This window comes from Novosphingobium barchaimii LL02 (assembly GCF_001046635.1).
Classification (GTDB): Bacteria; Pseudomonadota; Alphaproteobacteria; order Sphingomonadales; family Sphingomonadaceae; genus Novosphingobium; species Novosphingobium barchaimii.
The window spans coordinates 122,844-347,669 of the sequence record NZ_KQ130454.1; the positions used below are offsets into that span (position 1 = coordinate 122,844).

The following is a 224,826-nucleotide window of genomic DNA, read 5'->3' on the forward strand; positions in this document are numbered from 1 at the left end:
GTAGGCGCAGAAGTGACACGCTTCCGGAAAGGCGATCGCGTGGTCGGCTTCAACTGGAGCGGTAGCCACGCCGCGCTGTTCGCCGTGCCAGAGACGTACGCCTATCCGGTGCCCGAGGGCATGGATCTCGATGTCGCCGCGGTGGTGCCTATCGCTTTCGGAACCGCCTACGACGCGCTTTTTACCTATGGCGGTTTGTCGTCGGGCGAGACAGTGCTGATACAGGGCGCGGCAGGCGGCGTCGGGCTGGCGGCCGTGCAACTGGCATCGCAGGCCGGCGCTACCGTGATCGGCACCGCATCCAGCCCCCAGCGCCTCGCACGGATCACACCGCTGGGACTGACCCACGGCATCGACTACCGGCAAGAGGATATCTCCGCGCACTGCAAGGAGATCACAGGCGGCAAGGGCGTCGATCTCGTGCTCGATCTTGCGGGCGGAAAGGGCAAGGATGCGCTGGTGGAAGCCCTGCGCGGTCATGGCCGCTATGCGGTGATCGGCGCGGCCGAGGGCACCTTGCCTACCTTCGGATTCTTCGAGATGATCCGCAAGGCCATGCAGGTGACCGGCATCTCCTTCGGCCGCGACATGCATACCCCGCGCGTGCATGAACTGTTGGCAGACTTGCTCGCCCGCGCCCATGCCGGCTCGCTGGTGATGCCGATCGAGCGGGAGTTCGCCCTGGCCGATGTAGTGGAGGCCCACCGCTTCGTTGCCGAGGAACATCCATTCGGGCGGGTGGTGATGCGGCCCTGAAGGTGGTTTCCCGAGGCGCCCACCCTTAGAGCGTATCGGGATAGACCGGGCGAATATCCACCGGCAATGCTGCCATCCCTGCGATCGCAGCGGCGGCCTCTGCATCCAGCTTCGCCCACTTCGCCATGAACGCCTTAGTGCCTTCATAGTCGCCGGTGGCCTGCAACATCAGCATGTCGTGGAGCAGCGCCTTCAGCCCCGCTTCCATCTTCACGTTGTCCACCACGTAACGCTTTGCCGCCGCATCATACGCGAAGGCCCCATGCGCGCGCAGGTAGGCATATTGCAGCGCCGCCCCCTTACCATGCGCCTCGACCGCGCCGAAGCGCACCGCACGGAAGATGCCGGTGAAGTAGGTCGCGAAAAGCTGCGGGCGCTCGGCTACAGGCAGTTCTCCCTTCTGCATCATCAGCAGGATGTTCCACACCCCGGCGACATCGGCCTTGGCCTCTTCCAACGCCGAGTTCTGTTCCTTCAGCGCCTTGTCCACCGTGGTCTTCTCGCCGTTGACGACGATCGAGCCCGGCCCGAGGCTGTGCGACAGTTCGTGGAACAGTGTCTCGTACTGCATGTAGTCCTTGGCGACGTAGCGCGCCTGGTCGGCCTTGAGCACCAGCGCCGCCATCGGCTGGAGGGTGCGGTCGAACTTGGCGCCGAGCACGTTGGAGAGGATCACCTTCTTGGCGCCCTTGGCCTCGCGCACGCGCTCGTCATTGGGCAGGTTGAAAGCAATGGTCTGCGGCCCGGGCACGTTGTCGCCCCCGCCGCGTACCTGCTCTGCCACTGCGATCGGGCTTTCGAAACCGCGCTGGAAGTTCTTGTACTTGTCCTCGATCGGGAGGTTCGCCTCCATGTCCTTGAGGTATTTCTTGTACTTCGCGAGCGCAGCGGACTGCTCCGGATCCTTGAGCGTGACGAAGCTCTCAAACGAGGTTTTCGCGCCCATCAGGCGATCGGTATAGACCTCGTAAGGCCCGATCGCGACTTCGATCGGCGTGCCCGTCAGGTCCATCCACGCCAGTTCGCTCTCATAGTAATCATCGGAAAGGAATGCCTTGGCCCGCAGGCCAAGGAACGTCTTTAGGCTGGGATTGCTCGTCCGCGCGGCGGCTTGTTCCAGCAGCCTGGACGCCGGTTCCAGCCATTGCCGGTACTCAACCGAATACGGTACCGCGATCAGCTTGGCGCCCTGCCGCCGCACGACGGTATAGGGGCTGAGCAGCGCGGCCTTCTGATCAGGATGAGCGGCGACATAGGCTTCCAGATCGGCGCGCGTCAGGTCCACCGGATAGAAGCCCGCGCCCTCGGGCATTGGCGCGGTACCCCAGAACGGGTGCAGATCGGCCAGTTCGTCCCACGGACCGAAGTTGCGCGCGAACATCTCTACCAGAAGGTCACGGTCGGCGCGGCGGTTCATCGAGACGGCGCGCTGCACCTGCGGGTTTTGCTCATAACGCTGGCGCAGGTAAATCTCGCTCATCAGGTCGGAGGCCTTGATGAGCAGGTTCACGACATCGCGCTCCTCGGCACTGAGGAAACCGCTGTCGACCTCCATCGGGATCGTCGCCAGTTTGTCCTTCTGCGCGGCGAGATCGTAGCCCCGCTGTGCGGCAGCGTCCTCTGCCACAGGCGCGGCGGGGACAGAGGCGACTGCGCCGGGAGCGTGCGTACAGGCCGCGCTCGCCATCAGCAGGACGGCAGGGGAAAGGCGCTTGAAGTTCATCATGGGGCAGTCCGTCGCATGTCTCGGGTCAAGAAGGGATGCACAGCCTAGTGCGATGCGTGCGCCGTGCAAGTGCGCCGCCAGTCTGGCGGACAGCGGCGCTCACCATGTTCCGCGGCCGAAGCGTATTTGCGGGAGGACCAGCCCATGCACCGCGTGTTAGGAGGCCGCAATGACTCCGATCACTCCTGCCCTGCCGCCTGCGCTCGACCTCTTTGGTATCGCCGTCTTCGCCCTGTCCGGCGCGCTGGCGGCGGCGCGGCTGCGGCAAACCTTCGTCACTGTGGCCTTCTTCGCGCTCATCACCGGCGTGGGCGGAGGCTCCCTGCGCGATCTGCTGATCGGCGCACCGGTTTTCTGGGTACACGACCCGTTCGTGGCGCCCGTGTGCATCATCGTCGCGCTCGTCGCGTGGTTCACGCCGGTGCGCTGGTGGAACGGGGTGCTGCTGGAATGGGCGGATGCGCTGGGGCTGGCGGTCTATTCGGTGTTCGGGACGATCAAGGCGCTGTCGTGGGGCGTGCCACTAGTGGCCGCGATCCTCATGGGAGTAGTCACCGGCTGCATCGGCGGGATCATCCGCGATGTGCTGGCCGGGCAGCCTTCGATCCTGATGCGCCCGGAACTTTATGTGACGGCGGCGGCGCTGGCGGCGTGCCTTGCCGGCGCGGGCATCGTGTTCGGGCTGTCGCCGGCGCTAACCTGGTCTCTTGCCGTGGCCGCCGGCTTTACCTTGCGCGGCGCTGCCATCCACTGGTCGCTGGGCCTGCCAGCGCACCGGGGGGACGACTGAGCCGCCCCGCCCACGCCGGTTCAGATCATCGCGTGGCCATCGACCGCGACGGAGCGTATATGGCCGGTATCGTCGACGCTGCAGGCATAAGGACTCCCGCCCTCGAGCCGGCCCTCGACGCTGTAGCGCTCACCCATGCGGCGCACGGTCTCGACCGAATCGACACGCTTGCCGCCCTGCTCAAGTTCGGCCGAGCAGGCGTCCACAGCGGCATCGAAATTGCTGGGCACCGGACGCTGTGCCGCGTCCGAATCCGCCGGATAATCACGCGAACCGTAGGCAGTGCTGGCCGGCTCGTTGTCGTCGTAGCCCGGATCGCCCGCAACGGGACCGCCAGGGTAGCGATAAGGCGCTGGCTCGTCACTGCGCGTGTCGGCGGACTTCTTGTTGCTCGCCGACGTGGCGATCGCGACCGCAGCGCCGCCTACCAGCAGACCGGCGAGCAGGCTACCGCCATCGACCCCGCCGCCACGGTGGTGACGGTGGCGGCCCCAGTCGTCGTAGCCGCGCGCGAAAGCCGGAGTCGCGGTCATCGAAACCATGGCAAGCGCGGCCAGCGTGGCAGCGGTACGCGAACGGAAAATCTGCATCGGTGAATGTCCAAGCCCCGGCGCGCACTATTCGCGCCGCCTATGTCAGGGAAATACCCGTCCCATGCTGTCGCGCGGCTGAACCGCCCTGCCGCTTATGGCGCGTTGCCGCCCTCCTCGGTTCCGGCATGGGCTATCGTGGCTTCGGGCGGCAGTCGCAGCCCGGTCCACTGAGCGACGAAGGCAAGGATGTCCGCGCCTTCTTCTATCGCCTTGTCGGTGGGCTTTCCCGATCCGTGCCCGGCGCGCGTTTCGATGCGGATAAGGCGCGGCTTGTCGCCAAGGTCGGCATGCTGCAGCGCCGCGGCATACTTGAAGGAATGCCCCGGTACCACGCGGTCGTCAGTATCGGCGGTTGTGACCAGGATCGCCGGATAAGCCTGCCCTTCACGAATGTTGTGGTAGGGAGAATAGGCGCGCAGCACCTTGAAATCGGCCTCGCGGTCGGGGTGGCCATAGTCGTCCACCCAATAGCGACCGGCCGTGAAGCGGTCGAAGCGCAGCATGTCCATGACGCCGACCTGCGCCACCGCGGCGGCGAACAGGTCCGATCGCTGGTTAACCACAGCGCCGACCAGAAGCCCGCCGTTGGACCCACCCTGGATCGCCAGCGCATCCTTCTTCGCGATGCCTTCCTTCACAAGGTATTCGCCTGCCGCGATGAAGTCGTCGAACACGTTCTGCTTGTTCGCGCCGCGTCCGCCATCGTGCCACTCCCGTCCGTACTCGCCGCCTCCGCGCAGGTTCGCCAGCGCGAAGGCCCCGCCCGCTTCCAGCCACGCCATGCGGGCAGAGGAGAAACCAGGCGTCAGCGAAACATCGAAGCCGCCGTAGCCGTAAAGCAGCGTTGGCACCGGCAATTTGGCCTTCGCCACGGCGCGGCTTCGCACGACGAACATCGGTACCCTCGTCCCGTCCTTCGAGGTGAAGAACCGTTGCTCTACCACGTAGGCACCCGGATCGTAGCACATCTTGGGCTGCGCGAAGGGCGCGGTGACACCAGTGGCCAGGTCCATGCGGTAGATCGAGGCCGGGCAGTTGAAGCTGGTGAAGGCGTAGAACGTCTCTGGATCGCCTGGACGCCCGCGGAAGCCCGATGCCGTACCGATGCCGTTGAGTGACAGCGTCCGCCCAGCGCTGCCGTCGAGCGCCAGGATCTCGGCGTGGCTGGCGGCGTCGCGCATATAATTGAGCACGAGCTGGTCGCCGACGATCCCTGCGCGTTCGAGAATATCCTCGCGCTCCGCGACGACCTGTGTCCACTCGGGCTTGGCCGCGTCAAGATCGATCGAAACGAGGCGGTAGCGCGGCGCGTTCCGGTTCGTCACATACCACAGCCGCCGCCCGGCGCCTTCGACCAGCTTCCAGTCGTCGGTAAAGCCGGTAACCAGCGCAGCCGCGTTCCAGCCATCGCGCTTGCGGTGAGCAAGGTCGATCACCCGCAATTCGTAGCGCGCATCGGTGCCGACGTGGCTGGTAATCAGCGCGAGACGTCCGTCCTGCGTCACATCCGCAACATGCCCGTACTGCGGATGCTCAGGCGTCCCATAGACCAGTTCGTCCCGCTCCTGCGGCGTGCCGAGACGGTGAAAATAGACGGCCTGCTCATAGTTCAGGCCCTGGAAGGCCGCGCCCTCTTGCGGCACCGGGAAGCGCGAATACAGAAACCCTTCCTCGCCCACCCAGGCGAGCCCGGTGAACTTGGCCCAGCGGACCTGATCGGTCAGCGGCTCGCCGGTCCTGACGTCAAGCACTCTCAGGATACGCCAGTCGCTGCCGCCGTCCTGCACGCTATAAAGGAGGTAGTTGCCCTTCTGCGACGGCTCCCAGGCATCCAGCGCGGTTGCCCCGTCAGCAGCCCAGGCATTCGGATCCAGCAGCAGGCGCGGTTCGCCGGACAGACCCTTACGGACGAACAACTGGGCCTGGTTCTGAAGCCCCGAATTGCGCGTATAGAAATAGCGCCCGCCTGCCTTCACCTGCAGCCCGAAGCGCTCGTAGTCCATAAAGCTGCGGATGCGCTTCGCGAAGCGCTCGCGCTGGGCCAGAGCGGCAAGGTAGCCTTCCGTCACTGCGTTCTCGCGCTCGACCCAGTCGGCCACCTCGGGGGCGCCGCGCACATCGGCCTCCAGCCAACGGTAGGGATCGGCGATGTCCTCGCCGAACAGGGTTTCGACGACCGGGTCGCGGCGGGTCTGCGGATAACTGATTTCTGGCATCGTTTCAGCACAGATGGGCACACCCGTGCAAAGCAGCAAGCCACCGATCAGCGCGCGCAGGCCATGCATCTTGCGTATCCTTCCCGGCCCATGTTTCTCGCTCTTTATTCTAGCATATGCGGGGGGATGGGAAAGGCGCCGCACCACAACGAAAAAGCGGCCACGAACCAAGGTTCGCAACCGCTTTTTGTTAACCCGTCAGGGCCGCTGGGGCTCAGGCCTCAGCGAATTCCTCGGTATCGGCGTTCACCGGGCCAGAATCCTGACCCTTGGCGGTGACGTCGCGGTCAACCAGTTCGATGATCGCCATCGGAGCAGCGTCCGAAGCGCGGATGCCGGCCTTGATGATGCGGGTATAGCCACCTTCACGGCCAGCGAAACGCGTCGCCAGAACTTCGAACAGCTTTGCTTCCTGCGTCTCGTCGAGGATGCGCGCGTGCGCCAGACGACGGTTCGAAAGACCGCCCTTCTTGGCAAGCGTGATCAGCTTCTCGAGGTAAGGACGCAGTTCCTTTGCCTTCGGAGTGGTGGTCTTGATCTGCTCGTGCTTGATCAGTGCAGCGGCCATGTTGCGCAGCAGGGCCGTGCGGTGGCCGGACTTGCGCTGCAGCTTGCGGCCGCCCATTTTATGACGCATTTTCAATACTCCGTTCGTAAGGGGCCCGTATCAGGTAGCCCGGTCCTGGCAGCCGCTTGAGGGGGACTGCCGATACCCTGAAAAACATGATCCCGACCAAGGCCGGGATCATGCTTGAAGACTTAACCCAGAAGCTCTTGTTCGAGCTTCTTGGCCATCTCTTCGATGTTCTCGGGCGGCCAGCCCGGGATGTCCATGCCGAGGCGCAGACCCATCGAGGAGAGAACTTCCTTGATCTCATTGAGCGACTTGCGGCCGAAGTTCGGCGTGCGCAGCATCTCGGCTTCGGTCTTCTGAACCAGATCGCCGATGTAGATGATGTTGTCGTTCTTGAGGCAGTTGGCCGAACGGACCGACAGTTCCAGCTCGTCCACCTTCTTGAGAAGGTAGCGGTTGAGCTGATTGGTGTCGCTCTCTTCCGAAGCCGAAGTACCACCAGCGGCCATGCCGATCATCGGCGACTGGCCGACGGGAGCAATGTCCTCGAAGTGGACGAACAGCGCCAGCTGGTCCTGAAGGATGCGCGCAGCGTAAGCCACGGCGTCTTCCGGAGTCACGGTGCCGTCGGTTTCGACCGTGAGGTTCAGCTTGTCGAAATCGAGTTCCTGCCCAATGCGCGCATTGTCGACCTTGTAGCTGACCTGACGCACCGGCGAGTAGAGCGAGTCGACCGGGATAAGACCGATCGGCGCGTCGACAGGACGGTTCGACACGGCGGGGACATAGCCCTTACCGGTGTCGGCGGTCAGTTCCATGTTCAGCGTCGCGCCCTCATCGAGGTGGCAGATCACGAGGTCCTTGTTCATGACCTCGATGTCACCCGAAACGGCGATATCGCCAGCCTTCACCGCGGCCGGGCCGGTGGCGGAAAGCTGGAGACGCTTGGGGCCTTCGCCCTGCATCTTGAGTGCGATCTGCTTGACGTTGAGGACGATGTCCGTGACGTCTTCGCGCACGCCGGCGAGCGACGAGAATTCGTGAAGCACGTTCTCGATCTTGATCGAGGTGATCGCGGCGCCCTGCAGCGAGGAGAGCAGCACGCGGCGCAGCGCGTTGCCGAGCGTCAGGCCGAAACCGCGCTCGAGAGGTTCGGCAACAAACGTCGCCTTCAGCTTGGGGTCTGGTCCCGGCTTGATCTCAAGGCTGTTCGGCTTCTTGAGTTCCTGCCAGTTCTTGATGTTGACAGTCATGGACTTCCCCTGGGAGTGATGGCGGTTACGTCCCGAAATGCCTGGTGGAGAGGCCCGGGACGTTCCGAAGACGGGCGACGACCGGTCGTCGCCCGCATTAGCTCGATCAGACGCGGCGGCGCTTGGAGGGACGCACGCCGTTATGCGGAATCGGCGTGACGTCACGGATCGAGGTAATGGTGAAGCCCACGGCAGCCAGAGCGCGCAGCGCGCTCTCACGGCCCGAACCCGGGCCCTTGACTTCGACTTCGAGGGTGCGGACGCCGTGCTCGGCGGCCTTCTTGCCTGCGTCGTCCGCAGCCACCTGAGCGGCGTACGGGGTCGACTTGCGGCTACCCTTGAAGCCCATCGCGCCGGCCGAGGACCACGAAATCGCGTTGCCCTGGGCGTCGGTGATGGTCACCATGGTGTTGTTGAAGCTTGCGTTCACGTGGGCAATGCCGCTCGTGATGTTCTTGCGCTCGCGGCGCTTAATGCGCTGGGGTTCGCGTGCCATGTTCGTAGTTCCTGTCGATATATCGCGTGGGGAAACCGGGGGCCGGAGTGCGGCCCGCCCAGCTTACTTCTTCTTGCCGGCGATAGCCTTGGCCTTACCCTTGCGGGTGCGCGCATTGGTATGCGTGCGCTGGCCACGGACCGGCAGGCCCTTGCGGTGACGCAGGCCACGATAGCAGGCGAGATCCATGAGACGCTTGATGTTCATCGCGGTTTCGCGACGAAGATCACCTTCGACCGTGTGGTCGGCATCCAGGGTTTCGCGGATCTGCAGGACTTCGGCGTCCGACAGGTCCTGCACGCGGCGGGTATGGTCGATGCCGAGCTTGTCGGCGATCTGAACGGCCTTGGTGCGGCCGATACCATGGATGTAGGTGAGCGCGATGATAACGCGCTTGTTGGTGGGGAGATTGACCCCGGCAATACGTGCCACTTAAAAACTCCTGCTCCACAGGGATCGAAGGCGACCCCTATCTCAACGCTGTGAACACCCGAGCAGAAATGGCAAAAGCCCGGTTGGCAAAACGCGCTGGTTCTAGGAACGCTGCGCTCTTGGCCTTGCCGGACTTGCCGTATGCTGTCGAATGAAGGGGGCGCTTAGAACGATTCGCTCAGGCTGTCAACGCCCGGAGCGCCGAGGGACGGCGACCGCCCGCCGAATGGCAGTAGGCCTGTCGCGCTTGTGGGTAGTGTTTACCGTAAATCAGAGGGCCAGTCAAAGCGCGTGATGCGCAGCCGCCTTCAGCGACCGACGATCGTCCCATCACCGGACAGAGGCTCTTGCGCCAGCGGCACAACACCACCCGCCGCAGACCCGGGATCGGCCGGCGCAGATTCAACCATAGGCGCCGCCGGTTCGGTAGCAGCCTCCGGTTGTCCCGGCGGAAACGCCGCCGCGAAGGCGCCGCCCAGCTTCTCACCAAGACGGCGGACTTGCTGGCCCACCATCGCATCGACGCCCGGCGCGAGCTTTTCAAAGGGCGTACGCGTAAAGCCGCCCACGACGTACTCTAGCAACACTTGAGTGCCGCCCTTCGCACCCGGCTTGAGCTGGATAGTCAAAGTGGCATTTGCCGCATCTGCTTGCATGGGGCCAAGCGCGCCCAACAGGCGCAGAGCACGCGGCCGCTCTATGTAGATCACCCTCATATGCTCGACACTGCCGCGCGGCGACGCATTGGCCGATGAGGCGTTGGGCAGGATTTCGCAGAAGCAGCCCCCTGCCCGCGCATCGAGCGACAGGTTGGCCGCTTCACCCGACCAGGTGTGATCCGAATCCCACCAGACCGAAGGCTTGATGAGGACCGCCCAGGCCTCTTCAGCAGAAGCCGACACGTCGATGACATGGCGCACTACGAAGCCGGCTTGCGATACCTGCGCAACGCTGGCCGCCGCCGGCAACGGCACTGCCGCGGCGCCGAAACCCATGACTGGAGCAAGCGCGATTGCAAGACGCTTCATCGGATACCAGCCCCTTGCACTAGGTACCGGCCATTCCGCCAGCAACCGGGCGATTGCGCTTACCTGGCGAGGATCGCCTCGATCGCTGCGGTCACGTCGTCCATGTCAGCCATGCCGTCGACCTTGCTGACGATACCGCGCGCCTCGTAGACGGGCAGGATCGGCGCCGTCTTGGCCCGGTACTCGGCCATGCGTGTACGCACGGTCTCCGCATTGTCGTCGGGCCGGCGCTTGAACTCATGGCCTCCGCACTTGTCGCAGGTGCCTTCCACGTGGGGCTTCTCGAACGTGTCGTGGTAGCCCTTGCCGCAGGTTGCGCATGTGAAACGGCCGGTAATGCGCTCGACAAGCGCATCCTCGTTCACGTCCAACTCGATTACATGATCGAGTTTGCGATCGCGGGCTTCAAGGATCGAGTCGAGCGATTCGGCCTGAGCCTCGGTGCGCGGGTAGCCATCGAAGATGGCGCCCGCTTCCGGGCCCATCGCATCGAGTTCATCGCCGATAAGCGCGGAGACGATTGCGTCCGAAACCAGTTCGCCGCGCTCCATCACAGCCTTGGCTTCAAGCCCGGTTGGCGTGCCCGCCTTGACCGCAGCGCGAAGCATGTCACCGGTCGACAGCTGCCGCATGCCGTGCTTCTCGACCAGGCGCTGGGCCTGTGTGCCCTTGCCTGCCCCCGGCGGTCCGAGAAGAATGATATTCACGCCTTTACCCCCTCAAGTTCCATGCGGTCTTCGCCCGCTTTATTCAGCCGCCCCTGTGGCTGCCATCAGCGCAGGCGGCCCTTCAGCTTCGCCTTCTTGATAAGGTCGCCATACTGGTGTGCCAGCAAGTGCGACTGAATCTGCGTAATCGTATCCACGGTCACGTTGACCACGATCAACAGACTGGTGCCACCCATGAACAGGAGCGGCAAGCCCGTCATCGACAGAAAGTACTCAGGCACCGTGCAGACGATGGTGAGATAGATCGCACCGATCACCGTGATCCGGGTGAGCACGTAGTCGAGATAAGTCGCGGTGTTCTTGCCCGGACGGATACCGGGGATGAACCCGCCGTTCTTCTTGAGGTTGTCCGAGGTCTCTTCCGGATTGAAGACGACCGCCGTGTAAAAGAACGAGAAGAACACGATTCCGGCCGCGTATAGCAGCATGTAGAGCGGCTTGCCGTGACCCAGGTACTGGTTCAACGTGACGACGACCTTACCCATCGTCGAATCCGGGCTCAGCGTATTGCCGGCAAACTGGGTGATGGTCAGCGGCAGCAGCAGCAGTGAACTGGCGAAGATCGGCGGGATCACGCCTGCGGTGTTGAGCTTGAGCGGCAGGTGGCTGCGGTCAGCCTGCATCATGCCGCGCTGCGTCGCACGCTTGGGATACTGGATCAGCAAGCGGCGGGTTGCGCGCTCGCAGAAGCAGATCATCAGGATCATCGCGATCAGCAGCGCGATCAGCGCCACGATCAGGAAGGTGCCGGTGTCGCCTGCGCTGTAGGCCTGACCGACGTTGCTGGCGAAGGTCGGCATCTGAGCGACGATGCCCGCCATGATGATGAGCGAAACTCCGTTGCCGATACCGCGCGAGGTGATCTGCTCACCCAGCCACAGCAGGAACATCGTGCCGCCCACAAGGCTGATGACCGCGCCGATGCGGAACATGATGCCCGGATCAACGACTGCCTCAAGACCGCTCGACGCGCCGTACGCTTCGAGGCTTACGGCAAGGAAGTAACCCTGCAGCGCGCAGAGGCCGACGGTGCCGTAGCGTGTGTACTGGTTCAGCTTCTTGCGTCCGGCCTCGCCTTCCTTCTTCAGCGCGACGAGCGCTGGATGCAGCGAAGCGGCCAACTGAACCACGATCGAGGCGGTGATGTAAGGCATCACGCCAAGAGCGATGAGGCTCATGCGCGAAAGCGAGCCACCCGAGAAGGTGTTGAACAGGTCGAGGATTCCGCCCTGTGTCTTGCTATAGAGCGATTCGAGGATCAGCGGGTTCACGCCCGGCAGCGGAACGAAGCTCAGGAAGCGGAACACGATCAGCGCACCAATGGTGAACAGGATACGCTTCTTAAGCTCAGTGGCCTTGGAGAAGTTGGCCAGGCTCAGCGTACTGGCAATATTGTCGGCGCGGGAAGCCATGACGTTCTGAAAGCCTCGAATGTTCTAATTGGATTCGCCCTTAGCGGCTGTGGCCTGCCTTGTCGAACCCTGGAAGGAAACTGGCCATATAGACATTCGGAAGATGTCTGAAAGCCCTTGACGCGCAAAATGCACGGCGCGCCGGAATGGCGCTCCATAGCAAAAGAGGGCGAAGCGCTTGGCGCCCGCCCTCTTCCGTTAGCTTTGGTGCGTTAGCAACAGCCTCAGGCCGCAGCTTCTTCCTTGGCAGGAAGGATCACCGAACCGCCGAGCTTCTCAACAGCAGCAACGGCACCGGCCGAGGCGCCCGCGACGTTGAAGGTGACCTTCGACGTCAGTTCGCCCTTGGCGAGGAGGCGCACGCCATCCTTGCCGCCGCGTGCCATGCCGGCAGCCTTCAGCACAGCGTGGTCAACCACGCCGGCAATGTCGAGCTGACCAGCGTCGATCGCCTTCTGGATCAGGCCGAGGTTCACTTCTGCGTAGTCCTTGGCAAACTTCCGGTTCGAGAAGCCACGCTTAGGGATACGCATGTGGAGCGGCATCTGGCCGCCCTCGAAGCCGTTGACCGAAACGCCCGAACGCGCCTTCGCGCCCTTCTGGCCGCGGCCCGCGGTCTTGCCCTTGCCCGAGCCGATACCACGGCCGACGCGGATGCGGCGGTGACGGGCGCCGGCGTTGTCGCGGATGTCATTCAATTTCATGGTCTGCACTCGCTTTCGCTTTGGTCGCGCTTGATGGAAGTCGGGCCCGTTAGAGGAAACGGGCGCGCGTGTCACGTATTGATTTGAAGTCGGGGGGCTGCCTTACCGCAGCGCGGTCCGCGCCCTCAGCTTCCTCCGCCGAAGCCCACCAGTAGCTTCGCACTTTCCGGCACGCGGGTTCCAAAGGCATCGCGGGCCGGCGTCCAGCGCACGATCTCCACCGCAAGGCCGCACAATTCCTTGTCGAAGCCCGGCGATACCGAGGCCGGATCCATCTTGCATTCCGTCGTGTTACCCTGCTCGTCCACCTGGAAATTGAGGTCGTGGCGTGCAAAGTCCTGGCGCTTCAGAATACGCTGATAGCGTTCCTTGAGTTCGGTCAGCGCATGATTGAATTCCGAAAGACTTGCATCATCCCAGCGCGGCTTCTGGCGCAAACTGGCGAATTCATCCTCTGTGACCAACGGACGCATGAGCCGAATCATCGCATACCAACGCATGAGCCGGGCGACCTGCAATGGTGATTCGCGGTCGATGACCGACTGGCAGACCGCGCCTGTCGGGCTCGCCTTCGCCTGCAACAGTGCCTCAGCCGCAGGCCATCGGTGATAGGCAACCGCCCAGGCCAAGGGCGTCAGGCCGAACATGTCGGGCGCATTCACATCCTGCTTGTCGCGCTCGACCAGCACCCCGATGTCGTAGACCGACCCTCGCCTCGCGGCAGCCCCCAGACCGTAGGCCATGCGCGCGGCGCCCAGTTCGGCGAAGCCATACGGCTGTACGATGCCCATGTCAGGATTGTCGGAAATCGTTTGAGCGGGGCCGGCCTTGTCGAGGGCCCGGCAAACATCGGCATAAGGGTAGCGCGGATCGGCGAGCATCGTCGCGTTATAACGCCGGCCAAATCCCGTCACCGTGTCGTCCGGCATCTGCTTGTCGCTCCTGGCAGTATCGTCAGCCACGAACGCCAATGCACGCACCGACCAAGGTGACAGGCCGCCAATCACCCGGCATTGCACCCCATAAGGCTCCGTGGTTATCCCCTTGGCAGTAGTTGCCGCTGCAAGTCGGTAGTCGCCCGCATCCAGTGCGTCATTCGCTTCAGCGACGGCATTCGCGGTCCCGTTGCCCAGCGCTTTGCGAACTGCGGCGTCGCTTTTTCGCAGGCGTTCCAAAAAATCTGTGTTGGAACGCACATCATTGCACTTGGCCAGCGCAGTGCCTCCGGCGATGACGTCATCCCCCGCGTCCTGCTGCGAACAGGCGGTGGCACCCAAGGCGCCCAGCCACAGAAACGAGACTGCCAGAAGCCGCTTGCCGATCAAGACTTGTCCCCGAATGGCCAATACAAAAACGAACGTCCGCGCAGCCCTCCAAAGGGTCGTCGCGATGGAGCGGAGGCGAATAGCACAGCGGGCGATAGTGGGAAGAGTGTTGTCATACTGCCCCTGCCCGCGCCTCTCATGCAGAAAGGCCCCGGTGTTTCCACCGAGGCCCTGTCTGTATCATCATCCGAACCCGAAGGTTCAGTCGACGATCTTCACCATGTGCGGCAGCTTGGCGATGGCGCCAAGAACCTCGGGAGTGTCTTCACGCTCCACGACACGGTTCATCTTGCCCAGGCCAAGACCGATGAGGATCTTCTTCTGGCTTTCAGGGCGACGGATCGGCGAACCGATCTGCTTGATCTTGATCTTCGCCATGATGATTACTCCACGATGGCTTCAGCGGCGGCCTCGGCCTCCACTTCGGAAACACCGCCGGCGCGGCCCAGAAGGTCAGCGACCTTCTTGCCACGACGCTGAGCAACCGACTTCGGCGAAGTCTGGTTGGACAGCGCGTCGAAAGTGGCGCGGATCATGTTGTACGGGTTCGAGGTGCCCACCGACTTGGTGACGACGTCATGGACGCCCAGGCTCTCGAACACGGCGCGCATCGGACCACCGGCGATGATACCCGTACCGGCAGGAGCCGAACGGACGTTCACGTTGCCGGCGCCGAAGTGGCCCTTGCCGTCGTGATGGAGGGTACGGCCCTCCTTCAGAGCGACGCGGATCATCTTCTTCTTTGCAGAAGCAGTCGCCTTGGTGATCGCCTCGGGGACTTCACGAGCCTTCGAGTGGCCAAAGCCAACCCGACCCTTGCCGTCACCGACCACAACCAGTGCCGCGAAGCCGAAGCGCTTACCGCCCTTGACCGTCTTCGACACGCGGTTGATGTGGACCAGCTTCTCGATCAGTTCTTCGCCCTGATCTTCATCACTGCGGCCACGGCCGTTGCGATCGTCACGACGACCGCCACGGTTGTTGCCACCACGATCGTTACCGCCGCGGTCGTTGCCGCCACGGCCACGACCGCCACGACCACGTCCACCCTCACGGGCTTCCTGCGGTGCAGCGCCCTGGGGCGCTTCAGCCGAAACCGGCTGTTCGTTGTTGTTTTCGTCTGCCATGTTCAGAACTCCAGCCCGCCTTCGCGGGCGGCATCGGCCAGCGCCTTGACGCGGCCGTGGTACAGGAAGCCACCGCGGTCGAACACGACCGAGGTAATGCCAGCCTTGACGGCCGCCTCGGCGAGTTCCTTGCCAATGCGGACAGCAGCGTCGATGTCAGTGCCCTTGGCGCCGAGCGTATTAGCTGCGGCGACAGTGTGACCCTGCGCATCGTCGATGATCTGCGCGTAGATGTGGCGGCCGGTGCGATGCACCGACAGACGGGGACGACCACCCGAACGCGCCTTGAGCGCGGTACGGACGCGGCGCGCACGGCGCGCGAAGAGAGACAGCTTTGCCATTACTTCTTCTTCCCTTCCTTGCGGAAGACGAACTCGCCGCGGTAACGGATGCCCTTGCCCTTGTAAGGCTCGGGCTTGCGCCAGCGACGAATCTCGGCCGCAAGCTGGCCGACCTTCTGCTTGTCGATACCAGAGATCTCGACCGTGGTGTTGTCCGGGGTCTTGACCTCGATGCCTTCCGGCACGTCGATGTCGACATCGTGCGAGTAGCCCAGCTGCAGCTTCAGGGTCTTGCCCTGCGAAGCGGCACGGTAGCCGACGCCCTTGATCTCGAGGACCTTGGTGAAGCCGTTGACAACGCCTTCGATCAGGTTCGAAACCAGGGTGCGCTGAAGGCCCCAGTGGCTGCGCGACGACTTCGAGTTGCCGATGGGCGTAACCGCGATGGTTTCGCCCTCGACCGAAGTCTCGACGAGGTTCGACAGGCCCATGTTCAGGGTACCCTTGGGCCCCTTCACCGAGAGGACGCCGTTGTCGATCTGGGCGGTTACACCACCCGGGATCGCAACCGGCTTTTTACCGATGCGGCTCATCAGAAGACCTCCGCAAGCACTTCGCCGCCGACGTTCGCGGTGCGAGCTTCGGCATCCGAAAGCACGCCGCGCGGCGTCGAGACGATGGTGATGCCAAGACCGTTGCGTACGATCGGAAGTTCCTTGGAACCCGAATAGACGCGGCGGCCAGGCTTGGAGACACGGGCAATGTGCTTGATGGCGGGTTCGCCTTCAAAGTACTTCAGCTCGATACGCAGCTGCGGGTGAGCGCCGGTCGCATCGTCGGAGAAGCCACGGATGTAGCCCTCGCGCTGAAGCACTTCCAGGACGCGCGCACGAAGCTTCGAAGCGGGCGAAAGGACGGTGTCCTTCTTCGCCTGCTGCCCGTTGCGGATGCGGGTGAGCATGTCACCCAGGGGATCGGTCAATGCCATTTTCTAACCCTTACCAGCTCGACTTCGTCACACCGGGGATCATGCCCTTGTTGGCAAGATCACGCAGCTCGATGCGGCAAAGGCCGAACTTGCGGTAGTAACCGCGCGGACGGCCGGTCGTTGCGCAACGGTTGCGAACCCGGGTGGGGTTTGCGTTACGCGGGATCTCGGCCAGCTTCAGGCGGGCGATCAGGCGCTCGGTTTCTTCGAGCGACTGGTCGTCGGCAACCGCCTTGAGGGCAGCATACTTGCCTGCATACTTCTTAACGAGCTTCTTGCGACGCTCATTCTTGTTCACGGAACTCAGTTTCGCCATGGACTTAAGCTCTCTTCTTCAGCGGCTCACGCCGCCTCCTTCTGTTCCGACTCTTCAGCCGGGAACGGGAAACCGAACAGACGCAGCAGCTCGCGCGCCTCGTCGTCGGTCTTCGCGGTGGTGGTGACGATGATGTCCATCCCACGCACCTTGTCGATCCGGTCGTAGCTGATCTCCGGGAAGATGATCTGCTCCTTCAGGCCCATGGCATAGTTGCCACGGCCGTCGAACGACTTCGGATTCAGACCACGAAAATCTCGGATGCGCGGCATCGCCACGGTCACCAGACGATCGAGGAATTCATACATACGCTCACGGCGCAGCGTCACCTTGCAGCCGATCGGCATGCCTTCGCGCAGCTTGAACTGTGCGATCGACTTACGGGCCTTGGTGATGACGGGCTTCTGGCCGGCGATGAGTTCCATCTCGGCGGCAGCAGTCTGGACCTTCTTCTTGTCCTGGCTGGCCTCACCGACGCCCATGTTGAGCGTGATCTTTTCGATCTTCGGGATTTCCATCACGTTCTTGTAACCGAACTTCTCGGTCATCGCCTTCGCGATTTCGGCGTCGAACTTGGTCCGCAGGCGCGGAATGTACTGCTCAGCCATCGATCGTCTCCCCGGACTTCACGGCCACGCGGACCTTCTTGCCGTCCTTGGTTTCAAAACGAACGCGGGTCGGCTTGCCGTCCTTGTCCGCAACGGCGACCTTGCAGATGTGCATCGGCGCAGGGATGCGATCGATGCCACCCTGAGGGTTCGCCTGGGTGGGCTTGCGGTGACGAGTGGCGACGTTGACGCCCTCGACAACGACCTTGCCGTCCTTGGGCTGAACCTGGAGCACCGTACCGGTACGACCCTTGTCCTTGCCCGAGAGAACGACGACCGAGTCGCCCTTCTTGATCTTAGCGGCAGCCATTACAGCACCTCCGGCGCGAGCGAGATGATCTTCATGAAGCCACGGCCACGAAGTTCGCGGACCACGGGGCCGAAGATACGAGTGCCGATCGGCTCCTCGTTCTTGTTGATCAGCACGGCAGCATTGCTGTCGAAGCGGATCACGCTTCCGTCGCCACGGCGCACATCCTTGCGGGTGCGCACGATGACGGCGCGGTGAACGTCGCCCTTCTTGACGCGAGCACGCGGCTGCGCCTCCTTGATCGACACCACGATGATGTCGCCGACGCCCGCGAAACGACGCTTGGAGCCACCCAGTACCTTGATGCACTGGACGCGCTTTGCGCCGCTGTTGTCCGCGACGTCGAGATTGGATTGCATCTGGATCATCGATCCGGGTCCTTCTCAACTGGCTTGCCGGAACCAGTCCGGCAGTTCCTAAAAATACAGGCCCCCGAAGAGGCCCGAGTCGCCCGCAACGGGCGAAGGCGGCCCTTTGCCGCATTCACCCGCTCAGGTCAACTCTCGTCAGGCAAGGCCAAAGCCGGAGCCGCTAAGCTCCGGCTTCGTGTCTCAGCCGAGGATCAAACCTCTGCTTCGAGTGCCGTACCCTTGCTCGCCTGAAGACGGTCAAGAACTTTCCAGGTCTTGGTCTTCGAGTAGGGCGACGTCTCCTCGATCCGGACTTTCTCGCCGGTCTTGAAGGCGTTGTCCTCGTCGTGGGCGTGGTACTTCTTCGAGCGGCGGATGATCTTCCCGTAAAGGGGGTGCTTCACCTTGCGCTCGACGAGCACGGTCACGGTCTTGTCCGTCTTGTCGGAGACGACGGTCCCGCTAAGAATACGCTTGGGCATCGTTGCTTCTCCTTACGCCTTCGCCGAACCAGAACGCTCGGCCTGGAGCGTCTTGATGCGGGCGATGTCGCGACGGACTTCCTTGATGCGTGCCGGACGCTCGAGCTGGCTCGTGGCGGCCTGGAAACGCAGGTTGAACTGCTCGCGCTTGAGGTCGACGAGGTCAGCGGTCAGCTGGTCGTCGCTCTTGGCGCGAAAGTCTTCGGTCTTGGCGGCCATCATTCGCCTCCCAGGTGGGTCGTGTCGCCGAGACGGGCAACGACCTTGGTCTTGATCGGCAGCTTCATCGCAGCACGTTCGAACGCTTCTGCAGCGAGCGGGCCGGCAACGCCGTCCAGTTCGAACAGAATGCGACCCGGCTTGACGCGGGCTGCCCAGTATTCGACCGCACCCTTGCCCTTACCCTGACGGACTTCGGCAGGCTTCTTGGAAACCGGCACATCCGGAAAGATGCGGATCCAGAGGCGACCCTGGCGCTTGATGTGACGCGTGATCGCGCGGCGAGCCGCTTCGATCTGGCGGGCGGTGATCCGCTCGGGCTCCATGGCCTTGAGGCCGTAGGAACCGAAGTTCAGGTCGGTGCCACCCTTGGCGTCGCCCTTGATCCGGCCCTTGAAGGCCTTGCGGAACTTGTGCTTTTTTGGTTGCAGCATGGTGCTAACTCTATCCTAGGATCAGCGGGCCGGACGGACGCCGGAAGTCTGAGCTTCCATCATCAGTCGGTCCTGCGCCATCGGGTCGTGACCAAGGATTTCGCCCTTGAAGACCCACACCTTGATGCCGATGATGCCGTAGGCGGTCAGCGCCTCGACGTCAGCATAATCGATGTTCGCACGCAGGGTGTGAAGCGGCACGCGGCCTTCGCGGTACTGCTCGACGCGGGCGATTTCGGCACCGCCAAGACGGCCGCCGCACATGATCTTGATGCCTTCGGCACCCAGACGCATGGCAGACTGCATCGCGCGCTTCATCGCCCGGCGGAACGCCACGCGGCGGATCAGCTGGTCGGCGATACCCTGAGCAACGAGCCTTGCATCGACTTCCGGCTTGCGGATTTCGACGATGTTCAGCTTCACTTCGCTCTTGGTCATCGAAGCAAGCTGCTTGCGCAGCTTTTCGATGTCAGCACCCTTCTTGCCGATGATGACACCGGGACGAGCCGCGAAGATCGAGATGCGGCACAGCTTGGCCGGACGCTCGATCACCACCTTGGAGATAGCTGCCTGGGGCAGCGTCGCCATGATGGACTTGCGGATCTTGATGTCTTCTTCAAGAAGCTGGCGGTAGTCCTGGCCTTCCGCATACCAGCGGCTGTCCCAGGTGCGGTTGATCTGCAGACGCAGACCGATCGGATTGCTCTTATGACCCATGGATCAGGCCTCCTCGACTTCGCGAACGACGATCCGGAGCCGTGAGAACGGCTTGAGGATGCGGGTGGACTTGCCGCGACCACGAGCGTGGAAACGCTTCATGGTGATCGACTTGCCGACCGACGCCTCGGCGACGACGAGAGCGTCGACGTCGAGGTTGTGGTTGTTTTCCGCATTGGCGATCGCAGAGGCCAGGACCTTGCGAGCGTCAACAGCCATCGCCTTCGTGGAGAAGGAGAGGATGTTCATCGCGTCTTCGACGCGCTGGCCACGGATAAGGGCAGCAACCAGGTTGAGCTTCTGGGCCGAACCACGAATGTTCGTGTTGACCGCAAGAGCTTCCTTGTCACCGACGCGGCGGGGTGCAGCTTGCTTGCTCACTTGCGCTTGCCCTTCTTGTCGGCGGCGTGGCCCGGGAACGTGCGGGTGGGAGCGAACTCACCCAGCTTGTGACCGACCATGTCCTCGTTGACCGAGACCGGGATGAACTTGTGCCCGTTGTAGACCGTGAAGGTCAGACCAACGAACTGCGGGAGAATGGTGGAGCGGCGCGACCAGGTCTTGATCGGGCCACCACGGCTGCCGGCATCCTGCGCGACTTCAGCCTTCTTGAGAAGGTAGAGGTCAACGAAGGGGCCTTTCCAGACGGAACGTGCCATCGTGACTTACCTCTTCTTCTTGGCGTGACGCGAACGGATGATAAGCTTATCCGTCTGCTTGTTGTTGCGAGTGCGAGCACCCTTGGTCGGCTTGCCCCAGGGCGTAACCGGGTGACGACCACCCGAAGTACGACCTTCACCACCACCGTGCGGGTGATCGACCGGGTTCTTTGCCACACCACGCGTAAGCGGACGACGGCCCATCCAGCGCTTGCGACCGGCCTTTGCGAGGGTCTGGTTGCCGTTGTCGGGGTTCGACACGGCGCCCACGGTGCCCATGCAATCGCCGCGCAGGTAGCGCTGCTCGCCGGAGTTGAGGCGCACGATCACCATGCCGCGGTCACGACCGACGACCTGAACGTACGTGCCTGCCGAACGGGCGATCTGGCCACCCTTGCCCGGCTTCATCTCGACGTTGTGGCAGATCGTGCCAACCGGCATCTGCGACAGGAGCATGGCGTTGCCAGGCTTCACGTCGGTCTTCTCGCCGGCGACGACAACGTCACCGACCGCAAGACGCTGCGGCGCGATGATATAGGTCTGCTCGCCGTCGGTGTACTTCACCAGAGCGATGAAGGCCGTGCGGTTGGGATCGTACTCGATACGCTCCACGGTCGCTTCCATATCGAACTTACGACGCTTGAAGTCGATGAAGCGATACTTCTGCTTGTGACCGCCGGCGATACCGCGCGAGGTCACGTGACCCTTGTTGTTGCGGCCGCCGGTCTTGCTCTTGCCTTCGGTCAGCGCCTTGAGGGGCTTGCCCTTCCAGAGCGACGACTTGTCGACGAGGACCAGGCCACGGCGTGCCGGGCTGGTCGGGTTATATTTCTTCAGTGCCATCTGATCAGCCCCGCACGCCTTCGGTGACGTCAATCGACTGGCCTTCGGCCAGCGTGACAATCGCCTTCTTCACGTCGCTGCGGCGGTATTCCCTACCGCGCCAGCGCTTGGTCTTGCCCTTGACGACCAGGGTGTTGACGCCAGTTACCTTGACATCGAACAGCGCCTCGACGGCAGCCTTGATCTGGGGCTTGGTCGCTGCATCAGCCACCTTGAAGACAACCGCGTTATGCTCGGAGAGCAGGGTCGACTTCTCAGTGATGTGCGGCGAGAGGATCACGTCAAAATGACGGATGTCCACGTTGCTCTTAGCCATTGAAACGGGCCTCCAGCTTTTCGACAGCGGCGCGGGTCAGCACCAGCGTGTCGTGCTTCAGGATGTCGTAGACATTGGCGCCGACAGCAGGAAGCACGTTGACACCGATGATGTTGCGGGCGGCGAGAGCGAAGCCCTCGTTGACCTGCTCACCGTCCATGACGAGGATCTTCTTGCCGAAGTTCGCCTTGGCGAGATCACCGACGAGAACCTTGGTCTTGCCATCGGCAACGTCGAGCGAGTCGACGATGACAAGGCCGTTCAGGGCCTTGGCCGACAGTGCCATCTTCAGGCCGAGCGCACGGATCTTCTTGTTAAGCGACGGGTTGAAATCGCGGCGACGTGCGCCGTGAGCCTTACCACCACCGATGAAGACGGGAGCTGCACGATCGCCGTGACGAGCGGTACCACCACCCTTCTGGCGGCCGAACTTCTTGCCGGTACGCGCAACATCCGAACGCTCGCGAGTGGCGCGGGCGGTGCCGCGACGGTTCTCGAGCTGCCAGGTGACCACGCGGTGCAGGATGTCCGCGCGCGGCTCGAGGCCGAACACGTCGTCCGAAAGCTCGATGTCGGCGTTAGCGGCCGAGCCATCGATATTGAGGACTTGAACCTTCATGATTAGCCCTCCTGGCCTTCGGTCGCTTCGGGAGCCGCCACGTCAGCGGGGGTCTCGGCAGCGGCCGTGTCGTTGATGTTGGAAGCCTGAAGCAGGCCGGCGGGGTACGGAGCCTCAGCGTGACGGTCGACCTTGACGGCGTCCGAAACGGTGAGCCAGCCATTCTTCGAACCAGGGACCGAGCCCTTGACGAAGATCAGACCACGCTCGTCATCCACGCGGACGACTTCGAGGTTCTGCTGCGTACGCTGACGGTCACCCATGTGGCCGGCCATCTTCTTGTTCTTGAAGACCTTGCCCGGATCCTGGCGCTGACCGGTCGAACCGTGTGCACGGTGCGAGATCGAAACGCCGTGGGTTGCGCGCATACCGCCGAAGCCCCAGCGCTTCATAGCGCCCTGGAAGCCCTTACCCTGCGTGTGACCGCCTACGTCGACCAGCTGGCCAGGCACGAAGTGCGAAGCTGCGATCGTCGAGCCAACCTCGAGGAGGGCGTCGTCGGCGACGCGGAATTCCGCGACGCGCATCTTGAGGGAAACTTCAGCCTTGGCGAAATGCTCGCGCTGCGGCTTGGCGACGTTCTTCTGCTTGGCTTCACCAGCACCGAGCTGAACCGCGACGTAACCGTCACGATCAGAGGTGCGGACCGAAACCACCTGGCAGCCTTCCAGGGCCAGGACGGTGACGGGCACATGGCGGCCATCCTCCTGGAACAGGCGGGTCATCCCGACTTTCTTGGCGATCACGCCGGTACGCATGACCTTCTCCTTACAGAGGCGTGCGCAGGACCATCCCCCGCACGCGTGTCCAACCCTATTTGTGATACGAACCCCGTCCGGGTCAGGTGTTCCCTGCTGACCCGGAAATGGGCAGCGGAAACGAGACGGGGGACGCATTCCCGACGCTTCCCGAAGGCGGCGCCAGAGGTATCCCTTGTGTCCCCTTCGGTTTCCCTCCGGGGCGCTGTCTATGCGGGTTTCTCCCCGCAGAGCCGGCCACTAGGGCCGACAAGGTATTCAGGATCCGAAGATCCGAAATTCGCCTCGATCGTTTAAAGTCCGATCGGAAAGGACTTATCGGGGCGACCCTTGAGGATCACCCCGTAAGCTGGCTTTAGGCCAGCTTGATTTCGACGTTCACGCCGGCCGCAAGGTCCAGCTTCATCAGCGCGTCGACAGTGGCAGCGTTCGGCTGCACGATGTCGAGGAGGCGCTTGTAGGTACGGACCTCGAACTGCTCGCGCGACTTCTTGTCGACGTGCGGGCCGCGGTTCACGGTGAACTTCTCGATATGGGTCGGAAGCGGAATGGGGCCCCGGATCAGCGCGCCGGTACGACGAGCCGTGTCAGCGATTTCGCCAGTTGCCTGGTCGAGCACGCGGTGGTCAAACGCCTTGAGGCGAATGCGAATGTTCTGAGCGTCCATTACCTACTACCGATGAGAAAGAGCCAAAGGGCCGAAGCCCCAATAAATTCGAGACGCGCCCCTACATGGTCGGACCGAGTCGATCAAGCCCTGATTTCTCGGGCCTCGAAAGGATTTCGGCAGCCGGCCGCGCGGTTCGTCGCATCCCCTCTTCCCTGCGCCGGATACCGCGCCTAGGCTCTTCCGGCGACGCCTAACAGAAGCCGCTGCCAATGTCCTCAACCACCACGACAATTTCCAGCGCGCTTGCCGCGCTCCTGCTTGTGTGCCTTGCGTCCGGCGCCTCTTCAGCCGCCGACGCTTCCTACGGCCCCGTCGGCAAGAACGACCCCGTCGACCTTTCCAACACCGACGTTCTCACCGGCCACGCCACTCTGCCCGACCCCACAGGCGGCCCAGTGGACGATGCCTGCCTCGCCGCGGCCCGCGCCAGCAATGGCGGCAATGACGGAACGATCGTCGTATGCTCGCACGGCGGTGACGGCGCCAGCGAACGGGTACCAGCGTCCAGGTCCGTCGACGAAAGCACCAATACCGGCGACCTGCACCCGCCTGACGTTTCGGGGCTGCCCGGCTGCCTTGGTCCGTGCATCACCATACCGTTCGGCCGTGTGCCGCCGCCGGTCTACTATATCGACCTCAGCACCATCCCCGAAGCCCCCAAGGGCTCGGATGCTTGGAAGATCGGGCAAGGAGAGATACGCGCACCCTAGCTTGCCCCGGACGCCGGGATGCGGTCAGTCGCCCTGGCTGCCAAAAACGCGAAATGCCCGGCCTTGCTTGCGCAAGGCCGGGCCAATCACTGTAGCCGTAGCTTCAGATCAGCGAATTACTTCGTGATCTTCGAAACGACGCCCGAACCAACGGTACGGCCGCCTTCGCGGATTGCGAAGCGCAGGCCATCGTCCATGGCGATCGGCGCGATGAGCTTGACGCTGATCGTGACGTTGTCGCCCGGCATGACCATCTCGGTGCCCTCGGGGAGGATCACTTCGCCGGTCACGTCGGTGGTGCGGAAGTAGAACTGCGGACGGTAGTTGGCGAAGAACGGCGTGTGACGGCCGCCTTCATCCTTCGACAGAACGTAGACTTCAGCCGAGAACTCGGTGTGCGGGGTCACGGTGCCCGGCTTGGCCAGAACCTGGCCGCGCTCAACGTCTTCACGCTTCAGGCCGCGAACCAGCGCGCCGATGTTGTCGCCTGCACGACCTTCATCGAGCAGCTTGCGGAACATTTCAACGCCGGTGACGACGGTCTTCTGGGTGTTGCGGATGCCGACAACTTCGACTTCCTCACCAACCTTGACGATGCCGGTCTCGACGCGGCCGGTAACAACCGTACCACGACCCGAGATCGAGAACACGTCTTCGACGGGCATCAGGAACGCCTTGTCGGTGGGACGCGGCGGCTGCGGGATGTAGCTGTCGACAGCAGCCATCAGCTCAAGGATCTTTTCCTTGCCGATGTTGTCGTCGCGGCCTTCGAGAGCAGCGAGAGCCGAACCCATGATGATGGGAATGTTGTCGCCGTCGAAGTCATACGACGAGAGCAGTTCGCGAACTTCGAGTTCGACGAGCTCGAGCAGCTCGGCGTCGTCGACCTGGTCGACCTTGTTCATGAACACGACGAGCTGCGGCACGCCAACCTGGCGAGCAAGCAGGATGTGCTCGCGGGTCTGCGGCATCGGGCCGTCAGCAGCGTTCACGACCAGGATAGCGCCGTCCATCTGGGCAGCACCGGTGATCATGTTCTTGACGTAGTCAGCGTGACCCGGGCAGTCGACGTGTGCGTAGTGACGCTCGGCGGTCTCGTACTCGACGTGTGCGGTCGAGATCGTGATGCCGCGCTCGCGCTCTTCGGGAGCCTTGTCGATGTTCGCGAAGTCAACGGCGGTGCCGCCGAAAGCTTCAGCCATCACCTTGGTGATTGCTGCGGTCAGCGTGGTCTTGCCATGGTCGACGTGACCGATGGTGCCGATGTTGCAGTGCGGCTTGTTCCGCTCAAATTTAGCCTTGGCCATGTTTCAAACCTTCTTTCGTCTTGATTTCGAATCTGCGGGTAATCGGAGCGGAGCCCGCGGACGCAGGCGCCGCCCCTAGAACCATTCGTATTGTCAGGCAAGCACTCTTGGCCGTCAGGCCAGCTTCTCCTTGACCTCAGCCGCGACGTTCGCCGGGACTTCGTCATAGTGAGAGAACTGCATCGAGTAGTTCGCGCGGCCCTGGGTGAAGGAACGCAGCGAGTTCACGTAGCCAAACATGTTCGCGAGAGGCGTGTTGGCGTCGACGACCTGGGCGTTGCCGCGGCTGTCAGTGCCCTGGATCTGCCCGCGACGCGAGTTGAGATCGCCGATGACGTCGCCCATGAATTCCTCAGGGGTGACGACTTCGACCTTCATGATCGGCTCGAGCAGCTTGATGCCTGCCTTCTGCGCCACTTCGCGCATCGCAGCACGGCCGGCGATTTCGAACGCCAGGGCGCTCGAGTCGACGTCGTGGTACGAACCGTCGTAAAGGACGATGTCGAAGTCGATGATCGGGAAGCCGACCAGCGAACCCGAGGCAGCGGTTTCGCGCATGCCCTTTTCAATCGCGGGAATATATTCCTTCGGAATATTGCCGCCCTTGATCTCGTCCTTGAAGGTGATGCCCGAACCGCGCTCGCCCGGCGTGACCTTGACCTTCACGCGGCCGAACTGACCGGTACCACCCGACTGCTTCTTGTGGGTGTAGTCAACATCGACCGGCTTGCCGAGGTATTCGCGGTAAGCCACCTGCGGCGCACCGACGTTGGCCTCGACCTTGAACTCGCGGCGCATACGATCGACGATGATGTCGAGGTGAAGCTCGCCCATGCCCTTGATGATCGTCTGCCCCGACTCGTGGTCGGTGGAAACGCGGAACGAGGGATCCTCGGCCGAGAGACGGTTGAGCGCGATGCCCATCTTCTCCTGGTCGGCCTTGGTCTTGGGCTCCACCGACAGCTCGATGACCGGCTCGGGGAATTCCATGCGCTCGAGGACGATCGGGAAACGCTCCGAGCAGAGCGTGTCGCCCGTCGTGGTTTCCTTCATGCCGGCGAGAGCGACGATGTCACCCGCGAACGACTCGTCGATGTCCTTACGGTCGTTGGCGTGCATTTCGAGAATGCGGCCGACCTTTTCCTTCTTGCCCTTCACCGAGTTCAGGTAGGTGCCCTTGGTGAGCGTACCCGAGTAGATGCGGATGAAGGTGAGCGAGCCCACGAACGGATCGTTCATGACCTTGAAGGCGAGCGCCGAGAACGGAGCGTCGTCCTTGGGAGGACGGCTGTCGGCTTCGTCGGAATCGACCTTGACGCCCTGGACGTCTTCGATGTCGAGCGGCGAAGGCAGGTAGTCGACGACGGCGTCGAGCAGGGGCTGAACGCCCTTGTTCTTGAACGCCGAACCGCAGACGACCGGAACGAACGCATGGCCCAGCGTGCCCTTGCGGATCAGCGCCTTGAGCGTGGCGACGTCAGGCTCGGTGCCTTCGAGGTACGCTTCCATCGCGGCATCGTCCTGGTCGACGACGAGTTCGATCAGCGCGGTGCGATATTCAGCGGCTTCCTCGGCCAGCTCGGCCGGGATCTCTTCGTAGAAGAATTCGGCGCCCAGCGCTTCGTCCTTCCAGATGATCGCGCGGTTGTGCACGAGATCTACGAGGCCCTTCAGGTCGGCTTCGAGACCGATCGGAATGTACAGGACAGCCGGGGTCGCACCGAGGCGGTCGATGATCGACTGCACGCAGTACTTGAAGTTGGCGCCGGTGCGGTCGAGTTTGTTGATGAAGCACATGCGCGGGACGCCGTACTTGTCGGCCTGGCGCCAGACGGTTTCCGACTGCGGTTCCACGCCGGCAACGCCGTCGAAGCAGGCCACGGCGCCGTCGAGCACGCGGAGCGAACGCTCGACTTCAATGGTGAAGTCGACGTGGCCCGGGGTGTCGATGATGTTGATGCGGTATTCTTTTTCCTCGGACGTCCAGAAGCAGGTGGTCGCCGCCGAGGTGATCGTGATCCCGCGCTCCTGCTCCTGCTCCATCCAGTCCATGGTCGCGGCGCCGTCGTGCACTTCGCCGATCTTGTAGGACTTGCCGGTGTAGTAGAGGATACGCTCGGTCGTCGTGGTCTTACCAGCGTCGATGTGCGCCATAATACCGATATTGCGGTACATATTGAGCGGATGGCTGCGTGCCATGGGAGAATCCTTAGCAGGAGTTTTTGGGAGCGAGAGCGGCCTTCAGATAAGACCTTGCCCCCTGAAATAATAGTGTGACGCCCGAATGACCATCCCATACGAGAGGCATCCGGGCGACACTGCGCAGTTACCAGCGGTAGTGCGAGAAGGCGCGGTTCGCGTCCGCCATGCGGTGCGTGTCTTCGCGCTTCTTCACGGCGTTGCCGCGGTTGTTCGAGGCATCCAGCAGCTCGCCCGAGAGGCGTGCGGCCATGGTGGTCTCGGGGCGGTTGCGTGCCGCGGTGATGAGCCAGCGGATCGCCAGAGCCTGTGCGCGCTCGGGACGGACCTCGACGGGGACCTGGTAGGTCGCACCACCGACGCGGCGCGAACGCACTTCGATCTGGGGCGAGACGTTGTTCAGGGCGTCATGGAACAGCTGGATCGGGTCCGACTTGGCGCGGGTTTCCATGGTTTCCATGGCACCGTAGACGATCGCTTCGGCGATCGACTTCTTGCCGTCGTACATGAGGTTGTTCATGAACTTGGACAGGATGAGATCCCCGAACTTGGGATCGGGAAGGATAATCCGCTTCTCGGGACGACGACGACGTGACATCGCATGTATTCCTTGTTTTTTCGGGCGGGAGCCTGAGGCCCCCCGCCCGGTCAATCTCTACAATCGTGCGGCGCGATGAAAGCGCCGCGACCGATCACTTCGGACGCTTGGCGCCGTACTTCGAACGGCTCTGCTTGCGATCCTTCACGCCCTGCGTGTCGAGCACGCCGCGCAGGATGTGGTAGCGAACGCCGGGAAGATCGCGGACGCGGCCGCCGCGGATGAGCACGACCGAGTGCTCCTGCAGGTTGTGGCCTTCACCCGGGATGTAGGAGATGACTTCGCGGCTGTTGGTCAGACGCACCTTGGCGACCTTGCGGAGTGCCGAGTTCGGCTTCTTCGGGGTCGTGGTGTAAACGCGGGTGCAAACGCCGCGCTTCTGCGGGTTCTGCTCCATCGCAGGAACCTTGGACTTGGCCTTCTGCGGTTCGCGGCCCTTGCGGACCAGCTGGTTGATAGTGGGCATCTATACTCTTCTTTCAAATTGGGAGTGCGATGGATGCGCTCCGAAAAAATCATCGGCCGAAATACATCGAAGCGCACCGATCGCACCCCGGTTCTGCAAACCGGGCCGATAAGCCTTGCGAAAGGAAGAGTGCGAGAGGGTTCACGAAGCGGCGATGAAGGAATGCGCGAACCGCGTGCGCCCCGGCAAAGACCGGAACCACCATCGGTTTGCGCAGACCATGAAGGCCGCGAACGTGAGCCGAAAAACACTCCACCCGGCGCGAGGCGCTACCGGATTACTCTGCCACCCTGCCGCCCTGCCCGACGCGAATCGGAGAAAGGGACGTGTCTTCCAAGGTCTGTCCGCAGCGGCGAAACCGCTGGAACTCCACGGAAAACTGCCGGAATGGCAATGTTCAGCTCTATGTCGTCCACCGCGAGTAGACCCGCGAGGGATGCGGGCCTGTAGGGGATTGGGGGGATTGGGTCAAGGACTGAGGGGCCTGGCAGCTTCGCGCCCACCCAAGCCGTTCGAGTGGGAAAATGGCCTGCCAATGAGCGGTCAGTCCGTTTATGACCGGGGCTGGGACGAAACCGTCGTTCGAGCCCTGCTCCCCGAACGACGGCTTCGGCCGGAAGCGGTCATCCTTGCCGTCCCATCCCCCAGTGGACGCGAAAGAATGGCGGACTGCGGGTCGGGAGGTTTCGAGAAAGCGATAGCGATCGCTCCCGTCAGCCTGCTACCCAGCTTTCTCAAAAAGGATCGAGAAATGGGAATCTCATGAACCCGCCTCAAGAGCAGGTTTTAGGAACATGGCCTCGCGGTGATTTAGCTTTTTGCGCCATAGCGCAGCCCATCCAGCATTAGCATGACCATGCGCTCGGTATGTGTCGCGCCATCACCCCCGGAAGCCACGGCAAGGTTCCCGATCGCCCGTAATATATCATAGGGCGTAATATCGGAACGGGTCTCGCCACCACGGGCGGCAGCATCCAGCAGCATCGCCAAAGCGGGCTCGAACCGGCTTCGGAAATAGTCGGGCAACGTGGCGAACGTCGGATCACCGGAATGAAGTGCTGCTGCCAACCCCTGCTTGGTGGCAAGAAAGCGCGTGTACCGCATCAGCCAGGCGCCCAGCGCCTCGGCGGGCTCGTGTTCGACGGCAAGCGTCGCTGCTGCCGCAGCGCATGCATCGACCTCGCGACGGAACACCGCTGCGATCAAATCGGCACGGGTGGGAAAGCGGCGGTAGAGCGTTCCCAGCCCGACACCGGCTTGCGTCGCGATCTCCCGAATCGGTGCATCGACGCCCGAACGGGCAAACACGATCTTGGCGGCTTCCAGAACGGCTTCCTCGTTCCGGCGCGCGTCGGCGCGCATTCGCGGCGCGGCCGTTCCCGCCTCGTTCGCAGTCGGTGCCACGACCTCAACCGCGTTCCGCAATTTGGCCGACACCATCTTCACATCCTCCCTTGATAAACGGAACAATGATCCGTATTTGCTATGTAGCGGATCGTTGTTCCGCTTGATAATTGGGAGTTGCGCCGCCTCATGTCCAGTTCATTTGCGGAAACCCGACACTCCGCTGTCATCTCCATCGCGCCAATCATCTTGCCGTCACCGGGCCGGGGTGTTGATCTGCATGTGCGGGTGTCAGCGCCGGTCGTGGGCGAGGCGCTGTCCGTCCTCATCTTCTCGCACGGTAACGGCCAATCGCTGTACGCCTACGGCCCGCTTGCCGACTATTGGGCCGCAAACGGCTTTGTGGTGATCCAGCCGACGCATCTGGACTCGCGGATGCTTGGCCTTTCCCCTGATGATCCGCGTCGCCCGCATCTCTGGCGCTTCCGTGAGGAGGACCTGCTAACGGTTCTCGACGGGCTTGACCGCATTGAGGGCGAAGCGCCCATGATCAGGGGCAGGCTCGATCGCTCGCGCATTGCGGTCGCCGGTCATTCCTGGGGCGGGCAGACCGCCGGCACCTTGCTCGGTGCCACCCATCCCGATCCTGACAACGGCTCGGTGGTCAACAGGCAGGATGGCCGCATCAAGGCAGGCGTGCTGCTGGCCGCGCCCGGCAGCGGCGAAAACCTGACCGAACAGGCAGCCCGCACCTTCCCTTTTATGCACCCGGACTTCTCGACCATGACGGCGCCGACCATGATCGTCGTGGGTGACCATGACATGGGCAGGCTTTCGACACGCCGGTCCGACTGGTGGCGCGATGCCTACGATCTTAGCCCATCTCCCAAAGCACTTTTCACGACCTTTGGCGGCGAACATGCCCTCGGCGGCATCCCAGGCTACGAAGCGCGCGAGACGACTGACGAACGGCCCCAGCGTGTGGCCGCGATTCAGCGTCTCTCAACCGCCTTTCTCCGCAGCGCGCTCTATCCCGGCGATTCCACTTGGGCCGAGGCTGTCGCGGCGCTGACGGCCGATGCCGCGCCGGAAGGCAGCATCGAGACAAAGTGAGCCGGACGTACCCGTTGCGGCTCCCTCATATTGGCGCGCCAAACTCCATCACTGATCGCGCTCGGCATCATCACCACAGGAGCTACCCACATGAACAAGATCCTTATCACCGGCAGTTCGTCCGGATTCGGGCTTGAGACTGCCCGCTACTTCCTCGATCGCGATTGGACCGTCGTTGCCACCATGCGCGCTCCTCGGGCGGACGTGCTGCCCGCTTCCGAGCGGCTACGCGTCATCGCGCTCGACGTAACCGACGCCGCCAGCATCGCGCGCGCCGTAGAGGAAGCAGGACCGATCGACGCCCTCGTCAACAATGCCGGTGCCGGCCTCATGGGCGCGCTGGAAGGCGTGTCGATCGACGCGATGCGCCAACTCTTCGAGCTGAACACGTTCGGCACCATGGCGATGACGCAAGCCGTTCTGCCGGCCTTTCGTACGCAAGGGTCAGGCGTGATCGTCAACGTTTCGTCGGCCGTAACGCTCAAGCCATTGCCGATGCTGTCCGCCTACACCGCCAGCAAGGCGGCTGTAGAGGCGTTCAGCGAAGACCTCACCCTTGAGGTTGAGCCGTTCGGCGTCCGCGTGCGGCTAGTCATTCCCGGCCGCGCTCCGGAAACGTCGTTTAGCGCGACCGCCCGCGCCCGTTCACAGAACGGCATTCCCGAAGCCTACGCCGCATGGGCCAAGCAAGTGTTCTCCGCAGCGCCACAGCAACCCGCCGAAGTCACCATGGCGGCTGATGTGGCGGAAGCGGTCTGGCAGGCCGTTACAGATGCGTCCTCACCGTTTCGCATCCCTGCCGGTGCTGATGCTGTGACGCTTGCTGCAAAGGTCGCTTAACGGCTGATCCTTCCCCTCGTTGGCCGGGTCGTTCGATACGATCCGGCCTTCTCGAAAGGGAAGGCTGAAGGAGAAGCCCGGGAACGAACCAGCCTTTCCAGGCGCGACGTCGAGGCGCTTTCCCAAAACGTGTTCCCAAATGTGTTTTCCCGAAAACTGCCAGTTGGAGATGGAGAAACGGGACTGCTGCGGATGCCTGAAGCGAACGGTTTCAGGAGGCTGTTACCATCTGCAGGATGGAGGAGATTGGGGCGGCTGCAAACGGCAGCTTCATGATGCACGGTCGGCGACTCCTGCCAAATCCGGACGTTGGCGCCGTCGCAAGGGAACGGCGATATTTGGTCGGCTGCTGCCGGGGTGTGAGCGGCAGCTATCCCACTTTCTGCTCTCTGAACCCGACATTCGCCTACCGGCCATTTCGCCCACATCCACATCGCACAAAAACCATTTTCCTACACACCCCGCTCTCCCATACATAGGTCCGCCATCGGGAACGTCCCTTCCACCACCATGGAGTGACCTGCCTCATGTCGCGATCGACACGATACCTTTCGCCGTCCCTGCCCGAACTTGCCGCCGATGCCGGGGATGAGCGGGTGCTCGCTGCCTCGCGGTCGGTGAAGCCGTCGCGGCGGACGTCGCGCAGCGCCTTTTTCGAGGAACCGCCCGAGGAGGACGATCCGCTGCTCGGCTTCGAGCCCTATCTCCACGCGGCGCCGCGCCGCAATTCGATCACGCCGGACCGGCAGCGCGCCTTCATCGCCGCGCTCGCCGCCAGCGGGATCGTCACGCAGGCGGCGCGCTCCATCGGGGCGAGCCTGGAGGCGCTCTACAAACTGCGCCACCGCAAGGGCGCGGAAGGGTTCAGCGCCGCGTGGGACGCGGCCATCGACCGGGGCATGATGCGGCTGGAGGACTGCGCGCTGGAACGCGCGATCCAGGGCGAGGTGCGCCCGGTGGTGAGCATGGGGCAGGTCGTCACCAGCTATATCCGCCACGACACCGCGCTGATGATGTTCCTGCTGCGCACCCGGCGCGCGGGGCGGTTTGCCACGGTCGATCCCCGGACAAATCCGCAGCCCGGCGATGCCCTCTACGAGAAAGTGCTGGCGGACTACCGGGCGCGCCAGCCTTCGTCCGAGGCGGTGCTCGACAGCATCAACGCCAAGATCGAAAAGATGCGCGAACGGCGCCTCGCCCACGAAGCCGTGCTGGCGCAGGACTTCGCGCTGGCGGCGGAGGAAGAGGCGGAAAGCTACTGCGGCGCGTGAACGCGCTATTGCTGCGCGTGAACGCGGTGCTGCCGCGCGTAAACGCGCTTTTGCTCCGCGTGAACGCGGTCAGCGGCGGCCGCGGCGATCCGGGCCGCGATGGTCGCCGCCGCCGCGTCCGCCGCGCCCGGCTCCGTCTCCGCGCCATTGGGGCATGTGCATGCCCTGCTGCGGGCGGAACTCGCCGTGCTGCTGGCGGTAATTATGCTGACCCTGCGGGGCCTGGCGCATGAAGTGGTTGCGATCGGCCCGGCGGTAGCGGCGGTCGCGCTCGTTGCTGCGGTAGTAGAAGTAATCGTCGCCGCCCCAGTAGCCGTCGTAGATCGAGCCGTAGTGGCCATCGTACCAGCCATCGTAGGCATAGGGGCTGCCGTAGCCCATCTGCACCCCGCCATAGCCGCCGTACCCGTCCGTGGCACAGGCGCCCAGCGAGAGGGACGATGCGGCGAGCGCCAATGCGGCGACCTTGATGTTCATGGCTGCAACCTTTCGAGGACCGGGCGCCTGCGAAGGGGCGCGTGCGTACTCGTGGTAAACGCGCGGTCGGGGCCGCGGGTTCCGGGTCCGTCAGCCGATGTCCAGCCGGGTGGGCGCCCCTCTCCCGCCCATGAAATTGGCGAGGTTGCGGTGCAGGTTGATGACCTTCTGCTCCTGATGCGGGTTGGGCAAAGGACCGCGAAAGCCGCTGGACTTCATGCCCTTCTGCACGAACTGCATGTTGGAGAAATCCTGCGCCAGCACCGAGCCCCACAGCTCTCCCACGGGGTCTGCGTAAGTCCACTGCGTTTCGGGCACCTCGCCCTCCGGGAAGCGTTCGAGGGCGTAGCTTTCGAACACGCACTTGTTGGGATCGTCGCCGTAAGGGCGCACGCGGTAGCACAGGGCGAAGGTCACGCCGTGGAGGATGTTCTGGTTGGGAAACAGGCCCCAGGCGAGGCCCGCCTCGGCCATGATGGCGGGCGGGACATCGGGCCAGGCGACCCCGCGCGCGGCGTCGTCCTTGCGGGCCGAGGCCATCCAGTGGGCGATGACCTCCTGCGCGGGGGTGCCCTCCGGCAGCTCGTCGACGAGACGGCTGGCGGCGTTCACCAGCGTCTCGGTCGAGGCGGAGTAGTTCACCGTCTCGTAGTTTTCCTTGATGAGTTCATAAGTGGAGAGGCGCGCGTCGTCGCCCTTGCCGGCGCGGGTGGTGCCGGCGCTCTCGCTCATCGCGAACCTGGCGTCGCGGGTGTCGTAGCTGGAGACGGAGTGCAGCCCGTACTGCTTCGACAGCGCATAGTAATTGCCATAGGCGAGCAGCTGGGTGTGCGTGCCGGCGACGTGGTAGGGTTCGAGGAACGCCTCGATCGCGGTCTTCCAGTTGCAGTCGTAGATGGCCCACTGGCGCCATTTGTAGTGCATCTTCTCCAGCTCGAAATGGCCGAGGATCTCGCCTGCGCGGCCCATCCACTCCTTCAGCGGCACGGCGTCCGGGTCCATGGTGACGTAGATGTAGCCGCCCCAGGTATCGACCTGCACCGGCGACAGGCAGGTCATTTCCGCCGTCAGCTTGTTCTGCCAGTCCTGCGGGTCGAGGATGTAGCTGTTCTGCCCGTCGAGGTCGAAGGTCCAGCCGTGGAAGCCGCAGATGAAGCTGCGCCGGTTGCTGCCCCGCACATCGTGGACCTTGCCCGGCAGCATGTCCGGCACCGAAACGAGCTGGCGCCCCCGGTGCGGGCAGACGTTGTGGAAGGCCTTCAGGGTGCCGTCCTCCTTGCGCAGGACGATGATCGATTCGTCGGCGACGTCGTAGGTCATCCAGTCGCCGGGGTTGGGCAAATCGCTCTCCCGCTCGACCATCTGCCAGATCTTCGGCCAGAGCTGCTGCTTCTCCGCCGCGAGGTAGTCCTTCGAAAGGAAGGCCTCCACCGGGTAGGTGGCCAGCACTTCCGCGTCCATGTCGGCGGCGGTCAGGCGGGACGGTTCGAAGGCTTCTGGCTTGGTCACGGGCATCTCCCTTTGCGAACCCGGCCGCGCTCCTTCTGAACGGGAGCATGATGGCCGGGCCGCATCGTTATTCAACACCGCTGTCTATTAACCGAAGGCCCGCATGGTTTCCAGAGCCTGAGATGCGCAGCGCCCCCGCGATGGCGGCTTCATATGCAAAGGGAGAGGACGCCCGCCGGCGCCCCCTCCCCCTGCATTCTCCTCCACGGGAGAAACCGGTCGGATCGTGCTCTGTCTTAGAGAGCGATGATCCCGCCATCGTTCTTGGTGATGGCGATCAGAGCGGAGCGCGGACGCACATTGGCGGCCGGGGTGCTGCCATCCTGGGTGTAGGGCCAGTGGCTGGAGGGAGTGGCTGTCGCGCCGCTCTCGCCAGGGTGCTGGATGCCCACGAACAGGGTGCGCCCGTCCGGGGTCATGTCGATGCCGGTGATTTCGCACTGAACCGGACCGACCAGGAAGCGGCGCAGGTTGGCGGCGGTCGCCTTGGCGCCCACGATAGTCGCCTGCGTGCCGGTGCCGCCGTTGGTGTTGGTGATCGTCACCGCGCCGCCGTCACCGACACGGCCCGGGATCGCGGCCAGCAGCATGCAGTTGGTACGATCGGTCAGGGCGCCGTCGTCGGTCTCGATCCACATCACCGGGTTGATCTGACCGGCCGGGTTGGTCGAACGCGAGAAGTACGCGCCGTCCGGGCTGGAGAAATCGTTCGCGGTGGTGAGACCCGAGATGTTCACGTTCACCGGATCGGCATCGGTCGAGTCCGCGCCGAAAAGGTAGATGTCCCACTTGAAGGTCAGCGCGCTGGTGGTGTCGCCGTCTTCGCGCAGGCGCACGATGTGACCGTTGGGATTGCCGGTCTGCGCCGTGTTCGACGCCCCGCGGGGATCGTTGTACGAGCGCGGGTTGGCGGCATCGGTGCCGTTCACCGGGCGGAAGCTGTTGTTCGAGTTGGTGAGCGTGAGGTAGATTTCGCCGGTCACCGGGTTACCCACGGTCCATTCCGGGCGGTCCATCGGCGTCGCGCCCAGTGCGTCGGCGGCGAAGCGGGTGTTGACGCAGATGTCGGCCTGGCTTTCGAAGGTATAGGCCGGATACGTCCCGCTGGCGGGGCGGACCGGGAAGGTCGGGCTGTAGACCAGCGGCATCCAGGTGCCGGTGCCGTTCGCGTTGAACTTGGCGACGTAGAGAATACCGGCGTCGAGGTACTTGTCACCCATGGCAAGGCGGTCGCTGGCATTGGCGTCCGCTTCGGCCCAGGTGGCGGTGGAAACGAACTTGTAGAGATACTCGCCGCGCGAATCGTCACCCATGTAGACGCCCAGCTTCTGGCCGGTGGCGATACGCACGAAAGCGCCTTCGTGGCCGAAGCGGCCCAGCGCGGTGCGCTTGCGCGGGGTCGACTTCGGGTTGAAGGGATCGATTTCGACCACCCAGCCGAACTGGTTCGGCTCGTAGCGGAAATCGGCGGTGGCAGGCGCGGTGGCGCTGCTGATCGTCGCGTTCCAGCGGGTGAAGCGGTCGTCGGTGGTCGAAGCGGTCGACCAGCGGTTGTTGCCCGTGGTGCTGGTAATGCCGTTGCGCTGCAGCGAGGCCAGTTCGCGCGGGGTGCGCAGGGCGTTGTCGGAAGCATCGCGGCGGAAATAGCCGGCGTAGTTTTCCTCGCAGGTGAGGTTGGTGTTCCAGCCTGTCACGCCGTTGGCGCAGTTGTTGATCGTGCCCCGGCCCGCCTTGCCGTCGTTCGAGTAGGCGGTGACGAGGTAGGACGAACCAGCAGCCGGGCCGTGGAACGACATCGGCGTGTTGGGGGTAATGCGGCGGTTGAACGTGCTGTCCTGCTTGTACGTCCACTTGCGGTTGCCGGCGTCGACATATTCGACGACCGAAACGCCGTGGCACTCGATCTCCTTGAGGGCTTCGGCCATCGGGCGGGCGCCGCCGACGGTGGTCGGGCCATTCACGTGCAGGTACTGCTCGGTGATGTTCTCGTGGTTCTGGACCATGAGACCGCGCGTCGAGCTGTTCACGTCGGGCGTGCCGGTGGCCGACAGGCCGAAGAAGTGCAGCGCGTCGTGGTGGTCGCCGATGCGGTTGGCGAAATCGGTGTCGGTGCCGTCGTTGGCATAGGCCGGCGTCGCGGCGGTCAGCGGATCGCCAAGACGGGTCATGACCGTGACGGAGTAGCCTTGCGGCACCACGGCGACGTCGGCCAGGCTGTGGGGAACGGCGGTGAAGCCCAGCACAGCGGGCGAAACGCGCACGGTGGTGGTGGCGGTGCTGGTTTCACCGAAGGCCGAAGTGGCGGTATAGGTGAATACCAGGTCGGTCGCGGCGGCTACGGCCGGGGCGATGAAGGTGACGGTGCCGCTGGTGCCCGAAAGTTCGACTTGCGTGCCGCTGGTCTGGGTCCAGCGCGGCGCGACGCTGTCGCTCAGCGTGCCCGAAGCGGAACCGGTCAGCGTGACGACGCGGCCGGCGCTGGTGGCGGCATTCGCGCCCGCCGAAACCGTTACCGCGCCCAGGTCGCTGTTACCGTCATCGTCGCCGCATGCGGCAAGCAGGCTGGTGCCCATGAATGCCATGGTGGTGGCTCCGGCGCCGCGAAACAGGGCCTGCCGGCGCGAATAGCGCGAAGCGGCCATGCTTTCGAGCGTGGGCTGGATGGAATCGTTGGTGTCGATGTCACCGTCGGAATAGCCGACTGTGGAAGTGCTCTCGGTCATGGTTGCCCCGTTTGGTTTTGGTCGCGGGGGCGAGAGCTAAGGGCGTTTCATGACAACAACGCGCAAGTTCGATGGCATTTCGATGGCTTAATTCTGACAATAATCAGACAGCCGTGCAGAACGGCCTGTCGCATCGACGGATTTGAGCGCGATACTATATTCGTATTTACAATGGAGCAATGAACTCCGTTTCGCGCGGCCTACCTTTCGCTGGGGTAGATACTGCCCAGGACACGGCGAAAGTGTGCCTCCACCTGATCGTTGCAGGAGCAGGCGCGCTCCTTGAGGCCGGGACGGTCGAGCACCTCGATACCGCCGCGCCGGGTACGCACCACGCCGTCGCGCTTGAAGCGTTGCAGCACGCGGCTGGCGTAGCTGCGGCCGATACCCATCATCGAGGCGAGTTGTTCCTGCGTCATCGTCACGTCGTTGCGGCCGATCCGGTCGACCGCGGCGGTGAGCCATTTGGCAGCGCGCTGTTCGATGGTGTGGACCGCGTTGCAGGCGATCGACTGGAACACCTGCGCCATGACGCAGTCGGCATAGCGCGAGAACAGGTGCGCGATCGCAGCAGAGCGGTCTTTCGCCTCCTCGAGGTCGTGCATGCTGATGCGCAGGAAGAGGCCTTCGTGCAGGACGTTGGCGCGGGCATAGGCAGGCAGCGATCCGGCGCTGACGATGCCCCCCAACGCGCCTTCGCGGCCGATCAGGATGGTCTCGACGGCCATGCCGTCCTCCATCTCGACGAAGTACGAGCTCATCGCGCCGTCGGTGGGGAAGTAGCAATATTCGACGTTGTCGCCGGGGTTGTAGATAATCTCGGCGGACTTGAGCCGGCATTCGCTCAGGCGCGGCTCCAGCAGGGCCAGATCATCCTGCCGCAAGGCCGAAAGCAGGTCGCTGCCGGCAATGGCCGCAGCCGAAACCGGGCTTGTCTGCGGGATTGAGCTCATGGGTTCGTCCTCGACGCGCGGACCCGATGACGGGCCAATGGCAAGGATAACCCCTGTTATCCCAACCGGTTCCCTCACTTCCCTGGCCGAGCGATCATAAGTGAACAGACGAGGCGGCAGGGCGGTGCTACTATGTTACTCAGGAACATTCGATCGCGATGTGTGTTCCGGGAACGGAGCGGGCCAAACGGTTCGCTTGATATCGGCCGGAAGGCCATTTAGCGGATTACCATGCACGCCGACCCCGGACCAACCGTATTGCCCGATATGCTGAGCCTCCTTCGAGATGCGACGGGCCCTTCCCATGAGCGTCTGGACGCTTCGTTTGGTTCCCTGACTTTGTCCGGCCGCTCCGATCTGGCCCGTTTCCTGGCGGCCCACGCGATTGGCCTGGCGCCGCTGTTCCCGGCGTTCCGCGGGTTCGTCGAAGAACGACTGGGACTGGAATGCCCGGACTATCCGGCGATGCTGCGCGCCGACCTTGCCGCGCTGGGCATCGATGTCGCGGCTTTGCCGGTAGTGGACGTGCCGGCCGAAATCACGGGCGACGACGCGGCCGCGGGCGTGGCTTATGTGGTCTGCGGCTCACGCCTCGGGCTGACCATGATCCGCCAGCGGGGCTACTGGGGCGAGGCCGAGGGTTTCCGCTCCGCCTACATGACCGATGGACGCGGCCACGAGGCCTGGAAGGCGCTGGTCCCGACGCTGCGGGGCGGAACCTTCACTCCCGCGCAGGCTGAGGCCGCGCGCGCCGCCGCGCTCGCCGCATTCGCTGTTTTCACAGGTGCCTTCGCCGCCAGCGTCGACGTCTCTGCCGGGCAGCGCACCGATGGCTGATTACGAAGACGCCGCCCGCCCGGTCGACTTGTCGACATGCGATCTTGAGCCGATCCACATCATCGGCCGGATCCAGAGCTTCGGCTGGCTCCTGTCGTTCTCCAGCGACTGGATCATCAACCACGTCTCGCTCAACTGCGAGGCGCTGTTCGGCAAGGCCCCGCGCGATCTCATCGGCCTTTCCGCCACCGAGTTCCTTGGCGTCAGCGCCCTGCACGACATCCGCACCCGCCTGCAGATCCTGGGCAGCACCAACGCCGTCGAGCGCATGTTCGAGATCAACCTGCTGGGCGACGGCCAGGTGTTCGACCTTGCCGTCCATCCCTCCGGCCGATCCTTCGTGCTGGAAATCGAGCCCCACGAAGGCGGCAAGCGGCGCGATTTCGTCTCCTACGTCCGTCCGATGATAGAGCGTCTGCGCAGCGCGCCGACGATCGAGCAGCTATGCACCAGCGCCGCGCGTCACCTACGCGGGCTGACCGGGTTCGACCGGGTGATGATCTACCGTTTCGAGGGCGACGGCGCGGGCGAAGTCATCGCCGAAAGCCTCAACGGCATGGTCGACAGCTTCAAGGGCCAGCACTTCCCTGCTTCCGACATTCCCGCCCAGGCGCGCCGGCTCTACACCCGCAACATGCTGCGCATCATTTCGGACATCGACGATCCGACGGTGCCGATCTACCCCGCCACCGGCCCCAACGGCGACCCGCTGGACCTGACCATGTCGGGCCTGCGGGCGGTCTCGCCGATCCATATCGAGTATCTGCGCAACATGGGGGTCAGGGCCTCGATGTCGGTCTCGATCATGCGCCGGGGCAAGCTGTGGGGGCTGATGGCCTGCCACCACTATTCGCCGCTCATCCTGTCCTACTCGGTACGCACCGCCGCCGAGCTGTTCGGCGAATTCTTCGCCTATCTGCTGGAGCAGAAGGAAACCGATTTCTCGCTCGAGAAACGCGCGGAATCGATGCGCCTTCACGACGAGATAATGGCCCGCGTCGCCAGCGGCGGATCGCTGCTGGAAGCCTTCGACGAGTTCACCGACTCCATCGGCCAGGTCATCCCCTTCGACGGCGTCGTCGGGTGGGTCGACGGGCGCTTCCTCGCCCATGGCAGCACGCCGAGCGAGGAACAGTTCTCCGCGCTTGCCCGCTTCCTCAACACCGCCGGCGCCAGCACCGTATGGTCGACTGACAACATAGGCGCGGTCTACGACCCTGCCGCCGAGTGGATCGACAAGGCCGCCGGCCTGCTCGCCCTGCCCGTCAGCCGATCGCCGCGCGATTACATCGTGCTGTTCCGCGCCGAACACGTGCGCGAAATGAAATGGGCCGGCAATCCCGAGAAGGCCGTCGAACTGGGCCCCAACGGGTCGCGCCTCACCCCGCGCAAGAGCTTCGAGATCTGGAAGGAGGAACGCCGCGGCTATGCCCGCGCGTGGACCGACGAGGAAGTATCGACAGCCGAATCGCTGCGCATCACCCTGCTCGAAGTGGTGCTGCGTCTGTCCGAGGCCGCCCATAACGAGCGCGAACAGGCCAGCCTCCAGCAGGACATGCTGATCGCCGAGCTGAACCACCGCGTGCGCAATATTCTCAACCTGATCAGGGGCCTCGTGGCCCAGAGCAAGGAAGGCGCCAGGACGATCGACGAGTTCGCCGAGATCGTCGGCAGCCGCATCCACGCCCTCGCCCGCGCCCATGACCAGGTGACCCGCGTCGACTGGTCGCCCTCCTCGCTCTACGACCTGATCCGCACCGAGACCGAGGCTTATGCCAGCCACAGCCTGGACCGCGTGGTCATTGAGGGGCCGGACGCTCTGATCGCACCGGGTGCCTTCACTACCCTGGCCCTCGTCATCCACGAGCTGGTGACCAATTCGTGCAAATACGGCGCCCTGTCGGATTCGCGCGGGGTCATCCAGATCGTGCTGAGCCGCGGTGACGACGGCTCGCTGGAGATCGACTGGCGCGAGGAAGGCGGGCCCCCGGTAAAAACGCCGACCCGGCGCGGCTTCGGTTCGACCATCATCGAGCGCACCATCCCGCACGAACTGGGCGGATCCGCGTCCGTGATCTACCCCGAGGAGGGGCTGCACGCCCTGTTCGTCGTACCTGTGGACCATATCTCCAGCTTCGAGACGCCCGGTGCGCCCCGCCGCACCACCGTTTCAGAGCCCCCCCAGCCGGCCGACTTCACCGCGGAACTGGCGGGCGGCGTTGCGCTGATCGTGGAGGATAACGTCATCATCGCCATGGAGGCGGAAGACATCCTGCGCGGCTTCGGTTTTTCGGACTGCCGCATCGCCGGTTCGGTGGACACCGCGATGGATGTGCTGGACGCGGCCGAAGTCAGCTTCGCCATGCTCGACGTGAACCTGGGCAAGGACACCAGCGCCCCCATCGCCAGCGCGCTGCAGGAGCGGGGCATCCCGTTCATCTTCGCCAGCGGCTATGGCGAGCGCTCGCTCCAGAACGGCGAATTCAAGCGCGTTCCGGTAGTGACCAAGCCCTACGGCGAACGCGACGTGCGCGCGGCGATCGGCCGGGTGATGAAAGCGCGCGGCTGAGACGCCCTGAGATTCAGGGCTGACCGGGCTGCCGCGACGAAGCGGCAGCCCGCACGAGACTACATCCAGCTGCGGCCATCAGCGCCGGCGCAGCCATACGGCGGCAATTGACCCGGGAAACGGGCCTGCATCTTGTGGCAGCCCCAGGCCCGCAGGGGCGCCGGCGCATAGCCGTTCAGCGCGATGCCGACTTCATCGTAAGGGCTCTCGGCCTGCGCCACGTACATATACCAGCGGCCGCCGAACATCACCGTCGCCGCGACGACGACGACAATCAAAAACTTCAATACTTTCTGCATTCTAGCCTTCCAGATAACCGGGCGGGCGGCTGTGCCGCCGTTAGCCGCAAGCATCAAGGCAATTCTGCCGCAAGCGCCGCCACAGGCATACAGCGACCCCAGCAAAGCCCGCGACCGTCACCTGGCAACCGAGATGTTCCGGGTTCAACGCCGAAAAGGAGCCTTGCCGGACACGCCCCAAAGCGGACATAGACCTGAGTTGCACGCTCGCCCACAAGTTGCCATCATGCGGCACATGTTTGAAGGAACGCTTGCTCGACAATATAGCAACAGGCTCCAATTGGTGGTGCTTCTGCTCATCTGGAGTTTGTCGAATTGGATTGTCAGTTTTTTCGCTGACGATTTGAGCAACCCGGTGAGTTTCGCAGCGGTCATTCCCTTGGGTGTGATCTACGCTCTGGAGAAGATTCGGCTGATGTCGTGGTTCTCGGGACTTACACTTCCAGTTTTAGCGGTTGTAATATCCGCCCATCTGTTTCTTTGGATAGGGCACAGGGTCCCGTACAGCTCAAGCTGGGCCATCAGCGGGACGTGTATCGCTCTCGTTTTATCACTCTGTTTTCTGATGGTCCGCTTATGGACATGGGACAACCGAAACCGAACTGTCACCTAATCACCATCTCCGCCCACTCGCATCGAAAGCCGATCGATAGACCGGAGTCGCCCCAAAGGCGACATTGCAGGGCGGACCGCCTTCCGGTATTTACCACTTCCTTGACGCTTATTTCGACGTGGTATGGTAGGATCAGGCATTCATGTTAGGCGTTAATAGCCATTTCTATCATAAATGTATGAGGCTGGGGATGTCTCTTGGCTTGGTGATATTCGCGATTTGCACAATAGCGTATGTTATATCTTGGTTAGGTGTATTCGATTTTGGCATTTTCAAAGCTGCCTCTTTAGAATTACATCTCGATGCGTCGCCTGCAGGAATGCAAGAGCTTCTGCGAGTGGCGATGATCTCTCTTGCCTTGTCATTATTCATTGCGATTTGGCTCAAGTGGGTTGCCCCCTGGCTCGACGCTGGAAGGTAAGATCCAAGAGAACCGAGCCCATTGCCCTTGGAATGCAATGGCAGCTACCCACCCGGAAATCGCCAATCTGCGCCCTTCCGGCCACGCCCGCATTGCTGCCGTATTCTTTTTGGCTACAAGGATACTGAACGCAAACAAGGTGCAGACTTTGCCCATGGCATTTCAAACATGACGCACGAACGTGCACGTTTCTTGCTGACATTGTTTGGAGCAGTTGCACCAGCCATCGTTTTAGGATTGGTGCCTGTTATCCTGATTTGGGCTGCGCCTTATGCCGCGCTCGTCGGATTGCTGATCATTATGGGAGCGCTTTTCATCATGGTAGGGCATGCGCTTCTCGTAGCCCTGACCGTATTCTGGGGATGCGGCGAATGCGGGAGGCAATATTTCGCCTTTTTTATGCCCTACTGGCCTTTTGATCGAGATTGTCAAAACTGCCACACCCCCGATTGAATGCCCAAACGAGTGCGGCGATTGGCGGCTTCCCACCATTTTTCGTCGTTGCCGTGCCGTCGTTGAGCGCGAAGTTCCTGAAAGCCGACCGGCAGCTACCGGGGCGAAAGCGGCCTGACGGCTCCCGCCCACTTGCGGACGTTCGCGGTTCGGTTAGTTTCGGGTGATGGCGTTGAACCCTACAACAAAGTTGAGACTGGCAGTTCTCGCCCGACCCGTAGCTATTGCGCTCGCACCGGTCGCAATCGCGCTCATGGCTGGAGGCGCAAGCTTTTGGCTAATGGCAGCGTGGCTTGTTGGAAACGGGATATTGGCATTCGCTACCGCATGCCCTCGCTGCCGCCAGAGCATCTATTGGAACGAGCAGCACCCTTGGAGATCAATCCTCGCCAAGCCGCATAGGGTTTGCACACGGTGCAGTTTTGCATTCCAAGAACAAAGGTGACCAGCTTCGACGTTTGACGGCGGCTTTCCACCAAACTCGGTCATTGCCGATGCCGTCCAGATCGTCCGCTCCCACCCCTGATCAGTCATAAAACACAGCGACGGCGCGCCTGAAAGCGGTCATCCAGTTCCTCAGGCCCGCATCCGCTCCTCGCCGCGATCGGCGTTCCACATCTCGACCCAGCCGCGCACGTTTTCGTACGGCATCGGGCGGCAGATGCCGTAGCCCTGCCCGGCGTGGCAGCCCATCGCCACCAGCATCGCCTGTGTCTCGGGGTCCTCCACACCCTCCGCCACCAGCGGAATGCCCAGGCTTTCGCACAGCACGACGAGCGAGTGGACCAGCGACTGGTCGAACCGGCTTTCGGTGAAGCGCGAGATGAAAGAACGGTCGATCTTGATCTCGCTCACCGCGAATTCGCGCAGATAGCCGAACGAGGTGAACCCGGCGCCGAAATCGTCGATCGCCAGCGAGATCCGGTGATCGTGAAGCTGCTCTATCACCCGCCTTGCCTGCGCCGGATTGGCGATCAGCGCCGTCTCGGTCAGTTCCAGCATCACCCTTGCCGGGTCCACCCGGTGCCGTGCGGTGGTCTGCACGACGCGGCTTACGAAACCGGGCCGCTCCAGCATCCGGGCCGAGACGTTGATGCAGATCGCCGCGTCGCCCAGCAGGTGCTGCACCTTGGCGAACTGTTCCAACACCACGTCGAGGCTGAGATACGTGAAGGATTCCAGCAGGTGCGACTGCTCGACCGTCTCGATCAACACGTCGGCCGCGACCGGGCCGATCTGGGGATGGGTCCAGCGCACCAGCGCCTCGAAGCCCAGGATCAGGCCGTTGCGCATATCGACCTTGGGCTGCCAGTGCCAGTCGATCGCGCGCCCGGCGATCGCCTGCTCGATGTCGCGCAGCATACCGCCCTGACCGGCCGCGCGCGGCGCGCCGCGATCCTCGCCGCGCGCGAGGACGGTCTTGTCGGCGCCCCCGCCGCGCTTGGCCTCGTACATCGCCTCGTCGGCCGCGCCGAGAAGCTCCTCGGGCGCGAAACCCAGCAGCGGGCACAGCGCGATGCCCAGCGAAGCGCCGACATGCAGCATCCTCTCGCCATGGACGATGGGCTGCGCGATCAGCTCGGTGAGTTTGGCGGCGACGGCCAGCGCCGATTCCTCGCCGTCGACATTCTGTAGCAGCACCGCGAACTCGTCCCCGCCAAGGCGGGCGATGGTGTCCACCTCGCGCAGGTGCTCGCGCAGGCGGCGGCCGATGGCGATCAGCACCGCGTCGCCGGCGGCATGGCCGAAGCTGTCGTTGATCTCCTTGAAGCGGTCGAGGTCGATCATCACCACCGCGAAGGGATCGCCGCTGCGCCGCGCCCGCGCGCAGGCCTGGCCGAGCCGGTCGGAGAACAGCGTGCGGTTGGGCAGGTCGGTCAGCGGATCGTGCAGGCTGCGATGGGTCAGTTCCTCTTCCTGCCGGCGCAGGTCCAGCCGGTACTGGCGCCAGGCCATCCCCTCCTCGACCGACGCCGCCACCCGTTCAGGCGAAAGCGAGCGCTTCGTGAGGTATTCGGTCATGCCCGACTTGATGGAGTCCGCCGCGATCTGCTCGTCCGCATTGCCGGTGACGGCGATGATCGGGCAATCCGGGTCGATCTCGCTGCGGATCGCGGGAAGCAGATCGCGCCCGTCTCCATCGGTCAGCCCGAAGTCGAGGAAGACGATGTCGAAATGCGCCTCCGGCTGGCGGATCAGCCCCAGCGCCTCGGCCTGCGAGGCAGCCTGCTCCACGGTGATCTCACGCGGGCCGCGCCGCAGCATCCGCATCAGCCGTTCCCGGTCCACGTCGTCGTCGTCCACGATCAGGGCGTGGATGTTCTGGGTACCGTTGTGCAGGTTATCCATGGGCAGAGGTCCTTGCGAAGTGAGGAGCCAGGCCTCGAGAAACGCGGGTCTCACGGCAGATGCTGCGTTCGGGCGTACTGCCCGATGAAGTCGGCCAGGCGGGCGAACTGCGGGCCCACGCTGGACTTAACCATGTAACCGGCGACGTGCCCGTCATAAGCGCGGCAGCGGTCCTGATCGCGCGCCGAAGTGGACAGCACGAACACCACGGTACGGCGCAGCGCGATGTCGGCCCGGATCACGTCAAGGAACTGGAAGCCGTCCATGCCCGGCATGTTGAGGTCCAGCAGCACGATGACCGGGGTGTCGATGTGCTTGCTGGGATGGCGGCCGCGCAGGATCTTCAGCGCCTCGCCGCCGTCCCCGGCGGTCACGGTGCGGCAAGGCACCAGGTGCTTGCGGAACGAGCGCAGCACCCCCTCTATCGCCACATCGTCATCATCGACCAGCAGCACCGTACAGTCACCCAGGCCATGGCGCGCGCCAAGGACGTCGCATTCGCTGGGTATAGGGCCGAATTCATTCATCGTCGTTTTCCCTCAGCAGGATACGGGGCCAGTGGACTTCGAACGTGGCGCCGCCCAGCGGGCCGTTGCCCTGAACGGAGACGACGCCGCCGTGAGCATTGATCATGCGCCGGGTGAAGGCGAGGCCCACCCCGTCGCCATCGGTGCCGGGCGAGGCCCGGTGAAACAGCTTGAAAATGCGCTCCTCGTTGCCGGGCGGGATGCCCTGCCCGTCATCCTCGACGGTGAAGACCGAGAAGCGGCCCTCCTCGCGCATGGCGATGCGGATGCGGCCGCTTTCTCCGCCGTGGTGCTTCACTGCATTGGAGATGAGATTGCGCAGCGAGGTGGACAGCGGTGCGCGCGGGGCCATCAGGTGCTCTCCGGCGATCTCCACGTCGACCGTGAAGCTGTCCGGAATGCGGCTCATCACCAGCGCTTCCTCGACCAGTTCGCGCGGGTCGATGGAATGCATCTGCGGATCGCGCACCCCGGCGCGGGCATAGCTGAGAAGATCGTCGATCATCTGCTCGCACCGCGCGATGCGCTGGGTGATGCGATCGAAATTGTGCCGCACGCTTTCAGGCAGCGCATCGACGCCGAAAGTCTCGTCGAGGTCTTCGCGAATCCAGGTGACCAGATCGCCGATGCCCCGCAGCGGCGAGCGCAGGTCGTGGCTGGCGACGTAAGTGAACTCCTCAAGCTGCGCATTTGTCTGCTGCAGCGCCGTTTCGGCTCGCTTGCGGTGAGTGATGTCGCTGACGATGGCCATGAACAACGGCTGCCCGGGGTTCTCGAAACGGGCCAGCGCGACTTCGACGGGGAATTCGCTGCCAGAGCGATGCAGCCCGGTAAGGTCGCGGCCCGCCGCCATCGCCCGCGATTCAGGCGCGTCCCGGTAGCCGGCCAACTGATGGGCATGGGCATCACGGTAGCGTTCCGGCAGCAGCATGTTCAGCGGCTGGCCGATCATGTCGACCACCTGATAGCCGAATTGCGTTGCCAGCATCGCATTGGCCTGGGCGATGCGCCCCTTGCCGTCCACCACCACGAGGCCCAGCGGCAGGGTCTCGAACATCTGGGTGAAGCGGCGCTCTGCGGTGAGTTCGCGGGTGGTGTTGCGCAAGTAGATGACCGCCCGGCCCTCGTCCTCCCCCGCGATCGGGGTCAGGGTGAGCGAGGTCGCCGGACGCGAACCGTCGGCGGCGTGAAGGGTGAACTTGCGGGTCCAGGCATCGCGCTGCCCGATCGGGGCGCCGAAGAACACCTCGAACATCTGGCGCAGCATCTCGGCGTCATCCTCGCCGAACATGACGAAGAGCAGGCCGTTGCGCAGGCTTTCCGGGTCGGGCTCCGCCAGCAGCGTGGCGCAGGCGGCATTGGCCCAGGCGATGACCCCCGCCGCATCGACGATCATCGCGCCGATCGGCGCATGAACGAGCGGGGCCTGGATATCGGGCTTGATGTGCACTGCCAGCGTCAAGTGTCCTGCCTTCGCGAAGGAGGGCCGTGACGCGAAGGGAGACGCGAAACCGGCACCTGTTGCTGCAAAGAGCTACAGGCGCAGGGTTATCGATCGCACAAACAACATCTAGGGATGCCCCCCTAGACGCCAGCAATCGCAACGATTGTAATGGTTAAAGGCAGCCAGCCGGACGTTAAAGCGGCAGGAATTTTCCCGCCTCGCGGTCCTTGCGCACCTTCAGCCCGTCGAACACCGAACCGCTCATGGTGATCCACACACCGGGCCGCGCGGCCTGGCAGGTGGCAAAGGCCATGCCGAGGTTGAAGGCGGCATCGCTTCGCGCAAAGCGCGCCGGGGCAAGCGCGCCGCACAGCACCACCGTCTTGCCCTCGATATGGGCGAGCGCGGCGGCGGTCTGCGTCATGGTATCGGTGCCGTGCGTGATGACGACCAGCGTTTCAGGCGCATCGGCGATGGTCGCCGCGATCAGCGCCCGGTCCTCGTCGGTCAGCTCCAGGCTGTCCTTGCGCAGCAGTTCAAGGATGCGGAAAGGATGCGCCACGCGCGCGGTTTCGAGCAGTTCGCCGATCACGCTTTCGACGATCTGGTATTCGCTGAGCGCGTCGAAGTACTGCTTGTCGATCGTGCCGCCGGTGGTGACGACGAGGATGGCGGGAAGGGGCGCGGATGAAGTCATGGCCTTCCTTTAGCGCCGGAAGGGCGTCGCGGGCAATGACCGCTCTGCGATCTTGCGGGGGCAAGCCCCGTGCCCCGGCCGCCGCGCCGTGCCAGCATGGCGGCATGAGCCATTCCTCCGCCGACGCGCGCGCCGAACTCGCCTCCGACTGGCCCACCGTGCTGGCCGCCGCGCTGGCCATCGGCGTGGGCATGATGGGCGTGGGTTTCTATTCGCTGGGCCTGTTCGTCACCCCGCTCCAGGCCGAATTCGGCTGGACCCGCGCGCAGGTTTCGGGCGCGGCGACGTTCCAGCAACTGGGCATCTTCCTGTCCGCCCCCCTTATCGGGCGGCTGGCGGACCGCTTCGGCAACCGCCGCATCGCCATCGCCAGCTACATCGCGACGCCAGTGGCGTTCCTGGCGCTGGCACAGACCGGGCCTTCGCTGACGGCATGGTACACATTGTGGCTGCTGGTCTCGCTGGCCGGCTGCGGCACCACCCCGGCGATCTGGGCGCGCGTGGTCTCGCTGCGCTTCGATTCCGGGCGCGGTTTTGCATTGGGGCTGATGCTGATGGGCACGGGCATGGCCGCGATGCTGGCCCCCGCGCTGCTTGGCCCTGTCATCGCCGCGCAAGGGTGGCGCACCGGACTGCTGGTGATCGCCGCTGTCGTGGCCGCTGTCGGCATTCCTGTGAGCCTGCTGACGGGACGCGGCGAGACTGCGCGGCGCCCGCTTCGGCTGGCCAGCGAACGCGGCCGCACCGAGATTACCGGCGCCACCGTGAAGATCGCCGCGATCGGTTTCCTGCTCGGCGTGATCGTCGCCGCGCTGATCGTCCATCTCGTGCCGATGCTGGTCGACCGGGGCATTGCCCCCGCCCGCGCCGCCGGCGTCGCCGCGTTCATCGGCGCTGCCGTGGTGGTCTCGCGCGCGGTGGTCGGCTGGCTTTTCGACCGTTTCCACGCCCCGCGCGTCGCTTGCCTGTTCCTCACCTCGCCGGTGATCGCCTGCGCGGTGCTGTATTTCCACGGGCCCGCCATTCCCGCCGCCCTGCTGCTGGGCCTTGCTGCCGGGGCGGAAGTCGACATGCTGGCCTATTTCACCAGCCGCTATGCCGCGCTGGAAAATTACGGCGCCACATATGGCCTGATCCTGGGTCTGTTCAGCCTGGGCGCCGCTTTCGGCCCGCCGCTGTTCGGCTGGTCCGTCGACGTGACCGGAAACGCCGACCTCGCCCTTGCCTGCTCGGGCGCGGCGCTGGTGGGGGTGCTGGCGCTGATCGCAACACTCGGCCCCTATCGCCGCCCCGGTTAGGCCTTGGCCATCACCCGCAATCCGCGGCCTTCAGGAATTCCAGCAGCCCGCGCTCCTCGCGGCTCATCCAGCGGGTGCGGCGCGGAAGGCGCTCGGGCATCGTGCCCGCACCGTCATCGCCCTTCGCCGCCGCGATCACCGCCGGGTGGACGTAGGACTTGCGCGCGATCGCCGGAGTATTGCCCAGACACTGCGATACCTCGTCCAGCAGGGTGCGCAGCGAAACGCCAGGCTGCTCCCACAGCGCGGTGAAGGCCAGCGTGCTCGCCGCCCAGGTGCGAAAATGCTTGGCGGTGAAGTGTTCGCCCTGTTCGGTGACGCCCATCGTCTCGGCCAGGTATTCGTTGACGTCGTGGCTGTGCACGGGGACCGGCGTGCCATCCTCGTCCAGATACTGAAACAGGTGCTGGCCGGGCAGGTCCTGCATCTTGCGCACGCAGCGCACCAGCGAGGGATCGTCACAGGCGATCTCCTGCAGCTTGCCCGACTTGCCCTTGAAGCGCAGCAGCAGGGTGCCGCGCTCGATCTTCGCATGGCGGCTGCGCAAGGTGGTGGCGCCGAAGCTCTTGTTGGCCTTGGCATAACACTCGTTGCCGACCCGGATCGCGCCGGTATCCAGCAGCGCGATCACCGAGGCAATGGCCCGGTCGCGGCCCAGCTTGCGGGCTTTGAGGTCGCCCTCCACCCGCTCACGCAAGGCCGGAAGCGCCTCGCCGAAACGCGGGCACAGCTCGAACTTCATCGCCTCGCGCGCCTCGCGCCAGTCGGGGTGATAGCGGTACTGCTTGCGTCCGCGCGCGTCGAAGCCGGTCGCCAGCAGGTGGACGTGGGGTTCGGGTGAAAACCAGCAGTTCGCATAAGCCGGCGGCAGGGCGATCGCATTGAGCCGGTCGATCTCGTCCCGGTCGGTGATCCGCTCTTCGTCGGGGCTCCAGTAGGCCCACTTGTTGCCGCGCACCTGCCTGCGGGTGATCCCCGGCACCGTGTCATCGGCGAATTTAAGACGCGCCATGAGAATTCCGCTTTCCGTTCAGTCCCTTGCCTCAGTTAAACGCGCGAAGCGCTGCGAAGTTGTCATCTTTGCCGGAAACCGGATGCCGATCGGGCCGTTCCTTGAGCAACGAAACAGCAATTACAGGACCGCAACCATGGCAGACCTCACGATCTTCGAGGAACTCAAGGCCGACCACGACAAGCACCGCAAGATGCTCGCCGAGTTGGGCGAGACCCAGGGCGACAGCGAGGAGCGCCGCAAGTTGTTCGAAGCGCTGCGCAAGGAACTGCAGGCCCACGCCGCCGCTGAGGAGGAATCGCTCTATTCCACCATGCTTGGCAACCCGGACCTGCGCGACGAAGCGCGCCACTCGGTATCCGAGCATAAGGAAATCGACGATTACCTTGGCGAGCTGTTTGAAATCGACATGGGTTCGTCCGCATGGCTGATGAAGTTCAAGGACCTGCGCCACCGTTACCTTCACCACATCGACGAGGAGGAGGAAGACATGTTCCCGTCTGCCGAAAAGGCCCTGTCGGCACAGACGGAAAAGAAGCTCGCCGCCACGTTCGAGGAGCGCAAGCCCAAGGAACTCGCCGCCGCCGAAAAGGAACTGCCGGGCGACGCGCGCGAATAATTCGGCCTTCCGGTCAATCGATAGACCAGTCGGGCCTTCCCAGCGACAGACGCCGGGGAGGCCCTTCTCTTTTGGGGGAACACGCAGCGCTTGCGGTGCGTTTATAAATCAAACAGCAATAGAGGATACCGCCATGGACAAGGACATTCGCGAGACTTTCTGGAAGTCGTTCCAGACCAGCCCCTTCATCATGATCAAGCTGGACGGCGCCCCCGGGCATGCTGAACCGATGACCGCCCAACTCGACAAGGAAGCGCATCACGCTGTCTGGTTCTTCGCCAAGCGGGACAACCGTATCGCCCCCGGCGGCAAGGCGATGGGCCAGGTCATGACCAAGGGCCATGACGTATTCGCCTGCATCGACGGCACGATCGTGGAGGAAACCGATCCCGCCCTGCGCGACAAGCACTGGAACAATGCCGTCGAGGCCTGGTTCCCCAATGGCAAGACCGATCCTTCGGTCGTGATGCTGCGCTTCGACATCCAGGACGGCGAAGTCTGGACCGCGGACATGGGCATCAAGGACGTCTTCAAGCTTTTGACCGGCAAGCCCATTCACGGGCAGGACGCCGGCGAACACGCGCTCGGCGCGGTCTGACACCCTCTCGGACCTGCGTGAGCAGCGGGGGCGCGGTGGCTTCGGTCATCGCGCCCTTTCCACGTCCCCCTCGTCCGGTTCGGGACCGACGATATTTCCGGCGCTGAGAGCCCGTTTCAAAATGCGCAGGAGATGGCATTTTGAATGCTGCACCAGCCCATTCTCAAACGATCTCTCAAACAATAAACGCCGCCGCAGAAACTGCGACGGCGTCATAGTATTGCAGGCATCTGGAGACCAATTGCTTCGTCCCCTTACCCTCTTTCTCAGGCCCCATGTCTTTATGGTTACGGGCCCGGGCTCTTGCGGCCCCTCTCCTAATCGCAAATACGGGTCTTTATCTGGCACAGCGGCTCCAGCTCGTCCGGGCGGACGGCATCGGGGCAACCGGACAAGGCATAGGAAATCGCCGCGAGGATTGCCTGGCGGGTGAACGGCTTCTGGACGATGCCGACAGCGGTGGGCGCAGGCGTGTCTATCTGGCCGGGATTGGCGGTGACATAAATGACGCGGGCACCGTAACGACCGGAAAGGTCGCGGGCGATGGCCGGGCCCGTAAGCCCGTCGCGCAAGTTGAGATCGACGAGCGCCACATCCGGCACATCGCCCAGTAAACCCAGCGAAGCCATATCAGGGAAGGTGCCGAGGACGGAGTGACCGCCATCGGCAAGAATGTCTTCCAACTGAAGGGCAACCAGAAACTCGTCCTCGACTATGAGGATTTTACCTGGGGCCGGGATTTTCGTACCCAAGGTACAATATTCCTTGTTTCGAAATCCGGCCGTCAGGCAGCCAGCAGACTGCGGCTCTGCACCATCTTGGGGTCGACGTTGGCAACCTTAAGAAGTTCGCCGAAGAAAGCGTCGATCGCATCGCCGGTGAGGACGAAGTTGTGGCGGAAGTCGGGGAGCTGGCCGGATTCGATGATCTTGGACAGCATCGCGCGGGCGCGGCAGATGCGGCTCTTCACGGTGCCCAGTGCGATGCCGCAGATATCGGCGATTTCCTCGTAAGAGAGATTGCCGGCGGCGACGAGCACCAGCGCTTCACGGTAGCTTGCGGGAATGGCGGTCAGTGCCCGCAGGACATCGGCCAGTTCGACCGCGCTTTCCTGGCTGGCTTCCGCCCGCAGGATACGCTCTGCAGCCAGTTCGTCGTACTCGCCATGGAAGCGGGCACGGCGGGCTTCGGAGTAGAAGTGGTTGCGCAGGATCGTGAAGGTCCATGCCTTGAAGTTGGTGCCCGCGGCATAACGCTCACGCGCGGCCCATGCGCGCAGCATGGCTTCCTGCGCAAGATCGTCTGCGCGGTCGCGGCAGCCGCAAAGGCCACGAGCGAATGCACGAAGGTGAGGGGCCACGTCAGCCAGTGCGCGCTTGAAGTCGCGGTCGTTAAGCGCGACCTTGATTTCAGCCGCCACCGTCTCAGGCTGCTCTGCCTCGACGTTTGCTTCGATCGTTGCCGACATGGCGTTACCCTCCATAGAAACCTGTCGGAAATCAAACGTCACCGGATCGAAATTGGTTCCCGAAATGTGACATTTACCTGCACGCATGTTCAGGAAACCCACGACTGTTTCTTCTCAAACCCCGCAACAGCAGGCTTTGCAGCATTTCCAGCAGGATCGAAGAAAGTTTTTTCACACCCCGGCCGGAACAAGCGCGGCCCAGAAACTTTGAGGCCTCCGTCCACCATGTCGGTAAACGAAGGCCTCGGGATCGGGTCATCACCGGTTGCGGGGGGGTGGGGGAGCCGGTGATGACAATGAGGGAACGTGACACCCCGCGGTTGGTTCCCGAAAAAGCGGTCTACCGTAAAAAATTTTCCGGTTGCCCTATCTGTGCTGCGGAGTCAGACAAATGACATTGGCCCACAGGCGCAAGGGGCGCCCAACGACGTGCAATCGGGAATGACTTCCCAAAAAGGCCTGAGGAACATGAATGTCCGTTTCTGATCAGATCGCCATACAGCTGCCCTACTTGCGGCGCTACGCACGCGCCTTGACGGGTTCGCAGCAATCGGGCGACGCTTATGTACGCGCAACGCTCGAAGCGGCGCTTGCCGACCGCTCGCTGCGCGAAGCGATCGCGCACAGCCGCGCGGCGCTTTACGGCGCCTTCACCCGCATCTGGGCGACAAGCCATGTCGAGGAGCCCAGCATGGGCGGCGCCGGCCTGCACGAACAGGCTGCGCAGGAGCGCCTCTCCACGATCGCGCCAACGCACCGTCAGGCCCTGCTTTTGACCACCGTCGAGGAATTCTCGCGCGAGGAAACCGCGCAGATCCTCGATCTCTCGGTCGGGCAAATCGATGCCCTGGTCAGCCAGGCCATCCTCGAAATCGAGGGTGAAAGCGCGACGCAGGTTCTCATCATCGAGGACGAGCCGCTCATCTCCATGCAGCTCGAAGGCCTCGTCACCGATCTGGGCCATACCGTGGTCGGCACCGCTGCCACCCATGCCCAGGCGGTCGAAATCTTCTCGCGCCATCCAGCCGGCCTCGTGCTTGCGGATATCCAGCTTGCAGACGGCAGCTCGGGCATCGACGCGGTTGAAGACCTGCTCAAGTTCGGCGACGTGCCGGTAATCTTCATCACCGCCTACCCGGAACGCCTCCTCACCGGGGAGCGGCCCGAGCCGACCTACCTGGTGACCAAGCCTTTCCAGGAAGCAACCGTGCGCGCTTCGATCAGCCAGGCGCTGTTCTTCAATTCAAGCCGGTCGGTAGCCTGATCGCCACGCCCCCGCTTCGGCGGGGGTGTGTTTCCACAGCCGGGCTTACAGGCCCAGTTGGCGCTGATCCCCCGCCGCAAGCGGGGGCAGCACACGGCCGAAGCGATCGCGCGGGGCCTGTTTCTCGAAAGGCAGGATCGGCGGCGTGAAGCCGATATGGCGGACCACGGCGTCGTGAACGGGCACGTCGAACCGCACGCCCACGCAGCAGCCCGACTGCCACACGGCTTCCCCGCAGGCCGTCTCCAGTTGATAAAGGTCGATGACCACCCGCTGGCCGACGACGCTGCGCGAATCGCCCAGTTCGACCATGCAGCCACCGGCGCAAAGATCGTAAAGAAACGCCGGAACCGCTATTTCCCCGATAATGCAGGGAACTTCCTTCTCGACGATGTGCCGGCTCCAACTGCGCGCGTCCATACTTCCCCCCGTCATGGTGACGAGGGACGAATAGTGCAGTTTGACTTAAACAAACGATAACGCCGGCCCGCCAGCCGGCGTTCAGCGCCGCTCGTTGCGCAGAACAAACTCGCGCGAGGCGCGCACCGGAACCTTGAGCCGGCATTCGACGCCGCCGGGGTTGAACTTCAGGTCCACTTCGGACTTGAGTTCATGGGCGACGATCTTTTCGATCAGATCGCGTCCGAAGCCGCGCTTCTTCGGCTCGGTGACGGTCGGGCCGCCTTCTTCGCGCCAGTGGATCTCCGCCAGTTCCGGCGAGAGCAGCACCCAGTTGACGTGGATGCGCCCCTCTATCGTGCTGAGCGCTCCGTACTTGGCGGCATTGGTCGCCAGTTCGTGGATCGCCAGACCCAAGGACATCGCATCGTTGGGTGCCAGCTTGATCGCCGGGCCGGACATCGCGACGTGGCTTTCGTGCCCTTCCATGTAGGGTGCCAGTTCGGAGCGGACGATGTCGCCCAGAGCGGCATTGCCCCAGTCGGACTGCGAGAGCAGATCGTGCGTTGCCGAAAGTGCGCGGATGCGGGCGGTAAGACTTTCCGTGAAATCGTCTATCCCGGTCGAGCGGCGGCGGGTCAGCGCGGCGATCGACAACACGTTGGCCAGGGTGTTCTTGACCCGGTGGTTCAACTCGCGCGTCAGCGAATTGCGGATGGATGCCTGGCTGGTCAGCCATTCCAGCACGATCCGGTCCTCTGCCGCGCGCTTGGTGATGAGCCGCCCGATCGCCATGACCATCAGCGAGGCGATCGCCCCGAAGAACAGTGTGATGCGCGACAAGGCGGAAAGAGCGCCGGCCTTGCGGTCGCTCACCTGCACTACCCACAACTGTCCGGCCACGTCGATCCGCCGCTCTATGCTGGGACCGGACACACCGTCGGCGCGCTGTTCGGCCATCAGCGTCTCGGACGCGACGTGATCGTCGTAGATCGCAAGGTCGATGCTGTCGTTGCGGTAGAGCTCGCTGGCCGAGGTCAGGAACGCCTGGGCGCGGAACGGGCTGAACACGAAGCCCTTGACCATGCGGCCCCTGCCCCGATCCTCGAAAACCGGCATATAGATGAGAAAGCCCGCCGCGCGCGAGCTGCCACGGTCCTGCACCAGGTGAAGCAGGCCCGTGGCAGCCGGCGCGCGGCCGGCGATCGCCCGTTCCATCGCCTTGCGGCGAGCCGGGTCCGAAAACATGTCGTAACCCTGCGCTTGGCGATTGGGCGCCGACTGCGGTTCGAGATAGACGATCGGGGTCACGATGCCCTGACCGGCGCCGGGCCGCGGGTCGATCGTGAAACCGGGGCGATTACCCGCCGTCTTCAGATCGACTTCGAACGAGGCAATGCGGTCGGCACGGATCACCGGCGCCCAGCCCATGCCGAGCGAGCCATAGAGCGTGCCGTCGCCCTGCAGGTCCTGCGAGAATTCGGAGAACTGCTCCTCCGAAACCTGATCCTGCGTGGCGAACAGGGCGCTGCCAGCGCGCAGCAGGGCGATGTTCTCGGTCACGCGGCGCTGAAGGGCAGAGGAAATTTCGGTGAGGTTGCGGTCCAGTTCGACCGCGCGGGTCACTTTGTCAGCACGTTCGATCGCCATGACCGAGACGGCCGTGGTGATACTCGCAATGAGGAACAGCAGAAACGGCCAGCCACGCGGATACTTGTGGAACCACGCCTGCTTCTGCACCCTGTCGAGCAGAGCCTGGTCAATCACCCAGCAACTTCCTGTACTCCAGATTCCGCGCTGCGGTCAAAAGTGACCGCAACGAGAATCGTGCTATGCCACAGATTATGCTCAGGGGAACCATGCTCGACGTGGATTGTTCCAATGATCAAACGACGTCTGTCCGGCTTGCAGGAAGACGAAATCCGAGCAGCGCCCGCCCCCGGCCCTTGTGCCCCAAAGCGAGATAGCGCACCGGGCTTGACCGTACCCCGGTCTCACAGCAAGTGTGCTTCGGTGAAAGGGAGTTCGTGTTGAGTCAGCCCAATGGACGTGGTGATCCCGGCAGGGTGCCGGGCCTGCCGCCGGAAGTCCGCAGAGACGGTGAACCCGGCTGGGCCGGGGGGTTGAGGAAGCTGTATAACTCCGTCGTGGAGGAACCGCTGCCGGACAGCTTCAAGGACCTCCTGAAGAAGCTGGATGATCCAGGCGATGCCTGAGCGGATCAAGGCTTCCCCCGCCGACGAGGGATTTCGCCTGGAACTGCTCTCAGTCCTGCCTCACCTCCGCGCATTTGCCCGCGGCCTGTCCGGTCGCCCGGATTTTGCCGACGACCTCGTACAAGAAGCCGCAATCAAGGCCTGGACCGCGCGGGAGCGGTATCAGGCCGGCACCAACATGCGGGCCTGGACCTTCGCGATCCTGCGTAACCACTACCTTTCCGAACTGCGGCGCTCGCGGCGCCAGACCGACCTGGACGAGGGCGTGGCCGAGCGCATGCTGGTCATGGAGCCTGACCAGGAAGGCCCGCTGCACCTGGGCGACATGGAAGTGGCGCTCCAGAAACTCGCGCCTGAACGGCGTGAGGCAGTGCTTCTGGTTGGCGCTTCCGGCTTCAGTTATGAGGAAGCCGCGGAAATCGCGGGTTGCCCGATTGGAACGATGAAAAGCCGCGTCGCCCGTGCCCGCGCCGATCTGGCCCGGATGCTGGAAGGCGAACTCGACGCGCTCGACATCAAGAAGCGCAAGACGGGTTGAGCTTTCCTTCTTCGCGCAGCTGAGGCAGCGCGAAGAGGCACAGTACCGATATCACGTGAAAAATGAGCGCGGCGCCTGCCACCGGCACGGTGCCGCGCTCGATCCAGGGTGAAACAAGCGCCGTCCCCAGCGCCGCCGCCGCCAGCAGGAACAGGATGACGAGGGCGCTGCCCCGCGCGTCGTCGCCGTGGCTGGCCATCATCGCGCGGAAGAACCCCGGCGGCCCGCGCAGGCCCAGCCCGGTATTGACCGGCACGAACAGCGCCGTAATCACCAGCGCCGACGTCCCGCCGGCGAGCGCATAGGCGAACTGCCCCAGCGCGGCGACGGCGGCCATGCCCGTCCCGATGTTCAGCACCCGCTCCGCCCCCAGCCGCGCGACAAGGCCGGACGAGGCATTGGCGGCGACGATGAATGTCGAGATGCCGCATAGCTGCATGATGATGAAGTCGGCCAGGGTGCCCCCATGGACGCGCACGAAGACGGTGGGCATCCCGAAAACGAAGACCAGCAGCCCGCCCAGCACACAGGCATGGCTGACCGCATAGCGCAGGAACACCGGGTCCTTCACCAGCGCCGCGAAACTGCCCTTGCCCCGCCGGCTGACCTGGGGAACCCCGCCGGTCAGCGCCAGCAGGGCGGCGACCATCACCGCGGCGCCGGCCATGACTTCGAAGCTCAAGGTCCACCCCCCCAGCGCGAGCAGTCCAGCGCCGGCGATCGGGGCCAATGCGGGGGCGAGCGATTCAATGCTGGCAAGAAAGCCGATGGCCCTCACCGCCCGGGTTTCGTCGAACATCGCCTTGACCACGCCCGGCGCGAAGACCGCCGGCCCGGCCGCGACGACGCCCTGCACCGTTCGCAACGCGATCAACCCCTCGATACTGGTCGCCAGCGCGCAGGCGAGCGAAAGCAGCGCCGTCGCCAGCAGCGAACCGATGAACAGCCGCGCGGTGGAAACCCGGTCACCCAGCGCGCCGAAGCCGAGCAGGCCGATGCAAGATCCACCGACATAGGCCGCCAGCACCAACTGCGCGCGCGATGGATCACCGCCCAGCGCTTCGGGCAGGCGCGGAACCGCAGGCAATACCAGATCGGTCCCCATCAGGCCGACGATGGTTCCGCCTACCACCATCCCCAGCGTGATCCACCCGCGATTCACGATAAGCCCCCCCTTGCAAAGCGCGCCTTGTCGCAGGTGCGAAAGGATGAGGTCAAGAGTTCCAGAACTGCAGGCAAGGCCTGTCGCGGCGGAACGGATCCTGCGCGTCCCAAAAAACAAAACCCCCGCTTCCCTTCACGGAAAACGGGGGCTTCGTATGCCGTAAGGCGGCTGGACTTACGCGGGGTAGGTCCAGGCCGTGCCACGGTCGAAGTTGTCCGAAGCGAACTTCCAGTTCAGGAGGTTCTCCAGGACAGCCTTCACGTAGGCCGGACGCTTGTTCATCTGGTCGATGTAGTAGGCGTGCTCCCACACGTCGACGGTGAGCAGCGGCACCACGTCGCTGGTCAGCGGGCAGCCGGCGTCATGGGTCGAGATGACCTTGAGCTTGCCGGCATCGACGACGAGCCACGCCCAGCCGCTGGCGAAGTGGTTCACCGCCTCGTTCGAGAGCGCCTCGAGCAGCGCATCCATCGAGCCGAAATCGTTGGTGATGGCGGTGGCCAGGCTCTCGCTGGGCTCGGTCTTCTCGGGGCTCATCGAGTGCCAGTAGAAGCCATGGTTCCAGATCTGGGCCGCATTGTTGAACTTGGGGCCCGAAGCCGACTTGGTGATTTCCTCGACGGTCTTGCCGGCTTCGTCCGTGCCTTCGATGGCGGCGTTCAGCTTGTCGACGTAGGTCTTGTGATGAGCGCCGTGGTGGATTTCCAGCGTCTTGGCGGAAATGTGCGGCTCGAGTGCGTCCTGGGCATAGGGCAGCGGCATCAGGGCAATGGTCATGTCATGGTTCCTGTTATCAGGGTTGCGAAGGCTTGGCTGCGCCGATGACGAGGGCATCGAACGCGAAAAATGCGTGCAGGGCCTATTTCTGTCGTGCAGCGCAACAATTCAAGCGTGCAATAGTGGCATTTTGATTTCGCGGCGATTTTATCGTCCGCGAACGCTCGTCCGGCATGCAGCGCCTGCTGCTCCCACTGAGAAACAATGCCCTGAAACGAAAAAGGATGGCGGGGTTGCCGCCATCCTCTCCCTTTACCGCCGGCACCCTGCAAGGGGGTAGGGCACCGTTCGATAAGACCGTTGATTCGGCCGTTAGTTCTGCTTGGAAGCAGCGTCCTTCATGGCATCGGACTTTGCATCGCCGGCATTTTCGACCGCGTCAGCCTGGTTCTCGAGCGCTTCCGAAGGCGTACCGCTGGTCATCGCGGCCTGGTCTTCCATCGCATCGGCTGCCGCGTCGGACTGCGCCTCGACGGCGTCAGCGGCCTTTTCAGTGGCCTCCTGCTGCGGGCTGTTGCAGGCTGCAAGGCCCAGCGAAGCAGAAGCGATGGCAATCATTGCAAGACGCGACGTAGTAATGGACTTCATGGCGAAAATTCCTTTCCCTCTGTTACTCGACATGGCGCGTATTGTCGGGAGGACGCGCCGGCCTCCGCGCGGAGCCCGGTTACCGGGCCCCGGCCGCGTGGCTTAACGAACCGAGCCGCGACGGAAGAGGTTGACGATCGCCAGCAGGACAACCGCACCCAGGAACGAAGCGAAGAGCGACATGATGTCGAACGCGCCGCTGGTGATGGGAGCGCCGCCGATGAGCGGAGTGATGATGAAGCCGGCGATCAGCGCGCCGACAATGCCGACGACGATATTCAGGAAGATGCCCTGCTGAGCATCGGTGCGCATCAGGATCGAAGCCAGCCAACCAATGATGCCGCCAACGATGAGGATGAGAAGAAGGGTCATTGTACCGTCTCCGAATTGGTGTTGCTGATCCATTAAACGGCCAGCTTTCGTCATGGTTCCGCAGGTGTTGAATTCGGTTCGTCGCAACTGCCGTCAATCAGGCCGCGCCATCGCCCCAAACAGGAGAGCGGGCACGCCGTGCGGGCCCCAATCGCCGGAGCCGTGGTCGCTGCCCGACGAAACCAACCGCGCGCTTTCTGGGTTGTCCCCTGCGAGGAGACGCGAAAAGTGTATACGTCCGCCCGGCAGCGCATACTTTCGGCGCTTGCTTCGCTGCTGATCGTGGCGGGAGGGCTAGCCGCGCTTGTTGCCGGCCTTGCCGCGCGCATGACCGCGCAGGAACGGCGCGAGGCCCTCGCCGCAATCCTGCCGCTGCGCGACCCGCCCAAGGAACCACGCCGCCCCGAGACGCCGGCCAAGGCGCACTCCACCGCCGCCAAGGGCCGTCCCTCACCCGCCAACTTGCGCAACAAGGCGACACAGATCGTCGCCCCTCCTGCGCGCTTGCCGCCGCTGATCGTGCCTCCGCCGGTTGTGACCGCGCCGCGTGCCGGGATTGGCGCCGCCGCACAGAGCGGCGCATCCGACCGGCCCGGCCCAGGACAAGGCGCGGGCGGTATCGGAGACGGTGATGGCGGGGGCGGAAACGGCGACGGGGATGGCGACGACGACACCCTCACCCGGCCAATACAAATCCGTGGCCGCCTCCACTTCTCGGACCTGCCCAAGGACCTGCGCGAAACCAAAGCCGGCGGAGAACTGAAGCTGCGCTATCGCATCGGTGTCGACGGGCGGGTAAGCGATTGCCGTATCCTCGTCTCCAGCGGACGGACGCAGCTGGATGCGACAACCTGCGCGCTGATCACCGAGCGCTTTCGCTTCCGGCCTTCCCGCAATTCCCGGGGCGACCCGGTTCCCGCCATCATGGTGGAGACACACGGGTGGTATTTCGACCCTGAGGACGAACCATAGCCTGTCCCTGCGCCCCGTGAGAATTCCGCCCCTGCCCCGCCCTGAAACCCGATCACCGGCAGCGGCGTTGAGTCAGTAATCCACCGTTGCCGCCTCTCCTCCATCCCGGCGCCCGGCAAGACGGGTTGACGCAGCCGCGTCAAGTAGAGCAAGTGTGCCCTTCAAGTCCTTGCGAGAATTGCTCCGATGCTGTCGCAGAAAACACGTTATGCGATCCGGGCCATGCAGCACCTCGCGGACAAGCACGGCCAGGGACCGATACCCCTGACCGACATCGCCGAGAGTCAGAACATCCCGGCAAAGTTCCTCACCGTCATCCTTTCGGAGCTGTCGCGCTTTGGCATCGTCGCCTCGCAGCGCGGCAAGGACGGGGGCTATTGGCTGGGCGTCCCCGCGATCGACATCACGTATGGCGATCTCATCCGGGTCATGCGCGGCTCTTTGGCGCTGGTGCCCTGCGCCAGTCGCTTCGCGCACGAAACCTGCAAGAACTGCGTCGAGGAAAAGGACTGCCGCACCCGCGCCCTGATGCTCCAGCTGCGCGATGCCACTGCCACGCTGCTGGACGGGATCACGCTGGCCGACCCGATCGAACTGGTTCCGGCAGCCTCGGGACTGGAAGCGGCGGACGACGTGCAGCCGGGCTGATCGTCCCGCCGCGCGGCGCGGTGCTTTGGGCCATGAAAGCAAAGCTACTGCGGCAACCCCATTGTCAACTTATTAGATTGAGAATAGGGAAGGCGCATGGCCTCCGCGCGGGGCCATCGCGGCGGAACGCTGCCCCGCGATGCGAGAGGAGATGTCCATGCGAATTGCCAACCCCACCGAAGCGCCAGCCGCTGACCATCCGCTGCTCAACGAAGGTGTTCAGCACGTGATCGAGGCGCTGCAGCGCCTGCGCTTCGGCGTTATCCAGCTGACCGTGCACGACGGCAAGCTGATGCAGGTCGACGTGACAGAGCGCCGCCGCTTCAACACCTGAAGGCGTACGTTCCGGCTGCTGGGTACATCGGTCCACCGAACGACCCCGCCGCCCCGACCTTGCTTACCCCGGATTGCTCGGCCTGTCCCCGCGCAGCTTCGCAGCGCCCCGGCTAGCGCGAACTCCCCTGAACTGCTCCAACCCCGCCACGGGAGGAATTTCAATGCTCGATTCGCTGATGGCAGACCTGCCAGCTCACCTGGCCGAGATCGCCCCCTTCATCGCCATCGGCTTTGCCGCACAGATCGTCGACGGTGCGCTGGGCATGGCCTTCGGCGTGATCACGCAGACCCTGCTGGTCAGCGTCGTGGGCGTTGCCCCGGCCGCCGCTTCGGCCAGCGTCCATCTGGTCGAGCTGTTCACCACCGGCACTTCCGGCCTGAGCCATATCTGGCATCGCAACGTGAACTGGGGCCTGTTCTGGCGACTGGTGCCGACCGGCATCGTCGGCGGTGTGACCGGCGCCTACCTGCTTTCCAGCATCGACGCCTCGGTCGCCAAGCCTTTCGTCATGATCTATCTGGCGGGCATCGGCGTGTACTTGCTGTTTCGCGCCATTCGCATGCGCAAACCCAGCTTCGAAGACCCCCGTTTCACTGCACCGCTGGCGCTGGCGGGCGGCTTCCTGGACGCGGCGGGCGGCGGCGGCTGGGGCCCGGTGGTCACCTCCAACCTGCTGGTACAAGGCGGAGAACCGGCCAAGACCATCGGCACCGTCAACACCGCCGAATTCCTCCTCACCGCTTCGATCTCGACCGCGTTCATCGCCGCGATCGGGCTTTCCGCCTTCACTTCGGCAACGGTCGGCCTCATCATCGGCGGCGTCGTGGCCGCCCCCTTCGGCGCCCTGTTCGCCAAGCGCATGAAGCCGCGGGTGCTGCTGACGGCCGTATCCATCGTGCTGATCGCAACCAGCGCGTTCAGCGTGTGGAAGGCGTGGCCCATATTCTAAAGCCTATATTCTGACGCCGGTCAGCTTCGCCTCGCGATAGCCGTTGCAAGACCGGTGGCTCTGCGGCAATCCGGCGTCCAGCCGCCTCGAAGCGGAGAGGAGAGGACGATATGCCGATGCCCCCCCACATCGACGAGACCCACGACGCGCAGCGCCTTTCTTGGGTGGAAGGCGCCAATGCCGGCGGCGACTTCCCGATTCAGAACCTGCCGCTGGGCATCTTCTCGCGCGCCGGCGGGGCCCCGCGCGGCGGCGTGGCGATCGGCGATGCGATCCTCGACCTTGCCGCCCTCGCCCGCGGCGGCCTGCTCTCGGGCGAGGCCCTCACGGCTGCCGAGGCGGCAAGCGCCCCCACGCTGAACGCCGTGCTGGAACTGGGAGCGGCCCCGCGCCGGGCGCTGCGCCGCGCGGTATCCGCCCTGCTTTCGCATGACGCGGCGCAGCGCAGTCGCGTCGAACCGCTACTGGTCAAGATGGCTGACGCCACCATGCACCTGCCCGCCCGGATCGGTGACTACACCGATTTCTACGTCGGCATTCACCATGCCACGACGGTGGGCAGCCTGTTCCGTCCCGACAATCCGCTGCTGCCCAACTACAAGCACGTGCCCATCGGCTATCATGGCCGTGCTTCCACCGTGCGGCCCAGCGGTACGCCAGTGGTCCGCCCGCTTGGCCAGACCAAGGCGCCCGATGCGCAGGAGCCCACCTTCGGCCCCGCCGCGCGGCTGGACTATGAGCTGGAGCTGGGGGTCTGGCTGGCAACCGGCAACGCGCAGGGATCGCCGATCCCGATTGCCGGTGCGCAGGACCACATAGCCGGGCTCACCCTGCTCAACGACTGGTCCGCGCGCGACGTGCAGGCCTGGGAGTACCAGCCGCTCGGCCCGTTCCTGGCGAAGAATTTCCTCACCACCGTCTCTCCATGGCTGGTGACTATGGAGGCGCTCGCCCCTTTCCGGCAGGCGCAGCCCCCCCGCCCCGAGGGCGACCCCCGGCCCCTGCCCTACCTGTGGGACGAGGCCGACCAGGCCGCAGGCTCTTTCGCACTGAACCTTGAGGTCCATCTGTCGAGCGCGGCGATGCGCGAACAGGGGCTGACACCGCTGCGCCTTAGCCACGGTTCGGCAGATGCGATGTACTGGACCATCGCGCAGATGGTGGCGCACCATGCATCCAACGGCTGCGCCTTGCAGAGCGGCGACCTGCTGGGCACCGGCACCCTTTCTGGCCCGAGCGAGGATTCGCAGGGCAGCCTGATGGAGATCACTCGCGGCGGCGCGAAGCGGCTGACGCTGCCCACCGGCGAGACCCGTGCCTTTCTGGAGGACGGCGACGAACTGGCACTGTCCGGCCGCTTCGAGGCGGAAGGTTTCCGCGCGATCGGCTTCGGGGCCTGCACCGGCATCGTCGAAGCGGCGCGCACGGCCTGACTTGATGCTTCAGAACGTGAAGGTCACCACGATCGAATCGGCGTAGACGCCGGCCTTCACGTATTGTCCCGCAGGTATGCGCCCATAGGCCGTCTTCGATGTGTTGAAAATGAGCAGGTTGTTGATCGTCATCGTCTGTACCGTCCCGCCATTACTGCCGTTGCCCCAGATCGCGGCGTAGCCGTTGTCCTGATAGATGTTGTAACCCAGCCGCGCGGTGCCGTTGGCCATCTGCCGCGCCGCCGCCGTGGTGGACGTGCCCGCGCTCAGCCCCAGGTCGACCGTGGCGGTCATCGGCACGCTGACCGAGATGCAGCTCGCATTCACCGTCGCGGTGGCGGCCGCCGGACTGGTACTGCCCGGATTGTACGCGCCGAAACTCAGGTCGGTCGCTGAAACGCTGCAAATGCACACGATGCAGCCCGCCGCCGAGGCCGGCGCGGGAGGGACAAGCCCGCCGGCCAGCCCGCCGAAAACCAGCACGGAACGGACCAGGGCGGCACGGCTCATGACCTTGTGTCCTTCTACTGTCATTTCTGCACCCATTCGGTATCGGACACGCAGGCGGTCGGCGTAGTGGCCGTAAGTCGCGCCTCTCCCGACAGTTCGGGAATAATCGCGCGGCAAAAGCCCGCCGGGCCGGACACGCGCAGCGCGGCGCCGCCGACATAGGCGTCGATCCAGACTTCGCCGTCGTAGCCTACGACACCGACGCCCCCGGCCCAGGCGAATCTCGATCCGATACGGAGGGGGTCGCCGTGGCTGTCGACCAGTCGCAGCCGCGCGCCCTGATCTGCCGCGCCGCCGAAGGACACCCGCACCGCCTGCCGCCAGCCGGGCACAACGACCTGCGCCGCTGCATCGAGGCCTTCGTCAACGGGCATGTCGGCCGGGTCCACGCCGATGTGGTTTTCGGCATAGGGTTGCAGGCCGGTGACGATCACCCGCCGCCCCGTCTGCGCCTTGCCGGCGCGCGCGCGGTTCTCCACCAGCACGGTGACCGGCGTGTCGCTGTCCACATCGACCAGGGCAAAACCCTGATCGATGTGCGGGGTGGCCAGAAGCGTGCCGTCCACGCGCAGCAGGCCGCCGCGCGCGTGGGCCTGCACGCCCTGCTGGCCCCGCCGCTGCGCCGCGTCGATTCGCAGGTCACCGGCCCCGGTGCGATAGGACACCCCGCCCTCCACCCAGGCCGAGCCTTGATCCACCCCGGCCAGCGCGCGCAGACCCATGCCGCTGTCGTCGGGCAGGCTCTGGTCGTAAGCCAGCGCGGCGCGGCCCTGTTCGGTGATGGCGCTGACACGGCGGCGCGGTCCCAGCGGCACGGTGAGCGAGCCGAAAAAGCCCAGGTCCCGGCTGCCACGGCCGGCCCGCCCGTTCCGGCGTGGCTCGCTGCCGCGCGCGGTGTACTGGACGCCGACCGCCAGGTAGCCGCCGCGCAGGTTCGTGGAATAGTAGGCCGAGGCAAGATCGAAACGGCTGGGTGCTTCCCCGCCGATGTCCTGGCGCAGCCGCGCATAGCTGGCGTTGATGTTGCCCGCCCAGCCCAGCGACAGGCCGCCCGCCACTGCCAGTTCGCTGCGTCCGCCGCCGTTCTGCCGCGCCTCGCCCACTTGCCGAAACCGGGCATCGGCGTGCTCGTAGCTGGCGCTCAGCGTATAGGCAGCGGTGATGCGCTGGGCCTGCGCGCGGATGAGGGTGCCGGTGCCCGCGCTTCCTTGCGAAACCGCGCCTGAAAGCGAGACTTCGCCCAGCGGCTCGATGACCATGGCCCCGCCCACCCCGGCCATGCGCGTGGCCTGGCTGACTTCGACGCGGCCTTCCACCGTCAGCGTATTGGTCAAGCCCCGGCGCAGACCGGAAGCGGCGAACAGCGGCCCGTAGGCGAAGCTGCCAAAGCCGTAGTCCTTGCGCAGCGCCCCCGCCTCGAGCGCGAATTCATTTAGCCCGGGCCGCAGCAGGTTGGGGCTGGCATAGAAGCTGCGCGTCACCTGCCGGGTGTTGCCCGCCAGATCGCGCACGCTCATCGTCACCTGCCCGGCGCCCGTCAGGCGCGGTTGCAGGGCGAGATCGAACGTCCCCGGCCCGACACCCAGCGACTGGCGCGAACTTTGGGAAAGCAGTTCGACCGTCGACGGTGTCAGCGCGCTGCCCGAGATGACCGGCAGCGGGAAGTTGATCGCCTGCGGGTCGAGCGAAAAGTCAGTGCCGAGGAACACGCCGCCATAGCGGACCGGGCGGCTCCACGGCGCGCCCCGGCCCACGGTGTCGCCCAGCACCAACCGCATGCGCCGCTCCGGTAAATCGCGGCGAAGCGCCGTGTCGAGGCGCACCACGCCCCGGTTGCCGCTGTCCACCAGGAAGCTGGAATCGGCAACGCCCCAGGCGCCCGAGAAACCGGCATCGACAAGCCCCGTCAACTGCGTCTTGCCGCTCCAGTTGGAGACGGTAAGGTCGTAGTCCACGAACTGCGCGGGTACGGCGGGAGCAACCGGCACCCGGCGGCGATCGGCATCGACGACAAGGCGCGGAAACAGCGCGGCATCGGCGTCCACGCGCAGGATGCCGCCATCGGTGTCGAGACGGGCGACGAGACCCTTCACCCCGTCGAGCGAGACATAGCTTTCGCCTTCGAGAACCTGCGCGGGCGTAAACGCCCTGCCGGTCAGGCCCCATGCCTCCAGATCGCTGCGCCGCGCCAGCAGGCGGCCCTCATGCACCAGCAGCAGGCCTGGCTCCGCCATCGCCTGCCCGTTGACCACCACGCCGACCGGTATCGGCAGCCCCGGCGCGCCTGGCGCTTCCTGCGCCGACCCGCATCCCGCGCCAATGCCCACGACCACAGGCAGGGCGATGGCTGCCGCCAGGGCGGCCCTCAGATGACGGGGCGCGAGCGGCACCGGCCGGGTCCATTATTTCGCGGGATCGAGAGCGATGTCGAATTCACCCTCGTCAGCGCGCACATGCACGGCCGAGACGCCGCCGGCCGGCAGGCGCTCCACCGGCATCACCTGCGCGCCGCCCGCCAGCAGGTAGAAGGCGCGCTCGGTAGTCGCTGCCTCGCCGCCTGCCCCTTTCAGAGTGACGGCCAGCACCTTGACGTGGGCAGTGCCCGAATTGGCAAGTCGCAGCGCGTTGCCGGACAATGAGGCGGTCAGATGCGGCGCGGCCTTGTCGCCCACGCGGAATACCGGGATCGATATGCGCAGCAGCGTCTGCACGGTGCCGGGCACGTCGAAAGCGGGATCGGGAAGCTGGTCGACGATCAGGCGCCACTGCCGTTCGGCCGGGTTTGCCGAAACGTCGGCAGGCAGGCTGCACCGCACCAGCCGGGTAGCGCCCGGCGCGATCGCGGCAATGGCGGGGTTGATGACGAAACCGGTGTCGGGGTCGAGGATGTCGGCGCCGCTTTCGTCGCGGCTCCAGGCATAGCCGCGGATCTGCACCGTCACCGGCTGATCGGAACTGTTGCCCAGTGTCAGCGAGCAGAAACGGCGGCCTGGGGCCACATCGACGCGCACGGGCATGACGCTGAGCGCACCGGCCCGCGCAGGTGCGGCGCCAAGCGCGCCGAACAAGGCAACGAGCGCGAGCACGGCCGCGGTCAGTCCAGATGCGCGCTGGACGGGCATCTCAATAGGTGACCGTCACGGTGACGGAGTCGGTATAAGCGCCGGCGGTGGTGTTCTGGCTGCCGGGAATGCGGCCGTAGACGGTATAGGCGGTAGCGGTGGTCCCGGCCGTGCCGGTCACCGTGTCGGTGCCGATGGTGTTGCCCCAGTTGGTGGCGCGGGTGGTGTCCTGATAGAGCGCATAGTTGAGCGTGTGACCGCTGCTGGTCAGCTTGCGCACGGCGGTGGTGGCCCCCGTGCCGGCACCGGCGCTGAGGCCGACATTGTAAGCCGTGCCCTGGGTGCAGGTCACGTTGAGCGTGGTCGATGCATCGACATTGGCCGAGGAGATCGGGTTGTAGGTCCCGAAGGCAAGCGGGCTGGCCGCGACAGTGCAGGTGGCCTGAACCGTCGCCGTCACCGCGATCGTGTCGGTAGCAGTTGCCGCCAGCGCGGCCTGGGGAGCGAGGGCGAAACCCGCGGCCAGGACAAGCCCGGCGACAAGGCGGCGAAGGCAGGCCGGAGCCGTGCAGGTGTGGTGAACATTGCTCATGCCCGACGTTTACCAAACGGTCCTTGCGCAGCCTTCAAACCTGCCCCCCGGTGTTCCCCGTAAGCGGCGTGCAAGCATTCATCAGGGCCGGGCAGGTCCGCCCGCAACGCTCCGGCGATTTCGGGCCTGCCTTGCCGTGAAACCCCCCGTGTCTGGCGGCACCGCGCTTTTGCCGCGCGTGCGCAACTGGCAACGTCCGCACCAAGGGAGACGCACTTCCCGGGAGAGACGACACCTTGCGCTATCTATCGGAAATCGCGGCCGCGTGGCGCCCGCTGCTGGCCGCTACCCTGGGCATGGCCACGGGCATGTCGATCATCGGGACGGTCACCAGCGCCATCGCGCCCACGCTCGTCGCCGATGCCGGCTGGTCGAAGGCGGACTTCGCCATGGTCGGCACATTGGGCCTGCTGACGGCGTTGGCGATGCCCTTCATCGGGCGCCTCGCCGATGTGCTGGGGGTGAAGCTCACGGCACTGATCGGCATTGTCGCCATGCCGCTGGCCTTCCTCGCCTATAGCCTGAACGGCGGTTCGTTTGGGATCTATCTGGCCGTCTTCATCTTCCAGAGCATAGTCTGCGTGACCACCACCGCCACCGTCTATACCCGGCTGGTGGTGCAGCACGTCATCCATGCACGCGGGCTTGCTCTGGCGATCGTCGCCTGCGGACCGGCACTGTTCAGCGCCGTGGGCGGGCCGATACTCAACGAATTCGTAGAGGCCAACGGTTGGGCGGCGACATACCGCGCACTGGCGGCCTTCGTGGCGATCGCCGGGATCGTGACGTTCCTGCTGATCCCCTCCACCGGACGCGACCATGCGCTGGCCGTCCTCACCCCCAAGCGCCGCGCCCGCGACGACTATCCCGAAGTCTTCCGCGAGCCCGCATTCTGGATTCTCTTCGCCGCGATGTACCTGTGCAACCTGCCGCTGACGTTGATCCTGGTGCAGCTCAAGATGCTGGCGCTCGACAACGGCGTGACCGCCGAAGGCGCCTCGATCATGTTCACCGCGCTGGCGCTGGGCATGTTGCTGGGCCGCTTCATCACCGGCGTCGCCCTTGACCGTTTCGCGCCGAACGTGGTCTCCTTCTTCACGCTGGGACTGCCGGGCATCGGGCTATACGTGCTGGCGACAAGCTACGATGCGCCCGCGGTGGTCACCGCCGCCATCTTCAGCCTGGGCTTCGCTGTGGGCGCAGAGGGCGACATCCTGGCCTATCTCGTCGCGCGGCATTTCCGTTCCGGCATCTATTCCAGCGTTCTGGGGCTGCTGACGGGCGTATGCTCGATGGCGGCCGCATCGGGAGCGATGCTGCTCAGCCTGACGCTGGCCCGCACCGGCAGCTTCAACACGTTCCTTGTCATCACCGGGACAACGGTACTGATCGGCTCGCTACTGCTGCTGATGCTGCGCCGCCCCGCGCAGATCGACGTCGCCCCGGAGCCGATGCCAGCCTGAAAATGACGCAAGGAGGAGGTCTACTGCGCCGCCGCCGCCGCGACCGTGTTCGCCTCGTTCTCGGCCGCGAACTTGCGGGCGAGGACGGCGCAGACCATCAGCTGGATCTGGTGGAAGAACATCAGCGGCAGGATGATCGCGCCCACCTGCGCCGCCGGGAACAGTACCCCGGCCAACGGCACGCCCGTCGCCAGGCTTTTCTTGGACCCGCAGAACAGCAGCACGATCCGGTCCTCACGCGGGAAGCCCAGCATCTTGCCGGCCAGCGAGGCCGCCACCATCACCACGGCCAGCACCCCCAGCGAGAGCAGCGCGATCAGGCCCAGTTCGCCCAGCGTCACCTTCTGCCACAATCCCTCGATCACGGCGGCCCCGAAGGCGGTGTAGACCACCAGCAGGATCGAGCCGCGATCGACGTAGCCGAGCATCTTCTTGTTGCGCGTCACGAACCCGCCGATCCACGGGCGCAGGAAATGGCCAGCCAGGAACGGCAGCAAGAGCTGCGAGGCAATGGCGATGATCGGGTCGGCCGAGAAACCCTGGCTCTTGCCGGTAATCAGCAGCGCCGTCAGCACCGGGGTGATGAAGATGCCCGCCAGGTTCGAGAACGAGGCGCTGCATACCGCCGCCGCCACGTTGCCCCCGGCAATCGCGGTGAACGCGATCGAGGACTGCACGGTTGAAGGTAGCAGCGTCAGATAGAGCACGCCGGTCGCCAGCGAAGGCTCAAGGCCCGGGATCGCGCGAACGCCCAGACCGATGATCGGGAACAGCACGAAGGTCACCGCCGCCACCGTCAGGTGCAGCTTCCACGCCTTGGCCCCGTCGAGGATCGCTTCGCGCGAAAGTTTGGCGCCGTGCAGGAAGAACAGCAGTGCGATACCCGCATCGGCCACGCCGCCCGCGAGATCGGCCCAGATCCCGCGCGCGGGGAGCACCGAAGCCAGACCGACCGTGCCGACCAGCAACAGCAGGTAAGGATCAATGTTCAAGCGCGCCAGCAGAGCCTTCATCGGTATCACGTCCTAGCCGTCAAAGCCACTTATGCTCGCGATACCACTGCGCGGTGGCCTTCAGGCCTTCGCGCGTTTCGATGCGGGGTTGCCAGAGCGTGGCGGGAACCGCGGCCTCGGACGAGACCACCCAGTCCGGATGGCTGAAATAGGCGGCACGGTCGAGCGTCATTTTTGCGCGGGTGCCGCGCAAAAAATTGTCCAGGCGCGCCACCATGGTCAGCATCCCGCGCGACATCCCGATCACGCGCGGGCGCTTGCCCATGGCCCAGCCGATCGCCATCGCCGTTTCATAATGGTCCCAGCCCTGCGGCTTGCCATCATCGGGCTCGAAAATGCGGCGGCTGACGCCGTCCGTCACTTCGCCCACCATCTCACCGTCACCGGGGACAAGTGCCACCAGCAGCCGTGCCAGATCCTCGACGTGGATCATCGAGGCTCGCCCGTCCTTCGGCATCGGCATCACACCCCAACGCACGGCGCGGAAAAGCTCGAACATTTCCTTGTCATGCGGGCCATAGATCGCGGGAGGGCGCACTATCGTCCAGTCCAGGGGGCTGGCCATGAGGAACTTCTCGGCCTTGGCTTTGGAAGCGCCGTAAGCGGAAAGCTCAGGTTCGCGCGCGGAGAGCGAGGAGACGTTGACGAAACGGCGCACGCCGGCCGCGATCGCCGCCTCTATCATGTTGAGCGTGCCGGTGACGTTGCCTTCCTCGAAACCGGCGGGATCGGGCGCGTTGACCACGCCGGCGACGTGGATCACGCCTTCGACGCCGCGCATGAGGTCGTCCAGCGCCGCCCGGTTGCCCAGATCGCCGCCGACCCAATCGACGTTGCGGCGTTCCGGCTGGGTACGCCGGGTCAGCGCGCGTACCGCAAAGCCGGCCTCGAGCGCAGCTTCGAGCACGGCCTGGCCGACGAAGCCGGTCGCGCCGGTAAGGGCGATGATCGGCCGTTCTATCACTTCGTCACCATCTGGGACTTCATCACCATCTGGTCGCGGTGGACCACCGAGGAGCGCGGCGCATAGCCCAGCACCCCTTCCTGGTCGCTGGAATGCAGGCCGACGATCGCAGCGCATTCGGCGCCGTCATATTCGGAAAGGCCATGCGCCAGCACGCGGCCCCCCGCGTCGAGGATGGCAACCGGATCGCCCCGGCTGAAAATGCCTTCGACCGCCGTGATGCCCTTGGCCAGCAGGCTGGAGCCACGGCGCAATGCGGCCGCAGCGCCGTCGTCGACGATGAGTTCACCTTTAAGCCGCAGACGTCCGCCCAGCCACGCCTTGCGCGCACCCGCCTTGCCGCGCGGCACGAACAGGGTGCCGATGCCCCCCGTGACGATGCGTTCGACCGGACGGTCGTGCTGGCCATTGCCGATGACCAGGCAGATGCCCGCCAACTGCGCGATCTCTGCTGCCTGGAGCTTGGAAACCATGCCGCCCGACCCCATGCCGGAATTCGATTCGGTGCTGGCCATCGCCTGCACTTCGGCGGTTACCCCTTCGACCACCGGGATCATCTGTGCGCCCGGCAGCTTGGGGTGGCGATCATACAATCCGTCGATGTCGGACAGCAGCACCACCGCGCTTGCCCCCGCCGCCTGCGCCACGCGCGCGGCAAGGCGGTCGTTGTCGCCGAAGCGGATTTCCTGCGTCGCCACCGAATCGTTCTCGTTGATGACCGGCACCGCGCCCGCATCGAGCAGGCGGCCCAGCGTGGCCGTGACGTTGAGGTAACGACGGCGGTCTTCCAGATCTTCCAGCGTCAGCAGCATCTGCGCGGCGGTGATGCCGTGGCCGCCCAGCAGCTGCGCCCAAAGCCCCGAGAGCGCGATCTGGCCCACGGCGGCGGCGGCCTGCGCATCGGCAAGGCTGCCGCGTCCGCCCTTTTCCAGCCCCAGCGTCGCCGCGCCCAGCGCGATGGCGCCCGAAGACACGACGATCACGTCCTGACCCCGGCGCCTCGCCTCGGCGATCTCGGCCACAAGCCCAGCCACCCAGGCGCGCCGCACACCTTCCGGGCCGACAAGCAGCGCCGATCCCACCTTGATGACAAGGCGGGGAGACAGGGATGCGTCGGCAAGGTCGGAGAGTCGGGAAATGGGCATGGGACCGCCAGCCTCTAGGGTAATCGCCGCGTGGATGAAAGCACGAGCTTGCGCGGATGGGCGCGGACGCGGAACGGGTGGGACGCTAAAATCGGGGCGCGCTCGCGAAGGGCTTCGACAAGCTCAGCCTGACCCTTCGACAAGCTCAGGGTGAGCGGAACTGTGTAAAACCCCTACGTCCGCTCAGGCTGAGCTTGTCTAAGCCCCCACACAGCTACCTCAGATCGGCGACCACGGCTTTTCATCGAGTTCTTCCTGCGCGCCCTGCGGACGCTCGGTCACCGTGGCGGCGGGAAGATAATCGATGATTGCATCAAGCAGCTTCGACATGCCCCTGCCGGTGGCACCGGAGATCGGGAAAACCTCATCAGCCCCGGCCTTCAGCAGCATCTTGGCGTAGTCCGCCGCCAGCGCATCGTCGACAAGGTCGCACTTGTTGAGCGCGACCAGGCGCGGCTTGTCCGACAGTTCTTCGCTGTAGGCTTCCAGCTCCTCCTCGACGATGTGCATCGCGTCGACGGGATCGGCGTTGGAAATATCGATCAGATGCACCAGCACGCGGCAACGCTCGATGTGGCCGAGGAAACGGTCCCCCACGCCTGCGCCTTCGGCGGCGCCGGCGATCAGGCCCGGAATATCGGCCACCACGAACTCGCGGTGCTTGTGCATGACCACGCCCAGCTGCGGGCGCAGCGTGGTGAACGCATAGTCGCCGACCTTGGCCTTGGCGTTCGACAACTTGTTGATGAAGGTCGACTTGCCCGCATTGGGCATGCCCACCAGTCCAACGTCGGCCAGCAGCTTGAGGCGCAGCCATACCCATTGCTCGACCGGCGCGATACCGGGCTGGTGCTGGCGCGGGGCGCGGTTGGTGCTGGTCTTGTAACTGGCGTTACCGCGCCCGCCCATGCCGCCTTCCATGAAGACCACGCGCTGGCCGGCCTGCGTCAGGTCGAGCAGAACGGTGTCGCGGTCCTCGTCGTCGGCGATCACCTGCGTGCCGATCGGCACCTTGATGACAAGGTCCTTGCCGGACGCGCCGTTGCGGTTCTGGCCCATGCCGTGGCCGCCGCGCGGGGCCTTGAAGTGCTGGGTATAGCGAAAGTCGATCAGGGTGTTGAGACCTGCGACCGCCTCGAAGATGATGTCGCCGCCCTTGCCGCCGTTGCCGCCGTCAGGGCCGCCATATTCGACGTACATCTCGCGCCGGAAGCTGACGGCACCGGGTCCGCCGCCGCCTGAACGCGTGTAGATCTTGGCCTGGTCTAGAAAATGCATGGTCCGTCGCTTCCGGCGCTACTGCAGCGCCCAACTTGCGACTGGCCCCGGCTGACGGGACCGAAACCGTCCCGTTTGCGCCACCTGCCGCAGATAAACAAAAAACCCGGCCGTGTTTCGGGCCGGGTGATGCCCGGATGATTCCCGAACATGCCAAAACTTTAAATACCCGTTCGCACACTGGTGGAGCCGAGGGGGATCGAACCCCTGACCTCGTCATTGCGAACGACGCGCTCTCCCAGCTGAGCTACGGCCCCGTTCCAGTACTGCGCCCCCAATCCAGCTCACGCCGTGTCGGGTGCGTTCCTTTAGCGAAGAGAACCTCGCCCGAAAAGGGCAAAAATGCATGGCCCGCAAATCGCACGAAGCGCGCGCCATGCGAAAACCTTACTGGGCGGAGGCCTGCGGCTTGGGCGGTGCCTGCCCTGCCGGCTGCGCCAGCGTCTGCTCCGACGTGGGACGCACGGTGATCAGCCCACCCGCACCATAGCGCGACTGCCATGCGGCAAGGTCTGCACGGTACTGCTCGTAAGCGGTGAAGAACTCCTTGAACGGCGCCTCCAGCTTGGCAAGGCCCTGATAGGAATAGTTTTCGAACTGGCTCGGCTCGATCGTCGTCAGCTCGGCGCTGAGTTCCATCGCCGCCTTGCAGAAGCCTGCGTCGACGGGGGGCAACGAGAAGAAATTGTAGACCTGTGTCTGGTAAGTTTCGCGCGCGACGATCGCGGCGCGGCCCTTGTGCTGGGTCTTGAAGCTGCGATCGATCTCGGCCGAGGCTTTGGTGAGCGACTTGTCATACGTCTTGAGGAAGCGCTTGTACCCGTCCAGGATCGGCGCGAACTGCGGCTCGACGCAGTTGAGTGCCGCCACGTTATAGCCCGAGCGCAGGTTCCACACCGTCTGCGACGTGGAAATTCCGTAGTTCACGGTATGGCGCTGGCCATCTTCCGCGACCGGCGGAACCGTCATTTCCAGCGGCGCGCCCATCGGCGGGCTTGGCATCGGCGGGATGACGACAACCGGCGGCGGCGGCGGCGGCGGCGGCGGCGGCGCCTTCGCACAGCCTGCCAGCGCGGCAAGGATTACGGCGACTGCCGAGCCCGCCAGCAGCGACAGGCGGCTACGCGTGCCCTGTTCGCCAGCTCTTATGTCCATCGCGTTGCTCACCCAAGGTTCTCCATCACAGCGCAAAATGTCTAGCGTTACGATCCCGTAAAGCAAATGCCCGGTGCGACGAAACGCACCGGGCATCATGACTTTGGTAATCTGCACTGTGGATTAATCGCTTCGAAGGCAGTTTCCTCCACTTCGGTTGCGATCACTCCTGCACGTTTCAGTCGCGCTGGCCCAGGAAGCTCAGCAGGAACTGGAACATGTTGATGAAGTCCAGATAGAGGCTGAGCGCGCCCAGGATCACGGCCTTGCCGACGAAGTCGGTGCCGCGCAGCTGCGCGTACTGGTTCTTGAGCATCTGCGTATCATAGGCGGTAAGACCCGCGAAGATCAGCACACCCAGAACCGAAATCGCCAGCTGCAGCGTGCTCGAACCCAGGAACATGTTGAGCAGCGAGGCGATCAGGATGCCGACCACGCCCATGATGAGGAACGTGCCGAAGCCCGACAGGTCCTTCTTCGTGGTGTAGCCATAGAGGCTGAGCGCCGAGAACGCCGCTGCCGTCGCGAAGAACGTGGTTGCGATCGACGAGTTGGTGTAGATCAGGAAGATCGTCGAGAGCGACATGCCCATGACCGCCGCGAAGGCCCAGTAGAGCACCTTCAGCGTCGATTCGCTGAACCGCTGCGCGCCGCCGCTGATCGCGAAGACGAAACCGAGCGGGGCCAGCATGATGACCCACTTGAGAGGGGTCGCCATCACTGCCTGCGTGAGACCATAGTTCGCAAACAGAACTGCGACGACGCCCGAAAGCAGTACGCCCGAGGCCATGTAGTTGTAGATAGACAGCATATGCCGCCGCAGACCAGCATCGTACGTGGTCCGGCCGGCGGATTGCCCGTCTAGGCTCGGAGACGCACCGAAGCCCCTGCGGGGCTGGGGGTCGTTCCAATTCGCCATTTCTAACTCCCTTTCGCGGGTCACTGCACAATGCGGACCTGCATGAGAGGGAATATCGCCCCGCCCCGCCCAAGTTTCAAGGAAAACCGGATCCGGTTATTTGTGACAAAGTGTATAAGCGTCGTCGGCCTGTTGTCAGCCCTTGCGGGCTGCTGCGGCCATTTCCGCATTGCGATCGCGCGATGCGGTCATCGCTTCCGCGACGACTTCGGCAAGCGCGCCGCCCGCATCGAGCACGTTCATGCCCGCGCGGGTCGATCCGCCGGGGCTCGCGACCTTGTCGGCCAGTTCGCCAGGCGAAAAATCAGAGCCCCCCGCAAGCAGTGCCGCGCCTTCCACCATGGCCAGCGCGAGGCGCTGCGACTGCCCCTCCTCCAGCCCGAGCGCGGTGCCCCCGGCGGCAAGACTGTCGATGAAGCGGTAGACGAAGGCCGGGCCGCAGCCTGCCAGCGCGGTGACGGCATCGAACAAATGCTCACCCGCCAGCCATTCAGGCGTGCCCAGCGGCGCCATCAGTGCCGTCACGCCGGCGCGGCCGATTTCGTCGAGCCCGCGCGCATCAAGCGCGATAGGCGACTTTCCGATGGCCACTGCCAGGTTGGGCATGATCCGAACCAGCGCACCCACGGCGGGGAAGCGCGCGGCAAGGCTGTCGAATTCGACGCCGGCAAGGATCGAGAAGAGCACTGTCTCACGGCCCAGCAGCGGCGCCAGCAGCGGGGCGACATCGTCCAGCCCTTGCGGCTTCACGCCCAGCAGCACGGCATCGAAGCGGCCCTCCGCAGGCAGTTCGCGTAGCAGCGTGACGCCTTCGGGAAGGCCATCCCGGTTGGGATCGACCACGGTGAAGCGCGAAGCGGGTATACCGCCCGCCAACCAGCCCGTCAGCATCGCCCCGGCCATGTTGCCGCAGCCCACGAGCAGGATGTTCTGAAACCGGTCCATGTCCATATCCTATTGCGCAAAACGCCTGTTCGGGACGCGACTTAGGCGAGCGCGGAAAGCCTGCCAAGATCAAAGCCCGCTAAGTTCAAGCCTGCCGCGGGGTATGCCAACTGCCTTCAGGCCTCTCCGGCGGCGTCCACCATCGCTGCGGCAAGCGCCTCTGCCGGGGTCTTGTCTCCCCAGAGGATGAACTGGAACACAGGGTAGAAACGGTCGCACTCCTCGATCGCGGCTTCCACCACCATCTGCGCCTCTCCCGGGCCGAGCAGCCCCTCGGGCCCGAGCATCAGGCCATGGCGATAAAGCACCACGCCCCCATTCGACCAGACATCGAAATGGCCGAGCCACAGCTGCTCGTTGATAAGCGCCAATGCTTCGTAGACGGCGGCCCGCTTGCCATCGGCGATGCGGATGTCGGGCAGGCACAGCAGTTGCAGCACCCGATCCTCGGGGCGCCAGATCGCCTGGATCTGATAGCTGGCCCAGGCGCCCTTCACTTCGGCGGAGATTTCATCCTCGCCCGAATACTCGAAGGGCCAGTCACGCGCCTCGAACAGGGAGGCGAGCATCTCGACGGGCGCGGCTTCTTCGTCATCGCGATCGATATCGTCCTGAACCGTCCTCATAACCTGTGACATCAACCCTCCGCGAAACCGGTGCAATGGATGCTTCCTGCAAGAGGGATAGCACAATCCGGCATAGCGCGATCGCCTGCGCATAACTGCACAAGCCTGTTCACAGGGTGTGGATAAGAATGAACGCCCGTTCAGACAAACGAAAACCGTTCCTTTTCTGAACGGTCTGTCGATCATGGGCGGTCATCACTTATCCGAAAGCGCATCCACGACCTGACCCGCCGGGCTGGTCCATGGCAGCGCATCGGAAATACCCTGCTTGCGGGCATCGGCGATGAAAGCCGTGGCTGCTTTCTGCGTGGCGAAAGGGCCGATCAGGACGCGATTGGTACGGCCCATCTCGCTGATGTAGGGCTGGCGCCCCTTGAACAGCGCGGGTGCCTCGCGGCTGTTCCGCCGCCAGTCGAACGCGATCGCTGCCTTGTCACGGCCAACGCCGATCTGCACCCAGATACGGCTCGGGTGCGATGGCGGCGCGGGCTTCCTGGCCTTGGCCTTGGCTTCGGCGGCAGCCTTGGCCTCGGCGGCCTTGGTCTTTGCATCCTTCGCCTTTGTTTCGGTGGCCTTGCTGTCCTTGTCCTTGGCCTTGGGATCGAGCTTGCCCTTGGCGTCCTTCGCCTCCACCGCATCGGCTTCGTCGACTTGCGGCAGTTCTATCTTGGGCGGAACCCGCGGCGGCGGCGCAGCAGGCGTGATCATACGGATATCCACCGCGCCCGGCACCGGCAGGACAGCTGCCGTCGGCTTACCCAGATCCGCGAAGATGTCCGCGAGCGAAGGCTGCCCGGGACCGGGCGACGGCGCCGTGCTCACGGCGGCAGACGGTATGCTTGCCGGCGGCGGCGACTGCGGTGCCGGCGGCGGCGACTGCGGTGCGGGTGCGCTTGGCGAGGAAGCCACCCGCGCGAGATCGAAGCCCGGATTCGCCGGCTGCGTGGCGGAAGGCTGCGTCACGGGCGCCCGAACCGGCGCCGGCGTAGCCCGAGCCACGCGGGCCGGAACGGGCGTCGGCGCCTGGGCCAGCCCCGGGTTCGGAGCGAGGGCAGGCCTGGGCGTCTCGACGGTCGCGGGCATTTCCACTTTGCGGCCAAGCGCCGGCAGCTCGCCGCCGTCGCGCTCGATAGTAGGGTTCACCTCGGGCGGAGCGACGCGGTCAGGATCGGCGGCGGCGAGCGTGGCGGGACGGGCCACGGGCGCAGCGGTCTTGCCTGCATCATCCCGCGCGCCGCGTGTGCGAGGGCCCACCGCCCTTGCCGCCCTGCCCGGCTTTGGCGTGGCGGCGGCGGCAACTTTAGTTCCGGCCTTTACCCCGCCCGTGCCAAACGGCTCACCCCTGGGAATCAGGCCGCCGCCTGCCGCGCCGGCGCGCGGCGGCGCATAAGCGGCAATGCGGGCGTCATCGCGGCCGACCTCGGAGGCACGCGGAAAGCGCCCCAGGTTCGCGGCGGCGGCCTGCTGGGCCCTTGTCAGGCGCGGCATGTAACGCAGGTACGGCGCGATGTTCTCGGCTAGCGGGGCCGGCAGGATCTTCTTGGCGACGCCAACCGCCTCGTTGGTGTCACCCTCGATCGCAAGCGTAAAGGCGCGGGTGCGCCAGCCGGGTTTGTCCTGCTTGTTGAGCAGCGGCAGCAGCGTGCGGTACGCCGTATCGCCATCGCCGCTGATCGCCTGGCTGACGGCAAGGCGCGTGCGCACCTCGTCGGCCACGGACCCGGACGTCGCGGCGAGGGCCATCGCGTATTGGCGCTGCGCCGAAGCATTGTCACCGACAAGATCATACGCCAGACCCCGGTCGCCGGAGATCAGCCCAGGCGTTGCGCCGGCTTTCTCGGCCTCGTCGAACAAGGGGATGGCACTGACAGGGTCGCCGCTGAGGACAAAAGCGCTGCCCATCCCGGCCTTGACGCGGGCGATGCCGGGGTTGGCCTCGTCGGCGCGGCGGTAGAAGCCGATGGCTGCGGCGTAGTCCTGCATCGCCCGCGCCGCATCGCCTGCCTCGATGAGCGCGGGGACATCGCGCGGGTTGCGGCCAATCAGAGAAAGGGCGGCATTGAGGCGTTTGCTGTCCGCGCTCGGCAAGGCCTGGACCACGGGCCGCGAGACCACCGGCGCACCCTGAGCCGCAGCCGCCGGCGACCATACCGCCATTCCGGCGAGTGCTGCTCCACAAAGCCAGCGCGAAACCAAATGATCCACCCGCAAGTCCTTCGTCATCCTGCCCGCCGGGCGGCCTCCCCTTGAGGCACGTACCGACGGCTTAACTGGACGGCCGGGCCATCGGCGCCGGAGCCGCTGCGCGAATCCGCGCGGGGACGCCCATGCGCGGTGCCCGATGAACCGCACGCGAACGTGGGGCAGGCCTGATTACAATGCGAACGGGCCGGCACTTCCAGGAAGTCCGGCCCGCCCGCTTCGACCAGCACACGTCGGTGAAAGACTGGCCTTGCGACCGGCCCTGCCCCGACGCGGGATACGTCTTACTGGTTGTTCTGACGGCCCAGGAAGCGCGGAATGCTGATCGATCCGGCATCCGCGTCATCGTCTTCACTCGCGGCCTCCGCACCGGGACGCGGACGCGACAGGCTGGTCATGCGTTCGAAAAGGGTGCTGCCACCGCCGGCAGCCGGCTTGGGACGCGGCGCCACCGGGGCCTGAGGCGCAGGCTGCACCTGACCACCGTCGAGCCGCAGTTCATCCTGCATCCGCGAACGCGGTGCGGGAGCGGGCTCGGGCTCTGCCGGCGCTTCCACGCCCAGCTCGAACGGCTCGTCCGCTTCGTCGGAAGCGCCCAGTTCCAGTTCCGCGGAAGGCTCGTAAGCCGAGGGCGGAGCGGAGAACGATGCAGGCTCTGGCGCCTGGACCGGGGCAGCCTGCACGGGAGCGGGCGCGGGCGCGGGCGAGGTCTGATACGACATCGAGGACGGCGCCTGGGTCTGCGGACGCACCGGACCGCGCGACGAACCCAGGTTCAGCGGGCGCGAGGCGATTTCGGCCATCTCGGTGGTCTGCTCTATACCGGTCGCGACGACCGACACGCGGATCTTGCCCTGCAGGTCCGGGTTGAACGCCGAACCCCAGATGATGTTCGCATCGGGATCGACCAATTCGCGGATGTGGTTCGCGGCTTCGTCGACTTCGAGCAGCTTCATGTCGTCGCCGCCGATGATCGAGATGATGACGCCCTTGGCGCCTTGCATCGACACGCCGTCGAGCAGCGGGTTCGCAATCGCGCGCTCCGCTGCTTCGAGTGCGCGGTTCGGGCCTTCGCCCTCACCCGTGCCCATCATCGCCTTGCCCATTTCACCCATGACCGAGCGGACGTCCGCGAAATCGAGGTTGATGAGGCCCGGCATGATCATGAGATCGGTGATCGAGCGCACGCCCTGCTGAAGCACTTCGTCGGCCAGCGAGAAGGCTTCCTTGAAGGTGGTCTCGGCCTTGGCAACCAGGAACAGGTTCTGGTTCGGGATGACGATCAGCGTATCGACGTGCTTCTGCAACTCCTCGATGCCCGAATCGGCGGCGCGCATACGGCGCGTGCCTTCGAACATGAAAGGCTTGGAAACCACGCCCACCGTCAGCACGCCCTTGGCGCGCGCGGCTTCCGCGATGATCGGGGCAGCACCCGTGCCGGTGCCGCCGCCCATGCCGGCCGCGATGAAGACCATGTGGACGCCGTCGAGCAGGCGCTCCAGTTCCTCAAGCGTTTCTTCGGCGGCTGCGCGGCCCACTTCGGGGCGAGCGCCGGCACCGAGGCCCTGCGTGATGTCGGGGCCAAGCTGGATGCGCGTTTCCGCGATCGAGTTGTTCAGCGCCTGCGCGTCGGTATTGGCGACGACAAAGTCGACACCCTCGATCTGCGCCTGGATCATGTTGGCGATGGCGTTCCCGCCTGCGCCGCCAACGCCGATGACGACGATACGCGGACGAAGCTCTTCGATCGCCGGGGGTCCGATGTTAATGCTCATTTCGCTCTCCTGGCAGGCACGTGCGCGAAGAAAAATTATTGACTTGCCTGATGGCACGCTTCGAGTCGTCGAAGCAAAGCATCATAAACCTTTGTCCACAGCCAAAACCGCCGTTCTCGCCGCTCTGACCGGGGTTTTGCACGGCTGGGCCGCTACTGGCCGGATAGGGCTTCGACAAGCTCAGCCTGGGCGGGTTCGGCCAAATAGGGAACACTTTTGAAGCCATTCCTTTTCGTTCCGCTCAGGCTGCGCTTGTCGAAGCCCCCCGCCCCATAATCCAGCCTCAGAAATACTCGCGCAGCGCCTGATGGACGCGCCCGACCATGCCCATCCCGCCCAGCTTGACCGTGCGGGTATGGCTCCTGCCCATCGCGCGGATATCGACCGGGTCGGCCGCAGCGTAGAGGACCAGCCCCGCCAGCGTCGAAAAGCCCGGCTTGACGTGTGCTTCGGCCAGTCCCGAAAGGTGCGGGACCCGCCCGATGCGCACCGGCTTGCCGATCGCCGCCTGAGCGTAATCTGCCAGCCCCACCAGTTCGGCGCCGCCACCGGTGAAAACCACCTGCTTGCCGCGCTGGCCGGTGAAGCGCATCGTCTTGAGCGCCTTGTTGATCTCCTCCATCAGCGAGCCGAGCTGGCCGGTGATGACGCCGATCAGTTCCGCGCGCGGGATGCGGTTCTTGTCATCAGCGTGGCGGGCGATCGGCCCGGTGCCCTCCTCACCCGGCGCGTTGACCGGGATCATCTCGCGGTGATCGGTCGGGTTGGCGATGGCCGAACCGTTGACGCATTTCAGGCGCTCGGCCTGAAAACGGCGGATACCGAAGGCCGAGGCGATGGCGTCGGTGATGTCCGCGGACCCCATGGGAATCGCCATCATGTCCTTGAGCATGCCCTGCTCGTAGATCGCCACGTTGGTTACCTCGCCGCCGAACTCGACCAGGGCGACGCCCAGATCGCGTTCCTCGGGCGAGAGGCAGGCCTGCCCCGCAGCAATCGGCGAGCCGACCACCGCCTCGACTTCGAGGTGCGCGTTCTGCACAGCCTCGGTCAGGTTGCGGATCGGTGCCCCCTCGGCGAGCATGATGTGGATGTCGACGCCGAGCCGCTCGGCATGGAGGCCCTTGGGATTGCCGACGCCGTGGGCGCCGTCGAGCCGGTACTGCGCCGGCTGGGCGTGCAGAACCATGCGCCCGTCGGGCTGGATCACGTCGCGCGCCGAGATCAGCAGTTGGTCGATATCCTCCTGCTCGATGCGGCGGCCGCCGATTTCCGCGTCGAACTGGTCGATCCGGCTGGCGAGCCCGGCCCCGGAGCAGCCGATCCACACTTTCTGGACAGCGGTGTCGGCCATCTTCTCGGCGCGGTCGATCGCGTCGCGCACCGCGTAAGTCGCGGCGGCCATGTCGGTCACGTAGCCGCGCTTGATGCCCTGGCTGGCCCGGTGACCCGAGCCGAGCACGACCATGTCGCCCACTTCGTTGATCCCGGCGACGATGGCCGAAATGCGGAACGAGCCGATGTTGACCGCGCCGAAAACGCGGGAGATGCGCTGCGTGGCCATCAGAGTTTTGCCCTCATCACTGGTTTTCCGTTTCGCCGCCCTCGGAGGCCGGGACCGCCGTGTGCGGCACCGAGCCGGCCTTGAGCGCAAGTTCCTGGCCTTCCTGCTCGGGTACGCGCAGGTAAATGCGATCTTTCGCGCGCATGTCGAAGGCGGTCACCTTGCCGCCCAGCAGGCGGTTGGTGCCATCGAGCCGCGCGAAGGTGACCAGCGCCCCTGCCGATTCCCGGTCCCCTTCAGGCAGAGCAAGTACCTGACCGGACTGGAAAGTCAGGTTCCAGCGGCGGTTTCCGATCCATTCCGCTTCAGCCACGCGCGGCTTCAGCGCGGGCGCGGCTTCCAGCAGCTTGCCCAGCACCGTCACCTGCTGCCCCGCGCCGGGACCGGAGACGATCAGCTTGCCGCCGGCGTCCTTGCGGCTGATCGCTTCCAGTTCGTGGCCCGTCTCGTCGATCAGTACGAACCGGTCGGCCTTGCGTAAAACCGCGTGCGGCTCGCGCTCGACGATGTCGATCACCAGGGTGTCGGGAAGCTGGCGCGAAACACGCGCGTCCTTGACCCAGGATAGGCCTAGCAGGTCCTGACGCAGACCTTCGATGTCCACCAGCGGCATCGCCCGGTCCCGTTCGGCCAGCGCTTTTTCGTAAACCTTGAGTTCGTTGATGTTCTTCACGCCGCGCACTTCGACGCGCTTGACCTCGAAGCCGGTCTGCCCCGCCACCAACGCCATCTGCTTGCCCGCGAGCGTCGGCAGGCCCGCGAACGAGGCCACCACGCAGACCAGCGCCACCGCGCCGCCCAGAATGGCCACGAGGAAAATGCGCTGAAGCTGCTTTTCAGTGAAGGGCAACCAGCCCATCGCCGTATCGAGCGCCGAGCCGGTGCGCGCCTTCGCCGCGCGCACCTTGCGCTGCTGCCCCTGCGCGGCGGCGGCTTTGCGGGCGTTCGTGCCCTTGCGCCGGATCGTCTGGCTCATTTTGCGCCTGCTTTCGGCTTCGCGTCGCCGAGCGCCTCGGCGATAATCGCCTCGACCAGTTCGGGGTATTCCATGCCGCAGGCGCGCGCCTGCTCGGGAACGAGGCTGAGGGGGGTCATGCCCGGCTGGGTGTTGACCTCCAGCAGGAACAGGCCCTCGATACCCTGCGTGTCGTCCCAGCGGAAATCGGCGCGGCTGGTGCCCTTGCAGCCCAAGAGCTGGTGCGAGCGCAGGGCGAAATCCTTGCAGGCCTGCGCGATCTCGTCGGGGATTTCGGCCGGGCAGATGTGTTCGGTAAGGCCGTCGGTGTACTTGGAATCGAAGTCGTAGAAGCCCGACTTGGGCCTCAGTTCGGTCACCAGCAGAGCGCGATCACCGATCACGGCAGTCGTCAGTTCGCGGCCCCGGATGTAAGGCTCGGCCAGCAGTTCGTCGAATTCCTGCCACGGACCCGTGACGTCACGCGCGATCGGGTTGCCGTAGTTCCCCTCGGCCGTGACGATGGCGACGCCCACCGACGACCCCTCGTTCACCGGCTTGAGAACATAAGGGCGTGGCAGCGGATCGCGCTCATGAATTTCGGCGCACTTGACCACGCGCCCGCCGGGCATGGGGATGCCGTGCGGGACCAGCGCCTGCTTGGTCAGTTCCTTGTCGATGGCGATCACCGACGTCGCGAGGCCGGAGTGGGTATAGGTGAGGCCCATCAGGTCCATCATGCCCTGCACCGTGCCGTCTTCGCCCGGCGTGCCGTGCAGCGCATTGAACACCACGTCCGGCTTCGCCTCGGCGAGGCGCAGCGCCACATCGCGGTCCATGTCGATGCGGGTCACCTTGTGGCCCTTGCCTTCAAGCGCCTTGGCCACGCCCTCGCCGCTCATCAGCGAGACCGGGCGTTCGCTCGACCAACCGCCCATCAGGACTGCGACATGGAGTGTGGGCAAGCTCATGAATTCAGACTCGTTCTGTAAAGCGGGGTTTGCAGGTCGCGCACGGCATCGGAGCAACCCTTGTCCCAGGGGAACAGGCCGTCGTCGACGCCGGGCCAGACGATCTGCATGGCGCGGGTGAAGTCGGTTTCCAGCTCGGTCTCGGCGAACCACATGGCCGAATTGAAGTAGTAGGGCACCAGGCATTCCGGCTCGACTTCGCGCAGCACGCAGCGATGGCCCTTGAGGATGCCGTCGATTTCCATCCAGTCCTCCAGCACCAATCCCTCACGGCACAAGTCGAGGACGCCGTTGATGACGGCGGCGGACAGTTCGGTGGAGAAACCGAACACGATCACCTCGGGCTGGTGAACCGTGGCAGGGAAGCCCACCGAATAAGCGAAACGCTCGCCCTCTTCGTCGTCGTCTTCCTCATTCTCGCCTTCATTGCCCATGCCGTCGTCATCGGGCGGCGAGACGACGGTGATGTGGCAGCCGAATTCCTCGATATTGTCGAGGATCTGCTCTTCATGGTGGGACAGATCCCAGTCGTCATCGCCCATCGGGTCGTCGTCGTTCATGACTTGACCCCCACCCGCTGGATTTCCCATTCGAGGTCGACGCCCGAGCGGTCCTTTACGCGGCGACGCACTTCCTCGCCCAGATCCTCGATCTGCGCGGCGGTGGCATCGCCGGTGTTGAGAAGGAAGTTGGTGTGCTTCTCGCTGACTTGCGCTCCGCCGATCTGGAGGCCCCGGCAGCCGGCTTCGTCGACCAGCTGCCAGGCCTTGTGGCCATCTGGATTCTTGAAGGTAGAGCCGCCGGTCTTCGACCGCAGTGGCTGGCTGGCCTCGCGGGCGGCGGAAATGCGGTCCATCTCGGCCTGGATCGCCGCCGGTTCACCCGCGCGGCCCTTGAAGCGGGCGGAGACGACGACCGCGCCTTCGGGCAATTCGGAATGGCGATAAGTATAGCCAAGGTCGGCGGCGGTCAGCGTGACCAGTTCGCCCGAGCGCAGCACCACGTCGCAGTCGATGAGGATATCGGCAACCTCGCCGCCATAAGCGCCGCCATTCATCCGCACGAAACCGCCCACGGTGCCGGGGATCGAGCGCAGGAATTCAACCCCTGCCACGCCGGCATCGCGGGCGGTGGAGGAAACGAGAATCCCGCTCGCCCCGCCGCCGCAGGTGAGCGTAACGCCGTCCGCCGTCACCTTCGCGAACGCCTTGCCAAGGCGGATCACCACGCCGGGCACGCCGCCGTCACGCACGATCATGTTGGAGCCGAGGCCCAACGCCATGACCGGCACCTCCGGAGCGAGGCTACGCAGGAAGTCCTGCAGGTCGGCCATGTCCTTCGGCTCGAACAGCCACTGCGCATGACCGCCCGCCTTGAACCAGACGAGCGGCGCCAGCGGCGCGTTCGGCGTCAGCTTGCCGCGTATGGTGGTCTGATCGAGAACGAGCGTCATGCCTCCCATCCTTCGACAAGTTCAGGATGATCCTTCGACAAGCTCAGGATGAGCGGGCGCGAAGATACCGCGCCGCAAAGACCCGCTCGTGCTGAGCTTGTCGAAGCACGGAGGCAGGGCGCGACCTGACGTATCACCCTGCCCTCCGCACCTTGATCGCCTCGGCCAGACCGGCCGCCCACTTGGTGATGTCGCCCGCCCCGAGGCAGACGATCATGTCGCCGGCCTGCACCGTGCCTGCCAGCACATCGGCCAGCGCATCGGCCCCGGCGATGACCTGCGCGGAACGGTGCCCGCGCGCCTTCATCCCTGCGACCATCTCGGCGCTGTCGACACCCTCGATCGGCTGTTCGCCCGCCGCGTAGACCGGGGCGGCATAGACCACGTCGGCGTCGTTGAAGGCGCCCTGGAAGTCTTCCATATGGTCGCGCAGGCGCGTGAAACGGTGCGGCTGGACGACGGCGATCACCCGGTTCGTCACACCCTCGCGCGCGGCGGCAAGCACGGCGCGGATTTCGACCGGGTGGTGGCCGTAGTCGTCGATCACGGTGACACTGCCGCCTTCCACCGCGACTTCACCGACATTGGTGAAGCGCCGCTTCACGCCCCGGAATTTGGAGAAGCCGGTCTGGATGCAGGAATCAGAGCAGCCCATTTCCACCGCCACACCCACTGCGGCGAGCGCGTTCTGGACGTTGTGGCGGCCCGGCATCGGCAGTTCGATCCCCTCGATCCGGTGGAAGGTGCCGTCGCGCTGGCGCAGGGCCACGTCGAAGCGGTTGCCGCCGGGGATCGGGGTCACGTTCTCACCGCGAATGTCGGCCTGGGCGGAGAAGCCATAGGTCACCACGCGGCGGTCGCGTATCCGGGGGATGATAGCCTGCACTTCCGGGTGGTCGATGCACAGCATCGCCGCGCCGTAGAACGGCACGTTCTCGATGAATTCGACGAACGATTCCTTGATCCGGTCGAAGGAACCGTAGTGATCGAGATGCTCGGGATCGATGTTGGTGACGATGGCGATGGTGCCGTCGAGGCGCAGGAACGAACCGTCGCTCTCGTCGGCCTCGACCACCATCCAGTCCGAGGCGCCGAGGCGCGCGTTCGAGCCGTAGGAATTGATGATGCCGCCGTTGATGACGGTGGGATCGACCCCGCCAGCATCAAGCAGCGCGGCGACCATCGAGGTCGTGGTGGTCTTGCCGTGAGTGCCGGCCACCGCAACGGTGTTCTTGAGGCGCATCAGTTCGGCCAGCATCTCGGCGCGGCGGACCACGGGAATGCGATGTTCGAGAGCGTAGACCACTTCCGGGTTGTCGCGCTTTACCGCCGTGGAGGTGACGACGACCGCCACACCCTCGACGTTCTGCGCCACCTGCCCGATCATGACCTTGATCCCGCGTGACCGCAGGCCCTCGACCACATAGCCTTCGGCGATGTCGCTGCCCTGAACCGAATAGCCCAGGTTGTGCATGACCTCGGCGATGCCGGACATGCCGATGCCGCCGATGCCGACGAAGTGAATCGTCCCGATGTCGGTGCCGACGCCCTTCACTTTGAAACCTCGCGCTTGAACCCATGCTTCGACAAGCTCAGCATGAGCGGGGAATTATAACTGATAAGAACCAAGGTCCGCTCATCCTGAGCTTGTCGAAGGATCACTGCGCAGTCTCCCGCGCCAAAGCCTCACCGCCCTGCGGAGCGGCGGCCTTTTCCATTCGGATCACGTCCATGATCGGGGCCGCGCCAAAGCTCTCGACCAGATCGGCGAGGTCCTTCGCGGCGTTCGGGTAGCCGCAGTTCCATGCCGCATGGGCCGCATTGGCCAGCGTATCGGGGTGCTGTGCGATGGCCTGAATCTGCAGGCACAGGTCCTTGGCCATCTGCTGGTGGATTTCCGACTGCTTCGAGAGCAGCACGTTGCGCTTGTCGCCCTTGTAGTGGTCCGGCTCCTCAGTGGTGATCGCCGGTTGGCGGATCACGCGCGCGCCGCCCGCCGCAACAATCTCACGCGCGTTGGCGGTCTGGTGATCGTCGGTCGCATAAGGCAGCGGGATGAGGATCGCGGGACGGCCCACGCCCGTCAGCTCGGCAATCGTCGAGGCGCCGGAGCGGCCAACGAACAGGTGCGCGCCCGCGAGCCGGTCAGCCATGTCCTCGAAATAGGTCGCCAGCTCGGCCGGAATGCCGTGCGAGGCATAACGCTGGCGAACGCCTTCGATGTCCTCGGGGCGGCATTGCTGAATGACCTGAAGGCGCGAACGCAGCGCGGGTGGCAGCATCGCCAGCCCCTCGGGCACGATCTGCGAAAGCACCCGCGCGCCCTGGCTGCCGCCGGTGACGAGGATGCGCAGCAGGCTGTCTTCCGAGAACTCGGGAAAAGGCCGGTCGCGCAGGGTCAACACTTCCTCGCGCACCGGATTGCCGACCAGCGTGACCTTGGCATCGAGCGACGGATCGAGCCGGTCCGTGCGCTCGCTGGAGGTGGCGATGGCATTCACGCGCTTGGCGAAGTAGCGGTTCACCCGGCCCAGCACGGCGTTCTGTTCATGCAGCACGGTCGGCAGCTTCGCCGCGCGCGCCGCCAGCAGCGTGGGGAGCGCGGGATAGCCGCCGAAACCGACGACGGCGGTAGGCTCGAACGTATCGAACAGGCGCAGCGCCATGCGGCGGCCCTCCAGTACGCCCAGCGCGCCCTTGATCCAGCCCAGCGGGTTTTTACCCGCGATCCGGCCGGCGGGCAGGATGTGGGCGGGCAGGTAGTCGGGCTTGCCGGGGATCGCGGCCCCGCGCTCATCCGTCACCAGGGCGACATGGTGGCCGCGGGCGTGCAGTTCGGCCGCCAGCGCGAAAGCGGGGATGAGGTGTCCGCCGGTCCCGCCCGCAGCGAGGACATAATGGCGGGAAACCAGGCTCATTGCGACTCTCCGATAGCGCGCAGCGAAAACTTCTCGCGCTTGATGAAGGGGTTGCGCCGGGTGACGGCGAGCAGCAGCCCCATGCTGAGGCACATCGCCACGGTGGACGAACCGCCGTAGCTGATGAGCGGCAGGGTCATGCCCTTGGAGGGGAACAGCTGCAGGTTGACGAGGATGTTGATGAACGCCTGCCCGCCGAACTGCGCGGCGAAGCCCGATGCGGCCAGCACCGTGAACAGGTCCTCCTCCTCCACCAGCCGCAGGATCACGCGGGTCAGGATGGCAAGGTAGAGGATCACGATGATCATGCAGGCAAGCAGTCCGAATTCCTCGCCAATTACCGAAAAGATGTAGTCGGTATGCGCTTCCGGCAGGGCCAGCTTGCGCGTGCCCATCCAGAAGCCCAGGCCAGTCCAGCCGCCGTTGAGGATCGTGCGCTGGGCAAGGTCCACCTGGTCGAACGCGGTGCCGCCGAACAGGAAGTTGTCGATGCGGTTGCGGCCGTTGTCATAGGTGAAATACATCAGGACAAGGCCCGCGATCCCTGCCCCGAAGAACATGCCGATACGTTTCAGCTCGATCCCCGACAGCAAGATCAGCACCAGGAAGGCGCCGGAAAACAGCATCGTTGAACCAAAGTCCGGCTGCAGCATCAGCAGCGCGCCCAGCAGGCCCATCAGGCCGAAGCAGAGGCCCACCACCGGAATGTTCGGATCGCGCGCGCGCCAGGAGAGTATCCAGGCCAGCAGGATCGGGAAGCCGCACTTGAGGAATTCCGACGGCTGGAGCGAGATGCCGAAGCGCAGCCAGCGCTTGGCGCCGTTCACTTCCGACCCGACCAGCGGCACCAGCACCAGCGCGACCAGCATCGCTCCGCCCAGCAGGATACCGAACCGGCGCGCATTGTCTTTGGTCAGCGTTGACGCCCAGAACATCGCGATCAGACCGATGATCTGCCAGCGCATATGCAGGTAGAAAAAGTGAAGCTGGGACAGCCTTTCAGCCGAAGTCGACAGGCGCCGCGCGCTTGCAGGCGAACCCGCCGCCACGGCCACCGCCCCGATCGCCATGAGGATCAGCACGAGAACCAGCGTCGTGCGGTCGATCTCCTGCCACCAGATCGCAAGCTGGCTGCGCCGGTTGCGATTGTAGCGCTGCGAGGCCGCGGCAGGATTGGGAGCGATGGTCGCCATCAGGCCTGTCCTTCCCGAGGCACGCTGCCGCCGATTTCGAGGAGCGCCTCGACGATCTGGCGAAAGGCCTGCCCGCGTGCTTCGTAATCGCGGAACTGGTCGAAACTGGCGCAGGCGGGAGAAAGCATGACGACATCGCCCGGCTTTGCGGCAGCCATGGCCTCACGGATCGCCTCGGCCATCATCTCGGAATTGTGGACGGGAATGTGCGGCGCCAGGATCTCGGCAAAACGCGGCCCGGCATCCCCGATGGTATAGGCAGCCGCGATGTTGCCGAAGAACGGCGCGCATTCGTCGAGGTTGTCGCCCTTGGGCAGGCCGCCGAGAATCCAGTGAATGCGAGGGTGAGGCGCAGGGGGGAAAGCGGCGATGGCAGGCGCGGTCGAGGCCGGGTTGGTCGCCTTGCTGTCATTGATGTAAGTGACGCCGTTCGCCTCGGCCACGCGTTCCATGCGGTGGGGCAGGCCGCTGAACGTGCGCAGCGCCTTGCGCCACTGCGGCTTCTTGATCCCCAGCGCCTCGACGATGGCCACGGCCACGGCGGCGTTCTGGAGATTGTGTGGCCCCTGCAGCGAAGGCCATTCCTTCTGGAGCGGCAGCAGGTCTGCGCCGTCGACCATCCGCACGAGTCCCGGCGCCCTGCGCGCGGCTTCGATGTGGGCGATGGCGCGCGTCTCGCGGTCGCCGGTGCCGAAGGCGGCGCTGCGCCCTGCACCCTGCATCGCAAACAGGCGCGCCTTGGAGGCGGCGTAAGCCTCGAACCCATCGTAGCGATCGAGGTGGTCCGGGGTGATGTTGAGGAGGGCCGTCACGTCGCAGTCGAGGCTGTAGGTCAGGTCGATCTGGTAGCTCGACAATTCCAGTACGTAGACGCCGCCTGCCGGAAGTGGCTCGGTGGCCAGCACCGGCACGCCGATGTTGCCGCCCACGCGCGAGGTCACGCCCGCGCATTCCAGCACGTGCTGGACGAGCGAGGTGGTGGTCGACTTGCCGTTGGTGCCGGTGATGCCGACGACGCGGTGCGCGGGAAGGTTGCCCCGAGCCAGCGCGAACAGCTCGATGTCGCCGATCACCGGCACGCCGGCGCGGGCGGCGGACTCGGCGATGGGATGGCGGTTGAGCGGAACGCCCGGCGAGACGACGACGCCGTCATAGCCGGTCAGGTCTGCGGCGACGGGATCGGTCAGTTCGACCTTGCCGCAGTCGGTCCATTCGCACAGCTGCTGACGCGCTTCGTCACGGCTGTCCCAGGCCATGACGTGCGCCCCGCTCTCCACCAGCGTCGTGGCAGCGGTCAGCCCGGAGCGGGCAAGGCCGAGGACCGCGAAGCGCTTGCCGGCAAAGACGGGGGAGACGATCATGCGCCGATCGCCCTCATCGCAGCTTCAGTGTAGCGAGGCCAAGCACCGCGAGGACGATAGAGATGATCCAGAAGCGGATCACAACGGTCGATTCGTGCCAGCCCTTCTGCTCGAAGTGGTGGTGGATCGGCGCCATGCGGAAAACGCGGCGGCCGGTGCGCTTGAACCAGAAGACCTGGATGATCACCGACACCGCTTCCAGCACGAACAGCCCGCCGACGATGGCCAGCACGATCTCATGGTGCGCGGCGACGGCGATGCAGCCAAGGGCCCCGCCCAGCGCAAGGCTGCCGGTATCGCCCATGAAGACGGCGGCAGGCGGCGCGTTGAACCACAGGAAGGCAAGGCCCGCCCCCATGATCCCGGCGCAGAATATCGCCAGTTCACCCGCGCGCGGAACGTGCGGAATGCCCAGATAGGTCGCATAGTCGACGCGGCCGGCAAGGTAGCAGATGATCGCGAACGTGCCCGCCGCGATGATCACGGGCATCGTCGCAAGACCGTCGAGGCCGTCGGTCAGGTTCACCGCATTGCCCGCGCCCACGATCACCACGGCGGCGAACACGTAGTAGAACGGGCCGAGCGGAATGTACCGGCCCGACAGGAACGGCACATAGAGGTTGGTGTTGAGCTGGCTGACGATGATGTAAGAAGCGATGCCCGCGACGATGAATTCAAGCAGCAGGCGCACTTTGCTGGAGAGGCCGGCATGGTGCCGCTTGGTCACCTTGTCGTAGTCGTCAAGGAAACCAATGATCCCGAAACCCACCGTCACGGCCACGCAGGCCCAGACGAACGGATTCGTCATGTCCATGAACAGCAGCATGGTGACGATCAGCGAAGTCAGGATCATCAGGCCGCCCATGGTCGGCGTACCGCGCTTGGCGAGGTGGGTTTGCGGGCCGTCCTCGCGGATCGGCTGGCCCTTGCCCTGCCGGATTCGCAGCATGTTGATGAACTTGGGGCCGATGATCAGGCCGATCACCAGCGCGGTCATCAGCGCCGCGCCCGAACGGAACGTCTGGTAGCGGAAGAGGTTGGACAGTCCCTCGTAGTGGAACCATTCTGCAATGAGATACAACATCTTGCGGGGATTAACCCCTACCCTTCCTGCTTGCTGAGCGCGGTCACGAGAGCTGACAGACCTACCGAATTCGAGCCTTTGACGAGGATGGCATCATCCCGCTGCAGCCCGAACGCGCGCAAGGTTTCGACAGCTTCCCGCACGCTTGGGCAATGCGCGAAGGGCGCGGTTTTGCCAAGGTCGGACGCGCCGGATTTCCCCAATTCCGCCGCTAACGCTGCCATTTCCTCGCCCACCAGCAGGGCGTAGTCGACGCCTGCATCGCGGATCGGCTCGGCCAGCGCGGCGTGATAGTCGGGGCCGTGGCTGCCCAGTTCCTTCATCGCGCCCAGAACGGCGATTCGCCGGCGCGCCGGCGTGCGGCCCAGCTGCGCCAGCGTGGCCCGCATCGAGGCCGGATTGGCGTTGTAGCTTTCGTCGATCAGCAGGGCCTTGCGCTGCCCCTGCGCATCCGGCTCGCCGCCCTCGACGTCGATTTCCACACGGGCGCCGCGGCCGGGCATTCCGCCCATCTCGGCCAGCGCGACACCGGCAGCGCCCAGGTCGCCCTTGACGGCGCGCACCGCCGCCATGACGGCCAGCGAGTTGATGACCTGATGCTCACCCGGCGCGGCGACGGTGTAACACACGCGCCGGTCGCCCATGTCGACGGTGACGAGCGAGCCGCCGCCGATCGCGGGCACCGTGTCGAGCAGCCGCACGTCGGCATCGGCGGCCTTGCCGAACGAGACGACCGTCGCCCCGCAGGCCAGCGCGCCTTCGCGCAGGCGCGCATAGTGCGGGCTGTCGATGGGAATGACGGCGGTGCCGCCTTCTTCCAGCCCCTGGAAAATCTCGGCCTTGGCGTCGGCGATGGCCTCTTCCGAGCCGAGCATCTCGATGTGCGCGGGCGCGATCGTGGTGATGACGGCAACGTGCGGACGGACCTGACGGGTCAGCGCGGCGATCTCGCCCGCGTGGTTCATGCCCATCTCGAACACGCCGAAGCGGCTGCGGCCGGGCATCCGGGCCAGGCTGAGCGGCACGCCGACGTGGTTGTTGTAGCTCTTGACCGAGCGGTGCGCATCGCCCCGGCTGGAACGGTCGAGCGCGGCGAAGATCATTTCCTTCACGCCGGTCTTGCCGACCGATCCGGTGACGCCGATCACCGGACCGCGAGCGCGGGCGCGCGCAGCGGCGCCAAGGCGCTCCAGCGCTTCCATGGTATCGGCAACGAGGATGTGCGGGCCGTCCACCGGGCGGTCAACCACCACCGCGGCTGCGCCCTTGGCAAAGGCCATCTCGACGAAGCGGTGGCCGTCCATGGTCTCGCCCTTGAGCGCGAAGAACAAGTCGCCGGGCTGGACGTCGCGGCTGTCGATTTCGACGCCCGAGACGGTGAATTCGCCGCCCGGCGCTCCGTGCACTTCGCCTTTCACGGCGCGCGCGATGGCGCCTGCGTCCCACAGGACGTGAAGGTTATCCTCTGCCGCATCGAGGGGCCAATCGAGGATCCGGGCAACAGCTACCATCGTCGTTCTACCTTCCCAGCGAGCCAGCCATTTCCCTGGCCACGGTGACATCGTCGAATGGCAGCACGCGCATATTGTCGCCGCTGCCGATGATTTGCCCCTGTTCGTGCCCCTTGCCGGCGATGAGGACCACGTCCCCCGCCCCGGCCTCGGCGACGGCAAGGCGGATCGCCTCTCGCCTGTCGCCCACTTCCCGCGCCCCTGCCGCCATGCCCGCCAACACCATGGCGCGGATGGCGGCGGGGTCTTCCCCGCGCGGATTGTCGTCGGTGACGATGGCGAGGTCTGCCCCCTCGCTCGCCACCCGGCCCATTTCAGGCCGCTTGCCCTGGTCCCGGTCGCCGCCGGCGCCGAAGACCGTAATCAGCTTGCCCGTGACATGCGGCCGAAGCGCGGCAATCGCCGCCTCCAGAGCATCGGGCGTATGCGCATAATCGACATAGACCGGCGCGCCCGAAGGCGTGATCGCCGCCCGCTCGATGCGCCCGCGCACCGTGACGAGACGCTTCATCGCATCGAACGTCAGGTGTTCGTCGCCGCCGCAAACCAGCACCAACCCCGCCGCGACAAGCGCGTTGGCGGACTGATAAGCGCCGATCAGCGGCAGGTCGATCAAGCGCGCCTTGCCGAGGTATTCGATCTCCAGCTTCTGGCCCAGTCCGGTCGGCGTGCGGCTGACGAGGCGGATATCCGCGCCCTTCGCGCCTACCGTGAACACCTTGAGACCGCGCGCTTTCGCGTGGGCAATCGCCTTGTCCGACCAGGCATCGTCCGCCCAGACCACTGCGGAACCGCCGTCAATCACCACTTCGTCGAACAGGCGCATCTTTGCGGTGAAGTATTCGTCCATCGTCGCGTGATAATCGAGATGGTCGCGGCTGAGGTTGGTGAAGGCGCCCGCAACCACGCGCGGCCCCTCGCTGCGGAACTGCGACAACCCGTGGCTCGATGCCTCGTAGGCAACGTGCGTCACGCCTTCGCGCGCCAGGCCGGAGAGGTTGGCGAGGAACGTGGCGATGTCCGGCGTGGTCAGTCCGGTCGAGACGGTCTCGTCGCTGGTGGTGACGCCCAGCGTCCCGATGGAGGCGGCGCGCTGGCCGGCCATGCGCCAGATCTGGCGGACCAGTTCGACCGTGGAGGTCTTGCCGTTGGTCCCGGTCACCGCCACCAGCGTTTCGGGCACAGGCGCGAAGAACGGCGCGGCAAGGCGTGCGAACAGGCGGCGCGGCTCGGCATCGGCGAAGTGGATCGCGCCTTCGACCACGGCGTCCGGGTGCGCGACCACGGCCACGGCCCCCGCCTTCACGGCAGCGGCTATATAGTCCTCGCCGTTGAAGCGCGCGCCGCGAAAGGCCCCGAACACGGTGCCGGGTGCCACCTTGCGGTGGTCGATGGCAAAGCCGGTCACGTTGGCGTCGGCGCCTGCCGGGGCGATGCCGGCGGCGGCGCACAGCGCGTTCAGTTTCATTCTCCGTCGCTCCCTTGCGGAACCAGCGGCTTGAGATCGCTGATGTCGATGTCGCGCGTTTCGTCGGGCATGATGCCCAGCAGCGGACCGATGCGCGGAACGACGCGCTGGATGACCGGCGCCGCGTTCCAGGCGGCGGTACGCTGGTACGAGGTGGCTGCAGTGCCCTGCGGTTCGTCCATCATCGCAATGACCACGAAGCGCGGCTTGTCCATCGGGAAAGCGGCGGCGAACGTCGCGATCAGCGAGTGGTGGCGATAGCCGCCCGCACCCGGCTTTTCGGCCGAACCGGTCTTGCCGCCGACACGGAAGCCCGGCGCATCGGCCTTCCGGCCCGTGCCGTACTGGACGATCATGCGCAAAAGCTGGCGGATGCGCGCACTGGTCGATGCCTTGAACACGCGGCGGCCTTCCGGAATCTCGGAAGCGCTCAGTTTCTTGAGCGTGGCCGGGCGCCAGATGCCGCCGTTGACCAGCGCCGCATAGGCAGAGGCCAGGTGCAGCGGTGTCACCGCGATGCCGTGCCCGTACGCCACGGTCATGGTGCGCAGGCGCGGCCATTCGCCGCTCGGCCAGATCGGGAAGCCTTTCGCTGGCAGTTCCACGTAAGGGCGCTGGTTCATTGCCAGCGCTTCCATGGTCTGCTTCAGCCGCACGCCGCCCAGTTCATCCGCGATCCGCGCGGTGACGGTGTTGGACGAATGGATCAGCGTCTCGGGTACATTGAGCGAGGAGCCGTAGTTGTGCAGATCATGAATCGTGAACCGGCCGACGTGCAGCGGCGTCGCGGGCCATTGCTTGCCCAGATCCGACACGACACCGGCGTCGATCGCGGAGGCCACAGTGATCGGCTTGAACGTTGAGCCCAGCTCATACACCTGGTTGGTCACGCGGTTAAAGCCGTGCGGAACGTCGCCATTGGCGGCTTCCTGCGCCGAGATCACCATGTCAGTCGGCTTGACGTGGTTGGGATCGAAGGACGGCAGCGACGCCAGTGCCAGGATTTCGCCCGTGTCCACGTCCAGGATGACGCCCGCAGCACCCTTGGCGTTACTAAGCGTGATCGCGGTGGAGAGTTCGTCCTCCAGCGCGCTCTGCACACGGAAATCGATAGAGAGTACCGATGGCGTGGTACGCCCGTCATGGCTGATAAGCTGGTCGTTGAACGCCTGCTCCATGCCGACCTTGCCATGACCATAGCTGTCGACATAGCCCAGCACGTGCGCCGCCATCGAGCCCTGCGGGTAGAATCGCGTCGCCTCCAGCGGGAATTCCAGCGCCGGTTCGCCCAGCGCGTGCACCTTGTTGGCGTCTTCCGGCAGGATCGACTTGCGCAGGTATCCCGGCTTGCCGGCGCGCAGCTTGGCGATCAGCTCGTCCCGGTCGAGATCGGGAAAGATACGTACCAGCCGACCGGCGACTTCCTCGGGGCTCTGGATCAGCGCCGAGCCTTCGGTCATCGCCTTGGGATTGAACCATAGCGAGTAGACGCGAAAATCGCGCGCCAGCGGCACGCCGTTCCGGTCGACGATCTCGCCCCGGTTGGGGATCAGCAGATCGCCCAGTTCGCCATGACGCGCGGTGACGCCGGTGAAACCAAGGTACGTGATACGCGCCAGTGCGCCCACCGTCACCAGAACGAAGACGCCCAGAATCCACAAGGTGCGCAGCTTCGCCACCAACAGCGAACGCTGGCGAACGTTGACGAGCTTGCGCCGGCCGGTCGAGACAGTCGTCGGGATCGAGCCGAGGGAGAAGGACGCCTGGGCGTTCACTGCTGGGCAGCCTCCGCCACTTCGATGCGGGCCAGACGCTTGCCAATGGCAGCGGCATCACGCGCAATCGCCTCGCGCTCGGGGTCGCGCCCCTTGCTGCCGGGCTTTTCCGTGCTTTCCGGCAACGCGGCGGCAGTCGCGCCCGTCACCGGAGAGACCATCGCCAGCAGCGACGAGCCATCGCCATCCTCGGGCTTTTCGGCATTGGCGTAACGGATTGGCTGCGGCGCGCCGGGACCGGCAGCAGTGCCCAGCGCAGCGAGTTGGCGCTCACCCTCGATGTACTGCCCGGCGATCGGCGCCTTGTAGCCGAACTCAAGATCGTTGAGCTGCTTGAGCGCCTGCTGGTTGGAGCGGGTCTGGAACTCGGTCTCGAGGAAGTCGATGTCCTGCTTCACCCAGACCATCCGCTTTTCGGTATCGTGGACCTGGCTTTTCACCGCGTTGACGCGCAGCGTGAGGCCGATCGACACCGCCCCGCAGATCACCAGCACGGAAATCCAGCCGATCGAACGGACGCGGTCACTGGTGAAGTTCATGCGGAATTCCTTTGGCTGGGGGCACCATCGGTATTGCGGGGGAAAGCATCGGTGCGCACGGCGCTGCGCAAAGTGGCCGAGCGTGAGCGTGGATTGATGGCAAGTTCCTCGTCGCCGGGACGCACAGCCTTGGAAAGCTGGGCGAATGGCGCGGGCGCGGCAGTGGCCTGCGGAAGGTGGCGCGAGGTGGTCTGCCCGGCGCTGCTGGCATCGCGCAGGAAGCGCTTCACCTTGCGATCCTCAAGGCTGTGGAACGTCACCACCGCAAGGCGGCCGCCCTCTGCCAGCAGCGTCTCCGCGCCGGAAAGGCCCGCATCGAGTTCGTCCAGTTCGCCGTTCACGTGGATGCGGATCGCCTGGAAGCTGCGGATCGCCGGGTCTTTCTGGACCCCGCCGCCCTTGTAGGCAGGGTTGTAGCCCAGCGCCTTGCGCACCGCGCGGGCCAGATCCATCGTCGTCGCCAGCGGACGCGCCGCCACGATCGCACGGGCGACCCGGCGCGACTGGCGCTCCTCGCCATACAGGAAAAGGACGTCGGCGATCGCGGCCTCATCGGCCTCGTTGCAGAAGTCGGCGGCGGACATGCCGTCCTGGCTCATGCGCATGTCGAGCGGGCCATCGGAGCCGAACGCGAAGCCGCGCTCGGACTGGTCGAGTTGCATCGAGGACACGCCGATATCCATCACCACGCCGTCGACCCGGTCGATATCGACTTCGGCCAGGCCCTCGACCATTTCGGAAAAGCGCCGCGCGTGCAGCACCAGGCGCGGCGGCGTCTCTGCCAGTTCCGGCCACTTTTCGGGGTTCGCGCGGATGGCGGCGATGGCGTCGGGATCGCGGTCGAAGGCGTGCACCGTCGCCCCCGTGTCGAGCAGGCGGCGGGTATAGCCGCCCGCACCCAGCGTCGCATCGACGATGATGTCGCCGCCCCGGGGGTTCAGGGCGGCGACAACCTCCTCAAGGAGCACGGGGATATGAGGCTGATCGGGGGAACTCACTTCTTCTTCGCCTTGGTAATTTCGGCTTCCGCCAGAGAGCGGCACGTCGCGATCGCCGCCTCGAAATCAGGGTCGTCGCCGAGGGCGTAAAGCTCCTCGGGGTTCCAGATCAGGATCCCGGACCGGCCGATGCCCTGGAAAAACAGCTCCTCGCCAAAGTTGGCGAGGCTGGTCAGGGCATCCGGCATGGTGAAACGGCCGCTGCCGTCGAAGGGCACCTGCTGGAAATTGTAGAGCTGCATCGCGCGCTTATCGCGGTTGAAGGCCCGTCCGGCAGTGTCCGCACGGGTCTGTTCGGCTTCAAGCTGGCTTTCGAATTCATCGACGCGCGACAGGCCAAAGCCGACGAGGCACTTCCATTCGGAATGCTTGGCAAGACACAGGACGTCCTTGCCGCTCGAATCGCGCACGGTCGAGCGGAGGACGTTGGGCAGCACGAAGCGGTTCTTGTCGCGTAGAAGCGAAAAGCCCTGCCCGCTGTAAATGAATGGCTGCCCCGCCATATCCGCCTGTTTTCGCCCCAGAGGTGGTGACCGTCCCGGACATGACCGTGCCCCGCCCAGCCGCACACGCGTGCGTTCGGGCTTCCGCACCTGAACAAGACGCGGCAAGACTCAGCCATTCCGATTGGCTGTTCTTCTATATCGGGAAATGTGGGGATTAAAGGGAAATATGGGGATCAGCGGTGATTTATCCGCCGAAATGAGCAGTCGCCGATGAACCGAGCCGGAGACCGCTTGTGTCGTCTCGTGCGCTTATAGCGATAAATCCCTTGAATCACAACGGTTTTGTCGAGGATTCAGGCGCATCCCCGGTGATCCCCGGATCGACCCCATCCATCCCCATCATTTACTGGCGCGCGCCGAATCCGACAGCCGGTCCAGCAATCGCCCGAGAATCGCCTGCCGCTGCGCCAGACCTTGCGAATCCTCGGAAATTTCCAGCAGTGCCGCGTCCGCAAGCGCGATGACCCGGCCCTTCCCGGCAATGCAGTCCGCCAGCAGGCCAGCGGCCTCAAGCCGGCAATGGGCAACTGCATCCCGCACTTTCCCCGATTTCCCGCCTTCCTCGGAATTCCCCGCAGCACGGAAGAATCCCGGCAAATTCACCGGCACATCTCCATCGGGCAGGCGCACGGTATGCTCGCCTGCGGGCTGGGCGTCGTCGAACGCCAGTTCCAACCCCCAGCGGCCTAGTATGGGCGAGAGCATCGCGATGTCCTGCGGACGGCGGGGATCGCCGGGGGCGAACCGGGAATGCACGGTGAGCATCGGGTCCGCCAGCAGCAGCACGCGCCCGCCGGCCTGCACCCAGGCGTCCAGCGCCACGTTCTCCTGCGGGGTGAGCGGGCGGGGCTGGGCCAGAACCAGCACCGCGCCTTCAGGAAGCCGCAGCGGCGCCAGCGTATCGAGCGGGGTTACCGGGCCGCGTCCGCGCAGAACCTCAAGCGCCCAGTGCGGCGCGCTTTGTTCGGCCAGCAAACCGCGAATGTCGGGGCTTTCATTCCAGGTAATCGGCAGGCTGGTGTAGAGCCCGATCACCGCAGAGCCCCGCGGTAACGCCGCATCGCGCTTGCCGCACCCGGCAAGCGCGAGGACGGCAAGCAGGATCAGTTCAAGGCGCGGCCGGCGCACCCGGATCACCCGAAGCGTCCGGCGCCGGAGACGCAGCCGGGCTGGGTTCAGCAGCGGGAACCACACCGATATCGGCCAGAGGATCGCTTGCCGTCTTGGTGGGCTTGGCGTCCACCGCGACGACCTGCTGAATCGGGTCCTGAGTATCAACCAGCCGCAGCCGGTCGCGGATGATATTTGCGAGGCCCACGATCAACAGCATCGCGCAAAGACCGAAGAGCCCGATCTGCAACCTGTGTACGCCCTGAGAGCGCAGTTCGCGCGCAGACGGCGGCACGAAGTGCGTAGGCACCTGCAGGGGTTCGAGGATACTTTGCGTGTCGACCATAAAAGGCGGAATGTTTCCTGCCATAGACGGACCGTTTACATCACTTCGCCAGCCAGGGGAAGACCGGCAATCCCTTCGCTTCCAGCCATTCGGCATTGTAGAGCGAGGAGAGGTACCGGAAACCCGTGTCGCAAAGGATCGTCGCCACGCGGGCGTCCGACTTGCCTTCGGCCACCAGCTTGCGGCCCAGCGCCACGGCGCCGGCCACGTTGATGCCCGAGGACAGGCCCAGGCACAGCCCTTCCTCACTCAGCAGGCGGCGGACCCATTCCAGCCCCTCCTCGTCGGAAACGCGGAACTGGGTATCGACCGGCGCGCCTTCGAGGTTGGCGGTGATGCGCCCCTGCCCGATGCCCTCGGCCACCGAGGAACCCTCAGCCTTGAGTTCGCCGTGCGCGTAATAGTTGTAGAGCGCTGCGCCGTAGGGATCGCTGAGCGCGATGGTCACGTTTTCATCGAAGGCCTTCAAGCCCATGCCGACGCCCGCGAGCGTACCGCCGGTGCCGGCCGCACAAGTGAAGCCGTCGACCCGGCCTTCCATCTGCGCCCAGATTTCCGGCGCGGTGCTTTCGATGTGGGCCTTGCGGTTGGCGATATTGTCGAACTGGTTGGCCCAGATCGCGCCTTCGGTGTCCTCGGCCAGGCGGCGCGAGGTATGGACGAAGTGGCCGGGGTTCGAGAACGGCGCGGCGGGAACCAGAACCAGTTCGGCGCCCAGCGCGCGCAGGGTGTCCATCTTCTCTCGCGACTGCGTCTCGGGCATGACGATCACCGTCTTGTAGCCCAGCGCATTGGCGACGAGCGCCAGGCCGATGCCGGTGTTGCCGGCCGTGCCCTCGACGATGGTGCCGCCCGGCTGCAGTGTCCCACGGGCCTCGGCATCGCGCACGATCCACAGCGCCGCACGGTCCTTCACAGAGGCGCCGGGGTTCGCGAATTCGCACTTGCCCCAGATTTCGCATCCGGCCGCCTCGCTCGGCCCCTTGAGGAGGACGAGCGGGGTATTGCCGATGAGGTCGAGCGTGGAAGGCTGCGCCTGCGGCGCGACAGTCTTGGATGAGGTCATGGCGCGAGAGTTAGGAACCTCTTCGCCAAGGTGCAATTGATTTGCGCCTTGCCCAGCACAAATCAATGCCTTCGGCCCTCAGTCTTCCTGCGCGATGGTGACCTTGCAGCCTTCGAGGGCCGAGGTGATTGCCACCTGGCACGACAGGCGCGAGTACTCGTTGCGGTGGTCGGAGCTGTCGAGCAGGTCGTTCTCGTCCTCGCTCATGGCGGGCAGCTTGTCCATGAATTCGGGGGCGATGTGGACGTGGCAGGTAGCGCACGAGCAGCAGCCGCCGCACAGCGCCAGCAGTTCATCGAAGCCGCCATCACGGATGACTTCCATCAGGGTACGGCCCTCGGGAGCCTCGATGTTGGATTCTTCACCCGACTGATTGACGACGATGATCTGCGGCATGGCTCTCGATTCCCCTTTGATACATCCTGTATCACAAATGCTGTTGTATGCGCACTTCCCGCAGGCTGCTAAAGGCTGCGACCCTCTTTTGCAAGGTAGCCAAAAACCATGGGTTTGACCGCTGACGAACTCCGTTCGGGCCTGGATGCCATTGCCCGAATCGAACCGTCGATAGCCCGCGCCCTCGAAGTGGCCGGCTATCCTGAGCCGCGCATACGGCCGACCGGTTATGCCACCTTGCTTCGCACGATCGTCGGACAGCAGGTGAGCGTGGCGGCAGCCGCCTCGGTGTGGACCCGGCTGGAAACGCTGCTTGGGGAAGGCATTCATCCCGAAACCCTGCTCGCCGCCGAATTCGACGCCTTGCGCGGCTGCGGTCTCTCGCGCCAGAAACAGGGCTATGCGCGCTCACTGTGCGAACTGGTGATCGCCGGCAGCCTCGACTTCAACGACCTGCCAACCGACGACGAGGAAGCCATAGCCCAGCTCGTACAGATCAAGGGCATCGGCCGTTGGTCGGCGGAGGTCTACCTGCTCTTTGCTGAGGGCCGCCCCGACATCTGGCCCGCCGGCGACCTTGCCGTTCAGGCAGGCTTGCACAAGCTGCTGCGCCTGAACGAGCGGCCGAGCGAGAAGCTGACCCGCGAACTGGCGGAAAGCTGGCGCCCTCACCGGGGGGCGGCGGCGATCTTCACCTGGCACTGCTATAACAATCCGGCGCTGTAAAATATGGGGTGAAATAGTTGTGCCAGGCATGAGGCCAGCGCAGCGTCTCCAACACGTGGATCTCAGGTTCCAAGGGGCAGTTCGGCTTCGGCCAGTTTGACGCGCGCCTCCTGAAGTTTAGCCTCGCGCTTCGCAATCTTGTCAGGATCGCCGCCGCGCCGTGCTTTTGCCAACGCGGCTTCCCTTTCCGCCACTTCTTCCGAGGCCTGCCTTATGTCCCGGGCACGCTCGGCCTCCAACGAAGCGGCGGTGCAGTTGCGCCGGCTTTCCCGCAACGCCTTGTTCAAGCCGTCAAGTTCGCGGCTATGACCCTGAGTCTTCGCCGTAAAAATCCGGCGCTCGATATCCTGCTGCTTGGCCACGCACAGGGGCGATGGCTCGGCAGCCAGAACCGGACTGCTCGCAAGCAAAGCCAGCGCACCGAAGATGCCAATTCTCATGGCCTCTCACACAACCCCGTCGATGAACTTCGCCAGCGCCACGTCGCGAAGGCTCAGTCCTTCGGCATCGTGCGTGGTCAGCGTGATGCGCACCTTGTTGTAGACGTTGAACCACTCGGGATGGTGATCGACCTTCTCTGCCTGGATCGCCACCCGGGTCATGAAGCCGAAGGCCTCACCGAAATCGGCGAATTTCAACTCTCGCACGATGGCAAGGCCGTCCGCGCGCAGGGACCAGCCCGGCAGGCTTTTCAGCGCATCGCCGCGTTCGGCGTCGGTCAGGCGGGCAATGGGCATCGAGGTCTCCTTGGCAGGTGAGCGGGTTTCTCCTATCGCTCGGCCCCATGCAAGAGGCCGCCCTTTCCCCAACGTCCATCGCCGTGACAGATCTGGCGTGCCGCCGGGGCGACAGGGTGCTGTTTTCCCGCCTTTCCTTCCGCCTGAACGCAGGAGAGGCGCTGCAAGTTGCCGGCCACAACGGCATCGGTAAATCCAGCCTGCTGCGCATCATCGCCGGCCTTGCCCCCGCCTTCGCCGGGTCGGTCAGCGTGGAAGGGAGCGTCGGCCTGATCGACGAACGCCCTGCCCTTGATCCCGCCCTGCCGCTCGGCCGCGCACTGGCGTTCTGGGGCGCGCTCGACGGACTGGGGAAAAGCAGCCAGGCGAGCGGCGATCTTGCCCGCCTTGGCCTCGCCTCCCTGCTGGATGTGCCGGTGCGCTATCTCTCCACCGGGCAAAAGAAGCGCGCCGCGCTCGCCCGGCTGCTCGGTCAGAAATCGCGGGTGTGGCTGCTCGACGAGCCGCTCAATGGGCTGGACGGCCACGCCGTGGAGCTGGCCGAAACAATCACCGAGCAGCACTGCGCCGCCGGGGGGATCGCCGTGATCGCTTCGCACCAGACGTTCCGGCTTGCCGCGATGCGCGTACTGCCGCTGTCCGACTTCGCCTTACAGGAGCGGGCCGCATGACCGGCCGGATCACTGCCCTGCTGCGCCGTGACCTTACCCGCCTCCTGCTGAGCGGCCGCGGCGGCGGGGCCATGCTGCCGGTGCTGTTCTTCCTTTCCGTGGCGATGCTCTATCCCTTCGCGGTCGGGCCGGACGCCCCGCTGCTGGCCCGCACCGGCGGCGGCGTGATCTGGGTCGCCGCCCTGCTTGCCGCGATCCTGCCGCTCGACCGGCTCGTCGAACCGGATATCGAACTCGGCATGTTCGACCAGTGGGCTCTGCGCGGCATTTCCGAGGAACTGGTGATCGCCGTGCGCGTGATCGCCCATTGGCTCAGCTTCGGGCCTCCGCTGATGCTGGCCGCTCTCCCCGCCGCCGCGCTGTTGGGGCTGGACGCAAAGACCCTGCGCGTGGTCGAGATCGGGTTGCTTGCCGGCACACCCGGCCTCGCCGCCCTGGGGGTGACTGTCGCCGCGCTGACGGCGGGCCTGCGCGGCGGGGCGGCCCTGTCGGGCCTGCTGGTGATCCCGATGGCAGTGCCGGTGCTGATTTTCGGAGCCGGCAGTCTGGGCACCGGCGGCGCAAGCGGCCTTGCCCTCACCGCCGCCGCCAGCCTCGTCCTCATCGCCATCGCACCCTTCGCGGGCGGAGCCGCCGTTCGCGCCGCGCGCGGATAGGCCCGGCAACATCGCTGCTGCGTTTGGCGGCCACGGCGCGCCCGCGCATAGTGCCCTGCACGAACCGGACAAACCCGGTCGGCGCGGTTCGCGCAGGAGGATAACCACTACAATGACGCAGCCCACGACCGGCCGGTACGAATTCGACGCAGATGCACGCCTTGCCCAGACGGTAACGCACGGCCCGCGCTATGCGCCCCTGACCCTTGCCGAGGTCAGCCCGGAAGGGCAGGAACAGGTCGATGCGATCCGCGCCGCCTTCTCCATCCCCGAAAGCCGCCCCTTCCCCGACGTCAGCCTGATAACCCTTCGCCACCCGGGCATGTTCAAGGGCCAGATGGTGCTGGGTATCGAACTGGCCGCGAGGGGCACCATACCCGCGCGCGACCGGGAACTGGCGGTCCTGCGCCTCGCCCTGCTGGCCCGCGCACCGTTCGAGTGGTGCGAGCATGTCGACATCGGCAAGGCCTTCGGCATCACGCTTGAGGAAATCGAGCGCGTGATCGACGGCTCCGAAGCACCGGGCTGGACGCTTCACGAATCGGCCGTGCTGCGCGGCGTCGAGGAATTGCTGGCAGACCACTGCATCGCCGACGCAACCTGGGATGTACTGGCGCAAACTTACGATGAAAAGCAGATGCTGGAATATCCGATGCTGATCGGTTCGTACCTGATGACGGCGCTCCAGCAGAACTCGCTCAAGATCCAGCCCAAAGGCGGATTCGATTATCGCTGATTCTCATCATCAATGAGAGGATGAGTCTGTGGATAAGTGCGGCAGAACCTGTGCGTCCACCGGCATGACTACGCAGCGTCCTCCAAGCGCCCAGCTTTAGTCCCGGCGTTTGGTTGCCGCGGCTTATAGCAGCCCGCGCCCACACGGTCCCGATCGATGCCAGGGCAGCGCATAGCTTGAGAGAAGCCCCCGATTTCCGCCGGTCCAGCGGCTTCCTGTGACCTTCGGAAAAAAAGGCCGGGGCGAGCAAGGCAAGGAGCCGCCCCGGCCAAAGGTCACAGGATGGGAAGAACGCCCCATGACAAGCGTTCCTCCGGGCTTGGTGCAGGCTTGACGAGAGGAGCAAGCCGCGCAACAGTAGCTAATGATAATCATTCGCATATGCAAGCCCTAAGGAGTCACTGCATGTATCAATACGTCGACCGCCCGCTCGCCGCCCTCGACGAAGGCTGCCGGTTCCTCGTCTGGTCCATGCGCGCATGGGTTACCGCGATCGGCCAGAAGCGCTGCCCGGCGCAGCTTCTCGCCCCCGCATTCGCCCGCTGGCGCATGATCGGGGGGCTACAGCCATTTCACCGCGCGATGATGCTGCTCAACCGCGATGCGCTGGATACGCTGGCATTCTGCCCACTGGGATGCAGCCATGTGTCCGAGCATGAGGCGGTGATTCTCGAACTCATCACCAGCCTGCGGGACCGCGGTCCCACCGCGACTCGGGAAACGCTGGAACTGGTGGTGAGCGAAGACAGCGTTGGCGACCTGCTGGAAACGCTTTCGCGAATCGGCGCTGCGCTGGCCATCGCAGGCATCTTTCCCGGTGAGCCCGTCGCCAGCCCCAGCACCGGCGCGAATCACACGCGCCCCCACTGAGAGCCTGAGGCCCGCGCATTTCGGAGGGTCAATCCAGCGGGGCGACATCCACCGAGGCGAACATCGTCTGCCCCGCCGATCCCCGGAACGTGCCGTCCAGCGGCGCCACGTCGGAATAATCGCGGCCCATACCCAAAAAGATATGGTCGGTATCGGCCAGGCAATCGTTGGTCGGATCAAAGCCGATCCAGCCCAGTTCCTCGCCGCACCACAGGTTTACCCAGGCGTGCATCGCGTCGGCACCGACGAGGCGTTCCTTGCCCGGCGGCGGCAGGGTGCGCAGGTAACCACTGACATAGGCCGCCGGAATGCCATGCGCTCGCGCCGCGATAATCATGACGTGGCTGAAATCCTGACACACCCCATGCCGCTTCACGAACGCTTCCAGCGGCGGCGTGTCCGTTTCGGTCGCGTCGGCATCGTAAGTGAATTCTTCGTGGATAGCGCCCATCAGCGCGCGGCCCGCCGCCATCACCGGCATCGCCTCATCCAGGAAGGACCCCGCCCACTGCGCGATCCGTGCCTCGGGCTGGGCGATCGGCGAGGCGAAGATGTATGAGGCGGGAGCAAGGTCGGAAAGGTCCGGCTTCTTCATCGCCCGCTCGCGCAGTTCGGCCAGTCCCGGCCCTTCTGCATCGCGCACGAAGAAGGGCAGCGCCTCGACCTCAACGGTGAAGCGGCTTTCGATGGTCAACTGCCTGGTCGGCTCCCGCAGGGCGAACCGTGCCTCGTTGACGTGGTAGCCGCCTGGCGCCTCGATCACCTGCCCCGGCTGCGGATCGACTTCAAGGGTATAGTCCGAAACGCTCTGGCCCGCCCAGTCCGCCGGGCGCAGCCGCAGGTTGAATTGCGCCATGCGCACGGCCTGCGCGTATTTGAGCGTGGTGATATGGTTGACCGAATAGCGCATTACAGAAGCCGCGAACGCCTTTCCGCTTCTTCGGAATCGAGTTGCAGAAAATAGCGCGCCGAAATCGCGTCCGACAGGCCCAGCAACTGGTCCTCTATTCCCTCAAGCCGCTCCGGCGTCATTTCCGATGCGGTCGCCGCCTGCAATTCGCCCAGCAAGGCGCGGGCGGCGCGCAGGGGCGCTTCGGGAATGTTGTCGTCCCGTAAACTGGGCAGCGCGGCGAGATGGTCGACGATCTCGTCCACCTGGAACACCAGCGCGCGCGGGTTGTCGGGGTCCAGCAGCACCAGATCGCGCACCGGGTTGGCAACCGGCCCGGTCAGGTAACGGCTGCGATAGATGATCTGGCTGTCGCACAGGTCCAGCAGCAGGCCGAGCGCAGCGACAGGATCGCCGTCTGCGGTTCCAGCGGTCAACTGGCGCGCCATGCGGCAGATTGCCTGCGCGCGCTCAAGCCGCTGGCCGATTTCGAGGAAATGCCACGCGGCGGAACGCACCATGTTCTCGGAAATCAGGCCGGCAAGCGCGCTGAAATGCTCGGTCAGCCAGCGCGTGTTGGTCAGCATGGATTGAGGCTGATCCACCTTGATCGACGGCATCGGGCGGCTGACGATCCGCCAGAAATCACGCGCAAGGCGTTCGCGCAGCGCCATGCCTACCTGCTGGCGCCGCCGCATCAGCGAGGCGACGCCGCTGGGCAGCCGCGTTTCGGTAAGCGCGCGGGCACAGATCTTGGCGACCGAAAGCTTCGCCGTCTCCGGGCTGATCGCCCCCCAGTGCAGCAGCAGCGCGGTCAGGCGCGGCAGCACCCCGCCCTCTTCGCTGGGGCTGGAATCGCTCTCCGCCGGGCTGGCAAGGATTGCCCGCACGATCCGCACCATCGTCTCGGCACGTTCGTTGTAACGGCCGAACCAGAACAGGTTGTCCGCCGCCTGGCTGGCGAGGATGCCGCCACCGCGCGAGATCGGCGGTTCGCCCGCCACGCGGCTGCCGAGGTGGTGGCTGGTCGGCTTCTCGTCGACGATCCACAGGTCCGCCGACAGGTCGCCCGCCCCCATCAACGACGTGGGCAGCGCCGAATTCGACGACAGGCGCACGAAGCCGCCCGGCATCACGCTCCAGCCGCCATCGGGACCCCGGGCCACGAAGGCGCGCACAGTAAAGGGACGGGGTACGATCTCACCGTCGATGATCGCCGGAGTAGTGGAAAGGCGCACGATTTCCTGCCCGCAATAGTCCATCGGGCGGCGCCACAGCGCGTCGATAATCGCCGCGCGCCGGGCGGTGCTCAACTCGGCCCCGGCGACCGGATCGCGGCTTTCCAGCCCCTCGATCGGCTGGCCGAACGCGGGGAGCAACGCCAATTCGTCCAGCCGAGCGGCGACGGTGGAGCTTTCCACCGCCTGCCCGCACCACCAGGTGGCGACATTGGGCAGGATCGGCGCCTCGCCCAGCAGGACACGGCACAGGCGCGGCATGAACGCGGCGAACGCGGCTGATTCGAGCACTTCGACGCCCGGCCAGTTGACCATCTCCACCCCGCCGCCGGCCCAGGCATCGAACAGGTTGGAAACGCCAAGCTGCGATTTCGCATCGAACGAAAGCGGGTCGAGCGCGGTGGTGTCGATCCAGCGCCAGAGAGCATCGACGCGCTTCGGCCCTGCGATTGTGCCCACATAGAGCCGGTCATCCAGCACGGTAAGGTCGCGCCCCTCGACCAGCGGCAGGCCGAGGTAACGAGCCAAATGCGCCTGCTCGGCATAAGTCTGGTTGAAGCGGCCGGGGGTGAGCAGCGCGATGCGCGGGTTCTCGCGGCGGCAGGCGGCGGCCATGCCGGCCTGCATCTGCGAGAAGAAGTCGGAGAGCCGGCGCGCATGGGCGTCGGCCAGCAGATTGCCCACCGCCCGCGACATCGCGAGCCGGTTCTCCAAGGCATAGCCGACACCGCCAGCCACGCGCACGCGGTCCTGAAGAACCCGCCACTGCCCGCCCGGTCCCCGCGCAAGGTCGGCGGCGTAGACGTGGATGAAGCGCCCGCCCGGCGGACTGCGGCCAATCATCTTTCGCGCGAAGAACGGGCTTCCGGCCACCACTGCGGCGGGCAACTGCCCATCCTTCACCAGCTTCTGCGGGCCATAAATGTCGGCGGCAAGCGACTCCATCAGTTCGGCGCGCTGGACGAGGCCGCGTTCGACTTCTGCCCATTCGTCAGCCCCGACGATCAGGGGGATGGCATTGAGCGGCCAGGATCGCTCGTCCTCGTCCCCGGTGAGGCGGAAGGCGAGTCCGAGATCGGCAGCGTGGCGCGCGGTTGCGTCCTGAAGGGCGGAAGGATCGCCATCGGTCAGCGCGGCAAGGCCGGAGGCGACCTTGTGCCAGCACTCGGCCACCACTGGCGAGGCATCGCCGTAGAGGTCGCCGCCCGATCCCTTCGCGGCATAGTCGTCAAGCCAGCCGAGCGGCGGCGCGACTTCGGGCCTGGTGCTCATGCACAGCGTCCCCGACTTGATCCCGCACCGCCGACCGGGGCGCAAACGGGTTTCCCCGCTCGCGCGAACCACGACAAATCAGGGACCGATTCGATCGAGGGCGGCTGTGGTGAAAGAAGGAAAGGCCGGGCGAACATCCCCTACATTAACCGGGCAGGCCGCCTGAGGTCGAGAGTATAGGGAAATTCGCTCACCGTTTCCTCGAACGGGCGGGGCAGCGGCCCGGGCGAATGGCCGTGTTCCTGGAAGCGCGCCTTGCGCCGTGCCTCCGCTTCGTAGCCGTTGACGGGCATCGTATCGTAATTGCGCCCGCCGGGATGGGCGACATGATAGACACACCCGCCCAGCGAGCGCCCGTTCCACAAGTCGTAGATGTCGAAGGTCAGGGGCGGATGCGCGGGCACCATCGGGTGGAGGCATTCCGCCGGGAACCACGCCTTGTAGCGCACGCCGCCAACCCCTTGCGAGCCATTGGCGCCCGTCCCGACCGCAGTAAGCGGGACTTGGCGGCCGTTGCAGGTAATGACGTGACGTCCGGGAACAAGACCCGTAGCCTTCACCTGCAAACGCTCGGTGGAACTGTCGACATAGCGCACGGTGCCGCCGATCGCGCCGGTTTCGCCCAGCACATTCCATGGCTCCAGCGCATGGCTGATTTCTAGGCTGACGCCGCCGCCCTCGACTTCGCCGTGAACCGGGAAACGGAACATGCGCTGAGCCTCGAACCACTTGGGGTCGAAATCGTAGCCCGCCATCCGCAGGTCATCGAGGACGCCCAGGAAGTCGGTCCAGACGAATTCCCCCAGCATGAAGCGGTCGTGAAGCTGCGTGCCCCAGCGGACCAGCGGACCTTCAACCGGCTCGCGCCAGAACCATGCGGCCAGCGCTCGGATCAGCAGTTGCTGCGCGCAGGACATGCGCGGCTCGGGCGGCATTTCGAAGCCCCGGAACTCAACGAGACCCAGGCGGCCGGTGGGACCGTCCGGGCTGAACATCTTGTCGATACAGATTTCGGTCCGGTGGGTATTGCCGGTCACATCCACCAGCAGGTTGCGAAACAGGCGGTCGACCACCCAGGGCGCCGGCTGCGGCTCATGCGGGCCGGGCACCTGCGCCAGCGCGATTTCCAACTCGTAGAGCGAATCGTGGCGCGCTTCGTCGATGCGCGGCGCCTGACTGGTCGGGCCGATAAACAGGCCGGAGAAAAGGTAGCTGAGCGAAGGGTGCCGCTGCCAGTACGTAACGAAGCTTTTCAGCATGTCAGGCCGGCGGATGAACGGGCTGTCGAGCAGGGTCGGCCCGCCCAGTACGATGTGATTGCCCCCGCCGGTGCCGATCGAGCGCCCATCGACCATGAACTTGTCGGCGGTAAGGCCGATCTCGCGCGCGCAGTCGTAGAGCGTTTCGGTGATTTCCACCGTCTCGCGCCAGGAAGCGCTGGGGTGAATGTTGACCTCGATGACGCCGGGGTCGGGCGTGATCTTGAGGACCATGAGGCGCGGGTCCGGCGGCGGGCCATAACCCTCGATCCGCACCGGCAGCTTCATTTCCTCGGCCACGACCTCGATCGAAGCTACGAGTTCGAGGTAATCTTCCAGCGCCTCGGTCGGCGGGATAAATACGGCTAGATAGTCGCCGCGCGGCTCCACCGTGACCGCGGTGCGTACCGCGCCCTTGATGATGTCCGCCTCTACCGCCGGTTCGGTAAAGGACTTGGGCTCTGGCACGGCGCGAAACCGCTGCGGGCCGCCGTCATTGGTCTGATTGGCGTTGTTCTGGCCGACAGTTGCCTGCTCAGTCACCTGCACGCGGAAATCGGCGAGCGGCTCACGCTCCTCCGCGGTGTCGCGCGGGTGGATATAAGGAAAGTCCTTCGGCGCCACGTAGGGCAGCGAACCCAGCGGCAGGCGGTAGCCGATGGCGCTATCGCCCGGCACCGCCGTCAGCAGACCCTTGCGCACACGCCAGTGTTCCGAACGCCAGCGCGGGATCGACTGGTCCTTGCTGTTCCAGCGCTGCACCGGCAGCACGAAGCCAACCGGCTTGTCCAGCCCGCGCCGGTACGTGCGGCGGAAGCGGCGGGCCAGTTCCTCGTCCTCGATACTGGGGTCGAGCGGGGTGACGTTCACCGCCAGTTCGTCCTCGCGCAGCATCCACACACCCCGGTCTTCGAACACCGGCTGGACGAAGTCAGCGTCGAGGCCCAGCCCTTCGGCGGCGGCGGCCAGCAGGTTCGCGGCGGAAAGGATGTCGATGGTGGGCAGCGGATCGGGATCGCCGGCCTTTTCCAGCGGCTTTTCACCAGCGATCAGGCTGTCGTCCTGCCAGATCGGCACGCCGTCCTTGCGCCAGTAGATAGAATAGCCCCAGCGCGGCAGGGTTTCGCCGGGATACCACTTGCCCTGCCCGTGATGGAGCAGCGAGCCGGGCGCGAACTTGGTGCGCAGCAGGCGGATCAGCTTGTCGGCATAAGCGGCCTTGGTGGGGCCGACGGCACCGCTGTTCCACTCGTCCGCCTCGAAATCGGTGGCGGCGATGAAGGTCGGTTCGCCGCCCATCGTCAGGTTGACGCCGCCTGCGTTCAGATCCTCGTCCACCTTGTCGCCCAGCAAGAGCAGGGCTTCCCAGCGGTCGTCGGTGAACGGCTTGGTGATGCGCACGGCCTCGGCGATGCGGCTGACATTCATCGCGAAATCGAAGTCGACCTCGGCGGGTTCGGCCATGCCCTCGATCGGGGTGGCGGAGCGGTAGTGCGGCGTCGCGCAGAGCGGGATGTGCCCCTCACCCGCGAACATCCCCGAAGTGGCGTCGAGGCCGATCCAGCCTGCGCCGGGCACGTAAGCCTCCGCCCAGGCGTGGAGGTCGGTGACGTCCTGCAGTACGCCGACCGGCCCTTCCTTGGGCAGCACGTCGGCGACCAGCTGGATCGAATAGCCCGAGACGAAGCGCGCGGCGAAGCCAAGGCGGCGCAGGAGCTGCACCAGCAGCCAGGCCGAATCGCGGCATGAGCCGATGCCGACGTCCAGCGTCTCCTCAGGCTCCATCACGCCCGATTCCATGCGGATCACATAGCCGATGCGTTGCTGGAGCTTGCTGTTGATATCGACCAGGAAATCTACCGTGCGGCCTTTGTAATCGGCGTGAGCAGCAACCAGCGCCTCGAACAGCGGCCCCTGTTCCTCGACCTCGAAATAGGCCGAAAGGTCGGTATTCATGTCTGGCGAATAGGCGAAGGGATATTCCTCGGCCTCAGGTTCCACGAAGAAATCGAAGGGGTTGATGACCGCCAGCTCCGCCAGCAGGTCCACCTCGATGGAGAAGTGGTCGACCGGATCGGGGAACACCACCCGCGCCAGCCAGTTGCCGTGCGGATCCTGCTGCCAGTTCAGGAAATGCTCGGGCGGGCTGATCGTCAGCGAGTAGTTGGGAACCTCCGTCCGGCTGTGCGGCGCCGGGCGAAGCCGGATAACCTGGGGGCCGAGACGAATGCGCCGCGAATAGCGGTAGCGGGTGAGGTGGTGCAGGGCGGCCTTGATCATCGAGAGTGAGTGTGCGCGAAACCATGCTGCACCGCAACGATGTTCACTTGGCTCCTACCCCGAATTCGGTAACACTTCGTCTTGACGGGAAAGATTGCCGCAGTTGTGTCATCGTGGCATGCAAAAGGGCCTCGGGTGAAAAAGATGGATATGCTGGAAGTTAGCGACGAAACCGAAGCAGCCCGCGAAAACGGAGAAACTGCGGACCTGGGTACGCAGCCCGCGCGGTACTTCAATCGTGAACTGAGCTGGCTCGCCTTCAACGAGCGGGTTCTGGCCGAAGCCTCCAATCCCGATTATCCGCTGCTGGAACGGCTGCGGTTCCTGTCGATTTCGGGCAGCAACATCGACGAGTTCCTGATGGTGCGCGTCGCCGGCCTGGCTGGGCAGGTGCGCCGCCAGATCGAGGAAATCTCGATCGATGGACTGACGCCGCAGCAGGCACTGGCCGTCACCCACGAGAAAGTGCTGGAGCTGGAGCAAGTCCAGCAGAACTCATGGGAAGCGCTGAAAGTCCAGCTGGCCGAGGCCGGAGTCGCCGTCATAGGCGAGAACGACCGGCTCGACCGCGAGCGTGAGCGCTGGCTGCGCGACTATTTCATCGAACACGTCATGCCGGTGATCACCCCCCAGGCGATCGACCCGGCGCACCCCTTCCCCTTCGTCGCCAACCAGGGCATCGGCGTGCTGTTCTCGCTGACCAGGGTGGCCGACGATGCCCCGGTGATGGAGATGGTGCTGATCCCGGCGCCGCTGCCGCGCTTCGTGCGCATTCCCGGCGAAAAGGCGGCGTGGATCTCGATCGAGGACATCATCTGCCGCAACACGGCGGAACTGTTCCCCGGCTTCGCCCTCAACGGGCAGGGGGTATTCCGCATCCTGCGCGACAGCGACATCGAGATCGAGGAGGATGCCGAAGATCTGGTGCGTTATTACCGCACCGCGATCCAGCGCCGCCGCCGCGGCCTCGTCATCGTCCTGCAGCTGCAGGGAAATTTCGACCCGGCAGCGGAAGAACTGCTGCGCCGGCAGTTGGGCCTCGACAAGGCGCTCATCATGAAGACCGAGGGCATCATCGGCTTCTCCGGCCTTTCCGCGATCTGCGACGAGGATCGCCCCGAACTCAAGTTCGAGCCGTATTCCCCGCGCTACCCCGAACGCATTCTCGAGCATGACGGCGACATCTTCGCCGCCATTCGCGAGAAGGACATCGTCATCCAGCACCCCTACGAGAGCTTCGAGGTGGTGATCGATTATCTGCGCCAGGCCGCGCGCGACCCGGATGTGGTGGCGATCAAGCAGACGCTCTACCGTGCGGGCAAGCAGTCGGCGATCATCTCGGCGCTGATCTACGCCGCCGAGCAGGGCAAGTCCGTCACCGCCGTGGTCGAACTGAAGGCCCGGTTCGACGAGGAACAGAACCTGCTTTGGGCCAGCCAGCTGGAACGCGCGGGCGTGCAGGTGATTTACGGCTTCGTGGACTGGAAAACCCACGCCAAGGTCTCGATGGTGGTCCGCCGCGAGGGTGAGAGCTATCGCACTTACTGCCACTTCGGCACCGGCAACTATCACCCCTTCACCGCGCGTATCTATACCGATATCTCCTATTTCACCGCCGATCCGGCCGCAGGGCGCGACGTCGGTCGGCTGTTCAACTTCATCACCGGCTACGTCGAGCCCAAGGCAACGGAAAGCCTGTCGATCTCGCCGATCTCGCTGCGCTCGACCCTGAACGAGTGCATCGACGCGGAAATCGCCAATGCCGAGGCGGGAAAGCCCGCCGCGATCTGGGCCAAGCTCAATTCGCTGACCGATCCGGGCATCATCGACCGTCTCTACGCCGCCAGCCGTGCCGGCGTGGACATCGACCTGGTGATACGCGGCATCTGCTGCCTGCGCCCCGGCATTCCCGGACTGTCCGAGAACATCATGGTCAAGTCGATCATCGGCCGCTTCCTGGAGCACGCGCGCATCTGGGCATTCGCCAACGGCGCGCACCTCCCCAATCGCCGCGCCAAGCTGTTCATCACCTCGGCCGATGGCATGAGCCGCAATCTCGACCGCCGCGTCGAAGTGCTGCTGCCGATCCGCAACAAGACGGTACACGACCAGATTCTCGACCAGGTCATGCTCGCCAATCTGATCGACACCGAACAAAGCTGGATTTGTGCGCCGGACGGAACCTACCAAAGGATCGGCCAGGTCGAGAACCCCTTCAACCTGCACCGCTATTTCATGACCAATCCGTCGCTTTCCGGGCGCGGTGCGGCACTGGACAGTGGACGAAAAGTGCCCAAGCTCTCGCTAAGACGCGGCACTATCTGACATAGGCAGGGCAACTTAGGCCCTTACGGTGCGTATTGAACACAATGATCGGCATTAGCCAATCCAGCGCCAAGCGCGCCATCATCGACATCGGCTCGAATACGGTCCGCCTTGTCGTATACAACGGGCCGCCGCGTGCGCCGGTCGTCGTGCTCAACGAGAAGGTCAACGCCCGGCTCGGAAAGGACCTTGGCCGTACCGGGGCGATCTCCGACAAGTCGATGCGCGCTGCACTGGCTGCGCTGGCCCGATTCGCGGCGCTGCTACGGCTGATGGCGGTGGACAACGTGGAGTGCGTCGCCACCGCCGCCGCGCGTGACGCCGCCAACGGTCCTGAATTCCTCGATGCGGTACGCGGCTTCGGCCTTTCGCCCCGCCTGCTTTCCGGCGAGGAGGAGGCCCGCGCCAGCGCCACCGGCGTGATCGCCGCCTTCCCGGGCGCGCGCGGCGTGGTGGCCGACCTTGGCGGGGGTAGCCTCGAACTGGTTGAAGTCGACGCGCAGGGCATCCGCCCCGGCGGCATCACCCTGCCCTTCGGCACCCTACGCCTGCCCGACATGCGCGCACTGGGTCCGCAGAAATTCGCCGACGCCGTGCGCGCGGGCCTCGATGCACGGGGCTGGGATGCGGCCAGTAACCGCGCGCGCGGGCTCCCGCTATACATCGTCGGCGGTTCATGGCGCGCACTGGCGCTTCAGGCGATGCGTGTGCTGGGCTGGCCGGTGGACGATCCGCATGGCTTCGAACTTCCCGCTTCGGAAGCGCTCCACCTTGCCCGTCAATTCGCGAAGGGCAAGCCGGAGGACCCGGACCCCCGCATCTCCGGTTCGCGCCTGGCCACCCTGTCCGATGCCGCTGCCCTGATGGCGCAGACGATCGGCAACCTGCACCCTTCGCATCTGGTGTTCTCCTCATGGGGTCTGCGAGAGGGACTGCTGCACATGCAACTGCCCGCCGCCGTTCAGCAGGAAAGCCCGATGCTGGCCAGCGTCGCCGCTTTCGCGCAAGGCGCGCGCGTTGACGCCGACGATGCCGCGCGCGTGGCCCTATGGACCGCCCCGGCCTGCAGGGGCGCCGATGACGACCGTGACCTGCGGACCGCTGCAGGCCTGCTGGCCCTTGCCGCGATGCGCACCGAGCCCAACATGCGCACCGAGGAAGCGCTGACCTGGGCGCTGCGCAAACGCTGGATCGGCCTCGACATGCGCGGCCGCGGGATGATGGCCATGACCGTCTTCGCCAATTCGGGCCTCACCGCAGCGCCGACCGACTTTGCCCGGCTTGCCGGAAAGGCAGACCTTGACCGCGCGATCGGTTGGGGCTTGGCCGTGCGCCTCTGCCGCCGCCTGACAGGCGGCACCGCAGGGGGCATGGCGGCCTCAGAACTGAAGGTAGAAGGCGATGTGCTGGTGCTTTCGCTGGGTGCGCCGGCACGCCCGCTTTACGGCGCGGGCAATGGCAAGGACCTCAAGGCGCTGGCCGACTGGCTGGGCCTAACCTGGCGGGTGCAGACACACGAAGGCGCCCTGATCGAAGCGTGATACCCCTTAGCCCCTCCCTTTCAGGGGGAGAGGGGGTAGAAAGTCTTTCAAACCAACGTGGAGCTTTGGGCGATCGCGGAAATGCCGCGTTTGCCGCCGCTGCGGTCCAATTGCACCACGATGTCGATCACCGACGCGGCATATTCCAGCGTCTCCGCCCGCGTCAGGCCGATGCCGGTCTGCATCGACATCAGCGCGATCTGCTCCAGCGCGCCGCGCGGGCTATTGGCGTGGACGGTCGAGAATGACCCCGGATGCCCGGTGTTGATGGCGCGCAGGAAGCTGACCGTCTCGGTGCCGCGCAGCTCGCCCAGCACAATGCGGTCGGGGCGCAAGCGCAGCGCCGCCTGAAGCAGGTCGTTGGCCGAAACCTTCGCCTCGCCCAGTTCGCCTTTGACCGCGATGAGGCCCACGCCATTGGCGCCCGGCAGGCGCAGCTCGGCGGTGTCCTCCACCAGCACGACGCGTTCGTGCTCAGGGATTTCCGTAAGCATCGCGTTGAGAAACGTGGTCTTGCCGGTCGACGTACCGCCCGAAATCAGAATGGTGCGGCGGCGGCGGATGGCGTCGCGCAGGAACGCGATCGGCTCGGCCATGGGATCGGGCGTCGGCGCTTCGGCCGGCACCGTGATCGGGCCGCGATCGTAGGCGTCCAGCGGCAGTTCCAGCAGCCGGTGCCGGCGGATCGCCAGCGCCCAGTTGGCGCGCGTGGCGGGGGGGCCGACAAGCTGGATACGCGCGCCCGATTGCCCGCCGTAAGCCGGCAGCGTCGCCGAAAGCAGCGGGTGTTCGCGGTTGATCCCCTGATGGCTGATCCGCGCGACCTGCTCTGCAAGGCGCTGCAGCAGGCGGTTGTCCATCTGCGGCAATGCCACGCACTGCATACCCGAAAGCGCGGCGTCCTCGACCCAGATTTCGCCGGGGCGGTTGACGAGGATTTCGGTAACCGTCTCGCGCTCCAGCCAAGGGCGCAAAGGCGCAAGGTAAGCGTCAAGATAGACGCTGCGCGCGGCTGCGGCATCGGCGGTCACGTCAGCCACGGGCGAATGCGCCGGTTGCGGCTGCAAGGTGAGAATATCGGCCATGCTGCGTCACTGGACCTGGCTGAAGTCCAGATCCTTGGCAGTGAACACACGGATCGGCTCACCCTGGCGCACACGGATGGTCGGGCCGATCTGCGCGCCGCTCTGCACCGCGCTCGATGCCGCCGAACCGCCGCCGGACACGATCACGTTCGAACCGCTGGACGCCAGCGTCGTCAGTCCGCCGACCACCGAAAGCAGCATCGCCGAGCCGAAACGCTCGAAGAAATGGCTGTTGACCTTGCCGGGCAAGCCCGTCTCGCCGCCAAAGGAAACGGCGGGCGAACCCAGGTTCACCGAGACTCCGTCCGGGCGGATCAGGCGCGACCAGATGACATACGCGCGCTTCTGGCCCGCCGTCAGGCCGCTCTTGTACTGGCCGATCAGGCGCGAGGAGCGCGGGACCAGTACGCGCTTGCCGTCGAAGCTGCGCACGTCAGTCGAAACGATGGCTCGCACGTAGCCGGGCACATCAGTGTCGATCGCGGTTTCCAGCACGGCGGGGATCAGCGTGCCCTGCGTTACCGTCGTGGCCGGATCGAACGAATGGCTGGCGGCGGCGGTCGCCCCGGTGCCGCCGATGCGGGCGGCGAAATCGTCATTGGCATTGCCGCCTTTCGCCGCTTCGCCCGCAGGTCCCGGGACGGCGACGGCCGCGCCGGTGCCCACGTCGAATACCACCGTGGGGCTGGCATAAGGGTTGGCCTGGGGGACTGCCGCGGTCGCAGGCGGCGCGGCAAGTACCGGGGCGGGGGCGGGCTCGGGAAGCGGCGCCGGCATAACCGCCGGGGCGGGCGCCGGAACCACGGCGGCAGGCGCCGGGACCGGTTGCGGCGCCGGAACCGCCGGCTTGAGGCCTGCCGGATTGCGCGCCGAGTCCATCGACCACAGCGTCAACCCGCCCAGCGCCGCGACGATCAGGACACCGGCGGCAAGACCGAGGCCATCTGCCTTCTTGCGCTGGCTGACCTGCGGCAGGACGTTGCGGGTGGCCAAGTCGATGACCTGAGCACCCTCACCGTCACGCGGATCGGTTGCGTCGGCACGGGAAAAGCGTTCGCGGATCGAGGAATTCGGCGCCATGTTTTCAGTTCCGCGAAGAAGTGGGTGCCGCTGTCCCGGCGGACGGCGTGGGCGAAGATGGAGTAGCAGTTGCCACGACAGGCTGGAGCGTGGGAACCGGCGTTGCCGCAGGCGCGGCCGGTGCCGGACGCGAGGCGAGAGGCAACGAATTCACCAGTTCCGCCTTCGCCTTGCCGGAGCGCAGGACGATCGAGTTCGGCACGTCCTCCAGCACGATCGTGGCGCCGCGCACGGCGTAGTTCACCGGGCCTTCGTCGCCCTTCTCGTTGGTGACGAGGATTGCGGGAATCGCCGCCTTGTCCGGCCAGAGCAGGTAGGTCGACATGCCGTCATCATAGACGCGCGAGGGCATCAGCTTCTCGACGCCGACGCGCTTCCACGCAAAGTTGAGCGCCGCCGGGTCGGCCGGCATGCCCAGAGGATTGCCGGCGGCCAGTGCCTGTTCCGCCGGGTCGAGCGAAGCCAGCCCGCTGCCGTCCGCCGCCAGCTTCGGCTCGTCCTTGTAGGTAAAGCGCAGCATGTAGAGCGGCCTCGCCTTGGCGGTGGCGACGAGGTCGAAGAAATAGGTGTGGCGGTTGGTCACCACCGTCATGTTGGTGCGTGCCGTGCTTTCGAGCGGTTTCACGAAAAGCAGGTCTGCACGCTTGTTGGGCGTGATCTGCCAAGCCTGCGAATCGCCGACTGCGACGTTCTCGATCGCCTCGCCTTGCCCGAAGGCGATGGTCGCCTGCACGCCGGCACGGCCGTCGATACGCACGACCTCGTTGTCGCTGAAAGCATGAGCGACAAGGCGCTCATCGGCCTGCGCCGGAGCAGCCAGCGTCAGCGCGCCCAGGCTCACTGCGGCGGCAAGGTTGCGCATGGTTGCGCGGATCATCGTGTCTTCTCCTTCGCCGGCGATCTGCCGGTGTCGTTCGATGCGCGAAAGCGGCTGCCGATCCCGCGAGCGCGCGGGGCCGATTCGCCCCGCCGCAAGGGTTCGATGCCGCCGCCGACGACTTGTGTTACCACGGTTCGGCGGTCACCCGAACGAGCGCCGCTGCTCAGTCCCTGCCCCGGAGCTTCGGCCATGGCGGACGCACCTGCCGCTGCGATCACCGAAGTGCGGCCCGGATAGCTGGACGCCGCCGGGGCGGGCGCACTGGCTGGAGCCGGTGCCGCCGCCTGCCCGGAGGAGCCGGAGCGTTCCCGCTCATTATCGGCGCCCAGGCCGAAGACCTGCCAGCCCGAAACCATCGTCGCAGCCACTTTCACGACCATCACCATCAGCGCGACATGCACCGAGGCGACGAGGAAGAACGCCATTGCCCCGCGCCCATCGATCTCGCCGGCATTGGCGTTCTCGACGAGGCCGGAAATGATCGGCACCAGCAGTTCCAGCGTGATCCCGCCGCCCAGCACCACGAATAGCGGGGTAACGGCGGTCAGCACCACGCCGCGCAGCCAGCCTGCAGTCAGCCCGCGCGTGCCGCCGAACAGCGCCATGATGACGAAGATCGGCCCCAGCGCGAGCAGCACGCCCAGCGCGATACGCGCGGTGAGCAGCACGCCCACAGTTCCCAGCAGCAGCAGCAGCGCGCCCATCCACATCACGCTTTCGGGCGTGAAAAGCCCGCCTGCGCCCTTGGCCGCAACGGCGGCACCGGCAGCAGCCGCGCCGCCCCCGTCCTGTGCCGCGCCGCCAGCCTTGGAGGTGGCTTCGGAAATGTCGTTGATGGCGCCAAAGACAATGTCGATACGGTCACCGAAAAGCTGCGTCGCCGAGCCTTTGGCACCCATCAGCACGCCGGCGATCCAGTCCGGTCCGCCCACGGCAAGGTTCCAGACCACGCCCTGATACGCGATCCAGCTGGTGGCGAACGTCAGGACCACGCCCAGGCGCAACATACGCGGGGTGAGCGCCGAGATGCCCAGGCTGGAACGTCCGGTCAGCAGCGAGAATGCAAAAAAGGCGATGTAGAGCGTGAGCAGGATGGTAAGGACCGGACCCATCGCCCCGCCCGCGCCGAACAGGCGTCCGAACGCGGAAGCGGCCATCTCGTTGGCCACGCAGTCGACAGCGCGCAGCGCCGGGGCGACCCCGGCGGAAGCGACTTCGGTGAGCTGTTCGCAGGCGTTCGCCATGAGGCTATTCCGCCGCCTCGGTCCAAAGCTCGCCGCCATCACCCTCTGCCGGCCACTGCATTCCTGTCAGGACCGGATACCAGCCTTCCGGCGCATCGCCGTAGCGTTCGCGCAGGGTATCGAGCTTGCGCACGGTGCTCTCGCGGCCCGACAATACGGTGAGAACCTCAGGCATCCCGGCAAGGTCGAGCCGCACCACCACCGAGGTATCGGCCTGGCGGATCAGGAAGCAGCGCGAATGTACCGGCAGCGTGCGGATGACGTCGAGTTCGTGCTGCGACAGGCCGAAACCCTCGCAGTAATCCTCGGCTCGGGCGCGCGAATTGGGCATGAAGATCATCGTCGCGGTCTGCTCGACAAGCGCCGTGGCGATCTTGGAATCCAGCGCGTCGCGCGCTGACTGGGTGGCGAAGCCCACCAGCGCATTGCGCTTGCGCAGCGTCTTGAGCCAGTCACGGATACGCGCGGCGAAGACCTCGTCGTCGAGCGCCTTCCAACCCTCGTCGATGAGGATCATCGTCGGCTCGCCGTCGAGGCGCTCGTCGATGCGGTGGAACAGGTACATCATGACCGGCGTGCGCAGACGCGGGCTTTCCAGCAGCGCGGTCATGTCGAAGCCCAGTACGCGCTGGCTCAGGTCGAGGCGGTCGTGCTGGTTGTCGAACAGCCAGCCATGCTCACCCCCCTGCAGCCAGGCGTCTAAGCGCGAGGCAAGGTCGCCCGCTTCGGGACGGCGCGCGCCGGCGAGCAGTTCGCGAAAGTGCGACAGGCGGCGCAGCAACGGGTCGTTGTGATAGGCGGCGTCGACCGCGCCCGCGATCGTCGAAAGCTCCTCCGGCCCCTTCGCGGCCAGCAGCACGCCCAGCCAGTCGCGCAGGAAAGCGCGGTTGGCGGCAGTGTCAGGCAGCGAGAGCGGGTTGAAACCAGTGGGGTGGCCGGCGGCGATGCGGCTGTATGTGCCGCCGATCCCGCGCAGAAACACTTCGGCGCCGCGATCCTTGTCGAACAGGATGGTGCGCGGCGCGAACTTCTGTGCCTGCGCGGCGAGGAAGTTCATGACCACCGTCTTACCCGAACCCGACGGACCGATGACGGTGAAGTTACCGAGGTCACCCTGGTGGAAATTAAAGAAGAACGGCGTCGAGCTGGTCGTCGACAGCAGCGTGACCGCATCGCCCCAGTGATTGCCACTAGCCTGCCCCATCGCAAAGCCGTGCAAACTGCCGAAGCAAGCCATGTTGGCACTGGAAATCAGCGCGCGGCGCACGATGAAGCTCTCGTTACCGGGAAGCTGGCCCCAGAACGCAGGCTCCAGGTTCACATCCTCGCGCACCGCGATGGCGCCGGCATCGGCCAGCGCGGCGGCGCACGAAGCGGTGACTTCGTCGAGCTGGTCCAGCGTGTCGGCGCGGACCAGAACCGACAGGTGATGATCGCCGAAGCCGACCGCACCGGTCCCCAGCGCATCGCGCGCGGCGGACATCTCGCGGCGTTCGGCCGCCGCTTCCTCGTCGGCGCTGCGCAGGCGGCGCACGGCAAGGTCGATGCGTTCACGGGCAATCTGGCGGTCCGACGGGGCGTAAGTTTCGGTCAGGACCAGTTCGCACGGCAAACGCAGCAGCGCGTCCGTCAGGCCCGGCGCGGTCGAATCCGGGTATTCCTTGAGGGACACGATCGAGCCGAAGCCGCCGCCGGTCGCGCCGCGCAGTTCCAGTGCGTCCATGCCGAAACTGGCGCGGCGATAGGGCAGCATGTGGCCGATGTCGGTATCATCGGAAGGGCGGCGCACGGGCCGCATCTCACCGTTGTAGAGCGCCGAAAGCAGTTCGAGCACTTCAGAGCATTGCCCGGCCCCGCCTTCGTAATCGCCCAGAAGCCGCGCCCCGTAAGCACCGAGCGAGGCGACCATCGCCGAAGCAGCGGCCTTGAGCGCGCGCACGTCACCGGGATCGGCCTCGACCGATTCGGCCTTCGACTTCATCATGCGCGTCAGCTTGTCGGCCCAGCCCGCCTTGCCGCGCGCGGGACGGCGCACCAAGGTTATGAACTGGTCGTTGACGAACAATGCGCCCGAGGACGTGCGCGCACGCCAGCGTGCATCGATATGCGCTGCGAGCGGATCGTCGAACCGGCCGTCCATCTCGATCTCCACGCGGCGGCGGATGACGTGATGGTACAGCACGAAACGCGCATCTAGCGAGGAGCGCAGCAGCACTTCGCGGGTGGCGACATGGGCGTTGAGTTCGTCGGTGTCGGCAGTCTCGAAAGCCAGGCCCGGCACCATGAGCGAGAGCATGACCGAACCATCGCGCAGGCGCACGACATTCTCGTCCACCAGCGCGGCATAGGGCAGCCGGTCACCGGCGAGCACTTCCTTCGCTCCCCAGCCCTTCAGCGGCGATTTGAAGCTCTTGGCCATTATGTCGTTCCCCCACGCCGTTTCGATGCCGGCGCGTATTCGATGTTACGGCGCGTAGCTGTTGCAACCCCAGCGCTGCCAGTTTGCAACGCGCGGGCACTTGCTGACCTTGGCGATCCACAAGTCGAAGACCCGCGGTTCGCGCAGGCACGCGAGATATCCGGCCCCGTGGATCACCAGCGCCGCCGGCACTGTCCAGAAGCTCTTGGTGATAAGGAAGATTTCGGTCGTCAGCGCAGCGTTGATTATGAAGTAGCTGTACGTCACGCCCGCGAACATCTGCGGGCGGGTCAGCGCGCGGTGCACGGGGTAGCGCGCCAGACTCATGACCAGCGCCTCATCAGCCCACAGCCGCCGACTGGATACCGGTGACGATCGCACCGGCGCCGAACAGGATGAACACGCCAATGATGACGGTTGCACCGAAGCGCCAGTTCATCCGGCCAGTCAGCATCATGAAGCCGACAGCGGCAACCGCCATGACGGCCACGGCAGTGGCGACGTTACCAAGCAGAGTGCCCTGCAGCCAGCCCAGTGCCGCAACGATCGGGCCCGATCCGGCCGGATCTTGAGCAACAGCCTGTGCGTGAACCAGTGAAGGTGCAAAAAGGCTAGGGACAGTGCCCATAGCGGAGAGCAAGCCGCGCGATTTGCGGCCGTAAGACTTTACGTATCGAATCACCATGTCCTCCGTATGACGGCCAAGTGCGCCACCTGGATGACAGGTGTGTGACGATGGCGCGGCAGACCGTCATGGTTTCGGCATGTATCACAAGATGTTTCCGAATTCGTGACTGGCCCATCAGTCGCGAAATGCCCTGTTCTTTGCGACAAGAGCAATTCGTGACTGAATTATCTGGGCAAAATGGCCGGAAGAACACGAATACAGCAGCAGATGGATCGGCAGTTTGCGATGTCCCGGTGCCGAACTGCGACGAATCAGCGAGTGGCGACCGTCCTTGACGCCATAAGCCCCTTCAATGCCATGCGCGCCGCCTGGCGCGAATCCATCCAGCTGCCGTCCGCCAGTTCCAGATCGTAACGCTCAGGTGTTGCTGCCGCAGCGCGATAGGCTGCCAGCGCCTTGTCGCCTTGCCCGGCACGGATATAGGCCGCCCCCAGGTTGATGAGGGCCGCGGGATCTTCCGACCGCAATGCGCCGTTCGCTTCAAGTTTGCGCACCGCTGCCTGCGACTGGCCCTCGGAAAGCTCGCGGTAGGCGACCTCCGTTACGTCGGATCGGGGCTGGTCCATTGCAAGAGAGATGACCGACTGCCCCATCAGAGCGGCAGTAAGGAGGACTGAAAGCGACATGAGAACTCTCCCTTTATCGTATTGGTAGCTCACATCGTCTGCGCGAATCGCTGATCCATCAACAAAATGACGGAAGTGTCATAAAACTGCAATATCGACGTCGGTCACCAAAAATCGCGAGTCGCGATTGGCATCCGGGGCATCTCACGTCTGTTGGCTGGTCCTAATCACGGATTTGTCACATCTGTGTCGTATTAGTGCATATTAGTGTCATCGTAGCGCCAACATAATGTCATTCGCGCCCCTTAGACGCCCGGTGGCAACGAAGGCGGAATCGTCGCCTCGTTTCGACCTGAACACGGGGGATCCATCGTGAAGAAAATTTCTGGTCTGCTGCTTGTGAGCAGCAGCGCTATCGCTCTTGCCGGCTGCGGAGCCGACGACATTTCCTCGCCCGGCGCAGGCTCGATCAACGTTCCGATCACGAACCCCGCCCCGACCCCGACCCCGACGCCCGGCACCGGTCTGGTCGAAGCGGCCACCGACTGCCCCTCGATCGGCGCAAGCCGAGGCCTGACTAACAGTGGCACCATCACTGGCCCCGAAGGCACGTGGCGTGTGTGCACCCTGCCCACCCTGATCGACGCCAGCACGACGCTGCCGAAGACCGCCGGCGTCCTTTACCGCATGAACGGCCGCGTTGACGTCGGATGCGACGGCGGCCTGACCGCGCCGACCACGGCTGCACCGCGCGCAACGACCACGGCCAGCTGCAGCGGCCGCTCGCTCACCGCCGACACCAACGTCACGCTCACGATCGAGCCGGGCGTCATCGTCTACGGCGAGAACGGCGCAGAGCCGGCGTGGCTGGCAGTCAACCGCGGTAACAAGATCAACGCATCGGGCACTCTGGCCCAGCCGATCATCTTCACCACCTACGACAACGTGCGCGGCATCGCCACGGAAGCCACCGACGGCCGCTGGGGCGGCGTCGTGCTCATGGGCCGCGGTATCACGACCGACTGCACCGCCGGCGGTTCGACCACCAACCAGACCTGCGAGCGCGACACCGAAGGCGCATCCAGCCCGGCCGTGTTCGGCGGCAGCGACAACGCCTACAACGCGGGCACCATGCGCTACGTGCAGATCCGCTACTCGGGCTTCGTCCTGGGTGCGAACATCGAGCTTCAGGCCCTTACCGGTGAAGGCCTCGGCACCGGCACCACGCTGGAATACATCCAGAGCGTGAACAGCTCGGACGATGGCGCCGAATTCTTCGGCGGCGCGGTCAACATGAAGCACTACATCGCCGTCAATGCCGACGATGACAGCCTCGACATCGACACCGGCCTTCAGGGCAACTTCCAGTACGTCCTGATCGCCCAGCGCAACGCTGACGGCGACTCGCTGATGGAAGTCGACAGCAACGGCAACGAAGAACTTCTGCCCCGCCAGAAGAGCGTCGTCGCCAACTTCACCGCCATCCAGCCGGGTGTGAACAACAACTCCAACAATGCCGCAATCTTCGCGCGCGGCAACGCTGACCTGACGCTGGTCAACGGTGTGGTCGTTGCTCCGCAGGACGAGTGCATCCGTCTCAACGGCACCGGCACCACTCCCGCTACGCTCAAGGCCTTCTCGGTCGCCATGACCTGCAGCGGCACCGGCGCCTTCCTCGGCACCGGCAGCTACACCGCACCGCAGGTACAGGCGCAGTTCGGCGCCGGCACCAACAACAATGCCGCTTTCACCTCGACGCTGACGAGCACCTTCGTCAACGGCGCCAACGAAACCGGCGTTGTTGCCTACGCCGACATCAAGACGCTCTCGAGCTACTTCGACACGGTAACCTATATCGGCGCCGTGAAGGACGCCACAGACACCTGGTTCCGCGGCTGGACCTGCGACACTGCATCGGCAGAGCTGGGCTCCAACTCGCGCTGCACGGCGCTGCCCGTCACCTGAGGCATCCGCCCTTAGCCGACAAAAAGGGGGGGCGGTCCGCGAAGGCCGCCCCCTCGTTTGCATTAATCTTTGTTCCAGGGGGACACCACATGAACAAGCGGCTCGTATCGGCGCTGCTGCTTTCCAGCGCGTTGACCATGCCGACGGCGGCGTGGGCGCAGGATAGCACCACCACCGACACCACAGCGCCCACCGCCACCGGCACGCCGCCCATCGCGCAGCCGGAAGAAGCGGAAGAGGCCGGCGCGCCCGACGTGTCGATCCCGGGCGGCGAAATTCTCGTCACCGGCCAGCGTTCGCGCAACGTGCAGCGTTACGCGCCGCAGGTCGTGTCGGTCCTGTCGACCGAACAGATCGCCCGTACGGGTGAAGGCGACATCGCCGGCGCGCTCAGCCGCGTCACCGGCCTGTCGGTTGTCGGCAACGGCTACGTCTACGTCCGCGGGCTGGGCGACCGTTACTCGCTGGCACTGCTCAACGGCTCGCCGCTGCCAAGCCCCGAGCCGCTCAAGCGCGTGGTTCCGCTTGACCTGTTCCCGACCAGCATGATCGCCTCATCGCTCGTCCAGAAGAGCTATTCGGTCAACTTTCCCGGCGAGTTCGGCGGCGGCGTTATCAACCTGACCACGCGCGCCGTGCCCGACAAGCCGTTCCTGACCTTCGGCGGCGGCGCATCCTGGGATACCGAGACGACGAACAAGCTCGGCTATACCTATTACGGCAGCAAGACCGACTGGACCGGCTACGACAACGGCAACCGCAACCTGTCGGTCGAGATGAAGGACTACCTGAAGAGCGGCACGCTGCTCAACGGCACCAGCGACGAGGCGCGCGCCATCGGCAGCACCCTCATCAACGGCCGCAACGGCGTTATCCAGCGCGACGACCACCAGCCCGTCAACTTCTCGGGCAGCATCTCGGGCGGTACCTTTGTCGACATCGGCGAAGTGCGTCTGGGCGTGATCGCCGCCGGCAGCTATTCCAACACGCTGCAGACCAAGGACATCACGACGCAGCGCGTGGCCGGCCTCGATCCCGACACCCGCGAGCAGGACTTCCAGCAGATCGTCACGGACAACCGCATCGTCGCCAACGCGATGGTCGGCCTCGGCCTTGAATGGGGCGAGAACAAGATCCGCTGGACGAACCTCTACATCCACGACACGGTCAAGCGCACGGCGCTGGCGCTGGGTTACCAGAACGCCACGCCTTCGATCGATTACATGAACCAGGACACCGGCTTTTACGAACGCCAACTGCTGGACACCCAGCTCGTCGGCGAGTTCAAGCTGGGCGGCGACACCGAACTCGACGTTCGCGGTGGCTACGCCAATTCGAAGCGCAAGGCGCCTTACGAAATCTCGCTGCAATACGTGCGCAGCAACTCCGGCCAGTTCGGCGACTCGTTCATAAACCGCCTCGACGGCGGCAACCAGGGTGATGCCGAAATCACCTTCTCCGACCTCGACGAAGATGTGTGGTCGGCGGGCGCCGACTTGTCGCACAGCTTCTCGCCGGGCTGGACGGGCACGGTGGGTTATGCCTACCAGCTCAACGATCGCCGCACTTCGCGCCGGGCCTTCCAGATCCGCGCACAGGGCGATACCCGCCTGGTCAGCGCCTTCGGCCTGCTTCGGCCTGACGTCCTGTTCCAGCCGGGCATGTTCTTCATCGATCAGGCAACGGGCGGGGCAGTCGATTACCACCTGCTCACGAACGAGATCGACTTCGCGGGCGCCATCTTCGATGCCAAGTTGAACAACCATGCCTGGTACGCCAAGCTGAATGGTTCGCTCACCGAAGCGCTGACGTTCGACCTTGGCGTGCGTTGGGAATATGCCAACCAGTTCGCCGGCGTCGTCCCCATCGCGGACACCGGCACGGCAATCCCAGACACCAATCTCGAGCGCGAGTACTGGCTGCCCGCTCTTACGTTGACCTACGAAATCCAGCCGGGTCTGCAGGCACGAGTCAACGCCTCGAAGACGATTGCCCGCCCGCAATTCCGTGAATTGCTGTACCAGACGTTCTTCGACCCGGACAGCAACCGCAGCTACCGCGGCAACCCGCTGCTCGTGGACAGCCAGCTGTATAACGCAGAAGCCCGCGTCGAATGGTACATGAACCGTGACGACAAGGTTTCGCTGGGTGCGTTCTTCAAGCGCCTGGACAATCCGATCGAGACGTTCCTGGTCCGTCCGGGCAACGATTTCGTCACGACTTACGCCAACGCGCCGAAGGCCGACCTCTACGGTGCCGAAATCGAAGCGCAGAAGTATTTCGACGCCTTCGCCGATCGCCGTATTCTGATCTCGGCCAACTACACCTACACCAAGTCGAAGCTGAAGGTGAAGGAAGGCGACACCACAGATGTCTACGGCGCCTCCACCAACAATGCGCTCGACTACTTCCGCAACGGGGCTCCGCTCACCGGACAGTCGGAGCACATTGCAAACGTGCAGATCGGCCTCGAACAGCAGGGCAAGCTGTCGCAGCAGACGCTTCTGCTGAACTATGCCAGCAAGCGCGCCACAAGCCGCGGCCTCAACCAGTCGGGCCAACCCGATATCTTCGAGAACCCCGGCTTCACGCTGGACTTCGTCATGCGTCAGGGCATCGCTCTGGCCGGCACGGATGTCGAGCTGAAGTTTGAGGCGCGCAACATCACCGGCCGCAGGCATCTTGAGTATCAGGACTTCGAAGCTGGCCGTATCCAGGTCAACAGCTACGATGTCGGCCGCGTGTTCGCGCTTTCGGCAGCCGTGACCTTCTGATTTTCAACGGGAGGGACCTGCCCTCCCGCTCCAACTGGAAAGGCTCGGGCGCAGCAATGCACCCGGGCCTTTTTTTGCGCTTCCCAAGGCCATCCGGGGCGCGTAAGGGGCCCGGGTCATCTGGGGAGTAGCCACCCGCGCTCCCGGTCTGCAAAGGCTTCGTGCGGGACCTGCCGTCAACATACTTGGCCGAGAGGCCATGGCGCGCAGGAGGACGGTCGAACCGTCCGGGCGAGACCAATGACGCTTGCGGTTCCGCTCGGCCGGGCGGGTTCCGTACGCGTCGTTGCGTCTGCCTTACGCCCGGCCCCGGAGTACCATGACTTGGAAGCCCTGCTTACCTCCACGGCCGTCGTCGCGCTTGCCGAAATCGGCGACAAGACCCAGCTGCTCGCGATCGTGCTGGCCACCCGCTTCAAGAAGCCCTGGCCGATCGTGGCCGGCATCTTCGTCGCCACGATCGCCAATCACTTCCTCGCCGCCCTCGTGGGCGAACAGGCAGCCTCGTTCCTTGATGGCTTGTGGTTCCGCTACCTCGTCGCCGCCAGCTTCATCCTGATGGCCGCATGGACCCTTATCCCCGACAAGTTCGACGAAAACGAAGACGCCAAGCCCAGCCGCTTCGGACCCTTCATGGCGACCGCGATCGCGTTCTTCCTGGTTGAGATGGGCGACAAGACGCAGATCGCCACCATCGCGCTGGGCGCCCGCTTCCAGAGCGTGGTCCCGGTGATGATGGGCACCACCATCGGCATGATGATAGCCAACGTGCCCGCCGTGTTCCTGGGCAACGAGCTTATCAAGCGGGTGTCGCTGAGCATGGTGCGCACGGTAGCGGCGCTGCTCTTCCTGGTGATCGGCCTGTGGCTGCTGGCGCAGACCGCCGGCTGGCTGGGCTGACGATCTTGGCGCCGTCCCGGGATAGCCGGGACGGCGCGATCTTCACACCGTATCGAAGACATACCCCAGCGAACGCACGGTGCGCAGCGGATTGCCCGCTCCCACACCCTTGAGCGCGCGGCGCAGGCGGCCGATCCACACGTCAACCGTGCGCTCGTCCACCGGCGGTTCCTGCTTGCCGAGCGCGGAGATCAGCTGGGTGCGGCTGAACACCCGCCCGGGATGCTCGATGAAATAGCGCAGCAGTCGCAGTTCGTTGGGCATCAGCGAGATCGGCTTGCCCTGGAAGCGCGCCTGAAAGGCCGCGACGTCCACCATCAACTCGCCCTGCGTGACCACGCGAATGCCCGCGCTGTCCTGTTCGCCAAGGTTGGCGCCCAGCACCCGGTCAAGCAGCGCAGTGCGGGTCAGCGGGCCAACCATATAGTCGTCCGCTCCCATTCGCAGCGCGCGCTTGCGGTCTTCCTGGTTGTCCTCTTCGAGAACCATGGTGACGTGGGCATGGGCGGTCAGCGCATCGGCGCGCAGGCGCCGGCACAGTTCCAGGCCCGACATTTCGGGCAGGACCCAGTCAATGAAGATCCACAGCGCACCCTCGATCAGGGGTAACTCGGAAAAGTCTGTCCAGCGGTGGAGAACCACGTCGAACTGGTCGTGCCGGAAAGGCGCCAGCGCCCCCGCCGCGCCCCCGGAGAGTTCGCTTGCCAGCAATATGTCGATCCGCCGCATCGCCCCTTGTTCGCCCTTCGTCCGGCTGAACGGCCCCCATATGGATCGTCGCACGGGCGGGCTTTTGCATCCCCAGTGTGACGAACGGGTGACATATCGATGACATGGCGGTGAAACCCGAAAGACAAGCTGGCCAGTGTCATCGAACCGACCCGCAACCGTCACGCCCACGCAACGCCCTCATGGCAAAGGACCCTGAGCAGACAGCCGGGGACGACTGACAATGCGCGATAATGTAGACACCCTTCTCGCACGTGAAGCCGAACGCCGCAGTGGCATTCCGGCCTGGCTCGACATCCCCGAGCCGAAAGGCTTCCGCCCCAAACGCAAATACCGCACGATCTGGATTTCGGACATCCACCTGGGCACGCGCGGCTGCAATGCCGCCATGCTGGTTGACTTCCTGAGCGCGGTGGAGTGCGAGACGCTTTACCTCGTCGGAGACATCGTCGACGGCTGGCGCCTGCGCAAGGGATGGTACTGGCCCGACGCCCACAACGAAGTGGTACGCCGCATCCTCAAGATGGCCCACCGTGGCACTCGCGTGATCTTCATCGCCGGCAACCACGACGAAATGCTGCGCGACTATGCCGGCCTCAGCTTCGGCGGCGTGGAACTGGCGCTGGAATCAGTGCACACCACGCTTGACGGGCGCCGCCTGCTGGTGACCCACGGCGACGCCTTCGACGGCGTGGTGCTCTATGCCCGCTGGCTCGCCTTCCTTGGCGACAAGGCATACGGCCTGCTGCTGAGGGCCAATATCGTCTTCAACGCCGTGCGCCGCCGCTTCAAGATGCCGTACTGGTCGCTTTCGGCCTACATGAAGAAGAAAGTGAAGAACGCCGTCCAGTACATCGGCAGCTACGAGGAAGCGGTCGCCAATGAAGCGATCAGCCGCGGCTTCGACGGCGTCGTCTGCGGCCACATCCACTGCGCGGAAATCCGCGAGTTCGGCGGCATCACCTATTACAACGATGGCGACTGGGTCGAAAGCTGCACGGCGCTGGCGGAGGACCTGACAGGCAACCTCGCGATCATCGACTGGATCGCCGAAACCGGCGGCCACACCGTCATGCCCGAGGCACTGGCGGAGGCTTCCGCGTGAAGCTGGCACTGGCAACCGACGCCTGGTTGCCGCAAGTCAACGGCGTCGTCCGTTCGCTGACCTCCACCGTCGATCATCTGACCCGCCGCGGGCACCAGGTCGAGACGGTCACGCCCGACCGCTTCCTGACCCTGCCGATGCCGGGCTATGCTTCGATCCGGCTGGCGATGGCGCCGCGCTTCGGGGTCCGCCGTATGCTCGACAAGGCAGCGCCGGACATTGTCCACATCGCCACCGAAGGCCCGATCGGGTGGGCCGCCCGGGGATGGTGCCTGTCGCGCGGTGTGCCGTTCACGTCGGCGTTCCACACCCGCTTTCCCGAATATGCCGCCGTGCGCACCGGCCTTTCGGCAGAATATTTCTGGCCCATCCTCCAGCGCTTCCATGCCGAGAGCCAGGCGGTGATGGTTTCCACCCGCAGCCTCGCCGGAGAACTGGGCGAGCGCGGCATCGGCCCGACGCGGGCCTGGAGCCGCGGCATAGACCATTCCCAGTTCCGCCCCGACGGCCCGCGCCATCCGGCGATGGCCTCCCTTCCCGGCCCGGTCCTGCTCAACGTCGGCCGCGTCGCGCCGGAAAAGAACCTCGAGACGTTCCTCAATCTCGACGTGCCCGGCAGCAAGGTCGTCGTCGGCGACGGCCCGGCGCTGGAAACCCTGCGCCGCCGCTATCCGCAAGTGCTGTTCCTCGGCTCGCTTTCCGGGCAGGAACTGGCCAGCGCATACCGCGCCGCCGACTGCTTCGTGTTCCCGAGCCTGACCGACACCTTCGGCCTGGTCATCATCGAGGCGCTGGCCTGCGGCACGCCGGTGGCGGCCTTCCCGGTCACCGGCCCGATCGATATCCTCGGCCTCGACGGGCGCGGGGTCGACCACCGCGTAGGCTGGGCGGCAGGCGCCCTCGACACCTCGCTGGCCCGCGCCATCGAAGGCGCGCTCACGGCAGAGCGCAACGACGCAGCAGCACTGGGCAACCTCTATTCCTGGGAACGCGCGACCGACCAGTTCCTGGCCGCCATCGAAGGTGCCCTGCACCATGCCGAACGCGGATTGCTCTCCGCCGCCTAACGAAAACCAAGGCTGCGTGAAATCGCGGCAGCCTCTTCCCGCACCAGCTGTCCCAATTCGTCCAGCCGGCCTTGCGCGCGGCCGCTGGGCGCGGCGATCACCAGCGCCCCGACGACGCGGGCGGATGCATCGCGGATCACGCTGGCCGATCCGGTCACGCCCTCGGCCGCCTGGTCCACAGTCTGCGCATAGCCCCGTTCGCGGACCTGATCGACGATCTGCACCAGTGCGGCAGGATGGGTCACAGTGGCCGGGGAGAGCCTTTCCAGTGCAGCGCGCTTGAGATAGACGTCCACCGCCGCCGGTGAACAGGTCGAAAGCAGCGCCCGTCCGCCAGCCGTCGCGTAGAACGGCCGCCGGTCACCGATCGAGACGGAATAGCGCACGACATTGGGGCTCTCGACGAGATCCACATAGGTCACCTGATCGCCGTCATGATCGCCCACGGCCAGCAGCACCGTTTCACCGCTACGCTCGCACAGCCGGCGCATTCCCGCGCGCACGAGGTCGGAGCTTTGCAAGCGCCGCCTCGCCTCGGTAAGCGCGCTGCCCAGTCCAAATGCACCAGGGCCCAGCCGCCAGGCCCCTTCGGCCGCAGTTACGAAATCCTCATCCGCCAAGCCGCGCAACAGGGCCGCAAGGCTGCTCTTCGGCGTCGCGAGACGGCGACTGAGGTCCGCGAGCGATACCGGCTCGGTACTGACACATAGAGCTTCCAGCAGGCGGATGACGCGGGTAACCGATTGGGGCGAACCGCCGCGGCGTTCCTCCCCCTTCTCTGCGTCCGCGTTCTGGTCTTCCCTACTCAAACCGGCCTCACTGAAATGCCGGGAGCACCTGCCCGGCGAAGGTCCCGGCATATGCGAGGAAGCGCTTCGCCGGAAGCCCGGGCGGCATCATCATGGTGAAATGCTCCACCAGCGCCTTTTCCCGCGGATTGCAAAAATGGGCGATGGCCTCGCCGGGCGTCAGGATCTGTAGAATGCCGCTGGCCTTTGCTGCGGCAAGGCGCGGGGGCGATGAGTGGCTGACCTCCCCGAGCAAGCTCGGGGAGGTACGGCGATTACGCCACGTCCATCGCGTAGCCGGCCGCGCGCACGGTGCGGATCGGATCGGTATCACCGTCGCGGTTGATGGCCTTGCGCAGGCGGCGGATGTGAACGTCCACCGTGCGCTCGTCGATGTCGGAGTCCATGCCCCAGACGCCGTCGAGGATCTGCTGGCGCGAAACCACCCGGTTCGGGCGCTCCATGAAGTAGCGCAGCAGGCGAAATTCAGTCGGCCCAAGGTGCAGCGCCTCGCCGGCGCGGCGAACGCGGTGGCTGGTGGCGTCAAGCTCGATATCGCCCCACGACAGCACGCTGCCCGAAAGCGACGGCCGCGCCCGGCGCAGGAGCGCCTCGATCCGGGCCATCAGCTCGCGCGGGGAGAATGGCTTTGTGACATAGTCATCCGCGCCGGTCTTGAGGCCGCGGATCATGTCCTCTTCCTCGCCCCGCGCGGTGACCATGATGATCGGGATCTGCGCGGTTTCCTTGTCCTTGCGCAGCTGGCGGCAGACCTCGATACCGGGCACCTGCTCGATCATCCAGTCGAGGACGATGGCGTCGGGTACCTGTTCGCGCACCATCACCAGCGCCTCTTCACCGTCACCGGTGGAGCGCACGTCGTAGCCTTCGGCGCTGAGGTTCCAAGTGAGGAGTTCGCACAGGGCGACGTCGTCCTCGACGACGAGGACGGAAGCGTTGGCGCTCATGCCAGCATGCCCGTCGTATCGTCGGTCAGCGAATCACGCTCGGTGCAATACTCGCCGGTGGCGGCGTAGTAGACCATCTCGGCCACGTTGGTGGCGTGGTCGCCGATGCGCTCAAGGTTGCGGGCGATGAACAGCAGCTGCGCGGCGCTGGTGATCGTCGCCGGGTTCTCCATCATGTGGGTCAGCAGCGAGCGAAACAGCGTGTTGTAGAACTGATCCAGCTTCTGGTCGCGGCGGATGACTTCGACCGCCAATGCCGCATCGCGCGAACCGTAGGCGTTGAGGACGTCGCGCACCATGCTCTCGGCGATCTCGGCCATGGTCGGGACCAGGGTGACCGGGTCGATCCGGGTGCGGCCTTCCAGGGCGTTGACGCGCTTGGCGATGTTCTTGGCGTAGTCGCCGATACGCTCGATGACGCCGGAGATCTTCAGCGCGGCAATGACGTCGCGCAGATCGTCGGCCATCGGCGCGCGCAGCGCGATGGTGCGAACCGCCAGGCGGTCCACTTCGGCTTCCAGCGCATCGAGGCGGGCATCCGCCGCCACGACCTGGGCAGCAAGCTGCTCGTCGTGCTGGACCAGCGCGGTGATGGCATCGCGAATGGCGACTTCGGCGAGCCCGCCCATCTCGGCGACGAGCCCGCGAAGCTGCCCGATCTCGCTATCGAAGGCCTTGACGGTATGATCGACCATGACGTGTCCCTGTCAAATCACCACTCAGCCGTAACGGCCGGTGATGTAGTCCTTGGTGCGCACTTCGCGCGGATTGGTGAAGATCTGGTCGGTCTCGCCATATTCGACGAGGCTGCCCAGATGGAAGAAGGCGGTGCGCTGCGAAACGCGCGCGGCCTGCTGCATCGAGTGAGTGACGATGACGATGGCGAAGCTTTCCTTCAGTTCGTCGATCAGTTCCTCGATACGGGCTGTGGCGATGGGATCGAGCGCGGAGCACGGCTCGTCCATCAGGATCACCTCGGGGCTGACGGCGATGGCGCGTGCGATGCACAGACGCTGCTGCTGACCGCCCGAAAGCGCGGTGCCGGCGTCGGTAAGGCGGTCCTTGACCTCCTCCCACAGCCCGGCCTTGGTCAACGCACGCTCGACGATCTGTTCCATGTCCGCCTTCGACGAACCAAGGCCGTGGATACGCGGGCCGTAAGCCACATTCTCGAAGATCGACTTCGGGAAAGGGTTCGGCTTCTGGAAGACCATGCCGACACGGGCGCGAAGCGCGACCGGGTCCATGCTGGCGGCGTATATATTCTCGCCGTCGAGCAGGATCTCACCGTCGACGCGGGCGCCGGCGATGGTGTCGTTCATGCGGTTGAGAGTACGCAGGAACGTCGATTTTCCGCAGCCCGAAGGGCCGATGAAAGCAGTGACGATACCGTTGTCGATGTCGATGGAGACGTCGTTGATCGCCTTCTTCTGTCCGTAGAAGACGTCGACGTTGCGGGCTGTGAGCTTTGTGTCTGTCATGTCCCTACCAGCGGACTTCGAATTTGTTGCGAAGATAGATCGCAATACCATTCATGGCGAGCAGGAAGACCAGCAGCACGATGATGGCGGCGGATGTGTTCTGGACGAAAGCCTTGTCGATTTCGTCGGACCACAGGAAGATCTGCATCGGCAGCACGCTGGACGGTGAAGTCAGGCCGTCAGGCGGGGTGGCGACGAAGGCGCGCATGCCGATCATCAGCAGCGGCGCGGTTTCACCCAGCGCGCGGGCCATCCCGATGATGGTTCCGGTGAGGATACCCGGCAAGGCCAGCGGCAGGACGTGGTGGAAGGTGGTCTGCACCTTGCTAGCGCCGATGCCGTAGGCAGCTTCGCGGATCGAGGGCGGCACCGCCTTGATGGCGTTGCGGCCCGAGATCACGATCACCGGCATCGTCATCAGCGCCAGCGTCAGACCGCCGACCAGCGGCGAGGAGCGCGGCATACCCAGCGTGTTGATGAACACCGCCAGGCCCAGCAGGCCGAAGATGATGGAAGGCACGGCGGCGAGGTTGTTGATCGACACCTCGATCCATTCGATCCAGCGCTTCTTCGGCGCGAATTCTTCCAGATAGATCGCGGCCAGCACGCCCATCGGGAAGCTAAGCAGCAAGGTGACGCCCATCGTCAGCAGCGAGCCCTTGGTCGCACCCCATACACCCGCGACAGTGGCTTCGGTGGAGTCCGAACCCGACAGGAAGCGCCAGTCGAGACCGGCGACGCCGTTCTTGAGCATGATGACGAGAAGCAGGGCAAGGAACGAGAGGCTGAGGACAATCGCGCCAAGGCCGATCATCTTGAAGCGGAGCTCGGAAGCGTTGCGGCGCGCGATGCGCCGGGCCGCTTCGGGCGAATTCCAGTCTGATTTACTCATAGGCTTCGCGGAACCGCTTCACGACGCGCAGGGCGACGATGTTGAGGATGAGAGTGACGACGAACAGCACCAGCCCCAGCGCGAAGGCCGACAGCGTCTTGGGGCTGTTGAACTCCTGGTCGCCGGTCAACATCTGGACGATCTGGTAGGTGACGGTGGTCATCGAGGCGAGGGGGTTGGCCGAAAGGTTGGCGGCAGCGCCGGCGGCCATCACCACGATCATCGTCTCGCCGATGGCGCGGCTGATCGCCAGCATCACGCCCGCGACGATGCCAGGCAGTGCGGCGGGAAGCAGCACCTTCTTGATTGTCTCGGACTTGGTGGAGCCCAGGGCCAGCGAGCCATCGCTCATCGCGCGCGGCACGGCGGCAAGGGCGTCGTCTGCCATCGAGGAGACGAACGGAATGATCATCACACCCATGACCAGACCGGCGGCAAGCGCGCTCTCGGTCGAGGGGTTCTGCATGCCCATCGAGGCGGCGAAATCGCGGATCATCGGCGCGACGGTCAGCGCGGCGAAGTAGCCGTAGACCACCGTCGGAATGCCCGCGAGAATTTCCAGCATCGGCTTGAGCCACTTGCGCATGGCACCCGAGGCATACTGCGTCAGGTAGACCGCGCTCATCAGGCCCAGCGGGATCGCCACGATCATGGCGATGATCGCGCCGATGTAGATCGTGCCCCAGAATAGCGGCACGGCGCCGAAGTTATCATTGATGTTGGCGCCCATAGTGCTCGCCGGCGACCAGTGGGTGCCGGTAAGGAAGGCGATCGGGGAGACGTCCTTGAAGAATAGCCCGGCCTCGAACACCAGCGAGCCGACGATGCCGAAGGTGGTCAGCACCGCCATGAGCGAAGCGGCCAGCAGCAGCGCCATGACAGCGCGCTCCACCTGGGTGCGGGCGCGGAAGTCGGCGCGGATGCGGGTGAAGCCGTAGCCACCCCCGGCTATCGCGACGACCATGACCAGCAGCGCACCGATCAGGCCGAAGCGGGCCTGTGCGGCGCGGATCGGTTCGACCAGCACGCGCGCTTCGGGGTTGAAAGCCGTGGCGGACGGATCGGACGCGAGGTTATGCGCCTCGGATACGATCGCGCCCAGCGTCATCGGATCGGTCGGCAGGCTGGCGGCAGCGGGGTCGGCAAAGACCGCGCCTTCGACCAGCCCCGGCATGATCGCGGACCACACGCCCCAGGCAAGCAGCGCCGGAACGAGGATCCATAAGGCCATGTGCCAGCCGTGATAGGCGGGCATCGAATGCATCGACCCCCGCCCCGTGTAGAGCAGCCTGGCCCGGCCCCGAGCGGCGAACCAGCCGACCAGACCCAGGCCGAAGACGGCCAGGAGAACTCCTGTAAGTATCATGACTGGCCGCCCGGCCCTTTCTTATCTTGGCTTACTTCAGCTCGGACGGATCGAGCGGGGTCATCTTGGCAGCGATATCCGCGTTCTTGGTGCGCACGTCCTCTGGTGCGATAACCATGCCCTTCTTCTTGAGAAGGCCGTCGGCGCCCCAGGACTTCACCCATTCCGCCACGTAGCCCTGCAGGCCCTTGATAGGCGCGAGGTGCTGCTTCTTGACGTAGATGTAAAGCGGACGGGCACCAGGATAAGTGTAGTCCGAAATCGTCTGGTAGGTGGGCTGGACGCCCGACATCGGGATACCCTTGATGCTGTCAGGGTTTTCTTCGAGGAACGAGAAGCCGAAGATGCCGATGGCCTTGGGGTTCTGCGAGATCTTCTGGACTATCAGGTTGTCGTTTTCGCCTGCGTCGACGTAGGGACCATCTTCGCGGATGTCGTGGCAGGTTGCCTCGTACTTGTCCTTGTCGCTGTCCTTGAGCGCCTTGGTGGCGGCGTCGGTCTTGCAGCCGGCTTCGAGGATCAGTTCCTTGAGCGCATCACGCGTGCCCGAGGTCGACGGCGGGCCGTAAACCAGGATCGGCTCGTTCGGGAGCGAAGGATTGACGTCCTTCCAGGTCTTGGCGGTGTTTGGCTTGCCGAAGGGGTTGGCTGCAAGCGCCTTGTAGATGTCGGTCGGGGTCAGGGCGAAGCCGGGTCCGGTCTTCGATTCGGCGAAGGCGATGCCATCAATGCCCACCTGGATCTCGACGATCTCCTTGACGCCGTTTTTCTGGCATTCCTCGTACTCGGACTTCTTGATCCGGCGCGAGGCGTCCTCGATGTCAGGGTGCTGGGCGCCGACGCCGGCGCAGAACAGCTTCATGCCCGCGCCCGTTCCGGTCGATTCGATTACCGGCGACTTGCTGCCGCTGGACTTGGCATAAGCCTCGGCGACGGAAGTCGCGAAGGGATACACGGTCGAGGAACCGACGCCGCGCACGAAATCGCGCGCCCCGGAGCCGGAATTGCCCGAACCACCGCAGGCGCTGAGCGCGGCCACGGAAACGGCGGCAAAGATGATGGTCTTGGTCGAACGCATTTTGAATACCCCTTGGGCTTCTACTGTGGGATGCCCCTATTGGCCTTCAATGACACTTCCATGACGATAAAGTGACATAGATGGGGCAACGCCGGTTTTGTTCGGCAAAAACGACGGTATCCGGCGAATTGGCCGCCATTGTGACAGCGTGCGCGACTGATTGCCCGTCAGTTGCCTGACAGCCGCGCCGCCGCCTGCTCCGGGCTTCGGTTTAGAACCCACCACGACTCATGGCAAGCGGGCTCGGCCGGGTGCGACATTCGTGCAGCGCCTCTCCACGGCGCACGCATGCCTCGCTTTGCCTTGCGCGCGGCGTAGATAGCCGTTGGCGAGTCAGACTGTAATCTTGCGACCATGTTGCCGCGACAATGCCATCGCGTATCTCATCGGATCAGGGGCCGGACATACAACGACATCGGCGGGGGACTGGGCATGCCATACCAAACAGGACGAGCAACTGGGGTTTGTGTCCCCAAAGTGTCATTTAACCGTCACTTTGAGGTCATATTGGGCACTCGCAAGACGGACCTCTTGCGAAAGACAGCAATTCCCATGCGTACCATCCTTCTCGTCGCAGCGGCGGCAAGCGCGACCACATTCGCGCAGCCAGCTTTCGCGCAGGCCGTCGATGCACAGGAAGCCGATGCGATGCGCGCAGAAATTCGCGAACTTCGCACCCGGCTTGAGGCTCTGGAAAGCCGTCTCGGCGCTCCAACAGCAGTTCAGGCCGATACCGCCGCGCCTGCGCCTGCACTCGCAGCAACCGCTACCGCTCCTGCAAACGCAGCGAAAAAGCCTGCGGACGAACCCGAGATCAAGTGGAAGGGCAGCCCGCAGATTGTCCAGGGCGACCAGGCATTCAAGGTAAAGGGCCGCATTCAGGCCGACGCCAACTACGTCTCCGCGCCCAAGGGCCTGGCCGACAAGGGACTGGGCTTCGGCAGCGAAATGCGCCGCATCCGCCTCGGCGGCGAAGGCGCGTTCGGCAGCCACCTGTCCTACAAGCTGGAATTGGAACTGTCGGACAACGCGGTCGACCTCGTAGATACGTACATCACCTTCAAAGACGGCCCGTGGCAACTGCAGCTGGGCAACCAGAACGCCTTCTGGTCGCTGGACGAGCTGACCGGCGATACCTCGGGCAGCACAATGGAACGGGCCGCCTTCACCGATGCGTTCGCCTTCGAGCGCCGCCTCGGCCTTGGCGCGCAATACACACGCGGCGCGCTGATGGCGCAGCTGGGCGTCTTCACCGATGACATCACCGCGCTTGCCAACAGCAGCGACGGTGTCAACGGCGGCGATGAGAACAACAGTTACAGCGTCGATGGCAGGTTGGTCTATTCCCCCAAGATTGGCGACATACAGCTGCACCTGGGCGCCTCTGCCCACTGGCGCCGCCTTGGCCGACTGACCGAAGCGAGCACCCGTTATCGCCAGCGCCCTTACGTACACTCCAGCAATACCCGCCTGATCGGTACGCCCGCGATGAACGTGGAGGACGAGACGATGTACGGCGCGGAGCTCGCGGCGATCTCGGGCCGCCTGCACGGCGTTGCAGAATACTATACCCTGAGCGCCAACCGCGTGGACCTGTCCTCGGTGGCCTTCCACGGCGCTTACGGCGAAGTCGGGTATTTCCTGACCAAGGGCGATACGCGCGGTTACAAGGGCGGCATCTTCACCACCAACGCGCCGGCACACCCGCTGGGCGACGGCGGCATCGGTTCGGTGCAGGTGAACCTGCGCTACGACTGGCTCGATCTCAACGACCGCGACATCCGGGGCGGCACGCAGGACGGCTATATCGCCGCGCTGGTGTGGTCGCCCGTCCAGTACCTGCGCTTCAACGTGAACTACGCGCTGATGCACTACACCGGCGCGACCGCCCTGCCCTCGGGCGACCGCAACTACGATGCCAACGTCTTCGCGACGCGCTTCGAGTTCGATTTCTGAGGAAGCTTGGCGCCCCGGGTCATTGCCGGGGCGCCAGGACCTTTATTCAGCGGGCTTCAGCGGCAGCATCAGTGAAGCCGTCGTGCCAACGGCGGGGCGGCTCTCGATGTCGAAACGGCCGCGGTGGCGCTCGACGATGTGCTTGACGATCGACAGGCCAAGCCCGGTCCCGCCCGCCGCGCGGCTGCGGCTGGTGTCCGCGCGGTAGAAACGCTCGGTCACGCGCGGCAGGTGCTCGGGCTTGATGCCCTCGCCTTCGTCGCGCACCGAAACCAGCACCCAGCCCGTGCTCGCAGCCTCGACGAGAACCTCGACCGGGCCATCGGGACGGGCGTACTTACGCGAATTGTCGATGAGGTTGCGCAGCACCTGCGAAAGCTGCCCCCGGTCGCCCGCGATCACTGCAGCAGCGCAGTTGGCTCGGACCGAAACCTGCGTGCCGTCGCGAAATTCGCCAGCCACTTCGTGCGCCAGCGCGACCATATCGATGCTGTCGTGCGGCGCTTCGTGCTTCACCGCCTCGATGCGCGAGAGCGACATGAGATCCGAGATCAGCGCCTGCATACGCTGCGCTTCGTGGCGGATCGTGCCCAGGAACCGGCCGCGCAGCGCCTCGTCGCCGCCCGCCTTCGGGTTCATCAGCGTCTCGCAGTACCCGATCACGTTGGCGAGCGGGGTGCGCAGTTCGTGGCTGGCATTGGCGACGAAATCGGCATGGGCCTTGGCCACGCTGATACGCTCCGACAGGTCGTACAGGCTGACGATCCGCTCGTTCGGGCCGGCAACCTTGCAATCCACCTCCCACTCAGAGCCGCCGGTGGACAGCCCCTTGATCCGCGCCGAACCGCCCTTCTCGCTGAGGATCGCGGCGACCGCGCGCGGTTCGCGGATGGCGATACGGACGTCCTGGCCAACGATATGCGCGCCCAGCAGCGCCTTCGCGGCGCTGTTGGCGAAGCGAACCTGACCGCGCGATACCATCATCGCCGGGGTCTGGAGGTATTCGAGGAGGTGGACGCCCTCGATGGTCATGCGCGTATCTCTCCGGTGGTTCGTGATTGGCCATGCGCCGGAATTGCAGGCCGATCCAGCGCGCGTGACATGGTTTCACTACATTCTTGTTGCAACATTCGTATTCAAACACCCGAGAAATGACATTTTCGTGGCGATCGCGCTGGTGACAGCTTTGGAAAACATGCTTTGCAAGGTCCAAGCGGGCTAGCGCTCCGCAGACGGCGTGGCTATGCTGCATCTGCGTGGCCCATGCGTCGATGAACGGACGTAGGGCCAAAGACAGCCAGACAATGGTACATGACGGAAGCGAGGAGGAGCGCGACCGTTCGGTGGAAAGGTATCCGTGACGCAATTCACTTCCGATCGCCTGCTCCTCTTCGGCGCCACAGGTGATCTCTCCCGCAGGATGTTGCTCCCTTCGCTTTGCGCGCTCGACGCGGAAGGTCTGCTTGGTTCGCACATCGAAATCATCGGCACCGCCCGGTCCGACATGGATGACCTGGGCTTTCGTAATTTCGCGCGTGAAGCGCTTGAACAGTTCCTTCCTGCCAACCGGCGCGGCGGCATCGCCCAATTCCTCAATCGGTTGAGCTATCAGCCGCTCGACGCCAACGACATCGACCACTTCCAGGCCCTGGCCGAAAAAGTGGGCACCCCCGAAAAGGGCCTGTCGATCTTCCTGTCGACCGCGCCCAGCCTGTTCGAGGCGACCATCCATGGTCTCGAAAAAAGCGGCCTGGCCGGTCCCAACGTGCGGATCGGCCTGGAAAAGCCGCTCGGCATCGACCTTGCCTCCAGCAAGGTCATCAACGACGCCGTCCACCATGCCTTTCCCGAGGACCGGATTTACCGGATCGACCATTACCTCGGCAAGGAAACGGTCCAGAACCTGCTGGCGCTGCGCTTCGCCAACCTGATGTTCGAACCGCTATGGAACGCGGCGCATATCGACCATGTGCAGATCACCGTGTCCGAGACCGTCGGCCTCGAATCGCGGGTCGGCTATTATGACGATTCGGGCGCGCTGCGCGACATGGTGCAGAACCACATGCTCCAGCTGCTCGCGCTCGTGGCGATGGAGCCCCCGGTTTCATACGACGCCACCAACGTGCGCGACGAGAAGGTGAAGGTCCTGCGCTCCCTGCGCAAGGTCAACGTGGAGGACACCGTCACCGGCCAGTACCGCGCGGGCGCCATCGGCGGCCAGGCCGTGCCCGGCTACGACGACGAACTCGGCAAGGATTCGGACACCGAGACCTTCGTCGCGATCAAGGCCCATATCGACAACTGGCGCTGGCAGGGCGTGCCCTTCTATCTGCGCACCGGCAAGCGCATGCCCAAGCGCACGACCGAAATCGTCGTGCAGTTCCGCGATGTGCCGCACTCGATCTTCACCGGTCGGGGCGCGAAGACGGTGCCAAACCGCCTCGTCATCGGGCTCCAACCGGAAGAGAACATCACGCTCTCGCTGATGGCCAAGGTTCCGGGGCTGGACCGCAATGGCTACGGCCTGCGCTCGGTGCCGCTGGCGATCACCACGCCCGATGCTTTTGCCGGGCCGCAGCGGCGCATCGCTTACGAACGCCTGCTGCTCGACCTGATCGAAGGCGACCAGACACTGTTCGTCCGCCGCGACGAAGTGGAGGCTCAGTGGGAGTGGATCGACGCGATCCGGGCCGGCTGGGAGGAACAGCAGCAGACGCCCAAGACTTACACATCCGGAAGCTGGGGCCCCTCGGCCGCCATCGCGCTCGCCGAGCGCAATGGCGTCACATGGCACGAATAAGCCTGCCTTAAAGGCATCATGCTTTCGAATTGAGATCGGCCGCTGATGCGTGCCTCGTGCTTGCCCCATACGTTTCAAGGGGGAGCACGGGGCCGCACGGATCAACCGGGCCGCGCAAAAGACCAGGAGTGAATCCATGAGCAACCTCAACCCGGCGGGCCTGAATCCGGTGGTGGAGCGCGTGACCCAACGCGTCATCGAGCGTTCCCGTCCGAGCCGTCAGCGCTACCTCGACATGGTCGAGCGCGAGGCGGACAACCATTCCGACCGCAGTTTTCTGTCGTGCTCCAACCTCGCGCACGGCTTTGCCGCCTCGGGCGAGGACAAGGCCACGATCTCGGCGGGCAAGTCGATCAATCTCGGCATCATCACCGCCTACAACGACATGCTCAGCGCGCATCAGCCCTATGGTCGCTACCCCGACCAGATGAAGCTGTTCGCCCGCGAAGTGGGTGCCACCGCGCAAGTAGCCGGCGGCGTGCCCGCCATGTGCGACGGCGTGACGCAGGGCTTCGACGGCATGGAGCTGTCGCTGTTCAGCCGTGACACCATCGCCCTGTCGACCGCGATCGGCCTCAGCCACGCGATGTTCGACGGCACCGCGCTGCTCGGCATCTGCGACAAGATCGTGCCCGGCCTGTTCATCGGCGCAATGCGCTTCGGCCACCTGCCGGCGATCTTCGTGCCGGCAGGCCCCATGCCCAGCGGCATTTCCAACAAGGAAAAGCAGAAGACCCGCCAGCTTTACGCCGAAGGCAAGGTCGGCCGCGAGGAACTGCTCGCCAGCGAAAGCGCCAGCTACCACTCGGCCGGCACCTGCACCTTTTACGGCACCGCCAATTCCAACCAGATGATGATGGAACTGATGGGCCTGCACGTGCCCGCATCCGCCTTCGTCCAGCCCAATACCCCGCTGCGCCAGGCGCTGACCCGCGAGGCCACGCACCGCCTCGCCGCGATGACGCGCAAGGGCGAGGACTATCGCCCGATGGCCAAGGTGGTCGACGAGAAGGCGATCATCAACGCCATGGCCGGCCTGCTGGCGACCGGCGGGTCGACCAACCATGCAATCCACCTGCCCGCCATGGCGCGCGCAGGCGGTATCCTGATCGACTGGGAGGACTTCGACGAACTCTCCTCGGTGGTCCCCCTCATCACCCGCGTCTATCCCAACGGCTCAGGCGACGTGAACCACTTCCAGGCGGCCGGCGGCATCGGGTGGGTGATCCGCGAGCTGCTGGGCGCAGGCCTTGCCCACGGCGACGTGCTGACCGTGGCGACAGGCGGCATGGCCGCTTACGCCAGCGAGCCGGTGATGCGCGACGACAAGCTGAGCTGGATTCCCATCCCCGAGACCACGGACGACACGATGGTCCGCCCGGTCTCCAACCCGTTCCTGCCCGATGGCGGCATGCGCCTGGTCCAGGGCAACCTGGGCCGCGGCACCTTCAAGACCAGCGCCGTCGACGAGCAGCGCTGGACGATCGAGGCGCCGTGCCGCGTGTTCGATACGCAGGAAGGCGTCTCGCAGGCATTCAAGGCCGGCGAACTTGACCGCGACGTGATCGTGGTCGTGCGCTTCCAGGGTCCACGCGCCAACGGTATGCCCGAACTGCACAAGCTGACCCCGCCGCTGGGCGTGCTGCAGGACAAGGGTTTCAAGGTGGCGCTGGTCACCGACGGGCGCATGTCGGGCGCATCGGGCAAGGTTCCCGCCGCGATCCACGTCACCCCCGAAGCGCTGGGTGGCGGCCCGCTGGCCTATCTGCAGGACGGCGACATCGTGCGCCTTTGCGCCGAGGACGGCACGCTGTCGACAACGGCGGACCTTTCCGCCCGCGAACCTGCGCCCTCCCCTCCCCCGGCAGTGGGCATGGGTCGCGAACTGTTCGCGATGTTCCGCATGAACGCGGGCGGCGCCGAGCAGGGCGGCTCCTCGATGCTGGAGCTGGCCGGGCTGTGAGCGATAATACGGAGAGGAAAATGACCGAACTGGTGGCCGTCGACATCGGCGGCACCCACGCGCGCTTCGCGCTGGCCACCATTGGCGATGACGGCGCCATCACCCTGGGCGAACCGGCCACGCTGCACACCAAGGACCACGGCAGCTTCCAGCTTGCCTGGCAGGCGTTCCGCGACATGAACGGCGGCACCCTGCCCGACGCCGTCGCCATGTCGGTTGCCGGTCCGGTGGGCAACGAGGTCATCAAGTTCACCAACAACCCCTGGATCCTGCGCCCCGCCAAGATCCAGGAAATGCTTGGCCCCACGCGCCAGACCATCATCAACGACTTCGCCGCCGTGGCCCATGCCGTCGCCTGCGCGCAAGAGGATGATTTCCTGCACCTCAACGGCCCTGAAGGACCGCTGCCGACCACCGGAACGCTCAGCGTCCTCGGCCCCGGCACCGGCCTTGGCGTGGCGCACCTGTGGAAGGACGGGAAAGGCGGCTACCACGTTCAGGCCACAGAGGGCGGTCATATCGATTATGCCCCGCTCGACCTGATCGAGGACGCTATCCTTGCCCGCCTGCGCAGGCGCCATAACCGCGTTTCGGTGGAGCGCGTCGTCTCAGGCCCGGCGATCGTCGACATCTACGCCACTCTCGCGGCGATGGAGCAAAAGGCCATCGCCGAGAAGACCGACGTGGAAATCTGGACCGCCGCCGCCAGCGGCGAGGACAGCATGGCCGTCGCCGCGGTGGACCGGTTCTGCCTGGCCCTGGGCGCGGCGGCGGGTGACTATGCCCTGGCGCACGGCGCCGGCGGCGTCGTCATCGCCGGGGGCCTGGGATACCGTATCCGCGAAACCATCCAGTCGTCCGGCTTTGCCGAACGCTTCCGCGCCAAGGGACGCTTCTCCGGCCTGATGGCCACCCTGCCCGTCAAACTCATCACTCATCCGCAGCCCGGCCTGTTCGGCGCAGCGGCAGCCTTTGCAAGGGAACACCTGTCATGACCGCTATGCCCCCCCTTACACTTTCGGCTGCCGTCGAAAAGGTCATGCGCCTTGCGCCCGTCATCCCGGTGCTGGTGATCGAGGACATCGAACACGCCCTGCCGATCGCCGAGGCGCTCGTCGCTGGCGGCCTGCCCGCGCTGGAAGTGACGCTGCGCACCGAATGCGCGATCGAGGCGATCCGCATCATGAAGCAGGTTCCCGGCGCCATGGTAGGCGCGGGCACCGTGCTGACCCCGGACGACCTTTCCCGCTCGCTTGATGCGGGCGCGGAATTCATCGTCTCGCCCGGCCTTACCCCCACGCTGGGCCAGGCCGCGCTTGACGCCGGTGTCCCCTTCCTGCCCGGCACCGCCAATGCCAGCGACGTGATGCTGGCGCTGGAAATGGGCTTCAACCGCCTGAAGTTCTTCCCGGCGATGGCGGCAGGCGGACCGCCCGCGCTCAAGGCGATCTCCGCCCCGCTGCTCGCCGCGAAGTTCTGCCCCACCGGCGGCGTCACCCCCGAGAACGCGGCCGAGTGGCTCGCCCTCGACGCAGTGCTCTGCGTCGGTGGCAGCTGGATGGTGCCCAAGGGCAAGCCGGACGCCGCCAAGATAGAGGCCGCCGCCCGCGTCGCTGCCGGGCTGGCTCGCTGATGGGCGCGCCGGGCCAAGCGAACCTGCGCACTGTCGATCAACTCGACGCGCGCCTCAAGGAGCTGCACAAGCTCACCGCGCAGACGCCGCTTTTCAACCCCGTGTTCCAGCTTGGTCTGGAATTGTCGCGGGCGCTGGAAAACGGCGAGATGACCCTCGACCATATCGAGGCGCTCGTCGCCGAGATGGACTGCGAGGGGCTGCGCGCGCGTGCCGCCCGGCTCGACCGCATTCTCGAAACCGTACCGATTGCCGATAACGACAAGCTGCTCGATGAAGCCGCCGCGAAGACCGCGCAGGACGACGATTTCAGCGCCTTCGCGGTGCGCTGGCAGCGCCCCGCCGCGCATGTCGTATTCACCGCGCACCCTACCTTCCTGCTGAACGCCGCGCAGACCGAGGCGGTCGCGCATTCCGCCTCGAACGGTGATTTCAGCGAGGCTTCCGTCTGCGTGGCCTCATCCGAGCGCGATACAATCACGCTCGACAGCGAGCACGACGCCGCGATGGCCGCCATCGCGCGCGGCCAGAAGGCCCGCGACCGCATCACCGGCCACCTGCTGGACATCGCCGCCGCCCGCTGGCCCAAGCGCTGGAAGGGCCTCAACCCGATGCCGGTGCGCTTCGCCCACTGGGTCGGCTACGACATGGACGGCCGCACCGATATCTCGTGGTCGACCTCGATCCGCTACCGGCTTGAGGAAAAGGCGACACGCCTTGCCGGTTACGCCGCCGCGCTCGAAAAGGCCGCGCCGGAAGTGGCAGCACAGCTTTCCCGCGCTCACGCGCATACTGCCGAGGCCGCCAGCGCCTTCCGGCAGGACCTGACCGACCCGGAAGCGCTTTCCGCCGCCGCCAACGGCCTGACCGCCGCCCACCCCGACAAGATCGTCAGCCTTGAGCCGATCATCACCCGGCTGGAGGAAGACGCCCGCCACGCCGATCACGAACAGGCCCGCGCGCTCCTGGTCGCAGCCGCCGCCATGCGCAGCGACGGCCTTGGCATGGGCTGGATTCATTTCCGCGTGAACGCCTCGCAGCTGCAGAACGCGATCCGCCGCCGCATCGACCCGGACGGCAAGCTCAGCCTTGCCAGCCAGGCCGCGCTGGTGCGGATGCGCGAACTGCTGGCCGAAGTGAAGCCGCTCACCTCGAATTTCGCCGCGCTGGCGATCGAGAACAGCACCGCCGTGCGCCAGTTTCTGGCCATGGCGCAGATCCTCGGCCACATCGACGCCGATTCGCCCATCCGCATGCTGGTGGCCGAATGCGAGGAACCCACCACCGTCCTTGCCGCGCTCTATTTCGCGCGCATGTTCGGGATCGACGACAAGGTCGATGTCTCGCCCTTGTTCGAGACCGAAACCGCGCTGGAACACGGCGGCCGCTTCCTCGATGCGGTGCTGGCAGAGCCGGCCTACCGCGATTACGCCCGCAAGCGCGGCCGCGTGGCGATCCAGACCGGCTTCTCCGACGCTGGCCGCTTCGTGGGGCAGGTTCCCGCCGCGCTGGCGATCGAGCGTCTTCAGGGCCGTCTCGCCGAAGCGATGGCCGCCAACGGCCTGTCGGACGTGTGCGCGCTGATCTTCAACACCGGCGGCGAATCGATGGGCCGGGGCTGCCACCCCTCAAGCATCGACGACCGTTTCGACTGGCAGATGTCCCCCTGGGCGCGCCGCCGCTTCCTGCGCGCGTCGATCCGGCTGGAGCCGGAAGTCTCGTTTCAGGGCGGCGACGGCTACCTCTGGTTCGGCTCCGACGAACTGGCGCTCGCCACCCTCACCCGCATGACCGAGCGGCCCTTGTGGGACGCAGACGTAGGCGCGCCGACCGATCCGTTCTATCGCCGCACCGACCTAAGCCTCGATTTCTACCGGGCGATCCGCGGCATCCAGCACGAGCATCTGGAATCCAGCACCTATAGCCGCGCCATCACCGCGTTCGGGCTTGGCCTGCTGAACGACACCGGCAGCCGCAAGGCGCGCCGTCAGTCGGACCTCGCCTCCGACCGGACGATGAGCCTGCGCCAGATCCGCGCAATCCCGCACAATGCGATCCTGCAGCAGCTGGGCTATCCAGTGAACGTGATCGCCGGCATTGGCACGGCAGCGGACGGCAACCGCGAGGAAATCGCAGGTCTTTTGCGGGACAGCGCACGCGGCCGGCAGATCGTGCGTCTGGCCCGCGCGGCCAATGCGCTCGCCTCGATCAAGACCGTCTCGGCTTATGGTGAGCTGTTCAACTCCGCCTACTGGGCCAGCCGGCCCTATCGCGGTGACGAGCAGCAGATTTCCGACGCCTGCCTCAAGCTGGCCGAATATCTGACCAAGGACGACCGCACCGGCGTCTACCGCCGCCTCGCGTCGCGCCTGCGGGTCGATGCGCTGAAGCTGCACCGCCTGCTGGACCTGATCCCCGACGAAGCCCCGCTCAAGGACCGCGAGCATACGCGCCGCAGCCTTGGTGTGCTGCATTCCTTGCGGATCGCGCTGTTCCAGCACATGTTCCTGCGCGCGGTCATGGTCCCGGCCTTCAGCCGCGCCAACGACATCAGCCGCGACGACGTGCTGGAGATGTTCTTCACCCTGCGCGTCGAGGACGGCCTGGCCCAGCTGCGCCGCGCCTTTCCCATCCACTTCCCCTCGATCAGCGATTTCGCGGTGGAAGCGCCCAGCGAATACCCCGATTCCAGCGCGACGGGGTATGCAGGCATCCACAAGGACTACATCGACCCGATCGCCCGCTCCCACGCGCTGTCCCTGCGGATCACCACGGCGCTGGCGAACGAGTTCGGCGCCCACGGGTGACGCCCATTTCCTCCCCGAGTTTGTCTCGGGGAGGATCGCTCATCTCCGGCACATCGCCAGTTCTTCCCGCAAGGTTTCAACCAGCTGCGCCGCCGGCATAGGCCGCGCCAGCGGAGCGCCCTGCCCGGCCCACTGCGCCCCGAAACCATGCTCCCCTCGCGCCTTGGCGGCGGCGTTGAGTGCTTTTCCGGCGTCATAGGCAATCGGATAGTCCGGCACCGGCACATCGCCAGCCAAGGCGGTGAAGCGGTTCGCCAGCGCACGGGCCGGCCTCCCCGAAATCAGCGGCGTCAGCACGGTGCGATAGGCCCCCGGCCCCGCCAGCGCCGCGCGATAGGCCTCGTCCGCCGCCGATTCGGGGCAGCCGACAAAGGCCGTTCCCATCTGCGCCGCCACCGCGCCGAGATCGAGCGCGGCGGCAATTCCCGCCCCGTCCATGATCCCGCCCGCCGCGACCACCGGCAGCGAACCTTCGCGCACCACAAGCCGCGTCAGTGCCATCGTGCCAAGCTGCGCGTCAGGCGCGGCAGGATCGAACATGCCCCGGTGCCCGCCCGCCTCGATGCCTTGTGCCACCACCACGTCGATGCCCGCCGCTGCGGCGGCCCGCGCCTCGTCGAGGCTCGTCACGCTCGCCAGCAGCAGCGCGCCGCGCCCGCGCAGCGCCGCAATCGCCTCCTCCGACGGCAGGCCGAAATGGAAGCTCACGACGGGCGGCGCCTGCTCCACCAGCAGCGCGAGCATGTCCGCATCGTCGGCAAAGCTGCGGTAGATCGTGCGCAGCGCCTTTGGCGGCTCGGCGCCGAATTCGACGAACAGCGAACGCAGCCACTGCGTCCACGCCGTCTCACGCGCGGGATCGGCAACGGGCGTTGAATGGACGAACACGTTGACGTTGAACGGCCGGTCTGTCCGCGCCCGAACCTCGGCGATCATCGCCCGCGCCCCGGCGGCATCGGTGGCGCCCACCGCGATCGAGCCCAGCGCACCTGCATCCGATACCTGCGCCGCCATTTCGGGCGTGCTCGTGCCCGCCATCGGTGCCTGAATCAGGGGAATACTCAGGCCGAGCCGCTCAAGGAAATTCATCGCACCCTCTCGTTCGCTATGGCGTCCGGGTGCGGATATAGGTACTCCCCGGCAGGCGACCAAGAATCAGTTCGCCGCGCCGGTTGCTCGCAGCAGGAACGATTTCGCTGCATGTTCAAGCATCGCGGTGTCGGGCGAGCCTGGCAGGATCGCCGCCAGCAGATCGGTGTCCTTGAGCAGCATCTTCGCTCCATGTTCGAAGGCGCGCGGCTGGGCAATGCGCGCATAGACCTCAAAGCCGAAGCTGCGGCCCGAACTGGCCTTGACCAGAGCCGCCAGCGCCTCCCGGTCCACTCCCAGCGCCTCGCCCGCCTGCAAGGCCGCCTGCGCCAGCCCCATGTTCGCGGCCATCAGCGCATTGTTGACGATCTTGGCCTTCTGTCCTGCGCCCGCCGGGCCAAGCAGGACGATCAGCGCGGCGAAACTTTCGAACACGGGGCGGGCCTGTTCGAAAGCCGCGCGCGAACCGCCGCACATCACCGTCATAGTCCCCGCTTCTGCGCCGGGCGCGCCGCCGCTGACCGGGGCATCGACCATTGCGATACCTCGGCGCGAGCACAGTCCCTCCACCGCATCGGCAGTCTGCGGCAGAACCGTGGAATGGAGCGCAAGCAGGCTGCCCGGCTTCATCGCGGGGACCAACCGGCCGCAGATATCCAGCACGTCCGTATCGTTGACCACGCAGAGCCCCACATGATCGCAGGCGGCGCCCAGTTCCTCCACGCTACCGGCAACCGCGGCGCCTTTCTGCGCGAACTCGGCCGCCGCGTCGGGCCGCCGCGCCCAGACGGTCAGCGGGAACCGCGCCAGCATCCGGTACGCCATCGGCGCGCCCTGACTGCCGATGCCGATAAAGCCTGTGCGGATGCCGGTCATACGCGTCTCTCCTCGCCCCCGTTTTGCCGAGCAAAGCGTGCGCGGAAGCAACTGTCCAGTAACCCGCCTTCCACCATCGCCCTGGCGGCTCGCGGGGAAAAAATCCGCCATTTTCCGCAGGATTCTGGCGGGTTTGCGCGTTCCCATCACTACGATGGACTTCGGCCCGCTGCTTTCCTATGTTTCGCTTACACGCAATAATTTTACAACGAGGATGGCATGGCACCTGCCTCGCGCACCGCCGCGCAAGACCTGAAAACGCTCCGCGACCTGCTCGCACCCATCGTCGGCGAAGAACGCGCCGTATGGGTGCTGGACACGCTGGAAATCGACCCTGCCCTCGGCGGCGGCAAGGACCGCGCAAGCCGCGCGCAAGTCGCGATGGCGCTCAACGCCGCGCTGTTCCTCGACCTGCTGGACCGGGTGCCGACCGCAGCGCGCTACGTCAGTGAAATGCGCGAAAAGGGCGAGGCCATCGTCTTCGACCACGGCGCCCTGCGCACCATCGCTGGAGAGACCGGCGCGCTGCCTTCGGGCCACGAGGCATTCCTGCGCTTCCTCGCGCCTTTGGGCTACGAAGTGCGCGGCCTCTATCCGCTGCCCGCGCTGACGATGACCGGCCGCGCCTTCGTGCAGACCGACCTGCCGGAAACGGTGCCGCAGTTCTTCGTTTCCGAACTGCACATCGACCAGCTGGCCCCGCCCGCGCAGGACGCCGCCGCAAGGATCTTCGGCGCTTCGAGCGACCCGCTCGGCGAAGCGGAATGGCTCGCGCTCAATGCGATCGGACGGCACAGCGACTGCACCATCGCAGACGGCATCACGATCCTGAAGGGCGCGCTCGCCGCTTTCGCCCGCCAGCATCCGGCCCCGGCGCTGGAGGATTACCAGACCCTGCTCGAACACAGCAAGGAAGGCGCCTGGATCGCTACGGAAGGCAATGCTTTCAATCACGCAACCACCCGCGTCGCCGACGTGCAGGCCCATTCCGAGGAGCTGAAAGCCGCCGGCTACCCCCTCAAGCCCGCCGTCGAAATCTCCCGCAACGGCCGCGTGCGCCAGACCGCGATCCTGGCGGACAAGGTGGCCCGGCCCTTCCGCCTGGCTGATGGCGGCGAAACGTCGCAAGACGTGCCCGGCTCGTTCTACGAATTCATCACCCGCGATATCGACCCGGAAACCGGCAAGCTCGACCTCACCTTCGACAGCGGCAACGCCACCGGCATCTTCGCCGTGACCAGAGGCGCATGACCATGCTGCAATCCTTCGATCCCGCTACCGGCGAAACCGTGTGGGAAGGCGAGATCGCCGGACCGCAAGCCGTCTCCGCCGCCCTCCTTCGTGCCCGCAAGGCCTTCCCCGCCTGGGCCGCCCTGCCGGTTGCCGAGCGCGTTGCCGCGGCGCAGCGCTACAAGGCCGCGCTGGAGGCCCGCAAGGACGCCATCGCACAAATCATCGCGCGCGAAACCGGCAAGCCTATGTGGGAAACCCGGACCGAAGTCGCCTCGATGATCGGCAAGGTCGGCCTGTCGATCACCGCGCAGGCGGAGCGTGCCGGTGACAGGCAAAGCGCCATGCCCTTCGGTCAGGCCGTCCTGCGCCATCGTCCGCACGGCGTGATGGCGGTGCTGGGTCCGTTCAACTTCCCCGGCCATCTTCCCAACGGGCATATCGTCCCCGCCCTGATCGCGGGCAACACGGTGGTGTTCAAACCTTCCGAGATGACCCCCGCCACCGGCGCGGCAATGGCCGAGTGCTGGGCGGAGGCACTGGCAGATCACCGCCATGTCTTTCAGTGCATACAGGGCGCGCGTGAAACGGGCGAAGCGCTGGTCGCCGGACATATCGACGGGCTGCTGTTCACCGGCTCGGCAGGGGCAGGCGCGCACTTCCGGCGCATCTTCGCTGACCGGCCAGACGTGATCCTCGCTCTCGAACTGGGCGGCAACAACCCGCTGATCGCATGGGACTCTGCGGACGTGGACGAGGCCGCTTCGGTCGTCGTCCAGTCGGGCTTCATCACCACCGGCCAGCGCTGTTCCTGCGCCCGGCGGCTGATCGTGCCCGACAATGCCTTCGGCGCCGCGCTGGTGGACGCCGTGGCCGGGCTCGCTGATCGCATCGTGATCGGCGCATGGAACGAAACGCCGGAACCATGGATCGGCCCGCTGATATCGGACGCCGCAGCGCAGGCCGCCAAGGCCCGGTTTGCCGAACTGGTTGAGCGCGGCGCCAAGGTGATCCGTCCCCTGAACGGCGTGGAAGGCCGTTCAGGCGCCTTCGTGACCCCGGCCATACTGGACGTCACCGGCATTTTCGTCCCTGACGAGGAAATCTTCGCGCCGGTCCTGCAGATCAGCCGCGTGCCGGACTTCGATGCCGCGATCGAGGCCGCCAACAACACCCGCTTCGGCCTTTCCGCCGGCCTCATCAGCGCCGACGATGCGCTATGGCAGCGCGTCCTCGTCGAGGGCCGCGCCGGGGTGGTCAACCGCAACCGCCCTACCACGGGCGCCGCTGGTTCGATGCCCTTCGGCGGCCTCGGCGAAAGTGGCAACCACCGTCCCAGCGCCTACTACGCCGCCGATTACTGCGCCTATCCCGTCGCCAGTTTCGAGGCGACGGATGCCAGTGGCAACAGCGGCGCCCTCGCCGGCAAGCTGCGGGCATGAGCCTCACCGTCGAAGAACAGGGCCTCATCGCGCCGGTAGAGCGGGCGCCCATCCTCGCGCGCACGCTGGAATGGGCGTCGATCAACAGCGGCACCGGCAATCTGGAAGGCCTCGCGGCGATGGCCGGATATCTTGCCGACGCCTTCGCACAGCTTCCGGGCGAAGTGCGACTGGTCGATGCCGCCCCGGTCGAAAAGGTCGACGGCAGGGGCCAGCTTCACGAAGTCGGCCACGGCCGCCACCTTGTCCTCTCGGTCCGCCCCGCCGCAGAACGCCGGGTGATCCTGACCGGCCACATGGACACCGTGTATTCGCGCGAACACCCCTTCCAGACCTGCGCCTGGCTGGACGGGGACACTCTGAACGGCCCCGGCACCGCCGACATGAAGGGCGGGCTCTCGCTGATGCTGGCGGGGCTGGCCGCCTACGAACAGGACGCGCCCACGCTCGGCTACGATGTCCTCATCAACAGCGACGAGGAAACCGGCTCGCTCTCCTCCGCCGCGCTGATCGCACAGATGGCGCAGGGCAAGCTGGCGGCGCTGACGTACGAACCCGCCCTGCCCGATGGCTCCATGGCCCGCGCCCGGCCCGGATCGGGCAATTATTCCGCTGTCGTCAAAGGCCGCTCCGCCCACGCCGGGCGTAACCCGCAGGACGGGCGCAACGCTCTTGTCGCCGCCAGTGACCTTGCCATGCGCCTCGCCGCCGGAGTTCGCGAGGGGCTGTCCATCAACCCCGCACGGATCGAGGGCGGCGCCCCCAACAATACCGTGCCCGACCTCGCGATCCTGCACTTCAACCTGCGCCCCCGCACGCCCGCCCTTGCCGAAATCGCCGGCGCCCTGATCGACGAGGCGGTGGCCGCAGTCAGCGCCGCGCATGAGGTGCAGATCCACCTCCACGGCCACGTCTCCCGCCCGCCCAAGCCGATCACGCCGCGCACCGAGGCGTTGTTCGGCCTCGTCAGCCAAGCCGCCACCGACCTTGGCCAGCCGATGCGCTGGCAGGACACCGGCGGCGTGTGCGACGGCAACAACATCGCCGCCTGCGGTGTGCCCGTGCTCGACACGATGGGCGCGCTGGGCGGCTCCATCCATTCCGCGCAGGAGTTCATGATCGCCAGTTCGCTCGACGCCCGCGCCCGCCTCACGGCATTGGTGATGCACCGCCTCGACCGTTACGGAGTGCCGCCCGCATGACCTTCCTGCTTAGAACCGCGCAGGAGCGCGACCTCGAATCGCTGTATCGCATGGCCAAGGGCACCGGCGGCGGCTTCACCAACCTGCCGCCCGACCGCCCCACCCTTCAGGCCAAGCTGGAACGCGCCGCCAAGAGCTTCGCCCGCGATGATGGCCAGATCGCCAACGACCTGTTCGTGTTCATCCTCGAAGACACCGCCGACGGCAAAGTGCGCGGCACTTGCCAGGCGTTTTCGCAGGTCGGCACCGAACTGCCGTTCTACTCCTACCGCATCGGCCGCATCACCCAGCATTCCAAGGAACTGGACCGCACTTTCCGCGCGGAAATGCTCACCCTTTGCACCGACCTTGACGGGGCGAGCGAAGTGGGCGGGCTGTACCTCGACGCCACCGAACGCTCGGCTGGCGTGGGCAAGCTGCTGGCACGCAGCCGCTACCTGTTCATCGCCGCGCACCGGGACCGCTTCGGCGACATGACCCTGGCCGAACTGCGCGGCGCCATCGACGATGCCGGAAACTCGCCGTTCTGGGACGGGCTTGCGGGCCGGTTCTTCGACATGAGTTTCCGCGATGCGGACGAGTTCAACGGCACTCACGGCAACCAGTTCATCGCCGACCTCATGCCCAAGCATCCCATCTATACCGCGCTGCTTTCCGAAGGCGCGCGGCAGGTTATGGGCCAGCCGCACTACTCCGGCCGCCCCGCAATGCGGATGCTGGAAAGCGAGGGTTTCGCCTTCCAGAACTACGTCGATATCTTCGACGGCGGTCCGACCATGATCGCCCGCACCGACCAGATCCGCACCGTGCAGGCAGCGCGAACGGCGAAGATCGGCGCGATCGGCCCAGTCAGCAAGGGCGAGGCGACGCACCTGATCGCGACCGGGCGACTGGCCGATTTCCGCGCCTGCCTTGGCCAGATCACCGGAGACGGCGTGACGCTGGACGAAGATGCCGCCGCCCTGCTCGGCGTGGGTCCGGGCGATACGATCACTTACGCACCGGCCTGAAAGAGACGTCATGCTCACCGAGATCAACTTCGACGGCATCGTCGGCCCCAGCCACAATTACGCTGGCTTGAGCCTTGGCAATCTCGGCTCGGCGAAGAACTTCGGCAAAGTTTCGGCGCCCCGCGCGGCAGCGTTGCAGGGCCTCGCCAAGATGCGCGCCAATCTGGAGCGCGGACTGCCGCAGGGCCTGTTCCTGCCCCAGCGCCGCCCGGACGAGGCATGGCTGAGCCTGCTGGGCACCACGGTGGAGGATGCGAGCCTGACCCTGCGCGCCAATGCCTTGTCAGCCTCCTCGATGTGGGCCGCCAATGCCGCAACAGTCTCGCCCGCACCGGATAGCGCGGACGGGCGTTGCCATCTGACCGTCGCCAATCTGGGCACGATGCCCCACCGCAGCCACGAATGGCGCGAAACGCTGGCGCAGCTGCAAATCGCTTTCGCAAACCCCCAGCATTTCGCCGTCCACGCCCCGGTCCCGCCGCCGTTCGGGGACGAAGGCGCCGCCAACCACATGCGCCTTTGCGCCGGGCACGGATCGCAGGGCATCGAGGTCTTCGTCTACGGCGTGGCGGGCGGTCCCTTCCCCGCGCGCCAGCACCGCGAGGCGAGCGAGGCGGTCGCCCGCATCCATGGCCTCGCCCCCGAACGTACCGTTTTCGCGCGGCAATCGGACGAGGCCATCGCCGCCGGCGCCTTCCACAACGACGTGGTCGCCGTCGCTAACGAGCGCGTGCTGTTCACGCACGAACTCGCCTTCGCAGACCGGGACGCGCTCTATGCCCAGCTGCGCGAAAAGCTGCCCGAGATCGAGATCGTCGAAGTCCCCGCCGCTGCGGTCAGCCTGGCGGATGCGATCAGTTCCTACCTGTTCAACGCCCAGCTGGTGACCCTGCCATCAGGCGAAATGGCGCTGGTCCTGCCCGGCGAAGCACGCGAAACGCCTGCGGTTTGGCAGTGGCTGGAAGCCCACGTCGCCGGGAACGGCCCGATCCGACACCTCTTCGTCCACGACCTGCGCGAAAGCATGGCGAACGGCGGCGGCCCCGCCTGCCTGCGCCTGCGCGTGGTGGCAGACCCGGACGCGGTCGACCGCCGCTTTATGGCCACGCCGGAAAAGCTGGACCGCATCGAAGCGCTGGTGACCCGCGTCTGGCCCGAACGCATCACGGTGGAGGACCTGTCCGACCCCGCACTATGGCGCGCCTGTCTCAACGCGCGGGCCGCGCTCTGCGCCGAACTCGGCCTGGAGGAACTGGACCGGGCATCGTTCTGATCTTCTGTAATTCGCAACAGCAGGTTCGTGCTTTGCAATGGTCCCTCCACAAACAGTCTTCATATTGAGACCATGGCCACTTTGACCCGAACCGCGCGCTCGTCCGCCCTTCCTGATCCAATCCGCGCCGTCATCTTCGACATGGACGGTACCCTGCTTTCAACCGAGGCCGCTCAGCACCGCGCTTTCGAGGAGGCCGGGGCCGCGCTGGGTTCGCCGGTGCCCGAGGAGGTTCTGGAAGCCATGATCGGCGTCAGCCGCGATGCGAACGAAGTCATGCTGGCAGAAAGGCTCGGCCCGGAGTTTCCTCTGGCGCGGTTCTATGCCGATTCCGACGTGCTGTTCGAGGCGGCGATCGATGCCGGACTGCCGCTTCGTCCCGGCGCGCAGGCCATCCTCCGGCACTTCCGCGATGCCGGTGTCCCCTTGGCGCTGTGTACCTCCACCCAGGGCGGCAAGGCACAGGAGCGGCTGGCGAAGGCCGGGCTGCTGGATTACTTTGACGTCGTGGTCACCCGCAGCGACGTTACCAACGCCAAGCCGCATCCCGAACCCTACCTGCTGACCGCAAGCCTGCTGGGCGTCGACCCCGCCCACTGCGTAGCAGTGGAGGACAGTTATGCCGGAGTGCGCTCGTCCACGGCCGCAGGGATCGCTACCGTCATGGTCCCGGATATGCTGCCGGCCACCGAGGAGCAGATACTGTTGGCGGCGGAAATCCTGCCCAGCCTCTCGGCCCTGCGCGACTTGCTGCTGGCACCCGCCGAAAGCTGAAACGTCAACAAGTCGGCCGATCACCCTACCGGAGAATCAGGCTGGTTGTCCGGGTGAGCTGCGACGAACGCCGGGTCGGTCAGGCAAGCTGCCTCGATCCTTGTCATATGCGGGTAAGCCGCAAGGTCGAAGGCGAAACGACGCGCGTTGTATAGCTGCGGAACCAGCACGCATTCGAAATAGCCCGGCCCATCAAACAGGAAATCGCCGGTCCCGCGCTGCGCCAGACGCGCTTCGACGGCGGTCAGGGTCTTTTCCAGCCAGTGCCAATACCAGATGTCGACTTCCGCCTGAGCATGGCCGAGGTCCAGCTTGAGGTATTCAAGCACAGGCCCGTTCAGCGGCGCATGCAGTTCGGTGGCAATTCCCATCGCCAGTTCGCGCGCAGCGAAACGGTCCGCGATACCGGCTGGCAAGAGCGGCCGTTCGACAAAACGCTCGTCCAGCCATTCCAGGATCGCCATCGACTGGGCCATGACCACGCCGTCCGCCTCCAGCGTCGGTACTCCGGCGAAAGGATTGCGGGCGCGGAACGCTTCGCTGCGCTGTTCCCGGGCGAGCAGGTTCACCGGCACAATCTCGTGGTCCAGCCGCTTCAGATTCAGCGCGATGCGCACCCGGTAGCTGGTGGAACTGCGATGATAGCCATGGAGGCGGAGCGGCGCGCCCATGGCCATCAGCTTTCCGCCGCGATCTTTTCGTGGAGCCAGGCGGCGTGGCGCGGGGCCTTGCGTGTCACCGCCCATTCGTCGAGCATGTCGAGCGCCACCGCCTTGAGGCTGGCCATCTGGTCCGCCGAACCGAACTGCCAGGCCAGTTCCAACCGGTGGCCGTTGGGATCGAAGAAATAGACCGACTTGAACACGCCGTGGTGCGTGGGGCCGACCACCTCCAGCCCGGCCGCCTCGGCGCGGGCCTTGGCGGCGAGAAGGTCCGCCTCGCTGTCCACCTTGAAGGCAATGTGCTGTACCCAGGCGGGGGTCGCCTCGTCGCGGCCCATTTCGGGGGCGTTGGGCAGTTCGAAAAAGGCCAGCACATTGCCGCCTCCGCAGTCGAGGAAGACGTGCATGTACGGGTCCGGCGCGCCGGTGGAGGGCACGGTGTCCTCGGCGATGGCGAGCATGAAATCCATGCCCATCACATCGCGGTAGAACGTGACCGTCTCCTTCGCATCACGGCAGCGATAGGCCACGTGGTGGATGCCGCCCAGGTTTGGCGCTTGCTGCATCGTCTTCTCTCCCGTCGTGCCGGGGCTTTGCGCGCCGCTCGTGCTTCGACACTTCCAGCATGAGCGGGTCAGGGGGTAAGTATCAACCCCCTTTGTGATGCCCCGGTCTAAATCATCGCCGAACCCGGCCTTGCGTTCACTCCGCCGGCTCCACCTTCAGCACGCCGCGGCGGACCTGGTCGCGCTCCATGCTTTCGAACAGGGCCTTGAAGTTGCCGTTGCCGAAGCCATCGTCGCCCTTGCGCTGGATGAACTCGAAGAACACCGGCCCCACCCGCGCTTCGGCGAAGATCTGGAGCAGAAGGCGCGGGCGGCCATCTTCGACGGTGCCGTCGAGCAGGATGCCGCGTGACTGCAACTGATCGACCGGCTCGCCGTGGCCCGGCAGGCGCTCGGCCAGCATCTCGTAATAGGTTTCCGGCGGCGCGGTCATGAAGGGCACGCCCAGCGCCTTGAGGCGGTCCCACGCAGTGACGAGATCGTCGCAGATGAGCGCGATGTGCTGAATGCCCTCCCCATTGAAGGCGCGCAGGAATTCGTCGATCTGACCTTTCCCGCCGTCCTTTTCCTCGTTGAGCGGGATACGGATCTTGCCGTCGGGCGCGGTCAGCGCCTTGCTGGTCAGGCCGGTATATTCGCCCTTGATATCGAAGTAGCGGATCTCGCGGAAGTTGAAGAGCTTCTCGTAGAAGTCCGCCCAGTAGGCCATGCGCCCGCCGTAGACGTTGTGCGTCAGGTGGTCGATCTCGGCAAAGCCCGCGCCAACCGGGTGGCGGTCAACGACCGGGATGTACTCGAAATCGATGTCGTAGATCGAAAGCGCGCCGTTGCCGTCCTTTTCATAGCGGTCGATCAGATAGATGATCGAATTGCCGATGCCGCGAATGCCGGGAAGGTGCAGTTCCATCGGCCCGGTGCCGACCATCACCGGCTCGGCCGAGCGGGCGAGCAGTTCGGCATAGGCGGCGCGGGCATCGGTAACGCGAAAGCCCATGCCGCAGGCCGAGGGGCCATGTTCGCGGCTGAAGTACCAGGCCGGGCTATGCGGCTCGTAATTGGTGATGAAATTGATCGCACCCTGCCGCCACAGCTCGACGTCCTTGGAGCGGTGGCGCGCGATCTTCGTAAAGCCCATCGCGGTGAATACCGGCTCCAGCAGACCTTTTTCGGGCGCGGAGAACTCGACGAATTCGAAGCCGTCCAGGCCGATGGGATTGTCGAACAGATCGGTCATGCGGGTTCTCCAGCGATGGGAATTTCGCCCGGCAGCGTATCGCCGGCAGGCAGCGGCGCGTGGGTGCGCCAGGTTTCGTAGACGGGGCCGAAATCGAGGTGCACCAGCGCCTCGATCAGCTGCGGCAGGCTTTCGAGGACAAAGTAGGTCTTCTGGAAGCTGTCGATCATGTAGCCGGTGCGCATCACCCGCACCGCCTCGAACGGCAGGCGCAAAACCTTCGCGTCCTCGATCGAAAAGCGGGTTTCGCCCGAGGAGGATATGATACCGGCGCCGAAGACCTTCAGGCCGCCCTCCTCGCGCACGAGACCGAATTCGATCGTGTACCAGTAGATGCGCGCCAGCATGTCCAACGCGTCCATCGCCATCGCCCTTTCGCCGGCTTTACCGTAAAGCTCCAGGAAATCGGCGATTGCGGGGTTCAGCAGCATCGGCACGTGGCCGAAGAAATCGTGGAACACGTCAGGCTCGACAAGGTAGTCCAGCTCATGTTCCTCGCGCAGCCAGCGGGTAACCGGGAAGCGGCGGTGGGCAAGATGGTCGAAGAACACAGCGTCCGGGATGAAGCCCGGCACGGCGACCAGCTGCCAGCCCGTAGCGGCACCCAGAATGACATTGGCATCCTCGAAACGCGGAATACCCTGCGCGCAGTCTAGCCGCGCCAGTCCATCGCGGAAGGCGGCGCAGGCGTGGGTCTTCACCAGTGCCGACTGGCGCGCGAACAGGCGGCGCCAGCGCTCGTGCATCTGCGGAGTATAGGCATGCCAATCCTGCCCGACGGTGTAATCGTCAGCCGCGCCTTCGTACTCTCCTCGAAGGCCGCTGCCTGATGTCTGGGTGCGGGGCTTCTTCATGAAAAGGACAATACTACAGGCCCTGCTTCAGTTCCGTGCGATTGTGCGGGGCGGGAAGCGTGGTATTGGTGAAATCCACCAAACCAATCCCATCCCTGAGGTGATCCGTGCAGCTGGACGAATTCGACCGCAAGATCATCGCCGCCCTGCGCGAAGATGCCCGCATGCCCGTGGCGCAAGTGGCCGAGCGCGCGGCGCTATCGGCCACGCCGGTCAGCCGCCGGATCAAACGACTTGAGGACGAGGGCGTGATCCGGGGCTACGCGCCGGTGCTGGACCCACGCAAGCTGGGCCTCGAACTGGAAGCCTATGTGCTGATAAATCTCAACGCCCACATCGACGAGAACATCGCCCGCTTCGAGCAGGCCATCGCCGAGAACCCGCACGTCATCGCCTGCCATGCGGTGACCGGCGACATGGATTACCTGGTGCGGGTGATGGCGCGCAACGTCGAGCATCTCTCGCAGATCACCCTGCGCACCTTGCTGCGCATTCCGGGGGTGCGCGATGTGAAGTCGATCATCGTGCTGGAAACGGTAAAGGAAACGCAGCCCGTGCCCCTGGATTGAGCGGCGCGGGGCAGGCCCCTTCCTCAGCTGAGGAAGGGGCAAGGCCTGTTTAACGTGCCAGCAGGTTGCGCGCCTGGCTGGCGATCTGCGCGAGCATCGCCGGGCTGACCACCACTGCGTTCTCCGCCCGGTGGACGATCGCGCGGAAGTTTTCCAGCGCGCTCAGATGGTCGCGGCCCCACTCCTCGGTAGCAGCCAGCGGGTCGCTCTTGCCCGCCTTGGTGCGTGCTATGGTACGCAGGAAGTCCAGGCGCATCTGCTGGAAGTCGCGCGCAAGGCCGGCGACCAGCAGGCGCTCCCAAGGATCGGACGGGCTCATCATGGCCGCGCTCGCCTGCGCCCAGTCGAGGCCCAGCCCGGCACCGATGCGGGTGAAGGCGGTGACCAGCTTGCGCGGGGCAATACCCGTTTCGCTGGCCAGCGCCGCCACGCCCACCGCCCCGTCGAGGTCGAACAGGTTCGCCACCTGGCCTGCCACGTCTTCAGGTGCGCCCAGATCGGTCAGGCCTGTGCGCAGCTTGCGCGAGTGGGCCAGGGTACGTTCGCCCAGCAGTTCGACGGTGTCGGTGGAGAGGGCGGCGATGCCCTTCTCCAACCGCGCCGCCAGTTCGGACGGAGCGATCCGGCCGGCGCCCGCGCGCAGCAGATCGGCCATGTGGCCGCGTACCGAGTTGGCCACCATCTCGAACAGAGCCACACGCGCCGTCTCGGCCATGGGGGCAACTTCAAGCTGCTCCCACAGCGCGTCCAGCCCGAACAGCTGTTCTGCCAGCGCGAAGGCCGCGGCGATCTGGGCAAGCGTGGCGCCCTCTTCCTCGGCCAGTTCGAACGGGGTGACGATGCCCAGGCGATTGACGATGCGGTTGGCCAGCTTGGTGGCGATGATCTCGTTCGCCAGGCGGTGGCCCTTGATGAAGCGCGCGTACTTCTTCTGCATGGCCTGCGGGAAGGTGGCGATCAGCATGTCCGACAGGCTGGGATCGGCGGGCAGATCACTACCCTCGATCGCGGCCTGCAGCACCAGCTTGCCGCTGGAAAGCAGCACCGCCAGTTCAGGCCGGGTCAGTCCGCGCCCATCCTGCGCGCGGCGCGCCAGCACGTCATTGTCGGCAAGGCCTTCGGTGCGGCGGTCAAGATGGCCGCCTTCCTCCAGCGTCTCGATCAGGCGGATGTGCGAAGGCATGACCTGCGCCCCGCCGCGCTGCGCGATCGACAGCGCCAGCGCCTGAAGGCGGTTGTCCTCCAGCACCAGCGCGCCGACTTCGTCGGTCATCGAGCGCAGCAGTTCCACGCGCTGCGGTTCGGACAGCTTGCCCGCCCGCTTGGCGGCGGCCAGCGCGATCTTGATGTTGACCTCGTTGTCCGAGCAGTCGACCCCGGCCGAGTTGTCGATGAAATCGGCATTGATGCGCCCGCCGCGATCGGCGAATTCGATGCGCCCGGCCTGAGTCACGCCCAGGTTGGCGCCTTCGCCCACGACCTTCACGCGCAGTTCGTTGCCGCTGATGCGCAGGCCGTCGTTGGTGGGATCGCCCACCTGCACATTGTTCTCGGCGGAAGCCTTCACGTATGTGCCGATGCCGCCGAACCACAGCAGGTCGACCGGCGAACACAGGATCGCCGTGATCAGCGAATCGGGGTCGATCTCGCTCGCGCCGATGCCCAGCACGGCGCGGGCTTCCTCGCTCAGCGGGATGGATTTCAGGCTACGCGGGAACACCCCGCCACCCTTGGAGATCAGCGCCTTGTCATAGTCGTTCCAGCTGGAAACCGGCAGGTCGAACAGGCGCTGGCGTTCCTCCCAGCTTTTCGCCGCATCGGGATCGGGATCGAGGAAAATGTGGCGGTGGTCGAACGCGGCGACCAGTTTCAGCGACTTCGACAGCAGCATGCCGTTGCCGAACACGTCACCCGACATATCGCCGCAGCCGACGACGCGCACCGGATCGACCTGGACGTCCACGCCCATTTCCAGGAAGTGGCGCTGCACCGAAAGCCAGGCGCCCTTCGCGGTGATGCCCATGGCCTTGTGGTCGTAGCCATTGGAGCCGCCGCTGGCGAACGCATCGTCGAGCCAGAAATCGCGGCCCTCGGCAATGCCGTTCGCCACGTCGGAGAACTTCGCGGTGCCCTTGTCGGCGGCGACGACGAAGTACGGGTCCTCGCCGTCGAGGATCACCACGCCTTCGGGGTGGACCACCTTGTCGGCCACGATATTGTCGGTGATCGACAGCAGGGTATCGACGAAGACCTCATAGGACCCCTGCCCTTCGGCGGCCCATGCAGCGCGGTCGCGGGAGGGATCGGGCAGCAGCTTGGGATAGAAACCGCCCTTCGCGCCGGTCGGCACGATGACCGCGTTCTTCACACGCTGCGCCTTCATCAGGCCCAGGATTTCGACGCGGAAATCGTCGCGCCGGTCGGACCAGCGCAGGCCGCCGCGTGCGATCGGCCCGGCGCGCAGGTGGATGCCCTCGACCCGCTGCGAATAGACGAAAATCTCGCGCCACGGCACGGGTTTGGGCAGGCCGGGGACAAGCGCGGAATCGAACTTGAAGGCCAGCGCGACATGGCCCGCGGCAGCGAAGGCATTTGTGCGCAGCATGGCCAGCACGATGTCGCGGAAGGCGCGCAGCAAACGGTCGTCGTTGATAGCGCCCACGCCGGCAAGGCCCGTGCGGATCGCTTCCTCCGCATCCTTGCGGGCAAGCGCGCGGTCGCCATCGAAGGCGGGGTCGTGGATCGCCTCGAACAGGTCGACGATGCCGCGCGTCACCGCCGGCGCGCCCAGCAATGCATCGACCACGGTGGGAATGCCGAAGTGCGTGCCCGCCTGGCGCAAGTAGCGATACCAGGCGCGCAGCCAGTTGGCCTCGACGCTATTCAGGCCTAGGCCGGGGACAAGGCGGTTGAAGGCGTCGTTCTCGCCGCCGCCGTTGAGCACGGCGCGCAGCGCATCCTCGATCATCGGCGCCAGTGCCAGAACCTCGTGCGCCGGGCGTCCGCCCTGCAATTCCAGCGTGAAGTCGTGGATCGTGCCCAGCTTGCCCTTGTCGAGCGATGTCGGCACTTCGCCCAGCACCCGGAAACCGAAGTTCTCCAGCGCCGGCACGGCGTCCGACAGCGGCAGGCTGCCTTCCGACTGGTAGATCTTGAGACGCAGTTGCCCGGCCGCATCGTCGTCGCGCGCATGAAGGCGCACGTCGCGGTTGCTCTCGCTCGCCTCGCCAGAAGCGGCGCGGCGCAAGTGGGCGATGTCGAGCGCGGCTTCGGACGCACCGTAGTCGCTGCGATAGCCCATCGGGAACGCTTCGGCATAACGCCCGGCCACCGCTGCCGCGCGGCCTGCCTCCAGCACCGGCGTCAGCGCCGCCTCGACCGCCTCGGTCCAGCCGCGCAGCATCAGTTGCAAGGCGCTGTCGAGGTCCGCCTCGGAAGGTTCGTGGTTTCCCTCACGCACGTCGAGGGTGTAGCGCAGCATGGCCAGATTGCCTGCTTCGACCTGCAGGCTCCAGTCGAGCGTGGGGGCCTGCGCAGCCTCCTCGATCATGCCCTGGATGCGGCGCTGCATCTGGGTGGAGAGCATGTCGCGCGGCAGCCACACGAAGGCAAAGACGTGGCGCATGAGCGGCGATCGGGTGATCAGCAGGCGCGGGCGCGGGCGATCGACAAGGCCGGTCATCGTCATCGCAAGGCGTTCGACGTCAGCCTCGCCCAGCCCCATCACCAGATCGTGGGGCAGGCTGGTCAGCGCATGTGCCAGGGCCTTGCCGGTGTGCCCGGCGGGATCGAGTTCGAGACGCTGCGAGAAAGCCGCCAGTTGACCGCGCAGGCGCGGCACCCGGTCAGGCGTGGCGGCCAGCGCGGCGCTGGTCCACATGCCGACATGGACGGAAAGCGCGGTGACCTTGCCCGCTTCGATCACCGGCACCAGGAACAGGTCAATCGGCACGCGGCGGTGGACGGTGGCGATGCGGTTGGCCTTGATCGCCATCGGCGCATGGACATTGCCCACCGCCAGAGCAGCATCGAAAGCCGCGAAAGCACGGGTATAGCTGACGTCGGAAAGGACATCCTCCTCGTCGATCCGGCACACGCCAAGGCGCTCGGTCCGCACCCCTTCGCGCGTGCGGGTGACGTGACCCAACTGGGTGAGCATTCCGCCGGCGAACCAGCGCAGCAATTCCGCGCCTTCCTCGTCGATCACAGCCGTGTCGATCCGCTCTGCATCGGCACGCATCGCCTCAACCATCTGCGGCCAGTCGGCCACGGCGGCGCGCACATCGGCCAGCGTGGTTTCCAGCGAGCGCAGCAGGTCCCGCCGCTGACGGGCATCCGCACGCGGGGTCTCGACATAGATCATCGATTCGCGCCCCGTCGCATCGGCCGCGGCGCCAGGCATGCCGGTCAACTTGCCCTTGGCGTCGCGCAGCACCGGCACCACAGGGTGGACGAGGCGGTCGATCACGAGGCCGGCCTCGGCAATCGCGGCCGCGACCGAATCGACCAGGAAAGGCATGTCGTCGTTGACCAGCGCGATGCGCAACAGGCGCCGCTCCTCATTGGCGGAGGCAAGCTCGATAACCGGCTCCCCGGCATTGCGCTGCTGCGCCGCCGCCAGCAGGAACCGCGCGGCTTCGTCGATCCAGGAGCCGCCCTCGGAGCCGGCATCGTCGGGCCCGTCGCCGGGGAGGAGCGCGCCGCGCACCTCTTCGACAATCGTATCATGCAGTTCGGAGGATTTACGCGCAGTGGCCGCCTTGGCGCCCTGCTTCTTCGTGCCAGCCTTTTCGCCAGCAGTCCGGGTCTTGCCGGAAACGGTCAGTTCGCCTGCGCTCATAGCTTTCTCCGCGATCCTCGATTTTTAGGCCTTGGTGGTCGATCCCGCTTCTGTGTCGGGCCCGATCCTGTGCCGGGTATTGCAGCATTGTGACCATATAGGTCAGTTGGAGCGATACTCCACCCATCAGGCGGAGGAATTACCCAGCCATCGGGCAAGATGATGACAACCGTGCTGCGGCCCGAATGGTGCGACCCGAAGGGCGGGACATAAGCGCGGGTGAACTTGACGTGGCTGTAACACAATTCCCGTCCGGCGCAATATTAGTTCAACAGTGCGCAAGTTGTTTCAGGGCTGCTCCGATAGTGGTCAGGCGCCCGCGAGTGCCCTGGCCGGAGCCCGGCGATCCTCAAGCGCGCGGGCGGCAAGGATCAGCGCGCCCATCGGCCCGGCATCATCGCCCAGCAGCGGCGGAGTTATCATGCCCGCCAGCTTCTCACGCGTGCAGTCGCGCAAGTATCCACCCAGCAGCGCGGGTACACGGGCAATCGCCATGGGCAGAAGATGGGGCTGCTTGCCGGCGACCCCGCCGCCCACGACGATGCGCTGCGGAGACACCGTCAGAATCAGCATCGCGAACAGTTCGGCAAGGTCGTGCGCGGCCGTTTCCCAGGCCGGATCGTCCGCTGCCACCCGCGACGGGTGTGTGCCCAGCCGGGCGGCAAGCGCGGGACCGCTGACGAGGCCCTCCATGCAATCGCCATGAAAGGCGCAGGCCCCCTCGAACGTATCGCCGGGGGCGCGGCGTAGGCGGACGTGGCCGATTTCGGGGTGCAGCAATCCATGCGCCGGCTCCCCCGCGATCAGCACGCCGCCGCCAAGGCCGGTGCCGATGGTGAGGTAAACCATGCTCTCGCAGCCGCGTGCGGCGCCGAAGCGGTGCTCGGCCAGCGCGGCGCCGTTGACGTCGGTGTCGAGGCCGACCGGGCAGCCAAGTGCCGCGGCGACAGGCCCGGCCACCGCCGCCCCGCTCCAGCCGGGCTTGGGGGTATCGAGCATGAAACCATGGTCGGATGCCTCATGCGAGACGCGCAGCGGGCCAAAACTGGCGATCCCCACCGCGTCCACCGGCTTGTCGTCACGCCAGCTTCGGATCGCGTCGATGGCGCGGTCCAGCGTTTCGGTCGGTCCGGTGGTGGCAAATTCCAGACGCTCGTCGATCCGGCCCGGCTGGCCGAGTACGACCACCGTCTTGGTGCCGCCCAGTTCGATGCCCGCCAGCTTGTGCATGTTCGCCTGATCCGTGTTGTCAGCGCCCGCTTTTCAGCGTGGCGCGTGTACCATCGAGACGCAACTGCAGGAACGGCGCGAAAGTTCCGCCAAAGTGCGTTCTGCCGGCCGGTTTCTGCTCCGCTTCGGCGTCATCCATGCCCCAGTAATCGACGAAGCTGGTCACCGAAAGATCAGGCAGGACCCACCAGCTATAGGCCTGGAACGGCTCGGCAGCGGGATTGGCGAAGACCAGGCCGTGCCCGTTGAGCAATTGCCACGGCCCCTCGATCCGGTCGGCGACGGCGCCGTAGAGCCCCGTGGGCGCGGCGATGCCGGGGGCAAAGACCTTGGCCTGGGTTGACCAGAATAGGTAGAGCCGCCCGCCGTACGCGACGACATGAGGTCGCTCCAGTTCGTTGTTAATGCCCGATGCGTCGATCAGCGGCGGCAGGTTTTCGAACTTTCCGGTGCCACCTGCGGCCCGCCGGGCACAGCCGATGACCCCGTTGTAGCGGCCCAGGTGCCGGGCGGAGGATGCGGTGAACAGGAGGTATTCATCCCCTTGCTGGGTGCGCCAGGTTGCGGGATCGCGGAACGCCTTGATCTCACCCACCCGCCCGGTCGCATCGTGGCGGCTCATGTAGATCAGATCGACCGGGACGGCCAGTTCCACCGGGTGGGTCCAGGCTTCGAAGACCGCGCCGTCCTGCCCCTCGTCCACAAGCCGCGTGGTCGCCGCGAACAGGCGCTGCTGGAACGTCAGCTCCGCCTCCCCGCGCGTTCCGGCAGAGGTGAAGTACAAGGTGACATCACCGCCACCATAATGAGCCGAGCCGGACCATTCGCGGCTGCCGGGCGTGAAGCCGTCGGGAAAAGTCGCTCCGAGATGGATGAAACGCCCGTCGATGCGGTGGAAATGATGGATCCGCGCCGCGCCGTGCCGCGCCTCGGGATCGTCGAATGCCGGAGCGGCCAGCGCGAACCACAGTTCGCCCCCGCGCCAGCGCACCGGCATCCCCCTGCCGCAGGCCAGTGGCCAGGCGTCCCATACGTCGAGGTCCTCTGCAACCCGCCGTATGTCACCCGCGACCAGAACCGGGGGATGGGGCAGCGGCTGCGCTGCAAGTTCACCCAGGTCCTGAGCAGTCCATTTCAGCGTCACGGGACAATCGGTAAAGGCGTCTGGAAGAGGCATCGGCCCGCTTCGTACAATCGATTGAATTTCGTTGTAAATGAAAAATATACAAAGTCAGTAGGTTCACCGAGGACCGTAATTTTCCTTGGCCGCAGCGCCTGCTACGCACATGACCTAGGAGACCGTTTGAAGATGCGCACAAGAGCGCATTTGGAATGCGGCACCAGCCCACTCCGCCTAGCCCAGAGCCTTGCAATCGATTCTTATGAATCCGTCCCTGTGCGGCGCTCTGCTTTACCTATAGGCCCGGTGCGGCTTCACACACGAAGGGGCTTCGCATGTCGACCGGCTCCAGGCCGCACCTTTCGCTGCTGCGCATCATCGAGATGAACGTCGGCTTCTTTGGGCTACAGTTCAGTTTCGGGCTGCAGCAGGCGAACATGGGACCGATCTATGCCTATCTCGGCGCGAGCGAGGCGATGATACCCCTGCTCTGGCTGGCCGGCCCGATGACCGGGCTGCTGGTCCAGCCGCTGATCGGCGCGATGAGCGACCGCACGCTGTCCCCGCTTGGCCGCCGCACGCCCTATTTCCTGGTGGGCGCCGTGCTGTGTTCGGCCGCGCTTTTCGCGATGCCCCGCTCCTCGGCGCTATGGATGGCGGCAAGCCTGCTCTGGCTGCTGGACGCCGGTAACAACGTGACCATGGAACCTTATCGCGCCTATGTCGCCGACCGGCTCCCGCCGCATCAGCGCTCGGCCGGGTTCCTCACGCAGAGCGCGTTCACCGGGCTTGCCCATACGGCATCCTACCTTGCCCCGTCACTGTTCACCGGGATAATCGACCGCCACCTGCTAGGCCCCAGCGGCATTCCCGATATCGTGCGGCTGGCCTTCCTGATCGGCGCCGTGCTGTCGCTTTCGACCATTCTCTATTCGGTGCTGCGCGTGCCCGAACTGCCGCTGAGCGCCGGCGAACGCGCCGCCATCGCCGCTCGCCCCCTCACCGCCCGGAACACGCTGGCGGAAATCCGCGCCGCCATCGCCGAAATGCCCGGCCCGATGCGCCAGCTGGCTCTGGCCATGCTGTGCCAGTGGTACGCGATGATGGTCTACTGGCAGTACATCGCCTTTGCCCTCTCCCGCTCGCTTTACGGCAGCGTCGATACCGCGTCCGAAAACTTTCGCGATGCGGTACTGACCGGGCAGCAGCTGGGAGCAATCTACAACGCCGTCGCCTTCGTCTGTGCGCTGACGCTGATCCCCGTGGTCAGGCGGCTGGGCGCGCGCAAGGTCCATGTCGCCTGCCTTGCCGCAGCCGGCGCGGCGATGATCGCAGTCCCGTTTACCGCGTCGTTCCCGGTGCTCGCCCTGCTGATGGTGGGGATAGGCCTGGGCTGGGCCGGCATGATGGGCAATACTTACGTGATGCTCGCCGATTCGATCCCACCGGCGCGCAACGGCATCTACATGGGCATCTTCAACATGTTCATCGTCATTCCGATGCTGCTTGAAAACCTGACGATGCCGCTGATCTACACGCCGCTTCTGGGGGGAGACGCCCGCAATGCGCTGATCCTCGCCGGGATGCTCATGTTGTTGGGCGCAGCAGCCACCCGTTTGGTCAGCGTGGGCGGCCCGCCGAACCGAAACTCAGGTGCTAACTGAACAAGTTACTTCCGGCAACGCGATCGTGGTGATAAGGCTCCGAACATGGCGGCAGGGTCGGGCAAGAGCAACGGGGAAGACAGCGGTACGGACACGTCCGTGCCCCAAGTAGAGGTACGTACACTGGCAGACCTGGCGCGCGTCGCCGGGGTTTCTGCCGGTACGGTTTCACGCGCGCTTGCCGGCAAGTCGCTGGTCAACACGGAAACGCGCGAACGCATTCAGGCGCTGGCGCGGCAATATGGCTTCCGCCCCAACCAGATGGCCAGCAAGCTGCGATCGCGGCGCACGGGCGTCATTGGCGTGGTCATCCCGTTGGGCCACGAAAAGCGCCAGAGCATTTCCGATCCGTTCTTCCTGACCCTGCTCGGACAACTCGCCGACCAGCTGACCGAGAGCGGCTATGACCTCATGCTCAGCCGCGCCATCCCCGATGGGACGACCGACTGGCTGGAGCGCATCACCGGATCGGGCATGGTCGACGGCGTGCTCGTGATCGGCCAGTCCGACCAATCCGAGATAATCGACCGGGTCGCGGCGCATTACCGCCCATTGGTCGTCTGGGGGAACCACCGTGAAGGGCAGGTCCACTGCGTGGTTGGAACCGACAACGAACATGGCGGGCGGCTCAGCGCCGAACACCTGATCGCATCGGGCGCGCGCCGCCTGGCCTTTCTGGGTGACACCACCGGCATCGAGATCGCGATGCGCCGCCGCGGCGCGGCCGCAGCCGCGCAGGACGCGGGCCTGCCGCTCACCCATATCCCCGTCGCCCTCGCCAATGCCGAGATGGGGCCGCAGATCAAGGCCGCGCTTGCCATGCCGGACCTCGACTACGACGGGATCGTCTGCGCCTCCGACCTGATCGCCATGTCGGCGCTGCGCGTCCTTTACGAAACGGGCCGCGCGGTGCCGGACGACACCCAGATCGTCGGCTTCGACGACCTGCCGCTCGCCGCGCAGACCATGCCCCCGCTCACCACGATCCGGCAGGAGATCGGTGATGGCGCGCGGGTGATGGTGGAAAAGCTGAAAAGCCGGATCGAGGGCGAAGATACGTCCAGCCTGGCGATGGCGCCGACGCTGATCGTGCGGCGCACCACGCTGCGCTAAACATCCCGGCGAGGGATTTCGCCCTTTACCCTTCGCCCGCGATGCCGCTAGTCACACGTTCAGGTCCCGGTGCAATCTGAGGAAACGTGTGGTTCTGATCATAATTGGTGCTCCCGGATGCTGATCGGGATTGACCTCGGCACGACCAATAGCGCGGTCACCATCTGGCGCGAAGGCGAGGCGCAGCTGGTCCCCAATGCGCTGGGCGAACTGCTCACCCCTTCGGCAGTAAGCATTGCAAGGGACGGGCAGGCCTGGATCGGCACCCCGGCGCTGGACCGCATGGCGGCCCATCCGCTGGACACCGCCACCAGCTTCAAACGCATGATCGGCACCCAGCGCACCGCGCGCCTTGCCGGCAAGGAATACAAGCCGGAGGATATCTCGGCCATCGTTCTGGGCGCCCTTGTCCGCGATGTCGAGGCGCTGACCGGCGAAAAGCCGACCGAGGCGGTCATCACCGTGCCTGCCTATTTCAACGACCGTCAGCGCAAGGCCACCCGGCGCGCTGGCGAACTGGCGGGCCTTTCCGTGCGCCGCCTCATCAACGAGCCGACCGCCGCTGCCCTCGCTTTCGGCCTGCAGGACAAGGGCGACCGCGAGCCGTTCCTCGTCTTCGATCTGGGCGGCGGCACCTTCGACGTATCCGTGGTCGAGATGTTCGACGGCATCGTCGAGGTTCGCGCCTCCGCCGGCGACAACCGGCTGGGCGGGGACGACTTCGACGAAGCGCTGGCCGCTTTCGCCAAGCCGCGCGTCGATCCCGAGGGCCTGCTGGCCAAAGTGCCGGACGAGCGCCGCGAGGCCCTGCTCAAGCGCGCTGCCGAAACCTGCCGCCGCGCGCTGAGCAGCGCCGGCGAAGCCGAATTCGCGCTGACCGTCGATGAAACGCGCCTCTCCGCGATTATCACCGAAGCGGAGTTTGAAACCGCCTGCGAACCGCTGATCCGCCGCCTGCGCGATCCGGTGGTGCGCGCCTTGCGCGACTGCGCGATCGAGGCGGCGGAGCTGTCCGACGTGGTCCTCGTCGGCGGCGCCACGCGTATGCCGGTGGTACGCAAGGCGATCACCCGCCTGTTTGGCCGCTTCCCCAATTCCTCGGTCCATCCCGATCATGCGGTGGCGCTGGGCGCCTCGATCCAGGCCGGCCTTGTAGGCCGCGACGCGGCGCTTGAGGAAATCCGCATCACCGACGTATGCCCTTTCACCCTGGGCATCGAAGTGGCGGAGAACGACCGTTACGGCGGCCTCCAGCGCGGATTGTTCTCTCCCATCATCGAGCGCAACACCCCGGTCCCGGTCAGCCGCGTCAGCAGCTATTCGACCATGGGCGACGGGCAGAAGCAGATCGAATTCGGCATCTACCAGGGCGAGGCGCGCGAGGTTTCCGGCAACGTCAAACTGGGCCAGATCGCCGTTCCCGTACCGCCGCGCCCGGCGGGCGAGGTGAGCGCGGAAGTGCGCTTCTCCTACGACAGTTCCGGCCTTCTGGAAGTCGACGTCCACGTTCCGCTGAGCGGCAAGAACCACAATCTCGTCATCGTCGACGAAGAGGACCGCCCCGGCCCCAAGGATATCGAGAAGCGCCGCGCCGCTCTTGCAAAGCTCAAGTTCCATCCGCGCGAGGAGGCCGGCAACGCAGCCCTGATGGCCCGCGCCGAACGCGCCTACGAGGACCACATCGGCGAAATGCGCCAGATGATCGGGCACTGGATCACCCAGTTCGCCGGCGCGCTCGACACGCAGGACCCGCGCCGTATCGCCGATGCCCGCGATTTCCTCACCGGGCAGCTGGGCGAAATCGACAGCTCCAGCCCGCTGTGACGGTGCAGTTAGTACCGGCAGGCGCACGAACATGAGCAGTCGGGGTTTCCCGTGGTCGCTGCTGGGCATAGCGGCGACCAGCGATACCAAGGCCATCCGCAGCGCCTATGCCGCCCGCATCAAGGCGATGGACCTCGACAGCGACGTCGAAGGCTACGCACAACTGAGAGGCGCCCGCGACACCGCGCTGCGACTGGCAAAGACGATGCCCCCGCCGGCCGCAGAGCAGGCGCCCGAACCGGGTGCTGAACCCGAGTGGCAGCTGGCTCCTGAAACGGTGCCCCCACCAGCCCCGGAAACGCAGGCGCACCTGTCCAAACCTCCCGCTCCGCCGCCGCCGCCGCCGGAGCCACTGGCATCGCCGCAATGGCCCCATGCCGCGCCCACGCTTGGCGGTGATTGGCAGGCCGACCCCGCACTCTCGGCCCGCGCTGCCCAGCCGCAAGGCGACCAACTGCTAGGCCGCGTATCGCCCGAGCCTACCGCCTCCAGCGAAACTGCAGGCCGCGAGGCTGCGGCGCCGACCAGCGCCGACCCTTTCGCCGTCCCCCTGCTCGAAGGCTTCGAAAACGCCGCGGCGGTGGGCCAGCAATCGCAGCAATCGCCCTTCGCCCGGCTCGCCGCGATGCTGGACGCCGATGCCCCGGCGGGCCTTTCCCCGATGGACGAGGGCGACGAAGCCCGCGCCCGCATGCTGCTGGGCGAGGTTCTCGAAACCGTCCACCACTCCGACATCGGGCGGCAGGGCGAGATGGAAACCTGGCTCGCCGGGCTGCTGGCCGATGCCTGGCCCCGCAGCGCACCCCTGCTGGAAGATGCCGCCGCTGCTTTCGACTGGGAACGCGAATGGGGCAAGATCGACGCGCGCCCCGCCATCGACTATCTGGGCGCGCGCCTTCGCGGCTATCGTTTTGAACGCAAGGTCCGGCAAAAGGGCCACCGCTACCACAAGGCCTGGACCGAACTGGCCCGTCCGGGAAAAGCCGGTCCGCTGCGCCACCTGCGCGCCAACGGCGCCGATGTGCGCGGCCTGCTCACCGGCATTCGCAAGCATTTCCCGGAGCTGGAGGAGCGCCTCGACGCACGGCGGATCGCATCGTGGGAAGGCGGCAACAGCTGGCTTACCGGGACGATCGTGCTGGGCGGATTGATCATCCTCGGCTTTCTGGTCAGCCTGGCGGATTCCAGGGGCGGTGGACCCGATGCGCGCGCGCAGGCCCTCGCCGCGACGGTGGCCGACGTCTTCGGGCTGCCCCATGATCCCGACTGGCTGCGCCAGCACCAGCCCGAATTAGCGGCCAAGCTGGCGGACAGCGCCCAGTTCACGCCCGACGGCAAGGCGGACCTCACCGCCAGCATGATGCGGGGTCTCGATATCGTCCGGGGGCGGACCTACCTCGTCGGCCGCCAACTTGAAGGCGAGGATTTCGAGACGACGATGCGCCTTCGCCTCGCTCTTCTGAAGGCCGCACAGGCGGACAGTGCCATCGCCTGCCACACGATGATGACCTTCGCCTCCACCCCGCCGACCACACTGGTCCCCCTGGAAGTGCGCGGGAAAGAACGCGCTTTTTACGCCAGCCTTGCATCGCGCGGGCTACTGAAGGTGCCCGCAAAGCTCGAAGGCTCCTCGGCCAGTGTACCGGGCGTACTGGTGGCCAAGGTCATCGCCGCGACGAAACTGAGCAAGCAGGAGGTCGGCCTGGCCATGCAGGGCAAGAGCAACGACGCCCACCGCTGCGCCGCCACGGTGGCGCTGCTGGAGGCCACACTGGATTGGAAGGGCGAAGGACGCCAGGCAATACTGCGAACGCTTTAACGCGGGCGTTCACGCCTCACTCATCCGCGCTGCGGTACACCGCTGTTCATATAGTGGAACAGGAGAGTGCCTCATGCCGATCCGACCCTTGCCGCTTGTCGCCCTGACCGCCGCCCTGTGCCTTGGCGCGGCCGCCGTCGCCGCCTGGCCCGAAACGCCCGCCAACGCTGCCGCCTTCCCTGCTCCTCCGGCCGAGAAACCCGGGATCAAGGGGGATCAGGTCGCCGTGCTGGCCGGCGGATGCTTCTGGGGCATCGAAGGACTGTTCGAACACGTTCGCGGGGTGAAGTCCGTGACCGCCGGTTATGCCGGGGGCGTGAAGGCGGATGCCACCTACCGAGCCGTCTCCACCGAAAAGACCGGCCATGCCGAAGCGGTGCGCGTGGTCTACGATCCATCGCAGGTAAGCTACGGCACCTTGCTCAAGGTGTTCTTCTCGGTCGGCCACGATCCTACGCAGGTCAACCGCCAGTTCCCCGATGTCGGCCCCAGCTACCGCTCGGCCATCTTCCCGCAGAACTCCGCCCAGCGTGAAGTCGCCGCCAGCTACATCGCGGCGCTGGGCAAGGCGCAGGCGTTTTCCAAACCGATCGCCACGAAGATCGAGACAGGCGCCTTCTATCCGGCGGAAAGCTACCATCAGGACTTCCTGCGCAGGAACCCCGATAACGGCTACATCCGCCGCTACGACGCGCCCAAGCTGGCCGCACTGCGCACGACCTGGCCGGCGCTCTATCGATAGGTCCTCGTCCGGGGGCGGACTGAATTGACAGTTTTTGATAGGGCAAATACCGTCATCCTGAACTTGTTTCAGGATCCATCTATCCGGTCGAGCGGCAGTGTGAGCGGCAAGATAGACCCTAGAACAAGTTCAGGGTGACGGTGTGAACGGGTGGACGGCCGGATTTTTAGACAAAGCCGAATGTCGATCGACTCTGGATCAGATCGCCAGTCCGGCCGCCCGCGCGCTCGCCCAGGCCCACTGGAAGTTGTAGCCGCCCAGCCAGCCGGTGACGTCCACCGCCTCGCCGATCGCGTAAAGGCCCGGGCTCTTGCGTGCTTCCATCGTCTTGGATGAAAGCTCGGCGGTGTCGATGCCGCCGGCGGTGACTTCGGCTTTCGCAAACCCTTCCGAGCCATCAGGAACGAACGGCCAGCGCGCCAGCCGCGCCTCTGCCGCGCCCAAAGCCTTGTCGGACAGATTGCCGATCTCTCCTTCGATGCCTAGCCGTTCGCACAGGGCATCGGCCAGCCGTTCGGGCAGGCCATCGCCCATCGCCTTGCGGAAGGAGAGGCGTGGCCGCTCGCGCTTCACGGCTTTCAGCCAGCCTTCTGGCCGGTCCGGCACGAATTGCGCGGTTACGGTATCGCCGCGCTTCCAGTAGCTGGAAATCTGCAGGATCGAGGGGCCGGAAAGCCCGCGGTGCGTGAACAGCGCCGCCTCGCGAAAGGCGGGCGCCTTGGCCGCACTGGGCCCGCACCGCACGACGATCTCGGTGGAAACGCCTGACAGGTCGCGGAACAGCGCTTCCTCGCCCGGCAGGGTCAGCGGCACCAGCGCCGGGCGCGGCTGCACCACCTTGAGGCCGAACTGGCGCGCAAGGTCATAGGCGAAGGCCGTCGCGCCCATCTTGGGGATCGACGGGCCGCCGGTGGCGATCACCAGCGCCGCAGCGCTCGCGCTGCTTTGCCCGTAATCGACCCGGTAACGCCCATCGGCATACTCGACCCCGCCGACCCCATCGCCGCAATGGACGGTGACATCGCCCTTGGCGCATTCCTCCAGCAGCATCGCGACGATCTGCTTGGCAGAGCCGTCGCAGAACAGCTGGCCCAGCGTCTTTTCATGCCAGGCGATGTCGTAGGCTTCGATCAGCGCCAGGAAATCCGCCGGAGTGTAGCGGCTGAGCGCGGACTTGGCGAAATGCGGATTGCTCGCCAGATAGCGGTCCGGCGCGGTGTGCAGGTTAGTGAAATTGCACCGCCCGCCGCCGGAGATGAGGATCTTCTTGCCCGGCTGGTCGGCATGGTCGAGCAGCAGTACCCGCTTGCCGCGCTGGCCGGCCGTGGCCGCGCAGAACAGGCCGGCGGCACCGGCGCCCAGAATGATGGCGTCGTATTCGTTCATGGCGAAACTCACGCGCCTGCTTCCACCGGCACGAGGTCGAGCGCGAGCGCCTCGGCCACACGGATACCGTCGACGGCGGCGGACAGGATGCCCCCGGCGTAGCCCGCGCCTTCGCCCGCCGGGTAAAGCCCGCGCGTGTTGAGGCTCTGGAAATCGCGGCCGCGCGTGAAGCGCACCGGCGAGGACGTGCGCGTTTCCACCCCCGTCATGACGACGTCGGGGTGATCGTAGCCGGGCACCTGCCGGCCGAACACCGGCAGCGCCTCGCGGATCGCCTCGACCACATAGTCCGGCAGGCACTGCGCAAGATCGGTAAGGTGGACGCCGGGCTGATAGCTGGGGATCACCTCGCCAAGTTCGGTCGAAGCGCGGCCGGCAAGGAAATCGCCCAGCTTCTGGCCCGGCGCCTTGTAGGTGGACCCTCCGGCGGTGAAGGCCAGCTTCTCGAACTTGCGCTGCAGGGCGATGCCCGCCAGCGGGTGGCCGGGGAAATCGCGCTCGGGCGTGATGTCGACGACGAGGCCCGAGTTGGCGTTGAATTCGGCGCGCGAATACTGGCTCATGCCGTTGGTGACGACGCCGCCCTCCTCGCTGGACGATGCCACCACGCGCCCGCCCGGACACATGCAGAAGGAATAGACGGTGCGCCCGTTACCGGCCTGGTACGATGTCGCGTAAGACGCCGCGCCCAGGATCGGATTGCCGGCGCAGGGGCCGAAGCGCGCCTTGTCGATCCAGCTTTGCGGATGCTCGATGCGCACACCGATGGCGAAGGGCTTGGCCTCGACATGGACGCCGCGTTCGTGAAGCACCTCGAACGTATCGCGCGCGGAGTGTCCCACCGCCATGATGACGTGACCGGTTTCCAGAAATTCGCCGTCCGAAAGGTGCAGGCCCTTGAGGCGGCGGGTTCCGTCCGCGTCTTCCTCGATGGCGAAATCGTCCACGCGGGTGCTGAAGCGGTATTCGCCGCCCAGCGCTTCGATCGTCTCGCGCATCGACATCACCATGGTGACGAGGCGGAAGGTGCCGATATGCGGGTGGGCCTCGGTCAGGATGTCATCGGGGGCGCCGGCCTTGACGAATTCGGTCAGGACCTTGCGGCCCAGATGACGCGAATCCTTGATGCGACTGTAGAGCTTGCCGTCGGAGAACGTGCCTGCCCCGCCCTCGCCGAACTGGACATTGCTTTCCGGGTTCAATTCCGAGCGGCGCCACAGGCCCCAGGTATCCTGGGTCCGTTCCCGCACCGCCTTGCCGCGCTCGATGATGATCGGTCTGAGGCCCATCTGCGCCAGCACCAGCGCGGCAAGCAGGCCGCACGGCCCCGCCCCGATCACCACCGGACGCGGCCCCGCATAGCCTTCGGGCGCACGCGTGACGAACTTGTAGGCGGTGTCGGGCGCAGGTCGCACATGCTGGTCGCCGGCAAAGCGAGCGAGCACATCGGGTTCATCGCGCACTTCGACGTCGAGCGAGTAGATCAGCTTGATCGCGTTCTTGCGCCGGGCGTCGTTGCCCCGGCGCACCACGGTCACCCGTTCAAGGTCGGTGGGCGCGATTTCCAGGCGCGAGGCTACCGCCGCGTCGAGGTCGGCGGGGGTGTGGTCAAGGGGCAGGGCAAGATCGGTCAGGCGAAGCATCGCAGCGCCTTTATACATTCATGCCGCCCAGCGCCATCACCGCCTTGCAGGGCGGCGATGGCGCGAGCGAGCAGGCAGCAAAACGGCCCGGTTGTTCTTGGACGGGTAGCGGGGCCAATCGACAATCCACACCGTCATCCTGAACTCGTTTCAGGATCCATCCATCCGGCCGGGCGGTAGTGCTGATGGCAAGATGGACCCTGAACCGAGTCCAGGGAGACGTTGCGGGATATTGGACGGCTGCGCTATTCGAGAAAGGTCAATGCCCCACTTCCCTTAACCCGCCAGCTTGCAGGTCCGGCGGTAGAGCAGCGCCGTCAGCGCGAAGAACAGCGCGGTGCCGCCCACCAGCGCCGGAACCTCGAAGCCCTCGCCCACCAGCGCCAGCGGCGCGTCGCTGCCCGATGCGGCGACGATGCCGGCGAACGTCACGCCCCACAGGCTTTCGCCCACGATCAGGCCGGTCGCGGTCAGCACGCCCATGCGCAGCGCGAATTCCGGGTCCCTGCGGCGCCCGGCCCAGGTTTCGTAGAAATGGCCCAGCACCGATCCGATGACCACGGGCAGGATCGCGGCCATCGGCAGGTAGATGCCGATGCCCACGCCCAGCGGCGGCAGGCGCAGCTTGCCCAGCGCGCCCAGCACTTCGTCGAGAATCACGAAGACCACTCCGGCCGCAGCGCCCCAGCCGATCATCGTCCAGTTGAGATCGCCGCCCAGCACGCCCTTGGCCAGCGACGAGATCAGCGCGGCCTGCGGTGCGGGCAGCGCATTGGGTCCGGCGCCCGGCATACCGGCGAAACCGAAGGCGGTGTTGAGCAGGTCCAGCACCGGCGGGATCACCAGCGAGCCGAAGATCACGCCGATCACCAGCGCGACCTGCTGCTTCCACGGCGTCGCGCCGACGAGTTGCCCCGTCTTGAGGTCCTGCAGATTGTCGTTCGAGATCGTCGCCACCCCGAAGACCACGCCGGTGACGATCAGCGCATAAGCGACCAGCGCCTCGGTCGTCGCGGCGCCCTGCTCGCGGCCAAACAGGCCCACCAGCATCAGCGATGCCGCGACGACAGACAGGATGCCGATGCCCGAAACCGGCGAGTTGGAGGCACCGATCAGGCCCGCCATATAGCCGCAGACCGCCGCGATCATCAGCCCGAATACGACAATGAACACAACCGCGCCCGCGATCAGCGCCACCTCACTGCCCGCCAGCGGACCACCGGCGATGACACTCCACAGCAGGATCGCGATCGGCACCAGCATCGCCAGCGAGCCGAAGAACACCGCCGAGATCGGCAGGTCGCGCTCCTCCAGCGCCAGCGCCTCTCCCGAATGGCGCGCGCGGCTGGCGGCCATGGCGGAACGGATGCCGCCCACCACTGGCCCGGCGATACGCAGCAGGGTCCATACCGCCGCGACGCCGATCACGCCGGCACCAAAAAAGCGCACGTCGGCGGAGAATACGCTCCCGGCCCAGGCCGCAACATCGCCGCTCTGCGGGTTCTGCGCGGTCAGGATGGGGAGCAGCACCCACCAGCCGATGGCCAGGCCAAGAAACATCGCCATGCCCACCGAAAGGCCGACCAGATGCCCGACGCCCAGCAGGGCAAAGGAAAGCCCGCCCGAAATGCCGGTCGCACCCGCACCGGCGCGGAACCATACGGCGGCCTCGCCCGCGACCAGCCGGGTCTGGGTCAGGATCGCGAAGCCCACCGAGGCCAGCGAATTCCAGATCAGCACCGACAGGCCCTTGGCGCTTTCCTCGGCCCCTTCGCGTGAACCGGAACCTATGCGCAGCACTTCGGCGGCGGCGTGGCCTTCGGGGTAAGGCAGCGGTGTGTCGACTACCAGCGCCCGGCGCAGCGGCACCGAGAACAATACGCCCAGAATGCCGCCAGTGCCGGTGATCGCGGCGGTGGTCCAGTAGGGGAAGCCCTGCCACCAGCCGATCATGACAAGGCCCGGGAGCACGAAGATGATCGCCGCCAGAGTGCCCGCCGCGCTGGCGACGGTCTGGACGATGTTGTTCTCCCAGATCGTCGAATCGCGAAAACCGCGCAGGATCGCCATCGAGATGACCGCAGCCGGGATCGAGGTGGCGAACGTCAGCCCGACCTTCAGGCCGAGATAGACGTTGGCGGCAGTGAACAGCAGCGTGATCAGCCCGCCCAGAACGACGGCGCGGAAAGTCAGCTCTCTGGCGGAGCGGGCCCCAGTCTGCGCCTGCCCAGCCTGTGCCTGTACCGTTTCGCCTGCCATCGTGTCCTGCCTGCCTGTCTGAACTTGCCGGCGTTCTTGGCATGGCGGCAAGGATCGCGACAGCGCAAATCGCACGGCCAGCGCTGCGCGATTTGTTGCCTGCCACGCGAAAAGGTCGTGCCGGTTTCACGACCCCGTCACATCGCACCCGGATAAGGGCCGACCATGGATAAATCGACGCGATCTGTGTCCGGGCCTAACCCGGCGGAACGAATACGTGGCACAGCGCCGCTGCGGGTGATCGTGCTTGCCGGTGGGAAAGCCGGTGCGGACCCGCTCGCGCAGGCTTTCGGCATGTCGCACCGCTGCCTGATCCCTTTGGCCGGGCGCCCGCTGGTGGCCCACGTATTGCAGATCGCCGCGCTCCACCCCGCGGTGGAAAGCCTGGCCGTATCGGTTGAGCGGGAGGCCTTCGAAGGCCTGTTCGACGTACTTTCGCAGCTTCCCGGCCGCGGCATCGTCAAGCTGGTGGAAGCGCGCGAAAACATCGTCGACAGCGTCCAGGCCGCAGCGCAGGGCTGGGACGGCCCGCTGCTTATCACCACCGCCGACCATGCCCTGCTTTCCGCCGGATCGATCGACGCCATGATCGAGGCGCTGGGCGCTGCCGGCGGGGCTCAGGTCGCCGTCGCCATGGCCCGCCGCGAAACCGTGCGCAGCGCCAACCCGGACGACACCCTGCTGTTCCACGAATTCGCCGACGACGCCTATGCCAGCTGCAACCTCTACGCGCTGGCCGGGCCGGACGCGCTGGCCGCAGCCCAGGTCTTTCGCGGCGGCGGGCAGTTCGCCGGCAATGCCTGGCGGGTGATGCGCGCCTTCGGATTCGTCAATCTGGTGCTGCTGCGGCTGCGCGCGGTGACGCTGGCCGATGCCATGGTCCGCGTCTCCGCCCGGCTGGGCCTGCGCATCGCGCCGGTGGTGCTGGACGACGGATCGCAGGCGCTCGACGTCGACGACGTGAACAGCCATGCGCTGGCCGAACGCCTCCTCGAAGCGCGCGCCGGGCTGGCCGGCGCTGCCTCGAAGAACCCTGCCAAAACGTGGCGAGCCCTGGGCTAGCCGCTTAAAACTTCACCCCCACCCGCGCATAATAGAACCCGCCGTTGAGACCGAACGGCGCGAACCCGCCGTATTGGCCAGAGCCGTCGAAAGCGATGGCGCCATTCTTGTCGGGGTAGGTGTCGAACAGGTTGTTGGCGCCCACGGCAAGGTCGAGCGCCGATGTCAGCTGATATCCGATCTCGGCATCCGCGATCCACTTGCCGCCGAACGTGCGATCGGATGCAGCCACATTGCTGGACTCGGTATAGCCCCCATAGCGGGTGGCCCGCGCCAGCACCTTCACCGGGCCGGATGACCAGTTGCTGGTCAGCACCACCTTGCTGCGCGGCGTCGCGGCGACAAGATCGCGCCGCGCCTGACGGCCGAACAGCGTGACGTTCAGGCTGCTCAGTTCAGCGGGATTGTCGATGACGCTGAGGATCTTCGTCTTGTTGTAGCTATATGCCGCGCTCAGGCGGAAGGTGCCGACGGAGGCGGTGTCCAGCGTATATTCGCCCACCACGTCCACGCCGCGCGTGCGGGTGTCGATGGCGTTGGTGAAGAACTGGGCGCTGTCCACGTCCTCCACGCCGTTGTCCTCCAGAATCGCCTTGATCGCCGAGCCGCCGTTCGACGCGGTGCCGAGGAATTCGGTCTTCACGATGCGGTCGTCGATGCGGATCTGGTAGGCATCGACGGTCAGCCGCAGCGGGCCGCTTTCATACGTGATGCCGGCGGTGAAGTTGAGCGACTTCTCCGGCTTGAGCGGCTTCGCGCCCAGCGCCAGCGCGGCGGCGCTGGTGACCGGCAGGAACTTCGAGACCGTCAGCACACGCTCGTCGCCGATCACGGTGACGGTGTTCTGCGTGGTGGAGAACCCGGTCTGCGCCAGCGACGGCGCGCGGAAACCGGTGTTCACGCCGCCGCGCAGGGCAAGGCCCGGCGCCAGTTCGATGCGGGTCGATGCCTTGGCGCTGAAGGTGTTGCCGGCGCTGTCGGAATAGTGTTCGAACCGGCCCGCGAGGCCCACGAACCAGCCCGGCGTCAGGTCCGTCGACAGATCGACGTAGGCGGCCAGATTGTTGCGGCTGAGGCTGATTTCATCCGCCGGCGAGGTACCGGTGAAAGAGACGAGGCCGGGTGAAGGCGAACGCCCGCCGTAAAGCTGGCCGAACGGGGTGCCGTCCGCCGGGATGATGTAACCGCCGTCGCGGTAGCTGTCCGGCTCGCCCGCGATGTTCTGGAAGCGCTCCCAGCGGTGTTCCACGCCGAAGGCCACGTTCAGCGGCTTGGCGAAGCCCACATCGTATTCGCGGCTGACATCCAGGTTGTTCACCCACAGGTCCTGCTTCTGGCGGCCCATGAAGAAGTCGACCGGGCTGCTTGGCCCGAGCGAGGGGTTGAGCGTGTTTTCCGCGCCCAGCTTGACGTTGTCCTGCCCGTAGCTGGTCGACAGGTCGACATCCCATCCCGCCAGCTGCGAGCGGATGCCGACGGCGGCCTGATAGTCCCACTCGCGAATGCGGCGATAGGCCTGGAAGCCGCCGGGATAGATCTGCGGCAGCACCGAGGCGCCCTGGGTATTGGCCTGCCCGCCATAGCCGGTGGCAGCGGCGACCGAGGCGCCGCGGGCATCCTTGATATCGCGGTAGCTTACCGTCGAGAACGAATAGAGCGTGGTATTCTCGCCCAGCGGCAGCTCTGCATTGTAGCCGGTGTTTATGATCTTGTCGCGGTTGGAGCGGCCATAGCCCCCGGCGATCACATGGTCGGCGCCGGCTTCGCGCGGGTCGGGCTGGCCGTTCACCAGCGGATAAAGGTACGGGATCGGCTCGGCCGCCGACTTGGCGCGGTCGTGGTACTTGGCCTCAAGCGACAGACGCAGGAAACCGCCGTCGCCCAGCGGCGCGCCGTAGGAGCCGGAAAGCTGCACCAGCTCGCCCCCGCCCGCATATTGCTGGCCGCCGGTGATCGACAGGTCGCCGCCATGCGCGGTGTTATCCAGAATGATATTGATGACGCCCGAGATCGCGTCCGAGCCATACTGCGCGGCGGCGCCGTCGCGCAGGACCTCGATGTGGCCGACGCCGCTGGTCGGAATCAGGTCGATATCGACCGGGGTGGAGCCGCCGGAGATGCGCGACAGGTTGTTGATGAGCGAGGTGGTATGCCGCCGCTTGCCGTTGACCAGCACCAGCACATAGTCGCCCGAAAGCCCCCGAATCGAGATTGGCCGCACGCTGGCCGAGGTGCCGCCACCGCCCAGCGCGGGCATGTTGAGCGAGGGGATGATGTTGCCCAGGATTTCCTTCAGCCCGGTGCGCCCGGTTGATTTCAGCTCGGCCGGGCCGATCACGTCCACCGGCACCGGGCTGTCCGCCACCGATCGCTGCGTCTGCCCGCGCGCGCCGGTGACGATGATGGCGCTGCCTTCCGCCTCCGCTGCGGCATCGACTGCGGCATCTGCGGCCGCTTCGGCATGGGCCGCGGTGATGGGAATCAGGGAAACACTGGCGGCTAAGGCAAACGACTTGAGGATTGTCACGAAAATCTGGCCCCTGGGATCATGGTTTGTAGGGGCCCTGATGACATGTCTACTAATTTGGTAGAAATTGTTATCGCTAATGCGTTCTCAAGTTTTTCTTGATCGTGGGCGAAAGGCCGGCACGCCTGCGCGCCCGCCGGCGAACGCGGGATAACGCCAGGGGAAAAGCGGACGGGCTGCGGCCGGCGCTTGGGACCGCCAGCGACAGGCGGCAGTGCTGCGATTGCCTTTGATTGCGAACGACCGGCGAAGGGCAACCTTCGAAACTCACCGGCTCGGCCCTGTGGTGCGCGGGGGTGACGGGGCGGGCTCGCTCCCCTGCCGTCGACCCTGAGGGCATACCCTCAAGTTCATCCGCGCATCCGTAACTGCGGCTTTGTCCGGTATCCGCTACCGGGCGCCGACCACGCACGGGAAACGCAAAGCGTCAGCTACACGCTCCCGTCCCGCCGCTGGTATCGACCGAAATCGACAAGGGAGCATGTAACCTATTTGGTTATATAAGTCAAGTTTCGCTTATAGTTTGAGGACGAAGGCATCCTTCACGGGCCGGTCAGCCTTCACTTCCCCGAACTGGCGGAATGTATCGAAAACGACCTGCTGGCGTTCAATAACATTCCGGTCGATCGGCACGCGAAGGCGGCTGCCGGTGCTGGCCATTTCCTTCGCAATCGCGGGCGGCAGGCCGGTTTCCTGGGAGAGCACGCGGGCGAAGTCATCAACATGCGCGCTCGCCCATTGCAGCGCCTTCGCCTCGCGTTGGAGGAAATCGGCGAGCAGTGCGCGCTTGTCGCGAATCGCGCTTTCGTGGGCGATGTCGAAGCCGTATCCCTGCGTCAGCCCGCGTCCATCGATGGCGATCCGGTCACCTTCGGCAAGCGAGGTCGCGACATAGGGCTGCCAGGTCGACCAGCCATCCACCGCGCCGGTCTGCATCGCGGCGCGCGAATCGCTGGGGGCAAGGAACACCGTCTTCACGTCCTTGGCCGACAGCCCGGCCGACAGCATCGCGCGCAGCAGCAGGTAGTGGCCGACGCTGCCGCGCGTGGCGGCGATGCGCTTGCCCTTCAGGCCCTTGGCATCGCGGATCGGCGAGGCTGCGGGCACGACCAGCGCGATGGCGCCGGGCACCCGCTGCTGCGTCGTCTGCGCGCCGATCGCCTTGATCGGGCTGCCGGCCTGATAGGCGAACTGGAACGGCGCATCGCCGACCAGCCCGGTGTCCACCGCGCCGCTGCCGATGGCCTCAAGCAGGTTCTGCGCGGCCGGAAATTCCGACCACTCGATCTTGTAAGGCGCCCCGTCCAGCGCGCCGGAGGCCAGCATCAGCGACTTGGTGCCGCCCTTCTGACTGCCCACGCGCAGCACGCCTTCACCGCCGCCGCCCCGGCCGCAAGCGGCCAGGGCAAACGTCGTCGCAATCCCTGCAAGCAGGTTACGCCTGTCGATCATAAATCAGAGGTCCGTCCATAGTGGTTCGTCAGCGATCAGGATGCGGTGCAACTCGCGCGGGAAATCGCCGTAATTGCGCACCGCGTAATGCACCGCCGCGCGGTTGTCCCAGAAGGCCACCGTGCCCGGCCGCCATGAGAACCGCGCCTGCACGTCAGGCCGCTTGTACTGGCGCAGCACTTCGTTCAGCAACTCGGCGCTTTCCGAAAGCTCCAGCCCCAAAATCTGCGGCTGCTGCTGGAAGTTGACCCAGAGGATCTTCTGCCCGGTCTCTCGGTGCGTGCGCACCACCTTGTGGCTGACGATGGGGTATTCGTGGCCCGAAAGTTCCAGCGAGTCCGTGAAGTTATGCGTCACGTACTTGCCTTCGAGGCGCTGCTTCAGGTCGTCCGAAAGCGTTTCGTAAGCCAGGTTGCCGTCTACCCAGATGGTGTCGCCGCCAACTTCCGGCAGGTTCACGTCGCGCAGCACCGCGCCCCAGGTCGGGACCAGACGCCAGCTGGTGTCGGTGTGGTAGGCGTCGCCGGCCTTGAGCTTGCGGCCCAGCTTCTTCTCGTATTCGCGGTCGTATTTCGCGGCGATGGCGTGAACTTCCTTGTTCGCCGCGTCGTGCCGGGTGGTGGGGTGGGTGTAGAGCGGGCCGAAGTTGCCCGCGAACGCCGCCTGGCTCGCATCGTCGAGCGACTGGTCGCGAAAGAACACGACCTTGTATTTGAGCACGGCGGCCCGGATCGCGGCGCGCAGATCGTCGGTCAGCGGCCTGGACAGGTCGATGCCCTCGATCTCGGCGCCGTGGGAAGGCTGGACGGGCCGGATCACGAGGCCGGCATTGGCAAAGTCGAAAGTTGTGGCGGAAGTGGCCATGGTCATTCTCCTCTCTAATCGTTCAGGCGGCGACGCGCGCAGTGCGTGCGGCGGTGTTGCGGTTGGCCGGCACGTCAAGGCCGAGGTTTTCGCGCAAGGTCGTGCCGGCATAATCCCGCTTGTAGATCCCCCGGCTCTGGAGGATCGGCACCACCTCATCGACGAAGATCTCCAGCTGGCCGGGCAGCGATTCGAACAGGTTGAACCCGTCGGACCCGCGCTTTTCCAGCCATTGCTGAAAGCGGTCGGCGAGCTGCTCGGGCGTGCCGACGAAGCCGCCCTTGGGCGTCGCCACGCGCAGCGCGATCTGGCCCAGCGTCAGGCCCTCGCCCGCCCATTTGAGGATGCGTTCGGACGCGCTCTGGTTGCTTTTGCGCCCTTCCTCGGCGACCTGCACGGGGAAGGCGGCGTCGGGATCATAGACGCTGAAGTTGTGGTCGTTGAACGAGCGGCCCAGCGCCCGCAGCGCATTTTCCAGACTGACCAGTCCCGCCAGTTCCTCATGCAGCCGCTCGGCCTCCGCCTCGGTCGAGCCGACCACGGGGCGCGCGCCGGGCAGGATCAGCAGCTGCTCGGGATCGCGCCCGAAACCGCGCGCCCGCGCCTTGAGGTCGGCGTAGAAGGCCTGGCCCTCGGCAAGGTCTTCCTGATGGGTGAAGATCGCCTCGGCATGACGCGCGGCGAAAGTGCGGCCGTCCTCGGAGGAACCGGCCTGGAAGATCACCGGCTGGCCCTGCGGCGAGCGGCTGATGTTGAGCGGGCCTTTCACCTGCAGGAACTCACCCTTGTGGTTGAGTTCGTGCAGCTTGTCGGGGTTAAGGAACTGACCTGTCGCCTTGTCGCGCACCAGTGCATCGTCTTCCCAGCTATCCCACAGGCCCTTGACGACATCGAGGTATTCGTCGGCCAGGCGGTAGCGTTCGGCGTGGCCGAGGTGGTCGGTCTTGCCATAATTGGCGGCGCTGCCCGCCAGCCACGATGTCACCACGTTCCAGCCCGCACGGCCGCCGCTCAGATGGTCGAGCGAGGCGAACTGGCGGGCCAGGTTGAAGGGTTCGTTATAGCTGACCGTCGAGGTGCCGACGAGGCCGATGCGCTGCGTCACGGCCGCCACGGCGGAAAGGATCGTCAGCGGCTCGAACCGGTTGAGGTAGTGCGGCGAGGAGCGCGCGTTGATCGAGACGCTGTCGGCCACGAACAGGTAGTCGAACTTGCCGCGCTCGGCCGCCTGGGCCTGGCGGGTGTAGAACGCGAGGCTCGTACTGGCATCGACCTGCGCATCGGGGTGGCGCCAGTCGTCCCAGCCGGGACCGACCCCGTGCAGGATGAAACCGAGCTTTAGCTGTCTGTCTGACATGTCATTTCCTCCTATTTGCTGGGGTCAGTCTATGGGTGGGGATGGGGGTGGACCAACGCGAAGGACTGATAGGAAATTGAGTTTTCGCAATGGGTTGAGTGCATATTCGCGGCCCAATACCTTGCGTCACCCTGAACTTGTTTCAGGGTCCATCAGACCGCATACCCGGTGCCTCAATCAGCGAACCGAGGGCGCCGGTGGTGAAGCTGACCTTCCGGTCCAAACCGCCCGATGGACCCTGAAACGAGTTCAGGGTGACGGGCTTTTTGGGTGATAGGTCCGCCCTCGCCTCCGCCCTCAGCCCGCCAGCGCGACCTTGCGTTCGTCACGCCGCCCCACCTTTTCGCGCACCAGAGGGATCAGTTCGCGGCCATAGTCGATCGCATCGGCGAGCGGTTCGAAGCCGCGGATCAGGAAGTTGTCGATGCCGATGTCGTAGTATTCCAGCATCGCATCGGCGACCTGCTCCGGTGTGCCGACAAGCCCGGTGGAGTTGCCCGCCGCGCCGGTAAGCTGGGCCACGCCGGTCCGCAGGCGGCTGTCGCGGCGCTGCGAACTTGCGGTTTCGAGCAGGCGCAGCGATCCGGCATTGGGCGGACGGTGGCCGGAAGTGGGCAGCCCGGCCGCCTCGCGGTTGGCGCGGACCTGCTCGACGATGGCGTCCGCCTTCTTCCACGCGGCTTCCTCGGTATCGGCGATCACCGGGCGCAGCGAGAGCGAGAATCCCGGATTGCGGCCATGCTTCGCGGCGGCGCGGCGCACGGTGCGCACAGCCTCGCCGACCTGCTCCAGCGTTTCGCCCCACAGCGCGTAGACATCGGCATGGCGGCCCGCGACCTCGATGGCCTCGGGAGAGGAGCCGCCGAAGAACACCGGCAGGTTATCCGGCTTGATCGCGCTGAACGCACCGCGCGCTTCATAAAAGCGGCCGGAATGGTCGAAAGGCTGCTTTTCCGACCATTCGCGGCGCAGGATCTCGATATATTCGTCGCTGCGCAGGTAGCGTTCGGCCTTGAGGGTGTGGACGTCGCCGTCGCGGGCCATTTCCTCATCCGCGCCGCCGGTGATGATGTGCACCGCCACGCGCCCGCCCGAAAGCTGGTCAAGCGTGGCAAGCTGGCGCGCCGCCAGCGTGGGCTGGGTGAAGCCGGGGCGATGCGCGACGAGGAAGCCGAGCTTCTTGGTGATCGCCGCCGCATGGGCCGCCACGATCTGGCTTTCGGGCGAGGCCGAACCGAACGGGATCAGCACGCGGTCGAAGCCGCCCTTCTCCTGTTCGATCGCGGCTGCGTCGACGTATTCGCGGTCAAGCACGCGCGAGCGGGCGGCGTTGTGGATTTCGGAGGTATCGTTGAAGCCGATATAGCCGATGAACTTGACGGTCATTGTGAAGGACTCCCCTTGAGGATGGATCAGATGACGAAGAAGCCGTGGGTGCCGTCGCGCGCGAGCTGGGCGACGAGGCCGTATTCCCAGTCGAGATAGGCCTGCATGGCGGCCTGCGGATTGTCGGTGCCTTCATAGGGCCGCTTGTAGCGCCCCTCGGGTCCGCGCGGGGCCGGGCCGCCGTCGGGGCCGGTCTCCAGTTCCCCGTCGAACCCTTCGAGGACCAGCACTTCCCAGCCCAGTTGGGCCAGCCAGGATGCGGTCATGTCGGCGCGCGGGCCAAGGTCGTCGGCCAGCACGATGCGGGCTCCGCGCACGGGGGCGAAGTGGTCGGTTTCCTGTACCAGCTGGCCGCCTGGAGCATTGCGAAAACCCGGCAGGTGGCCGGCGCCGTAGGCATCCGGCTGGCGCACGTCGAAGCGGTAGAGGGTGCGATGCGTCTCCGCCTCGATCGCGGCAAGGCCGGCGGCATCGATGCGGCGCACGCCCGCGCGGTAGGCCACGTCGCGGGCGCGGCTGCGGGCATCGTCCGCCTCGCCGGGCAGGTCCACGCTTTCCTGACGGCCCTGCTCCAGCGTCTGGCCCGCCAGCGTCCAGCCGATTGTGCCGTTGCGCAGCGCGAAGACGCGGTTGGGCACGCCCGCATTGATGAGCGACTGCGCGCCGATGATGGAGCGGGTGCGCCCGGCGCAGTTGACGATGATCGTGGTGTCCGGGTCCGGCGCGGCCACGGCGGCGCGCAGCACCAGTTCCGCGCCCGGCACGCTGCGGCCGGTGGGGATGCTCATCGTCGCGTATTCCTCGAAGCGGCGTGCATCGAGGATGGCGATATCGGCCTTCTCGTCGATCAGCGCCTGCAGGTCGGGCGCGGGCAGCGAGGGCGTGCCGCGCCGATGCTCGACCAGTTCGCCGAACGCCTTGGAATAGCTGTTGACGTCCTCGAACAGCTCGTACCCGGCATCGCGCCAGCCCTGCAGGCCGTTTTCCAGCACATCGACATTGGTGAAGCCAAGGCCGCGCAGTTCCTCCACCGCGAAGGCGGCCAGCCCCTCGCTATCGTCGTAGACCACCACGGCCACGTCCTTGCGGGGGATGCGCCACTTTGCCTCGGCGGAGATGCGCGCCAGCGGGATCTGGGCGGCGAACAGCGGGTGTCCGGCGGCGAAGGGTGCTTCATTGCGCACGTCGATCAGCGCGATTTCGCGGCGGCTGAGCAGTGCGCTGCGTACTTGTGCAGGTGTGACGGTCATGCTGTCCTCGAAAGATCCCAGATGTTGGGAAGCGCGGTGTTGGCGTAGCCGGAGATGAAAGGCCGCTCCTCGCCATTGGCGCGGTAGGTGGCGCGTTCGACCGCGCCGATATTGCCGCCGTAGACATGGATCGAAATCGAGGTCCGGTCGGCTTGGGCGTTCTCGACGCGGTGGATATCGCCCCCCGGCCCAGTGGCACGCGGGTCGATCGCCTCGACCTCGGTTTCGAGCAGGTTGCGGGTCGGCCCTTGCTGGACCAGCGCGCCGTCAGAATCGCGGCGGCCGAAGCTCTGCACCTTTTCCGCCCCGCGCAGGACGCCGACGAGGCCCCATACCCGGTGGTCGTGGATCGGGGTCGCCTGCCCCGGCCCCCAGACGAAGGAGACCACGCTGAAGCGCTCGGCGCTGTCGCAGTGCAGGAGGTACTGCTGGTAGCGCTCGGGGTGGGGCTGGGCGTATTCGTCCGGCAGCCAGCCGTCGCGCGCCACCAGCCGGCCCAGCAGTTCAGCGCCGCGTCCCAGGATCACGCTCAGGTCGTCGGTACCGTCCAGCAGGCCCGCCAGGTCGCCTACGAAGCGGCGCAGCGGCGCAGTGTCGATAGCGGGGACGGTGACGCGCGGCGCCGGGCCGGAGGTGGCGAAGATGCTGCGCGCGTTCACGGACGCGCGCCTGCATGCAGCGCGACCACATCCGCCGGGCGCTCCTCGACCACGCCGCCCAGCGCGGACAGCAGGCGCTGGCGCAGCGGCGGCGCGATACCGGCACGCTCGGCCCCGCGCGCGGCGGTGATCCGCTCCTGCGCGACGATTTTGCCGCCGTCGAGCAGGATCACCCGGTCTGCCAGGGCGATCGCCTCGTCGACGTCGTGGGTCACCATCATCACCGCCGGGCGGTGACGGCGCCACAGCGAGAGTACGAGTTCATGCATACGGAGCCGGGTCAGCGCATCAAGCGCGGCGAAAGGTTCGTCCAGCAGCAGCAGGCCCGGCTCGCGCACCAGCGCACGGGCCAGCGCAACGCGCTGCGCCTCGCCGCCCGAAAGCGTCAGCGGCCAGGCTTCGAGCCGGTGGCCCAGGCCCACTTCCTGCAACGCATCCTGCGCCGCGTCGCGCGCGTTCGCGCCCTTCAGGCCGAGCGCGACATTGCGCCAGACCTTCTTCCACGGCAGCAGCCGGGCATCCTGGAACACCACCGCGCGCGATGACGGCACGGTCACGTCCTGCCCGTCCACCGGGTCAAGCCCGGCCAGCGTGCGCAGCAGCGTGGTCTTGCCCGAGCCGGAACGACCCAGCAGGACAACGAACTCGCCCGCGCCGATCTCAAGATCGAGCCCGGAGATGATGGTGTTCTCGCCAAAGCTGCGGGTGAAACCGCGCAGGCGCACGGCGGCTTCGGCGAAGGTCGGCGAGCTGGGAACTGTGGTGAACTGGGTCAGTCTGGCGTCCATGGCTGGTCCTTTCCTGAAGTATGGGGGGCGAGGCCGTTCAGGCCGTGACGATTTCGGGGCGCCAGGCGAGGGCGCGGCGTTCGATCAGACGCACCAGTCCGTCGGCGGCAAGGCCAAGGCCCGCGTAGATCATCAGGCACACCAGAATGATGTCCGTGCGCATGAAGTCGCGGGCATTGTTGATGAGATAGCCCAGGCCCGCCGAAGCATTGATCTGCTCCGCCACCACCAGCACCAGCACCGAGATGGAAAGCGAATAGCGCAGGCCCACCAGCAGCGCGGGCAAGGCGCCGGGCAGGATCACGTGCCACACCTGCGCGGCGCGGCTGAGGCCCAGGCTGCGGGCACCTTCCAGCAGGCGCAGGTCGGTGCCGCGAATGCCGCTGTAGAGGTTGAGGTAGACCGGAAAGATCGAGGCGAAGGCGATCAGCGCGATCTTGGGCGTCTCGCCGATGCCGAACCACACGATGAACAACGGCGTCAGCGCCAGCGTGGGGATCGTGCGCTTGATCTGCATCAGCGGATCGACCGCAACCTCGCCCTGCCTCGACAGTCCGGCAACCAGCGCCAGCACCACGCCCGTGGTCACGCCGATCGCCAGTCCGGCCAGGATTCGCAGGAACGAGACGTAAAGATTGGCCGTCAGTTCGCCCGAGACGGTCATCGTCCACAGCGTGGCCAGCACCTTTGACGGCGCCGCCAGCGTGCGTTCGGGGATCAGCCCGGTGCGCGATCCCGCCTCCAGCACCGCCAGCAGCAGCAGCGGCGAAAGCCAGCGCGCGCCGCCGATGGTCCGGGTCAATTGCTTCAATGCCGACATTCCATGTGCCTCGTGCCTTCGATGACCCGAAGGTGGCACCTGAATCTCTACTAATTCAATTGAGAAGGTCTGGACGAGCTATTTGCAGCGCTTATACTGAAGCCTCGAAACGCTCATACGGCGCCGGGACGTGCGGGATTCGGGGCGAATCCGGGGCATCCTCTTCAGATTCGACGCGCAAACAGAATTGCTTCTTGAGCCACAATCTCTACTATTTTGATTGAGAATCTGAAATACGTCATGGCGCTCTCACGCTTGCTTCCTCCGATGAAAGTCCGCCGATGCCCGTCAACCTTCCGACCAATCTCCTGCGCAGCTTCGTGGCGATCGTCGACACCGGCTCGATGCTTCATGCCTCGGAACAGGTGTTCGTCAGCCAGTCGGCGCTGAGCCTGCAGATCAAGCGGCTGGAGGAGCTGCTCCAGCAGTCGCTGTTCCACCGCGAGGGGCGGCGACTGGCGCTGACCGCGCACGGCGACCTCATGCTCGACTATGCGCGCAAGGTGCTGGCCCTGCACGACGAGGCGGTGGCGGCGGTCACCAATGGGCAGTTCGCGGGGCCAGCGCGGATCGGCATGGTGCAGGATTTCGCCGAACTGCTGCTGACCGGGCTGCTCTCGCAGTTCGCAGAGCTGCACCCGGAGGCGGAACTCTACGCCCGCATCGCCGGGACTGCCGAACTGCTGGACCTGCTGGAGCGGCGCCAGCTAGACATCGTGCTGGGCTTTGCCGCCGCGAATGACCGCCATGCGGTGACGACCGCGCCGATGAGCTGGTTCGGCAAGGAGGACCTCGCCCTGCTGGACACCGTCCAGCTGGCGGTTCTGGAGACGCCCTGCCGCTTTCGCGAGGCGGCCATCCGCGCGCTGGAGGACGCCGGGCGCCCCTATCGCATCACGGTCGAGACGCCCAACCTCACTACCCTGCGCGCGGCGGTGGACGCCGGGCTGGGCCTCACCTGCCGCACGGGCATGTTCCTGCACGATGCGCCGCTGACCGGCGGGGGCCTGCCCGACCTGCCGCATGTCTCGTGCATCCTGCACACCGCGCCGGGCCTCGACGGGCCGACCAGCCAGCTGTCCGAACTGGCGCGCGAGGTTGTGGCGGGATTGCCGGCCTGACAGCGGCTTATTCGATATTCTCAAGGGGCGCCAAGGGCTTCTCGTTGGTCGCCCTTGTTCGCCTGGCATAGCGTCCTCGTAGATAACCACGCACGAGGCCTGAAATGACTGCACCCCTGAACGACCGTTTCGCCGCGCTCCAGGCAGAGCGCGAGCGAACCTGGAAGCCCGAGCAGCTTGAGCGCAACGCCGCCCAGCGCCGCATCCTGACCGAACGCCACGATCCCGCCGCGCTGCCGGGCGTCGGTGATGAACTCGGCCCCTTCACCCTGATCGACCAGGACGGGCGCGAACTCACCCGCGAGGCGATCCTTGCCGATGGTCCGGCGGTGCTGGTGTTCTTCCGCTTCGGCGGCTGCCCGGCCTGCAACATCGCTCTGCCCTATTACAACGAGACGCTGCTGCCGCGCCTACGCGAGCGCGGAATCCGGCTGGTGGCGGTGAGCGCGCAGGTGCCCGTCGACCCCGAACTGATCGCCCGGCACGGCCTGGGCTTCACGGTCGCGGGCGATCCCGGCTATGCGCTGTCCCGCAGCCTGGGCATCACCTTCCTGCCCGAGGATCAGCCCGAGGTCACCCCGGGCCAGAACTGGATCGGCGCGACCCTTGGCACGGACAGCTACGAGATCGACAAGCCGGCGGTGCTCGTCCTGACACAGGACGCGCGCATCGCCTTCTTCGACGTCAGCCCGGACTGGCTTGAGCGCACCGAAACCGGCGCGATCCTGGCCGCCCTGCCCGAAACCGTCAGCGCGGCGGGCTGAACCACCCGCCGCCTAAAGCCCCTCGCCGCCGACCCAGTGTTCGTCGGCGAGGAAGCGGGCAAGGCCCCATACCTGGCGGCGGATATCGGGCACGGCCACGATCTCCCACGCCTCGCCCTTGGTGATCGGACCGACTGCCAGCAGATTGTCCTGAACCGCGCCGTCCGTCCCGCGCACCCGGCCCAGATGATCGACGTCCACCCCCAGCGCATGGGCATCGCCGGTGATCCGCCCCTGTTCCAGCAGCCCTTGCACCAGCGGCAGGTCCACCCGGCTCAGGTCGCAGTCCGGCCCCGCGCAGTTGTAGATGCGGTCGACTTCCAGCACCTGCGTGCCGCTCTCCCCGCGCGGGCGGTAGGACACTGCCGCGCGGCCGCCGCGTTCCTCTGCACCGCCCAGCTTGCCCGCCAGGTAGCGCAGCCGCCCGGACGCCTCCAGGTCCTCCAGCCGCTGCGCCACTGCGGGCGCCAGGCGGTGACGGTGGATGTCCCAGTAAGGGCGCAGATGCCGCAGGAAACTGGCCTGCGCCGTTACGGAATGGCGCCGCCAGATGTTCTGCGTATGCGGGCGCAGGCCATCGACCGCCGCCCGCCAGCCCAGTTCCGCCGCGCGCCGCCGCACTTCGCGCACCAGCTGCGAGCCGCGCTTGTCGGGGTCCTGCACCGGGGTAACCACCGGCCCGCTCTCGGCATGGCTATGCGGCCTCAGCCCGCGCCGTGACAGCACCGTCACCTTGCCCTTGAACCCCGAACTTTCCAGCGACAGCACAACGTCCGCCGCCGTCAGCCCGCTGCCCACGACGAGGACATGATCCAGGCCGTCCAGCCCCGTCACCGCCGGCGCATCCCACGGATCGGGATAATACAGCCCCTCAGGCAGCCCCTGCAGCACCGGATGCGGCACCGGCGGGAAATTGCCCAGCGCCAGCACCACCGACCGGCATTCCAGCACATCGCCATCGGCCAGCCGTACCCGCGCCGCGTCCACCCCGAAATCCACCGACAGCGCCTCGCCGTTGATGATCTGGGCATTCGGCCCGGCCTTGGCCAGCGCCTCGACCAGCGCCTCGCGCAAGTAGACGCCGTAAGTCAGGCGCGGCACGAAGCGATTGGCCTCGTCCTTGTCGGAAAATTCCATCCAGCGCAGGAAATGCCCGGCGTCGTCGGGAAAGGCGCTCATGTTGGCGGCGCGCACGTTGAGAAGGTGTTCGGGCCGCCGGGTGCCGAAGGCGACGCCTTTGGCAAGCTGCGCCGAACTGCGCTCGATCAGGGCCACTTTCACCCCGTAGCGCAGCAGGTTGATGGCCAGGAGCGTTCCGCTGAAACCCCCGCCGACGATCGCGATCGGCAGGTCCTGCGCGGCATTACGGCTGGTCATGAATTAGGCATTCCCGTGAATCTGAGAGCTATGGCTAGCAGGTAACGCACCGCACAACCTATTGGTTGTCCTCAAGTCAGGCGGCCTTTCGCCACAGCGGATAGCGCACCAGTTGCCCCCGCGCGGGCACCAGCGCTTCGATCGATTCGGCCGGCTGCAGGGCGGAGAGGATCGCCGGATCGGCCGCGTCCATGCCGCCGGTCAGCGCGCCGAAAGCGGGCAGGATCAGACGATTGCCGCTGTTCACCGCGCAAGGCCGCGCGATTCGCCGACCGCGCGCATGAACGATCAGCCGGGGGTGGAAGTGGCCCGAAACCTCAGCCTCGCGCGTGCCCGGCAGCGCCTGGTGGCGCAGCGCCAGGCCGCCGAGCATCAGTTCCTCCACCCGCGTGCCGCCTGCCTCGGCGCCCAGATGCGGATCGTGGTTGCCGGTAATCCACACCCAGTCGAGCGCGCGGGTCAGCGCGGCGAGCATTCCCGCCGCGTGCGGTTCCAGCCGCTGCGGCCCGGCGCTGTCGTGGAAATTGTCACCCAGCGCGAAGACCCGCCGCGCGCCTGTCAGCCGCACGGCCAGCGCCAGGCGTTCCAGCGTCTCGCGGCTGTCGTAAGGGGGCAGCATCTGGCCGGTGCGGGCAAAGAAGCTGGCTTTTTCCAGATGCAGGTCGGCGACCAGCAGCGCCTGTTCGCGCGGCCAGTATAGCGCGCTCGCCCGCGCCGCACCGCTGGAGGGCGCGCCGGGGACGCCGCAATCGACGAGGCGCATTTCCTCATCGTGGAACGAAAAGAGAACCATGGCTTTCCCTTGCCGCAGCCGCCGCGATTTGGCAAGCGCCGCGCAAGCAAAGGGCAAGCCCTGCCATGAGCACCTTGCCATGAGGACCTTGAATGACTGACTGGACCCCCTTCACCGCCCGCGCCAGCGACTGGTTCCGATCCCTGCGGGATGCAATCTGCGCGGAATTCGAAGCGATCGAGCGCGAGGCCGGGTCTGACGCCTCGTTCGAATATACCCCGTGGCAGCGCGCCGCGCTCGAAGGCGAGGACGCGGAAACCGGCGGCGGCACGCGCGGCCTGATGAAGGGCCGCGTGTTCGAGAAGGTGGGCGTCAACATCTCCGCCGTGTCGGGCGGGCTGGCGAAGGACTTCGCCGCGACCATCAACGGCGCCTCGGCGCAGCAGAACGCCTTTACCGCCACTGGCATCAGCCTGGTCGCGCACATGGCCAACCCGCATACGCCGGCCGTACACATGAACACGCGGTTCCTGACCACCACCAAGGCATGGTTCGGCGGCGGCGCCGATCTCAACCCGCCGCTGCCCTATGACGAGGACACGGCCGAGTTCCACGCCGCCTTCAAGGCCGCCTGCGACGCCCACGGCGAGGGTTATTACGACCGCTACAAGGCCTGGGCGGACGAATATTTCTACATCCCTCACCGCAAGGTCCACCGCGGCGTCGGCGGGATCTTCTACGACCACCTCGAATGCGCAGACGAAGCCGCATGGGAGGCCAACTTCGCCTTCACCCGCGCGGTGGGCGAGGCGTTTCTGGCCGTGTTCCCCAAGCTGGTACGCCGCCGCATGGGCATGGATTTCACCCCTGCCGACAAGGCGCAGCAGCTTGAATGGCGGGGGCGCTATGCGGAATTCAACCTCGTCTATGATCGGGGCACGCTGTTCGGCCTGAAGACGGGCGGCAACATCGACGCGATCCTCATGAGCCTGCCGCCCGAGGCGACCTGGAGCTGATACCCTCTTCGCCAGCCCGGTTGCCCCCGGCCGGACCCGCCGTTACGCTTGCCCCATGACAGCCCCGCGCCATCTCGACCGCCGCTCGCTTGCCCTTGCGGCGCTCTCGACCGTGGTGGAGTGGTACGACTTCACCCTGTTCCTCTACCTCGCCACCGTTCTGTCGCGGGTGTTCTTCGCGGGACACGGCGGCGTGCTGGCGACATTGGCGGGCTTTGCAGTCGCCTATCTCATGCGGCCGGTGGGCGCGATGGTCTTCGGCCATTTCGGCGACCGGCACGGGCGGCGGGCAACGCTGCTGGCGTCGATGGCGCTGATGACGGTAGCCATGCTGCTCACCGCCATGCTGCCCACCGCCGCGCAGATCGGGCCTCTTGCGGGGATATTGCTGCTGGCGCTGCGCTGCGTGATGGGCTTTGCGGTGGGGGGAGAATACACCGGCGTCGTCGCCTACCTGCTCGAAGGCGCGCCGGTGCGCAGGCGCGGGCTGGTGACTTCGCTGGCGGCCGCGACCAGCGAGGTCGGCGCATTGCTGGCGGCGGGGATCGCGGCGCTGACCGTCACTCTGCTGCCCGCTCCGGCGCTGGACAGCTGGGGCTGGCGTATCCCTTTCCTGTTAGGCGCAGGCCTGGCCGCGACCATCCTCTTCGCCCGCGCCGCCATGCACGAATCGCCGGAATTCGAAGCCAGCCGCGATGCCGGAACACTGGCCGAGCGTCCGCTGGGTCATGCTCTGTCCAAACACCGGGCGGGGATATTGCGCGGCTTCGCGATCTCGGCGCTGGGGTCTATCACCTATTACGTCGGCATCACTTATGTGCCGGTGTACCTGACGTCATCGGGCAGTCTGACTGAGGCGCAGGCGCTGCAACTGGCAACCGTGGCGGCGCTGGCGGTGATCGTGGTGACGCCGTTCGTCGGCATCGCTTCCGACCGCTGGGGCCGCCGCCCGGTGCTGATCGCGCTGGCGGTGCTGTGCGCGGGACTGCCCTATGCGCTGTTCCGCCTGCTTGCAGGTGCATCCTCCGGCGAGGCTCTGCTGGGCGCGGTGGTGCTGGCGATGCTGGCGGGCGGCGTCAGCGCGGTGGGCGCGGTGGCGACTGCCGAGCAGATGCCTGCCGAGGGCCGCCTCAGCGGCCTCGCGCTGGGCGCCACCACGGCAACCGCACTGTTCGGCGGCTTGACTCCGTGGCTGGCCCAGGTTTTGACCGAAAGCACCGGCTCACCCGTAGCACCGGGGGTGATGATCGCGGCAGTGGCGCTCGGCGTACTGCCGGTATTGCTGACCATGCGAGAGACCCGGCCCGGCAAGGACGCAGGGTAGTGCGTCAGCCTTGATCCCGGCTTCAGGTGATGGGAACGGGCGCTAGACCGCCCGGCTTTTCATCAGCGGCTGGATGCGGGTGCCGAAATTCTCCACCCCTTCGACGAAATCGTCGAAGGTCAGCAGGACGCCGCCGGTGCCGGGCACCTCGGCCATCTCGTCAAGCATCTTGGCCACCGTCTCGTAGCTGCCGACCAGGGTGCCCATGTTGATGTTCACCGCGCCTTCGGGGGCGGCCAGCTGGCGCACGTTGGTGTCGGTGTTGACGGTGTCCTTGGCGCCCTGATCCGCCAGCCACGAGATCGCATCGATATCGACGCCCTCGTTATAGAGCTGCCATTTCGCCTGCGCCTCGGCGTCGGTTTCGGCGGCGATGATCATGACGAGGACGAACACCTGCACGTCGCGCCCGGTTTCGGCGGTGAACTTCGCCAGGCGCGCGTTGTTCGAGGCGAAGGCGGTGGGCGTGTTGACGCCCTTGCCGAGGCAGAAGGCATAGTCCGCCCACTTGGCCGAAAATGCCAGGCCCGCATCGGAAGACCCGGCGCAGATGATCTTCATGTCGCCCTGAGGCACCGGCCGCACAAGGCAGTCGTCCATCTGATAATGCTCGCCCTTGAAGTCCGAGCGGCCGGTTTCCCACAATTCGCGCAGGATGCGGGCGTATTCGTCCAGCACCTGATAGCGATTGCGGAAATGCTCCTCGCCCGGCCACAGGCCCATCTGGGTGTACTCGGGCGGCTGCCAGCCGGTGATGAGGTTCAGCCCGAAACGGCCGTGGCTGATGCTGTCGATCGTGTTGCACATGCGCGCCGCGAAGGCGGGCGGGATGATCAGCGTGGGGCAGGTGGCGTAGATCTTGATCTTCTCGGTCACGGCGGCAAGGCCGGACATCAGCGTGAAGCTCTCCAGCCCATATTCCCAGAACTCGGACTTGCCGCCGAAACCGCGCAGCTTGATCATCGAGAGCAGGAAATCGAGGCCATACTTCTCGGCGCGCAGAGCGATCTCCTTGTTGAGATCGAAGCTGGGCATGTACTGCGGCGAGGTCGTGCTGATCAGCCAGCCGTTGTTGTTGATGGGCACGAAAACGCCGACTTGCATGGATTAACTCCCGAGAAATCCCAGAACGAGGCGATTGAAACCGGCCGGATCGGTGACATTGCAGGCATGGCCGCCCCACTCGAACGTGGCGACATCGGCGCCGGGGATCGGCTCCGCCAGATCGAGCGAGGCGGAATGCGGCACCAGAAAATCGTCGCGCGTGGCGATGACCAGCACGTCCCGCAGCTTCGCCAGCCGCTGCGCCGAAGGGGCATAGGCGCGCACGGCGGCAATGCGCTTTTCCATCGTTTCCGCGCCGGGGAAGCTGGCAAGATGGTGGGCGAACTCCGCCTCAAGTTCGGCGTCGTGGCTGGCGATCCAGTCGGGCGGGAACAGGAACAGCGGCTGGGCGCGCAGGAAGGCTTCCACCCCTGCCCCGCGCAGGATCGCCAGCCGCGCCTCGAAACAGCGGCGGGTGTGCGGGCTGAGGGTGTGCCAGCCGTTGACGATAACCAGCCTGTCGATCCGGCCAGACAGCAGCGCCGTCTCGATGCCGATCATGCCGCCCAGCGCGTGACCGATGAAATGCGCGCGCTCGATACCCAGTGCGTCCATCAGCGCGGTCACGTCCCGCGCCATCGCCTCGATCGAGGTGGTTTCCGGCAAAGCACGGTCGCTGCGCCCGGTGCCGCGCTGGTCGTACGTGAGGACGCGGTACTTTTCCGAAAGCGCGGCGAGGTTGGGCGCCCAGTATCCGCCGGCACCGCCAAGGCCGCTCGACAGGATCAGCGTGGGCGCGTCGTCCGGCCCGTGGAATTCGTAGTGGAGGCCGCTGCCCGTCATGAGCGGGGCTGCGGTTTGCGCCGGGGCTTCGACAAGCTCAGCCTGAGCGGTGTTCGGAAAGATGTGTCCTTAACTCCGCTCAGCCTGAGCGGGGTTGGGAAAGATGTGTGCTCAACTCCGCTCAGGCTGAGCTTGTCGAAGCCCCACCGGCAAGGCACAACCGCCTCACCCAAGATGCGCGACCGAGGCGATCTCGACCAGGCAGTCCGGCTTCACCAGATCGCATTTGATGCAGTAGCGCGCCGGTTTGTCGCCGGGGAAGTATTCCGCGTAGACCGCGTTGAAGGCGGCATAATCCGCCATGTCCTTGAGGAAGATGTGGTTCATCGCCACGTCCGCCATGGTGCCGCCGGCCGCCTCGACCGTGATGCGGATCGCCTCCAGAACATGGCGCGTCTGCGCCGCTGCATCACCGATGTGGAGCACCGCGCCCCCCTCGCCCAGCGCCAGCATGCCCGATACATAAAGCGTGCCGCCCGCTTTCGCCCCGGCCGAATAGGGCGCTATGGGCGCGGGGAACTGCGGCGGGTTGATGGCTTCGAAGGGCAACGGGTTACTCCTTTGGGGGAAGCTGGCTCACGGCGGTCTGGAAATCGGCGACGGTGCTGACCCAGCCGAAGAATTTCTCGACGTTGTAGACGGTGGCCTGCATGATGAAGTCCGGGCCCAGATGATGGGTCGCATCTTCCAGCAGCACGCCGAAATATTCGAGGTGGAAACCGTCGCGCAGGGTCGATTCGACGCAGACGTTGGTGGCGATGCCGGTGAACACCAGCGTGCGAATGCCCCGCGCGCGCAAAACCGCATCGAGCTGCGAATTGAAGAACGCCGAATAGCGCGGCTTGTGGACGCGCAGGTCGCCTTGCCTGGGCGTCAGCGCATCGACCAGTTCATAGTCCCAGCCTCCGCGAGCCAGGAACTTGCCGGTCAGTTCGGGCCGCTTGCGCATCGTCTTGAGCGCGTTGGACTTGTGCCAGTTAGGCGACATCGGCGTGCCCGCCTCGACATAGTCCGGGTCCCACCCGTTCTGCAGGAACACCACGGTCATGCCCGCCGCCCGCGCGGTATCGAGCACAGCGCCGACGCGGCCGATCACGGCAGCGGCCGGGCCGACATCGAAGCCCGCCTCATCCACGTAGCCGCCTTTGGTCGCATAGGCGTTCTGCATGTCGACGACGATGACGGCGGTAGTGGCTGGATCGAGCCGGATCGCTTCGGGCCGCGCGGAAAGAACCGCAGAGGGGCCGGAAGATGCGGGGGCGGGGTCGACGATGGTATCGCTCACCCGGACACTATTGTGCAGGCGCGAATGGGGGTCAACCCGCCTTGAAGGCGCTAGACTTTCAGCAGGGACGCAGCCCCGACGAAGTGCGCTCCCGGTGCGGGCGCACGCCCAGAAGCCGCTCCAGTGCAGCGGCAAAACCGGCATTGCGCCGCCGATTGGTCGCCTGCATGAGGCCCACATCCATTCCGCCGAGCAGCTGGATGCCGAACTCCCCGTCGCCCACCCAGCGTACTTCCGCTTTCAGGTCCACCTGGCCGGGCAGCGCCACGCGCAGCGTATCGCCGCAGTTGGGGAGCAGAGTGCGCGAGGCTATGCACATGCCGCCGGGCGACACGTTGCGCACGATCACGTCCTGCCCGGACCGCCCTTCGCGCCCGATCACGGCACGGATCAGAGTGCGCACGCGCGGCGATCGGTGGGGCCGCTCGCCTTGGCCATCGGCAGTGCCTTCAGCGGCAGCGACATGCGGCGTGCGCAGCGCGGCGGTCTTCAGCCATTCGGCGTCCGTGCCAGCGAAAAGCCCATCGGTGCCTGTTCCATCTGGGTCTGTCATTTCGTTCGTGCGCCTTTTCGAATTCGCCTTCCGGGTGTGAACCGGGGCAGGTCGATCGCTTCGGACCGGAGGCGCGTCGGCGGGGGGAAGGCGTGGCGGCTCCGGTCCGACGTCATTTTGCCGCCCGGTGCTTTTTGGATGGTTAACAGCTCACTTCCGTATTTTAACGATGAAATCGATTGAATTTGCTGGGAATGAGAAGCCCTCCCCACCGAGAATCGCAAATGTTCGTGATGCGTTTTTCCGTTGCAAAGATTGCAACAGGCCCCTTCCCCCTTGTCGCGCTGCAATAAATCCTGACATGAAAGGATAGCATGCTGCGCCAGTACGAACTCGTCGAACGCGTCAAGGAATACGCACCGGAGGCCGATGAGGCCCTGCTCAACCGCGCCTATGTCTATACCGTGCAGAAGCACGGCAGTCAGAAGCGCGCCAGCGGAGACCCCTATTTCAGCCATCCGGTAGAAGTGGCCGGCTTGATGACCGAGCTGAAACTCGATCAGCAGACGATCATGACCGCCCTGCTCCATGATACCGTGGAAGACACGCTGGCCACGATCGAGGAGATCGAGAAGCTGTTCGGCCCCGATGTGGCCCGGCTGGTCGACGGCGTGACCAAGCTCTCCAAGATCGAGGCGATGACCGAGAGCGAGCGCGCGGCCGAAAACCTGCGCAAGTTCCTGCTGGCGATGAGCGAGGACCTGCGCGTCCTGCTCGTGAAACTGGCCGACCGGCTGCACAACATGCGCACCCTCCACTTCATCAAGAAGCCGGAGAAACGCCAGCGCATCGCCCGCGAAACCATGGATATCTACGCGCCGCTGGCGGAGCGCGTGGGCATGTACGAATACATGCGCGAGATGCAACTGCTCGCCTTCGAGCAGTTGGAGCCGGAAGGCTACGCTACGATCACCGGGCGTCTCGCCCAGATTCGCAGCCAGGAAGGCGGACAGGTCGACGCCATTGCCCTGTCGATCAAGCAGGCGCTGGCCGAAGCCGGCCTCAACGTCGAGGTTTCCGGCCGCGAAAAGCACCCCTACTCGATCTGGCGCAAGATGGCCGAGCGCCACGTCACCTTCGAGCAGATCACCGACATCATGGCCTTCCGCGTCCTGACGGATAGCGTGGAAGACACCTACAAGGCGCTGGGCGTCCTCCACCAGGCCTGGCAGATGATCCCGGGCAGGTTCAAGGACTACATCTCCACGCCCAAGTCCAACGGCTATCAGTCGTTGCACACCGCGCTGATCTTCCAGCGCTCGATGCGCATGGAAGTCCAGATCCGCACCCAGGACATGCACCGCCTCAACGAATTCGGCCTCGCCGCGCACTGGGCCTATAAACAGGGCGGCGTGCGGCCTGACGGTCAAGTCGGCTGGCTGCGCGATCTCATCGAGATCGTCGATGCCAGCCACGATGCCGAAGAACTGCTCGAAAACACGAAGATGGCGATCTACCAGGACCGCATCTTCGCCTTCACTCCCAAGGGTGCGCTGTTCCAGTTGCCCAAGGGATCCACCACGGTGGACTTCGCCTATGCCGTCCACACCAACCTCGGCAACGCCGCCGTCGGCGCCAAGATCAACGGCCGCCACGTGCCGCTGCGCACCCAGCTGGCCAACGGCGATGTCGTCGATATCATCAAGAGCCCTAATTCAGAACCACAGCTGCCCTGGCTCGGCTTCGTCGTCACCGGCAAGGCCCGCGCCGCCATCCGCCGGGCGGTACGCGCCAAGGAACGCGCCGAAGTCGCCGAGATCGGCTCCAAGCTCTACGACGAGATCGCCGGCCGCCTGCCCCAGCGCATCGGCAAGAAAGCCCTCTCCGGCGCCATCGAAAGGCTGGACCTGCGCGATGAGGAAGACCTGATGTTCGCCATCGGCTCTGCCCGCTTCACCGACCGGCAGGTGATGGAAGCCCTGGTCCCCGGCAGCACCGCCGAACTGCCCGAAGACCCGGAATGGACCCGCGCCGAACGCGCGATCTCGATCCGCGGCCTGACGCCCGGAATGGGCTTCGAACTGGCCGAATGCTGCCACCCCGTCCCCGGCGACCGCATCGTCGGCCTGCGCCGCCCGGACCACAAGGTGGAAGTGCACACGATCGACTGCATGACACTCGCCAGCGGCGTCGATGCAGACTGGCTGGACCTGTCCTGGGGCGAACGTACCACCGGCGCCGTCGGACGCCTGAGACTGGTGCTCTACAACCGCCCCGGTACGCTGGCCGAAGTGACACAGATTTTCGCCAGCAACCGCGCGAACGTCACCAACCTTCAGATGACCCAGCGCGACGAACCCTTCGGCACATACGAAGTGGATCTCGAAGTGTCCGACCTCGCACACCTGACGCGGATTTCCGGGGCTTTGCGGGCTAGTGAGGCCGTTGCCGACGCGGAGCGGATTTAAGGGGAAGGCGACATTAAAAAGGAAGGCCTGGGGCCATCGCCCCAGACCCCTTTACTGTCGTCGTAGTGCGCGCAGTTGCCTTGCGCGCTCCTTGCCGCCGGAGGCTATGATGTCTCCCGGCTCACCGGGGGCGCCCTATGGAAGCTGCACGCGGAACCTCGACATTCCCGGGGTCTGGGGCGATGACCCCAGGTCTTCCCTTCAAACCTCCAGAAACACTTCCACCTCATCCCCTTCGACAAGGTCTTCCGCCCGGCGCACCGCAGCCTTCACCGGCAGCAGCCATCCTCCGTCCGACTTGCTCGGGAACACCGAGGTCGCAAAGCCGGTCCCGCCGATGCGCGCCTTGACCTTCAGCGAGCCGAAACCGCGCGACACGCCTTCCAGCTTGCGCATGATCGCGGTGCCCGAAAGCGCCTCCGCCGCCGCGCCGTCGATGGTGAGGAAGTGCCAGGTTCCGTTGTTCGAGCCGCCCGTCCAGCGCCACAGCGGGCCGGTATGCGTCAGTTGCTCCGTCATCACCCCGCTCACCGCTTCGCCTCGCGAACCGGTACCTGGACGTTACACACGTCGACGCCGCCTGCGGGCCGGATGTAGAAATCGTCTTTCCGGTTCGCCCGCTTGAAGGCGTAGGCTGCAAAGCTGGAGCTACCGGTGGAAAGGTACTCGTAGGCCGGCAGCCCCGGAACCTCGTCGCCCATCCTTACCGAGACGATCGGCGTGCGCTCCTGCGCCGTTTCGTAAAAGCCCAGCGCTCCCGTCCCGCGTGGTAGCGAGGAGAGGTTCTCCATCCCCGCGATGATCCGCCCGACCAGCGCTATGTTGCGGTCGAGCTGGCGCGGCGCCTGTCCGATCACGGTATAGAGTTCCGCGCCAGTGCCGGTGTCCGGCGAAACGTTGCGGCCCACGCCGACCATGCCGTAGCAGTGGACGGGCCAGACATCGGTTCGGACAACCGCATCGCCGCCCTTTTCCTGCGACTGCAGCCCGATGGGCCAACCCTCCAGGATGCCTGTCCCCGGCGCATAGTCATCATTGCCCGGCGCCACGGCAAGAAAGCGCTGAAGGCGGCCTTCCGGCGACAGGATATAGCCTGCACTGCCCTCCTTTTCCGGCGGTTCGAAAGCAGCGCCATAATGCGCGGCGTAGTCCTGCTCCCGGCTGGCGCTGAGCCCTTGCGGCAGCGCCTTTGCCTTGCCCGGCGTCTCTCCATCGGGGTCGCCCCACTGCACGACGTAATTGTCCTGAACGCGCACCACGGCGATCCCGTCGAACCAGCGCGCGGCTACAAGCTTGCGGATGTTCCCGGTCCACCCTTGCAAGAACGGCGCCGGCATCAACTGGATCACCACCCGCCGGGCGCGCCCCTTCGCGTCCGGGGCAAGATCCATCACCATGAGGTCCGCCGGCGCGATGCGCGACCAGTCAGCCTGCGGCGCCGCCGCGACGATATCGCCCGGCGTCAACGGCTTGGGTGGATCTGCCGCCGCCAGGGGTGAGGTAAAAAGGCCGGCAAAGGCCAGGCTGGAAAGAAATATGCGCATTGGCCCCTCATGCCACCCTCACACCGCTTGCGAAACCCCGCAGCCCACGCTAGGGGCCAGCGCCTATCCAGTGCATGCGGAGCGGTGGCCGAGTGGTCGAAGGCGCTCGCCTGGAAAGTGAGTATACGCCAAAAGCGTATCGAGGGTTCGAATCCCTCCCGCTCCGCCAGCAGGTTACCTGCAATCAGCCCGAGCCCGATCTGCCGGGTGCCGCGCATTCCGCAAACCAACTCTCACCAGCTTCAAAGCGATTGTTGCATTGCAGCAACATTCGCAAAAAGCTGGATACTCCCCGCCTTGCAATTCTGTAATCATGCCGCCTTCGCCACCGATAAGGGGGGTATACGGCATGAAAGCACCTGTTTTACTGAAACTCGTTTCGGACAAGGCTTTTGCGAACGAGCGCGTCAGGATCGACGGTACGGAATTTCAACGCTGCACGTTCGAGAACTGCATCCTCACTTATACCGGCGCTGGACGCTTCATTCTGCATGATTGCGACGGTGCAGACGGCGCGGTTGAATTCGAAGGACCCGCCGCAAGCACTCTTCATGCGCTGCAAAGCGCCTATGCCGATGGCATGGACGGTTGGGTTGAGGGCATTTTCGCCAGCATCCGAAACCTGAAGCCGGATATCCGGGCAGGCAGCTAACCGAAAAACGTCGCTGTGGCCGTGCTGCACGAACGATTGGTTTTGCTCTTCGCGACGAAAAATGCCGCCAACCCATTCAAAAATGGGCCTTGCAGCCCTATATGGACCATGTGGCCGATACGTCGGTCCGGGGCCCATATCCGTTAGTGCGATTTCCCGCTTTGCGTAGCGCTGCGAATCGCATTAATGACGCCCAAATCCGATCACACGGCAATAACGATTCAGGAGAACGTCTATAGCACCCCCTCCCCGGCGTATGATGACGCCACCGGTCAAGAGTGGACCGCGGTTCAATAACATGATCCAGTCGGACAAGGTCCGGGTTATCGACCATGAAGGCGAAAACCTCGGCGTCATGTACACGCGCGAAGCGATCGAACAGGCGAACGGCGTAGGCCTCGACCTGGTCGAAGTCTCGCCCAATGCCGATCCGCCGGTGTGCAAGTTCCTCGATGTTGGCAAGTACCGGTATGAGGCCCAGAAAAAGGCCAATGCCGCGCGCAAGACCCAGAAGACGCAGGAGATCAAAGAGATCAAGATGCGTCCTAACATCGACGACCACGACTATGACGTGAAGATGCGCAACATCCATCGCTTCATCGAAGACGGCGACAAGGTGAAGGTCACCCTGCGCTTCCGTGGCCGCGAACTTTCGCACCAGCAGCTGGGCATGGACCTGCTGCGCCGCGTCCAGACCGACTGCGAGGAGATAGCCAAGATCGAGGCTTATCCCCGTATGGAAGGTCGCCAGATGCTGATGGTGCTCTCGCCCAAATAAGGCGAGGCCCCGGATCATGACGGGACACGAAGGGCGCGGCCGTTGGTCGCGCCCTTTCTCGTTCGATTGGCTTGGGGCTGAAACCCGCCTTACGGTGACAAGTCGGCTGGACCGCGGCGCAAGCGCATTTTGACAGGCGGGTCGGTCTTGCCCCTCTCTTCGAGCAGGACGAGGGCGTCGTTGCCATCGCTCACCAGTGCTGCCGCACCGCTAGGCTGGATCAGTTGGATCGCGCAGACCCTCTGGTCCGCATCCGCACGCCCTCGTGGAAGGCCGCCCCGGGTAGCAAGCGCGGCAAACTCCTGACGCAGCACCTGCCGGCTTACCTGGCCGAAATCGCGCGAGACGACATAGGCGATCTTCGTGCGCGTCATGCCGGATATCACCGTCACTGTCGCCCTTTCGACCAAGACGCCTTCGCCCCTGCGCCTTGCATCCACCCACTCGCCCAAGAAATCGCTGATCCGGCAAACCGGGCCCGGCACCGGCCTGGTATCCGCATCCGAACACCCCGCCAGCCCCAGCAACCCTACAACGAAAAGCAGGGCGGGACGCCGCACGCCGCTCATGCCCGGGCAGGCCGCAGCATTCGGCAACCGGCCCGCATGATCGGCTCAAAAAGATGGGAGCAGGGCTTGACCATGATGTCCTGCCGCCTGTCGGTCGCCGCTGCCAGACTATGCGCGTCGTAGAACATCGCATGGAATCCCTTCACGCGGACGACGGCATCATCCGGGAACATCTTATCGTCATGATCATGCAAATCGAACGGGACACCCGCCGCAGTGATCCGCCGAGCCAACTTTCAGTCGATGTCAAGAACCCCTGATCGGAAGATATGAACTACCGATCTATTGGATTTAGTAGTCGCTATCGATCAACCAAGTCAACCAAGTTAACGACAGCGCTCGCGGCCTGGAACTCTGGCACAATTGTCTAAAATATCTCGGAAATTCAAGCACCGTATTAAGACGCGTCTTGAATGGAGCGAGCGTTAAGAGACCGTTTGAGAATGGGCTCTGCCCATCCTGCCGCACCAGCCCACTTTCAAAATGCGCTCTTCTGCGCATTTTCAAACGGTCTCTCAGCCCTTCCACTCGCGGCGATCTTCGGCCGCGCGCAGGACTTCATAGGCGACCTGATATATCTGGAAAGCCTTGGCGGCTTCCGCATCGCCCGGACGCACATCGGGGTGAACTTCCTTGGCGCGGCTGCGCCAGGCCTTCTTCACCGCATCGAAGTCCGCATCGGGGTCCAGCCCCAGCGCTTCGAGGGCGCGCAGTTCATCGCCGCTGCGAGAGCCGTCGCCCGAGCCGGTCCAGCCGTAATGCGCCGTTTCCTTGAAACCGGAGAAATCCGAACGCTCCTGCGCCTCGCGCATGGCCGCTTCCTCGGCGTCAAGGCCGGCGAAATAGTCCCATCCCGAATTGTATTCGGCGGCGTGCTTCTGGCAGAAGTACCAGCGGTCGGGATTGTTCGGGCTCTTTGGCGCGGGGCAGTTGCCCGGATCGTTGCACCCGTGCCGATCGCACAGACGCACCTGCGCCGCATCGCGCGAACTGCCATAGCCGCGCCAGCGAGGGAATCCCCAGTCGGATGATCGACGTACGCGGCTCATCCGGGGGGCGATAAGCCGCGACTCGACGGCGATGCAACCCCTGCCCACCATTTCGGGGCGAAATCAGCGCCGCGCGGGCAAGTTTCGGGCCCGAAAAGCAGTAACCGCCCTTCGGGCCCGATGTGCATCAATTGTTCAGCCAGTGCCCGATCAGTCAATCGTGACGGTCACGGCGCGGCGATTCTGCGCCCACGACTGCTCGTCGGAACCCAGCGCGATCGGGCGCTCCTTGCCGAAGCTGACAGTCGAGAGACGCGCAGGGTTCACGCCCAGGCTGATGAGGTAGTTCTTGGCGGAATTGGCCCTGCGTTCGCCCAGTGCAAGGTTGTACTCACGGGTGCCGCGCTCGTCCGCGTGACCTTCGATGGTGGCGCGCTTGGACGGATACTGCATCAGCCACTGCGCCTGCTTGGACAGCGCCTGCTGGTCTTCGGGATCGACGTCGGACTTGTCGAGCGCGAAGTAGATCGTGTCCGAACCCATCATCTTCGCGACGAAGTCAGCCTGGCTGCCTGCCATCGCGCCCATCGAAGAATTGTCGGAACCGTTCGACGAGGTGGCCGGGCCCGGCTCGGGCGGAAGCTGCGCAGGGGCTTTCTTGCCGCAAGCCGAGAGTGCCAGCGCACCGGCGACGACGATAGCCACGGTTCCGGTGCGGTTCATCCGGGCAAACGTGAGAATGGAAGGCATCAGGCGGTCTCCTATGCTGCTCAGCCCCGTAGAATGGCCGGCATGGTCTGTAGTTCCGTTCAATATTTAACACAGTTATCCTGAACGGGCGCCAACGAATCCCGAAAGCCTCGCCGACGCCGGTTCGAAACCTGCGCGATCAGGGGCGAACGGGGCCCCAGGCCGGGTCCGAAGCACCGACCGGCGTGGGCAGCTTGCGCTCGTTACGGCCCGTCAGGTCGACCTGCCAGATCCCCGCGACGCCGGTGCTCTTGGTCGTGCGGAAGAACTGCACGATGCGCCCGTTCGGCGACCAGGTAGGCGCCTCGTCCTGCCACGAATCGGTGAGGTGGCGCATGCCGCCGCCGCTCGGGCTCATTACGGCCACGCGCAGGTTACCCGCGATGTGGGTGAAGGCGATCTGGTCGCCGCGTGGGCTCCATTCCGGCGTGGCCGCGCGGCCGCCGAAGAAGCTGATGCGCTTCTGGCCGGAACCGTCCGCTGCCATCACATAGATCTGCTGGCTGCCCGAACGGTCGCTTTCGAACACGATCTGGCGCCCATCGGGCGAATAGCTGCCGCCGATGTTGATGCCCGGCCCGTTGGTCAGTCGCTGCGGAGTGCCGCCGCCGGCCGAGGAAATGCGGTAAATGTCGGTCGTGCCGCTCTTGGCCATCGAATAGAGCACCCACTTGCCATCAGGCGACCAGCGCGGAGCCAGCGTGGGGTTGCCGGTGCGCGCGATCAGGGTCTGGCGATCGGTCGCAAGATCATAGGAATAGATGCTCGGCTGCCCGTTGAGATAGGACAGATAGAGAATCTTCGAATAGTCCGGCGAATAGCGCGGGGTCAGCGCCATGGCCTGGCCGCTGGTCAGGTAGCGGTGATTGGCACCGTCAGAATCCATGATCGCCAGCCGCTTCATGCGGTGATCCTTGGGGCCGGTCTCGGCAATATAGGCGATCTTGGAATCGAAGAACGGGCTTTCGCCGGACAGGCGCGAATAGACCATGTCGGCGCACTTGTGCGCGGCGCGGCGCCAGTCGGACGGCGGAACCTGCCAGCCGCCCTTCACGAGCTGCTGCTTGAGGCGCACGTCGTAGAGATAGCAGCCCACGGTGATCGTGCCATCGCCGCCGGCGCGCACGAAACCCTGTACCAGCATGTCGGCACTGCGCGAGGCCCAGGTGCCGTAATCGGGCGCCTGGATCTGGGCATAGGCAGGCTGCGGCAGTCCGTCCGGGCCGGATGGCTTGAACAGGCCGTTGTTCTTGAGATCGCCGGCAACCACCTGCGACAACGCACGCCCGAGCGCCGCGGTGGAGCCGGCATTGGTGCGCGTGGGCACGTCGGCATCGGTTGCGAACGAGGTGATGGCGATGCCGAGGTCCTGCCACTCGCTGTCGTCCGACACGGTGACTTCGAGGCCGCCGTCGCCCTCTGCCGGGGGCACCGCAACCGGCACTGCAACCGGGACGGCCGCCTGGGCAAAGGCGGTCCCGGTTCCTGCCAGCGAACTCGAAAGCATCAGTCCCAAAGCGAGGATATGGGTTATCTTCATTGCGATAGCCTTCTGTCAAAGTTGGTCGTCACGACCTTCCAGCCTTCGTAAAGGTCATCGGGCAGATTGAACGGCGCGGCAAGCTTCACCGCGCGGATGGCCTGTTCCTGATGGCGCGTCACCTGCGCCTGGTTCGCGGCGTTCTGGCCGGTGGTGCTGACAACCTGCGGCTCGCCGGAAAGGCTGCCATCGCGGGCCAGGCGGAAACGCACCTTGGTGACGAGCAGCTCCACATCAGCACCCTGGGGCGCCTGCCAGTGCGGCTTGAGCTGGCGGCTGATCGCCGCGCCAAGCGCAGAGCGCGCGGAAGCGCCGATCTGCGATGCGGGCGTGCCGGTCTGCTTGGGTGCGCTGGCGCCGGGAGTGCCAGCCTTGAACGCATCGTCGAATGCGCTGCTGCCGGCCTTCTTGGGCGGAGACGCGCTTGTGCTCGAACCTGCGGTACGGCCCGGAGGCGCAGGCTTGGGCTTGGACTTCACGATATCGTCGATCGCGCTCGACTTGCGGGTCGTCGGCGGAGCGGGCTTCCTGGGCGGCGCCTTGGGGGCAGGCTTGGGCGCGGGTTTCGGCGCAGCCTTGGGAGGTGCCGGCTTGGGTTTGGGTTTCGGCTCAGGCTTGGGCTGCGGCTTGGGAGCAGGCTTCGGCGGCGCCTTGGGGGCGGGCTTGGGCACCGGTTTCGGCTTGGGCTCAGGCTTGGGCGGCTGAGGCTTTTCCACCACGCGCGGCGCAGGCTCCGGCGCGGCCTTGGGCTCGGGCCGCGGCGCGGGGGCAGGTTCGGCCTCAGCCTCGGGCGCGGCTTCGGGCGCCGGTTCGCCCAGCTCCGGGCTTTTGTCGGGTGCAGCCTGTGCGTTCGGATTGGGCGAAGTCGAAGTCTTGGCGATCTCGTCGCTGATCGTCACTTCGATGCGCGGGGGGGGCTTGACCACATCGTTGTGGCGCGGGCTGAACAAAATCGCCCCAAGCACGGCCAGGTGCAACGCGATCGCGGCGCCCAGGCCAATGCCTTCATCCTTGCGCAGTCCTTTCGATGCCATCAGGTGGACCCTACCGCGCGCGCCTTAACCGCCGCTGACATCGGTCACCAGAGAGATCGAGGTAAAGCCCGCACGGTTCAGTTCGCCCATGACCTCCATCACCCGGCCATAGTCGAGCGCCTTGTCGGCGCGCAGCGTGACCAGCGGGGGCTTGCCCTCGGCGTCCTTCGGGGTCGCGGCAAGGCGGTCCGGCAGTTCGCCGGGCGAAAGTTCGTCGGCTTCGTAGAACACCGCGCCGTCGCGGCGCAGGGTGATCTCGATCTGGCCCTGCTCCTCGCTCATCGCCTTCGCGCGGGTCTCGGGCAGTTCAATGGGCACCGCCGCCTTGAGCAGCGGCGCGGTGACCATGAAGATGATCAGCAACACCAGCATCACGTCGACCAGCGGCGTGACGTTGATCTCGGCCATGGGCCCGCGCGAACCACGTCCACGCCTGCGTCCCCGGCCTCCGCCTGCGAGACCCATTCCCATCAGCGCTGCTCCAGCTGGCGGGTCAGCGCTGCATGGAGATGGTCGGCAAAGCGCTGGAGGCGGCTCTCGAAGCCGTTAACCCGGTGCGAGAACCGGTTGTAGGCGATCACCGCCGGAATGGCCGCGAACAGGCCGATGGCGGTGGCGAACAGCGCCTCCGAGATACCCGGAGCAACGACGGCGAGCGAGGAATTCTGCTGCTGGCCGATGTCGAAGAAGCTCTTCATGATGCCCCAGACGGTGCCGAACAGACCCACGAACGGCGCCACGGAACCCACGGTCGCCAGGAAGTTGAGGCGGTCGGACAGCTTGTCGGCTTCCTCGCCCACGGCCGCGTTCATGATCAGGGCGATGCGCTGGCGCGCGCCTTCAGCGTCGACGTTGACGCCCACGTTGCGGCGCCATTCACCAAGGCCCGCGCCTGCGACCTTGCCCATCGGCACATCGCCGCGGCGGCGTTCCTTCTGATAGGTTTCGAAGTTCTGGGCTTCCCAGAAGCCCTCCTCGTACTCGTTGCAGCGGCGCGAGGCCGAGCCCATGCGCAGGGTGAAGGTGATGATGATCGTCCACACCCAGACGCTGGCGAGCACGAGGCCGGCCATGATCGCCTGAACCACGATGTCGGCATCGAGGAACAGCTTCACCGGGTTGAGACCGCCGGATTCCCCAGCGAAAGAAATGGTGGAGGCGAGCAGGTCGAGCGTCATTCTTGTCCTTCCCGGCCGGCTGTGCCGGATTGTGATACTGCGGCGGCTACGCCGGATTTCGAACTGTTTGCCGCCGCGCCGAGATCTGGCGCGGCTTCTGCGGATATTGGAACCAGCGAGGCGAAAGCGCGCTGCCACGCCTCGGGTTGCCTGCGCGGTCGTCCTTCAGGACTGATGAACCCGACCTTTACCGTGGCCTCGCAAAGCCGGACGGAGCCGCGCCTTGCGACCTGCCGCAAGGTAGCTGAGACGCGGCCGATGGTTTCCGCCCACGTGTCGATCACCACCGCATCACCCAGCCTTGCAGAGGCAAGGTAGCGCAAGTTGGCCTCGGCAACGGCGTATAGCCCAAGGCCCGCATCGATCGCGCCGCGCTGGTCGACGCCGAGCATGTCCAGCAGGTCCGAACGGGCCCGCTCGAACCAGCCCAGATAGTTGGCGTGATAGACCACACCGCCCGCATCGGTGTCCTCGTAGAAAACGCGAAGGGCGTAGCGATGGATATCGCCCTCGATGACGCCGGTCTGCGGCGATGGGTCGCGCACGGGCGCGGAGCTTGAAGAGGGATTGTCCGTCATGCCGGCCGGTTGTGTAACGGGGCCGGAGGCGACTTCAACCCCGAAGCCATGAGAACATGGCCTCGCAGGCTGAACCGACAGGTAAATTTTTCGTGATCGGGTGGATGTCAGTCCACGATCATCTGGAAGAATTCTCGACCGCCGAAGATGTGGACGTGCAGGTGAGGCACTTCCTGATGCCCGGCGCGGCCCATGTTGACCATCAGGCGATAGCCCGGCCCGTCGAGTTCCAGCTGGCGCGTGACATTGCCTACCGCCCGCATGAACCCGGCGATCTCGGCATCTTCGGCCTTGGCGGTGAAATCGTCCCACGACACGTAGGGGCCCCTGGGTATCACCAGCACGTGAACCGGCGCCTGCGGGCGGATATCGTTGAAAGCCAGCGCGTGCTCATCCTCGTAGACTTTCGAGCACGGCAATTCGTCGCGCAGGATCTTCGCGAAGATGTTGTTGGCGTCGTAGGGCAGGCGGGGATCGATGGGCATATGTCTCTCCGGTGAGGTGCGGGCCGGGTGGATGCAGCTTTCAGTCCTTGGGGCGCGCGGCTTTCTCGGCGATGCCGGACGTACCCTCGCGCCGGTCCAGTTCGGCCATGACATCGGCCAGCGGCACGTCTTTCGCGGCCAGAAGGACCATGAGGTGGAAAATCAGGTCCGCCGCCTCTCCCACCAGCGCTTCGCGGCTTTCGGTCAGCGCGGCGATCACCGTTTCGGTGGCCTCCTCGCCCAGCTTCTGGGCGATCTTGCCCGGGCCCTTGGCGTTGAGGCGGGCGACGTAGCTCGAATCGGGATCGGCGCTCAGGCGCTGGGCGATCGTGGCTTCGAGGCGCGCGAGGGTGTCGGGACTGCTCATGATGCGCCTGCCAATGCGGCCCGGCGCGGGCGCGGTCAAGCCGTCAGCGTAGCACAACGATCAGTCTTCGCCCTCACCGTCGCCGCGCTTGGACGACAGTTTGCGGCCGATCGCGACGCCCGCGACGCCCATCGCCAGCAGGAACATGCTGCTGGGCTCGGGCAAGGGAATCCCGCCCGCCGCATAGGCTGGGCTGGACACCGCGAGAAGCGGGACGAGCGCTGGCAGGTATCTTAAGATTTTCACCGAGAGGTTCCTGCGTGTCGAAATTGACGCCTGCCCCATCGGCCCATTACCGCATCGCAGCAAGTGCTGCCTCGCAAATGTCCCGATTAGAACCAGTCAACAATGGTAAATTGGCCCGTTAAGGCCATCGTCATCCTCGCGCGGGAAGACCTGCATCGCGCAGGGCCGCATGGGCCTGGCCGATCGAATGCTTGCCGAAATGGAAGATCGAGGCGGCCAGCACCGCGCTCGCATGGCCCTGGGTCACGCCGGCGACGAGATGGTCGAGATTGCCCACGCCGCCCGATGCGATCACCGGCACCGAAACCGCATCGGCAATCGCGCGGGTCAGTTCAAGATCGTAGCCGTTCTGGGTCCCGTCGCCGTCCATCGAGGTGACCAGCAGTTCGCCCGCGCCGTATCCGGCCAGCTTCACCGCATGTTCCAGCGCGTCGATCCCGGTCGCCTTGCGGCCGCCGTGTGTGAATATCTCCCACCGGCCCGCAGCCACGCGGCGCGCGTCGACCGAGGCGACGATGCACTGCGAGCCGAACTTCTGCGCGATATCCGCCACCACCTCGGGGCGAGATACGGCGGCGGAATTCACCGCCACCTTGTCAGCGCCGGCCAGCAGAAGGGCGCGCGCGTCCTCGGCGGTGCGAACGCCGCCGCCCACGGTCAGCGGCATGAAGCAGACCTCGGCGGTGCGCTGCACCACGTCGAGCAGGGTACCGCGCCCTTCGTGGCTGGCCGAAATGTCGAGGAAGCACAGCTCGTCAGCTCCGGCGGCGTCATAGGCGCGCGCCTGTTCCACCGGATCGCCGGCATCCTTGAGGTCGACGAAGTTGACGCCCTTGACCACGCGGCCATCGCGCACGTCGAGACAGGGGATGACACGGATGCGAACGGTCATTGCATCACTCCACGGGCTTGAAGAACAGCAGGACCGCGAACACCGCCACGACGGCGCAGATCGCTACGTTGAAGGCGGTATAGGTCCAGAACTTGCGCGGATCGTCGGCGCGGCGCGTTTCCATTGTGGAGCGGCGACGGCTGAACAGCATCAGCCGCGCCCTGCCCTCGCGGTAGTCGCGCCATGCCCAGATGACGCCCGGCACGAAGATCGCCAGCGCCAGTACGGCGATCAGGCGGTTGTCGTTCACCCCTCGCGCTCGGCCATCTGGATCGCGGCGGCAAGGTCGAGACGCCCGTCGTAAAGCGCGCGGCCGGTGATGACGCCCTCGATGCCGTCCTTGGCATGAAGCGCGAGCAGGCGGATATCGTCGAGGCCCTTCACGCCGCCGCTCGCGATCACCGGCATGTCGGTGCGGCGGGCAAGGTCGACGGTGGCGTCGATGTTGCAGCCCTTGAGCATGCCGTCGCGGCCGATGTCGGTGAACAGCAGGCTGGCGACGCCGGCATCCTCGAAGCGGCGGGCCATGTCGACGATCGAGACGTCGGACACTTCGGCCCAGCCCTCGGTCGCGACCATGCCGTCACGCGCATCCACGGCGACGACGATGCCGTTCGGGAATTCCTTCGCCATGTCCTTGACGAACTGCGGGTCCTTCAGCGCAGCGGTGCCCATGACCACACGGCTGACGCCAAGGTCGAACCAGCCGCCCACCGCCTCGGCGGTGCGGATGCCGCCGCCCAGCTGGACGTGGCCGGGGAACGCCTCGAGAATCGCCTCGACCGCCTCGCGGTTTTCCGCCCGGCCCGCGAACGAACCGTCGAGATCGACGACGTGGAGGAACTGCGAACCGGCCTCGGCGAACAGCATCGCCTGCGCCGCGGGATCGTCACCGTAGACGGTGGCGCGCGCCATATCGCCTTCGGCCAGACGCACGACCTGGCCCTGCTTGAGGTCGATGGCGGGAAATACGATCATAGGATGGTCCGACCGGAATGGATCCCGTCGTGCCCGCGCAGGCGGGACGTCCGCTTGTGGCAAGGCGGAACGGGAGAAGAAAGGAAGCGCTGTCCCTGCGGGCGCGGGGACGACGGGGTCTGCTTTTGCACGGGTCGCTGAAGCACGAGCGCCGGTCCTGCGAACATGTCCTTCATGGCTTCCACTCCAGGAACCGCGCGAGCAGCGAGAGGCCGTAGCCCTGGCTCTTTTCCGGGTGGAACTGCACGCCCACGACGTTGTCCTTGGCCACTGCAGCGACAAGGCCGCCGCCATGGTCGGTCATCGCCGCCACGCTCGCCCCGTCATCCGGCGCGAAGTGATAGGAGTGCAGGAAATAGGCCTCGCCCGGCTCGATCAGGCCGCTGGCGGGATCGTGGCGGCCCAGCCCCACATCGTTCCAGCCCATGTGCGGTATCTTGATTCGGGGATCGGTGCGCTCGATCTTCTGAACCTGCCCGTCGATCCAGCCCAGACCCTCGGTGACGCCGTGCTCAAGCCCCCGCGTGGCGAGCAGCTGCATGCCCACGCAGATGCCCAGGAACGGCGCGCCGCCCACCTGCACCCGCTCGGTCATCGCCTCGACCATGCCGGAAATGCCCCAGAGGCCCGCCGCGCAGGCCTTGAACGAGCCGACGCCAGGCAGGACGATACGGTCCGCAGCGCGCACCACGGATGGGTCGGCGGTGATCGCCACGTCTTCGGCGCCCGCCGCCCGCAGCGCATTGGCGACCGAGTGGAGGTTGCCCGCGCCGTAGTCGATCAGCGCCAGCGT

At 65.5% G+C, this 224,826-nt stretch carries 221 protein-coding genes, 2 tRNA genes and 1 riboswitch (3 of these 224 only partly in view); of the genes, 64 read left to right on the plus strand and 159 right to left on the minus strand.

The features are described from left to right. On the plus strand, nt 1-756 hold the 3' portion of the coding sequence (locus tag V474_RS11050; protein WP_059151589.1) for a quinone oxidoreductase family protein. It extends 207 nt beyond the left edge of the window; 756 of the gene's 963 nt are visible here — the last part of the coding sequence; its start codon lies beyond the left edge, outside the window; its stop codon occupies nt 754-756. Nucleotides 757-781: 25 nt separating this feature from the next. Here V474_RS11050 and V474_RS11055 read toward each other — a convergent pair whose 3' ends face one another. Further along, entirely contained in the window at nt 782-2,482 is a 1,701-nt protein-coding gene (locus tag V474_RS11055; RefSeq protein WP_059151590.1) for a dipeptidyl-peptidase 3 family protein, read from the minus strand. Between the two features lie 169 nt (nt 2,483-2,651). Between V474_RS11055 and V474_RS11060 the strand changes: the two genes are divergently transcribed. After that, a complete protein-coding gene (locus V474_RS11060) occupies nt 2,652-3,272 on the plus strand; it encodes a trimeric intracellular cation channel family protein (RefSeq protein ID WP_059151591.1) in 621 nt (206 codons plus the stop codon). A 20-nt stretch (nt 3,273-3,292) separates the two neighbouring features. On the opposite strand, the gene V474_RS11065 is transcribed toward V474_RS11060, so the two are convergent. The 31 genes from V474_RS11065 to rpsJ all read right to left on the minus strand — a co-directional run bounded on the left by V474_RS11065 (nt 3,293) and on the right by rpsJ (nt 23,727). Further along, a complete protein-coding gene (locus tag V474_RS11065) occupies nt 3,293-3,862 on the minus strand; it encodes a hypothetical protein (protein ID WP_201786028.1) in 570 nt (189 codons plus the stop codon). A gap of 95 nt (nt 3,863-3,957) precedes the next feature. Beyond that, on the minus strand, nt 3,958-6,150 hold the full coding sequence (locus V474_RS11070; protein ID WP_059151592.1) for a prolyl oligopeptidase family serine peptidase: 2,193 nt from the start codon (nt 6,148-6,150) through the stop codon (nt 3,958-3,960). Nucleotides 6,151-6,295: 145 nt separating this feature from the next. Further along, the gene (rplQ, locus tag V474_RS11075) at nt 6,296-6,718 is read right to left on the minus strand and encodes a 50S ribosomal protein L17 (protein ID WP_059151593.1); all 423 of its coding nucleotides are present in this window, start codon (nt 6,716-6,718) and stop codon (nt 6,296-6,298) included. A gap of 122 nt (nt 6,719-6,840) precedes the next feature. After that, nucleotides 6,841-7,908 (minus strand): DNA-directed RNA polymerase subunit alpha, encoded by a 1,068-nt coding sequence (locus V474_RS11080; RefSeq protein ID WP_043971063.1) that lies wholly within the window; start codon nt 7,906-7,908, stop codon nt 6,841-6,843. Between the two features lie 106 nt (nt 7,909-8,014). Then, the gene (gene rpsK, locus V474_RS11085; RefSeq protein WP_043971065.1) at nt 8,015-8,404 is read right to left on the minus strand and encodes a 30S ribosomal protein S11; all 390 of its coding nucleotides are present in this window, start codon (nt 8,402-8,404) and stop codon (nt 8,015-8,017) included. 63 nt (nt 8,405-8,467) lie between these two features. Then, complete coding sequence (rpsM, locus tag V474_RS11090; RefSeq protein WP_043971067.1) at nt 8,468-8,836, minus strand: 30S ribosomal protein S13; 369 nt, start codon at nt 8,834-8,836, stop codon at nt 8,468-8,470. 308 nt (nt 8,837-9,144) lie between these two features. Next, nucleotides 9,145-9,864, minus strand: a complete 720-nt coding sequence (locus V474_RS11095) for an SRPBCC family protein (protein ID WP_059151594.1) — start codon at nt 9,862-9,864, stop codon at nt 9,145-9,147. A gap of 59 nt (nt 9,865-9,923) precedes the next feature. Then, entirely contained in the window at nt 9,924-10,571 is a 648-nt protein-coding gene (locus V474_RS11100; protein ID WP_059151595.1) for an adenylate kinase, read from the minus strand. Between the two features lie 65 nt (nt 10,572-10,636). Further along, nucleotides 10,637-12,004 carry a preprotein translocase subunit SecY gene (gene secY, locus V474_RS11105; protein ID WP_059151596.1) on the minus strand — a complete coding sequence of 456 codons (1,368 nt, stop codon included), beginning with the start codon at nt 12,002-12,004 and terminating at the stop codon, nt 10,637-10,639. 224 nt (nt 12,005-12,228) lie between these two features. Next, nucleotides 12,229-12,708, minus strand: coding sequence for a 50S ribosomal protein L15 (gene rplO / locus V474_RS11110; RefSeq protein WP_059151597.1), 480 nt, complete (start codon nt 12,706-12,708; stop codon nt 12,229-12,231). A gap of 125 nt (nt 12,709-12,833) precedes the next feature. Next, complete coding sequence (locus tag V474_RS11115) at nt 12,834-14,033, minus strand: ankyrin repeat domain-containing protein (protein ID WP_059151598.1); 1,200 nt, start codon at nt 14,031-14,033, stop codon at nt 12,834-12,836. A 201-nt stretch (nt 14,034-14,234) separates the two neighbouring features. Further along, the gene (gene rpmD, locus V474_RS11120) at nt 14,235-14,411 is read right to left on the minus strand and encodes a 50S ribosomal protein L30 (protein WP_043971080.1); all 177 of its coding nucleotides are present in this window, start codon (nt 14,409-14,411) and stop codon (nt 14,235-14,237) included. Nucleotides 14,412-14,416: 5 nt separating this feature from the next. Next, nucleotides 14,417-15,160 (minus strand): 30S ribosomal protein S5, encoded by a 744-nt coding sequence (gene rpsE / locus V474_RS11125; RefSeq protein ID WP_082699748.1) that lies wholly within the window; start codon nt 15,158-15,160, stop codon nt 14,417-14,419. Between the two features lie 2 nt (nt 15,161-15,162). Next, nucleotides 15,163-15,501, minus strand: coding sequence for a 50S ribosomal protein L18 (gene rplR, locus V474_RS11130; protein ID WP_043971083.1), 339 nt, complete (start codon nt 15,499-15,501; stop codon nt 15,163-15,165). After that, entirely contained in the window at nt 15,501-16,034 is a 534-nt protein-coding gene (rplF, locus tag V474_RS11135; RefSeq protein ID WP_059151599.1) for a 50S ribosomal protein L6, read from the minus strand. The genes rplR and rplF overlap by 1 nt, the downstream gene beginning before the upstream one ends. Further along, nucleotides 16,034-16,429, minus strand: a complete 396-nt coding sequence (gene rpsH, locus V474_RS11140; RefSeq protein WP_007682156.1) for a 30S ribosomal protein S8 — start codon at nt 16,427-16,429, stop codon at nt 16,034-16,036. Before rpsH ends, rplF begins: the two co-directional genes overlap by 1 nt. Nucleotides 16,430-16,439: 10 nt before the next feature. Further along, entirely contained in the window at nt 16,440-16,745 is a 306-nt protein-coding gene (gene rpsN, locus V474_RS11145; protein WP_043971087.1) for a 30S ribosomal protein S14, read from the minus strand. Nucleotides 16,746-16,771: 26 nt separating this feature from the next. After that, nucleotides 16,772-17,353, minus strand: a complete 582-nt coding sequence (gene rplE, locus V474_RS11150) for a 50S ribosomal protein L5 (protein WP_043971089.1) — start codon at nt 17,351-17,353, stop codon at nt 16,772-16,774. Continuing rightward, nucleotides 17,346-17,663 (minus strand): 50S ribosomal protein L24, encoded by a 318-nt coding sequence (rplX, locus tag V474_RS11155; RefSeq protein ID WP_043971090.1) that lies wholly within the window; start codon nt 17,661-17,663, stop codon nt 17,346-17,348. Before rplX ends, rplE begins: the two co-directional genes overlap by 8 nt. Further along, on the minus strand, nt 17,663-18,031 hold the full coding sequence (rplN, locus tag V474_RS11160; RefSeq protein ID WP_043971092.1) for a 50S ribosomal protein L14: 369 nt from the start codon (nt 18,029-18,031) through the stop codon (nt 17,663-17,665). Before rplN ends, rplX begins: the two co-directional genes overlap by 1 nt. Before the next feature lie 194 nt (nt 18,032-18,225). Then, nucleotides 18,226-18,495, minus strand: a complete 270-nt coding sequence (rpsQ, locus tag V474_RS11165; RefSeq protein WP_043971094.1) for a 30S ribosomal protein S17 — start codon at nt 18,493-18,495, stop codon at nt 18,226-18,228. Between the two features lie 12 nt (nt 18,496-18,507). Beyond that, nucleotides 18,508-18,714, minus strand: coding sequence for a 50S ribosomal protein L29 (gene rpmC, locus V474_RS11170; protein ID WP_043971096.1), 207 nt, complete (start codon nt 18,712-18,714; stop codon nt 18,508-18,510). Further along, nucleotides 18,714-19,148, minus strand: coding sequence for a 50S ribosomal protein L16 (rplP, locus tag V474_RS11175; protein WP_043971098.1), 435 nt, complete (start codon nt 19,146-19,148; stop codon nt 18,714-18,716). Before rplP ends, rpmC begins: the two co-directional genes overlap by 1 nt. A 21-nt stretch (nt 19,149-19,169) precedes the next feature. Then, nucleotides 19,170-19,865, minus strand: a complete 696-nt coding sequence (gene rpsC / locus V474_RS11180; protein WP_043971101.1) for a 30S ribosomal protein S3 — start codon at nt 19,863-19,865, stop codon at nt 19,170-19,172. Between the two features lie 3 nt (nt 19,866-19,868). Beyond that, on the minus strand, nt 19,869-20,246 hold the full coding sequence (gene rplV / locus V474_RS11185; RefSeq protein ID WP_043971103.1) for a 50S ribosomal protein L22: 378 nt from the start codon (nt 20,244-20,246) through the stop codon (nt 19,869-19,871). After that, on the minus strand, nt 20,243-20,524 hold the full coding sequence (rpsS, locus tag V474_RS11190; protein WP_043971105.1) for a 30S ribosomal protein S19: 282 nt from the start codon (nt 20,522-20,524) through the stop codon (nt 20,243-20,245). The genes rplV and rpsS overlap by 4 nt, the downstream gene beginning before the upstream one ends. 6 nt (nt 20,525-20,530) lie before the next feature. Continuing rightward, nucleotides 20,531-21,367, minus strand: a complete 837-nt coding sequence (gene rplB, locus V474_RS11195; protein ID WP_043971106.1) for a 50S ribosomal protein L2 — start codon at nt 21,365-21,367, stop codon at nt 20,531-20,533. 4 nt (nt 21,368-21,371) lie between these two features. After that, nucleotides 21,372-21,683, minus strand: coding sequence for a 50S ribosomal protein L23 (locus tag V474_RS11200; RefSeq protein WP_043971108.1), 312 nt, complete (start codon nt 21,681-21,683; stop codon nt 21,372-21,374). Beyond that, a complete protein-coding gene (gene rplD, locus V474_RS11205) occupies nt 21,676-22,302 on the minus strand; it encodes a 50S ribosomal protein L4 (RefSeq protein WP_043971110.1) in 627 nt (208 codons plus the stop codon). Before rplD ends, V474_RS11200 begins: the two co-directional genes overlap by 8 nt. Before the next feature lie 2 nt (nt 22,303-22,304). Further along, nucleotides 22,305-23,060, minus strand: coding sequence for a 50S ribosomal protein L3 (rplC, locus tag V474_RS11210; RefSeq protein WP_043971112.1), 756 nt, complete (start codon nt 23,058-23,060; stop codon nt 22,305-22,307). Between the two features lie 355 nt (nt 23,061-23,415). Then, the gene (gene rpsJ, locus V474_RS11215) at nt 23,416-23,727 is read right to left on the minus strand and encodes a 30S ribosomal protein S10 (protein ID WP_043971113.1); all 312 of its coding nucleotides are present in this window, start codon (nt 23,725-23,727) and stop codon (nt 23,416-23,418) included. Between the two features lie 212 nt (nt 23,728-23,939). Between rpsJ and V474_RS11220 the strand changes: the two genes are divergently transcribed. Beyond that, nucleotides 23,940-24,440: a hypothetical protein gene (locus tag V474_RS11220; protein WP_059151600.1), complete on the plus strand. Its 501-nt coding sequence runs from the start codon at nt 23,940-23,942 to the stop codon at nt 24,438-24,440. Between the two features lie 116 nt (nt 24,441-24,556). Here the strand turns inward: V474_RS11220 and tuf are convergent, their stop codons facing one another. The 5 genes from tuf to V474_RS11245 all read right to left on the minus strand — a co-directional run bounded on the left by tuf (nt 24,557) and on the right by V474_RS11245 (nt 30,450). Further along, a complete protein-coding gene (tuf, locus tag V474_RS11225; RefSeq protein ID WP_043971114.1) occupies nt 24,557-25,747 on the minus strand; it encodes an elongation factor Tu in 1,191 nt (396 codons plus the stop codon). Between the two features lie 114 nt (nt 25,748-25,861). Beyond that, nucleotides 25,862-27,946, minus strand: a complete 2,085-nt coding sequence (fusA, locus tag V474_RS11230) for an elongation factor G (RefSeq protein WP_059151601.1) — start codon at nt 27,944-27,946, stop codon at nt 25,862-25,864. A 127-nt stretch (nt 27,947-28,073) separates the two neighbouring features. Beyond that, complete coding sequence (rpsG, locus tag V474_RS11235; RefSeq protein WP_043971117.1) at nt 28,074-28,544, minus strand: 30S ribosomal protein S7; 471 nt, start codon at nt 28,542-28,544, stop codon at nt 28,074-28,076. A 94-nt stretch (nt 28,545-28,638) separates the two neighbouring features. Continuing rightward, on the minus strand, nt 28,639-29,010 hold the full coding sequence (gene rpsL / locus V474_RS11240) for a 30S ribosomal protein S12 (RefSeq protein WP_007011879.1): 372 nt from the start codon (nt 29,008-29,010) through the stop codon (nt 28,639-28,641). Between the two features lie 810 nt (nt 29,011-29,820). Then, nucleotides 29,821-30,450, minus strand: a complete 630-nt coding sequence (locus V474_RS11245; protein WP_059151602.1) for a TetR/AcrR family transcriptional regulator — start codon at nt 30,448-30,450, stop codon at nt 29,821-29,823. Nucleotides 30,451-30,543: 93 nt separating this feature from the next. Here V474_RS11245 and V474_RS11250 point away from each other — a divergent pair, with 93 nt between their 5' ends. From V474_RS11250 to V474_RS11260, 3 genes are all read left to right on the plus strand, one after another. Continuing rightward, a complete protein-coding gene (locus V474_RS11250) occupies nt 30,544-31,467 on the plus strand; it encodes an alpha/beta hydrolase family protein (protein WP_059151603.1) in 924 nt (307 codons plus the stop codon). 90 nt (nt 31,468-31,557) lie between these two features. Beyond that, the gene (locus tag V474_RS11255; RefSeq protein ID WP_059151604.1) at nt 31,558-32,307 is read left to right on the plus strand and encodes an SDR family oxidoreductase; all 750 of its coding nucleotides are present in this window, start codon (nt 31,558-31,560) and stop codon (nt 32,305-32,307) included. Nucleotides 32,308-32,834: 527 nt separating this feature from the next. Then, nucleotides 32,835-33,578, plus strand: coding sequence for a hypothetical protein (locus V474_RS11260; protein WP_201786029.1), 744 nt, complete (start codon nt 32,835-32,837; stop codon nt 33,576-33,578). 69 nt (nt 33,579-33,647) lie between these two features. On the opposite strand, the gene V474_RS11265 is transcribed toward V474_RS11260, so the two are convergent. The 4 genes from V474_RS11265 to V474_RS11280 all read right to left on the minus strand — a co-directional run bounded on the left by V474_RS11265 (nt 33,648) and on the right by V474_RS11280 (nt 39,240). Further along, a complete protein-coding gene (locus V474_RS11265; protein ID WP_043971123.1) occupies nt 33,648-34,055 on the minus strand; it encodes a hypothetical protein in 408 nt (135 codons plus the stop codon). 90 nt (nt 34,056-34,145) lie between these two features. Beyond that, nucleotides 34,146-35,564 carry an aromatic ring-hydroxylating oxygenase subunit alpha gene (locus tag V474_RS11270; protein ID WP_407938328.1) on the minus strand — a complete coding sequence of 473 codons (1,419 nt, stop codon included), beginning with the start codon at nt 35,562-35,564 and terminating at the stop codon, nt 34,146-34,148. Nucleotides 35,565-35,800: 236 nt separating this feature from the next. After that, nucleotides 35,801-38,287 (minus strand): PhoX family protein, encoded by a 2,487-nt coding sequence (locus V474_RS11275; protein ID WP_059151605.1) that lies wholly within the window; start codon nt 38,285-38,287, stop codon nt 35,801-35,803. A gap of 200 nt (nt 38,288-38,487) precedes the next feature. After that, nucleotides 38,488-39,240: a Crp/Fnr family transcriptional regulator gene (locus V474_RS11280; RefSeq protein WP_059151606.1), complete on the minus strand. Its 753-nt coding sequence runs from the start codon at nt 39,238-39,240 to the stop codon at nt 38,488-38,490. A 339-nt stretch (nt 39,241-39,579) separates the two neighbouring features. On the opposite strand from V474_RS11280, the gene V474_RS11285 reads away from it, so the two are divergent. Both V474_RS11285 and V474_RS11290 read left to right on the plus strand, forming a co-directional pair. Beyond that, entirely contained in the window at nt 39,580-40,077 is a 498-nt protein-coding gene (locus V474_RS11285; protein WP_236711197.1) for a heme oxygenase-like domain-containing protein, read from the plus strand. Continuing rightward, nucleotides 40,070-42,646 carry an HWE histidine kinase domain-containing protein gene (locus V474_RS11290; protein ID WP_059151608.1) on the plus strand — a complete coding sequence of 859 codons (2,577 nt, stop codon included), beginning with the start codon at nt 40,070-40,072 and terminating at the stop codon, nt 42,644-42,646. The genes V474_RS11285 and V474_RS11290 overlap by 8 nt, the downstream gene beginning before the upstream one ends. A 59-nt stretch (nt 42,647-42,705) precedes the next feature. Here V474_RS11290 and V474_RS11295 read toward each other — a convergent pair whose 3' ends face one another. Next, on the minus strand, nt 42,706-42,999 hold the full coding sequence (locus tag V474_RS11295; RefSeq protein ID WP_236711200.1) for a hypothetical protein: 294 nt from the start codon (nt 42,997-42,999) through the stop codon (nt 42,706-42,708). 1,017 nt (nt 43,000-44,016) lie between these two features. Between V474_RS11295 and V474_RS26810 the strand changes: the two genes are divergently transcribed. Then, a complete protein-coding gene (locus tag V474_RS26810) occupies nt 44,017-44,151 on the plus strand; it encodes a hypothetical protein (protein WP_269085137.1) in 135 nt (44 codons plus the stop codon). Beyond that, a complete protein-coding gene (locus V474_RS25575; protein WP_148649368.1) occupies nt 44,148-44,432 on the plus strand; it encodes a hypothetical protein in 285 nt (94 codons plus the stop codon). The genes V474_RS26810 and V474_RS25575 overlap by 4 nt, the downstream gene beginning before the upstream one ends. 576 nt (nt 44,433-45,008) lie before the next feature. Here V474_RS25575 and V474_RS11305 read toward each other — a convergent pair. The 4 genes from V474_RS11305 to V474_RS11320 all read right to left on the minus strand — a co-directional run bounded on the left by V474_RS11305 (nt 45,009) and on the right by V474_RS11320 (nt 49,449). After that, nucleotides 45,009-46,781, minus strand: coding sequence for a two-component system response regulator (locus V474_RS11305; RefSeq protein ID WP_059151611.1), 1,773 nt, complete (start codon nt 46,779-46,781; stop codon nt 45,009-45,011). Nucleotides 46,782-46,831: 50 nt separating this feature from the next. After that, nucleotides 46,832-47,308 carry a response regulator gene (locus tag V474_RS11310; RefSeq protein ID WP_059151612.1) on the minus strand — a complete coding sequence of 159 codons (477 nt, stop codon included), beginning with the start codon at nt 47,306-47,308 and terminating at the stop codon, nt 46,832-46,834. Continuing rightward, nucleotides 47,301-48,770 (minus strand): sensor histidine kinase, encoded by a 1,470-nt coding sequence (locus V474_RS11315; RefSeq protein ID WP_236711210.1) that lies wholly within the window; start codon nt 48,768-48,770, stop codon nt 47,301-47,303. Before V474_RS11315 ends, V474_RS11310 begins: the two co-directional genes overlap by 8 nt. Nucleotides 48,771-48,945: 175 nt before the next feature. Further along, nucleotides 48,946-49,449: an asparaginase domain-containing protein gene (locus tag V474_RS11320; protein WP_059151613.1), complete on the minus strand. Its 504-nt coding sequence runs from the start codon at nt 49,447-49,449 to the stop codon at nt 48,946-48,948. Nucleotides 49,450-49,484: 35 nt separating this feature from the next. Here V474_RS11320 and V474_RS11325 point away from each other — a divergent pair, with 35 nt between their 5' ends. Beyond that, complete coding sequence (locus V474_RS11325; RefSeq protein ID WP_236711212.1) at nt 49,485-50,747, plus strand: MFS transporter; 1,263 nt, start codon at nt 49,485-49,487, stop codon at nt 50,745-50,747. Nucleotides 50,748-50,757: 10 nt separating this feature from the next. On the opposite strand, the gene V474_RS11330 is transcribed toward V474_RS11325, so the two are convergent. Next, nucleotides 50,758-51,759 (minus strand): DNA topoisomerase IB, encoded by a 1,002-nt coding sequence (locus tag V474_RS11330; RefSeq protein WP_059151615.1) that lies wholly within the window; start codon nt 51,757-51,759, stop codon nt 50,758-50,760. A gap of 136 nt (nt 51,760-51,895) precedes the next feature. On the opposite strand from V474_RS11330, the gene V474_RS11335 reads away from it, so the two are divergent. Then, entirely contained in the window at nt 51,896-52,378 is a 483-nt protein-coding gene (locus tag V474_RS11335; protein ID WP_059152110.1) for a hemerythrin domain-containing protein, read from the plus strand. A gap of 133 nt (nt 52,379-52,511) precedes the next feature. Then, nucleotides 52,512-52,976, plus strand: coding sequence for a pyridoxamine 5'-phosphate oxidase family protein (locus V474_RS11340; RefSeq protein ID WP_059151616.1), 465 nt, complete (start codon nt 52,512-52,514; stop codon nt 52,974-52,976). 317 nt (nt 52,977-53,293) lie between these two features. Here V474_RS11340 and V474_RS11345 read toward each other — a convergent pair whose 3' ends face one another. Further along, entirely contained in the window at nt 53,294-53,728 is a 435-nt protein-coding gene (locus V474_RS11345; protein WP_082699749.1) for a response regulator, read from the minus strand. 32 nt (nt 53,729-53,760) lie between these two features. Next, on the minus strand, nt 53,761-54,444 hold the full coding sequence (locus V474_RS11350) for a sigma-70 family RNA polymerase sigma factor (RefSeq protein WP_148649369.1): 684 nt from the start codon (nt 54,442-54,444) through the stop codon (nt 53,761-53,763). A 472-nt stretch (nt 54,445-54,916) separates the two neighbouring features. Here V474_RS11350 and V474_RS11355 point away from each other — a divergent pair, with 472 nt between their 5' ends. Beyond that, a complete protein-coding gene (locus V474_RS11355) occupies nt 54,917-55,708 on the plus strand; it encodes a response regulator (RefSeq protein ID WP_059151618.1) in 792 nt (263 codons plus the stop codon). Between the two features lie 45 nt (nt 55,709-55,753). On the opposite strand, the gene V474_RS11360 is transcribed toward V474_RS11355, so the two are convergent. Both V474_RS11360 and V474_RS11365 read right to left on the minus strand, forming a co-directional pair. Then, complete coding sequence (locus tag V474_RS11360; protein ID WP_059151619.1) at nt 55,754-56,128, minus strand: hypothetical protein; 375 nt, start codon at nt 56,126-56,128, stop codon at nt 55,754-55,756. An 81-nt stretch (nt 56,129-56,209) separates the two neighbouring features. Continuing rightward, entirely contained in the window at nt 56,210-57,874 is a 1,665-nt protein-coding gene (locus tag V474_RS11365) for a CHASE domain-containing protein (protein ID WP_059151620.1), read from the minus strand. Nucleotides 57,875-58,137: 263 nt separating this feature from the next. On the opposite strand from V474_RS11365, the gene V474_RS25580 reads away from it, so the two are divergent. Further along, complete coding sequence (locus tag V474_RS25580) at nt 58,138-58,323, plus strand: NepR family anti-sigma factor (protein ID WP_148649370.1); 186 nt, start codon at nt 58,138-58,140, stop codon at nt 58,321-58,323. Continuing rightward, complete coding sequence (locus tag V474_RS11370; RefSeq protein ID WP_059152112.1) at nt 58,316-58,861, plus strand: sigma-70 family RNA polymerase sigma factor; 546 nt, start codon at nt 58,316-58,318, stop codon at nt 58,859-58,861. Before V474_RS25580 ends, V474_RS11370 begins: the two co-directional genes overlap by 8 nt. On the opposite strand, the gene V474_RS11375 is transcribed toward V474_RS11370, so the two are convergent. From V474_RS11375 to V474_RS11390, 4 genes are all read right to left on the minus strand, one after another. After that, on the minus strand, nt 58,839-60,023 hold the full coding sequence (locus tag V474_RS11375; protein ID WP_059151621.1) for an MFS transporter: 1,185 nt from the start codon (nt 60,021-60,023) through the stop codon (nt 58,839-58,841). The two genes, V474_RS11370 and V474_RS11375, sit on opposite strands and share 23 nt — an antisense overlap. Nucleotides 60,024-60,200: 177 nt before the next feature. Continuing rightward, nucleotides 60,201-60,803 (minus strand): superoxide dismutase, encoded by a 603-nt coding sequence (locus V474_RS11380; protein ID WP_059151622.1) that lies wholly within the window; start codon nt 60,801-60,803, stop codon nt 60,201-60,203. A 312-nt stretch (nt 60,804-61,115) separates the two neighbouring features. Continuing rightward, nucleotides 61,116-61,391: a hypothetical protein gene (locus V474_RS11385; RefSeq protein ID WP_059151623.1), complete on the minus strand. Its 276-nt coding sequence runs from the start codon at nt 61,389-61,391 to the stop codon at nt 61,116-61,118. Nucleotides 61,392-61,493: 102 nt separating this feature from the next. Next, nucleotides 61,494-61,763: a GlsB/YeaQ/YmgE family stress response membrane protein gene (locus tag V474_RS11390; RefSeq protein ID WP_043971158.1), complete on the minus strand. Its 270-nt coding sequence runs from the start codon at nt 61,761-61,763 to the stop codon at nt 61,494-61,496. A gap of 228 nt (nt 61,764-61,991) precedes the next feature. Between V474_RS11390 and V474_RS11395 the strand changes: the two genes are divergently transcribed. From V474_RS11395 to fahA, 5 genes are all read left to right on the plus strand, one after another. Further along, nucleotides 61,992-62,735, plus strand: coding sequence for an energy transducer TonB (locus V474_RS11395; protein ID WP_059151624.1), 744 nt, complete (start codon nt 61,992-61,994; stop codon nt 62,733-62,735). 186 nt (nt 62,736-62,921) lie between these two features. Beyond that, a complete protein-coding gene (locus V474_RS11400) occupies nt 62,922-63,383 on the plus strand; it encodes an RrF2 family transcriptional regulator (protein WP_059151625.1) in 462 nt (153 codons plus the stop codon). A gap of 157 nt (nt 63,384-63,540) precedes the next feature. After that, nucleotides 63,541-63,717 carry a YezD family protein gene (locus V474_RS24915; protein WP_082699750.1) on the plus strand — a complete coding sequence of 59 codons (177 nt, stop codon included), beginning with the start codon at nt 63,541-63,543 and terminating at the stop codon, nt 63,715-63,717. Nucleotides 63,718-63,880: 163 nt separating this feature from the next. Next, the gene (locus tag V474_RS11405; protein ID WP_059151626.1) at nt 63,881-64,669 is read left to right on the plus strand and encodes a sulfite exporter TauE/SafE family protein; all 789 of its coding nucleotides are present in this window, start codon (nt 63,881-63,883) and stop codon (nt 64,667-64,669) included. A gap of 116 nt (nt 64,670-64,785) precedes the next feature. Further along, the gene (fahA, locus tag V474_RS11410) at nt 64,786-66,102 is read left to right on the plus strand and encodes a fumarylacetoacetase (RefSeq protein WP_059152113.1); all 1,317 of its coding nucleotides are present in this window, start codon (nt 64,786-64,788) and stop codon (nt 66,100-66,102) included. Nucleotides 66,103-66,111: 9 nt separating this feature from the next. Here fahA and V474_RS11415 read toward each other — a convergent pair whose 3' ends face one another. Genes V474_RS11415 through V474_RS11430 form a run of 4 tightly spaced genes read right to left on the minus strand, consistent with a single transcriptional unit; the run spans nt 66,112 to nt 70,266 of the window. Further along, entirely contained in the window at nt 66,112-66,612 is a 501-nt protein-coding gene (locus V474_RS11415; RefSeq protein ID WP_059151627.1) for a Csu type fimbrial protein, read from the minus strand. 20 nt (nt 66,613-66,632) lie between these two features. Further along, entirely contained in the window at nt 66,633-69,002 is a 2,370-nt protein-coding gene (locus tag V474_RS11420) for a fimbria/pilus outer membrane usher protein (protein ID WP_059151628.1), read from the minus strand. 12 nt (nt 69,003-69,014) lie between these two features. Then, nucleotides 69,015-69,698 carry a fimbrial biogenesis chaperone gene (locus V474_RS11425; protein ID WP_169795062.1) on the minus strand — a complete coding sequence of 228 codons (684 nt, stop codon included), beginning with the start codon at nt 69,696-69,698 and terminating at the stop codon, nt 69,015-69,017. A 37-nt stretch (nt 69,699-69,735) separates the two neighbouring features. Beyond that, complete coding sequence (locus tag V474_RS11430) at nt 69,736-70,266, minus strand: Csu type fimbrial protein (RefSeq protein WP_059151630.1); 531 nt, start codon at nt 70,264-70,266, stop codon at nt 69,736-69,738. Nucleotides 70,267-70,502: 236 nt separating this feature from the next. Here V474_RS11430 and V474_RS11435 point away from each other — a divergent pair, with 236 nt between their 5' ends. Then, a complete protein-coding gene (locus tag V474_RS11435; protein WP_059151631.1) occupies nt 70,503-71,729 on the plus strand; it encodes an MFS transporter in 1,227 nt (408 codons plus the stop codon). A 20-nt stretch (nt 71,730-71,749) separates the two neighbouring features. Here V474_RS11435 and V474_RS11440 read toward each other — a convergent pair whose 3' ends face one another. The 31 genes from V474_RS11440 to V474_RS11590 all read right to left on the minus strand — a co-directional run bounded on the left by V474_RS11440 (nt 71,750) and on the right by V474_RS11590 (nt 104,965). Beyond that, on the minus strand, nt 71,750-72,742 hold the full coding sequence (locus V474_RS11440) for a bile acid:sodium symporter family protein (protein ID WP_082699751.1): 993 nt from the start codon (nt 72,740-72,742) through the stop codon (nt 71,750-71,752). Between the two features lie 19 nt (nt 72,743-72,761). Beyond that, nucleotides 72,762-73,703, minus strand: a complete 942-nt coding sequence (locus V474_RS11445; RefSeq protein WP_407938335.1) for an NAD-dependent epimerase/dehydratase family protein — start codon at nt 73,701-73,703, stop codon at nt 72,762-72,764. After that, on the minus strand, nt 73,703-74,851 hold the full coding sequence (gene proB / locus V474_RS11450) for a glutamate 5-kinase (RefSeq protein ID WP_059151633.1): 1,149 nt from the start codon (nt 74,849-74,851) through the stop codon (nt 73,703-73,705). The genes V474_RS11445 and proB overlap by 1 nt, the downstream gene beginning before the upstream one ends. A gap of 219 nt (nt 74,852-75,070) precedes the next feature. After that, complete coding sequence (gene obgE / locus V474_RS11455) at nt 75,071-76,129, minus strand: GTPase ObgE (protein ID WP_059151634.1); 1,059 nt, start codon at nt 76,127-76,129, stop codon at nt 75,071-75,073. Between the two features lie 181 nt (nt 76,130-76,310). Next, a tRNA-Ala gene (locus tag V474_RS11460) sits at nt 76,311-76,386 on the minus strand. Between the two features lie 130 nt (nt 76,387-76,516). Next, nucleotides 76,517-77,296: a hypothetical protein gene (locus V474_RS11465; protein ID WP_148649371.1), complete on the minus strand. Its 780-nt coding sequence runs from the start codon at nt 77,294-77,296 to the stop codon at nt 76,517-76,519. 166 nt (nt 77,297-77,462) lie between these two features. Then, nucleotides 77,463-78,203: a Bax inhibitor-1/YccA family protein gene (locus V474_RS11470; RefSeq protein ID WP_059151635.1), complete on the minus strand. Its 741-nt coding sequence runs from the start codon at nt 78,201-78,203 to the stop codon at nt 77,463-77,465. A gap of 135 nt (nt 78,204-78,338) precedes the next feature. Then, a complete protein-coding gene (locus V474_RS11475; protein WP_059151636.1) occupies nt 78,339-79,148 on the minus strand; it encodes a pyrroline-5-carboxylate reductase family protein in 810 nt (269 codons plus the stop codon). Nucleotides 79,149-79,264: 116 nt separating this feature from the next. Continuing rightward, nucleotides 79,265-79,774 (minus strand): type III secretion system chaperone family protein, encoded by a 510-nt coding sequence (locus V474_RS11480; RefSeq protein ID WP_059151637.1) that lies wholly within the window; start codon nt 79,772-79,774, stop codon nt 79,265-79,267. Between the two features lie 195 nt (nt 79,775-79,969). Continuing rightward, nucleotides 79,970-81,931: an SPOR domain-containing protein gene (locus V474_RS11485; RefSeq protein WP_236711227.1), complete on the minus strand. Its 1,962-nt coding sequence runs from the start codon at nt 81,929-81,931 to the stop codon at nt 79,970-79,972. Between the two features lie 329 nt (nt 81,932-82,260). Then, nucleotides 82,261-83,751 carry a cell division protein FtsZ gene (gene ftsZ / locus V474_RS11490; RefSeq protein ID WP_059151639.1) on the minus strand — a complete coding sequence of 497 codons (1,491 nt, stop codon included), beginning with the start codon at nt 83,749-83,751 and terminating at the stop codon, nt 82,261-82,263. A 283-nt stretch (nt 83,752-84,034) separates the two neighbouring features. Next, on the minus strand, nt 84,035-85,315 hold the full coding sequence (gene ftsA / locus V474_RS11495; RefSeq protein ID WP_059151640.1) for a cell division protein FtsA: 1,281 nt from the start codon (nt 85,313-85,315) through the stop codon (nt 84,035-84,037). A 16-nt stretch (nt 85,316-85,331) separates the two neighbouring features. Beyond that, complete coding sequence (locus V474_RS11500; protein WP_059151641.1) at nt 85,332-86,291, minus strand: cell division protein FtsQ/DivIB; 960 nt, start codon at nt 86,289-86,291, stop codon at nt 85,332-85,334. Continuing rightward, nucleotides 86,288-87,241, minus strand: a complete 954-nt coding sequence (locus V474_RS11505; protein ID WP_043971191.1) for a D-alanine--D-alanine ligase — start codon at nt 87,239-87,241, stop codon at nt 86,288-86,290. The genes V474_RS11500 and V474_RS11505 overlap by 4 nt, the downstream gene beginning before the upstream one ends. Continuing rightward, nucleotides 87,238-87,801 (minus strand): DUF4262 domain-containing protein, encoded by a 564-nt coding sequence (locus tag V474_RS11510; protein WP_236711228.1) that lies wholly within the window; start codon nt 87,799-87,801, stop codon nt 87,238-87,240. Before V474_RS11510 ends, V474_RS11505 begins: the two co-directional genes overlap by 4 nt. Further along, nucleotides 87,798-88,694, minus strand: a complete 897-nt coding sequence (gene murB, locus V474_RS11515; RefSeq protein ID WP_059151642.1) for a UDP-N-acetylmuramate dehydrogenase — start codon at nt 88,692-88,694, stop codon at nt 87,798-87,800. The genes V474_RS11510 and murB overlap by 4 nt, the downstream gene beginning before the upstream one ends. 133 nt (nt 88,695-88,827) lie before the next feature. Continuing rightward, a complete protein-coding gene (gene murC, locus V474_RS11520) occupies nt 88,828-90,249 on the minus strand; it encodes a UDP-N-acetylmuramate--L-alanine ligase (RefSeq protein WP_043971195.1) in 1,422 nt (473 codons plus the stop codon). 103 nt (nt 90,250-90,352) lie between these two features. Next, a complete protein-coding gene (gene murG, locus V474_RS11525; protein ID WP_059151643.1) occupies nt 90,353-91,612 on the minus strand; it encodes an undecaprenyldiphospho-muramoylpentapeptide beta-N-acetylglucosaminyltransferase in 1,260 nt (419 codons plus the stop codon). Continuing rightward, on the minus strand, nt 91,609-92,805 hold the full coding sequence (locus V474_RS11530) for an FtsW/RodA/SpoVE family cell cycle protein (RefSeq protein ID WP_059151644.1): 1,197 nt from the start codon (nt 92,803-92,805) through the stop codon (nt 91,609-91,611). Before V474_RS11530 ends, murG begins: the two co-directional genes overlap by 4 nt. Continuing rightward, complete coding sequence (gene murD, locus V474_RS11535; protein WP_059151645.1) at nt 92,805-94,166, minus strand: UDP-N-acetylmuramoyl-L-alanine--D-glutamate ligase; 1,362 nt, start codon at nt 94,164-94,166, stop codon at nt 92,805-92,807. The genes V474_RS11530 and murD overlap by 1 nt, the downstream gene beginning before the upstream one ends. Nucleotides 94,167-94,179: 13 nt before the next feature. Then, a complete protein-coding gene (gene mraY, locus V474_RS11540; RefSeq protein WP_043971201.1) occupies nt 94,180-95,250 on the minus strand; it encodes a phospho-N-acetylmuramoyl-pentapeptide-transferase in 1,071 nt (356 codons plus the stop codon). 17 nt (nt 95,251-95,267) lie between these two features. Next, on the minus strand, nt 95,268-96,761 hold the full coding sequence (locus tag V474_RS11545; RefSeq protein WP_059151646.1) for a UDP-N-acetylmuramoyl-tripeptide--D-alanyl-D-alanine ligase: 1,494 nt from the start codon (nt 96,759-96,761) through the stop codon (nt 95,268-95,270). Nucleotides 96,762-96,768: 7 nt separating this feature from the next. Next, nucleotides 96,769-98,229 carry a UDP-N-acetylmuramoyl-L-alanyl-D-glutamate--2,6-diaminopimelate ligase gene (locus tag V474_RS11550; RefSeq protein WP_059151647.1) on the minus strand — a complete coding sequence of 487 codons (1,461 nt, stop codon included), beginning with the start codon at nt 98,227-98,229 and terminating at the stop codon, nt 96,769-96,771. Next, on the minus strand, nt 98,226-100,004 hold the full coding sequence (locus V474_RS11555) for a peptidoglycan D,D-transpeptidase FtsI family protein (protein WP_059151648.1): 1,779 nt from the start codon (nt 100,002-100,004) through the stop codon (nt 98,226-98,228). Before V474_RS11555 ends, V474_RS11550 begins: the two co-directional genes overlap by 4 nt. Then, nucleotides 100,001-100,543, minus strand: a complete 543-nt coding sequence (locus V474_RS11560; protein WP_059151649.1) for a hypothetical protein — start codon at nt 100,541-100,543, stop codon at nt 100,001-100,003. Before V474_RS11560 ends, V474_RS11555 begins: the two co-directional genes overlap by 4 nt. Then, nucleotides 100,540-101,541: a 16S rRNA (cytosine(1402)-N(4))-methyltransferase RsmH gene (gene rsmH, locus V474_RS11565; protein ID WP_059151650.1), complete on the minus strand. Its 1,002-nt coding sequence runs from the start codon at nt 101,539-101,541 to the stop codon at nt 100,540-100,542. Before rsmH ends, V474_RS11560 begins: the two co-directional genes overlap by 4 nt. Further along, the gene (locus V474_RS11570) at nt 101,538-102,044 is read right to left on the minus strand and encodes a division/cell wall cluster transcriptional repressor MraZ (RefSeq protein WP_059151651.1); all 507 of its coding nucleotides are present in this window, start codon (nt 102,042-102,044) and stop codon (nt 101,538-101,540) included. The genes rsmH and V474_RS11570 overlap by 4 nt, the downstream gene beginning before the upstream one ends. Nucleotides 102,045-102,386: 342 nt before the next feature. Beyond that, nucleotides 102,387-103,175, minus strand: coding sequence for a DUF4350 domain-containing protein (locus tag V474_RS11575; RefSeq protein WP_148649372.1), 789 nt, complete (start codon nt 103,173-103,175; stop codon nt 102,387-102,389). Continuing rightward, nucleotides 103,156-103,503 carry a hypothetical protein gene (locus V474_RS11580; RefSeq protein WP_059151652.1) on the minus strand — a complete coding sequence of 116 codons (348 nt, stop codon included), beginning with the start codon at nt 103,501-103,503 and terminating at the stop codon, nt 103,156-103,158. The genes V474_RS11575 and V474_RS11580 overlap by 20 nt, the downstream gene beginning before the upstream one ends. Nucleotides 103,504-103,543: 40 nt before the next feature. Next, complete coding sequence (locus tag V474_RS11585; RefSeq protein WP_059151653.1) at nt 103,544-104,569, minus strand: cysteine synthase A; 1,026 nt, start codon at nt 104,567-104,569, stop codon at nt 103,544-103,546. Between the two features lie 78 nt (nt 104,570-104,647). After that, nucleotides 104,648-104,965, minus strand: a complete 318-nt coding sequence (locus V474_RS11590; RefSeq protein WP_059151654.1) for a 2Fe-2S iron-sulfur cluster-binding family protein — start codon at nt 104,963-104,965, stop codon at nt 104,648-104,650. 108 nt (nt 104,966-105,073) lie between these two features. Here V474_RS11590 and V474_RS11595 point away from each other — a divergent pair, with 108 nt between their 5' ends. Further along, nucleotides 105,074-105,691, plus strand: a complete 618-nt coding sequence (locus tag V474_RS11595; RefSeq protein WP_059151655.1) for a DNA-3-methyladenine glycosylase family protein — start codon at nt 105,074-105,076, stop codon at nt 105,689-105,691. Between the two features lie 62 nt (nt 105,692-105,753). On the opposite strand, the gene V474_RS11600 is transcribed toward V474_RS11595, so the two are convergent. Beyond that, nucleotides 105,754-106,131 carry a DUF1090 domain-containing protein gene (locus V474_RS11600; RefSeq protein WP_059151656.1) on the minus strand — a complete coding sequence of 126 codons (378 nt, stop codon included), beginning with the start codon at nt 106,129-106,131 and terminating at the stop codon, nt 105,754-105,756. 6 nt (nt 106,132-106,137) lie between these two features. Next, nucleotides 106,138-106,428, minus strand: coding sequence for a 4a-hydroxytetrahydrobiopterin dehydratase (locus tag V474_RS11605; protein WP_059151657.1), 291 nt, complete (start codon nt 106,426-106,428; stop codon nt 106,138-106,140). A 47-nt stretch (nt 106,429-106,475) separates the two neighbouring features. On the opposite strand from V474_RS11605, the gene ccmA reads away from it, so the two are divergent. The 4 genes from ccmA (at nt 106,476) to V474_RS11625 (ending at nt 109,361) form a co-directional block, all read left to right on the plus strand. Further along, complete coding sequence (gene ccmA / locus V474_RS11610; protein ID WP_059151658.1) at nt 106,476-107,099, plus strand: heme ABC exporter ATP-binding protein CcmA; 624 nt, start codon at nt 106,476-106,478, stop codon at nt 107,097-107,099. Then, the gene (locus V474_RS11615) at nt 107,096-107,755 is read left to right on the plus strand and encodes a heme exporter protein CcmB (RefSeq protein WP_059151659.1); all 660 of its coding nucleotides are present in this window, start codon (nt 107,096-107,098) and stop codon (nt 107,753-107,755) included. Before ccmA ends, V474_RS11615 begins: the two co-directional genes overlap by 4 nt. Before the next feature lie 112 nt (nt 107,756-107,867). Next, nucleotides 107,868-108,491, plus strand: a complete 624-nt coding sequence (locus V474_RS11620; RefSeq protein WP_059151660.1) for a carboxymuconolactone decarboxylase family protein — start codon at nt 107,868-107,870, stop codon at nt 108,489-108,491. Between the two features lie 405 nt (nt 108,492-108,896). Then, a complete protein-coding gene (locus tag V474_RS11625) occupies nt 108,897-109,361 on the plus strand; it encodes a hypothetical protein (RefSeq protein ID WP_059151661.1) in 465 nt (154 codons plus the stop codon). A gap of 28 nt (nt 109,362-109,389) precedes the next feature. Here V474_RS11625 and V474_RS11630 read toward each other — a convergent pair whose 3' ends face one another. From V474_RS11630 to V474_RS11640, 3 genes are all read right to left on the minus strand, one after another. Continuing rightward, nucleotides 109,390-110,271, minus strand: a complete 882-nt coding sequence (locus V474_RS11630) for a transglutaminase family protein (RefSeq protein WP_059151662.1) — start codon at nt 110,269-110,271, stop codon at nt 109,390-109,392. Beyond that, nucleotides 110,271-112,760 (minus strand): circularly permuted type 2 ATP-grasp protein, encoded by a 2,490-nt coding sequence (locus V474_RS11635; protein ID WP_059151663.1) that lies wholly within the window; start codon nt 112,758-112,760, stop codon nt 110,271-110,273. The genes V474_RS11630 and V474_RS11635 overlap by 1 nt, the downstream gene beginning before the upstream one ends. Before the next feature lie 140 nt (nt 112,761-112,900). Then, the gene (locus V474_RS11640; protein WP_059151664.1) at nt 112,901-116,299 is read right to left on the minus strand and encodes a transglutaminase family protein; all 3,399 of its coding nucleotides are present in this window, start codon (nt 116,297-116,299) and stop codon (nt 112,901-112,903) included. Between the two features lie 144 nt (nt 116,300-116,443). Between V474_RS11640 and V474_RS11645 the strand changes: the two genes are divergently transcribed. Next, nucleotides 116,444-118,624: an RNA degradosome polyphosphate kinase gene (locus tag V474_RS11645; RefSeq protein WP_201786036.1), complete on the plus strand. Its 2,181-nt coding sequence runs from the start codon at nt 116,444-116,446 to the stop codon at nt 118,622-118,624. A 44-nt stretch (nt 118,625-118,668) separates the two neighbouring features. Next, the gene (locus V474_RS11650) at nt 118,669-120,165 is read left to right on the plus strand and encodes a Ppx/GppA phosphatase family protein (RefSeq protein ID WP_059151666.1); all 1,497 of its coding nucleotides are present in this window, start codon (nt 118,669-118,671) and stop codon (nt 120,163-120,165) included. A gap of 47 nt (nt 120,166-120,212) precedes the next feature. On the opposite strand, the gene virB11 is transcribed toward V474_RS11650, so the two are convergent. From virB11 to V474_RS11690, 8 genes are all read right to left on the minus strand, one after another. Continuing rightward, nucleotides 120,213-121,250, minus strand: coding sequence for a P-type DNA transfer ATPase VirB11 (gene virB11 / locus V474_RS11655; protein ID WP_059151667.1), 1,038 nt, complete (start codon nt 121,248-121,250; stop codon nt 120,213-120,215). Between the two features lie 6 nt (nt 121,251-121,256). Beyond that, complete coding sequence (locus V474_RS11660) at nt 121,257-122,330, minus strand: TrbI/VirB10 family protein (RefSeq protein ID WP_059151668.1); 1,074 nt, start codon at nt 122,328-122,330, stop codon at nt 121,257-121,259. Between the two features lie 4 nt (nt 122,331-122,334). After that, nucleotides 122,335-123,207 (minus strand): TrbG/VirB9 family P-type conjugative transfer protein, encoded by an 873-nt coding sequence (locus tag V474_RS11665; protein ID WP_059151669.1) that lies wholly within the window; start codon nt 123,205-123,207, stop codon nt 122,335-122,337. Next, a complete protein-coding gene (locus tag V474_RS11670; RefSeq protein ID WP_059151670.1) occupies nt 123,204-124,454 on the minus strand; it encodes a type IV secretion system protein in 1,251 nt (416 codons plus the stop codon). Before V474_RS11670 ends, V474_RS11665 begins: the two co-directional genes overlap by 4 nt. 4 nt (nt 124,455-124,458) lie before the next feature. Further along, nucleotides 124,459-126,873, minus strand: a complete 2,415-nt coding sequence (locus V474_RS11675; RefSeq protein ID WP_059151671.1) for a VirB4 family type IV secretion/conjugal transfer ATPase — start codon at nt 126,871-126,873, stop codon at nt 124,459-124,461. Between the two features lie 45 nt (nt 126,874-126,918). Further along, nucleotides 126,919-127,200, minus strand: coding sequence for a type IV secretion system protein VirB3 (locus tag V474_RS11680; RefSeq protein ID WP_043971237.1), 282 nt, complete (start codon nt 127,198-127,200; stop codon nt 126,919-126,921). A gap of 13 nt (nt 127,201-127,213) precedes the next feature. Next, on the minus strand, nt 127,214-127,558 hold the full coding sequence (locus V474_RS11685; protein ID WP_059151672.1) for a TrbC/VirB2 family protein: 345 nt from the start codon (nt 127,556-127,558) through the stop codon (nt 127,214-127,216). Between the two features lie 254 nt (nt 127,559-127,812). Continuing rightward, the gene (locus tag V474_RS11690) at nt 127,813-128,187 is read right to left on the minus strand and encodes a hypothetical protein (RefSeq protein WP_059151673.1); all 375 of its coding nucleotides are present in this window, start codon (nt 128,185-128,187) and stop codon (nt 127,813-127,815) included. Nucleotides 128,188-128,499: 312 nt separating this feature from the next. On the opposite strand from V474_RS11690, the gene V474_RS11695 reads away from it, so the two are divergent. From V474_RS11695 to V474_RS11705, 3 genes are all read left to right on the plus strand, one after another. Next, nucleotides 128,500-130,092 carry a hypothetical protein gene (locus V474_RS11695; protein ID WP_059151674.1) on the plus strand — a complete coding sequence of 531 codons (1,593 nt, stop codon included), beginning with the start codon at nt 128,500-128,502 and terminating at the stop codon, nt 130,090-130,092. A gap of 89 nt (nt 130,093-130,181) precedes the next feature. Next, the gene (locus V474_RS11700) at nt 130,182-132,866 is read left to right on the plus strand and encodes a TonB-dependent receptor domain-containing protein (protein WP_059151675.1); all 2,685 of its coding nucleotides are present in this window, start codon (nt 130,182-130,184) and stop codon (nt 132,864-132,866) included. Between the two features lie 109 nt (nt 132,867-132,975). Next, a riboswitch (yybP-ykoY riboswitch) is annotated at nt 132,976-133,095 on the plus strand. Between the two features lie 95 nt (nt 133,096-133,190). Beyond that, the gene (locus V474_RS11705; protein ID WP_059151676.1) at nt 133,191-133,766 is read left to right on the plus strand and encodes a TMEM165/GDT1 family protein; all 576 of its coding nucleotides are present in this window, start codon (nt 133,191-133,193) and stop codon (nt 133,764-133,766) included. A 42-nt stretch (nt 133,767-133,808) separates the two neighbouring features. Here the strand turns inward: V474_RS11705 and V474_RS11710 are convergent, their stop codons facing one another. Next, nucleotides 133,809-134,495 carry a response regulator transcription factor gene (locus V474_RS11710; RefSeq protein ID WP_043971245.1) on the minus strand — a complete coding sequence of 229 codons (687 nt, stop codon included), beginning with the start codon at nt 134,493-134,495 and terminating at the stop codon, nt 133,809-133,811. 223 nt (nt 134,496-134,718) lie between these two features. Here V474_RS11710 and V474_RS11715 point away from each other — a divergent pair, with 223 nt between their 5' ends. Further along, the gene (locus tag V474_RS11715) at nt 134,719-135,600 is read left to right on the plus strand and encodes a UDP-2,3-diacylglucosamine diphosphatase (protein WP_059151677.1); all 882 of its coding nucleotides are present in this window, start codon (nt 134,719-134,721) and stop codon (nt 135,598-135,600) included. Then, complete coding sequence (locus V474_RS11720) at nt 135,597-136,667, plus strand: glycosyltransferase family 4 protein (protein ID WP_059151678.1); 1,071 nt, start codon at nt 135,597-135,599, stop codon at nt 136,665-136,667. Before V474_RS11715 ends, V474_RS11720 begins: the two co-directional genes overlap by 4 nt. Here the strand turns inward: V474_RS11720 and V474_RS11725 are convergent. The 8 genes from V474_RS11725 to V474_RS11760 are packed head-to-tail and all read right to left on the minus strand — an operon-like array spanning nt 136,664 to nt 143,240. Next, the gene (locus V474_RS11725; protein ID WP_059151679.1) at nt 136,664-137,476 is read right to left on the minus strand and encodes an IclR family transcriptional regulator; all 813 of its coding nucleotides are present in this window, start codon (nt 137,474-137,476) and stop codon (nt 136,664-136,666) included. The two genes, V474_RS11720 and V474_RS11725, sit on opposite strands and share 4 nt — an antisense overlap. Nucleotides 137,477-137,483: 7 nt before the next feature. Further along, the gene (locus V474_RS11730; protein ID WP_059151680.1) at nt 137,484-137,711 is read right to left on the minus strand and encodes a hypothetical protein; all 228 of its coding nucleotides are present in this window, start codon (nt 137,709-137,711) and stop codon (nt 137,484-137,486) included. A 19-nt stretch (nt 137,712-137,730) separates the two neighbouring features. Beyond that, nucleotides 137,731-138,423, minus strand: a complete 693-nt coding sequence (gene phoB / locus V474_RS11735) for a phosphate regulon transcriptional regulator PhoB (RefSeq protein WP_043971255.1) — start codon at nt 138,421-138,423, stop codon at nt 137,731-137,733. Next, nucleotides 138,420-139,118, minus strand: coding sequence for a phosphate signaling complex protein PhoU (gene phoU / locus V474_RS11740; protein WP_043971257.1), 699 nt, complete (start codon nt 139,116-139,118; stop codon nt 138,420-138,422). The genes phoB and phoU overlap by 4 nt, the downstream gene beginning before the upstream one ends. A 24-nt stretch (nt 139,119-139,142) precedes the next feature. Next, on the minus strand, nt 139,143-139,904 hold the full coding sequence (pstB, locus tag V474_RS11745; RefSeq protein WP_059151681.1) for a phosphate ABC transporter ATP-binding protein PstB: 762 nt from the start codon (nt 139,902-139,904) through the stop codon (nt 139,143-139,145). 4 nt (nt 139,905-139,908) lie between these two features. Beyond that, the gene (pstA, locus tag V474_RS11750; RefSeq protein WP_059151682.1) at nt 139,909-140,796 is read right to left on the minus strand and encodes a phosphate ABC transporter permease PstA; all 888 of its coding nucleotides are present in this window, start codon (nt 140,794-140,796) and stop codon (nt 139,909-139,911) included. Then, entirely contained in the window at nt 140,789-142,162 is a 1,374-nt protein-coding gene (gene pstC, locus V474_RS11755; protein WP_059151683.1) for a phosphate ABC transporter permease subunit PstC, read from the minus strand. The genes pstA and pstC overlap by 8 nt, the downstream gene beginning before the upstream one ends. 31 nt (nt 142,163-142,193) lie before the next feature. Beyond that, complete coding sequence (locus V474_RS11760) at nt 142,194-143,240, minus strand: substrate-binding domain-containing protein (protein WP_059151684.1); 1,047 nt, start codon at nt 143,238-143,240, stop codon at nt 142,194-142,196. A 552-nt stretch (nt 143,241-143,792) separates the two neighbouring features. Here V474_RS11760 and V474_RS11765 point away from each other — a divergent pair. Beyond that, entirely contained in the window at nt 143,793-145,196 is a 1,404-nt protein-coding gene (locus V474_RS11765; RefSeq protein WP_059151685.1) for an OprO/OprP family phosphate-selective porin, read from the plus strand. Between the two features lie 42 nt (nt 145,197-145,238). Here V474_RS11765 and V474_RS11770 read toward each other — a convergent pair whose 3' ends face one another. Further along, nucleotides 145,239-146,228 (minus strand): sensor histidine kinase, encoded by a 990-nt coding sequence (locus V474_RS11770; RefSeq protein ID WP_059151686.1) that lies wholly within the window; start codon nt 146,226-146,228, stop codon nt 145,239-145,241. Between V474_RS11770 and V474_RS11775 the strand changes: the two genes are divergently transcribed. The 6 genes from V474_RS11775 (at nt 146,227) to V474_RS11800 (ending at nt 154,399) form a co-directional block, all read left to right on the plus strand. After that, entirely contained in the window at nt 146,227-146,418 is a 192-nt protein-coding gene (locus V474_RS11775) for a hypothetical protein (RefSeq protein ID WP_059151687.1), read from the plus strand. The genes V474_RS11770 and V474_RS11775 overlap by 2 nt on opposite strands. A gap of 135 nt (nt 146,419-146,553) precedes the next feature. After that, on the plus strand, nt 146,554-147,996 hold the full coding sequence (gene zwf / locus V474_RS11780; protein WP_059151688.1) for a glucose-6-phosphate dehydrogenase: 1,443 nt from the start codon (nt 146,554-146,556) through the stop codon (nt 147,994-147,996). Between the two features lie 136 nt (nt 147,997-148,132). Further along, the gene (edd, locus tag V474_RS11785) at nt 148,133-149,959 is read left to right on the plus strand and encodes a phosphogluconate dehydratase (protein ID WP_059151689.1); all 1,827 of its coding nucleotides are present in this window, start codon (nt 148,133-148,135) and stop codon (nt 149,957-149,959) included. A gap of 20 nt (nt 149,960-149,979) precedes the next feature. Then, nucleotides 149,980-150,954 carry a glucokinase gene (gene glk / locus V474_RS11790; protein ID WP_059151690.1) on the plus strand — a complete coding sequence of 325 codons (975 nt, stop codon included), beginning with the start codon at nt 149,980-149,982 and terminating at the stop codon, nt 150,952-150,954. Further along, nucleotides 150,951-151,592: a bifunctional 4-hydroxy-2-oxoglutarate aldolase/2-dehydro-3-deoxy-phosphogluconate aldolase gene (eda, locus tag V474_RS11795; protein ID WP_236711230.1), complete on the plus strand. Its 642-nt coding sequence runs from the start codon at nt 150,951-150,953 to the stop codon at nt 151,590-151,592. Before glk ends, eda begins: the two co-directional genes overlap by 4 nt. Beyond that, on the plus strand, nt 151,592-154,399 hold the full coding sequence (locus tag V474_RS11800; protein WP_059151691.1) for a phosphoenolpyruvate carboxylase: 2,808 nt from the start codon (nt 151,592-151,594) through the stop codon (nt 154,397-154,399). Before eda ends, V474_RS11800 begins: the two co-directional genes overlap by 1 nt. A gap of 39 nt (nt 154,400-154,438) precedes the next feature. Here V474_RS11800 and V474_RS11805 read toward each other — a convergent pair whose 3' ends face one another. Together V474_RS11805 and V474_RS11810 are read right to left on the minus strand one after the other, a co-directional pair. After that, entirely contained in the window at nt 154,439-155,488 is a 1,050-nt protein-coding gene (locus V474_RS11805; protein WP_059151692.1) for an NAD(P)H-dependent flavin oxidoreductase, read from the minus strand. A 66-nt stretch (nt 155,489-155,554) separates the two neighbouring features. Further along, the gene (locus V474_RS11810) at nt 155,555-156,364 is read right to left on the minus strand and encodes an NAD(P)-dependent oxidoreductase (protein WP_059151693.1); all 810 of its coding nucleotides are present in this window, start codon (nt 156,362-156,364) and stop codon (nt 155,555-155,557) included. A gap of 219 nt (nt 156,365-156,583) precedes the next feature. On the opposite strand from V474_RS11810, the gene V474_RS11815 reads away from it, so the two are divergent. The 6 genes from V474_RS11815 to V474_RS11840 all read left to right on the plus strand — a co-directional run bounded on the left by V474_RS11815 (nt 156,584) and on the right by V474_RS11840 (nt 163,295). Continuing rightward, complete coding sequence (locus V474_RS11815) at nt 156,584-157,615, plus strand: 2-oxoadipate dioxygenase/decarboxylase family protein (RefSeq protein ID WP_059151694.1); 1,032 nt, start codon at nt 156,584-156,586, stop codon at nt 157,613-157,615. Beyond that, the gene (gene astD, locus V474_RS11820; protein ID WP_059151695.1) at nt 157,612-159,036 is read left to right on the plus strand and encodes a succinylglutamate-semialdehyde dehydrogenase; all 1,425 of its coding nucleotides are present in this window, start codon (nt 157,612-157,614) and stop codon (nt 159,034-159,036) included. The genes V474_RS11815 and astD overlap by 4 nt, the downstream gene beginning before the upstream one ends. Continuing rightward, the gene (locus V474_RS11825; protein WP_059151696.1) at nt 159,033-160,238 is read left to right on the plus strand and encodes a hydrolase; all 1,206 of its coding nucleotides are present in this window, start codon (nt 159,033-159,035) and stop codon (nt 160,236-160,238) included. Before astD ends, V474_RS11825 begins: the two co-directional genes overlap by 4 nt. After that, nucleotides 160,235-161,248 (plus strand): arginine N-succinyltransferase, encoded by a 1,014-nt coding sequence (locus V474_RS11830; RefSeq protein WP_059151697.1) that lies wholly within the window; start codon nt 160,235-160,237, stop codon nt 161,246-161,248. Before V474_RS11825 ends, V474_RS11830 begins: the two co-directional genes overlap by 4 nt. Nucleotides 161,249-161,258: 10 nt before the next feature. Then, entirely contained in the window at nt 161,259-162,521 is a 1,263-nt protein-coding gene (locus V474_RS11835; RefSeq protein WP_059151698.1) for an N-succinylarginine dihydrolase, read from the plus strand. Nucleotides 162,522-162,593: 72 nt separating this feature from the next. Continuing rightward, nucleotides 162,594-163,295: an HAD family hydrolase gene (locus V474_RS11840; RefSeq protein WP_059151699.1), complete on the plus strand. Its 702-nt coding sequence runs from the start codon at nt 162,594-162,596 to the stop codon at nt 163,293-163,295. 20 nt (nt 163,296-163,315) lie between these two features. On the opposite strand, the gene maiA is transcribed toward V474_RS11840, so the two are convergent. The 4 genes from maiA to phhA form a co-directional block, all read right to left on the minus strand. Continuing rightward, nucleotides 163,316-163,966, minus strand: a complete 651-nt coding sequence (gene maiA / locus V474_RS11845) for a maleylacetoacetate isomerase (RefSeq protein ID WP_059152118.1) — start codon at nt 163,964-163,966, stop codon at nt 163,316-163,318. Nucleotides 163,967-163,971: 5 nt separating this feature from the next. Continuing rightward, entirely contained in the window at nt 163,972-164,523 is a 552-nt protein-coding gene (locus V474_RS11850) for a VOC family protein (RefSeq protein WP_059151700.1), read from the minus strand. Nucleotides 164,524-164,659: 136 nt separating this feature from the next. Then, nucleotides 164,660-165,757, minus strand: a complete 1,098-nt coding sequence (gene hppD, locus V474_RS11855) for a 4-hydroxyphenylpyruvate dioxygenase (protein WP_059151701.1) — start codon at nt 165,755-165,757, stop codon at nt 164,660-164,662. Beyond that, nucleotides 165,754-166,611 carry a phenylalanine 4-monooxygenase gene (phhA, locus tag V474_RS11860; RefSeq protein WP_059151702.1) on the minus strand — a complete coding sequence of 286 codons (858 nt, stop codon included), beginning with the start codon at nt 166,609-166,611 and terminating at the stop codon, nt 165,754-165,756. The genes hppD and phhA overlap by 4 nt, the downstream gene beginning before the upstream one ends. Before the next feature lie 107 nt (nt 166,612-166,718). On the opposite strand from phhA, the gene V474_RS11865 reads away from it, so the two are divergent. Continuing rightward, nucleotides 166,719-167,180: an Lrp/AsnC family transcriptional regulator gene (locus tag V474_RS11865; protein ID WP_059151703.1), complete on the plus strand. Its 462-nt coding sequence runs from the start codon at nt 166,719-166,721 to the stop codon at nt 167,178-167,180. A gap of 49 nt (nt 167,181-167,229) precedes the next feature. Here the strand turns inward: V474_RS11865 and V474_RS11870 are convergent, their stop codons facing one another. The 3 genes from V474_RS11870 to V474_RS11880 form a co-directional block, all read right to left on the minus strand. Further along, a complete protein-coding gene (locus V474_RS11870) occupies nt 167,230-172,020 on the minus strand; it encodes an NAD-glutamate dehydrogenase domain-containing protein (protein ID WP_059151704.1) in 4,791 nt (1,596 codons plus the stop codon). 309 nt (nt 172,021-172,329) lie between these two features. Continuing rightward, complete coding sequence (locus tag V474_RS11875) at nt 172,330-173,250, minus strand: ROK family protein (protein ID WP_059151705.1); 921 nt, start codon at nt 173,248-173,250, stop codon at nt 172,330-172,332. 19 nt (nt 173,251-173,269) lie between these two features. Further along, the gene (locus V474_RS11880; RefSeq protein ID WP_082699756.1) at nt 173,270-174,427 is read right to left on the minus strand and encodes a glycoside hydrolase family 68 protein; all 1,158 of its coding nucleotides are present in this window, start codon (nt 174,425-174,427) and stop codon (nt 173,270-173,272) included. A gap of 278 nt (nt 174,428-174,705) precedes the next feature. Between V474_RS11880 and V474_RS11885 the strand changes: the two genes are divergently transcribed. The 5 genes from V474_RS11885 to msrA all read left to right on the plus strand — a co-directional run bounded on the left by V474_RS11885 (nt 174,706) and on the right by msrA (nt 181,532). Continuing rightward, nucleotides 174,706-176,034, plus strand: coding sequence for an MFS transporter (locus V474_RS11885; RefSeq protein WP_059151706.1), 1,329 nt, complete (start codon nt 174,706-174,708; stop codon nt 176,032-176,034). A gap of 45 nt (nt 176,035-176,079) precedes the next feature. Then, complete coding sequence (locus V474_RS11890; RefSeq protein ID WP_059151707.1) at nt 176,080-177,147, plus strand: LacI family DNA-binding transcriptional regulator; 1,068 nt, start codon at nt 176,080-176,082, stop codon at nt 177,145-177,147. A 117-nt stretch (nt 177,148-177,264) separates the two neighbouring features. Next, on the plus strand, nt 177,265-178,971 hold the full coding sequence (locus V474_RS11895) for an Hsp70 family protein (protein ID WP_059151708.1): 1,707 nt from the start codon (nt 177,265-177,267) through the stop codon (nt 178,969-178,971). A gap of 31 nt (nt 178,972-179,002) precedes the next feature. Then, nucleotides 179,003-180,790: a hypothetical protein gene (locus V474_RS11900; RefSeq protein WP_059151709.1), complete on the plus strand. Its 1,788-nt coding sequence runs from the start codon at nt 179,003-179,005 to the stop codon at nt 180,788-180,790. A gap of 73 nt (nt 180,791-180,863) precedes the next feature. Continuing rightward, nucleotides 180,864-181,532: a peptide-methionine (S)-S-oxide reductase MsrA gene (gene msrA / locus V474_RS11905; protein ID WP_059151710.1), complete on the plus strand. Its 669-nt coding sequence runs from the start codon at nt 180,864-180,866 to the stop codon at nt 181,530-181,532. A 198-nt stretch (nt 181,533-181,730) separates the two neighbouring features. Here msrA and V474_RS11910 read toward each other — a convergent pair whose 3' ends face one another. From V474_RS11910 to V474_RS11920, 3 genes are all read right to left on the minus strand, one after another. Beyond that, nucleotides 181,731-182,918, minus strand: coding sequence for a BaiN/RdsA family NAD(P)/FAD-dependent oxidoreductase (locus V474_RS11910; RefSeq protein WP_059152120.1), 1,188 nt, complete (start codon nt 182,916-182,918; stop codon nt 181,731-181,733). Nucleotides 182,919-182,926: 8 nt separating this feature from the next. Then, nucleotides 182,927-184,561 (minus strand): NAD(P)/FAD-dependent oxidoreductase, encoded by a 1,635-nt coding sequence (locus tag V474_RS11915; protein WP_059152121.1) that lies wholly within the window; start codon nt 184,559-184,561, stop codon nt 182,927-182,929. A gap of 276 nt (nt 184,562-184,837) precedes the next feature. Then, entirely contained in the window at nt 184,838-186,820 is a 1,983-nt protein-coding gene (locus V474_RS11920; protein WP_059151711.1) for an OPT family oligopeptide transporter, read from the minus strand. A gap of 165 nt (nt 186,821-186,985) precedes the next feature. On the opposite strand from V474_RS11920, the gene V474_RS11925 reads away from it, so the two are divergent. Further along, entirely contained in the window at nt 186,986-187,882 is an 897-nt protein-coding gene (locus V474_RS11925; RefSeq protein ID WP_082699757.1) for an NTP transferase domain-containing protein, read from the plus strand. Between the two features lie 4 nt (nt 187,883-187,886). On the opposite strand, the gene V474_RS11930 is transcribed toward V474_RS11925, so the two are convergent. From V474_RS11930 to V474_RS11970, 9 genes are all read right to left on the minus strand, one after another. After that, the gene (locus V474_RS11930; RefSeq protein ID WP_059151713.1) at nt 187,887-190,409 is read right to left on the minus strand and encodes a TonB-dependent receptor plug domain-containing protein; all 2,523 of its coding nucleotides are present in this window, start codon (nt 190,407-190,409) and stop codon (nt 187,887-187,889) included. Between the two features lie 516 nt (nt 190,410-190,925). Beyond that, complete coding sequence (locus V474_RS11935) at nt 190,926-191,861, minus strand: ABC transporter substrate-binding protein (RefSeq protein ID WP_059151714.1); 936 nt, start codon at nt 191,859-191,861, stop codon at nt 190,926-190,928. A 3-nt stretch (nt 191,862-191,864) separates the two neighbouring features. Beyond that, nucleotides 191,865-192,725 carry a TauD/TfdA dioxygenase family protein gene (locus V474_RS11940; protein ID WP_059151715.1) on the minus strand — a complete coding sequence of 287 codons (861 nt, stop codon included), beginning with the start codon at nt 192,723-192,725 and terminating at the stop codon, nt 191,865-191,867. Nucleotides 192,726-192,747: 22 nt separating this feature from the next. Then, entirely contained in the window at nt 192,748-194,082 is a 1,335-nt protein-coding gene (locus V474_RS11945; RefSeq protein WP_059151716.1) for an LLM class flavin-dependent oxidoreductase, read from the minus strand. Between the two features lie 297 nt (nt 194,083-194,379). Further along, nucleotides 194,380-195,468: an LLM class flavin-dependent oxidoreductase gene (locus V474_RS11950; protein ID WP_059151717.1), complete on the minus strand. Its 1,089-nt coding sequence runs from the start codon at nt 195,466-195,468 to the stop codon at nt 194,380-194,382. 26 nt (nt 195,469-195,494) lie between these two features. Continuing rightward, nucleotides 195,495-196,718 carry a rhodanese-like domain-containing protein gene (locus V474_RS11955; RefSeq protein WP_059151718.1) on the minus strand — a complete coding sequence of 408 codons (1,224 nt, stop codon included), beginning with the start codon at nt 196,716-196,718 and terminating at the stop codon, nt 195,495-195,497. Further along, a complete protein-coding gene (locus tag V474_RS11960; protein WP_082699758.1) occupies nt 196,715-197,377 on the minus strand; it encodes a cysteine dioxygenase family protein in 663 nt (220 codons plus the stop codon). Before V474_RS11960 ends, V474_RS11955 begins: the two co-directional genes overlap by 4 nt. Then, complete coding sequence (locus V474_RS11965; RefSeq protein WP_059151719.1) at nt 197,374-198,165, minus strand: ABC transporter ATP-binding protein; 792 nt, start codon at nt 198,163-198,165, stop codon at nt 197,374-197,376. The genes V474_RS11960 and V474_RS11965 overlap by 4 nt, the downstream gene beginning before the upstream one ends. Before the next feature lie 37 nt (nt 198,166-198,202). Then, nucleotides 198,203-198,985, minus strand: coding sequence for an ABC transporter permease (locus V474_RS11970; protein ID WP_059151720.1), 783 nt, complete (start codon nt 198,983-198,985; stop codon nt 198,203-198,205). 281 nt (nt 198,986-199,266) lie between these two features. Between V474_RS11970 and V474_RS11975 the strand changes: the two genes are divergently transcribed. Continuing rightward, nucleotides 199,267-200,106: a LysR substrate-binding domain-containing protein gene (locus tag V474_RS11975; protein WP_059151721.1), complete on the plus strand. Its 840-nt coding sequence runs from the start codon at nt 199,267-199,269 to the stop codon at nt 200,104-200,106. Between the two features lie 104 nt (nt 200,107-200,210). Then, the gene (locus tag V474_RS11980) at nt 200,211-200,870 is read left to right on the plus strand and encodes a peroxiredoxin-like family protein (RefSeq protein ID WP_059151722.1); all 660 of its coding nucleotides are present in this window, start codon (nt 200,211-200,213) and stop codon (nt 200,868-200,870) included. 12 nt (nt 200,871-200,882) lie between these two features. On the opposite strand, the gene V474_RS11985 is transcribed toward V474_RS11980, so the two are convergent. After that, nucleotides 200,883-202,247, minus strand: a complete 1,365-nt coding sequence (locus tag V474_RS11985; RefSeq protein ID WP_059151723.1) for an FAD/NAD(P)-binding protein — start codon at nt 202,245-202,247, stop codon at nt 200,883-200,885. Nucleotides 202,248-202,323: 76 nt separating this feature from the next. Further along, a complete protein-coding gene (pdeM, locus tag V474_RS11990) occupies nt 202,324-203,040 on the minus strand; it encodes a ligase-associated DNA damage response endonuclease PdeM (protein ID WP_059151724.1) in 717 nt (238 codons plus the stop codon). Between the two features lie 92 nt (nt 203,041-203,132). Here pdeM and hemF point away from each other — a divergent pair, with 92 nt between their 5' ends. Then, entirely contained in the window at nt 203,133-203,996 is an 864-nt protein-coding gene (gene hemF, locus V474_RS11995) for an oxygen-dependent coproporphyrinogen oxidase (protein ID WP_059151725.1), read from the plus strand. Nucleotides 203,997-204,051: 55 nt separating this feature from the next. After that, the gene (locus V474_RS12000) at nt 204,052-205,320 is read left to right on the plus strand and encodes an MFS transporter (RefSeq protein WP_059151726.1); all 1,269 of its coding nucleotides are present in this window, start codon (nt 204,052-204,054) and stop codon (nt 205,318-205,320) included. A 42-nt stretch (nt 205,321-205,362) separates the two neighbouring features. On the opposite strand, the gene rutA is transcribed toward V474_RS12000, so the two are convergent. The 5 genes from rutA to V474_RS12025 all read right to left on the minus strand — a co-directional run bounded on the left by rutA (nt 205,363) and on the right by V474_RS12025 (nt 209,045). Then, nucleotides 205,363-206,424: a pyrimidine utilization protein A gene (gene rutA, locus V474_RS12005; protein ID WP_059151727.1), complete on the minus strand. Its 1,062-nt coding sequence runs from the start codon at nt 206,422-206,424 to the stop codon at nt 205,363-205,365. A gap of 3 nt (nt 206,425-206,427) precedes the next feature. Further along, nucleotides 206,428-207,207 (minus strand): pyrimidine utilization protein D, encoded by a 780-nt coding sequence (gene rutD / locus V474_RS12010; RefSeq protein WP_059151728.1) that lies wholly within the window; start codon nt 207,205-207,207, stop codon nt 206,428-206,430. Between the two features lie 165 nt (nt 207,208-207,372). Continuing rightward, a complete protein-coding gene (gene rutC / locus V474_RS12015; protein WP_059151729.1) occupies nt 207,373-207,756 on the minus strand; it encodes a pyrimidine utilization protein C in 384 nt (127 codons plus the stop codon). 4 nt (nt 207,757-207,760) lie between these two features. Next, nucleotides 207,761-208,492 carry a pyrimidine utilization protein B gene (gene rutB / locus V474_RS12020; RefSeq protein WP_059151730.1) on the minus strand — a complete coding sequence of 244 codons (732 nt, stop codon included), beginning with the start codon at nt 208,490-208,492 and terminating at the stop codon, nt 207,761-207,763. Nucleotides 208,493-208,550: 58 nt separating this feature from the next. Next, nucleotides 208,551-209,045, minus strand: coding sequence for a PilZ domain-containing protein (locus V474_RS12025; RefSeq protein ID WP_059151731.1), 495 nt, complete (start codon nt 209,043-209,045; stop codon nt 208,551-208,553). A 314-nt stretch (nt 209,046-209,359) separates the two neighbouring features. On the opposite strand from V474_RS12025, the gene V474_RS12030 reads away from it, so the two are divergent. After that, complete coding sequence (locus V474_RS12030) at nt 209,360-211,453, plus strand: RelA/SpoT family protein (RefSeq protein WP_059151732.1); 2,094 nt, start codon at nt 209,360-209,362, stop codon at nt 211,451-211,453. A gap of 201 nt (nt 211,454-211,654) precedes the next feature. Here V474_RS12030 and V474_RS12035 read toward each other — a convergent pair whose 3' ends face one another. Both V474_RS12035 and V474_RS12040 read right to left on the minus strand, forming a co-directional pair. Next, entirely contained in the window at nt 211,655-211,972 is a 318-nt protein-coding gene (locus V474_RS12035; RefSeq protein WP_059151733.1) for a DUF1905 domain-containing protein, read from the minus strand. Between the two features lie 8 nt (nt 211,973-211,980). Then, complete coding sequence (locus tag V474_RS12040) at nt 211,981-212,997, minus strand: peptidylprolyl isomerase (RefSeq protein ID WP_059151734.1); 1,017 nt, start codon at nt 212,995-212,997, stop codon at nt 211,981-211,983. 78 nt (nt 212,998-213,075) lie between these two features. Between V474_RS12040 and V474_RS12045 the strand changes: the two genes are divergently transcribed. The 3 genes from V474_RS12045 (at nt 213,076) to infC (ending at nt 214,427) form a co-directional block, all read left to right on the plus strand. Continuing rightward, a tRNA-Ser gene (locus tag V474_RS12045) sits at nt 213,076-213,166 on the plus strand. 180 nt (nt 213,167-213,346) lie between these two features. Then, nucleotides 213,347-213,649, plus strand: a complete 303-nt coding sequence (locus V474_RS12050; protein WP_059151735.1) for a hypothetical protein — start codon at nt 213,347-213,349, stop codon at nt 213,647-213,649. A 256-nt stretch (nt 213,650-213,905) separates the two neighbouring features. Then, nucleotides 213,906-214,427, plus strand: a complete 522-nt coding sequence (gene infC, locus V474_RS12055) for a translation initiation factor IF-3 (protein ID WP_059151736.1) — start codon at nt 213,906-213,908, stop codon at nt 214,425-214,427. A gap of 89 nt (nt 214,428-214,516) precedes the next feature. Here the strand turns inward: infC and V474_RS12060 are convergent, their stop codons facing one another. After that, on the minus strand, nt 214,517-214,801 hold the full coding sequence (locus tag V474_RS12060; RefSeq protein ID WP_059151737.1) for a hypothetical protein: 285 nt from the start codon (nt 214,799-214,801) through the stop codon (nt 214,517-214,519). Here V474_RS12060 and V474_RS26575 point away from each other — a divergent pair. After that, nucleotides 214,800-215,036, plus strand: coding sequence for a hypothetical protein (locus V474_RS26575; protein WP_236711231.1), 237 nt, complete (start codon nt 214,800-214,802; stop codon nt 215,034-215,036). The genes V474_RS12060 and V474_RS26575 overlap by 2 nt on opposite strands. Nucleotides 215,037-215,049: 13 nt before the next feature. Next, nucleotides 215,050-215,256 carry a hypothetical protein gene (locus V474_RS26580; protein WP_059151739.1) on the plus strand — a complete coding sequence of 69 codons (207 nt, stop codon included), beginning with the start codon at nt 215,050-215,052 and terminating at the stop codon, nt 215,254-215,256. 255 nt (nt 215,257-215,511) lie between these two features. Here the strand turns inward: V474_RS26580 and V474_RS12075 are convergent, their stop codons facing one another. Beyond that, the gene (locus V474_RS12075; RefSeq protein ID WP_043971782.1) at nt 215,512-216,045 is read right to left on the minus strand and encodes a J domain-containing protein; all 534 of its coding nucleotides are present in this window, start codon (nt 216,043-216,045) and stop codon (nt 215,512-215,514) included. A 150-nt stretch (nt 216,046-216,195) separates the two neighbouring features. After that, a complete protein-coding gene (pal, locus tag V474_RS12080; protein WP_148649375.1) occupies nt 216,196-216,735 on the minus strand; it encodes a peptidoglycan-associated lipoprotein Pal in 540 nt (179 codons plus the stop codon). A gap of 139 nt (nt 216,736-216,874) precedes the next feature. Then, a complete protein-coding gene (gene tolB, locus V474_RS12085; protein ID WP_059151740.1) occupies nt 216,875-218,275 on the minus strand; it encodes a Tol-Pal system beta propeller repeat protein TolB in 1,401 nt (466 codons plus the stop codon). Beyond that, nucleotides 218,272-219,309, minus strand: coding sequence for a hypothetical protein (locus V474_RS26195; RefSeq protein WP_059151741.1), 1,038 nt, complete (start codon nt 219,307-219,309; stop codon nt 218,272-218,274). The genes tolB and V474_RS26195 overlap by 4 nt, the downstream gene beginning before the upstream one ends. A gap of 24 nt (nt 219,310-219,333) precedes the next feature. Next, on the minus strand, nt 219,334-219,780 hold the full coding sequence (locus V474_RS12095) for an ExbD/TolR family protein (protein WP_043971398.1): 447 nt from the start codon (nt 219,778-219,780) through the stop codon (nt 219,334-219,336). Beyond that, the gene (gene tolQ / locus V474_RS12100) at nt 219,780-220,487 is read right to left on the minus strand and encodes a protein TolQ (protein WP_059151742.1); all 708 of its coding nucleotides are present in this window, start codon (nt 220,485-220,487) and stop codon (nt 219,780-219,782) included. Before tolQ ends, V474_RS12095 begins: the two co-directional genes overlap by 1 nt. After that, nucleotides 220,484-221,065, minus strand: a complete 582-nt coding sequence (locus tag V474_RS12105; protein ID WP_082699761.1) for a YbgC/FadM family acyl-CoA thioesterase — start codon at nt 221,063-221,065, stop codon at nt 220,484-220,486. Before V474_RS12105 ends, tolQ begins: the two co-directional genes overlap by 4 nt. 107 nt (nt 221,066-221,172) lie before the next feature. Further along, nucleotides 221,173-221,550 (minus strand): histidine triad nucleotide-binding protein, encoded by a 378-nt coding sequence (locus V474_RS12110; protein ID WP_059151743.1) that lies wholly within the window; start codon nt 221,548-221,550, stop codon nt 221,173-221,175. 40 nt (nt 221,551-221,590) lie between these two features. Continuing rightward, entirely contained in the window at nt 221,591-221,917 is a 327-nt protein-coding gene (locus tag V474_RS12115) for a phosphoribosyl-ATP diphosphatase (protein ID WP_059152124.1), read from the minus strand. A gap of 60 nt (nt 221,918-221,977) precedes the next feature. Further along, on the minus strand, nt 221,978-222,163 hold the full coding sequence (locus V474_RS12120) for a PEP-CTERM sorting domain-containing protein (protein WP_059151744.1): 186 nt from the start codon (nt 222,161-222,163) through the stop codon (nt 221,978-221,980). A gap of 130 nt (nt 222,164-222,293) precedes the next feature. Beyond that, complete coding sequence (gene hisF / locus V474_RS12125; protein WP_059151745.1) at nt 222,294-223,055, minus strand: imidazole glycerol phosphate synthase subunit HisF; 762 nt, start codon at nt 223,053-223,055, stop codon at nt 222,294-222,296. 4 nt (nt 223,056-223,059) lie between these two features. Then, nucleotides 223,060-223,305 (minus strand): hypothetical protein, encoded by a 246-nt coding sequence (locus V474_RS12130; RefSeq protein WP_043971413.1) that lies wholly within the window; start codon nt 223,303-223,305, stop codon nt 223,060-223,062. After that, on the minus strand, nt 223,302-224,033 hold the full coding sequence (gene hisA, locus V474_RS12135) for a 1-(5-phosphoribosyl)-5-[(5-phosphoribosylamino)methylideneamino]imidazole-4-carboxamide isomerase (protein WP_059151746.1): 732 nt from the start codon (nt 224,031-224,033) through the stop codon (nt 223,302-223,304). Before hisA ends, V474_RS12130 begins: the two co-directional genes overlap by 4 nt. Nucleotides 224,034-224,205: 172 nt before the next feature. After that, nucleotides 224,206-224,826, minus strand: partial view of an imidazole glycerol phosphate synthase subunit HisH gene (gene hisH, locus V474_RS12140; protein ID WP_043971420.1) — the 3' portion only. The gene runs 3 nt beyond the window's last position; 621 of the gene's 624 nt are visible here — the last part of the coding sequence; its start codon lies off the right edge, out of view — the gene reads right to left on this strand; it ends in the stop codon at nt 224,206-224,208. Then, nucleotide 224,826 carries a 1-nt sliver of a YciI family protein gene (locus tag V474_RS12145; protein ID WP_059151747.1) on the minus strand. 293 nt of this gene lie beyond the right edge of the window, so just 1 of its 294 coding nucleotides falls inside the window; the start codon falls outside the window, past its right edge — the gene reads right to left on this strand; its stop codon straddles the right edge of the window (only 1 of its three bases is visible, at nt 224,826). Before V474_RS12145 ends, hisH begins: the two co-directional genes overlap by 4 nt.

Excerpts from the sequence above, each read along its gene's own strand:
- V474_RS11340 (WP_059151616.1), top strand. The coding sequence starts at position 52,512 with ATGGACAAGGACATTCGCGAGACTTTCTGGAAGTCGTTCCAGACCAGC.
- V474_RS11305 (WP_059151611.1), bottom strand. The coding sequence starts at position 46,781 with ATGGATAACCTGCACAACGGTACCCAGAACATCCACGCCCTGATCGTG.
- rpmD (WP_043971080.1), bottom strand. The coding sequence starts at position 14,411 with ATGGCGAAGATCAAGATCAAGCAGATCGGTTCGCCGATCCGTCGCCCT.
- V474_RS11800 (WP_059151691.1), top strand. The coding sequence starts at position 151,592 with ATGGGCGCGCCGGGCCAAGCGAACCTGCGCACTGTCGATCAACTCGAC.
- V474_RS11370 (WP_059152112.1), top strand. The coding sequence starts at position 58,316 with ATGCCTGAGCGGATCAAGGCTTCCCCCGCCGACGAGGGATTTCGCCTG.
- V474_RS11680 (WP_043971237.1), bottom strand. The coding sequence starts at position 127,200 with ATGAGTCTGGCGCGCTACCCCGTGCACCGCGCGCTGACCCGCCCGCAG.
- V474_RS11605 (WP_059151657.1), bottom strand. The coding sequence starts at position 106,428 with ATGCCCATTGCCCGCCTGACCGACGCCGAACGCGGCGATGCGCTGAAA.
- rpsQ (WP_043971094.1), bottom strand. The coding sequence starts at position 18,495 with ATGCCCAAGCGTATTCTTAGCGGGACCGTCGTCTCCGACAAGACGGAC.
- V474_RS11485 (WP_236711227.1), bottom strand. The coding sequence starts at position 81,931 with ATGGCGGTATGGTCGCCGGCGGCTGCGGCTCAGGGTGCGCCGGTGGTC.
- murD (WP_059151645.1), bottom strand. The coding sequence starts at position 94,166 with ATGATCGTCTCCCCCGTCTTTGCCGGCAAGCGCTTCGCGGTCCTCGGC.
- tolQ (WP_059151742.1), bottom strand. The coding sequence starts at position 220,487 with ATGACGCTCGACCTGCTCGCCTCCACCATTTCTTTCGCTGGGGAATCC.
- V474_RS11955 (WP_059151718.1), bottom strand. The coding sequence starts at position 196,718 with ATGACCGTCACACCTGCACAAGTACGCAGCGCACTGCTCAGCCGCCGC.
- V474_RS12115 (WP_059152124.1), bottom strand. The coding sequence starts at position 221,917 with ATGAGCAGTCCCGACACCCTCGCGCGCCTCGAAGCCACGATCGCCCAG.
- V474_RS11430 (WP_059151630.1), bottom strand. The coding sequence starts at position 70,266 with ATGAGCAATGTTCACCACACCTGCACGGCTCCGGCCTGCCTTCGCCGC.
- V474_RS11505 (WP_043971191.1), bottom strand. The coding sequence starts at position 87,241 with ATGAGCTTGCCCACACTCCATGTCGCAGTCCTGATGGGCGGTTGGTCG.
- V474_RS11900 (WP_059151709.1), top strand. The coding sequence starts at position 179,003 with ATGAGCAGTCGGGGTTTCCCGTGGTCGCTGCTGGGCATAGCGGCGACC.
- V474_RS11440 (WP_082699751.1), bottom strand. The coding sequence starts at position 72,742 with ATGAAGGCTCTGCTGGCGCGCTTGAACATTGATCCTTACCTGCTGTTG.
- murB (WP_059151642.1), bottom strand. The coding sequence starts at position 88,694 with ATGACGCTCGTTCTCGATCAGACCACCATACGCGGCAAGCTGACGCCG.
- V474_RS12060 (WP_059151737.1), bottom strand. The coding sequence starts at position 214,801 with ATGACGCGCACGAAGATCGCCTATGTCGTCTCGCGCGATTTCGGCCAG.
- rutA (WP_059151727.1), bottom strand. The coding sequence starts at position 206,424 with ATGCAAGTCGGCGTTTTCGTGCCCATCAACAACAACGGCTGGCTGATC.
- V474_RS11400 (WP_059151625.1), top strand. The coding sequence starts at position 62,922 with ATGCTGTCGCAGAAAACACGTTATGCGATCCGGGCCATGCAGCACCTC.
- V474_RS11475 (WP_059151636.1), bottom strand. The coding sequence starts at position 79,148 with ATGGACCGGTTTCAGAACATCCTGCTCGTGGGCTGCGGCAACATGGCC.
- V474_RS11255 (WP_059151604.1), top strand. The coding sequence starts at position 31,558 with ATGAACAAGATCCTTATCACCGGCAGTTCGTCCGGATTCGGGCTTGAG.
- V474_RS11385 (WP_059151623.1), bottom strand. The coding sequence starts at position 61,391 with ATGAAGTCCATTACTACGTCGCGTCTTGCAATGATTGCCATCGCTTCT.
- V474_RS11710 (WP_043971245.1), bottom strand. The coding sequence starts at position 134,495 with ATGCGGCGGATCGACATATTGCTGGCAAGCGAACTCTCCGGGGGCGCG.
- rplX (WP_043971090.1), bottom strand. The coding sequence starts at position 17,663 with ATGGCTGCCGCTAAGATCAAGAAGGGCGACTCGGTCGTCGTTCTCTCG.
- V474_RS11890 (WP_059151707.1), top strand. The coding sequence starts at position 176,080 with ATGGCGGCAGGGTCGGGCAAGAGCAACGGGGAAGACAGCGGTACGGAC.
- V474_RS24915 (WP_082699750.1), top strand. The coding sequence starts at position 63,541 with ATGCGAATTGCCAACCCCACCGAAGCGCCAGCCGCTGACCATCCGCTG.
- V474_RS11060 (WP_059151591.1), top strand. The coding sequence starts at position 2,652 with ATGACTCCGATCACTCCTGCCCTGCCGCCTGCGCTCGACCTCTTTGGT.
- ftsA (WP_059151640.1), bottom strand. The coding sequence starts at position 85,315 with ATGGCCACGCAGCGCATCTCCCGCGTTTTCGGCGCGGTCAACATCGGC.
- V474_RS11815 (WP_059151694.1), top strand. The coding sequence starts at position 156,584 with ATGGCACCTGCCTCGCGCACCGCCGCGCAAGACCTGAAAACGCTCCGC.
- rplO (WP_059151597.1), bottom strand. The coding sequence starts at position 12,708 with ATGAAATTGAATGACATCCGCGACAACGCCGGCGCCCGTCACCGCCGC.
- obgE (WP_059151634.1), bottom strand. The coding sequence starts at position 76,129 with ATGCATTTTCTAGACCAGGCCAAGATCTACACGCGTTCAGGCGGCGGC.
- rplD (WP_043971110.1), bottom strand. The coding sequence starts at position 22,302 with ATGAAGGTTCAAGTCCTCAATATCGATGGCTCGGCCGCTAACGCCGAC.
- phhA (WP_059151702.1), bottom strand. The coding sequence starts at position 166,611 with ATGAAGAAGCCCCGCACCCAGACATCAGGCAGCGGCCTTCGAGGAGAG.
- V474_RS11920 (WP_059151711.1), bottom strand. The coding sequence starts at position 186,820 with ATGGCAGGCGAAACGGTACAGGCACAGGCTGGGCAGGCGCAGACTGGG.
- hppD (WP_059151701.1), bottom strand. The coding sequence starts at position 165,757 with ATGACCGATCTGTTCGACAATCCCATCGGCCTGGACGGCTTCGAATTC.
- V474_RS11250 (WP_059151603.1), top strand. The coding sequence starts at position 30,544 with ATGTCCAGTTCATTTGCGGAAACCCGACACTCCGCTGTCATCTCCATC.
- fahA (WP_059152113.1), top strand. The coding sequence starts at position 64,786 with ATGCCCCCCCACATCGACGAGACCCACGACGCGCAGCGCCTTTCTTGG.
- V474_RS11675 (WP_059151671.1), bottom strand. The coding sequence starts at position 126,873 with ATGGCCAAGAGCTTCAAATCGCCGCTGAAGGGCTGGGGAGCGAAGGAA.
- V474_RS11810 (WP_059151693.1), bottom strand. The coding sequence starts at position 156,364 with ATGACCGGCATCCGCACAGGCTTTATCGGCATCGGCAGTCAGGGCGCG.
- V474_RS11080 (WP_043971063.1), bottom strand. The coding sequence starts at position 7,908 with ATGACTGTCAACATCAAGAACTGGCAGGAACTCAAGAAGCCGAACAGC.
- V474_RS12030 (WP_059151732.1), top strand. The coding sequence starts at position 209,360 with ATGCTGCGCCAGTACGAACTCGTCGAACGCGTCAAGGAATACGCACCG.
- msrA (WP_059151710.1), top strand. The coding sequence starts at position 180,864 with ATGCCGATCCGACCCTTGCCGCTTGTCGCCCTGACCGCCGCCCTGTGC.
- V474_RS12000 (WP_059151726.1), top strand. The coding sequence starts at position 204,052 with ATGACAGCCCCGCGCCATCTCGACCGCCGCTCGCTTGCCCTTGCGGCG.
- rplR (WP_043971083.1), bottom strand. The coding sequence starts at position 15,501 with ATGGCAAAGCTGTCTCTCTTCGCGCGCCGTGCGCGCCGCGTCCGTACC.
- V474_RS11775 (WP_059151687.1), top strand. The coding sequence starts at position 146,227 with ATGCGCGTATCTCTCCGGTGGTTCGTGATTGGCCATGCGCCGGAATTG.
- rpmC (WP_043971096.1), bottom strand. The coding sequence starts at position 18,714 with ATGGCCGCCAAGACCGAAGACTTTCGCGCCAAGAGCGACGACCAGCTG.
- rplC (WP_043971112.1), bottom strand. The coding sequence starts at position 23,060 with ATGCGTACCGGCGTGATCGCCAAGAAAGTCGGGATGACCCGCCTGTTC.
- V474_RS11330 (WP_059151615.1), bottom strand. The coding sequence starts at position 51,759 with ATGGCGCGTCTTAAATTCGCCGATGACACGGTGCCGGGGATCACCCGC.
- ftsZ (WP_059151639.1), bottom strand. The coding sequence starts at position 83,751 with ATGAGCATTAACATCGGACCCCCGGCGATCGAAGAGCTTCGTCCGCGT.
- V474_RS11625 (WP_059151661.1), top strand. The coding sequence starts at position 108,897 with ATGTATCAATACGTCGACCGCCCGCTCGCCGCCCTCGACGAAGGCTGC.
- V474_RS11635 (WP_059151663.1), bottom strand. The coding sequence starts at position 112,760 with ATGAGCACCAGGCCCGAAGTCGCGCCGCCGCTCGGCTGGCTTGACGAC.
- V474_RS11380 (WP_059151622.1), bottom strand. The coding sequence starts at position 60,803 with ATGACCATTGCCCTGATGCCGCTGCCCTATGCCCAGGACGCACTCGAG.
- V474_RS11335 (WP_059152110.1), top strand. The coding sequence starts at position 51,896 with ATGGCAGACCTCACGATCTTCGAGGAACTCAAGGCCGACCACGACAAG.
- V474_RS11295 (WP_236711200.1), bottom strand. The coding sequence starts at position 42,999 with ATGCTTGCGGCTAACGGCGGCACAGCCGCCCGCCCGGTTATCTGGAAG.
- V474_RS11070 (WP_059151592.1), bottom strand. The coding sequence starts at position 6,150 with ATGCATGGCCTGCGCGCGCTGATCGGTGGCTTGCTGCTTTGCACGGGT.
- V474_RS11950 (WP_059151717.1), bottom strand. The coding sequence starts at position 195,468 with ATGACCGTCAAGTTCATCGGCTATATCGGCTTCAACGATACCTCCGAA.
- rplB (WP_043971106.1), bottom strand. The coding sequence starts at position 21,367 with ATGGCACTGAAGAAATATAACCCGACCAGCCCGGCACGCCGTGGCCTG.
- V474_RS11310 (WP_059151612.1), bottom strand. The coding sequence starts at position 47,308 with ATGAATGAATTCGGCCCTATACCCAGCGAATGCGACGTCCTTGGCGCG.
- rpsN (WP_043971087.1), bottom strand. The coding sequence starts at position 16,745 with ATGGCGAAACTGAGTTCCGTGAACAAGAATGAGCGTCGCAAGAAGCTC.
- V474_RS11670 (WP_059151670.1), bottom strand. The coding sequence starts at position 124,454 with ATGGCGAACGCCTGCGAACAGCTCACCGAAGTCGCTTCCGCCGGGGTC.
- glk (WP_059151690.1), top strand. The coding sequence starts at position 149,980 with ATGACCGAACTGGTGGCCGTCGACATCGGCGGCACCCACGCGCGCTTC.
- V474_RS11570 (WP_059151651.1), bottom strand. The coding sequence starts at position 102,044 with ATGGCGGGGCAGCCATTCATTTACAGCGGGCAGGGCTTTTCGCTTCTA.
- rplE (WP_043971089.1), bottom strand. The coding sequence starts at position 17,353 with ATGGCTGAGCAGTACATTCCGCGCCTGCGGACCAAGTTCGACGCCGAA.
- V474_RS12105 (WP_082699761.1), bottom strand. The coding sequence starts at position 221,065 with ATGACGGACAATCCCTCTTCAAGCTCCGCGCCCGTGCGCGACCCATCG.
- edd (WP_059151689.1), top strand. The coding sequence starts at position 148,133 with ATGAGCAACCTCAACCCGGCGGGCCTGAATCCGGTGGTGGAGCGCGTG.
- rplQ (WP_059151593.1), bottom strand. The coding sequence starts at position 6,718 with ATGCGTCATAAAATGGGCGGCCGCAAGCTGCAGCGCAAGTCCGGCCAC.
- V474_RS11770 (WP_059151686.1), bottom strand. The coding sequence starts at position 146,228 with ATGACCATCGAGGGCGTCCACCTCCTCGAATACCTCCAGACCCCGGCG.
- V474_RS12035 (WP_059151733.1), bottom strand. The coding sequence starts at position 211,972 with ATGACGGAGCAACTGACGCATACCGGCCCGCTGTGGCGCTGGACGGGC.
- V474_RS11665 (WP_059151669.1), bottom strand. The coding sequence starts at position 123,207 with ATGATCCGCGCAACCATGCGCAACCTTGCCGCCGCAGTGAGCCTGGGC.
- V474_RS11320 (WP_059151613.1), bottom strand. The coding sequence starts at position 49,449 with ATGACTTCATCCGCGCCCCTTCCCGCCATCCTCGTCGTCACCACCGGC.
- V474_RS11480 (WP_059151637.1), bottom strand. The coding sequence starts at position 79,774 with ATGAGGACGGTTCAGGACGATATCGATCGCGATGACGAAGAAGCCGCG.
- V474_RS11290 (WP_059151608.1), top strand. The coding sequence starts at position 40,070 with ATGGCTGATTACGAAGACGCCGCCCGCCCGGTCGACTTGTCGACATGC.
- V474_RS11650 (WP_059151666.1), top strand. The coding sequence starts at position 118,669 with ATGATCGGCATTAGCCAATCCAGCGCCAAGCGCGCCATCATCGACATC.
- V474_RS11910 (WP_059152120.1), bottom strand. The coding sequence starts at position 182,918 with ATGAACGAATACGACGCCATCATTCTGGGCGCCGGTGCCGCCGGCCTG.
- V474_RS11350 (WP_148649369.1), bottom strand. The coding sequence starts at position 54,444 with ATGTCGGCAACGATCGAAGCAAACGTCGAGGCAGAGCAGCCTGAGACG.
- tuf (WP_043971114.1), bottom strand. The coding sequence starts at position 25,747 with ATGGCCAAGGCTAAATTTGAGCGGAACAAGCCGCACTGCAACATCGGC.
- rpsK (WP_043971065.1), bottom strand. The coding sequence starts at position 8,404 with ATGGCACGCGAACCCCAGCGCATTAAGCGCCGCGAGCGCAAGAACATC.
- V474_RS11825 (WP_059151696.1), top strand. The coding sequence starts at position 159,033 with ATGAGCCTCACCGTCGAAGAACAGGGCCTCATCGCGCCGGTAGAGCGG.
- V474_RS11925 (WP_082699757.1), top strand. The coding sequence starts at position 186,986 with ATGGATAAATCGACGCGATCTGTGTCCGGGCCTAACCCGGCGGAACGA.
- V474_RS11280 (WP_059151606.1), bottom strand. The coding sequence starts at position 39,240 with ATGAGCTCAATCCCGCAGACAAGCCCGGTTTCGGCTGCGGCCATTGCC.
- V474_RS11645 (WP_201786036.1), top strand. The coding sequence starts at position 116,444 with ATGGATATGCTGGAAGTTAGCGACGAAACCGAAGCAGCCCGCGAAAAC.
- V474_RS25575 (WP_148649368.1), top strand. The coding sequence starts at position 44,148 with ATGACGCACGAACGTGCACGTTTCTTGCTGACATTGTTTGGAGCAGTT.
- V474_RS11935 (WP_059151714.1), bottom strand. The coding sequence starts at position 191,861 with ATGATCGACAGGCGTAACCTGCTTGCAGGGATTGCGACGACGTTTGCC.
- V474_RS12050 (WP_059151735.1), top strand. The coding sequence starts at position 213,347 with ATGAAAGCACCTGTTTTACTGAAACTCGTTTCGGACAAGGCTTTTGCG.
- pstC (WP_059151683.1), bottom strand. The coding sequence starts at position 142,162 with ATGATACTTACAGGAGTTCTCCTGGCCGTCTTCGGCCTGGGTCTGGTC.
- phoU (WP_043971257.1), bottom strand. The coding sequence starts at position 139,118 with ATGGTCGATCATACCGTCAAGGCCTTCGATAGCGAGATCGGGCAGCTT.
- V474_RS11615 (WP_059151659.1), top strand. The coding sequence starts at position 107,096 with ATGACCGGCCGGATCACTGCCCTGCTGCGCCGTGACCTTACCCGCCTC.
- V474_RS11580 (WP_059151652.1), bottom strand. The coding sequence starts at position 103,503 with ATGGTCGACACGCAAAGTATCCTCGAACCCCTGCAGGTGCCTACGCAC.
- V474_RS26195 (WP_059151741.1), bottom strand. The coding sequence starts at position 219,309 with ATGGCATCGAAAGGACTGCGCAAGGATGAAGGCATTGGCCTGGGCGCC.
- secY (WP_059151596.1), bottom strand. The coding sequence starts at position 12,004 with ATGGCTTCCCGCGCCGACAATATTGCCAGTACGCTGAGCCTGGCCAAC.
- V474_RS11275 (WP_059151605.1), bottom strand. The coding sequence starts at position 38,287 with ATGACCGAGAGCACTTCCACAGTCGGCTATTCCGACGGTGACATCGAC.
- tolB (WP_059151740.1), bottom strand. The coding sequence starts at position 218,275 with ATGAAGATAACCCATATCCTCGCTTTGGGACTGATGCTTTCGAGTTCG.
- rpsG (WP_043971117.1), bottom strand. The coding sequence starts at position 28,544 with ATGTCACGTCGTCGTCGTCCCGAGAAGCGGATTATCCTTCCCGATCCC.
- V474_RS11760 (WP_059151684.1), bottom strand. The coding sequence starts at position 143,240 with ATGCGTTCGACCAAGACCATCATCTTTGCCGCCGTTTCCGTGGCCGCG.
- V474_RS11765 (WP_059151685.1), top strand. The coding sequence starts at position 143,793 with ATGCGTACCATCCTTCTCGTCGCAGCGGCGGCAAGCGCGACCACATTC.
- V474_RS11065 (WP_201786028.1), bottom strand. The coding sequence starts at position 3,862 with ATGCAGATTTTCCGTTCGCGTACCGCTGCCACGCTGGCCGCGCTTGCC.
- mraY (WP_043971201.1), bottom strand. The coding sequence starts at position 95,250 with ATGTTGTATCTCATTGCAGAATGGTTCCACTACGAGGGACTGTCCAAC.
- infC (WP_059151736.1), top strand. The coding sequence starts at position 213,906 with ATGATGACGCCACCGGTCAAGAGTGGACCGCGGTTCAATAACATGATC.
- V474_RS11260 (WP_201786029.1), top strand. The coding sequence starts at position 32,835 with ATGTCGCGATCGACACGATACCTTTCGCCGTCCCTGCCCGAACTTGCC.
- V474_RS11630 (WP_059151662.1), bottom strand. The coding sequence starts at position 110,271 with ATGCGCTATTCGGTCAACCATATCACCACGCTCAAATACGCGCAGGCC.
- V474_RS11985 (WP_059151723.1), bottom strand. The coding sequence starts at position 202,247 with ATGACCAGCCGTAATGCCGCGCAGGACCTGCCGATCGCGATCGTCGGC.
- eda (WP_236711230.1), top strand. The coding sequence starts at position 150,951 with ATGACCGCTATGCCCCCCCTTACACTTTCGGCTGCCGTCGAAAAGGTC.
- phoB (WP_043971255.1), bottom strand. The coding sequence starts at position 138,423 with ATGAGCGCCAACGCTTCCGTCCTCGTCGTCGAGGACGACGTCGCCCTG.
- V474_RS12040 (WP_059151734.1), bottom strand. The coding sequence starts at position 212,997 with ATGCGCATATTTCTTTCCAGCCTGGCCTTTGCCGGCCTTTTTACCTCA.
- V474_RS11970 (WP_059151720.1), bottom strand. The coding sequence starts at position 198,985 with ATGTCGGCATTGAAGCAATTGACCCGGACCATCGGCGGCGCGCGCTGG.
- maiA (WP_059152118.1), bottom strand. The coding sequence starts at position 163,966 with ATGGGCGCGCCGCTCCGCCTCCATGGCTATCATCGCAGTTCCACCAGC.
- rpsS (WP_043971105.1), bottom strand. The coding sequence starts at position 20,524 with ATGGCACGTTCCGTCTGGAAAGGCCCCTTCGTTGACCTCTACCTTCTC.
- pal (WP_148649375.1), bottom strand. The coding sequence starts at position 216,735 with ATGCCTTCCATTCTCACGTTTGCCCGGATGAACCGCACCGGAACCGTG.
- hemF (WP_059151725.1), top strand. The coding sequence starts at position 203,133 with ATGACTGACTGGACCCCCTTCACCGCCCGCGCCAGCGACTGGTTCCGA.
- V474_RS11975 (WP_059151721.1), top strand. The coding sequence starts at position 199,267 with ATGCCCGTCAACCTTCCGACCAATCTCCTGCGCAGCTTCGTGGCGATC.
- V474_RS11715 (WP_059151677.1), top strand. The coding sequence starts at position 134,719 with ATGCGCGATAATGTAGACACCCTTCTCGCACGTGAAGCCGAACGCCGC.
- pdeM (WP_059151724.1), bottom strand. The coding sequence starts at position 203,040 with ATGGTTCTCTTTTCGTTCCACGATGAGGAAATGCGCCTCGTCGATTGC.
- V474_RS11895 (WP_059151708.1), top strand. The coding sequence starts at position 177,265 with ATGCTGATCGGGATTGACCTCGGCACGACCAATAGCGCGGTCACCATC.
- V474_RS11325 (WP_236711212.1), top strand. The coding sequence starts at position 49,485 with ATGACCGCTCTGCGATCTTGCGGGGGCAAGCCCCGTGCCCCGGCCGCC.
- V474_RS11550 (WP_059151647.1), bottom strand. The coding sequence starts at position 98,229 with ATGAAACTGAACGCGCTGTGCGCCGCCGCCGGCATCGCCCCGGCAGGC.
- rplP (WP_043971098.1), bottom strand. The coding sequence starts at position 19,148 with ATGCTGCAACCAAAAAAGCACAAGTTCCGCAAGGCCTTCAAGGGCCGG.
- hisA (WP_059151746.1), bottom strand. The coding sequence starts at position 224,033 with ATGATCGTATTTCCCGCCATCGACCTCAAGCAGGGCCAGGTCGTGCGT.
- V474_RS11355 (WP_059151618.1), top strand. The coding sequence starts at position 54,917 with ATGTCCGTTTCTGATCAGATCGCCATACAGCTGCCCTACTTGCGGCGC.
- V474_RS11415 (WP_059151627.1), bottom strand. The coding sequence starts at position 66,612 with ATGAGCCGTGCCGCCCTGGTCCGTTCCGTGCTGGTTTTCGGCGGGCTG.
- V474_RS11880 (WP_082699756.1), bottom strand. The coding sequence starts at position 174,427 with ATGCCTCTTCCAGACGCCTTTACCGATTGTCCCGTGACGCTGAAATGG.
- V474_RS11980 (WP_059151722.1), top strand. The coding sequence starts at position 200,211 with ATGACTGCACCCCTGAACGACCGTTTCGCCGCGCTCCAGGCAGAGCGC.
- V474_RS11560 (WP_059151649.1), bottom strand. The coding sequence starts at position 100,543 with ATGAACTTCACCAGTGACCGCGTCCGTTCGATCGGCTGGATTTCCGTG.
- murG (WP_059151643.1), bottom strand. The coding sequence starts at position 91,612 with ATGAGCCTGGTTTCCCGCCATTATGTCCTCGCTGCGGGCGGGACCGGC.
- V474_RS11640 (WP_059151664.1), bottom strand. The coding sequence starts at position 116,299 with ATGATCAAGGCCGCCCTGCACCACCTCACCCGCTACCGCTATTCGCGG.
- V474_RS11660 (WP_059151668.1), bottom strand. The coding sequence starts at position 122,330 with ATGGCGCCGAATTCCTCGATCCGCGAACGCTTTTCCCGTGCCGACGCA.
- V474_RS11915 (WP_059152121.1), bottom strand. The coding sequence starts at position 184,561 with ATGCTTCGCCTGACCGATCTTGCCCTGCCCCTTGACCACACCCCCGCC.
- V474_RS11840 (WP_059151699.1), top strand. The coding sequence starts at position 162,594 with ATGGCCACTTTGACCCGAACCGCGCGCTCGTCCGCCCTTCCTGATCCA.
- V474_RS12025 (WP_059151731.1), bottom strand. The coding sequence starts at position 209,045 with ATGACAGACCCAGATGGAACAGGCACCGATGGGCTTTTCGCTGGCACG.
- fusA (WP_059151601.1), bottom strand. The coding sequence starts at position 27,946 with ATGGCACGCAGCCATCCGCTCAATATGTACCGCAATATCGGTATTATG.
- V474_RS11245 (WP_059151602.1), bottom strand. The coding sequence starts at position 30,450 with ATGGTGTCGGCCAAATTGCGGAACGCGGTTGAGGTCGTGGCACCGACT.
- V474_RS11530 (WP_059151644.1), bottom strand. The coding sequence starts at position 92,805 with ATGGCGACCATCGCTCCCAATCCTGCCGCGGCCTCGCAGCGCTACAAT.
- V474_RS11200 (WP_043971108.1), bottom strand. The coding sequence starts at position 21,683 with ATGGCTAAGAGCAACGTGGACATCCGTCATTTTGACGTGATCCTCTCG.
- V474_RS11850 (WP_059151700.1), bottom strand. The coding sequence starts at position 164,523 with ATGCAGCAAGCGCCAAACCTGGGCGGCATCCACCACGTGGCCTATCGC.
- V474_RS11685 (WP_059151672.1), bottom strand. The coding sequence starts at position 127,558 with ATGGTGATTCGATACGTAAAGTCTTACGGCCGCAAATCGCGCGGCTTG.
- V474_RS11405 (WP_059151626.1), top strand. The coding sequence starts at position 63,881 with ATGCTCGATTCGCTGATGGCAGACCTGCCAGCTCACCTGGCCGAGATC.
- V474_RS11545 (WP_059151646.1), bottom strand. The coding sequence starts at position 96,761 with ATGGTAGCTGTTGCCCGGATCCTCGATTGGCCCCTCGATGCGGCAGAG.
- virB11 (WP_059151667.1), bottom strand. The coding sequence starts at position 121,250 with ATGGCCGATATTCTCACCTTGCAGCCGCAACCGGCGCATTCGCCCGTG.
- V474_RS11945 (WP_059151716.1), bottom strand. The coding sequence starts at position 194,082 with ATGTCAGACAGACAGCTAAAGCTCGGTTTCATCCTGCACGGGGTCGGT.
- V474_RS11875 (WP_059151705.1), bottom strand. The coding sequence starts at position 173,250 with ATGCACAAGCTGGCGGGCATCGAACTGGGCGGCACCAAGACGGTGGTC.
- V474_RS11510 (WP_236711228.1), bottom strand. The coding sequence starts at position 87,801 with ATGAACGACGACGACCCGATGGGCGATGACGACTGGGATCTGTCCCAC.
- V474_RS11390 (WP_043971158.1), bottom strand. The coding sequence starts at position 61,763 with ATGACCCTTCTTCTCATCCTCATCGTTGGCGGCATCATTGGTTGGCTG.
- rpsC (WP_043971101.1), bottom strand. The coding sequence starts at position 19,865 with ATGGGTCATAAGAGCAATCCGATCGGTCTGCGTCTGCAGATCAACCGC.
- V474_RS11830 (WP_059151697.1), top strand. The coding sequence starts at position 160,235 with ATGACCTTCCTGCTTAGAACCGCGCAGGAGCGCGACCTCGAATCGCTG.
- rpsE (WP_082699748.1), bottom strand. The coding sequence starts at position 15,160 with ATGGCAGACGAAAACAACAACGAACAGCCGGTTTCGGCTGAAGCGCCC.
- V474_RS11870 (WP_059151704.1), bottom strand. The coding sequence starts at position 172,020 with ATGAGCGCAGGCGAACTGACCGTTTCCGGCAAGACCCGGACTGCTGGC.
- V474_RS11590 (WP_059151654.1), bottom strand. The coding sequence starts at position 104,965 with ATGCCGCAGATCATCGTCGTCAATCAGTCGGGTGAAGAATCCAACATC.
- rpsL (WP_007011879.1), bottom strand. The coding sequence starts at position 29,010 with ATGCCCACTATCAACCAGCTGGTCCGCAAGGGCCGCGAACCGCAGAAG.
- V474_RS12110 (WP_059151743.1), bottom strand. The coding sequence starts at position 221,550 with ATGCCCATCGATCCCCGCCTGCCCTACGACGCCAACAACATCTTCGCG.
- V474_RS12075 (WP_043971782.1), bottom strand. The coding sequence starts at position 216,045 with ATGAGCCGCGTACGTCGATCATCCGACTGGGGATTCCCTCGCTGGCGC.
- pstA (WP_059151682.1), bottom strand. The coding sequence starts at position 140,796 with ATGAGTAAATCAGACTGGAATTCGCCCGAAGCGGCCCGGCGCATCGCG.
- V474_RS11965 (WP_059151719.1), bottom strand. The coding sequence starts at position 198,165 with ATGGACGCCAGACTGACCCAGTTCACCACAGTTCCCAGCTCGCCGACC.
- rutD (WP_059151728.1), bottom strand. The coding sequence starts at position 207,207 with ATGACGGGCAGCGGCCTCCACTACGAATTCCACGGGCCGGACGACGCG.
- V474_RS12095 (WP_043971398.1), bottom strand. The coding sequence starts at position 219,780 with ATGGGAATGGGTCTCGCAGGCGGAGGCCGGGGACGCAGGCGTGGACGT.
- V474_RS11835 (WP_059151698.1), top strand. The coding sequence starts at position 161,259 with ATGCTCACCGAGATCAACTTCGACGGCATCGTCGGCCCCAGCCACAAT.
- V474_RS26575 (WP_236711231.1), top strand. The coding sequence starts at position 214,800 with ATGCCGGATATCACCGTCACTGTCGCCCTTTCGACCAAGACGCCTTCG.
- hisF (WP_059151745.1), bottom strand. The coding sequence starts at position 223,055 with ATGACCGTTCGCATCCGTGTCATCCCCTGTCTCGACGTGCGCGATGGC.
- V474_RS11885 (WP_059151706.1), top strand. The coding sequence starts at position 174,706 with ATGTCGACCGGCTCCAGGCCGCACCTTTCGCTGCTGCGCATCATCGAG.
- V474_RS11690 (WP_059151673.1), bottom strand. The coding sequence starts at position 128,187 with ATGTCGCTTTCAGTCCTCCTTACTGCCGCTCTGATGGGGCAGTCGGTC.
- V474_RS26810 (WP_269085137.1), top strand. The coding sequence starts at position 44,017 with ATGGCAGCTACCCACCCGGAAATCGCCAATCTGCGCCCTTCCGGCCAC.
- V474_RS11095 (WP_059151594.1), bottom strand. The coding sequence starts at position 9,864 with ATGAAGCGTCTTGCAATCGCGCTTGCTCCAGTCATGGGTTTCGGCGCC.
- V474_RS11595 (WP_059151655.1), top strand. The coding sequence starts at position 105,074 with ATGGGTTTGACCGCTGACGAACTCCGTTCGGGCCTGGATGCCATTGCC.
- V474_RS11055 (WP_059151590.1), bottom strand. The coding sequence starts at position 2,482 with ATGATGAACTTCAAGCGCCTTTCCCCTGCCGTCCTGCTGATGGCGAGC.
- V474_RS11620 (WP_059151660.1), top strand. The coding sequence starts at position 107,868 with ATGACGCAGCCCACGACCGGCCGGTACGAATTCGACGCAGATGCACGC.
- rplF (WP_059151599.1), bottom strand. The coding sequence starts at position 16,034 with ATGAGCCGCATCGGTAAAAAGCCGGTTGCGATCCCGGGTGGTGTAACC.
- rplN (WP_043971092.1), bottom strand. The coding sequence starts at position 18,031 with ATGATCCAGATGCAATCCAATCTCGACGTCGCGGACAACAGCGGCGCA.
- ccmA (WP_059151658.1), top strand. The coding sequence starts at position 106,476 with ATGCAAGAGGCCGCCCTTTCCCCAACGTCCATCGCCGTGACAGATCTG.
- astD (WP_059151695.1), top strand. The coding sequence starts at position 157,612 with ATGACCATGCTGCAATCCTTCGATCCCGCTACCGGCGAAACCGTGTGG.
- V474_RS26580 (WP_059151739.1), top strand. The coding sequence starts at position 215,050 with ATGGGAGCAGGGCTTGACCATGATGTCCTGCCGCCTGTCGGTCGCCGC.
- V474_RS11805 (WP_059151692.1), bottom strand. The coding sequence starts at position 155,488 with ATGAATTTCCTTGAGCGGCTCGGCCTGAGTATTCCCCTGATTCAGGCA.
- V474_RS11940 (WP_059151715.1), bottom strand. The coding sequence starts at position 192,725 with ATGGCCACTTCCGCCACAACTTTCGACTTTGCCAATGCCGGCCTCGTG.
- V474_RS11500 (WP_059151641.1), bottom strand. The coding sequence starts at position 86,291 with ATGAGCCAGACGATCCGGCGCAAGGGCACGAACGCCCGCAAAGCCGCC.
- pstB (WP_059151681.1), bottom strand. The coding sequence starts at position 139,904 with ATGACAGACACAAAGCTCACAGCCCGCAACGTCGACGTCTTCTACGGA.
- V474_RS11470 (WP_059151635.1), bottom strand. The coding sequence starts at position 78,203 with ATGGCGAATTGGAACGACCCCCAGCCCCGCAGGGGCTTCGGTGCGTCT.
- V474_RS11360 (WP_059151619.1), bottom strand. The coding sequence starts at position 56,128 with ATGGACGCGCGCAGTTGGAGCCGGCACATCGTCGAGAAGGAAGTTCCC.
- V474_RS11700 (WP_059151675.1), top strand. The coding sequence starts at position 130,182 with ATGAACAAGCGGCTCGTATCGGCGCTGCTGCTTTCCAGCGCGTTGACC.
- V474_RS11220 (WP_059151600.1), top strand. The coding sequence starts at position 23,940 with ATGTCCTCAACCACCACGACAATTTCCAGCGCGCTTGCCGCGCTCCTG.
- proB (WP_059151633.1), bottom strand. The coding sequence starts at position 74,851 with ATGCCCATTTCCCGACTCTCCGACCTTGCCGACGCATCCCTGTCTCCC.
- V474_RS11600 (WP_059151656.1), bottom strand. The coding sequence starts at position 106,131 with ATGAGAATTGGCATCTTCGGTGCGCTGGCTTTGCTTGCGAGCAGTCCG.
- V474_RS11585 (WP_059151653.1), bottom strand. The coding sequence starts at position 104,569 with ATGACCTCATCCAAGACTGTCGCGCCGCAGGCGCAGCCTTCCACGCTC.
- V474_RS11265 (WP_043971123.1), bottom strand. The coding sequence starts at position 34,055 with ATGAACATCAAGGTCGCCGCATTGGCGCTCGCCGCATCGTCCCTCTCG.
- rpsJ (WP_043971113.1), bottom strand. The coding sequence starts at position 23,727 with ATGGACGCTCAGAACATTCGCATTCGCCTCAAGGCGTTTGACCACCGC.
- rpsH (WP_007682156.1), bottom strand. The coding sequence starts at position 16,429 with ATGGCATTGACCGATCCCCTGGGTGACATGCTCACCCGCATCCGCAAC.